Annotated in this window: 214 protein-coding genes, 1 pseudogene and 1 other annotated feature (2 of these 216 running past the window's edge); of the genes and pseudogenes, 54 read left to right on the top strand and 161 right to left on the bottom strand. The window is 37.2% G+C overall.

Annotated elements, in window-relative coordinates:
* The 13 genes from NYE67_RS04490 to NYE67_RS04430 all read right to left on the bottom strand — a co-directional run.
* Nucleotides 1-2,013 carry the 5' portion of a penicillin-binding protein gene (locus tag NYE67_RS04490; RefSeq protein ID WP_340727153.1) on the bottom strand. It extends 174 nt beyond the left edge of the window, so the window shows 2,013 of its 2,187 coding nt (coding positions 1-2,013); its start codon is at nucleotides 2,011-2,013; its stop codon lies off the left edge, out of view.
* 38 nt (nucleotides 2,014-2,051) lie between these two features.
* On the bottom strand, nucleotides 2,052-2,432 hold the full coding sequence (gene ftsL / locus NYE67_RS04485) for a cell division protein FtsL (RefSeq protein WP_191698502.1): 381 nt from the start codon (nucleotides 2,430-2,432) through the stop codon (nucleotides 2,052-2,054).
* Between the two features lie 3 nt (nucleotides 2,433-2,435).
* Nucleotides 2,436-3,386 (bottom strand): 16S rRNA (cytosine(1402)-N(4))-methyltransferase RsmH, encoded by a 951-nt coding sequence (gene rsmH, locus NYE67_RS04480; protein ID WP_340727152.1) that lies wholly within the window; start codon nucleotides 3,384-3,386, stop codon nucleotides 2,436-2,438.
* Between the two features lie 26 nt (nucleotides 3,387-3,412).
* On the bottom strand, nucleotides 3,413-3,844 hold the full coding sequence (gene mraZ / locus NYE67_RS04475) for a division/cell wall cluster transcriptional repressor MraZ (protein ID WP_191698504.1): 432 nt from the start codon (nucleotides 3,842-3,844) through the stop codon (nucleotides 3,413-3,415).
* Between the two features lie 176 nt (nucleotides 3,845-4,020).
* A complete protein-coding gene (gene bshC / locus NYE67_RS04470; RefSeq protein ID WP_340729313.1) occupies nucleotides 4,021-5,637 on the bottom strand; it encodes a bacillithiol biosynthesis cysteine-adding enzyme BshC in 1,617 nt (538 codons plus the stop codon).
* A 107-nt stretch (nucleotides 5,638-5,744) separates the two neighbouring features.
* Complete coding sequence (locus tag NYE67_RS04465) at nucleotides 5,745-6,140, bottom strand: DUF3397 domain-containing protein (protein WP_191698506.1); 396 nt, start codon at nucleotides 6,138-6,140, stop codon at nucleotides 5,745-5,747.
* Entirely contained in the window at nucleotides 6,137-7,030 is an 894-nt protein-coding gene (locus NYE67_RS04460) for a ketopantoate reductase family protein (protein WP_340727150.1), read from the bottom strand. The genes NYE67_RS04465 and NYE67_RS04460 overlap by 4 nt, the downstream gene beginning before the upstream one ends.
* A gap of 69 nt (nucleotides 7,031-7,099) precedes the next feature.
* Nucleotides 7,100-8,638 carry an acyl-CoA carboxylase subunit beta gene (locus NYE67_RS04455; RefSeq protein WP_340729312.1) on the bottom strand — a complete coding sequence of 513 codons (1,539 nt, stop codon included), beginning with the start codon at nucleotides 8,636-8,638 and terminating at the stop codon, nucleotides 7,100-7,102.
* Nucleotides 8,639-8,655: 17 nt separating this feature from the next.
* On the bottom strand, nucleotides 8,656-8,868 hold the full coding sequence (locus NYE67_RS04450; protein ID WP_191698509.1) for a biotin/lipoyl-binding carrier protein: 213 nt from the start codon (nucleotides 8,866-8,868) through the stop codon (nucleotides 8,656-8,658).
* Nucleotides 8,869-9,004: 136 nt separating this feature from the next.
* Nucleotides 9,005-9,391, bottom strand: coding sequence for a transcriptional regulator (locus tag NYE67_RS04445; RefSeq protein WP_340727148.1), 387 nt, complete (start codon nucleotides 9,389-9,391; stop codon nucleotides 9,005-9,007).
* A 177-nt stretch (nucleotides 9,392-9,568) separates the two neighbouring features.
* Nucleotides 9,569-10,333, bottom strand: coding sequence for an enoyl-CoA hydratase/isomerase family protein (locus NYE67_RS04440; protein ID WP_191698511.1), 765 nt, complete (start codon nucleotides 10,331-10,333; stop codon nucleotides 9,569-9,571).
* A gap of 184 nt (nucleotides 10,334-10,517) precedes the next feature.
* Nucleotides 10,518-10,691 carry a 50S ribosomal protein L32 gene (rpmF, locus tag NYE67_RS04435; RefSeq protein ID WP_008403415.1) on the bottom strand — a complete coding sequence of 58 codons (174 nt, stop codon included), beginning with the start codon at nucleotides 10,689-10,691 and terminating at the stop codon, nucleotides 10,518-10,520.
* 23 nt (nucleotides 10,692-10,714) lie between these two features.
* Nucleotides 10,715-11,248 (bottom strand): YceD family protein, encoded by a 534-nt coding sequence (locus NYE67_RS04430; protein ID WP_191698512.1) that lies wholly within the window; start codon nucleotides 11,246-11,248, stop codon nucleotides 10,715-10,717.
* A 187-nt stretch (nucleotides 11,249-11,435) separates the two neighbouring features.
* On the opposite strand from NYE67_RS04430, the gene NYE67_RS04425 reads away from it, so the two are divergent.
* Nucleotides 11,436-12,644, top strand: coding sequence for a nucleotidyltransferase (locus tag NYE67_RS04425; protein WP_340727147.1), 1,209 nt, complete (start codon nucleotides 11,436-11,438; stop codon nucleotides 12,642-12,644).
* Here the strand turns inward: NYE67_RS04425 and NYE67_RS04420 are convergent, their stop codons facing one another.
* Entirely contained in the window at nucleotides 12,645-13,694 is a 1,050-nt protein-coding gene (locus NYE67_RS04420) for a SepM family pheromone-processing serine protease (RefSeq protein WP_340727146.1), read from the bottom strand.
* 100 nt (nucleotides 13,695-13,794) lie between these two features.
* Between NYE67_RS04420 and NYE67_RS04415 the strand changes: the two genes are divergently transcribed.
* On the top strand, nucleotides 13,795-14,673 hold the full coding sequence (locus tag NYE67_RS04415; protein WP_340727145.1) for a hypothetical protein: 879 nt from the start codon (nucleotides 13,795-13,797) through the stop codon (nucleotides 14,671-14,673).
* 69 nt (nucleotides 14,674-14,742) lie between these two features.
* Here the strand turns inward: NYE67_RS04415 and coaD are convergent, their stop codons facing one another.
* Genes coaD through NYE67_RS04400 form a run of 3 tightly spaced genes read right to left on the bottom strand, consistent with a single transcriptional unit; the run spans nucleotide 14,743 to nucleotide 17,237 of the window.
* On the bottom strand, nucleotides 14,743-15,228 hold the full coding sequence (coaD, locus tag NYE67_RS04410) for a pantetheine-phosphate adenylyltransferase (RefSeq protein ID WP_340727144.1): 486 nt from the start codon (nucleotides 15,226-15,228) through the stop codon (nucleotides 14,743-14,745).
* Nucleotides 15,225-15,797 carry a 16S rRNA (guanine(966)-N(2))-methyltransferase RsmD gene (gene rsmD, locus NYE67_RS04405; RefSeq protein WP_340727143.1) on the bottom strand — a complete coding sequence of 191 codons (573 nt, stop codon included), beginning with the start codon at nucleotides 15,795-15,797 and terminating at the stop codon, nucleotides 15,225-15,227. The genes coaD and rsmD overlap by 4 nt, the downstream gene beginning before the upstream one ends.
* Nucleotides 15,798-15,821: 24 nt before the next feature.
* Nucleotides 15,822-17,237, bottom strand: a complete 1,416-nt coding sequence (locus tag NYE67_RS04400) for an RNA polymerase II (RefSeq protein WP_340727142.1) — start codon at nucleotides 17,235-17,237, stop codon at nucleotides 15,822-15,824.
* Between the two features lie 52 nt (nucleotides 17,238-17,289).
* Here NYE67_RS04400 and NYE67_RS04395 point away from each other — a divergent pair, with 52 nt between their 5' ends.
* A complete protein-coding gene (locus NYE67_RS04395; protein WP_191698519.1) occupies nucleotides 17,290-17,679 on the top strand; it encodes a DUF7147 family protein in 390 nt (129 codons plus the stop codon).
* A gap of 4 nt (nucleotides 17,680-17,683) precedes the next feature.
* Here NYE67_RS04395 and NYE67_RS04390 read toward each other — a convergent pair whose 3' ends face one another.
* Entirely contained in the window at nucleotides 17,684-17,956 is a 273-nt protein-coding gene (locus NYE67_RS04390) for a YlbG family protein (RefSeq protein WP_191698520.1), read from the bottom strand.
* Between the two features lie 278 nt (nucleotides 17,957-18,234).
* Here NYE67_RS04390 and NYE67_RS04385 point away from each other — a divergent pair, with 278 nt between their 5' ends.
* Nucleotides 18,235-19,143, top strand: coding sequence for a glycerophosphodiester phosphodiesterase family protein (locus NYE67_RS04385; RefSeq protein WP_340727141.1), 909 nt, complete (start codon nucleotides 18,235-18,237; stop codon nucleotides 19,141-19,143).
* 70 nt (nucleotides 19,144-19,213) lie between these two features.
* Here NYE67_RS04385 and NYE67_RS04380 read toward each other — a convergent pair whose 3' ends face one another.
* The 3 genes from NYE67_RS04380 to NYE67_RS04370 are packed head-to-tail and all read right to left on the bottom strand — an operon-like array spanning nucleotide 19,214 to nucleotide 22,311.
* Complete coding sequence (locus NYE67_RS04380) at nucleotides 19,214-19,660, bottom strand: YlbF family regulator (RefSeq protein WP_336045828.1); 447 nt, start codon at nucleotides 19,658-19,660, stop codon at nucleotides 19,214-19,216.
* A 58-nt stretch (nucleotides 19,661-19,718) separates the two neighbouring features.
* The gene (locus NYE67_RS04375; RefSeq protein WP_340727140.1) at nucleotides 19,719-21,206 is read right to left on the bottom strand and encodes a UDP-N-acetylmuramoyl-L-alanyl-D-glutamate--2,6-diaminopimelate ligase; all 1,488 of its coding nucleotides are present in this window, start codon (nucleotides 21,204-21,206) and stop codon (nucleotides 19,719-19,721) included.
* Between the two features lie 55 nt (nucleotides 21,207-21,261).
* On the bottom strand, nucleotides 21,262-22,311 hold the full coding sequence (locus NYE67_RS04370) for a CAP domain-containing protein (RefSeq protein ID WP_340727139.1): 1,050 nt from the start codon (nucleotides 22,309-22,311) through the stop codon (nucleotides 21,262-21,264).
* A gap of 150 nt (nucleotides 22,312-22,461) precedes the next feature.
* Here NYE67_RS04370 and NYE67_RS04365 point away from each other — a divergent pair, with 150 nt between their 5' ends.
* Both NYE67_RS04365 and NYE67_RS04360 read left to right on the top strand, forming a co-directional pair.
* Entirely contained in the window at nucleotides 22,462-22,818 is a 357-nt protein-coding gene (locus NYE67_RS04365; RefSeq protein WP_191698525.1) for a YugN family protein, read from the top strand.
* 38 nt (nucleotides 22,819-22,856) lie between these two features.
* Nucleotides 22,857-23,132, top strand: a complete 276-nt coding sequence (locus NYE67_RS04360) for a hypothetical protein (protein WP_340729311.1) — start codon at nucleotides 22,857-22,859, stop codon at nucleotides 23,130-23,132.
* Here the strand turns inward: NYE67_RS04360 and NYE67_RS04355 are convergent.
* From NYE67_RS04355 to coxB, 6 genes are all read right to left on the bottom strand, one after another.
* On the bottom strand, nucleotides 23,129-23,590 hold the full coding sequence (locus NYE67_RS04355) for a DUF420 domain-containing protein (protein WP_340727138.1): 462 nt from the start codon (nucleotides 23,588-23,590) through the stop codon (nucleotides 23,129-23,131). The genes NYE67_RS04360 and NYE67_RS04355 overlap by 4 nt on opposite strands.
* 78 nt (nucleotides 23,591-23,668) lie before the next feature.
* Nucleotides 23,669-24,583, bottom strand: coding sequence for a cytochrome c oxidase assembly factor CtaG (gene ctaG, locus NYE67_RS04350; protein WP_340727137.1), 915 nt, complete (start codon nucleotides 24,581-24,583; stop codon nucleotides 23,669-23,671).
* A 171-nt stretch (nucleotides 24,584-24,754) separates the two neighbouring features.
* Nucleotides 24,755-25,105 (bottom strand): cytochrome C oxidase subunit IV family protein, encoded by a 351-nt coding sequence (locus NYE67_RS04345; protein WP_340727136.1) that lies wholly within the window; start codon nucleotides 25,103-25,105, stop codon nucleotides 24,755-24,757.
* A gap of 1 nt (nucleotide 25,106) precedes the next feature.
* Nucleotides 25,107-25,733 (bottom strand): cytochrome (ubi)quinol oxidase subunit III, encoded by a 627-nt coding sequence (locus NYE67_RS04340; protein ID WP_340727135.1) that lies wholly within the window; start codon nucleotides 25,731-25,733, stop codon nucleotides 25,107-25,109.
* The gene (locus tag NYE67_RS04335) at nucleotides 25,733-27,673 is read right to left on the bottom strand and encodes a cytochrome c oxidase subunit I (RefSeq protein WP_339215420.1); all 1,941 of its coding nucleotides are present in this window, start codon (nucleotides 27,671-27,673) and stop codon (nucleotides 25,733-25,735) included. The genes NYE67_RS04340 and NYE67_RS04335 overlap by 1 nt, the downstream gene beginning before the upstream one ends.
* Before the next feature lie 41 nt (nucleotides 27,674-27,714).
* Nucleotides 27,715-28,785 carry a cytochrome c oxidase subunit II gene (coxB, locus tag NYE67_RS04330; protein ID WP_191698531.1) on the bottom strand — a complete coding sequence of 357 codons (1,071 nt, stop codon included), beginning with the start codon at nucleotides 28,783-28,785 and terminating at the stop codon, nucleotides 27,715-27,717.
* Nucleotides 28,786-29,477: 692 nt separating this feature from the next.
* On the opposite strand from coxB, the gene NYE67_RS04325 reads away from it, so the two are divergent.
* A complete protein-coding gene (locus NYE67_RS04325; protein WP_340727134.1) occupies nucleotides 29,478-30,389 on the top strand; it encodes a COX15/CtaA family protein in 912 nt (303 codons plus the stop codon).
* A 77-nt stretch (nucleotides 30,390-30,466) separates the two neighbouring features.
* Here the strand turns inward: NYE67_RS04325 and pyc are convergent, their stop codons facing one another.
* The 3 genes from pyc to NYE67_RS04310 are packed head-to-tail and all read right to left on the bottom strand — an operon-like array spanning nucleotide 30,467 to nucleotide 35,433.
* Nucleotides 30,467-33,901, bottom strand: coding sequence for a pyruvate carboxylase (gene pyc / locus NYE67_RS04320; RefSeq protein ID WP_340729310.1), 3,435 nt, complete (start codon nucleotides 33,899-33,901; stop codon nucleotides 30,467-30,469).
* Nucleotides 33,902-33,918: 17 nt separating this feature from the next.
* Nucleotides 33,919-35,091: an FtsW/RodA/SpoVE family cell cycle protein gene (locus NYE67_RS04315; protein WP_340727132.1), complete on the bottom strand. Its 1,173-nt coding sequence runs from the start codon at nucleotides 35,089-35,091 to the stop codon at nucleotides 33,919-33,921.
* A 60-nt stretch (nucleotides 35,092-35,151) separates the two neighbouring features.
* Entirely contained in the window at nucleotides 35,152-35,433 is a 282-nt protein-coding gene (locus NYE67_RS04310; protein WP_191698535.1) for a YlaN family protein, read from the bottom strand.
* A 171-nt stretch (nucleotides 35,434-35,604) separates the two neighbouring features.
* On the opposite strand from NYE67_RS04310, the gene NYE67_RS04305 reads away from it, so the two are divergent.
* Both NYE67_RS04305 and NYE67_RS04300 read left to right on the top strand, forming a co-directional pair.
* Nucleotides 35,605-36,105 (top strand): peptidyl-prolyl cis-trans isomerase, encoded by a 501-nt coding sequence (locus tag NYE67_RS04305; protein WP_191698536.1) that lies wholly within the window; start codon nucleotides 35,605-35,607, stop codon nucleotides 36,103-36,105.
* Between the two features lie 12 nt (nucleotides 36,106-36,117).
* Nucleotides 36,118-36,321: a YlaI family protein gene (locus NYE67_RS04300; RefSeq protein ID WP_191698537.1), complete on the top strand. Its 204-nt coding sequence runs from the start codon at nucleotides 36,118-36,120 to the stop codon at nucleotides 36,319-36,321.
* Nucleotides 36,322-36,394: 73 nt separating this feature from the next.
* Here NYE67_RS04300 and NYE67_RS04295 read toward each other — a convergent pair whose 3' ends face one another.
* The 3 genes from NYE67_RS04295 to typA form a co-directional block, all read right to left on the bottom strand.
* Nucleotides 36,395-37,033: a fucose permease gene (locus NYE67_RS04295; protein ID WP_340729309.1), complete on the bottom strand. Its 639-nt coding sequence runs from the start codon at nucleotides 37,031-37,033 to the stop codon at nucleotides 36,395-36,397.
* A gap of 125 nt (nucleotides 37,034-37,158) precedes the next feature.
* Nucleotides 37,159-37,545 carry a YlaH-like family protein gene (locus NYE67_RS04290; protein ID WP_445683365.1) on the bottom strand — a complete coding sequence of 129 codons (387 nt, stop codon included), beginning with the start codon at nucleotides 37,543-37,545 and terminating at the stop codon, nucleotides 37,159-37,161.
* Nucleotides 37,546-37,571: 26 nt separating this feature from the next.
* Nucleotides 37,572-39,422 (bottom strand): translational GTPase TypA, encoded by a 1,851-nt coding sequence (gene typA, locus NYE67_RS04285; protein WP_340729307.1) that lies wholly within the window; start codon nucleotides 39,420-39,422, stop codon nucleotides 37,572-37,574.
* Between the two features lie 129 nt (nucleotides 39,423-39,551).
* Between typA and NYE67_RS04280 the strand changes: the two genes are divergently transcribed.
* Nucleotides 39,552-39,767: a DUF5325 family protein gene (locus tag NYE67_RS04280; RefSeq protein WP_191698540.1), complete on the top strand. Its 216-nt coding sequence runs from the start codon at nucleotides 39,552-39,554 to the stop codon at nucleotides 39,765-39,767.
* A gap of 38 nt (nucleotides 39,768-39,805) precedes the next feature.
* Here NYE67_RS04280 and NYE67_RS04275 read toward each other — a convergent pair whose 3' ends face one another.
* Nucleotides 39,806-40,600 carry an inositol monophosphatase family protein gene (locus NYE67_RS04275; protein WP_340729306.1) on the bottom strand — a complete coding sequence of 265 codons (795 nt, stop codon included), beginning with the start codon at nucleotides 40,598-40,600 and terminating at the stop codon, nucleotides 39,806-39,808.
* A gap of 138 nt (nucleotides 40,601-40,738) precedes the next feature.
* Nucleotides 40,739-40,936, bottom strand: a complete 198-nt coding sequence (locus NYE67_RS04270) for a hypothetical protein (protein ID WP_191698542.1) — start codon at nucleotides 40,934-40,936, stop codon at nucleotides 40,739-40,741.
* A gap of 192 nt (nucleotides 40,937-41,128) precedes the next feature.
* Between NYE67_RS04270 and NYE67_RS04265 the strand changes: the two genes are divergently transcribed.
* Nucleotides 41,129-41,758, top strand: a complete 630-nt coding sequence (locus NYE67_RS04265) for a YktB family protein (protein WP_340727128.1) — start codon at nucleotides 41,129-41,131, stop codon at nucleotides 41,756-41,758.
* A gap of 163 nt (nucleotides 41,759-41,921) precedes the next feature.
* Here NYE67_RS04265 and NYE67_RS04260 read toward each other — a convergent pair whose 3' ends face one another.
* Together NYE67_RS04260 and NYE67_RS04255 are read right to left on the bottom strand one after the other, a co-directional pair.
* Nucleotides 41,922-42,194 carry a UPF0223 family protein gene (locus NYE67_RS04260; protein ID WP_340727127.1) on the bottom strand — a complete coding sequence of 91 codons (273 nt, stop codon included), beginning with the start codon at nucleotides 42,192-42,194 and terminating at the stop codon, nucleotides 41,922-41,924.
* A gap of 20 nt (nucleotides 42,195-42,214) precedes the next feature.
* A complete protein-coding gene (locus NYE67_RS04255) occupies nucleotides 42,215-43,177 on the bottom strand; it encodes an NAD(P)H-dependent flavin oxidoreductase (RefSeq protein WP_191698545.1) in 963 nt (320 codons plus the stop codon).
* A gap of 124 nt (nucleotides 43,178-43,301) precedes the next feature.
* On the opposite strand from NYE67_RS04255, the gene NYE67_RS04250 reads away from it, so the two are divergent.
* Nucleotides 43,302-44,771, top strand: a complete 1,470-nt coding sequence (locus NYE67_RS04250; RefSeq protein ID WP_191698546.1) for an aminotransferase class I/II-fold pyridoxal phosphate-dependent enzyme — start codon at nucleotides 43,302-43,304, stop codon at nucleotides 44,769-44,771.
* Nucleotides 44,772-44,805: 34 nt separating this feature from the next.
* Here the strand turns inward: NYE67_RS04250 and NYE67_RS04245 are convergent, their stop codons facing one another.
* The 6 genes from NYE67_RS04245 to pdhA all read right to left on the bottom strand — a co-directional run bounded on the left by NYE67_RS04245 (nucleotide 44,806) and on the right by pdhA (nucleotide 50,962).
* Nucleotides 44,806-45,498, bottom strand: a complete 693-nt coding sequence (locus tag NYE67_RS04245) for an LrgB family protein (RefSeq protein ID WP_340727126.1) — start codon at nucleotides 45,496-45,498, stop codon at nucleotides 44,806-44,808.
* Nucleotides 45,458-45,871: a CidA/LrgA family protein gene (locus tag NYE67_RS04240; protein ID WP_340727125.1), complete on the bottom strand. Its 414-nt coding sequence runs from the start codon at nucleotides 45,869-45,871 to the stop codon at nucleotides 45,458-45,460. The genes NYE67_RS04245 and NYE67_RS04240 overlap by 41 nt, the downstream gene beginning before the upstream one ends.
* A gap of 170 nt (nucleotides 45,872-46,041) precedes the next feature.
* Nucleotides 46,042-47,454, bottom strand: a complete 1,413-nt coding sequence (gene lpdA / locus NYE67_RS04235) for a dihydrolipoyl dehydrogenase (protein ID WP_191698549.1) — start codon at nucleotides 47,452-47,454, stop codon at nucleotides 46,042-46,044.
* A 4-nt stretch (nucleotides 47,455-47,458) separates the two neighbouring features.
* Complete coding sequence (locus tag NYE67_RS04230) at nucleotides 47,459-48,847, bottom strand: dihydrolipoamide acetyltransferase family protein (RefSeq protein ID WP_340729305.1); 1,389 nt, start codon at nucleotides 48,845-48,847, stop codon at nucleotides 47,459-47,461.
* Nucleotides 48,848-48,865: 18 nt separating this feature from the next.
* Entirely contained in the window at nucleotides 48,866-49,843 is a 978-nt protein-coding gene (locus NYE67_RS04225) for an alpha-ketoacid dehydrogenase subunit beta (RefSeq protein ID WP_336045822.1), read from the bottom strand.
* A 3-nt stretch (nucleotides 49,844-49,846) separates the two neighbouring features.
* Entirely contained in the window at nucleotides 49,847-50,962 is a 1,116-nt protein-coding gene (gene pdhA / locus NYE67_RS04220) for a pyruvate dehydrogenase (acetyl-transferring) E1 component subunit alpha (protein WP_340729304.1), read from the bottom strand.
* Between the two features lie 362 nt (nucleotides 50,963-51,324).
* Here pdhA and def point away from each other — a divergent pair, with 362 nt between their 5' ends.
* Nucleotides 51,325-51,882 carry a peptide deformylase gene (gene def, locus NYE67_RS04215; protein WP_340727122.1) on the top strand — a complete coding sequence of 186 codons (558 nt, stop codon included), beginning with the start codon at nucleotides 51,325-51,327 and terminating at the stop codon, nucleotides 51,880-51,882.
* 159 nt (nucleotides 51,883-52,041) lie between these two features.
* Here def and NYE67_RS04210 read toward each other — a convergent pair whose 3' ends face one another.
* On the bottom strand, nucleotides 52,042-52,812 hold the full coding sequence (locus NYE67_RS04210) for a Cof-type HAD-IIB family hydrolase (RefSeq protein ID WP_340729303.1): 771 nt from the start codon (nucleotides 52,810-52,812) through the stop codon (nucleotides 52,042-52,044).
* Between the two features lie 337 nt (nucleotides 52,813-53,149).
* Between NYE67_RS04210 and NYE67_RS04205 the strand changes: the two genes are divergently transcribed.
* Both NYE67_RS04205 and rnjA read left to right on the top strand, forming a co-directional pair.
* The gene (locus NYE67_RS04205) at nucleotides 53,150-53,359 is read left to right on the top strand and encodes a DNA-dependent RNA polymerase subunit epsilon (RefSeq protein ID WP_008403475.1); all 210 of its coding nucleotides are present in this window, start codon (nucleotides 53,150-53,152) and stop codon (nucleotides 53,357-53,359) included.
* Nucleotides 53,360-53,364: 5 nt separating this feature from the next.
* Nucleotides 53,365-55,032 (top strand): ribonuclease J1, encoded by a 1,668-nt coding sequence (gene rnjA / locus NYE67_RS04200; protein WP_191698556.1) that lies wholly within the window; start codon nucleotides 53,365-53,367, stop codon nucleotides 55,030-55,032.
* Between the two features lie 98 nt (nucleotides 55,033-55,130).
* Here the strand turns inward: rnjA and NYE67_RS04195 are convergent, their stop codons facing one another.
* Both NYE67_RS04195 and NYE67_RS04190 read right to left on the bottom strand, forming a co-directional pair.
* Nucleotides 55,131-55,793, bottom strand: a complete 663-nt coding sequence (locus NYE67_RS04195) for a potassium channel family protein (RefSeq protein WP_191698557.1) — start codon at nucleotides 55,791-55,793, stop codon at nucleotides 55,131-55,133.
* A 60-nt stretch (nucleotides 55,794-55,853) separates the two neighbouring features.
* Nucleotides 55,854-56,369 (bottom strand): TlpA family protein disulfide reductase, encoded by a 516-nt coding sequence (locus NYE67_RS04190; RefSeq protein ID WP_340729302.1) that lies wholly within the window; start codon nucleotides 56,367-56,369, stop codon nucleotides 55,854-55,856.
* Between the two features lie 145 nt (nucleotides 56,370-56,514).
* Here NYE67_RS04190 and NYE67_RS04185 point away from each other — a divergent pair, with 145 nt between their 5' ends.
* From NYE67_RS04185 to NYE67_RS04165, 5 genes are read left to right on the top strand one after another with little or no spacing between them, the layout of a single operon-like run.
* The gene (locus tag NYE67_RS04185) at nucleotides 56,515-57,057 is read left to right on the top strand and encodes a helix-turn-helix domain-containing protein (RefSeq protein ID WP_340727119.1); all 543 of its coding nucleotides are present in this window, start codon (nucleotides 56,515-56,517) and stop codon (nucleotides 57,055-57,057) included.
* A gap of 17 nt (nucleotides 57,058-57,074) precedes the next feature.
* Nucleotides 57,075-58,175, top strand: a complete 1,101-nt coding sequence (locus NYE67_RS04180) for an ABC transporter ATP-binding protein (protein ID WP_340729301.1) — start codon at nucleotides 57,075-57,077, stop codon at nucleotides 58,173-58,175.
* Nucleotides 58,168-58,971: an ABC transporter permease gene (locus NYE67_RS04175; RefSeq protein WP_191698561.1), complete on the top strand. Its 804-nt coding sequence runs from the start codon at nucleotides 58,168-58,170 to the stop codon at nucleotides 58,969-58,971. The genes NYE67_RS04180 and NYE67_RS04175 overlap by 8 nt, the downstream gene beginning before the upstream one ends.
* Entirely contained in the window at nucleotides 58,971-59,771 is an 801-nt protein-coding gene (locus NYE67_RS04170) for an ABC transporter permease (RefSeq protein WP_340729300.1), read from the top strand. Before NYE67_RS04175 ends, NYE67_RS04170 begins: the two co-directional genes overlap by 1 nt.
* Entirely contained in the window at nucleotides 59,768-60,841 is a 1,074-nt protein-coding gene (locus NYE67_RS04165) for an ABC transporter substrate-binding protein (RefSeq protein ID WP_340727118.1), read from the top strand. Before NYE67_RS04170 ends, NYE67_RS04165 begins: the two co-directional genes overlap by 4 nt.
* Before the next feature lie 59 nt (nucleotides 60,842-60,900).
* Here NYE67_RS04165 and NYE67_RS04160 read toward each other — a convergent pair whose 3' ends face one another.
* The gene (locus NYE67_RS04160; RefSeq protein ID WP_340729299.1) at nucleotides 60,901-61,362 is read right to left on the bottom strand and encodes an 8-oxo-dGTP diphosphatase; all 462 of its coding nucleotides are present in this window, start codon (nucleotides 61,360-61,362) and stop codon (nucleotides 60,901-60,903) included.
* Nucleotides 61,363-61,538: 176 nt separating this feature from the next.
* Between NYE67_RS04160 and NYE67_RS04155 the strand changes: the two genes are divergently transcribed.
* Nucleotides 61,539-62,726, top strand: coding sequence for an MFS transporter (locus tag NYE67_RS04155; protein WP_340727116.1), 1,188 nt, complete (start codon nucleotides 61,539-61,541; stop codon nucleotides 62,724-62,726).
* Between the two features lie 56 nt (nucleotides 62,727-62,782).
* Here NYE67_RS04155 and NYE67_RS04150 read toward each other — a convergent pair whose 3' ends face one another.
* The 12 genes from NYE67_RS04150 to NYE67_RS04095 all read right to left on the bottom strand — a co-directional run bounded on the left by NYE67_RS04150 (nucleotide 62,783) and on the right by NYE67_RS04095 (nucleotide 74,357).
* A complete protein-coding gene (locus NYE67_RS04150; protein ID WP_340727115.1) occupies nucleotides 62,783-63,901 on the bottom strand; it encodes an N-acetyldiaminopimelate deacetylase in 1,119 nt (372 codons plus the stop codon).
* A 14-nt stretch (nucleotides 63,902-63,915) separates the two neighbouring features.
* Entirely contained in the window at nucleotides 63,916-64,629 is a 714-nt protein-coding gene (dapD, locus tag NYE67_RS04145; RefSeq protein ID WP_340727114.1) for a 2,3,4,5-tetrahydropyridine-2,6-dicarboxylate N-acetyltransferase, read from the bottom strand.
* A 74-nt stretch (nucleotides 64,630-64,703) separates the two neighbouring features.
* Complete coding sequence (locus NYE67_RS04140; RefSeq protein WP_191698567.1) at nucleotides 64,704-65,609, bottom strand: LysR family transcriptional regulator; 906 nt, start codon at nucleotides 65,607-65,609, stop codon at nucleotides 64,704-64,706.
* A 71-nt stretch (nucleotides 65,610-65,680) separates the two neighbouring features.
* Entirely contained in the window at nucleotides 65,681-66,124 is a 444-nt protein-coding gene (gene cbpB, locus NYE67_RS04135) for a cyclic-di-AMP-binding protein CbpB (RefSeq protein ID WP_191702227.1), read from the bottom strand.
* A 212-nt stretch (nucleotides 66,125-66,336) separates the two neighbouring features.
* On the bottom strand, nucleotides 66,337-66,567 hold the full coding sequence (locus NYE67_RS04130; RefSeq protein WP_191698569.1) for a short-chain dehydrogenase: 231 nt from the start codon (nucleotides 66,565-66,567) through the stop codon (nucleotides 66,337-66,339).
* 67 nt (nucleotides 66,568-66,634) lie between these two features.
* Entirely contained in the window at nucleotides 66,635-67,402 is a 768-nt protein-coding gene (gene fadH / locus NYE67_RS04125) for a 2,4-dienoyl-CoA reductase (RefSeq protein WP_340729298.1), read from the bottom strand.
* 537 nt (nucleotides 67,403-67,939) lie between these two features.
* Nucleotides 67,940-70,099, bottom strand: coding sequence for an RNA degradosome polyphosphate kinase (locus NYE67_RS04120; protein WP_340729297.1), 2,160 nt, complete (start codon nucleotides 70,097-70,099; stop codon nucleotides 67,940-67,942).
* Nucleotides 70,100-70,101: 2 nt separating this feature from the next.
* Nucleotides 70,102-71,643, bottom strand: a complete 1,542-nt coding sequence (locus NYE67_RS04115; protein WP_340727111.1) for a Ppx/GppA family phosphatase — start codon at nucleotides 71,641-71,643, stop codon at nucleotides 70,102-70,104.
* Nucleotides 71,644-71,798: 155 nt separating this feature from the next.
* Nucleotides 71,799-72,704 (bottom strand): chemotaxis protein, encoded by a 906-nt coding sequence (locus NYE67_RS04110; protein ID WP_340727110.1) that lies wholly within the window; start codon nucleotides 72,702-72,704, stop codon nucleotides 71,799-71,801.
* Between the two features lie 91 nt (nucleotides 72,705-72,795).
* Nucleotides 72,796-73,662: an NAD(P)-dependent oxidoreductase gene (locus NYE67_RS04105; protein WP_340729296.1), complete on the bottom strand. Its 867-nt coding sequence runs from the start codon at nucleotides 73,660-73,662 to the stop codon at nucleotides 72,796-72,798.
* 210 nt (nucleotides 73,663-73,872) lie between these two features.
* A complete protein-coding gene (locus NYE67_RS04100) occupies nucleotides 73,873-74,076 on the bottom strand; it encodes an aspartyl-phosphate phosphatase Spo0E family protein (protein ID WP_340729295.1) in 204 nt (67 codons plus the stop codon).
* Between the two features lie 92 nt (nucleotides 74,077-74,168).
* The gene (locus NYE67_RS04095; protein WP_340729294.1) at nucleotides 74,169-74,357 is read right to left on the bottom strand and encodes a hypothetical protein; all 189 of its coding nucleotides are present in this window, start codon (nucleotides 74,355-74,357) and stop codon (nucleotides 74,169-74,171) included.
* Between the two features lie 177 nt (nucleotides 74,358-74,534).
* On the opposite strand from NYE67_RS04095, the gene NYE67_RS04090 reads away from it, so the two are divergent.
* The 3 genes from NYE67_RS04090 (at nucleotide 74,535) to NYE67_RS04080 (ending at nucleotide 76,171) form a co-directional block, all read left to right on the top strand.
* Nucleotides 74,535-74,720, top strand: coding sequence for a YkvS family protein (locus NYE67_RS04090; protein ID WP_191698577.1), 186 nt, complete (start codon nucleotides 74,535-74,537; stop codon nucleotides 74,718-74,720).
* Between the two features lie 84 nt (nucleotides 74,721-74,804).
* Nucleotides 74,805-75,416 (top strand): CPBP family intramembrane glutamic endopeptidase, encoded by a 612-nt coding sequence (locus NYE67_RS04085; RefSeq protein ID WP_340727106.1) that lies wholly within the window; start codon nucleotides 74,805-74,807, stop codon nucleotides 75,414-75,416.
* A gap of 62 nt (nucleotides 75,417-75,478) precedes the next feature.
* Nucleotides 75,479-76,171 carry a chemotaxis protein gene (locus NYE67_RS04080; protein WP_340729293.1) on the top strand — a complete coding sequence of 231 codons (693 nt, stop codon included), beginning with the start codon at nucleotides 75,479-75,481 and terminating at the stop codon, nucleotides 76,169-76,171.
* Between the two features lie 122 nt (nucleotides 76,172-76,293).
* Here the strand turns inward: NYE67_RS04080 and NYE67_RS04075 are convergent, their stop codons facing one another.
* Together NYE67_RS04075 and NYE67_RS04070 are read right to left on the bottom strand one after the other, a co-directional pair.
* Nucleotides 76,294-76,740: a MarR family winged helix-turn-helix transcriptional regulator gene (locus tag NYE67_RS04075; RefSeq protein ID WP_340727104.1), complete on the bottom strand. Its 447-nt coding sequence runs from the start codon at nucleotides 76,738-76,740 to the stop codon at nucleotides 76,294-76,296.
* Nucleotides 76,741-76,804: 64 nt separating this feature from the next.
* Nucleotides 76,805-78,265 (bottom strand): ATP-binding protein, encoded by a 1,461-nt coding sequence (locus NYE67_RS04070; protein WP_340729292.1) that lies wholly within the window; start codon nucleotides 78,263-78,265, stop codon nucleotides 76,805-76,807.
* A gap of 166 nt (nucleotides 78,266-78,431) precedes the next feature.
* On the opposite strand from NYE67_RS04070, the gene NYE67_RS04065 reads away from it, so the two are divergent.
* Entirely contained in the window at nucleotides 78,432-80,165 is a 1,734-nt protein-coding gene (locus tag NYE67_RS04065; RefSeq protein WP_340729291.1) for a B12-binding domain-containing radical SAM protein, read from the top strand.
* Between the two features lie 59 nt (nucleotides 80,166-80,224).
* Here NYE67_RS04065 and NYE67_RS04060 read toward each other — a convergent pair whose 3' ends face one another.
* Nucleotides 80,225-80,392 (bottom strand): hypothetical protein, encoded by a 168-nt coding sequence (locus tag NYE67_RS04060; protein ID WP_191698582.1) that lies wholly within the window; start codon nucleotides 80,390-80,392, stop codon nucleotides 80,225-80,227.
* A 142-nt stretch (nucleotides 80,393-80,534) separates the two neighbouring features.
* Here NYE67_RS04060 and NYE67_RS04055 point away from each other — a divergent pair, with 142 nt between their 5' ends.
* Nucleotides 80,535-80,822, top strand: coding sequence for a transposase (locus NYE67_RS04055; RefSeq protein ID WP_340729290.1), 288 nt, complete (start codon nucleotides 80,535-80,537; stop codon nucleotides 80,820-80,822).
* Between the two features lie 291 nt (nucleotides 80,823-81,113).
* Here NYE67_RS04055 and NYE67_RS04050 read toward each other — a convergent pair whose 3' ends face one another.
* The 4 genes from NYE67_RS04050 to NYE67_RS04035 all read right to left on the bottom strand — a co-directional run bounded on the left by NYE67_RS04050 (nucleotide 81,114) and on the right by NYE67_RS04035 (nucleotide 86,910).
* A complete protein-coding gene (locus tag NYE67_RS04050; RefSeq protein WP_340729288.1) occupies nucleotides 81,114-82,463 on the bottom strand; it encodes a TrkH family potassium uptake protein in 1,350 nt (449 codons plus the stop codon).
* A 103-nt stretch (nucleotides 82,464-82,566) separates the two neighbouring features.
* Nucleotides 82,567-83,331 (bottom strand): TerC family protein, encoded by a 765-nt coding sequence (locus NYE67_RS04045; protein WP_340729287.1) that lies wholly within the window; start codon nucleotides 83,329-83,331, stop codon nucleotides 82,567-82,569.
* A 350-nt stretch (nucleotides 83,332-83,681) separates the two neighbouring features.
* Nucleotides 83,682-83,885 (bottom strand): hypothetical protein, encoded by a 204-nt coding sequence (locus NYE67_RS04040; protein WP_340729286.1) that lies wholly within the window; start codon nucleotides 83,883-83,885, stop codon nucleotides 83,682-83,684.
* Entirely contained in the window at nucleotides 83,866-86,910 is a 3,045-nt protein-coding gene (locus NYE67_RS04035; RefSeq protein ID WP_340729285.1) for an efflux RND transporter permease subunit, read from the bottom strand. The genes NYE67_RS04040 and NYE67_RS04035 overlap by 20 nt, the downstream gene beginning before the upstream one ends.
* 143 nt (nucleotides 86,911-87,053) lie before the next feature.
* Between NYE67_RS04035 and NYE67_RS04030 the strand changes: the two genes are divergently transcribed.
* A complete protein-coding gene (locus tag NYE67_RS04030) occupies nucleotides 87,054-87,842 on the top strand; it encodes an NRDE family protein (protein ID WP_340729284.1) in 789 nt (262 codons plus the stop codon).
* A 68-nt stretch (nucleotides 87,843-87,910) separates the two neighbouring features.
* On the opposite strand, the gene NYE67_RS04025 is transcribed toward NYE67_RS04030, so the two are convergent.
* From NYE67_RS04025 to NYE67_RS04015, 3 genes are all read right to left on the bottom strand, one after another.
* Nucleotides 87,911-89,482, bottom strand: coding sequence for a peptide chain release factor 3 (locus NYE67_RS04025; RefSeq protein ID WP_340729283.1), 1,572 nt, complete (start codon nucleotides 89,480-89,482; stop codon nucleotides 87,911-87,913).
* Nucleotides 89,483-89,548: 66 nt separating this feature from the next.
* Nucleotides 89,549-89,989, bottom strand: coding sequence for a VanZ family protein (locus tag NYE67_RS04020; RefSeq protein WP_340729282.1), 441 nt, complete (start codon nucleotides 89,987-89,989; stop codon nucleotides 89,549-89,551).
* 200 nt (nucleotides 89,990-90,189) lie between these two features.
* A complete protein-coding gene (locus NYE67_RS04015) occupies nucleotides 90,190-91,659 on the bottom strand; it encodes a UDP-N-acetylmuramoyl-L-alanyl-D-glutamate--2,6-diaminopimelate ligase (RefSeq protein WP_340729281.1) in 1,470 nt (489 codons plus the stop codon).
* Between the two features lie 295 nt (nucleotides 91,660-91,954).
* Between NYE67_RS04015 and NYE67_RS04010 the strand changes: the two genes are divergently transcribed.
* Nucleotides 91,955-93,535 carry a two-component system sensor histidine kinase NtrB gene (locus tag NYE67_RS04010; protein WP_340729280.1) on the top strand — a complete coding sequence of 527 codons (1,581 nt, stop codon included), beginning with the start codon at nucleotides 91,955-91,957 and terminating at the stop codon, nucleotides 93,533-93,535.
* A 384-nt stretch (nucleotides 93,536-93,919) separates the two neighbouring features.
* On the opposite strand, the gene NYE67_RS04005 is transcribed toward NYE67_RS04010, so the two are convergent.
* The gene (locus NYE67_RS04005) at nucleotides 93,920-95,308 is read right to left on the bottom strand and encodes an aldehyde dehydrogenase (RefSeq protein ID WP_340727093.1); all 1,389 of its coding nucleotides are present in this window, start codon (nucleotides 95,306-95,308) and stop codon (nucleotides 93,920-93,922) included.
* Between the two features lie 234 nt (nucleotides 95,309-95,542).
* Between NYE67_RS04005 and NYE67_RS04000 the strand changes: the two genes are divergently transcribed.
* Both NYE67_RS04000 and NYE67_RS03995 read left to right on the top strand, forming a co-directional pair.
* On the top strand, nucleotides 95,543-95,695 hold the full coding sequence (locus NYE67_RS04000; RefSeq protein WP_191698592.1) for a hypothetical protein: 153 nt from the start codon (nucleotides 95,543-95,545) through the stop codon (nucleotides 95,693-95,695).
* A gap of 128 nt (nucleotides 95,696-95,823) precedes the next feature.
* The gene (locus tag NYE67_RS03995; protein ID WP_340729279.1) at nucleotides 95,824-96,309 is read left to right on the top strand and encodes a hypothetical protein; all 486 of its coding nucleotides are present in this window, start codon (nucleotides 95,824-95,826) and stop codon (nucleotides 96,307-96,309) included.
* Nucleotides 96,310-96,417: 108 nt separating this feature from the next.
* On the opposite strand, the gene NYE67_RS03990 is transcribed toward NYE67_RS03995, so the two are convergent.
* The 9 genes from NYE67_RS03990 to NYE67_RS03950 all read right to left on the bottom strand — a co-directional run bounded on the left by NYE67_RS03990 (nucleotide 96,418) and on the right by NYE67_RS03950 (nucleotide 105,023).
* Nucleotides 96,418-97,242, bottom strand: a complete 825-nt coding sequence (locus NYE67_RS03990) for an EfeM/EfeO family lipoprotein (protein WP_340729278.1) — start codon at nucleotides 97,240-97,242, stop codon at nucleotides 96,418-96,420.
* A gap of 13 nt (nucleotides 97,243-97,255) precedes the next feature.
* Nucleotides 97,256-97,939 (bottom strand): class B sortase, encoded by a 684-nt coding sequence (gene srtB / locus NYE67_RS03985; protein WP_340729277.1) that lies wholly within the window; start codon nucleotides 97,937-97,939, stop codon nucleotides 97,256-97,258.
* Nucleotides 97,940-97,941: 2 nt separating this feature from the next.
* A complete protein-coding gene (locus NYE67_RS03980) occupies nucleotides 97,942-98,712 on the bottom strand; it encodes an ABC transporter ATP-binding protein (RefSeq protein ID WP_340729276.1) in 771 nt (256 codons plus the stop codon).
* 5 nt (nucleotides 98,713-98,717) lie between these two features.
* Nucleotides 98,718-99,671 carry a FecCD family ABC transporter permease gene (locus NYE67_RS03975; RefSeq protein WP_340729275.1) on the bottom strand — a complete coding sequence of 318 codons (954 nt, stop codon included), beginning with the start codon at nucleotides 99,669-99,671 and terminating at the stop codon, nucleotides 98,718-98,720.
* A 63-nt stretch (nucleotides 99,672-99,734) separates the two neighbouring features.
* Entirely contained in the window at nucleotides 99,735-100,640 is a 906-nt protein-coding gene (isdE, locus tag NYE67_RS03970) for a heme ABC transporter substrate-binding protein IsdE (protein ID WP_340729274.1), read from the bottom strand.
* A gap of 215 nt (nucleotides 100,641-100,855) precedes the next feature.
* Complete coding sequence (locus NYE67_RS03965) at nucleotides 100,856-102,658, bottom strand: S-layer homology domain-containing protein (RefSeq protein WP_340729273.1); 1,803 nt, start codon at nucleotides 102,656-102,658, stop codon at nucleotides 100,856-100,858.
* Nucleotides 102,659-102,677: 19 nt separating this feature from the next.
* Entirely contained in the window at nucleotides 102,678-103,457 is a 780-nt protein-coding gene (isdC, locus tag NYE67_RS03960) for a heme uptake protein IsdC (protein WP_340729272.1), read from the bottom strand.
* Nucleotides 103,458-103,786: 329 nt separating this feature from the next.
* Nucleotides 103,787-104,422: a thermonuclease family protein gene (locus NYE67_RS03955; RefSeq protein WP_340729271.1), complete on the bottom strand. Its 636-nt coding sequence runs from the start codon at nucleotides 104,420-104,422 to the stop codon at nucleotides 103,787-103,789.
* 19 nt (nucleotides 104,423-104,441) lie between these two features.
* Nucleotides 104,442-105,023, bottom strand: a complete 582-nt coding sequence (locus tag NYE67_RS03950) for a phosphatidylglycerophosphatase A family protein (RefSeq protein ID WP_340729270.1) — start codon at nucleotides 105,021-105,023, stop codon at nucleotides 104,442-104,444.
* Nucleotides 105,024-105,142: 119 nt separating this feature from the next.
* On the opposite strand from NYE67_RS03950, the gene NYE67_RS03945 reads away from it, so the two are divergent.
* From NYE67_RS03945 to NYE67_RS03935, 3 genes are all read left to right on the top strand, one after another.
* Nucleotides 105,143-105,862, top strand: coding sequence for an alpha/beta hydrolase (locus NYE67_RS03945; protein ID WP_340729269.1), 720 nt, complete (start codon nucleotides 105,143-105,145; stop codon nucleotides 105,860-105,862).
* 161 nt (nucleotides 105,863-106,023) lie between these two features.
* Nucleotides 106,024-106,539 (top strand): YjcG family protein, encoded by a 516-nt coding sequence (locus NYE67_RS03940; protein WP_191698604.1) that lies wholly within the window; start codon nucleotides 106,024-106,026, stop codon nucleotides 106,537-106,539.
* Nucleotides 106,540-106,542: 3 nt separating this feature from the next.
* On the top strand, nucleotides 106,543-106,971 hold the full coding sequence (locus NYE67_RS03935) for a GNAT family N-acetyltransferase (RefSeq protein ID WP_340729268.1): 429 nt from the start codon (nucleotides 106,543-106,545) through the stop codon (nucleotides 106,969-106,971).
* A 165-nt stretch (nucleotides 106,972-107,136) separates the two neighbouring features.
* Here NYE67_RS03935 and NYE67_RS03930 read toward each other — a convergent pair whose 3' ends face one another.
* The 6 genes from NYE67_RS03930 to NYE67_RS03905 form a co-directional block, all read right to left on the bottom strand.
* Nucleotides 107,137-107,385: a stage VI sporulation protein F gene (locus tag NYE67_RS03930; RefSeq protein WP_191698606.1), complete on the bottom strand. Its 249-nt coding sequence runs from the start codon at nucleotides 107,383-107,385 to the stop codon at nucleotides 107,137-107,139.
* A gap of 14 nt (nucleotides 107,386-107,399) precedes the next feature.
* Nucleotides 107,400-107,573, bottom strand: coding sequence for a YjcZ family sporulation protein (locus NYE67_RS03925; protein ID WP_340729267.1), 174 nt, complete (start codon nucleotides 107,571-107,573; stop codon nucleotides 107,400-107,402).
* 62 nt (nucleotides 107,574-107,635) lie between these two features.
* Nucleotides 107,636-108,001 (bottom strand): stage V sporulation protein AE, encoded by a 366-nt coding sequence (gene spoVAE, locus NYE67_RS03920; protein ID WP_340729266.1) that lies wholly within the window; start codon nucleotides 107,999-108,001, stop codon nucleotides 107,636-107,638.
* Nucleotides 108,002-108,006: 5 nt separating this feature from the next.
* Nucleotides 108,007-109,002, bottom strand: coding sequence for a stage V sporulation protein AD (locus NYE67_RS03915; protein WP_340729265.1), 996 nt, complete (start codon nucleotides 109,000-109,002; stop codon nucleotides 108,007-108,009).
* On the bottom strand, nucleotides 108,996-109,451 hold the full coding sequence (gene spoVAC, locus NYE67_RS03910; protein WP_340729264.1) for a stage V sporulation protein AC: 456 nt from the start codon (nucleotides 109,449-109,451) through the stop codon (nucleotides 108,996-108,998). Before spoVAC ends, NYE67_RS03915 begins: the two co-directional genes overlap by 7 nt.
* Before the next feature lies 1 nt (nucleotide 109,452).
* A complete protein-coding gene (locus tag NYE67_RS03905; RefSeq protein WP_340729263.1) occupies nucleotides 109,453-109,854 on the bottom strand; it encodes a YhcN/YlaJ family sporulation lipoprotein in 402 nt (133 codons plus the stop codon).
* A 159-nt stretch (nucleotides 109,855-110,013) separates the two neighbouring features.
* On the opposite strand from NYE67_RS03905, the gene NYE67_RS03900 reads away from it, so the two are divergent.
* Nucleotides 110,014-110,523, top strand: a complete 510-nt coding sequence (locus NYE67_RS03900) for a CotY/CotZ family spore coat protein (protein WP_340729261.1) — start codon at nucleotides 110,014-110,016, stop codon at nucleotides 110,521-110,523.
* Between the two features lie 43 nt (nucleotides 110,524-110,566).
* Here NYE67_RS03900 and NYE67_RS03895 read toward each other — a convergent pair whose 3' ends face one another.
* From NYE67_RS03895 to NYE67_RS03870, 6 genes are all read right to left on the bottom strand, one after another.
* Entirely contained in the window at nucleotides 110,567-110,908 is a 342-nt protein-coding gene (locus NYE67_RS03895; RefSeq protein ID WP_340729260.1) for a 4-diphosphocytidyl-2C-methyl-D-erythritol kinase, read from the bottom strand.
* A 30-nt stretch (nucleotides 110,909-110,938) separates the two neighbouring features.
* Nucleotides 110,939-112,309 (bottom strand): magnesium transporter, encoded by a 1,371-nt coding sequence (mgtE, locus tag NYE67_RS03890; protein ID WP_340729259.1) that lies wholly within the window; start codon nucleotides 112,307-112,309, stop codon nucleotides 110,939-110,941.
* 661 nt (nucleotides 112,310-112,970) lie between these two features.
* Complete coding sequence (locus tag NYE67_RS03885) at nucleotides 112,971-113,855, bottom strand: RluA family pseudouridine synthase (RefSeq protein WP_340729258.1); 885 nt, start codon at nucleotides 113,853-113,855, stop codon at nucleotides 112,971-112,973.
* Nucleotides 113,856-113,866: 11 nt separating this feature from the next.
* The gene (locus tag NYE67_RS03880) at nucleotides 113,867-114,661 is read right to left on the bottom strand and encodes an NAD kinase (protein WP_340729257.1); all 795 of its coding nucleotides are present in this window, start codon (nucleotides 114,659-114,661) and stop codon (nucleotides 113,867-113,869) included.
* Entirely contained in the window at nucleotides 114,661-115,338 is a 678-nt protein-coding gene (locus NYE67_RS03875) for a GTP pyrophosphokinase (protein WP_340727073.1), read from the bottom strand. The genes NYE67_RS03880 and NYE67_RS03875 overlap by 1 nt, the downstream gene beginning before the upstream one ends.
* A gap of 165 nt (nucleotides 115,339-115,503) precedes the next feature.
* The gene (locus tag NYE67_RS03870; RefSeq protein WP_340729256.1) at nucleotides 115,504-115,881 is read right to left on the bottom strand and encodes a UPF0738 family protein; all 378 of its coding nucleotides are present in this window, start codon (nucleotides 115,879-115,881) and stop codon (nucleotides 115,504-115,506) included.
* A gap of 192 nt (nucleotides 115,882-116,073) precedes the next feature.
* Between NYE67_RS03870 and NYE67_RS03865 the strand changes: the two genes are divergently transcribed.
* The 4 genes from NYE67_RS03865 (at nucleotide 116,074) to NYE67_RS03850 (ending at nucleotide 118,914) form a co-directional block, all read left to right on the top strand.
* Entirely contained in the window at nucleotides 116,074-116,661 is a 588-nt protein-coding gene (locus tag NYE67_RS03865) for a CYTH domain-containing protein (protein ID WP_340729255.1), read from the top strand.
* Between the two features lie 8 nt (nucleotides 116,662-116,669).
* The gene (locus NYE67_RS03860; RefSeq protein WP_340729253.1) at nucleotides 116,670-117,422 is read left to right on the top strand and encodes a lytic transglycosylase domain-containing protein; all 753 of its coding nucleotides are present in this window, start codon (nucleotides 116,670-116,672) and stop codon (nucleotides 117,420-117,422) included.
* Nucleotides 117,423-117,712: 290 nt separating this feature from the next.
* Complete coding sequence (locus tag NYE67_RS03855) at nucleotides 117,713-118,111, top strand: globin domain-containing protein (protein WP_340727069.1); 399 nt, start codon at nucleotides 117,713-117,715, stop codon at nucleotides 118,109-118,111.
* Nucleotides 118,108-118,914, top strand: coding sequence for a DsbA family protein (locus NYE67_RS03850; RefSeq protein WP_191698621.1), 807 nt, complete (start codon nucleotides 118,108-118,110; stop codon nucleotides 118,912-118,914). The genes NYE67_RS03855 and NYE67_RS03850 overlap by 4 nt, the downstream gene beginning before the upstream one ends.
* Before the next feature lie 550 nt (nucleotides 118,915-119,464).
* Here the strand turns inward: NYE67_RS03850 and pepF are convergent.
* From pepF to spxA, 4 genes are all read right to left on the bottom strand, one after another.
* Nucleotides 119,465-121,273 carry an oligoendopeptidase F gene (pepF, locus tag NYE67_RS03845; protein ID WP_340729252.1) on the bottom strand — a complete coding sequence of 603 codons (1,809 nt, stop codon included), beginning with the start codon at nucleotides 121,271-121,273 and terminating at the stop codon, nucleotides 119,465-119,467.
* Between the two features lie 57 nt (nucleotides 121,274-121,330).
* Nucleotides 121,331-122,488, bottom strand: a complete 1,158-nt coding sequence (locus tag NYE67_RS03840; protein ID WP_340729251.1) for a competence protein CoiA — start codon at nucleotides 122,486-122,488, stop codon at nucleotides 121,331-121,333.
* Between the two features lie 131 nt (nucleotides 122,489-122,619).
* Nucleotides 122,620-123,273 (bottom strand): adaptor protein MecA, encoded by a 654-nt coding sequence (gene mecA / locus NYE67_RS03835; protein WP_191698624.1) that lies wholly within the window; start codon nucleotides 123,271-123,273, stop codon nucleotides 122,620-122,622.
* A 315-nt stretch (nucleotides 123,274-123,588) separates the two neighbouring features.
* Complete coding sequence (spxA, locus tag NYE67_RS03830) at nucleotides 123,589-123,987, bottom strand: transcriptional regulator SpxA (protein WP_008403575.1); 399 nt, start codon at nucleotides 123,985-123,987, stop codon at nucleotides 123,589-123,591.
* A 463-nt stretch (nucleotides 123,988-124,450) separates the two neighbouring features.
* Nucleotides 124,451-124,677: a binding site (T-box leader), on the top strand.
* Nucleotides 124,678-124,781: 104 nt separating this feature from the next.
* On the opposite strand from spxA, the gene trpS reads away from it, so the two are divergent.
* On the top strand, nucleotides 124,782-125,771 hold the full coding sequence (trpS, locus tag NYE67_RS03825) for a tryptophan--tRNA ligase (protein WP_340729250.1): 990 nt from the start codon (nucleotides 124,782-124,784) through the stop codon (nucleotides 125,769-125,771).
* A gap of 244 nt (nucleotides 125,772-126,015) precedes the next feature.
* Here the strand turns inward: trpS and fabF are convergent, their stop codons facing one another.
* Nucleotides 126,016-127,260, bottom strand: a complete 1,245-nt coding sequence (gene fabF / locus NYE67_RS03820) for a beta-ketoacyl-ACP synthase II (RefSeq protein ID WP_340730881.1) — start codon at nucleotides 127,258-127,260, stop codon at nucleotides 126,016-126,018.
* Between the two features lie 22 nt (nucleotides 127,261-127,282).
* Nucleotides 127,283-128,218 carry a beta-ketoacyl-ACP synthase III gene (locus tag NYE67_RS03815; RefSeq protein ID WP_340729249.1) on the bottom strand — a complete coding sequence of 312 codons (936 nt, stop codon included), beginning with the start codon at nucleotides 128,216-128,218 and terminating at the stop codon, nucleotides 127,283-127,285.
* A gap of 290 nt (nucleotides 128,219-128,508) precedes the next feature.
* Between NYE67_RS03815 and NYE67_RS03810 the strand changes: the two genes are divergently transcribed.
* The gene (locus NYE67_RS03810) at nucleotides 128,509-128,706 is read left to right on the top strand and encodes a YjzD family protein (RefSeq protein ID WP_191698628.1); all 198 of its coding nucleotides are present in this window, start codon (nucleotides 128,509-128,511) and stop codon (nucleotides 128,704-128,706) included.
* A 68-nt stretch (nucleotides 128,707-128,774) separates the two neighbouring features.
* Here NYE67_RS03810 and NYE67_RS03805 read toward each other — a convergent pair whose 3' ends face one another.
* Nucleotides 128,775-130,904: an ATP-dependent Clp protease ATP-binding subunit gene (locus NYE67_RS03805; RefSeq protein WP_340729248.1), complete on the bottom strand. Its 2,130-nt coding sequence runs from the start codon at nucleotides 130,902-130,904 to the stop codon at nucleotides 128,775-128,777.
* Nucleotides 130,905-131,095: 191 nt separating this feature from the next.
* Here NYE67_RS03805 and NYE67_RS03800 point away from each other — a divergent pair, with 191 nt between their 5' ends.
* On the top strand, nucleotides 131,096-131,785 hold the full coding sequence (locus NYE67_RS03800) for a Crp/Fnr family transcriptional regulator (RefSeq protein ID WP_340729247.1): 690 nt from the start codon (nucleotides 131,096-131,098) through the stop codon (nucleotides 131,783-131,785).
* A 70-nt stretch (nucleotides 131,786-131,855) separates the two neighbouring features.
* Here NYE67_RS03800 and NYE67_RS03795 read toward each other — a convergent pair whose 3' ends face one another.
* A complete protein-coding gene (locus NYE67_RS03795; protein ID WP_191702620.1) occupies nucleotides 131,856-132,164 on the bottom strand; it encodes a metal-sulfur cluster assembly factor in 309 nt (102 codons plus the stop codon).
* 61 nt (nucleotides 132,165-132,225) lie between these two features.
* Nucleotides 132,226-132,981 carry a prolyl oligopeptidase family serine peptidase gene (locus tag NYE67_RS03790; protein ID WP_340729246.1) on the bottom strand — a complete coding sequence of 252 codons (756 nt, stop codon included), beginning with the start codon at nucleotides 132,979-132,981 and terminating at the stop codon, nucleotides 132,226-132,228.
* A gap of 110 nt (nucleotides 132,982-133,091) precedes the next feature.
* On the opposite strand from NYE67_RS03790, the gene NYE67_RS03785 reads away from it, so the two are divergent.
* The gene (locus NYE67_RS03785; protein WP_340729245.1) at nucleotides 133,092-133,898 is read left to right on the top strand and encodes a Cof-type HAD-IIB family hydrolase; all 807 of its coding nucleotides are present in this window, start codon (nucleotides 133,092-133,094) and stop codon (nucleotides 133,896-133,898) included.
* Nucleotides 133,899-133,976: 78 nt separating this feature from the next.
* Here the strand turns inward: NYE67_RS03785 and NYE67_RS03780 are convergent, their stop codons facing one another.
* The 17 genes from NYE67_RS03780 to NYE67_RS03700 form a co-directional block, all read right to left on the bottom strand.
* Nucleotides 133,977-135,428: an alpha-amylase family glycosyl hydrolase gene (locus NYE67_RS03780; protein WP_340729244.1), complete on the bottom strand. Its 1,452-nt coding sequence runs from the start codon at nucleotides 135,426-135,428 to the stop codon at nucleotides 133,977-133,979.
* A gap of 260 nt (nucleotides 135,429-135,688) precedes the next feature.
* A complete protein-coding gene (locus NYE67_RS03775; protein WP_340729243.1) occupies nucleotides 135,689-136,057 on the bottom strand; it encodes a YisL family protein in 369 nt (122 codons plus the stop codon).
* A gap of 116 nt (nucleotides 136,058-136,173) precedes the next feature.
* Complete coding sequence (locus NYE67_RS03770) at nucleotides 136,174-137,076, bottom strand: fumarylacetoacetate hydrolase family protein (RefSeq protein WP_340729242.1); 903 nt, start codon at nucleotides 137,074-137,076, stop codon at nucleotides 136,174-136,176.
* Between the two features lie 130 nt (nucleotides 137,077-137,206).
* Nucleotides 137,207-138,382: a DUF418 domain-containing protein gene (locus NYE67_RS03765; protein ID WP_340729241.1), complete on the bottom strand. Its 1,176-nt coding sequence runs from the start codon at nucleotides 138,380-138,382 to the stop codon at nucleotides 137,207-137,209.
* Between the two features lie 11 nt (nucleotides 138,383-138,393).
* Entirely contained in the window at nucleotides 138,394-142,113 is a 3,720-nt protein-coding gene (addA, locus tag NYE67_RS03760) for a helicase-exonuclease AddAB subunit AddA (protein ID WP_340729240.1), read from the bottom strand.
* Entirely contained in the window at nucleotides 142,088-145,729 is a 3,642-nt protein-coding gene (gene addB, locus NYE67_RS03755) for a helicase-exonuclease AddAB subunit AddB (protein WP_340729239.1), read from the bottom strand. The genes addA and addB overlap by 26 nt, the downstream gene beginning before the upstream one ends.
* A 129-nt stretch (nucleotides 145,730-145,858) precedes the next feature.
* Entirely contained in the window at nucleotides 145,859-146,482 is a 624-nt protein-coding gene (locus NYE67_RS03750; protein ID WP_340729238.1) for a TVP38/TMEM64 family protein, read from the bottom strand.
* A 146-nt stretch (nucleotides 146,483-146,628) separates the two neighbouring features.
* Complete coding sequence (locus tag NYE67_RS03745; RefSeq protein WP_340729237.1) at nucleotides 146,629-147,798, bottom strand: PDZ domain-containing protein; 1,170 nt, start codon at nucleotides 147,796-147,798, stop codon at nucleotides 146,629-146,631.
* A 163-nt stretch (nucleotides 147,799-147,961) separates the two neighbouring features.
* A complete protein-coding gene (locus NYE67_RS03740) occupies nucleotides 147,962-149,389 on the bottom strand; it encodes a S41 family peptidase (protein ID WP_340729236.1) in 1,428 nt (475 codons plus the stop codon).
* 74 nt (nucleotides 149,390-149,463) lie between these two features.
* Nucleotides 149,464-150,036, bottom strand: a complete 573-nt coding sequence (locus tag NYE67_RS03735; RefSeq protein WP_340729235.1) for a peroxiredoxin family protein — start codon at nucleotides 150,034-150,036, stop codon at nucleotides 149,464-149,466.
* 441 nt (nucleotides 150,037-150,477) lie between these two features.
* Complete coding sequence (locus NYE67_RS03730) at nucleotides 150,478-151,764, bottom strand: murein hydrolase activator EnvC family protein (RefSeq protein ID WP_340729234.1); 1,287 nt, start codon at nucleotides 151,762-151,764, stop codon at nucleotides 150,478-150,480.
* Between the two features lie 92 nt (nucleotides 151,765-151,856).
* The gene (ftsX, locus tag NYE67_RS03725) at nucleotides 151,857-152,753 is read right to left on the bottom strand and encodes a permease-like cell division protein FtsX (RefSeq protein WP_191698643.1); all 897 of its coding nucleotides are present in this window, start codon (nucleotides 152,751-152,753) and stop codon (nucleotides 151,857-151,859) included.
* On the bottom strand, nucleotides 152,743-153,429 hold the full coding sequence (gene ftsE, locus NYE67_RS03720; RefSeq protein ID WP_340729233.1) for a cell division ATP-binding protein FtsE: 687 nt from the start codon (nucleotides 153,427-153,429) through the stop codon (nucleotides 152,743-152,745). The genes ftsX and ftsE overlap by 11 nt, the downstream gene beginning before the upstream one ends.
* Before the next feature lie 465 nt (nucleotides 153,430-153,894).
* Entirely contained in the window at nucleotides 153,895-155,094 is a 1,200-nt protein-coding gene (locus NYE67_RS03715) for a DUF4097 family beta strand repeat-containing protein (protein ID WP_340729232.1), read from the bottom strand.
* 86 nt (nucleotides 155,095-155,180) lie between these two features.
* Nucleotides 155,181-158,048 carry an excinuclease ABC subunit UvrA gene (uvrA, locus tag NYE67_RS03710; protein ID WP_340729231.1) on the bottom strand — a complete coding sequence of 956 codons (2,868 nt, stop codon included), beginning with the start codon at nucleotides 158,046-158,048 and terminating at the stop codon, nucleotides 155,181-155,183.
* A 5-nt stretch (nucleotides 158,049-158,053) separates the two neighbouring features.
* Nucleotides 158,054-160,036, bottom strand: a complete 1,983-nt coding sequence (gene uvrB / locus NYE67_RS03705; protein WP_340729230.1) for an excinuclease ABC subunit UvrB — start codon at nucleotides 160,034-160,036, stop codon at nucleotides 158,054-158,056.
* A 373-nt stretch (nucleotides 160,037-160,409) separates the two neighbouring features.
* Nucleotides 160,410-160,652 (bottom strand): IDEAL domain-containing protein, encoded by a 243-nt coding sequence (locus tag NYE67_RS03700; protein WP_340729229.1) that lies wholly within the window; start codon nucleotides 160,650-160,652, stop codon nucleotides 160,410-160,412.
* A gap of 186 nt (nucleotides 160,653-160,838) precedes the next feature.
* On the opposite strand from NYE67_RS03700, the gene NYE67_RS03695 reads away from it, so the two are divergent.
* A complete protein-coding gene (locus tag NYE67_RS03695) occupies nucleotides 160,839-161,330 on the top strand; it encodes a competence protein ComK (RefSeq protein WP_340727047.1) in 492 nt (163 codons plus the stop codon).
* A gap of 3 nt (nucleotides 161,331-161,333) precedes the next feature.
* On the opposite strand, the gene NYE67_RS03690 is transcribed toward NYE67_RS03695, so the two are convergent.
* From NYE67_RS03690 to NYE67_RS03635, 12 genes are all read right to left on the bottom strand, one after another.
* Complete coding sequence (locus NYE67_RS03690; RefSeq protein ID WP_340727046.1) at nucleotides 161,334-161,687, bottom strand: hypothetical protein; 354 nt, start codon at nucleotides 161,685-161,687, stop codon at nucleotides 161,334-161,336.
* A gap of 195 nt (nucleotides 161,688-161,882) precedes the next feature.
* Nucleotides 161,883-162,987 (bottom strand): peptide chain release factor 2 gene (gene prfB, locus NYE67_RS03685; RefSeq protein WP_340730880.1). Its coding sequence is split into 2 segments (ribosomal slippage): nucleotides 161,883-162,914 and nucleotides 162,916-162,987, totalling 1,104 coding nucleotides; the frame shifts between segments, so codons are not numbered across the junction.
* Nucleotides 162,988-163,256: 269 nt separating this feature from the next.
* Nucleotides 163,257-165,767 carry a preprotein translocase subunit SecA gene (gene secA / locus NYE67_RS03680; protein WP_340729228.1) on the bottom strand — a complete coding sequence of 837 codons (2,511 nt, stop codon included), beginning with the start codon at nucleotides 165,765-165,767 and terminating at the stop codon, nucleotides 163,257-163,259.
* Nucleotides 165,768-165,981: 214 nt separating this feature from the next.
* Nucleotides 165,982-166,539, bottom strand: a complete 558-nt coding sequence (hpf, locus tag NYE67_RS03675) for a ribosome hibernation-promoting factor, HPF/YfiA family (RefSeq protein WP_340727044.1) — start codon at nucleotides 166,537-166,539, stop codon at nucleotides 165,982-165,984.
* 157 nt (nucleotides 166,540-166,696) lie between these two features.
* Complete coding sequence (locus tag NYE67_RS03670; RefSeq protein ID WP_340729227.1) at nucleotides 166,697-167,062, bottom strand: PilZ domain-containing protein; 366 nt, start codon at nucleotides 167,060-167,062, stop codon at nucleotides 166,697-166,699.
* A 209-nt stretch (nucleotides 167,063-167,271) separates the two neighbouring features.
* Nucleotides 167,272-167,541, bottom strand: a complete 270-nt coding sequence (locus tag NYE67_RS03665) for a competence protein ComK (RefSeq protein ID WP_340729226.1) — start codon at nucleotides 167,539-167,541, stop codon at nucleotides 167,272-167,274.
* A 40-nt stretch (nucleotides 167,542-167,581) separates the two neighbouring features.
* On the bottom strand, nucleotides 167,582-168,127 hold the full coding sequence (locus NYE67_RS03660) for a competence protein ComK (RefSeq protein WP_340729225.1): 546 nt from the start codon (nucleotides 168,125-168,127) through the stop codon (nucleotides 167,582-167,584).
* 535 nt (nucleotides 168,128-168,662) lie between these two features.
* Entirely contained in the window at nucleotides 168,663-169,070 is a 408-nt protein-coding gene (gene fliS / locus NYE67_RS03655; RefSeq protein ID WP_340729224.1) for a flagellar export chaperone FliS, read from the bottom strand.
* Nucleotides 169,071-169,117: 47 nt separating this feature from the next.
* The gene (locus NYE67_RS03650) at nucleotides 169,118-169,480 is read right to left on the bottom strand and encodes a flagellar protein FliT (RefSeq protein ID WP_340729223.1); all 363 of its coding nucleotides are present in this window, start codon (nucleotides 169,478-169,480) and stop codon (nucleotides 169,118-169,120) included.
* Nucleotides 169,481-169,498: 18 nt separating this feature from the next.
* A complete protein-coding gene (gene fliD / locus NYE67_RS03645) occupies nucleotides 169,499-171,583 on the bottom strand; it encodes a flagellar filament capping protein FliD (RefSeq protein WP_340729222.1) in 2,085 nt (694 codons plus the stop codon).
* 56 nt (nucleotides 171,584-171,639) lie between these two features.
* Nucleotides 171,640-171,996: a flagellar protein FlaG gene (locus NYE67_RS03640; protein WP_340729221.1), complete on the bottom strand. Its 357-nt coding sequence runs from the start codon at nucleotides 171,994-171,996 to the stop codon at nucleotides 171,640-171,642.
* A 232-nt stretch (nucleotides 171,997-172,228) separates the two neighbouring features.
* Entirely contained in the window at nucleotides 172,229-172,561 is a 333-nt protein-coding gene (locus tag NYE67_RS03635; RefSeq protein ID WP_340729220.1) for a hypothetical protein, read from the bottom strand.
* 96 nt (nucleotides 172,562-172,657) lie between these two features.
* On the opposite strand from NYE67_RS03635, the gene NYE67_RS03630 reads away from it, so the two are divergent.
* Both NYE67_RS03630 and NYE67_RS03625 read left to right on the top strand, forming a co-directional pair.
* Nucleotides 172,658-172,786 carry a hypothetical protein gene (locus NYE67_RS03630; RefSeq protein ID WP_340729219.1) on the top strand — a complete coding sequence of 43 codons (129 nt, stop codon included), beginning with the start codon at nucleotides 172,658-172,660 and terminating at the stop codon, nucleotides 172,784-172,786.
* 113 nt (nucleotides 172,787-172,899) lie between these two features.
* A pseudogene (locus NYE67_RS03625) lies at nucleotides 172,900-173,373 on the top strand (methyl-accepting chemotaxis protein); the annotation flags it as partial.
* A 533-nt stretch (nucleotides 173,374-173,906) separates the two neighbouring features.
* On the opposite strand, the gene NYE67_RS03620 reads toward NYE67_RS03625, so the two are convergent.
* The 14 genes from NYE67_RS03620 to NYE67_RS03555 all read right to left on the bottom strand — a co-directional run bounded on the left by NYE67_RS03620 (nucleotide 173,907) and on the right by NYE67_RS03555 (nucleotide 187,962).
* Nucleotides 173,907-177,266: an Ig-like domain-containing protein gene (locus tag NYE67_RS03620; protein ID WP_340729217.1), complete on the bottom strand. Its 3,360-nt coding sequence runs from the start codon at nucleotides 177,264-177,266 to the stop codon at nucleotides 173,907-173,909.
* Nucleotides 177,267-177,368: 102 nt separating this feature from the next.
* The gene (locus tag NYE67_RS03615; protein ID WP_340729216.1) at nucleotides 177,369-178,196 is read right to left on the bottom strand and encodes a flagellin N-terminal helical domain-containing protein; all 828 of its coding nucleotides are present in this window, start codon (nucleotides 178,194-178,196) and stop codon (nucleotides 177,369-177,371) included.
* Nucleotides 178,197-178,358: 162 nt separating this feature from the next.
* Nucleotides 178,359-178,571 (bottom strand): carbon storage regulator CsrA, encoded by a 213-nt coding sequence (gene csrA / locus NYE67_RS03610; protein ID WP_340729215.1) that lies wholly within the window; start codon nucleotides 178,569-178,571, stop codon nucleotides 178,359-178,361.
* A 4-nt stretch (nucleotides 178,572-178,575) separates the two neighbouring features.
* Nucleotides 178,576-179,010 (bottom strand): flagellar assembly protein FliW, encoded by a 435-nt coding sequence (gene fliW / locus NYE67_RS03605; protein WP_340729214.1) that lies wholly within the window; start codon nucleotides 179,008-179,010, stop codon nucleotides 178,576-178,578.
* Nucleotides 179,011-179,021: 11 nt separating this feature from the next.
* Nucleotides 179,022-179,576, bottom strand: coding sequence for a DUF6470 family protein (locus NYE67_RS03600; protein WP_340729213.1), 555 nt, complete (start codon nucleotides 179,574-179,576; stop codon nucleotides 179,022-179,024).
* Between the two features lie 55 nt (nucleotides 179,577-179,631).
* Entirely contained in the window at nucleotides 179,632-180,507 is an 876-nt protein-coding gene (flgL, locus tag NYE67_RS03595) for a flagellar hook-associated protein FlgL (RefSeq protein ID WP_340729212.1), read from the bottom strand.
* A gap of 13 nt (nucleotides 180,508-180,520) precedes the next feature.
* A complete protein-coding gene (gene flgK / locus NYE67_RS03590) occupies nucleotides 180,521-182,149 on the bottom strand; it encodes a flagellar hook-associated protein FlgK (protein ID WP_340729211.1) in 1,629 nt (542 codons plus the stop codon).
* A 136-nt stretch (nucleotides 182,150-182,285) separates the two neighbouring features.
* Nucleotides 182,286-182,789: a flagellar protein FlgN gene (locus NYE67_RS03585; RefSeq protein ID WP_340729210.1), complete on the bottom strand. Its 504-nt coding sequence runs from the start codon at nucleotides 182,787-182,789 to the stop codon at nucleotides 182,286-182,288.
* Nucleotides 182,790-182,822: 33 nt separating this feature from the next.
* On the bottom strand, nucleotides 182,823-183,083 hold the full coding sequence (gene flgM, locus NYE67_RS03580; protein WP_340729209.1) for a flagellar biosynthesis anti-sigma factor FlgM: 261 nt from the start codon (nucleotides 183,081-183,083) through the stop codon (nucleotides 182,823-182,825).
* A 166-nt stretch (nucleotides 183,084-183,249) separates the two neighbouring features.
* Nucleotides 183,250-183,660: a TIGR03826 family flagellar region protein gene (locus NYE67_RS03575; protein ID WP_340729208.1), complete on the bottom strand. Its 411-nt coding sequence runs from the start codon at nucleotides 183,658-183,660 to the stop codon at nucleotides 183,250-183,252.
* A gap of 100 nt (nucleotides 183,661-183,760) precedes the next feature.
* Nucleotides 183,761-184,366, bottom strand: a complete 606-nt coding sequence (locus tag NYE67_RS03570) for a ComF family protein (RefSeq protein WP_340729207.1) — start codon at nucleotides 184,364-184,366, stop codon at nucleotides 183,761-183,763.
* Complete coding sequence (locus NYE67_RS03565; RefSeq protein ID WP_340729206.1) at nucleotides 184,359-185,831, bottom strand: DEAD/DEAH box helicase; 1,473 nt, start codon at nucleotides 185,829-185,831, stop codon at nucleotides 184,359-184,361. The genes NYE67_RS03570 and NYE67_RS03565 overlap by 8 nt, the downstream gene beginning before the upstream one ends.
* A 601-nt stretch (nucleotides 185,832-186,432) precedes the next feature.
* Nucleotides 186,433-187,275: a DegV family protein gene (locus NYE67_RS03560; protein WP_340727023.1), complete on the bottom strand. Its 843-nt coding sequence runs from the start codon at nucleotides 187,273-187,275 to the stop codon at nucleotides 186,433-186,435.
* Nucleotides 187,276-187,446: 171 nt separating this feature from the next.
* The gene (locus tag NYE67_RS03555) at nucleotides 187,447-187,962 is read right to left on the bottom strand and encodes a nuclear transport factor 2 family protein (protein WP_340727022.1); all 516 of its coding nucleotides are present in this window, start codon (nucleotides 187,960-187,962) and stop codon (nucleotides 187,447-187,449) included.
* A 620-nt stretch (nucleotides 187,963-188,582) separates the two neighbouring features.
* Between NYE67_RS03555 and NYE67_RS03550 the strand changes: the two genes are divergently transcribed.
* Nucleotides 188,583-190,037, top strand: coding sequence for an IS1182 family transposase (locus NYE67_RS03550; protein ID WP_340729205.1), 1,455 nt, complete (start codon nucleotides 188,583-188,585; stop codon nucleotides 190,035-190,037).
* A gap of 144 nt (nucleotides 190,038-190,181) precedes the next feature.
* Here the strand turns inward: NYE67_RS03550 and NYE67_RS03545 are convergent, their stop codons facing one another.
* The gene (locus tag NYE67_RS03545) at nucleotides 190,182-190,856 is read right to left on the bottom strand and encodes a response regulator transcription factor (RefSeq protein ID WP_340727021.1); all 675 of its coding nucleotides are present in this window, start codon (nucleotides 190,854-190,856) and stop codon (nucleotides 190,182-190,184) included.
* 22 nt (nucleotides 190,857-190,878) lie between these two features.
* Nucleotides 190,879-192,042: a sensor histidine kinase gene (locus tag NYE67_RS03540; protein ID WP_340729204.1), complete on the bottom strand. Its 1,164-nt coding sequence runs from the start codon at nucleotides 192,040-192,042 to the stop codon at nucleotides 190,879-190,881.
* A 161-nt stretch (nucleotides 192,043-192,203) separates the two neighbouring features.
* Between NYE67_RS03540 and NYE67_RS03535 the strand changes: the two genes are divergently transcribed.
* Nucleotides 192,204-192,839 (top strand): YigZ family protein, encoded by a 636-nt coding sequence (locus NYE67_RS03535; RefSeq protein ID WP_191698688.1) that lies wholly within the window; start codon nucleotides 192,204-192,206, stop codon nucleotides 192,837-192,839.
* Between the two features lie 130 nt (nucleotides 192,840-192,969).
* Nucleotides 192,970-194,019: an LCP family protein gene (locus tag NYE67_RS03530; RefSeq protein ID WP_340729203.1), complete on the top strand. Its 1,050-nt coding sequence runs from the start codon at nucleotides 192,970-192,972 to the stop codon at nucleotides 194,017-194,019.
* A gap of 117 nt (nucleotides 194,020-194,136) precedes the next feature.
* On the opposite strand, the gene NYE67_RS03525 is transcribed toward NYE67_RS03530, so the two are convergent.
* Entirely contained in the window at nucleotides 194,137-195,192 is a 1,056-nt protein-coding gene (locus tag NYE67_RS03525) for a glycosyltransferase family 4 protein (RefSeq protein ID WP_191698690.1), read from the bottom strand.
* Between the two features lie 745 nt (nucleotides 195,193-195,937).
* Between NYE67_RS03525 and secA2 the strand changes: the two genes are divergently transcribed.
* Nucleotides 195,938-198,298: an accessory Sec system translocase SecA2 gene (gene secA2, locus NYE67_RS03520; RefSeq protein WP_340729202.1), complete on the top strand. Its 2,361-nt coding sequence runs from the start codon at nucleotides 195,938-195,940 to the stop codon at nucleotides 198,296-198,298.
* A gap of 4 nt (nucleotides 198,299-198,302) precedes the next feature.
* Entirely contained in the window at nucleotides 198,303-199,208 is a 906-nt protein-coding gene (locus tag NYE67_RS03515; protein WP_340729201.1) for an accessory Sec system S-layer assembly protein, read from the top strand.
* Between the two features lie 654 nt (nucleotides 199,209-199,862).
* Here NYE67_RS03515 and NYE67_RS03510 read toward each other — a convergent pair.
* On the bottom strand, nucleotides 199,863-200,414 hold the full coding sequence (locus tag NYE67_RS03510; protein WP_340729199.1) for a C40 family peptidase: 552 nt from the start codon (nucleotides 200,412-200,414) through the stop codon (nucleotides 199,863-199,865).
* A gap of 317 nt (nucleotides 200,415-200,731) precedes the next feature.
* The gene (locus NYE67_RS03505; protein ID WP_340729198.1) at nucleotides 200,732-201,697 is read right to left on the bottom strand and encodes a C40 family peptidase; all 966 of its coding nucleotides are present in this window, start codon (nucleotides 201,695-201,697) and stop codon (nucleotides 200,732-200,734) included.
* A 309-nt stretch (nucleotides 201,698-202,006) separates the two neighbouring features.
* On the opposite strand from NYE67_RS03505, the gene brnQ reads away from it, so the two are divergent.
* Nucleotides 202,007-203,326, top strand: a complete 1,320-nt coding sequence (gene brnQ / locus NYE67_RS03500) for a branched-chain amino acid transport system II carrier protein (RefSeq protein ID WP_340729197.1) — start codon at nucleotides 202,007-202,009, stop codon at nucleotides 203,324-203,326.
* Between the two features lie 142 nt (nucleotides 203,327-203,468).
* On the top strand, nucleotides 203,469-204,836 hold the full coding sequence (locus tag NYE67_RS03495) for a S41 family peptidase (RefSeq protein ID WP_340729196.1): 1,368 nt from the start codon (nucleotides 203,469-203,471) through the stop codon (nucleotides 204,834-204,836).
* Nucleotides 204,837-204,886: 50 nt separating this feature from the next.
* Here NYE67_RS03495 and NYE67_RS03490 read toward each other — a convergent pair whose 3' ends face one another.
* The 6 genes from NYE67_RS03490 to NYE67_RS03465 all read right to left on the bottom strand — a co-directional run bounded on the left by NYE67_RS03490 (nucleotide 204,887) and on the right by NYE67_RS03465 (nucleotide 213,988).
* Nucleotides 204,887-205,483: a TetR/AcrR family transcriptional regulator gene (locus NYE67_RS03490; protein WP_340729195.1), complete on the bottom strand. Its 597-nt coding sequence runs from the start codon at nucleotides 205,481-205,483 to the stop codon at nucleotides 204,887-204,889.
* A gap of 263 nt (nucleotides 205,484-205,746) precedes the next feature.
* Entirely contained in the window at nucleotides 205,747-207,264 is a 1,518-nt protein-coding gene (gene murJ / locus NYE67_RS03485) for a murein biosynthesis integral membrane protein MurJ (RefSeq protein WP_340729194.1), read from the bottom strand.
* Between the two features lie 31 nt (nucleotides 207,265-207,295).
* Nucleotides 207,296-208,384, bottom strand: a complete 1,089-nt coding sequence (locus NYE67_RS03480; protein ID WP_340729193.1) for a glycosyltransferase — start codon at nucleotides 208,382-208,384, stop codon at nucleotides 207,296-207,298.
* Nucleotides 208,381-209,526, bottom strand: a complete 1,146-nt coding sequence (locus NYE67_RS03475) for a polysaccharide pyruvyl transferase family protein (protein ID WP_340729192.1) — start codon at nucleotides 209,524-209,526, stop codon at nucleotides 208,381-208,383. The genes NYE67_RS03480 and NYE67_RS03475 overlap by 4 nt, the downstream gene beginning before the upstream one ends.
* A gap of 493 nt (nucleotides 209,527-210,019) precedes the next feature.
* On the bottom strand, nucleotides 210,020-212,290 hold the full coding sequence (locus NYE67_RS03470; protein WP_340729191.1) for an S-layer homology domain-containing protein: 2,271 nt from the start codon (nucleotides 212,288-212,290) through the stop codon (nucleotides 210,020-210,022).
* Between the two features lie 207 nt (nucleotides 212,291-212,497).
* The gene (locus NYE67_RS03465) at nucleotides 212,498-213,988 is read right to left on the bottom strand and encodes an O-antigen ligase family protein (protein WP_340729190.1); all 1,491 of its coding nucleotides are present in this window, start codon (nucleotides 213,986-213,988) and stop codon (nucleotides 212,498-212,500) included.
* Nucleotides 213,989-214,312: 324 nt separating this feature from the next.
* Between NYE67_RS03465 and NYE67_RS03460 the strand changes: the two genes are divergently transcribed.
* Nucleotides 214,313-214,579, top strand: coding sequence for a multidrug ABC transporter ATPase (locus tag NYE67_RS03460; RefSeq protein ID WP_340727005.1), 267 nt, complete (start codon nucleotides 214,313-214,315; stop codon nucleotides 214,577-214,579).
* 278 nt (nucleotides 214,580-214,857) lie between these two features.
* On the top strand, nucleotides 214,858-216,870 hold the full coding sequence (locus NYE67_RS03455; RefSeq protein WP_340729189.1) for an S-layer homology domain-containing protein: 2,013 nt from the start codon (nucleotides 214,858-214,860) through the stop codon (nucleotides 216,868-216,870).
* A 277-nt stretch (nucleotides 216,871-217,147) separates the two neighbouring features.
* Here the strand turns inward: NYE67_RS03455 and NYE67_RS03450 are convergent, their stop codons facing one another.
* The 7 genes from NYE67_RS03450 to NYE67_RS03420 form a co-directional block, all read right to left on the bottom strand.
* A complete protein-coding gene (locus tag NYE67_RS03450) occupies nucleotides 217,148-219,148 on the bottom strand; it encodes an N-acetylmuramoyl-L-alanine amidase (RefSeq protein WP_340730879.1) in 2,001 nt (666 codons plus the stop codon).
* Nucleotides 219,149-219,816: 668 nt separating this feature from the next.
* On the bottom strand, nucleotides 219,817-219,984 hold the full coding sequence (locus NYE67_RS03445) for a hypothetical protein (protein ID WP_340729188.1): 168 nt from the start codon (nucleotides 219,982-219,984) through the stop codon (nucleotides 219,817-219,819).
* Nucleotides 219,985-220,151: 167 nt separating this feature from the next.
* Complete coding sequence (locus NYE67_RS03440; protein ID WP_340729187.1) at nucleotides 220,152-221,093, bottom strand: C40 family peptidase; 942 nt, start codon at nucleotides 221,091-221,093, stop codon at nucleotides 220,152-220,154.
* A 282-nt stretch (nucleotides 221,094-221,375) separates the two neighbouring features.
* Nucleotides 221,376-222,437, bottom strand: coding sequence for a CAP and S-layer homology domain-containing protein (locus tag NYE67_RS03435; RefSeq protein WP_340729186.1), 1,062 nt, complete (start codon nucleotides 222,435-222,437; stop codon nucleotides 221,376-221,378).
* Nucleotides 222,438-222,658: 221 nt separating this feature from the next.
* Nucleotides 222,659-226,720 carry a hypothetical protein gene (locus tag NYE67_RS03430; RefSeq protein WP_340729185.1) on the bottom strand — a complete coding sequence of 1,354 codons (4,062 nt, stop codon included), beginning with the start codon at nucleotides 226,718-226,720 and terminating at the stop codon, nucleotides 222,659-222,661.
* 410 nt (nucleotides 226,721-227,130) lie between these two features.
* Nucleotides 227,131-229,695, bottom strand: coding sequence for an S-layer homology domain-containing protein (locus tag NYE67_RS03425; RefSeq protein ID WP_340729184.1), 2,565 nt, complete (start codon nucleotides 229,693-229,695; stop codon nucleotides 227,131-227,133).
* A gap of 393 nt (nucleotides 229,696-230,088) precedes the next feature.
* Nucleotides 230,089-230,686: the 3' portion of an S-layer homology domain-containing protein gene (locus tag NYE67_RS03420; RefSeq protein WP_340729183.1), read on the bottom strand. 65 nt of this gene lie beyond the right edge of the window; only the last 598 of its 663 coding nucleotides appear in the window; its start codon lies off the right edge, out of view; the stop codon is at nucleotides 230,089-230,091.

Raw genomic sequence — 230,686 nt, 5'->3', positions numbered from 1 at the left:
TTCAATCGGCAGTTTTGACAATGATTTATAGACAAGCAGATTACGTAAAGACCAGCTTTCAAATGAAGGTACCGTTATGTCGCCATTTGTTTTTAAAAATACAATACTTCCTTTTGTTAACGAAGTATCGGAGGCTGGGAACTGTTCTGAGATTTCTCCCCCTTGACCGATTACTACCGGTTGTAGCCCTTCTGCCTGTAGTTTAGTCATTACCGAGTCAGTTTGTTGTCCTATATAATCCGCAATTTTGCTCGTTTGCACTTCAGCTACATCTGTTGGATTTATATTCATGTATTTCAAACTATTTAATATAACTGAGTTAAATACCTGGGATACAGGATCAGAACCGATTTCTGTATCTGCAAGTTTTGGTTTCGCTACGGATATAAACATAACTAACTGTGGGTCTTCCATAGGTGCCATTCCTAAAAATGAATAAAGGAATTCATTTTTCCCCCAGTCATAACCTACACCACTTGCTTTAGGCATTTGCGCTGTTCCCGTTTTTCCGGCTACTTTATAACCTTCGATTTGGAAACGTTTCGCATTCCCTGCTTCCCCATAAACTGTAGAAGCTAAAAGCTCCCTTGTTTTTTTTGCTGTATCTTCAGAAATAGGTTGTCCTTTTTTTGTAGGCTCCGAATCTTCTACAATCTCACCTGTATTTGGATTTACTATTTTATCAATGACATATGGTTGCATCATCTCACCATTATTCGCAATTGCAGTTATTCCTTGAATTAACTGAATTGGTGTAACTGTAGAGCCTTGTCCAAATGTTGTTGTATATTTTTCCAAAGGATAACGGGAGTTAATAATTCCACTTGCTTCATTTGGAAGGTCAATACCCGTTTTTTGACCGAAGCCAAATTCCTTAATATAGCTCTCGTACGTTTCCCACCCCATAATATCAAGCAAATTTGTCATTGCTGTATTTGATGAGCGTTGGAAACCTTCTAAATAGGAAATTGGCCCCCATCCATACCGATTATGGTCACGTATAGTATCTTTATAAACTTTATACTGGCCCGACTGGTATGTGGCATTTGGGTACCAATTTTGAGAATCGATTGCTGCTGCAACCGTAAATGTTTTAAAAGTAGAACCTGGCTCAATCGTGTTTTCTATCACATCGTTCAGCCAGTTGCCATCCAATCCTTCACGTGTATCCGGGTTAAATGTTGGCCGTTGTGACATTGCCAATATCTCTCCTGTTTTAGGATTTGCAACGACAGCAACCATTGACTGGGGTTTGTACTGATCATTTACACGGGACATCGCCTCATCCAAAAAGTTTTGAATGGTTTTATCGATTGTCAAATAAATGTCATTACCATCTTGTGCATCCTGTATAATTTTATCGCTATTTGGCAATAAATAATTACGAGCATCTCGTTGGTATGACAATTTACCATCTTTACCTGTTAACTGCTCATTATAAATAGATTCAAGCCCCATTTTGCCTACGACAGAGGAATTCCCTTTATCATCCGTTTCGCGCAATGCAAAACCGATTAGATGGGATGCGAAGGCACCATTTGGATAATAGCGCTTTTTGTCGCTATATAAAATAATCCCAGGTAATTTAAGTTCTTCGATTTTCTTTTTCACTTCATGACTGATCCCGCGCCCCGCAAGTCCAAATTCAACTTGATATGTGTTTGTTCCAGACTTTGGAGTTAGTCTGGCCAATATTTTTTCTTCATCCATCGGGATAAATTGCGCTAACAATTTGGCTGTTTCTGCCTTATCCACAACATGGCGAGGTTTATTTTTATTTTCTGTTGCAGATTCATTAATCACGGCAACAAGTCGATAGCTTAGCGTATCTTCAGCAATTACGTTTTCATTGCGATCTAGGATTTTCCCACGGTCTGCCGATAGTACATAACCCGTCTCGTACCTTGCTAAAGCTTCAGCTTCCAACTCATGCCCTTTCACTACCCCTGTAGCCTGTATCGAAACGAAGCGCCAATATAATAGTAAAAAGAGCCCCCCAAAGATTAAAAACATTAGAAAGGCTCCATACTGGTAACGAAATCTTCTCTTTTTCATTCCCCCGGCACTACCTTCACATTTTTCTCATTAAGTGTTAATCCGAGTTCTTTCGCTTTTTCCCAAATACGTTGATGAGTGGAGCGTTCACTTACTTGTACTTTTAAATCAGTATTATTATTATTTACCTCTGCTATGTCTCGTTCAATTGATTGGATTTCCATACTAAGTGTTTGGATTTCTCCTTGAGTATGTAATATGGAAACAGCGAAAGATGCTACTATGACTGTAAAGATTACGAACAAAAACTTTTCCTGAACAGAAAAAAACTTTAATTTCGGCTTTTTTCTTACGACAGGTTGTCTTTGTTCTTGCTGCTGATGTTGAGGTAGTTCTGGCTGCTGTTGAACATAAACTTGCCTAGCTCTTAATGCCATTTATTACCCACGTCCTTTGTCGTTAATTTTTTCAGCGATGCGCAATTTTGCTGAACGTGAACGATTATTCGCAGCTAACTCCTCGTCTGTTGGTAGAATCGGCTTTCTCGTCACTAATTTAAGAATAGGTTTCATATGCTCCGGAATAACCGGCAATCCATGAGGTAAATCCGGTAGTGATGAAGCCTCTTTAAATAGAGTTTTTGTCAAACGATCTTCTAATGAATGGAATGTGATGACACTAATACGACCACCAATTTTCAATAAATCGATTGCATCTACTAATGAATCTTCTGCTGCACCTAACTCATCATTTACTGCAATTCGAATCGCCTGGAAGATTCGTTTTGCGGGATGTCCACCTTTTCGACGTGCTGGAGCTGGAATACCATCTTTAATAAGCTCTACCAATTGTCCTGTCGTTTCAATTGGTGCAATTTCACGAGCCTGTTCAATTTTACGCGCAACTTGTTTTGAAAACTTTTCTTCTCCATACCGGAAAAAAATGCGAACTAGATTTTCGTATGACCATTCATTCACTACATGATATGCACTGATTTCTGCCGTTTGGTCCATACGCATATCAAGTGGCGCGTCATGGTGGTAACTAAATCCTCGTTCTGGTGTATCAAGTTGTGGTGATGAGACACCTAAATCATATAAAATTCCATCTACTTGATGTATATTCAATTTGTGTAATTCCTCTTTTAAGTAACGGAAATTTGAGTGTACGAATATAACACGATCTAAATAATCGGCTAACCGTACTTTAGCGTTTTCAATGGCTATTGTATCCTGATCAAAACAGATCAAACGGCCGTTTTCTGACAATTGCTGTACAAGGTATTCACTATGTCCTGCACCACCTAATGTGCAATCTACATAAATACCGTCCGGATTGATGTTCAACCCATCAACAGTTTCTTTCAATAATACAGTTGTATGATCGAACATATTTTAAAGCACCTCTTACTTAGTAGTTAAAAATCAAAACCAATTAAATTCTCTGCTATGTCACCAAAAGATTCAGCAGATTGATCGAAGTATTGCTGCCAAGCATCTTTAGCCCAAATTTCAATCTTACTCGATACTCCTAAAACAACGCATTCTTTTTCAAGATTAGCGTAACCGATTAGTGTAGATGGAATGTTAATTCGGCCTTGCTTGTCCACTTCTACCTCTGTTGCACCCGAAAAGAAAAACCGTGCAAAGGCACGAGCATCCTTTTTCGTCATTGGTAAATCTTTTAATTTTTCTTCGAGTTTTCGCCATTCATCCATAGGATATCCAAAAATACATTGATCTAGCCCACGCGTTAGTACAAAGTGTTCGCCAAGCGATTCTCTAAACTTTGCAGGGACAATCATTCGACCTTTTGCATCAATAGAATGTTGATATTCTCCCATGAACATGCTACTCACCCCACTTTAATAAATAATGTACCACATCCCCCCACTTTCCACCACTTATTTCATTACTTCTAATACCAATAAAAATAAATTAAGTAAATGAGCATATTCTCACACATATGTTCGGTGAAAAAAGACGCAAAAAAAGAGTTATCTTCATATGAGATAACTCTTGTTTCTTATAGGACAATAAGATGATGCTGATCTGAAATACTCATAGGTAGTTCCAATAAATCATCAATCAACGTTTCACCATAGGTATTAAGGAATAAATATGGGTTATAAAACCGTTCTTGATACTGGTTATTTGGATATAATAAAGCTTGGATAGTTTTGTAGTGCCGGATTTCCGTTTCATGCTTATCAATATTTTGCTTCTCAAGCTTCGTTTTCAAATATTCGAATTGTCTCTCATGGTAATTTTTATTCTTTTCTAATAAGTCTTCACCATGATAGTTTTCACTTCGTAAATAATCAGTAAGCTCTTCATAATGACGGTGCAATTGCATCTTCATTTGTTCAATGGAATTGTTTATTCGATCATCTTTTAAGCTTTCCACAAATTGGTTCATCTTTTGTTCAGATTTATTTGTAAATACATCCGTTATCGATAGCTCTTTTTGCTTTAACAATGTCTCAACTTGACGAGTAACCAATGTCATACTTAATCTCGGTGCGAAAATCGGCATCTGCAGTTGCAATGTCTCAAAAGCAGGCTTTAATGTTGCCCAGTAGGCTAATTCACCAGGACCACCAACGAAAGCTAATACCGGAAACGCCATTTCCTGCATTAAAGGACGTGTTACAACATTATTACTTAAACTTTCAGGAGATTCGCTCGCAATAGCTAACAGCTCCTCTTTCGAAAATTTTACAGAAGCTGTGCTGTTTTTGAAGAAGTCTTTTTGGCGTTCCAATAAAAAACGCTCTCCTTCTCTAATGTAAAACAAATTCGCGTTTTGCTCTGTCGCTTCAATCGGTTTCGGATATCCCGCTTGAGCTAGCTTTTGTTCTTGAGCAAAGACACCTTTCGCAATTTGTTCATTATGCTCCACCAATTGCGCAAAGTACATTTTTTCATATTGTCTAAATGGCTCAAATGTAGCATCCAACATTAATAAACCATGCTTTTCAAACAAATCATTCATCAATAATGTGAAAAAGTCAGTAAATGTTTTACTATCTTTTGCATGCTGCAACACATTTTTCAGTAAATCCTCTGTATATTGAGTTTCTCCAAAATCTTTAAAAACATTAACTATAAACTGCTCTAGGGCTTCGCCATTCAATTCAGTCGTAGAAGCCATTTTTTTCAGCTTAGAACGTTCACTATAGCCACGCTTTTTCATTTCTCCATTCACCATTGTGTACGTATGATTTATCTCTTCGATGTCATGATCTTCACCAGCAATCCAAAACATAGGTACAACTGGTGTATTTAAAGCTTTTCGTTGTTGTTCGGCAAGTAAAATGACCGAAATCGCTTTATGAACCGAGTAAAGTGGTCCCGTTAATAGGCCTGCTTGCTGACCGCCTACTACAACTACAGCTCCTTGCTCCAGTTCATTTAAGTAATGATTTGCTTTTTGCGATACGCCGTATTGTTCCATATAACTGCGTATCACTTGCGCTAATTCCTTTGAGCGGTATGAATGGTTTTTTAAATATTCGATTCTTTTCTCAAAAGATTCCACATTATATTTGTATTCAAAAAATGAATGTATATTAGCGCGTTCAGACCAATAATCTTCCAATAGCTTATTCGTCACGGGGGAATGGATTTGTTCTAGCTGCATGAAAATTCTCCTCTACTTCTCTCTTACTCAATTTTAAAACAATCTTATAAATGCTTTACTCTTCTTTTTGCCATTCACCTACAAGCAAAAAGAAACAGCAGCACGATTTAATCTATCATCATAAATACCATAACCGAATGGGTAATTCCAACAATCCATATCAGGAAATAACTGAAGCTGAACAACAGGAAATAAATACGCCAAATTTTCCTTAAAAGTGGCTTTATTTCAATCTCCTTCTTCGTTCGCCAATCAATATATGTAAAAATAATCGCAATAACTAGCACTATAATGAGCATTGGCATCATTACTCCAATATCCCACAGTCCTCTCATCGCAATCGGAATTGAAAAAAATAAAAGGAATGTCGTTATATCCGCTGCTAAGCCAATTGTTCTATTTTTTTTTATTCTAAGCTTACGGCAAACGGCCATTACGGCGATAAAAGCAATGATCGGACATAAAATAATTGTCGCAAACGCGAATTGAAGAAATACGATCACGTTTTTTCACCACTCTCTTCAAACGCTTTCACGAGTAAATAAAGCGTCTGTAAAATAGGCATTTTTTTATTATTTTGCTCTGCTTTTTTTAAAACCGCACCAGTAATTGTATCAATTTCCGTTTTCCGATTAGCTAATCTGTCAGCCAGCATGGATGAATTATTTTCCGCCGTCCGTTTACATAGCGCAACAACTTGATCAAATTGGAATGTGTTTTCAAATTGCGGAAATGTAAATATTATTTCACTGTATAGACTTTTCAACAACAAAAAAGTACTGTTGTCAGAGATCAATTGGCCATTCTTCACTTTCAGAATTGCGGTCAATGGATTGATAAAACAATTTAATAACGCTTTTTCCATCAGCATTGCTTCTGCATCATGCTCAAATATGATAGGAAGCTGCGCAGATGAAAGGTTTTCTAAAAAAACAAATTTTCCATTATCACCTTTAGCTACTGCAACTTTCATCACACCATTACCTTTATGCGCAACATGCGTTTCCGAAAGTTTCTGCGCCCCAAATTGAATTGAGCAAAACGCAATATTTTGCATTTTCAGTGCAAGCGCTTCATCATAATGAGCCAATCCGTTTTGCACAAACAAAACAGGAATGGAGTTTTTTACACCTTCCATACTTGCATACACTTCATTAAGTTGTCCATATTTTACAGCTACGATTATTAAATCAGCTTTATTTGAAACTGCCGAACTATACTTACATTGAATAGTAGTGAAAGTTTGATCCAAATTTGTACGTATATATATAAAATCAGTATCCACCTTTTGTTTTGATGATTTCCCGACAATATATACATCCATTTTCTTTTCCGTAAAATAACTTGCTAGTAATAAACCAACTGCACCTGCACCTATGATTTCAATTCGCATTTTATTATACCTCAAATTTATTTCGAATTAAAAAGGTCTGCCTTCAAGACAGACCTTCAGCTAACATTATTATACTGGATACACCGGATGTTTTCGATACGGTAATGCAATTTGTTTTGAATTATAGTAATTAAAACGTTGAATTAATGTATCGCGCAGTTGATTCGGAACAACAATATCGTCGATTACCATTTCTGAAGCCAATTTATATAAATCAATTTCTTCTTTGTATTCTTCGATTTTTTGTTTTACAAATTGCATACGCTCTTTTGGATCCTCTATCGCTTCAATTTTATTTGAATAAACAGCATTTACAGCAGCTTCCGGTCCCATTACCGCAATTTGCGCAGTCGGTAATGCAATGACTGCATCAGGTTCGAATGCAGGACCACACATTGCATAAAGACCTGCACCATAGGCTTTACGAACAATAACGGAAATTTTCGGTACAGTCGCAGCACTCATTGCAGAAATGAATTTCGCACCATGTCGAATAATACCTGCCTTTTCAACTTTCGTACCAATCATAAAGCCTGGTACGTCCGCCAAAAATAAAAGCGGAATCGAAAACGCATCACATAATGTAATAAACTTCGCTGCTTTGTCTGCAGAATCTATAAACAATACGCCACCTTTAACTTTCGGCTGATTTGCAATAATTCCCACTACCTGACCATCTATACGAGCAAGACCGGTAATCAGTTCCGGTGCAAATAGTTTTTTTATTTCAAAGAAACTGTTTTCATCTATTAATTGATCGATACAGTCATACATATCAAATGGTGCATTTTGATTTTCAGGAATAATTTCTTCCAATGTTTTACCACTCTTCGGCGACTTTGTTTCATCCACCGGTGGGAACTCTGCGAAGTTCGCAGGGAAATAGCTCACGTAGCGTCTCGCTTCCAGTATTGCTTGTTCCTCATTTTCTGCCAATACATCTCCACAGCCACTTACAGTACAATGCATGCGTGCACCGCCCATTTCCTCCAGTGAAACCTTTTCACCGATTACCTTTTCAGCCATACGTGGAGATCCTAAGTACATTGAAGCATTACCATCCACCATTATAACTATGTCGCAAAAGGCTGGAATATATGCCCCTCCTGCAGCAGATGGACCAAATAAAATACATATTTGAGGAATCATTCCACTCATACGTACTTGATTATGGAAAATTCGTCCTGCACCACGGCGCCCTGGAAACATTTCAAGCTGATCTGTAATTCGAGCACCTGCAGAATCAACTAAATAAAGCATTGGAACCTGCATTTTTTCTGCAGTCTCTTGAATACGGATAATTTTTTCTACTGTGCGTGAACCCCATGACCCGGCTTTAATTGTCGAATCATTCGCCATAACACAAACAGTCTGTCCATCAATTTGGCCAATCGCTGTTACGACACCATCTGCCGGTAAATCTCCAGCCTCACAATTGGCAAAACGAGCATCTTCTTCATATTTTCCATCGTCAAATAGTTGCTTTAAGCGCTCACGGACAAAAAGTTTGTTAGTTTCTTTTAACTTTTCATGATATTTCTGTTGTCCGCCTGCATATATTTCTTCTACTTTTTTCTGTAAATGCTCATTATAAGTAGGCTGTGTCATTATCATTCCTCCGTTGCTTATGCTAGTTCTACTAATACATCATTCTCTTCGACAAAATCTCCTTCAGCAACTACAACTTTCGCCACTGTTCCATCTGATTCTGCATCATGAGCTATTTCCATTTTCATTGATTCTAGAATAATAAGTGTTTGCCCCTTTGTCACACTGTCCCCTTCTTTAACACTCACTTCAAATACCGTACCTGCCATTTGTGCTTTAACTTCCGCCATACTAAAAGGCCCCCTTGTTAGAAGATATTTGCGCATTATTACGCTATGTTTCTACTTCTATTGTAAGTAGCCTTAAAATTAATTACAATTATTTTCTCGTAAAATAATTTTATTTCTATCTATTGTATCTTTTCCTTCAACTCGTTTTCCCTTTCGTCAAAGTAACTCCTTGCTGAAGCCACTTTGAAATTTTGTCATAATCCGACTGTAGTTCTGAATATTTCATTTCCAGATCGTTATATGCCTCTGTCAGTTCTTCGAAGCTGGATAGGGCTAATTTAAGATGACTGCGCATTAATTGCTTAGGACGCTTTCTGACGCTATTTAACACCTGTCCATACTGCGCACGTAATGTTTTATTCCAACGAAAACCACATGCTTGTTTTGTCCGGTTTAATTGCTGTGCTGCCTCTTCAAACGCTTCTAATTGTGTACGTCCATTCTGTACCGTTTGAATAACAATTTCAGCTAACTTTTCATCATCTGCAATTGTCCATTGATCTTTCCTTCTTTTTTGTTCCACAGTTGCACCACCTCATATTTTTTACTACTATATGCCATGATGAACGAAATAGACTTAAAAACAAAAAAAGTTACGAGAAAAATAGTTTTCATCGTAACTAGGGGAATTGATTGTCATTTCGGGTTGCACGCTTCACTCAGGACTCGCTCCCACTCAATTCCAATCTCTTATAAAGTTTTATTTTTTCTTGTTCAAAAAATTCTGTACCGCCTGATGGTGTGCTTCAGACTCCCATAGCTTTGCACATAGTCTGATTTCTTCCATAACACGCTCATACATATTGCGCTCACGCCATTTTCTTAATTCAATTTCTTTATAGGCTTGGTGGACAGAAGGATGGATTTTCGCCATATGTTCGATAAAATCTGCAAGCGCCTGTTCTTTTGTCCCTTCAATATATACTCGCATTGCCCAACCAATATCAAATAACGTTTGTGCATCATACGGCTTTGCATCAACCAACATTTTCAATGCGCGGTCATGCCGTAATCCCCGCTCAAATAAATACGTTCCACCGCCCCATCCCGACGTAATCGCTAAAGAGCCTTGAATGAATCCAGCTTTTGCATGAGAGGCCATTAATCGAAAATCACATGCTGTCGCAATTTCACAGCCACCCCCCACAGCTGCACCATTTATTAATGCAATTGTCGGAACTGGCAATGTAGCTAAATCATATAAAATCTGCCCCATTTTATTGAGCATACCGAAAGCTTCTTCTTCGGTTTCTAAACTATGGAACTCGGATAAATCCCCACCTGAACAAAATGATTTTTCACCGGCACCCGTGACAACTAGAAAACGTACATCATCGTGATTTTTTATGTATGTAATAACTTCTTTCAATCCATCCATAACAGCATAGTTAATTGCATTTCGTTTTTCTTCACGATTAATCGTAAACGTCATAATTCCGTCTTCATTATGAATTAAGTAATCCATCAGCCCATCCCCTTTTATTTATAATATAGCAGAAAATATATTTTGCTATTTTACAATCTAACATAATAGTAATGGAGCATGAATCGTTTGACAATCTATCCGTGCAAAACCATGAATATATAGAAAAAAGACTAGTTAAGAGCCATGGCCTCTTAACTAGTCTTTATATAGCGTAAATACTGAATTATTTCGCTACTACTTCTTTACCTTTGTATTGTCCGCAAGCTTTGCAAACGCGGTGAGATAATTTAGCTTCTCCACAGTTTGGGCAAGCTACCATACCAGGTACAGATAATTTGAAATGCGTACGACGCTTTCTTTTTGCAGTTTTAGAAGTTCTTCTAAATGGTACAGCCATTGATGGCACCTCCTTACAGATATTTATTCATCTGTTTGATCAAAATACTTAGCTAAAGCAGCCAGTCTTGGATCCAATTTTGGTTCGTCAACTTCCTTAGCTTTTTCTACATCTTCATCCGTTGAATAGGCCCAGCCTTTACCGCCTTGCACTTGTCCTTCGGTATCCTCTTTGAATACTTGCATCGGTACTTCCAGAAGAATTAATTCTTCTAGGACTGGTTTCATATCTACGACGTCTCCAACAACATAATGAATATCGCCTTCGATATCCCCGCGATTTTCTTCATCTACCCAACTGAAAATTTCAACTGTATCGATGTTCACAGGATATTCAACATCTTCCCACGTGCGAGCACATGGAAGCGTCAACGTAGTGCTTACCGTTAATTGACAAGTCATTTGCGATGCACCTAAAGTACAAAGCCCTTTTACATGAACGGGTGAAACGTTACGTATATCTGTGTTACGAGTTTTTACATCATCCAATTGTACATAAGTATCAATCGGCATTCCGTCTTTTCGAAACTTTGATAATTGATGAATTGACCATTTCATTCGTTAATCACCTCGAGACAACACTGTTGATTATATAGCTTACAAAAAAAGATGTCAAGATAATTTCTTGTCACTCTTTTAAAACATGCTTATAATCAAGTTAATTCTAACATAATGCATTATTACATTCATTTATAAATGCGTAATAATGTGAACAAAAATTTATTTTATCGTAAGGAGGAAGTTTATGCAAGCAGTCGGCATTATCGTTGAATATAATCCTTTTCATAACGGGCACTTACATCATGTAAAAGAAGCGAAACGTACGACAAATAGCGAAGTTGCCGTTGCAGTGATGAGTGGTCATTTTTTACAGCGGGGCGAACCCGCACTCGTCGATAAATGGCACCGCACAAAAATGGCACTCGCAAGCGGCGTTGATGTTGTCATTGAGCTCCCTTATATTTTCAGTACCGCACAAGCCACAGGATTTGCTTCAGGCGCAGTACAACTGTTAGAGGCAATGCAATGTACAACATTGGCATTTGGAAGCGAACAAGGTACCATTGAGCCCTTTCTCAACACTTATCACTTAATAGAAAACAATCGTGCACGCTATAACGAAATTATTAAAGAAAATATTCAACTCGGAAAAAGCTATCCACAAGCACTCTTTATTGCCTACGAACAGCTTAAACAACTTTCCCCAAATGCATACATTGATTTAGGTAAACCGAACAATATTTTAGGATTTCATTATGTTGAAGCAATAAAGCAACTCAATTGCTCGATGCAGCCTGCTACCGTTCAGCGCATCATAGCGGGCTATCATGACGCCATAGATACAAATCATGAAATTGCAAGTGCCACAGGTATTCGCCAAGCATTATTTAGTGGACAATCGCTCCAAGAAGTAACGAAATATTTACCTTCCGCCAGCATGGAGCAACTTCAAATTTGGCAGAAAGAACATCAGAATTTTGCCAGCTGGGAAAGCTTTTGGCCTTTAATGAAATATGCTATTTTAAGACATACTCCGCAGCAATTAAAACAGTATGCAGATGTATCAGAAGGGCTTGAAAATTCATTAATTAAATATGCAGCTTCAAGCTCAAATTATATGGATTTCATGAATGCGCTAAAATCAAAGCGCTATACATGGACACGTCTTCAAAGGATGCTTTTGCATATTTATACAGGTATAACGAAAGAGCAGCTACATGCCTTTTCAAGCCCTAGCTACATTCGTATATTAGGTATGACAACAAAGGGACAGCAATATATTTCAAGCATTAAGAAATCTGTAACGCTCCCACTTATAAGCAGAGTAGCAGCTATTACAGATCCGATATTGTCAATTGATATACGTGCCACACAAATGTACCAATTAGGCATACAGCAATTTTCAAATAAAAAAATAGACGAAGATTATAAAACTCCGCCTATACGCTTGTAGCTATTTTTTTGGTTGTAGGTTATTCAAATAGTTTAGAGCATCATCAATCGTTTTTACAGGAACAATTTTCATGTCTGATTCAATGGCTCCTGCTGTTTGAACTGCGACTTCATAATTTGAGGTAATGCTCGGGTTATACTCAAGCATTGCTTCTGTTATGGTATCGTCAGGTGCAAAGAAAATGTCGATTCCTTCTTTATCGGCAGAAACAACCTTTTTCTCAATACCACCAATTCTTCCAACTGTCCCATCCTCCAACATTTCACCAGTACCTGCAATTTGATAGCCCTTTGTAATATCTTCATCGATTAATTGATTTAACAGCTCTAACGTAAACATTAACCCTGCAGATGGACCACCAATATCTTCTGTTTTTACCGTCACTTTCGGGTCGGTTTTAATGGATTTACTTTCAGAGTAAGTTATCCCGATCCCAACCCGTCCTTCTGAGCCTGGTATTTCTTTTATCTCCAAATTTTGATCAATAAGCTCTCCATCACGTTTTACAACAAGGTGAATCTTATCGCCCTTAACTTTCGGTGTTACGATGGTACGAAACGTCTCTAAGCTATCAATCCGTATATTGTCCACTTCGACAATTTCATCCCCCGGCTTCAAATGCCCGTCTGCTGCACCTTGTGCAAGCACATTTAAAACGTATAACCCTTTATATGTAACTTGATAATCAAGACCTGCTCGGTTGAACGCTACATATGTCGCATTAAATTGCGAATCGGTCATATATTTTAATTGGCGCACAGTGTATTCCTCATCATCTTCTTCTTCCTGACGCACGTCGGTCATTTTAACAACATCATAATAATCTGTTACAGCTGCCATCGCATAGGATAGTGGTGTCGCCTGCCCCATCGCTACAGTCGTCATAAAAAATGATCCCTGATCATCCTGATCGCCATTCTGAATTGCCAGAAAATCACTTACATTATATGTACCACCCGGTTTTGTTATATAAAAATCTAACCTGTAAAAAGATAAGCCCATTAATATTATGAAAAAAATACCGAATGCATATTTCCCTTTACTTCCCATTTTTCAGAACGCCCCCAAATTGTTGAAAGACTAATTCAATCGTTGTCTGCATACAATTAGTGTAGCATTTGAACGAGCGAATGACAAAATATTGAAAAGGATGAAAATTATTTGGACAATCCTTTTATGTATTACATTAATTAGTTTATTATTATTTTTCCCGGAAATTACTCATGAAGGTGCAGATATTGGCGTCAGTCTATTTATGGAAGCTTTATTTCCGTACTTATTACCTTATTTAGTATTAACAAATTGGCTTCTAAAATTAACGCATTCCCATAAAAATATATCTTTTCTTGTATTTTTACAGACGTATGGAATCAGTGCAATAGGGGGATATCCTACAGGTGCAGCGACAATTACGCAACTCGTGAAGCGTAATTCGATTACAAAAAAGCAAGCAGCCTATTTACTCGGAATATGCCATTGTCCAAGCCCTCTTTTTTTATTTGGATTCGTCGGTAGTGACCTATTAAATTCTTCTACACTTAGCTGGCAATATTTAATTCTTTTACATAGCTTTTCATTCATTTTGCTAATCATCGTATATTTAAATGTCCCTACACTTTCCAATGAAGTTCAAAGAGTACCTAAGGACCCAACCCCTTTTACTACAAGTGTTCGGGAGAGTGCTCCGACTATTTTAATTGTAGCAACAACAATTATTTTTTTCACAACGATTTATCACGTGTTTTTACATAGTGTTGAAGTCGTATTTGATTCAATTCCTGCCTATTTGGAACTTGCAATTGCAAGCTTTCTTGAAATGACAAATGGTTTATTTTTGCTTCATCAACATTTGTACGGTGATATGCTGTTATTTTTTACAGTCGTATTATTAACTACTCAAAGTTTAAGTATTCACTTACAAGTAATCGTCATCGCACGCACTGCCAACATTGCCATACGTCCTTATATTATGATTCGGGTTCTATACAGCATTGTCATCCCACTCTTATTTGCTTTATTTTTTCTATAGAAGAAATTTGGCGGAAATTCCACAAAAAAAGCTTTTGCGGAGAATTTTTCTCGTCCGCAAAAGCTTTTATTAGTGATTAAATTTTTCTTTTAATGCTTTTTCGACGACAGATGGTACAAGCTCGCCCACTTTACCGCCATACTTCGCTACTTCCTTTACAATGCTGGAACTTAAAAAAGAATATTGGTTCTTTGACATAATAAAGAACGTTTCAATATTTTCATCAAGCACACGGTTCATCGATGTAATTTGCATTTCATACTCAAAATCCGAAACAGCCCGCAACCCACGGACGATTGCTTTTGCTTTTTTTTCGCGTGCATAATCAATAAGCAGTCCCGATGAAGTTTCAATTCGAATATTCGGCAAATCCTTTGTCACTTCTGATATTAATGCGGTACGTTCTTCAATCGAAAACAATGGATTCTTTGATGAATTATTCAATACAGCAACATATACAATATCAAATACATCTGCTGCACGGCGGATAATGTCAATATGGCCATTTGTTATTGGGTCAAAACTTCCAGGTACTACTGCAATTTTCTCTGTCAAACGATTTCTCCCTCTTCCTCTACATAACGATAAATCGAAATGATTGTGCTGCCATAAACTTCTTGCCTTGCAAGGCTGAAGACCCCATATTTTTCCGGCAATGTCACTTCTGTAGAATGTTCACACATAATGATAGCATCTTCGGCCAATTTCCCGCCTTCTACAAGCGTCTCCACTAAATCATAATATTCCTTTTTATGATAGGGTGGATCCACAAACAGATAGTCAATGACGATATCTCTTTTTAGTAATGCCTTTACCGCACGCATTGCATCTGTTCTGAAAAGTTCTGATATCTCTTCATAGCGGCATTTTTTTATATTTTCCTGTAGCACTTGAAAAGCCCGTGCATCCTTCTCGATAAATATAGCATGCGCAGCCCCGCGACTTAGCGTTTCAATCCCAAGACCTCCACTACCTGCAAATAAATCCACCGCTGTGCCACCATTAAAAAATGGTCCTATCATATTAAAAATGGATTCTTTTACTTTATCTGTAGTAGGACGTGTCGTATTTCCCGCAATCGCCTTTAAAGGCATACCTTTTCTATTTCCTGCAACAACGCGCATGATTTCCACCAAACTTTCTAATAACTAATTTCCAGGTTCTGTAATTGTAAGACGATTTTCCGATTTATTTATTTCGACTAAAAATAGACGCTGTAACCATGACTCTTCAATAAAGTACTGTCCCGCAACTTGTTTAACCGGCAGTGAAACCGTATTGTATCGTCTTTGGTTGAATACATAGAATCCCGGATCATTCGGGAATCGGAAAGCACGAGTCTCACTCGTAACATAATACCCATTTTCCCCAATACTCACATCATACCCTAAATGTTTTAATAATGAATCTGCAGAATATAGAACTTCGGCATCTTTCAAAACGACCTGAACATCGGATTGTTTTTTTAAGTTCACATAAATTTCTCTTGGATCATTATATAAAAATGGGTATCGCTTATCCATTTGGGCATTCATCGTTAAAAATTTTGTAGAAGCTCCTAAAACTTCAGACAATAGGGCATCCAATGATTCCACGTTTAGAGCTTCGTCTTCCATTTCACGTAAACGCTCTCTCCATTCTTCTAACTGATCATCCGTCATTTGAGCGGTAATTGTCGAAGAAATATATTTCGTTTTTTCACTTCCGAAAATCGTACCAGTTAAAAATGATGCGACCATCTCTTTAAGCCAGTGTGGACTCTCTCCAAAATCATAAGTTGTTTCAAGCTGAGAAATAATGACCTTTTGCTGTACTTTCGCTACGGTAATGTCTGGCAAAAAGAGCATTCGGAATCCTTCCATACCATCGATGTTTGTCCCGTTAATAACAGCTAAATGCCCTTCACTTAAAAACTTTACATTTTCCAATTTTTCATAAAATGCTGGCTTTAATGGAGTTTTAGAATAGATGGATAAAGCGCCTATCTTATTTTGCAATTCAAATCCGCCATCTTGCCAGAATAAATCTTTAACGGGACCTTCCCCACTGAACATAGAATAGTTGACTAAAGATAGTTTTTGCTCCCCAATTAAAGGTAATCCTGTTACCCACTGACCTTCAATTTCCTGTTCCGTCGTAATATGTATTGTTGAAAACTGAACATTGCCACCTTTTAATGAGGCAAATACATTTTTCATTAACTTTCTCGACTGCAGCCCGTTCTCCAATGGAATAACGTAGGAAATAGATTGTGCCCTCGTTTCCCCTTCTTTAAACTTCTTAGAGTCCTCACTTAAGCGTGCACAGCTATGTTCATTTTCTATAAAGCAATTCGGGTTAGTCGAGCTGATCGGCCATTCTATTGTTAGCTCTTCTTTCGGCAAGTTTTTGAAATGTTGTCGAATATCCAAGCTTTCCCCTCGATATACTATTTCAATTTCTTGAGAATAATTGTACCCTTTATCTACACTCCCTACTTCATCTGAATAAACTTGGAACTGCATAAAAAGCACAGTTCCAATTAATACGGCTAAAAATGAAAAAATACTTACGGCAATTTTCATGTGCCTATCCTCCTGCATCATGATACTATTGTAAAGAAAGGATGTGCTATAATTGATTCAGCAATTTATCGAACTAGGTCAAGGCTACGGAGATATTTACGAGCTTTGTGAACTAATTAAAACCAATGAGCCTCGATTCCATAACGCGTTCATTTTTACTGCGAACCATGAGGGTGCTACTGTTGCTTCACTTGCCGTTGCATTTAAACCATCAGGTGAAAGCAAATTCATGCCAATTTATATTTGCCGCGAAGGGATTCCCTACAATGAGGAAAAACTTTCGAAGCGAATCCAAATATTTAAACAAACGGTCCAGGAAGCTGGACAGCAGGAAAATATTTTCGAAATTAAACACTCATCTATTTTTTCGGAAAAAAATCAATTTTATCAATACCTAATTGGAATTTTACGATTAAATCATTATATACCACCAATGCAATAAGCTATTATAAGCCGATTTTATAATCGTATTCTTTTGCTTTATCCGGCTTTGCATTTTCAAATTCATTTTTTACAAATGGACGGTATGATTCTACAACGTCTTTCACAAATGGAAGACGTTGTAATTTGTTTTTCAGCGTTTCAATTTCATCTCGATTGCAATAAATTACAACATACTTTAATTTTCTTGAGATGAAATTTACATGTCCATACTTTCTTAGCGACTTCGCGTGCTTTAATTGATGAACGTATATAATTAACCCTTGTCTTTCATTCATGGAAAACTCCCCATTTCTTCTATAAAAAAATTTATATTTAGCCAATTCATACAACAAATTTCTGCAAATTCCCTCTGTTTTTCTACCTTCTTATCCAATAAAAGCATACCAAATGTACAATTTGTTAGCAACAGAGTTTAGACAGTTGCACTTATTTTCCGTTATAATGGAAAATAGTAGCGTGTTATGAACACGCTATATTAATCTAAGATTTCAACACCTTATATTTTGCACCTAACTTACAATGAACAATGTACGGTCAGAGGAGGACGAATTTAATGGGAAAGAAAACAAAAGTTGCTTTAGCAATTGCTGCGGCAAGCGCAGCGGCATGGGCAGGAACAAAAGCGATTTCGAAACCACAAAAACGTGAATCAAAAGAAGCATTGCAATTTGAACGTCCAATTATTATCGCACAACACGGTGGAGCTGGTTTAGCACCTGAACATTCTTTGCTTGCCTTTGATCAAGCTAAAAAAATTGGTGTCGATGGTTTTACAGTCAGTGTCCGTCTTTCAAAAGATGAGGAAATTATTGCTTTTCATGACGAAACGATAGATCGTACAACAAATGGCTCTGGTTTTGTGAAAGACTTTACATTCGAACAATTAAAAGAGTTTAATATTGGTTATAATTTTGAGGATTTAGAAGGTTCATTCCCTTATAGGGAACAACATGTTACTGCAGTTACGTTACGAGAGTTGTTTGAATCCTATCCGGACAAATTGTTTATCGTTAACATTCAGGATAGTCCAGATACGTATGAAGGAAGTTTAATGCCTTCTAAACTATGGCGTTTAATAGAAGAATTAGATATTCAATATCAAATTATCGTTTCTAGCCCTTATAGCGAACAAATTGACCGCTTCAATCTGTATGCACAAAACCGCATCGCACTAGGTGCAGGTGAGGGAGATATTAAAAAGGCAATGACTTCATTTACAAGTCAATTCGGCCATTTATATCATCCGAAAGTTGATTTATTTGTAGTCCCTCTTAAACAGGGCGTGTTCAATTTTGATTCACCGCGTTTTGTAAAGTTTTTATCGGAATTAAATGTACCGACAATTTATAGCGATATAGATGATTTAGTGACGATGAACCGCCTGCTTCGTCAAGGCGCAATGGGAATTGTAACAAATCGCCCGGATGTAGCTGAAGTATTAATTCAAAAAATTTCACAGTAATACGCATCTATTGCAAAATTGTATAAAACAAAAGCTCCCTAAAAATACGGGAGCTTTTGTGTTTCTATTATTAAGCCGAACAAGAACATCCTCCACCTGTGCCACAACCTGTGCCACAAGAAGAACTACTCGCGAAAAAGGGATTGCTTACCGGAACTTTAACTGCTTCAGAAACGGAGCGTCCGATAATCAAGCTAATTTCATCCAGTAAATCTTGAAAATCATTTTCTGCAACCTTCAATGTCGCAATCTGTTCGATCATATCAATCCGACGCTTTTCTGTGCGGATTTTTTTCATAATTGTATTGTAATCAGGATGATATTTGCCAAAGCGCTGTACATCCTCATATTGATCTTTTAAACGTTGAAAGGCCATAATTTGTGCGCTTAATTCTATATCCTCATATACTGCTTGCTTTGCAAGGCGTAAGTTTTCGGCTTGTTTAGAAGAAAGGATCATCGCACTTAATTCATCGACCTCATCTAAAATAAAAACCCAATCAGAAGTCATGAGCATTGTTTATTCCTCCCATCTCATTTTAATCATAACAGAAATGAAAGGAAAATCAATCTTGTTAAACTCGCTTTTCCAATTGTTTTACCATCTCCCGGACAAACGCCTTATCAGAAAAATACTTCTGTTTATCACCGATTTGCTGGGTTTTTTCATGACCTTTTCCTAATAGAACGATTGTATCTCCAGCTTCTGCATAGTTTAGTGCATGTTCAATTGCTTCTTTTCGATTCAATCGTTCAATATAGGATTGCGTTGAAGAAAAGCCTTGCCGAATTTGCTTATTAATAAGCTGTGGACTTTCATCACGCGCATTATCAGTCGTTAAAATAATATAATCCGCATATATTGAGGCGATCATTCCCATCTTCGGACGTTTAGCCCGGTCCCGGTTTCCTCCACAGCTAAATACAACAATTAATCTGCCTGTCGTATGCTTTTTTAATGTCTGTAAGATCATCTTCATTGCATCAGGTGTATGAGCATAATCCACGATGATTGATATACCTAATTGATTTTCTACCTTTTCAAATCTTCCTTCTGGCAATAGTAGTTTTTGAGCCGCGCTGCAAATATCCCCCAAAGGAAAATCTAATTGGTTTACACACGTAATAGCGGCAAGAACATTACTGCATTGATAGTCTCCTACTAAAGGAATATTCACAATATGCTTTTCTTTTTTATGTTGAATACAGCACGTAGTGGAAGATGGACCATCGACCAGCGTTTGCAGAAAATAATCGACATGGCTCCCTTTCCCAAAGAAAATACGCTTGCCTTTAGTTGCTAAACCAATTGAACGACAAACACTGTCATCACTATTAATAATATTTCTTTTAGCCAATGTTGCTAAAATTTGCTTCGACATTTTATATCTTTCAAAGCTTCCATGGTCTTCAATATGATCTTCTGTTACATTTAAAAAAATACCGATATCAATATCACAATAATCCAAACGATGTTTTTCCAATCCTATAGAAGACGCTTCTAAAATGACATACGGAATATCAAGACGGATTGCTTCACTGAATAAAAAATGGATATTTTTTGCCTGCAGCGTAGTTAATGATTCCATTTCCGGATAGCTTTTTTCTCCGTTTATAAAAACACCATTCGTTCCAATTACCATTGTTCTATTATTAAGGTGATTCAAAATTTGCCCTATAAAATGCGTGACCGTTGTTTTGCCATTTGTTCCTGTCACTGCAATTACCTTTAATGCTTCAGCAGGGAAATGATACATTTTTGCACTCGCATAGGCTATAAAGCTTAAACAATTTGGTACCCAAATAATCGGAACTGATAATTCAGACGTATTAAAATACGCTTCATCATCTACAACTACGGCAACGGCCCCTTTTTCCAAAGCACTATCAATAAAAGAAATACCGCTCGTTTTATTTCCCTTCCTTGCAATAAAAATATCTCCAGGTAAAATATGGTTGGCGTTATCTTCCACTCGATTTATTTCCACTCTAATGGAGCCCTTCATAGTGCAAGGCCAATCTTTAATTAATTCTCCAATTTGCACGGTTTCACTCCTTACCATACTTTATGAAGACAATAAAAAAACGCTACAAATGCAGCGTTTAATTTTCAATATTTTATTTTTGCTGAACATAAAGTTGCGTAAAGTAATTCATATAAGCCCCCGAACCAATATGCGTAAATTGGTTATCTGTCAATAGTGCACGGTGCTCTTTGGAGTTTAGCCAGCCGTGTAATACCTCGATTGTATCTTTATAATTTGCCGCAACATTCACTCCATGCTTCTCATATTCCTGCTGTATTTCATTTAATTGCTGTTCAATTGAATATTCTCCATCAGCCGTATAAACCTCCATCATCTGTAAAAACATATCCTCGCTGTTTTCACTGGCCAATGAGGAGAGCGTGTCTAACGGCAATAATGCTGGCAGGTCATATTTTATACGAAAGGAATTCGCCAAGTCGGTCAATTGCCTTCTGTTAGCCAAGTTTATATCAATTTGCATATAGCTTGAAGGAGTACTTGCTTCATAGAGTTCTCCAAAAAACTGCATTTCATAAGGTTTATGTAATACGAGTGTTTCGCCATCTAAAAAGCGCACCCCATGCAATTGTTTTGTGACCCCATCTATATAGAGTTGAGCATATAAATCTTCATATTTAACTAAAATTCTATTATGCAAATCTTGTTCATTCATTGCAAAGATATACATATTTTCATCAATCTCCACAGTAATTTCCTGGCCAAAAACAGTCGTTCGGTAAATCTCATCCAATGTTTGCCCTATTTCAAAGGGATTTATATGAAAGCTCATATTATTCGTATAAATTTGGTTTACTCTCTCATTCTTTATACTAACCATTAACAGCTCATTCTTTACATTATAAATCCACCATTCATAGCCAAATTCTGATTGATCAATGCGATTAGGTCGATCATAAGTTTCCAGAATATCCTTTGGTGATTTCCCGATAAATGTAGAAATACCAGTTGTCGGACGCGGTAGATTTTCAATATCTCTCTGTTGTGTTTCTACATCAGCAATCGGTTTTGTTATGACAGGCGGTCCTTCCAATAATTCCGTTTGTGGTGAGTTCCCCTCGGTATAATAGACGATAATTACAAGACATGTCGCTACAATTAATATTTGAAACATCACCTTCATAGAAGTCCCCCCTCACACTTTTTTACTTAGTATAATTATACCAATTTTGGTGACGATGACACAATGTTGTCATTGCATCGATTACCATTTTGTTCTATTATTAAATTTGACCATATACTTATGTATGTTAGGCAAAAGGAGGATTACGAAATGTATTTTGAAGACACACAACTCGAAAATGTAAAGGTTGATCAAGAAGTTTTAACGACGGTAATGGGCAAATTCGGTTTAGAGTGCCATGGTGCATGGGATTATGACCGTATGGCATTTGACCGTTGTTATGATGTCCGTGAAGGCCGTTTTTATTTACGTGTTTTTTGTAACGCAGTATCAGGTGATGTAGGTGCTCTTAATGCCACTTTAAACATTAATAAGCCTGCAATCGGAAAATACTATTATCCACACGGCGTTGAATACACAGATGAAGTATTCCCTGGCCACCTTGTAAAAGAATGTGAAAAAGTATTATCAGATGTTCGTAGAGAACTTGCTGCATACGGTATATAATCCTTTTAAAAAGCTGGCAACTATCCAGCTTTTTTATTTTGAGTTTAAAAGGAAAAAAGTTGGGACAAAATAAAAATACAATTTTTCTCCGTGGAGAAAAATTGTATTTTTTTGTTGTGCGAAAAATTGGTTTCCGTTCCGGGTACGCTTTCCGCGGGCACGGCCTTACACGAACGTCTCAGGCGTCGGTGCTCCTGCGGTTACTCGTCGAAAAAATAATTGCTCCTGCGGTTACTCGTCGCAAAACAAATTTTGCTGTTTCCGCAAATTCTGCTCAATTAAAAATTACTTATGTCCTAGCCTCTTTTGATTAGAAGCCTAAAATGGCTTTAATTACAGACGTTGTTTCTCCGCCTTCATAAATAATATACAACAGAGAATATACAGCCACACCTGTAATAGCTACGAAGAACCAAATAATACTTGTAATCGCACCAATACGGCGATGAAGCTTCAGGTTATTCTTATATCCAGAAAGTAAGCTTGTAATTCCAAACACTGCACCAACTGTTGCTAAGGTGATATGGAATACTAAGAAGAATGTATAATATCCTTTTAGTTCATCTGGACCGCCGAATGCAGTGTTACCAATAAATACTGTACGTGATGCGTAAATTATAAAGAAAATCAAAGCTGATACACCAGCTGCCATCATCACTTTTTTATGTGCTTCTATATTCCTTTTTGCAATTAATACCCAACCAATCGCAACGAGCACCGCACTAATGACGATAAACGCTGTGCTTATTGTCGGTAAAATAGGTACATTCATTTTCAAATCCCCAATCTAAAATAATATATCCAATTTCAATTATTTGTTGCTTCTAAAGTGTACAAATAGCTTATCATATTACTGATAGCGTGTTCTATTTTGGAACTCTTTTAAAGCATTTTCAGTAATTTCCTCTGGATTTTTACGTTCCGTATTCCACCATCTACGGAAAATCTTGAATAAAATAACGCCGAAAATAATTTCCTGAATTATTTTCATCAATACACCGCCAACTTGCTGGTCACTTATTAAATCCATATTTGAGAATAACTCTGGACCTGATAACGTAAGCCCTGACAATGTTGTTGAAGGTACACATAATTCCATTGCCTTCAGCCACATATCACTATTGCTATATGTACCATACATTGGACTTGTAGCAAAAATAATAAGAGCACAGGCAGGTGTAATTAAAACCGCATTCGATGCAATGTAAGCTAATTTATTCATATTTTTCATTTCATGCTGACCTTCCACATTATTTAATAGTGGCCAATACATAAAAATAGCGGAAATAAATAAAATCGACGTATAAGCTAAATGATAAAATTCATTTAGTTTTATCGTGTCAAAAACAGAGGGCAGGTGATAAACCGAAAATAGACCAATAAATACTACTATCGAAACTAACGGTTTAGTGAAAATACGGAAAATTGTCCGGAAAACTGGCGCCTCCACGACTACCTTCCAAACCCACCATGGAATTCCTTTTATAAATAAGATCGGAACTAATAATAATAAAAATGCCATTTGTACCATATGCATCGTAAACATGATATGGCCAAGCAAATCAATTGGAGATCCTTTAATAATATAAAAAGAAATGATTCCAAGAACGAAATATATTGCCTCGTTTTTCTTTAATGGTTCACTTTCTTTAAATTTACCTTGCCACTTGACTGTTAGTAAAAAATAAAAAATTGTTATGACTAGTAAGCCCATAATTAAATAGGGACTCCATAATGCTTGAAAACCAAATATACTTATCGGCATATGACCGCTCCTTTAACCTCAGTAATTTCATTATAGATGGCAATTTCTCCAACTTCAATGAAAGAACTATGACAATTGTTTGAATCAAACATATATTTTTAATACTGTTTATAATATAAAATTGCTAAAAATGAGAAAAACGTCCTTAGCTTTCGCTAAGGACGCCTTAAATTAGTAGTTACCCCACCAAATAATTGTTGTAAACGCTACGAAGAACGTAAACGCGATGAAGGCTGCACTCCAAATAAAGAATTCAATTACGCCAACCATATGAGTTGAGCGATCTTCTAAGTGCATAAATGCGTATAGTTGCAAAACCACTTGTATTCCAGCTAATAATAAAATAATTGGAATAATAAAAGTTGGTGAAAAATCTGCTAGTACAGCAGCAAATGCGATAAATGTTAAGAAAATCATGATCGCAAAGTTTACTACTTGTTTACGCATATGAGCTTTTGAATGAGCTTTATCATATTCATATTGTGCTTGAGTACGTACTTCTACATGAGTTCCGTGTCCCATATTATCCCAACACTCCCATCAGATATACTACTGTAAAGATGAATACCCATACAACGTCAATGAAGTGCCAGTACAAAGAAGCGGCAAAGAACTTCGGTGCATTGTATAAGTTTAATCCGCGACTACTGTTACGGATGATTAATCCTGTAATCCAAACTAAACCAATGACTACGTGAAGCCCATGCATCCCTACAAGTGTAAAGAATGCAGAGGAGAATGCAGATTGTGTATAACCAAATCCAATATGGACATAGTGGTAAAACTCGTAAATTTCCAAGCATAAGAAACCTAAGCCTAAAAGAACTGTAATCCCCATCCAAGTACGAACACCTGAATAGTTGTAATTTTTCATATGGTACATTGCATATACCGATGTCAATGAAGATGTAAGAAGCAGCATCGTCATAATAAACGCTAATGGTAATTCATAGAGATCTTTTGCAAAGTATGTCATACCTGCTGGACCGCTGTCTTTAAGTGCGATATATGTAGCAAATACACTCGCAAATAATACTGTATCCGATGCTAGGAAAATCCAAAGTCCAACTAACTTGTTTTTCCCTTCCAATGTAGCTTGTTCAGGGTGTTTTGGCCAAGTTTGTGGAGTAAATTTTTGATTAATATCCATTACTTGTTACCCCCTTTTTTACCTGTTGCACGGTAATTAGCTAAATCCGCTTCAATACTTTCAATTTCAGCAACCGTTACATGGAATCCTAAATCATCTTTGAATGAACGAATAATCATACATGCAATCGTTAAACCTAATCCACCGATAATTAATGCTAATGAAACTATTGCAGGAGCCCCAGTAGCTGTACCTGCCTGAACTTGATCACCCCATGGGCTATATAACGCACCGAATGCAGCAATCATCGTACCAATTGACATAATAAACGGTAAAATTGAATTGTTTGGCATATGAATTTCACCTAGTGGCTCTGCATAGACCATACCTTCTTTGTTACCTTCTTCTTTTTCAATCCAATAAGGATCAAATCCACGAACAAGTGGAGTTTGTTTAAAGTTATAGAATGGTAGCGGAGTTTCGATTGCCCACTCAAGAGAACGACCATCGCCCCAGTAATCACGACGGTTAACAGGCTCAGATTTAATCGATAATAATACATCGATTACTAATATTATTACCCCGATACCCATCATAATAGCACCGATTGATGAAATAAAGTTGAATAAATCCCAACCTTGACCACCCATGTACGTGAATACACGACGTGGCATACCCATTAATCCTAAGAAGTGCTGTACGAAGAACGTTAAATGGAAACCAATAAAGAATATCCAGAAAGTAAGTACGCCCAGTTTCGGATTCAATGCACGGTTAAACATAATCGGCCAGTAGAAGTGTGCTGAACCGAATAATGCTGTTACGATACCACCAACAATTACGTAATGGAAGTGGGCTACGATAAAGTAAGAATCGTGTAATTGGTAATCAAGTGGTGCAGTTGCCTGCATTACCCCTGTTACCCCACCCGCAACGAATGACGGGATAAAACCAAGTGCATATAGCATTGGTACTGTAACTTTAATTGAACCGCCCCAGATAGTAAGAATCCAGTTGAATACTTTCATCCCTGTCGGAACAGCGATCGCCATTGTTGCAACAGCGAAGATTGCGTTCGCAGTAGCACCTAAACCAACTGTGAACATGTGGTGGGCCCATACCATGAACCCTAAGAAACCGATTAAGATTGTTGCGAATACCATTGAAGAGTATCCAAATAAACGTTTACGAGCAAACACTGGAATAATTTCAGAGAATAAACCGAATGCTGGTAATACTAAAATATAAACTTCCGGGTGACCAAAAATCCAGAATAAATGCTCCCAAATAATTGTGTTACCACCCATTGTATGGTCGAAGAAATTTGCTCCGAACATACGGTCAACTAACATTAAGAATAATCCACCTGTAAGTGGAGGGAAAGCGAATAAGATTAATGAACTTGAAACTAAAGTAGTCCAAGTAAATAGTGGCATACGCATGAACGTCATACCAGGTGCACGCATCGTAATGATCGTTACGATAAAGTTAATACCCGAGATTAACGTACCCGCACCAGAAATTTGTAGACCTAAAATATAGAAATCAATACCATGGCCCGGTGAGTATAAAGATAATGATGCATACGAAGTCCAACCTGCATCAGGTGCTCCACCTAAAAAGAATGACAGGTGAAGGAATACCGCACCAATAAAGAATAACCAAAATCCTAATGAGTTTAAAAACGGGAATGCAACGTCACGCGCACCAATTTGAAGTGGTACGATCGCGTTCATAAATGCAAATATAATTGGTGTTGCTGCTAAAAATAGCATCGTTGTGCCGTGCATTGTTAATAATTCGTTAAATAGGCCTGCAGAAATGAATGTACTTTCTGGGAACATTAATTGAATACGCATAAGTAACGCTTCAAATCCTGCAATTGCGAAGAACAGTGTACCGGCTGCTAAATACATAATCGCGATCTTTTTATGATCGACCGTTGTTAAATAGTCCCATACATGTGCCCCGAAGCCCTTTTTCTGTGTAACAGAGCTCACAACATTAACCTCCTTCAAAGTTTCTCTCTAATTGTGTATAACTACTTTTCTACTGATAGTGTCATTAAATAATCAGCAATTGCTTCTGCTTCTTCAGGGCTAACATTATAAGTTCCAGTCATTGTGTTTCCTGGCTTATAAGGTTCGGGATCTTTAATCCAGTTTGCTGTATTTTCTGCAGTATGCTCTAAGAAACCAGCAACACGGTTACGATCACCGAATGTTGTTAAGTTAGGGCCAAGACCATTACCGGCAACTGCCGATACTGCGTGACATCCTAAACAAGAGTTAGCAAATGTTGCTTCACCAATATCAGATGATTCTCTATCTGCTGTTTGACCTTCTGTTGCTTGCATTGCTGTTACCCAAGCATTAAATGCTTCTGGCTCAAGCGCTTTAACTTTGAAGTCCATTAATGCATGTGAAGGACCACATAATTCAGCACATTTACCGTAGAATACGCCTTCTCCATCATTTAAGCCTGCAGATTCTTTATCAAACTGTAAATAGAATTTATTAATGCCATCTACGTTTGTATCCATCTTACCGCCTACTGCAGGAATCCAGAACGAGTGCTTTACGTCAGATGCGATTAGGTTGAAGTATACTTTTTCTCCAGTTGGAACTACTAATTCTTGAGCTGTAATAATTCCTTGGTTTGGATACTCAAATTCCCACCAATATAACTTTGCCGTTACATTTACTGTAAGTGCAGTTTTATTACCTTCTTCGTCTACCTCATCCATTGCAGCTACATCTGCAAATTTATAAGTATAGGTTAATGTCGGTACAGCTAAGATTATTAATAGAATAATTGGAATAACTGTCCAGATAACTTCCAATGTGTGGCTACCTTCCACTTGCTTTGGCATATGGTTTTCGCCAACTTTTGTACGGCGGAATTTGAAGAATGCTACTAAATAGATAGCCGATACTACAACTACTACTAATGTCATAATCCAAATAGCTAATATTAAAATATCTAATTGCTCTTTACCGACCGCACCTGCTGGGCGAAGAGTTGAAATATATTCTTCACCACATGCTGAAAGGAATACTGTCATTACTGTTAATAGCGAAAATAATCGCCATTTTTTAAGCCCTTTCATCATAGCTTATTAAACCCCTCTTTCTTCATTATATTTTCATGTGTAACTGGGACTGTTTATTATAAGAGTCCCCACATGTTGGCAGCGAATCATGCCATCTTTTACAAAATTTCGCCTACGTATGAGGAAGGTTTTTGTAATTTTGGTTGCACCTTTACCTGCTGTCTTCTTCAATAAGTGAATCTTTCTCACGTCCTATTGGCATGGCGAGAAGCGATCTAGACTATTTAACTTTTAATCTTCTTTTAAGTCTTCACTGGTTTTGATTACCAATTTCAATCTATAAGTGCAAGAAAACTTATTAGAAGCATTATCGTTAAAGCTATAGTGTTACATGCACTATGGTAAATGTGTCCAATATATTACTACTCCTTTCAAATTTGTAAGCATATTCCGCTACCATAACTATATCTAAATTTGTATCGGATTTCTACACGTTTCGAGAAATTTCAAATTTCATCATGTCAAACAGGTCGAAGCGTACAGAAATCTAAAACAACATCTTTATAGTAATGCATTTTCTGCCAATATTTGTGAAGGATAGGAGACGAATTTATGAACAATTTGTGAAAAACTGGATGCGTTTACATTACAATCCTTGATTGAAGTTGTATTTTTAACATTTTTTCGCTATCATCTTAAACTAGAGACGCTCTTTGTAGCGACCTGAAAATTAAAGTAGGTGGGCTCACTATATGCATCATAAATATTATAAGTTTTTAAAATGGTTTGCTGTATTGTCTACACTCGGTATGCTACTCATCCTCCAAGGTGGAGCACTTGTTACAAAGACTGACAGCGGTCTTGGCTGTGGAAGAAACTGGCCTGACTGTAATGGTTCGTTGATTCCTAAAGAAATCACAACAGAAGTATTAATTGAATTTTCACATCGCCTCGTCACGGGATCTGTATCAATTTTCATTTTAATTTTAGTTATTTGGACTTGGCGTGCTCTCGGTCATATTCGTGAAGTAAAATTATTAGGCTTTTTAGCAATGTTCTTCTTAATTCTCCAAGCGCTAATTGGCGCTGCCCAAGTTTTGTGGGGACAAGGCGACTTTATATTAGCATTGCATTTTGGTATTTCATTAATCTCTTTTGCTGCTGTTCTACTTCTTACTTTAATAGTATTTGAGGTCGACAAAAAATTTGATGCTGACCGCTTACACATGAGCAAGAAATTAAAAATACATACAATATGCGTTACTTTATATTCTTATATCGTTGTATATACTGGGGCTCTAGTGCGCCATACTGATGCAAGCCTTGTATGTCCGGATTGGCCATTCTGCCGCAATGATCAGCCACTTGCATTGCCTTACAATATGTACGAATGGATTCAAATGGGTCACCGTTTTGCAGTTTTACTATTTGTTATTTGGATAGCCTATATTGCCATCCATGTCATTAGAAACTATAAACAGCAACGCGTTATTTATTGGGGCTGGATTATTGCCCTTTCAATTGTTATTTTGCAAGTGATCGCCGGGATGCTAGTAGTACTTTTAAAACTGCAATTGTTTGTATCTTTAATGCATTCTTTATTGATTACCCTATTATTCGGATTATTATGTTATTTAATAATGATAGTTTCGAGGTCAAAGTAAAAAACAAAAATAGAATAGTAGAACAAATCAATTTCAAAACAAAAAGCGCAGCAAATTTGCTGCGCTTTTTATTATTATTACTCCAATTCTATTAATAAATCACCTGTTGAAATAGCATCGCCTGCTTTAGCATACACTTCTTTCACGATACCATCTTTTGGTGCTTGTACTGTCGTCTCCATTTTCATGGCTTCTGTAATTAATAAATGCTCACCACGTTTAACCGAGCTTCCTTTATTCACCACAACTTTTAATACTGTTCCCGGCATTGTTGCACCTATTTGATTAGGATTAGAAGGATCAGCCTTCAACGCAATGCTGCCATCTACTTCAACTGTTAAATCCTGTATAACTAGTTCACGAGATTGACCGTTCATTTCAAAATAAAGAACGCGTGTACCATCATGTTGCGGCTCTCCGATCGAAACAAGTTTTATAATCAGCGTTTTTCCTTTTTCGATTTCTACTTCAATTTCTTCACCTAACCTTAAACCATATAGGAAAGTTGCTGTGTCGAGGACAGAAACATCACCGAATGATTCTACCGCCTGCATATATTGCTCAAACACTTTCGGATACAATGCATATGCAAGTACATCCTGTTTAGATGGTGTACGTTCGAACTTTTCTGTTAACACTTCCGACAATTTTTCAAAATCAACCGGTGGCAATAGCTCTCCTGGTCTTACTGTTATTGGTGTACGATCCTTTAATACAACTTGCTGTATCTCCTTTGGGAATCCTCCATGTGGTTGACCTAAATATCCTTGGAAAAATTCAATTACTGATTCAGGGAAGTCGATCGTTTGCCCACGCTCAACAATATTGTCTTCTGTTAAATCGTTTTGCACCATGAATAAGGCCATATCGCCCACAACTTTTGAAGAAGGCGTTACTTTCACAATATCTCCAAACATTAAATTTACGCGTGAATACATCGATTTCACTTCATCCCAACGGTCACCCAATCCTACAGCTTTCGCTTGCTGCTGCAAATTGCTGTATTGGCCACCTGGCATTTCATGGACATAAATTTCAGAATGTGGTGCATTCATACCGCTTTCAAAGTCAACGTAGTATTTACGTACATCTTCCCAATAATATGATAGCTTTTCCAAGCTTTCAATGTCGGCTCTTACATTTCGATCTGAGCCTTTCATCGCATAGTATAAAGAATTGGCACTTGGCTGTGATGTTAAACCAGCCATTGAGCCTAATGCTGTATCTATAATATCTACGCCTGCTTCGATTGCTTTTGCATATAAATAAATTCCGTTCCCGCTCGTATCATGAGTATGCAAATGGATCGGCAGACTTGTAGCCTCTTTAAGCTCTGAAATTAAGCGATATGCTGCTTGCGGTTTAAGTAAGCCTGCCATATCTTTAATTGCTAAAATATGTGCACCTGTTGCTTCGAGCTCTTTTGCCATATCTTTATAATATTGAACTGTGTATTTTGCACGTGAATCATCTAAAATGTCTCCAGTATAACAAATCGCCGCTTCTGCAACTTTTCCGCTATTACGCACTTCATCAATTGCTACTTCCATTCCTTTAATCCAGTTAAGTGAATCGAAAATACGGAAAACATCCACTCCAGAAGTTGCTGACTCCTGAATAAATTCGCGGATTAAGTTATCCGGGTAATTCGTATACCCTACTGCATTGGCTCCACGCAATAACATTTGGAATAAAACGTTCGGTACTTTTTTACGTAACTTTTCCAAGCGGTCCCATGGGTTTTCGCTTAAGAAGCGATATGCTACATCAAATGTTGCGCCACCCCACATTTCAAGCGAGAAATAGTTATGCATTAAACGTGATGTTTCATCCGCAATTTCAAGCATATCCTGGGAACGTACACGTGTAGCAAGCAGTGACTGATGTGCATCACGGAAAGTTGTATCTGTTAATAGTACATCTTCCTGCTCTTTAATCCATTTTACAAGTCCATCCGCGCCATGCGAATCCAAAATTTGTTTTGTTCCTGAAGGTGAAGGAATTAAAATATCCACTTTCGGCTTTTCTGGCTGTACAAATATTGGCTTCGTACGTTTCTCAACGCCTGGGAAACCATTCAAAGTTACATTACCGATATAGTTTAATAGTTTTGTTCCACGGTCTTTGCGTTCCGGGAATTCAAATAATTCAGGCGTTGTATCTATAAAGCTCGTATCAAATTCTCCTGATAAAAATTTATTGTGCAATACTACATTGCCTAAAAAAGGAATATTTGTCTTAACCCCACGAATACGGAATTCGCGCAAGTTACGGTCCATTTTTGCTGCCGCTTCTTCAAACGTCATACCCCACGTTGAAATTTTGACCAACAATGAATCGTAGTAAGGTGTTACAACAGCACCTTGGAAACCATTCCCTGCATCTAAACGTACACCAAAACCACCGCTTGAACGATATACCATCAACTTACCTGTATCTGGCATAAAGTTGTTTGCCGGATCTTCTGTTGTTACACGAGATTGTATCGCATATCCGAAAAGTGGAATTTTATTTTGAGCAGGTACACCAACCTCCTTCGAGTGAAGGTCACGGCCCTCTGCTACTTTAATTTGAGCATGGACAATATCAATTCCGGTAATCATTTCTGTAATTGTATGTTCAACTTGAATTCGCGGATTTACTTCTATGAAATAAAATTTATCATCCGCCACTAAAAACTCAACAGTACCTGCATTAATATAATTTACATTTTTCATTAATTTAACGGCTGCTTCGCAAATCTCATTGCGCAAATGTTCAGAAATTGAATTAGACGGTGCGATTTCAACGACCTTTTGATGACGTCGTTGAATCGAGCAGTCCCGTTCATATAAATGTACAATATTACCGTGTGTATCACCGATAATTTGCACTTCAATATGTTTCGGCTTAATAATGGCCTTTTCTACGTATACTTCATCCGAGCCGAATGCTGCTTTTGCTTCTGATTTCGCTCGTTCATATGAAGATTGAAGCTCTTCTTTCGAGTTTACTAAACGCATACCTCGTCCGCCGCCGCCAAGAGCTGCTTTAATCATGATAGGGAAGCCATAATTTTCACTGAATTTCTCGACTTCCTGTAAACTATCTACGGGTCCATCTGTACCTGGGATAACAGGAATATCAGCCAAAATTGCTTGTTCACGTGCTTTCACTTTATCCCCAAACATATCAAGATGTGCAGAAGTAGGACCAATAAATTGAATACCTTCTTCTTCACAACGTCGAGCAAATACGACATTTTCCGATAAAAAGCCGTACCCCGGATGAATTGCATCGACATTTGCATCTTTGGCAATTTTCAGGATGCTTTCAATATCCAAATATGCATCAATCGGCTTTTTCCCCATACCGACAAGATAAGCTTCATCCGCTTTATAACGGTGATACGAACCACTATCTTCACGTGAATAAATCGCTACCGTCTTAATATGTAATTCATTACATGCTCGTAAAATACGAATGGCTATTTCGCCTCGGTTTGCAACTAGAATCTTTTTAATCGACTTCATTTCTCCTCGTCCCCCAATTACTTTCTTTTTTCCAATTTGTGATGTGTGGAGACATTTATAAGTATCCCCATTGCTATTGAAAGCAATAATATAGAAGTACCGCCATAGCTAATAAAAGGAAGCGTTACTCCGGTTAACGGGATAAGTCCCGATAATCCACCTAAATTAACAAAAGTTTGTAATCCTATCCATGTAGAAATGCCCGCCGCTAACATTCTTGCAAGCGGATCCTTTGTTGCCATCGCAATATAGTAACCGCGCAAAACAATAAAGCCTAATCCAATTATAACAATTGAAACACCAAAAATCCCTAATTCCTCGGCAATGATCGCCATTATAAAATCGGTTTGAGGTTCCGGTACATACCCTAGCTTTTGAATCGATTGCCCGAGCCCACGTCCTTCCAAGCCTCCTGCACCAATTGCATAATAGCCGTTCACAACATGATATCCTGAATTGAGCGGATCGCTGAAAGGATCTAAAAAGGAAGTAATACGACCTCTACGACTCGCATTGAAAACGGTGTCCCATTTAAAGATTAAAATTCCGATTATTCCGACAACACCCAATGCCGATAATAATCCAAAAATTTTCCCGAGCGTCTTCCCCTTAAGACCGCTTGTAATAACAACAACAAGTGCAATGGCGACAATGATGACCAGTGCGCCTAAATCGGTTTCAAAACCAACAACAAGTACGATAAATAGCCACATGCCCAATGGATACGACACATCATCAAATGTAAGTAGCTGCATCGAACCACGGTTCACACTTTTACGGTAAAAAGTTCCAGCAAAGAAAATAATAATAAAGAGTTTGGCAAATTCGGATGGTTGGAAATTCATAAGGCCGAACATGTTAATCCAACTTCTTGAACCGTTAACACTATTGCCGGCAATTATAAGCCATAACTCTAGTATAAACATAACTGCCAGCAAAAATCCTAATATAGATTTATCGGATAACCTTTTATAGGGCATAATGACAGCGACCGTAAATAAAATTAACGATAAAACTATATTAACGAGCTGGCGATTATAATAATGATTAGGGTTTGCTTCATAATGAATAATAGAAACCCAAATACTTGAACTATAAATCATAACAAGTCCAAATAACATTAACAAAATATAAACGAACAACAACCCATAATCAAAATTGCGAAAATAATTTTTAAAATAATGCTTCATGTTATAAACCTCTTCTTTGAAAAAAAAACTCAAACCGCAATGTAGCGTTTGAGTTTTCTTTTATTTGTCTGTATACGCATCATGTAATAAAGAAAGCTCTTTCTCTAAAGAATCGAGAATTCTCTTTCCCTGTTCACGCTCAATTAGCCCGAGCCTTGCAGCAAATTCTATTTCACGCGATAAACCAAACATTTGTGTATCTAATACTTCTTCATATAACGGACAAGACGGCATAGTTAAATTATCCATTTGTACGCGAATTAATCGAGCAATTTTATCTGCATCCGCAGTTAACAACTCTAATGCTTTTTCCTGAAAGGAAGCTTGTGCTTTCGTATCCATGAGGACGCCCCCATCTATGATATTTCTTCGATTCTATCTTAGTAAAGTGTATCTTTTTACATTCAAAAATGCAAGTGTCTTTGTATGTTTTGCATTCAATTCAATTATATTTCTTTCTACCTGGAATAGCGTTATAATGATGAAGGAAAATAGTTTAGGGGGGACTTACAAATGGTCGAAACAATCATTCCTATAAAAGGTGCGGTCAAATTTCAATTGACGTTAGATCCTACCGTATGGATTTTTGATGATCGTAAACTGAATCTGAAAACATATTTTGCTTCGGAAAAAGTTGAAGAAGATAATGAAAAATACTTACGTGATATGGGTGCACACTGGTCACGCGAAATTATGGAAGGTGCTGTATTTCCGCCGACTTTAAAAACAGAGCGTAAATTTGATCGAAAAGGTATGCTTACTGGAACGTTCGGAATGGAAATTAAGCCATTTTTAAATAATGCACAAATTACAGATGGTGCAAACGAAGTCGTTTTCGAATGTACGACAGATGAAGAGTTTGTTTTCCCATTGCAACAGGCTGAAAACTTTATTTTTAAATTTAGCCAGGACGGGAAACCACTTAACGAGGACGGTCCTGTACATGTAATTTTTGCAGATGGTTCGAATGTTGAAAATCCAATAAAAAATGTGCGTGCGATTCGTATTCAATAGGAGGAATTCGTGATGCGTGTAAAATGTGTCATTTGTGATACACTACATGATTTGCCAAACGATCTACCTTTAGCTAAAAAATTGCGAAATCGCCCTATTCATACGTTTATGTGTCCACCATGCTCAGAACGCATAACGGATAATACACAGAAACGGATTGAAACAGGAAATTTCCGTTTCTTCAGAACATCTTCTAAATTTGATGAAGAATTTTAAAGAGTCGGGAACAAAACAAAAAATATCAATTTTCTCTACCATGAGAAAATTGATATTTTTTTATCTTTTATAATTAAAATTCAAATGACTGATTGTGGAACTTGAAATCGATAAAGCTTTGCGCATTGATTTTGCTTAACTGAAAGAAATTGGCTACTTCTGTTTTTACCCCTTCAAATACACGTTCTTCATCAACAACATATGCTTCTATTGAAACTGCAATTTCACCAAATTGAGCTTTTAATGCATCTGCAATCTGCTTGGCTGTATCTTCTGAAACATCTTCATCCACCACTAAATGTACTGTCGCTTTTTCGACATTTATTTCTTCCAAAGTCGCTTCTTCTTTTAAGCCATCCTGGAATACATTGGACATAACTAAAATTTCTTCTCCCACAATCGGTTGAATTAGTTCGTTAACCTGAATGTTAACATTTTCAGCAAAGTATTCGCCAAAATATTCGCCGTCTTTTACTTCAAAATCGTATACTGTTTTTGTCGTTTCCGATTGGACGGTAATTTCAAAATCATCACCAATAGCAGGTGCTGTCGATTTGGTTACAACAAATTGATCATCGTAAATATCGCTTAGTTCAGCTGCCGCATTATCCTCGTTTTTTGCTGTAAGTACAGCAGGTACGAATATAATGCATGATATAATAACTAGCGCTATAGCAACTGTAATAATAACTTGTTTTTTAGTAAAATTCATTTTCCACTACTCCATTTAATTTATTATCCCCATTAGTGAATTATAGCGCTTTCATTGTAGCTGTATCAAATAAAACACACTTATAAATAAAGAGGTGTGTTAAATTAACACACCTCAATAAAATATTAGTTAGCCTGCTTTGCTTCTTCTCGTTTTTCGCGCCATAAGCGTGATTTATAAACAATTAAAATTAAAGCAGCAACAATTAAACCTTCAATCATCGGTAGGAATAACGCTAAAAAGGTTAATACTATACATCCAATAAACAGGAACGCATAAATAACGATATTTCTTCCTAATGTTAGTTTTTTTGCAAAGCCTAGTTTATAAACTATTGCCGACATAAGGAACACGAGAATAAATGTTACATAACCAGCCATGTCGTAGTTTGGTAAATTTTGATATAAATAACTTGTAATCCCTGACATACGATTAAAGACATATTCATTTTCACTACTAGATACAGATGCTAGTAATACTAAATTTAAATAGCTACTTAACACAGCCAACATCATTCAACCTTCCTTATTGACGCCAATTAAGCTTCTAACTCAGCGTTCTTTTTCTTTTTAGCAACACGCTCACGTTCACCTTTATCAAGGATCTGTTTACGTAAACGGATTGATTCTGGAGTTACTTCTAAATACTCATCATCACCTAAGTATTCTAATGCTTCTTCAAGTGATAAAATACGAGGCTTTTTAATAACATTCGTTTGGTCTTTATTCGCCGAACGGATATTTGTTTTTTGTTTTTGTTTTGTAATGTTTACAGTAATATCAGCATCACGTGTATTTTCACCAACGATCATACCTTCATATACTTCAGTACCTGGTTCAATGAATAATGTACCGCGATCTTCTACACCCATCATACCGTAAGTTGTTGCTTTACCGTTTTCCATAGATACTAATACACCTTGGTGACGGCCGCCAACTTTACCTGCTACTACTGGAGCGTAGTGATCGAATGTATGGTTCATCATACCGAAACCTTTTGTGATAGACATGAACTCAGTTGTATAACCGATTAAACCACGTGCAGGTACGTTAAAGATTAAACGAACTTGTCCTGAACCGTTGTTAATCATATCTAACATTTCACCTTTACGAGTACCGATTGATTCAATGATAGAACCTACAGAATCTTCTGGTACGTCGATTTGAACGCGTTCGATTGGCTCAGATTTTACGCCATCGATGTTACGGATGATTACTTGTGGTTTAGATACTTGTAGCTCATAACCTTCACGACGCATATTTTCGATTAAGATCGATAAGTGAAGCTCACCACGACCCGAAACTGTCCATGCATCTGGAGAATCTGTATCTTCTACGCGTAGAGATACGTCTGTTTGTAATTGTGCAAGTAAACGCTCTTCAATTTTACGAGAAGTTACCCATTTCCCTTCGCGACCTGCGAATGGTGAGTTGTTTACTAAGAATGTCATTTGTAATGTTGGCTCATCAATACGTAATGGTGTTAACGCTTCTTGATGATCAATTGGACAAACTGTTTCACCAACGTTGATATCTTCCATTCCTGAAACCGCGATTAAGTCACCAGCAATAGCTGTTTCGATTTCTTCACGCTTAAGACCGAAGAAACCAAAGATTTTTGTTACACGGAAGTTTTTCACTGTGCCATCTAATTTCATAAGAGAAACTTGTTGACCTACAGAAATTTTCCCACGGAATACACGACCGATACCGATACGGCCAACGAAGTCATTATAATCAAGTAATGCTACTTGGAATTGTAAAGGCTCGTCCGAGTTATCAATTGGTGCTGGAATTGATTCAATGATTTTCTCGAATAGGCAAGTCATGTTTTCTTCTTGATTAGCTGGGTCTGGATCTAAAGATGCTGTACCATTTACACCAGAAGCATAAACAACTGGGAATTCTAATTGGTCTTCATCTGCACCTAGCTCAATTAATAACTCTAATACTTCATCTACTACTTCTAGTGGACGAGCTGAGTCTTTATCTACTTTATTTACTACAACGATTGGTGTTAAGCGTTGTTCTAACGCTTTCTTTAATACAAAACGTGTTTGAGGCATACAACCCTCATACGCATCGACAACTAAACAAACGCCATCTACCATTTTTAAGATACGTTCTACTTCTCCACCGAAGTCTGCGTGTCCAGGCGTATCAAGGATGTTGATACGAGTACCGTTATAATCTACTGCTGTATTTTTAGCTAAAATTGTAATTCCACGTTCACGCTCTATATCACCAGAGTCCATTGCACGTTCTTCTACACGTTCATTTGAACGGAAAGTACCTGATTGCTTTAATAATTGGTCTACTAACGTTGTTTTACCATGGTCAACGTGAGCTATAATTGCGATATTACGAATATCTTGACGTAAATTTGTCATTATTCCACTCCATATTCTTTTTTCAATTGTTTAACTGTGATATTATAGCACATGAAAGATTAAATGTCTTTTCACAATAATTAATATCATTTTTTAGTCACATATTATAGATGTCCGGAGGCAGGAAATATGAATAAAGCAAAATTTGTCATGTTTATTTATGCATTGGCAGCAATCCTATCAATGATTAGTATCGGATTTGCCTTTTCACTAGTATTTATGACTGGAGATGAGTATGAAACAATTGGTTGGATCGGCGTTGTTGTAGGTATTGTCGTTATGTGCGCAATCTTTGGAATGGCATTTAAAACAAAACGTAAATTTAGAGACCAAGGCTTACTCTAAAATGTATAAAACTTCGGTGCGTATACGCACCGAAGTTTTTATTTTTTTTCTTCGATATACTTGTCTAAAATTAATTGATGAATTGTAGGGTTCGCAATTAAAAATGTATCCATTGATAAGAAATCGAAATCTTTTCCATTAAAGTTTGTTGCAATAGCTCCTACTTCTTTGGCAATAATGACCCCACCGCCAATATCCCACGGCGCCAAACGCATTGAGATATAGGCATCCAGCTTCCCGCTCACGACAAAAGCTATTTCCATCGCCGCAGAACCATAAGAACGGGTGCCACGTACTGTTCGGACTAATTCTGTTATTTTCTCATGGTTAATGCGATCATTCGGTGTTACCCAACTTGCATTGATACCGATAACAGCTTGTTCAATTTTCACCGGTTGAAGTTTACGGAGAGGAGAATCGTTATACCATGCACCTACCCCTGAAATAGCATTAAATAAATCTTCGCGCATTACATCAAATATGTAACCTAAAACTCCAACACCATCCACATAAATGCCAATCGTAATCATGAAATGGCGATGTTGCTTAACAAAATTCATCGTGCCGTCAATTGGATCAATAATCCATACGACCCCTTCCAGACTTTCTACTTTTTCGCCCATACCTTCTTCACCTAAAATACGATGGTCCGGATTAAAAGCCTTTATTTTTTCGATAAAAAACAACTCTGTTTCCCGGTCAATATTCGTCACTAAATCATTGGGACTAGATTTTGTTTCAATTTCAATATCGTATGAAAATGCTGCACGGATATTTCGCCCCGCTTCAAAAATAATTTTTTTCGCAAATTCATCTAGCTGTTTTACATCCATCGTTCATCCACCTTCCGACAACCATTGCTATTTTTAATATGTAATATATGGTACTTTTTTTAATAACTTCATTATAACAAAAAATCACTTGCTATCTAACTTTGGCAAGTGATTTTTTATTTTGGAAACATTTTTTTGTTACGCATATACATGTAGACCTTTTAATTCCTCTTGAATTTCTGTTAAACGTTTTTTGGATTTTTCGATTTCAGATTGATTTTTATCATTCATAGCTGCATAAAGTGTTGCTAGCTCATAATCCATTTCCAACATTAAAATCTCTTCATATTGCTTTTCAATATCGACTTTGCGTATAATTTTAATCATCTGTTTCATAAAAATCACTTCCTCATCATATTATTTAAACTTTTCCCTAACTTTTTATAAAAAGGATTTTGGATACCATGACTAATTGCTTATAATAATATCCTCACCATTTGTAAAATATAACGGTGTAAAGTTTCTATTAACAGATTTTTTCCCAAAAAGTTAATAAAATAAACATTAAATCGAAAGGATTTGAAAAATTTGAGTAATGTAAAATGGACTCCAGAAGACTTCCAAGTATTTGAAATTGACGGCTTAGATGATCGAATGGAAGCTTTAACAAATATAATCCGCCCAAAATTCCATGAGCTTTCGGAAATTTTCACCGGTTATTTCAGTACACAGACAGGAGAAGAATTCTTTGGTCATGTTGCAAAACATGCACGCCGTACTGTTAACCCGCCAAAAGATTCATGGGTAGCATTCGCTCCTTATAAGCGTGGCTATAAATCTTTACCGCATTTCCAGATTGGACTGTGGGGTACACATCTTTTCATCGTTGTTGCGGTTATTTATGAAGCACCGCAAAAGCACGAAATGGCACAGCGTTTATTAGCTAATATTAATGCAATTAAAAGCTTATCAAATGACTACGTGATTTCCGGTGATCATATGCAGCCGGATGCATTCCCTTTAAAAGAAGCACGTGATGAAAAGCTTGAGCAGCTCCTTGTACGTCTGCGGGATGTAAAAAAGGGTGAATTCCTAGTTGGTCGACATATTCCTGCCAATGAGGCTATTCAAATGTCTGCAGAGCATTTTTTACAACTAGCAGAAAAGACATTTGATGAACTTCTCCCAATTTATGAAATCATCCAAGGTAGCAATTAACCATTTATTATTAATATGTACAAAAGACTGCTAAACATTCCAATAATCTAAAATAAATTTCAAAAAAATTCACAACCTAAAAAAAGAGAAATGGCACGGTTAAAGTGCCATTTCTCTTTTTTCGTAAGTTGAAACAAACAAACTATGCTCCACCTTAACTTTCTTATTTCATTTTTACAATTTGTCCATCAGCCAGTTCCTTTGCCAGCTTTACAACACGGAATGGTACGTAAGTGCTCGCTTGTTCAAAATCACGGCAAATTGTCTTTTCTTCCGCTTGTGATGGAACAACTTCTTTAAAGCGTTTATAACGTGACATCACGTTTTCACGCTTTACGCCTTTTTCGTATGCCATTTCCACTACTTCAAAAAAGCGTACGACATCGACCATTTCTTCTGTAGTCCAATCTGTTGACAATGGGTATGAATATTCCATAAATTATTACCTGCCTTTAATTATTGCTGCCCCCATTTTAAACGGATTTCTTCTGCTTGTACAACCATACGCTGAATTAATTCCTCAACTGTTGGAATATCATTTATCAAACCTGTTACTTGACCTGCCCATCCATATCCATTTGCTGAATCACCATCGTATATAAACTTTTTATTCGCTTCTCCACTAATATAATTTTTTAAAGCTTCGTAAGTTGGAGAATGTTGTTCAATTCCCAAAATTTGATCTGTAAATTCATTGCGGATTACTCTGGCCGGTGCACCAATCGAACGTTTTATAATTGCCGTATCCGTTTCTTCACTTTCAATTAGTGCCTGCTTGTATGCCATTGAAGCATGAACACATTCTTTAGTAGCTATAAAACGGGTTCCCATTTCAATACCCTCTGCACCGAGTGCATGAGCTGCTATCCACCCTCGACCGTCTCCAATGCCTCCAGAAGCTATGACAGGAATTGATACACTATCCACTACCTGAGGTACCAATACCATCGTTCCTACGTCGTCTCGCCCTAAATGACCGCCACCTTCTTGTCCAACAACCATAACAGCATCCGCTCCGAGCTGCTCTGCTTTTTGCGCTTGACGCTTTGCTGCTACCAATACTAGTTTTTTACAAGATGCATCTTTTAATATATCAAAAATAGGCGCTGGATTGCCTCCTGTAATCGTTACTACAGGTACGTCCATTTCAGCAGCGACTTCTACCATTCTTTCATATCCTTTTCCATGCATGCCTATTGCAAAATTTACTCCAAATGGTTTATTTGTCATTTCTTTCACTTTTTTTATTTCTTCCTTTAAAGCATCCGGCGACGATAAACTCATTGCTGTAATTTGCCCTAATGCACCTGCATTAGAAACAGCTGCAGCAAGCTCTGAGTAAGCTAAATACGCAAGTCCACCTTGTATAATCGGATATTGAACCTGTAATAATTCTGTTACCTTTGTATGCCAATTCATAGCCATTCCTCCTAAAATAAGTGTTTTCATTTCAAGTATTCTAAATATTTATATAGTCAGCATCTTTAATAGGTGCTATAATTCACTTGTTTTAAAATTACAATATAGTGAGGTGGTACCTGCGTTGTCACAGTTAGAGACTCCTTTGTTTGATGCATTACTCAAGCATCGCAACAGACATCCTATTCAGTTCCATATTCCAGGTCATAAAAAAGGACAGGGAATGGATCCAGCTTACAGAGAATTTGTAGGCGACAACGTTTTATCAATTGATTTAATTAATATTGCTCCACTAGATGATTTACACGCTCCTAAAGGTGTGATTATGCAAGCACAAAACCTTGCTGCCCAAGCCTTTGGGGCTGACCATACATTCTTTTCCGTACAAGGTACTAGTGGCGCCATAATGACGATGATTTTAACCGTCGTAGGTCCAGGCGATAAAATAATAGTACCGCGGAATGTACATAAATCCATTATGTCAGCGATTGTTTTCGCGGGTGCTATCCCAATTTTTATCCATCCTGAAGTAGATAGTGAGCTTGGCATCTCCCATGGTATTTCACCTGAGTCAGTTGAGCGTGCACTATTGAAATATCCGGATGCTAAAGCAGTACTTGTTATTAACCCTACTTATTTTGGTTTTGTAGCAGATTTAAAACGTATTGTTGACATTGTTCACGCGAGAAACATTCCTGTAATTGTAGATGAAGCTCACGGCGTTCATATTAAGTTCCATGATGATTTACCCTTATCGGCAATGCAAGCAGGCGCAGATATGGCTGCAACGAGCACACATAAGTTAGGTGGTTCAATGACAGGTAGTTCAGTATTAAACGTTAGAGAGGGCCTTGTGTCCGCTAAACGTGTACAATCTGTATTTTCAATGTTAACAACTACATCTACTTCCTACCCTATGCTTGCTTCAATTGATACAGCTCGTCGTCAATTAGCTGTTAACGGGCAGAATTTGTTGGACGATGCGATTCGTTTGGCACAAGATGCGCGTAAACGCATCAATTCTATCCCGCATCTTCATTGTGTGGGGCGTGAGAAGCTCGGTACATCTGCAACTTACGATATGGATCCATTGAAACTATTAATAAGTGTAAAAGATTTAGGGATTACAGGTCATGTAGCTGAAGAATGGCTTCGAGTAAATGCCAATTTAGAAATCGAACTATCAGATCTATACAATATTCTATGTTTAGTTACGATTGGAGATTCTAAAAAAGAAATAAATTTACTTATAAATGCTCTAACACGTATGTCAAAAGCATTTGAATCAGAAGCTTCTATTACAGAGACAAATGTTCAAATTCCCGAAATCCCTGCTCTTGCCATGTCACCACGGGATGCTTTTTATGCACAAACAGAAAGCATACCGCTTGCACTTTCTGAAGGTTACATTTGTGCTGAGTTTATAATGGTATACCCACCAGGGATTCCTATTTTTATTCCCGGGGAAATCATTACGCAAAGTAATATTGATTTCATTAAGATGAATGTTGAAGCGGGTCTTCCTGTGCAAGGTCCTGAAGATAGTACGTTACAGAATATACGAGTTATAAAAGAGAGAAAAGCAATATATTAATATCATTACAGACGACTCATATGTCGTCTGTTTTTTAAATGAAGTAGATTGAAATGAGCGGTATTATAAATGCCCCTACAACAGCACTGAGCCCCATTGATAATGATCCTATAGACAAATCCTCTTCACTATATTCCTTTAGCTTTGTTAAGCCTACACCATGCGAAGCGCTTCCCATAGCAACTCCTCGGCTAATAGCTGTGTCAATATTAAATACTTTAAATAATATAGGTCCCAAAATAGCACCCGTAAAACCTGCTACCATAACCAACACTGCAGTTAGAGGTGGAATTCCTCCTATAAGTTCGCTTACTTGCATCGCAACTGGTGTCGTCAATGACTTAGGTAAAGAAGTATAGATAAAGGCTTTACTCGATCCAAACAGTAAAAGAAACGCTACAACACTTATAAGACCCGCTAACATTGCCACAATAATGCTAATTATAATTGAGTATTTATATTTGAAAATAATATCCCGTTGATTATAAAGCGGAAAGGCTAATGCTACCACTGCAGGACCGAGCATTTTTGATAGCCATTGACCGCCCTCCATATAAGTTTCGTACGGTATGTTAAAGATCAACAAAACCGCTACCGTAATGCAAGTAACAGTTAGAATAGGTAACAAAAAAGGATTGCCAATTTTCAAGTACAGTTTATTCAGTAAAACGAAAAGTAACACTGTACTACTTATGATAAATAGACTTAGTAGAACTTGCGGTAACATGTTCCCCCTCCTTTTTTTGCTTTTCTTTTTCTTCAATAATTCTACTAACTTTCCCTGTAATGACTAACGTTAATATTGTACTTATAATTACAGCCATTATGAGGAGCCCACCAGACACTGTAAGTAATTCTGGGTAGTTAATTACTGCAACAGTGGAAGGAATAAAAAATAATGTTAAAAATGCCAACATAAAACTAGCACCTTTTTGAATGAATTTCACATTCAATAATTTGAAATAAAGTGATAACCATAATAATACTAGTCCAACGATACTTCCCGGTATGATAATTCCAGTTATTGAAACTATGTATTCTCCTACTAAATAAAATAAAATGATGATACCTATTTGAGCAATTGTACGTATAATATCCACTTGAAAAACCCCCTTGCGCACACTTTCATTGTACGACTATTAGAAATTTCTGTCTATTTCATTCTCTTACTATAATATAAAATATTCTATTATTACTTTTGAATATATCCATCTATCTAGACAACAAAAAGGCTATGCAGTATTTTCAACTGCATAGCCTTTAATCATTATTATTTAGATACGATATGGATTGGGTTGCCTAATAATACTTCAGCAGCTTCCATCGTAATTTCACCTAAAGTTGGGTGAGCATGAATTGTTAATGCTACGTCTTCAGCTGTCATACCAGCTTCGATAGCAAGACCCATTTCAGCGATCATATCAGATGCTCCAGCACCGATGATTTGAGCACCTACAAGTAAGCCATCTTCTTTACGAGCAACTAATTTCACAAAGCCTTCTGTTTGGTTAAGTGCTAATGCACGACCATTTGCAGCGAATGGGAATTTAGCAGCTTTCACTTCAAGACCTTCAGCTTTAGCTGTTTCTTCAGAGTATCCTACAGTTGCCATTTCTGGATCTGTGAAGCATACTGCTGGAATTGCTAAGTAGTCAACTACTGATGGTTCACCAGCAATTGCTTCCGCAGCAACTTTACCTTCATAAGAAGCTTTATGAGCAAGTTGTGGGCCTGCAACGATATCACCGATTGCAAAGATGTTAGAAACTGAAGTACGACCTTGTTTGTCAACTTCCAATAAACCGCGCTCTGCGAATTTAACTCCCACTTCTTCTAAGCCCATTTCATCTGTATTCGGACGACGACCTACAGTTACTAAAACGTAATCTGCTTCAACTGTTTTCTCTTCGCCACCTGCTTCATAAGTAACTACAACGCCGTTTTCGTTTTCTTCAACGCCTTTAGCAGATGCGTTTACTACTACTTCAACGCCCTTTTTCTTAAGACCTTTTTTAACGATTTGCGTCATTTGTTTTTCGAAACCAGCTAAAATATCTTTACCGCCTTCGATAATTGTTACTTGAGAACCTAAGTTAGCATAAGCTGAACCAAGCTCAGTTCCGATGTAACCGCCACCGATTACTACTAATTTACCTGGTACTTCAGGGAAAGATAATGCACCAGTTGAGCTTACTACGCGCTTTGTAAATTTGAATGTTGGGATTTCGATTGGACGAGATCCTGTTGCTAAAATTGCATTTTTGAATGTATATGTTTGGGCTTTATCGCCATCGATAACACGTACAGTGTTTGCATCTACGAAATATGCTTCACCTTTTACGATGTCTACTTTATTCCCTTTTAATAAACCTTCAACGCCGCCTACTAATTTTTTAACAACGCTGTCTTTAAATGCTTGTGCTTTAGACCAGTCAAGCTTTACTTCTGATGCAGTAACACCCATATCATCTGAATGTTGTGCATGCTCAAAGCGGTGACCTACTGAAATTAATGCTTTAGATGGGATACAGCCTACGTTTAAACAAACTCCACCTAATGCTCCACGTTCAACGATTGTAACTTTTTGACCTGTTTGTGCTGCACGAATTGCTGCAACATATCCACCAGGGCCAGAACCTACTACAAGAGTATCTAGTTCGATTGGAAAATCTCCTACTACCATTTTTTTACGCCTCCATTAATAATAGTTGCGGCTCACTTAATAAACGTTTTAAATGATTTAAAGCGTTTTGTGCAGTCGCACCATCGATCATACGATGATCAAAGCTCAATGATAATGCTAACACATGTGCTGCTACAATTTCACCATTTTTTATTACTGGTTTCTCTGAAATTCGACCAATTCCTAAAATCGCAACTTCAGGGTGATTGATTACTGGTGTAAACCATTGACCACCTGCTGAACCGATATTTGTAATGGATATTGAAGCACCTTTCATTTCATGAGATGCTAGCTTACCATCACGCGCTTTTACAGCCAGTTCATTAATTTCCTGTGACAGGCCAAAAACTGACTTACGATCAGCATGTTTAATAACCGGAACTAATAAACCTTTTTCTGTATCAGCAGCAATACCAATATTATAGTAATGTTTTTGAATAATTTCCTGTGTTGCGTCATCTAGCGAACGGTTGAATTCAGGATATTTACGTAAAGTCGAGATTAAAGCCTTCACAACGTACGGTAAATACGTTAATTTAACACCTTGCTCTGCTGCAATATCCTTGAATTGCTTACGGTGTGCAACAAGTTCTGTTACGTCTACTTCATCCATTAACGTTACGTGCGGAGCCGTATGTTTTGAATGAACCATCGCTTTTGCAATCGCTTTGCGCATACCACTCATTTTTTCACGTGTTTCAGGGAACTCGCCTTCAAGTGCAACAGGAGCAGCTTGTTTTGTTTCTGCTTGTTTCTCTTCTCCTTGTGGCTGTTGAGTCTCTTTTACTTCTTCTGTTTCAGAAGCCGACTCTTGACCTCCGTTTAGGAAGCTCTCAATGTCTTCTTTTAATACACGGCCATTTTTGCCTGTACCTGAAACTTGCTGAATTTCGACACCTTTTTCACGAGCATACTTGCGAACAGAAGGCATAGCGATAATGCGTTTGCCTGAAGTTTCTGTTTCAGATGGCGATGCAGCTTTTTCTGTTTCAGCAGGAGCTTCCGGCTGAGCAGCATCTGCACTTTTATCTGTTTTAGTTTCTTCTTTTTTCACATCTTGACCAGCCTCAGCAGTAGATTGCACTTGTGCTTCTGTTTTATTTGATTCATTTGATTCGTGGTGGTCATCACCTTTTAATTTTAAGTCTTCATAGCCTGGAGCATCAAAGCGGATTAAGGCATCTCCGACAATGGCCACTGTACCTTCTTCAACTAAAATCTCTTCTACTGTACCTTCTACTGGTGATGGAATTTCCACGACCGCTTTATCATTTTGAACTTCAGCTAAAATATCATCTTCTTTGACTTGATCGCCGGCTTTAACGAACCATTTGACGATTTCACCTTCATGTATACCTTCTCCGATATCTGGTAATCGAAACGTAAATGCCATATTTCTCACCCTCAATTCTTAGAATGTTAAAACTTTCTTCGCTGTTTCCATTACATCTTTATATGTTGGTAACCATACACCCTCTGCTTGAGGGAATGAATAAATTGTATCCGGTGCAGCAACACGTAATACTGGAGCTTCTAATGAAAGGATTGCACGCTCTGTAATTTCTGCTACAACATTTGCTGCAATACCTGCTTGCTTTTGCGCCTCTTGAACGACGATTGCACGACCTGTTTTTTCAACAGAAGCGATAATTGTTTCAATATCTAAAGGCTGAATCGTACGTAAATCGATTACTTCTACCGAGTAGCCTTCCTTCTCAAGTTCTTCTGCTGCTTTTAAACTTTCGTGAACCATTAACCCATAAGCAATAATTGAAAGGTCTTTTCCTTCGCGTTTTACATCTGCTTTCCCAAGTTCAATTGTATATGACTCTTCCGGAACTTCTTCACGGAAAGAACGGTAAAGTTTTAAATGCTCTAAGAAAATAACTGGGTTATTATCACGAATTGATGCAATTAGTAAACCTTTTGCATCATACGGTGTTGATGGAATTACCACTTTTAAACCTGGTGATTGAGCCATTAAACCTTCTAAAGAATCCGAATGCATTTCCGGTGTATGTACACCACCGCCAAATGGAGAACGAATTGTTACAGGCGCATTATACGTACCACCGGAACGGTATTTCATACGAGCTAATTGACCACTAATTGAGTCCATTACTTCAAAAACGAAGCCGAAAAATTGAATTTCAGGCACTGGACGGTATCCAGTTAACGCTAAACCAATTGCTAAACCACCGATTCCTGATTCTGCAAGTGGCGTATCAAATACACGATCAACGCCAAATTCTTTTTGAAGACCTTCTGTAGCACGGAAAACCCCGCCGTTTACACCAACGTCTTCACCGAATACTAAAACGTTTTCGTCATTTTTTAATTCGCAACGTAATGCATCTGTAATTGCTTGAATCATTGTCATTTGTGCCATGGCTTATTTCGACTCCTTCTCTTTATAAATCGCATACTGTTCTTTTAAGTTTGCTGGCATTTCACCATCATACATATTATCCATTAACTCTGTTACCTTTTGTTTTGGAGCTTTATCTGCTTCTTTAATTGCTTCTTTAATTTCTTCTTTTGCACGTTCTATTACTTCTTCTTCTTTCTTCTCATCCCATAAACCTTTAGCTTCAAGGTATTTACGGAAGCGTACTAATGGATCTTTTGCTGCCCATTCATTATCAGTATCAGTAGTACGATAACGCGTTGGGTCATCTCCTGCCATTGTATGTGGACCATATCGGTAACACATTGTTTCAATAAGCGTTGGACCTTCACCGCGAATCGCACGATCACGGGCGTCCTTAGTCGCTGCATAAACAGCTAACGGATCCATTCCGTCCACTAATATAGATGGAATGCCGGCTGCTATACCTTTTTGCGCGATTGTTTTTGCTGCAGTCTGTAATTCACGTGGTGTTGAAATTGCGAATTGGTTGTTTTGCACGATGAAGATAGCCGGTGATTTGAATGCACCTGCAAAGTTAATTCCTTCATAGAAATCACCTTGAGAAGAACCACCATCTCCTGTATATGTGATTGCAACCGTTTTTGAACCGCGCTTTTGTAAACCAAGTGCCACACCTGCCGTCTGAATATATTGTGCACCGATAATAATTTGCGGTGCCAATATATTTACCCCTTTCGGAACTTGATTTCCGATAAAGTGACCGCGGCTGAATAGGAATGCTTTCCACAATGGTAAACCATGCATAACAATTTGAGGTACATCACGGTAACCAGGCAAAATCCAGTCTTCTTTTTCCAATGCATATTGGGAAGCAAGCTGTGATGCTTCTTGACCAGCAGTAGGTGCGTAGAAGCCTAAGCGTCCTTGTCGGTTTAATGAAATTGAACGTTGATCTAAAATACGGACATAAACCATACGACTCATTAACTCAACTAATTGCTCATCCTTTAAATCCGGCATAGCTGCTTCGTTTACAATTTCACCTTGCTCATTCAATACTTGGAACATTTCGAACTTGCTTTCAATTTCCTGTAACGTTCCAGCTGGGTCCAATTGATTCATCATTTTATCTGCCATTGTTTACATCCCCTTTAAACTGTATTAAAAAATTCATTATTTTCACTAGTACAATATAACTCTACCCCGAGTATAATGAATAAAAATCTATCGGTCAATCATTGTTTACCATCTTTATTAAAGATTTTTCATAATTAACTTCAAATTGATACAGTTACATCACCTGTATCACAAAACTCCAATCGCTGTACTATAATAGAAAATTTTAAAACATTCTATTATTATTCATTTAATAGCACTTCAACAATATTTATTCCCTTAATTCGAATTCTTAAATCGGAAATCCCGAAGTTTTTTGTACTTCCCTTATCAAGAGTCGTGTATACTTATTCCAATAAGTTTTTACTGAAAGGAAGTTTCACATGATTTTAATGGAACACATTATTCGTGAGGGCCATCCCACATTACGAACACGCGCAGAGGAGGTTTCCTTTCCGTTGTCTGCGGAAGACCGCAAACTTGCAGAGGATCTGTTGCAGTATTTAATTAATAGCCAAGATCCTGAGATTGCCGAAAAGTATAATCTACGAGGGGGCATTGGCTTGGCTGCTAACCAAGTAAACAGCTTAAAGCGGATGTTTGCCCTGCATTTGGAAAACGAAGATGGTGAGTTATTAAGCTTTGTTGCCGTCAACCCTAGAATTGTCAGTCATTCTGTCGAGCAGACTTATATAACGAGTGGTGAAGGATGCCTATCTGTAGATCGCGCTGTTCCAGGCTATGTTCCTCGTTATGCGCGGATCACAGTTAAATTTATGACTGTGGACGGAGAAGAAAAGAAAATGCGTTTATCAGGACTTCCTGCTATCGCCTTTCAACATGAGCTTGACCATTTAAACGGTATCATGTTTTACGATCGAATAAACGAAAAAGACCCATTTGAGGTAATTGAAAATAGCATTCCATTTGGTAGAGAATAATACTAAAAAACGCGTGTGAAATAAATATTCACACGCGTTAGACTGTAGACAAACTTGAAGAAATTCGAGTTTGTCTACAGTTTTTTATTATAAAATAAAGTTTACCGGTGAATACCGTGGGATTTCTTCAAATGAATGAACGAAATCAATTTCTTTTCCTTATATTAGTTTAAGTTTTTCCATCGCCAGAGCCAGACCGTCCTCATCTACGTGCGCTGTTATCATTGACGCTGCTTCCTTCGCCTTTTTATGGCCATTTCCCATTGCCACACTGTGAGGGAATTCCGATAGCATTTCGATATCATTAAGCCCGTCCCCAAAGGTAACGATCTGTTCATCTGAATAACCCGTATACTCCAGCAATTTTTTTATACCGTTCGCTTTCGATCCCCCTTTTGGCAACATATCGCATGATTGCGGATGCCAACGGACGAATTGCACTTCAGGAAACTGCTGTTCATAAATTGGCTGTTCCTGTTCATTTATAAAAATTAATGTTTGATACACCGGCGTATGCAAATAATAGTTTGCATCGACTTGCGGGTATGGGAAATAAAGTGTAGCCAAGCTTTGCTCAATACTCTCATAATCCCCTGCCGAAGCAATCATTTCTTTTTCATTAAGAAAGACGAATGGATGATTTTTTTGTGAACCGAATTTTAAAATAGCGGATAACGTTTCATTTGCTATTTGGTCGGTATAAATCACTTCCCCTTTATAAACGACATATTGACCGTTGAACGTCACATATGTATCAATCTCAAGTTCCTCCAAAACCTCTTTTATCATAAATGGGGCACGACCAGTTGCTATCGCAATTTCATGTCCCTTTGCGCGCGCTTTGAAAATCGCTTCTTTTGCGGAATTCGGCAATTTTTTATCTGAATCGTACAGTGTTCCATCTACATCAAAAAATAATAATCTTTTCAACTTAAATTCTCCTTTATTTTCAAAGACCCTTTACAGAAATCTGAATATTTAGTATAATGAGAGCGAGGAGTGATGACCTATGTTAAAACGTCTCAAACAGAAATGGCGGAAACGATTAAAAGGCATCCTCGGTAAAAAATTAATTGCCTAAACACTTCATTGATTGGTGCGCCCTATTTAAGGACGTACCATTTTTTAGTTTTTATTCAATTGTTATGTTCATGTATTTGATGGGCTTTTCTTTATTTTAAAGGACTCCCATGATAATATAAAGGAAATGCATTTTTCTACTTATTAGAAATGCAGTAATAATGTTCGTAATTAAAGGAGAGTAACTATGATTTACAAAGTTTATTATCAAGAAAACATTTCTGAGATTCCAGTTCGCGAAAACACAAAAACTCTTTATTTAGAGGCGTCATCTGAACGTGAAGTACGTCACTATTTAAAAGACCGTAACTACAATATCGAACTTGTTCAACTTCTAGAAGGCAACTATTTAGAATACGAACAAAATAGCCCTAATTTCCGTCTGGAGAACGCTTAATTGTTATGAAATTCGTTAAGAATGATCAAGCGGCTGTATTCGCACTCGGCGGACTGGGCGAAATCGGCAAAAACACATATGCAGTACAATTCCAAGATGAAATCATTTTAATTGACGCAGGTATTAAATTCCCTGAGGACGACTTACTTGGAATTGACTACGTAATTCCAGACTATACGTACTTAGTTCGAAACGTAGACAAAATTAAAGGCTTATTTATCACACATGGCCACGAAGATCATATTGGCGGTATTCCTTATTTACTTCGTCAAGTTAATATCCCTGTTTATGGCGGAAAGCTTGCATTGGGACTGCTTCGCAACAAATTGGAAGAACACGGTTTATTACGTTCTACGAAATTAATCGAATTTAAAGAAGACGATGTTATTAAATTCCGTAAAACAGCCGTAAGCTTCTTCCGTACGACACATAGTATACCCGATGCATATGGTGTAGTAGTTAAAACACCCCCAGGCAATATCGTGCATACAGGTGACTTTAAGTTTGACTTTACTCCCGTTGGAGAGCCTGCCAACTTAACAAAAATGGCCGAAATTGGCCGCGATGGTGTACTTTGTTTACTATCAGATAGTACAAATGCAGAAAAAACTGACTTTACAATGTCTGAACGTACAGTCGGAAAAAGCATTGATGAAATTTTCCGTAAAGTTGATGGTCGTATTATTTTTGCGACATTCGCTTCGAATATTCATCGCCTGCAGCAAGCGACAGATGCAGCCGTAAAATATGGCCGTAAAATTGCCGTTTTTGGACGTTCAATGGATAACGCTATTACAATCGGTCGTGAATTAGGCTATATTACTGCACCTAAAGAAACTTTTATTGATGTGCAAAGCTTAAATCGTTTACCTGCAAATGAAGTAATGATTTTATGTACAGGTTCTCAAGGTGAGCCAATGGCAGCTTTATCGCGTATTGCCAACGGAACACATCGTCAAATTCAAATTCAGCCTGGTGATACAGTTGTATTCTCTTCTTCACCAGTACCAGGAAATACGATGAGTGTAAACAAAATTATTAACTTATTATTCCGTGCCGGTGCAGAAGTTATCCACGGTGCATTAAATAATATTCATACTTCCGGTCACGGCTCACAGCAAGAACAAAAACTAATGCTGCGTTTAATGAAACCAAAATTCTTTATGCCAATTCACGGTGAATACCGTATGTTAAAAATCCATACTGAATTGGCGGAAGCCTGTGAAGTACCACTGGAAAACTCATTCCTTATGGAAAATGGCGATGTATTGGCATTAAGTGCAAATGAAGCACATGTTGCCGGCCGCATTCCTTCAGGTGATGTATATATTGACGGTAATGGTATTGGAGATATCGGAAATATTGTATTGCGAGATCGTCGTATCCTTTCTGAGGAAGGTTTAGTTATCGTTGTTGTAAGTGTTGATATGGCGAAAAACAAAATCGTTTCAGGTCCGGATATTATTTCTCGAGGATTTGTTTATATGCGTGAATCAGGCATGATGATTAATGAAGCACAGAAAATGTTGAATTATCATTTAAACAGCACAATTCAAGAAAAAGATACACAATGGAACGATTTGAAAAACGAAATTACGGACGTATTGGGTCCTTATTTGTACGAAAAAACGAAACGTCGTCCTATGATTTTACCAATTATAATGGAAGTATAATTAAAATTGGTAAAGCCATTTAGGTAATTTCCCATAAAAATACCCGCCTACAATAAGTAAGCGGGTATTTTTTATTTTATTTTTATATTAGACATCGGCTACTTTTGAACAACTTTTTTCACAAAACGATTAATGTCTACGTCAGCGCCAATCATCAGCAAAACATCCCCTAATTGAATACGCTCTGTCGCTGCTGGAGAAATCATAATTTCATCTCCACGTGTAATGCCAACAATGTTGACACCGTATTTTGCACGAACGTCCAGTTCAATTAATGAATGACCTGCAATCTTTTCATTCGCTTTGATTTCCATAATTGAGTGCTCACTGGAGATTTCCAAATAATCAAGTACACTATTAGACATCATATTATTTGCAATACGAATGCCCATATCCCGTTCTGGATGCACAACAAAATCTGCTCCAATTTTAAGCAATACTTTTTCATGGTAATCATTTTGTGCTTTTACTGTAATTTGCGGAACACCTAGTTCTTTTAAAATAAGGGTTGTTAAAATGCTCGATTGGATATCTTCCCCAATTGCGACAATAACATGTTCGAAGTTCCAGAGCCCTAGTGATTTAATTGTTTCTTCCTCTGTCGTATCAGCTACTACCGCTTGAGTGGCAATACGGGCAAATTCATCGACACGTTCACTATCTGTATCAATTGCCATTACATTCGCTCCTTGTTTAACCAACTCGCGTACGATACTTCCTCCAAAGCGCCCTAGCCCTATTACTACAAATTCTTTTTTCATTGTATCTCCTCCGAACATCCAGTTGCCATTCATTTTAACTTATAAAAATGTATATTGTCATTAAATAATTCGCTCAATTTTTCCTTGCAGGGATTTAGTCGCTAGAGCTCCAGCGTGATAGAAGCGTAATTTCTGTTGTTGATCGAATAAATAGTAGGCAGGTACAATTTTATTTCCAAACCTATCGCTAATGATAAGTTCATTATCTAGGTGAATAGGATAATTTATACCTAATTCCTTTACTTTTCGTCTTACTAATTCAGAAGAAAAGTCGAGCTCTTCCCTAGGCATATGAATCGCTTGAATATTTAATCGGTCATTGAAAATATTACCAATAACATTCAATTTCTCTATGGATTGTTCACATTGCGAACAACTCATTGCCCAAAAATAAATTAATGTTGGCATATCCGATAGCTCTTTCATATGTTTTTTATTAATAACTTTTGTTGCCCCGCTTAGCGAAGGCATTATTGTCCGAATTCTCAATCGCATCCTCCTCGCTGTAACATATGTACAGGAGTTTTTTTCTGTACCGAACAAATGTCCAGTAACTAAAAAAATAATATCTTTCATTTCACAAATATACTTGAAAATCCCCGTATATTATGTATAATTATTATTATTTTCGTAAACTAAAAGTTTTGTAATAGTAAACTTCCTTACTGGATGTTTATCATATGTAAACAAAAATTGGTTATTGTATAAGGAGCGTGACTTGATGCAAATCGGTACGAAAATTAAAGCGTTACGCATAAAAAAAGGACTGACCCAGGAAGAACTTGGAGAGCGCACTGATTTAACGAAAGGCTATATATCTCAATTAGAGCGAGATTTAAATTCACCTTCAATTGAAACATTATTCAACTTATTGGAAGTTCTCGGGTGTTCACCACGGGACTTTTTTGATGATGAACAGAAAAACGAAAAAATTGTATTTACAAAAGATGATCAAACCAGTTTTACTGATCATGATAAAAAGTATGAAATTGAATGGCTCATTCCTACTTCAAATGAAAAAGAGATGGAACCGGTATTTATTACTCTCCATAAGAATGCGGAATTTAAAGCATTCGAACCGTCATTGGCGGAAACTTTCATTTATGTAGTTAAAGGGCGAATCCGTGTTGTCCTCGGAAACGAGGAATATATCGCAAGTGAAGGAAATGCTGTTTATTATGAAGCATCTTCCAACCATCAAATTTTTAATGCGCATAATGGAATAACAAAGTTACTCCTTGTCGCAACTCAATCTTACTTATAAATCAGGAGGCTACTTAAATGGATAACACGATTATTCGCTTTGAAAATGTTACAAAATCATATGATGACGGTACAGTTGTCTTAAAAAATATTAACTTCGAACTAGAGCGGGGGAAATTCTACACATTACTAGGTCCATCCGGATGTGGTAAAACAACTATTTTACGTATTATTGCTGGTTTTACTGATGCTTCAACAGGTGATGTATTTTTTAATGGAAAACGTATGAATGATGTACCGGCAAATGAACGCCAAGTAAATACTGTATTCCAGGATTACGCGCTTTTCCCTCACTTAAATGTGTTTGAAAATGTGGCATTTGGCTTACGTATTAAAAAAGTGAAAGAAGCCGAAATAAATGACCGCGTGCAAGAGGCATTAAAATTCGTCAATTTAGCAGGCTATGGCAACCGTGAAATTTCAGAAATGTCCGGTGGTCAACGTCAACGTGTCGCAATTGCACGTGCTATCGTTAATGATCCGGAAGTTATTTTATTGGATGAGCCATTATCAGCACTCGATTTAAAATTACGTACAGAAATGCAGTATGAGTTACGTGAATTACAGCAACGATTAGGCAAAACGTTCATTTTTGTTACACACGACCAAGAAGAAGCTTTGGCAATGAGTGATGAAATTTTTGTTCTTTCTAATGGGGAAATTAAACAATCAGGAACTCCAGTGGATATATATGATGAGCCAATTAACCGTTTTGTAGCAGACTTTATCGGAGAGTCAAACATTGTAGACGGATTAATGATTGAAGACTACAAAGTTCGATTCGCTGGAAAAGAATTTGAGTGTGTAGACGGTGGCATGAAGCCAAATGAAAAAATTGACGTTGTTATTCGTCCGGAAGATTTGGAAATCACAACACCGGAAAACGGCAAGTTAATTGTTACTGTTGATACTCAATTATTCCGAGGTGTTCATTACGAATTATCAACGTATGATCAAGACGGAAATGAATGGTTAGTCCACTCATTGAAAAAAGCAGATGTTGGAGCAGAAATTGGATTGGACTTTGATCCTGAAGCTATTCACGTTATGAGATTAAATGAGACAGAAGCGGACTTCGACAAACGTTTGGAAGCTTATGGGGACGAAGACTATGAATAAGACAGCAAAAGGCCCGTTAATTCCCTATATTTTTTGGATTTTATTATTCGTTATTGCACCAATTGCGTTAATCGTTTATTATTCTGTTCTTGATTTGAATGGTAACTTCACTTTAACCAACTACGCAAAATTCTTTACACCAGTTTATTTAAAAATGACATTGAGCAGCTTCTGGTATGCATTTCTGATTACGCTATTTACGTTGTTATTTGCCTACCCTACTGCCTACTTATTAACAAAAACGAAACATAAGCAATTATGGCTTATGCTCATTATCATTCCATCTTGGATTAACCTGCTCTTAAAAACTTATGCATTCATCGGTATTTTTGGTTTATACGGCCCAATTAATGCAATGATTGAAGTGTTTGGTTTTAATCCAAAGCAAATTTTATTTACAGACTTTAGTTTTGTTTTCGTATCGGTATATATTTTCATTCCATTTATGATAATTCCGATTTTCAATTCTTTAGACAAAATGAATCCATCTTTAATCTATGCTGCACGTGATTTAGGTGCATCCAGCTGGACAACCTTCCGCCGAGTTATTTTCCCATTAACTATTGATGGCGTAAAATCAGGTATTCAGGTTACCTTTATCCCAGCTTTATCTTTATTCATGATCACACGTTTAATCGCCGGAAACCAAGTCATTACTTTAGGTACTGCCATTGAACAACAATTCCTTGTATCTCAAAACTGGGGAATGGGTTCTACAATTGCCGTATTCTTAATTCTATTTATGGTTCTTACAATGTTATTTACTAGACAAAAATCTAAAGGAGGACGCGTTTAATGAAAAAATTATCATCTATGTCGAAAATTTATTTAATTTTCGTATTCGCGGTCCTTTATGCTCCGATATTTTATTTAATTTTTTACTCATTCAATAGTGGTGGCAGTATGAATAATTTCGAATCGTTCACACTGGAGCATTACGCAGCAGTATTTGAGGATTCAAGATTAATCATTATTCTACTTAATACAGTGCTCGTTGCCCTTTTATCAGGCCTGATCGCAACAATAATCGGGACATTGGGCGCTATTGGCATTATTTCAATAAAGGATAAAAAAATGCGTAATACATTGCTTTCATTAAATAATGTCCTTATCGTTTCACCGGATGTTGTAATCGGTGCAAGCTTCCTTATTTTATTTACGATGATTGGTGTAAAGTTAGGGTTTGCCTCTGTACTAGTATCGCATGTTGCATTTAGTGTACCGATTGTAGTGCTCATGATTTTACCAAAATTGCTTGAAATGAATACTTCATTAATTGATGCCGCAAGAGATTTAGGTGCGACAAAACGTGATGTATTAATGCGCGTTATTTTGCCGTATATATCTCCTGGTATTTTCGCAGGATTTTTTATGGCTTTAACATATTCACTTGATGATTTTGCAGTCACTTTCTTCGTTACAGGTAACGGGTTTAGTACATTGTCGGTAGAAATCTACTCAATGGCCCGCGCCGGAATTTCTTTAACAATCAATGCTATTTCAGGATTAGTATTTGCCGTAACAGTACTAATCGTTATCGGGTATTACTTCATTAATAAACGTTCAAAATCAATAGCAACGGGGGGACATCAATGAGAGACTTAATTCAAGCAACAGTTGCTATTGTCATTGCCTGTGCCCTTCTGTTTGTAGCAGTGGACCGGATGCAGTCTGCTGGATCTGCTGGAAGCAAGGACACATTAACAGTCTTTAACTGGGGCGAATATATCGATCCAGAGTTAATCGATAAATTTGAAGAAGAAACAGGTATTAAAGTAACATATGAAACATTTGATTCAAATGAAGCGATGTTAACAAAAGTACAGCAAGGAGGCTCTGCATATGATATTGCAGTTCCTTCTGAGTATACAATTGAATCGATGAAGGAAGATGGATTACTAATTCCAATCGATCATAGTTTAGTACCGAATTTACAAAATATTAACGAAGACTTTTTAGATTTACCGTTTGATCCAGCTAATGAATATTCGATCCCTTATTTCTGGGGAACGGTTGGAGTTGTATATAATCCTAATTTAATTGAAGACCATTTAACATTCGAATCTTGGGATGACCTATGGGACCCTTCACTGAAAAGAAAGATTTTCCTAGTGGATGGATCAAGGGAAGTAATCGGTATGGGGCTTAACTCAATCGGTCACTCCCTTAATGTGAAAGATGATGCATTACTGCGTGAAGCAACAGATAATTTAATTAAGCTTTCACCAAACATTAAAGCAATCATTGGTGATGAAATTACACCACTTATGATTAATAACGAAGCCGCAGTAGCACTTACCTTCTCGGGCCAAGCTGCTGATATGATGTGGGAAAATGAAGAATTGGAATTCGCTGTTCCACAGGAAGGTTCCAACTTATGGTTTGATAATATGGTTATCCCTAAAACTTCAAGAAATATTGAGGGTGCACATAAATTCATTAACTTTATGCTAGATGCAGAAAATGCTGCCCAAAATGCTGACTATGTTGGCTATTCAACACCAAATGAAGCAGCTTGGGACCTATTGGATGAAGAAGTGGTTAGTGATGAACGCTTCTACCCTTCACATGATCAACGTGAAAAGTTGGAAGTATATGAAAACCTAGGCCTTGAATGGCTCGGAAAATATAATGAATATTTCTTGGAATTTAAGATGAGTTTTTAATAAAAATTAAGGGCAGCCTTAAAAGTCGATTTTTTTCTGACTTTTCGGCTGCCCTATTTTTATAACTTATGTATAATCCTTTTATCTAGACAATCATTTTCTTCATCCCAAATCATATGAATCTCAAAAGTTCCTGGTTCGAAAAAGTAATCGAAACGAACCTGTATATCTTCCTGCATAGGGTAGTTTTTTGCTTCACGAATTTTCACCCATTCCAACGTTCCTTCATCACAATTTGTGAGCAGCTCCCCTGTAAAGTCATCCGTCCAATAATTATAAATAATAAAATGATCTTTTTTCACTTCATTTGTATAATGGGAAATGCCTTTAAATGTTAAGGAAAGTACATCCAGACCTGTCTCCTCTTTCACTTCACGGATTGCTCCTTGTGCAAATCCTTCTGGAAAGTTTATTTTGCCCCCCGGTGGTATGTAGCCTTTAAAATGATCATGCTGACGATTGAGCAATAATACTTTATCATCTTTTTGTATCATTACTACTGTCCAAAATTTATAATTCATATAAACAACCTCTCTTCATTATCTATCTACATTTTGGCAATATTCTTTTTAACTTTCAATATATAAATTCCTTCAAAGGAATGATGTAATTTATCGTGAAAGTTTGTACAATATGGTATGCTATTGGAAATATATATTTCTGCAACCGAAATATTTTAATGGAAGGCTGGCATTATATGACGCAACAATCTAATAAATTGGCACTTTATTTATTAATGTTTAATATGTTTATTACAATGGGTGGGATTGGCATTATTGTCCCTGTTATGCCGGCTTATTTGCAATTATTCGGTGTTGGCGGACAAGTCCTTGGATTTTTAATTGCAGGATTTGCACTTGCCCAATTTCTACTCTCTCCGATTGCTGGGGATTTATCGGATCGGCATGGACGAAAAATGTTTATCATAGGCGGATTAATCGTCTATGGCTGCGCTCAAATTCTATTTGGACTTGCCACTGAAGTATGGGTACTGTTTTTATCCCGCTTTTTAAGTGGTGCCGGCGCGGCGTTTATTATGCCTCCGATTATGGCCTTTGTAGCTGATATTACAACCCACGAAGAACGTGGAAAAGGAATGGGCATGATTGGAGCAGCCATGTCTTTAGGCTTTATGATTGGACCTGGTATTGGTGGATTTTTATCAAATGTAAATTTAACGTTTCCATTTTTCTTAGCGGGGGTTGTTGCATTTATTGCAGCCACTTTATCAGCTGTATATTTACCAAACATTAAAAATACCCATGCTGTTTTAGCTCCAAGAGAAAACTTATCAAAGCAATTAGTTAAATCAGTAAAGACCTCCTATTTCGTCTTTTTAATAGTCGTTTTTACATTTAGCTTTGGAATATCAAATTTCCAAGCGACCTTAACACTGTATTTAGATAATAAGTTTGGCTATACACCTAGTGAAATTGCGATAATATTAACTGTTGGCGGCTTTGCAGGTGTTGTATTGCAAATGTATGTTGTTAACAAATTATTTAAGCGTTTCGGGGAAGTAAAAGTTATTTTAGTAAACTTGCTCCTGGCCGCAGTGACTATGCTGCTGTTTATTTATATTAGTGGTTTCTTCATTATTTTAGTTGTTGCTACCTTATTCTCAATCGCTACAACCTTTATACGCCCAGCCGTTAATACGCTCATTTCAAAACTTGCAGGCAATGAACAAGGGTTTGCAGCTGGTATGAATAACGCGTACATGAGTCTAGGCAATATGTTTGGACCTGCACTTGCGGGCGTTCTTTTCGACTGGAATCGTGATTCTCCTTATATTTTAGGGGCAATCGTTTTAATTGGTTGCTTCATGCTCGCCTATTTGTGGACAGCAAAAAAAGCTCCGCATTTGCTGAAAGCCTCCTCATAAATTGAAAAAGGGATGACCAGGAAAAGTCCTGGCATCCCTTTTACTTTATTAAACTATTAACGTTGTCTCAAAAATTGCTCTACAAATTGACAATTAAGCGGAATTAATAATTCATCTGGTACCATCTTCGCATGATGAAGACCATACGATGAAGCTGCTCCTGTCCAAAACATTGCACCAGGTATATCCTTTATAAAATAACCAAAGTCCTCACCTGTCATTGCTGCAGGACATTCATATGCTATTGCACCATCGAATTGTTCGGCAAACTGCAACAGTGCGTTCGCACAGTCTGCATCATTGTTTACTTCATAATACATCGAGCCGTAATCAATCGAAACAGTACATTCGAATGCTGCTTCTATACCTGCACAAATCGCCTCAATACGTCGTTTCACTTCTGCCATAGCATCTGCATTCAACGTTCTGATCGTACCTTCCAACCGCGCATTTTCAGCAATTACATTCTGTACTGTACCGGCTGTCATTTTCCCTACGGTAATAACTGCACTATCCATCGGGTCGACATTACGGCTAATAACTGTTTGAAGCTGCAAAAGTAAATTCGCCGCTGCAATGGTCATATCCCTTGTCTTATGTGGATAAGCTGCATGCCCGCCAATACCTTTTAAATCGATAAATAGCTCTGACGTATTCGCAAACAGTAGTCCAGGCTTAGTCGCAATTGTTCCAACAGGATATTCAGGAGCAATATGCAGTGCATATATTTCATCGGCAACAAGCTGTGGTTGTTCTGCTTTTAACCACTCAAGCATCGGTTCTGCTCCCCCTGGTCCTTCCTCAGCCGGCTGAAAATAAATTACGACATTCTGAATTGGAGGCTGTTTGGAGAAAGCTTCAACTAAACCAAGCGCAATTGCCATATGACAATCATGTCCACAAGCATGCATATACCCTTCAAACTCAGACGAAAATGGTAAGCCCGTTTCTTCCTGCACTGGGAGTCCATCAATATCTGTTCGCCAACCGATTAGTTTTGTTGGATTCGTCCCTTTTATATAAACGACTATACCAGTCTTCCAAGTTGAGATTTCCAGATATTGTTGATCCAAGTTTGAAATGAACTGCAATAAATAGCTTTGGGTTTTGAATTCTTTAAACCCTATTTCCGGAATTTTATGTAGGTCCCGTCTTATATCAATGAGATGGCTCATAATAACCTACCTTCTTATAACTGTCTTAAAGAATCAATAATTTCTGTTTTTGATTTCGTTTTTTCATCTAATTTCTTAATTTCACGCGCAGGAACGCCTGCCACGACTGTAAATGGTTCTACATCTTTAATGACGATTGCACCGGCTGCTACAACTGCACCCTTACCAATACGCACACCTTCTAACACTACGGCGTTTGCACCAATTACTACATCATCTTCCACTACAACCGGTAAAGCACTAGGTGGCTCCACAACACCGGCTAGTACTGATCCAGCACCAATATGGCAGTTATCTCCGACTGTTGCGCGACCACCTAATACAACACCCATATCTATCATTGTTTTCGCACCGATTTCAGCACCAATATTAATAATCGCACCCATCATAATAACTGCATTATCCCCAATTGTTACTTGATCGCGAATAATAGCACCTGGTTCAATACGTGCGTTTACATGTTTTAAATCTAAAAGTGGTACACCTGAATGACGGCGATCATTTTCTATAACATAATCTTCAATGTGTTGAGCATGCTCTTTTAATGAAGCCTCTATTTCTGACCATTCACCAAATACTACTGCATGATTTCCTTCTCCGAAAACTTTACTTTGTTCACCATATGATAAATCTGCAACACCATTACCCTTCACATATACCTTCACTGGTGTAACCTTTTTTGATTGTGAAATAAAATCAATAATTTGTTGTGCATTTAACTTTTCCATTTGGACACCTCACTGCATGTTAGTATTTTTAACATGACTAATTGTACTAAATTTTCAGCCAAATTAAAACTTTTTTAATTGGTTTCTTTTGAATAATCATAAAGACAACGTGCATGATCTTGTACGACGTCGACAAATGCCTGCACTTGACGGAGTTCAAATGTTGATTCGTAGCCTATAAGCCATGTATCCCGCGTTAAACCTAATCCATCATCCTTCTCATTATTTGTTAAAGAGATTTTATGGACATTCTCCTCACCGTTTAACGTAATAGAAGGTAAAATCGCATAACCAATACCGTTCAATGCCATTTGCTTACATGTTTCGATTTGATCCACGATAATTTGATGCTTTGGATTATAGTTAAAATGACGCTGCCACCATTGCTGAATTTCCTGATAATAGTTTGAATCACTTTTAAACTGAATAAAAGGTCTGTCGGATGTAATAATATCTTCCATATCTTTAATTTCTTTATCTACTAAATACATTGTATCCCGAAATAAGTGAATCTTTTTTCCTTTCCATTCCGATTGACCACGGACAATACCGATATGCGCTTCTCCATCATAAAGTGCTTTTACAATTTCAGAACTCCAGCCAGTCATGAGCGAGATTTTCGTATCAGGATATTTGGTTACATAGTCCTTCAACACTTTTGGTAACCAATTTTGCCCTACAATCGAGGCACAGGCAATTTTTAATGTACCATGAACCTTTGAATTCAATGCTTGGATTGTTTCAAAAATATCTTCCCGCTTTATAATCATTTCACTCGAATATTGAATTACAAGCTCTCCCGCAGGCGTTGGTGTCAGCCCTTTTTGGGAACGTATAAAAAGTTGGGCACCCCATTCTTTTTCAATTGACTGTAACCTTTGCGATAAAGCAGGTTGTGTTAAAAAAAGCCGCTCTGCCGCTTTTCGCATGTTTCTCTCTTCTGCCAGTACTTTAATTATTTCGGCTTCCGTAGCTGTCATTGCTATTCTCCCTTTCCGTCTATTCGATTAAAAAATCGACAAAATCCATTTGGACTTTGCCGATTTCCTAATTAAGCGTTATGTTGATAAATATATTTTTTTAATTGTTTTAAAATAATTCTGCGTGTCATTATACCGACAAATGTGCCTTCGTCATCGACAACACATAAAAAGGCATGGTTTATGACTAAATCAAGGGCACGTTGGAACGTATCGGAAACTTTTAAATACACTACTTCTTGATTCATTACTTCATCGACACGAATATCGGCCAATTTATCATATTCAATTCGCTCTAATCCTAAAATCGACTCTGTAATCATTTTTGTACTTAATAATCCTTTTAAACGATACTTTACGTCTAATACTGGAATGGAAGAATATCCGGTTTTCGTTAATACTAATAATGCATGTTCAGCGCTATTGCCACTTTGTACATGTGCTACCTTCTCAGATGAAATAATAAAGTCTTTAATAGGCATATCTAGTAAAGCTCTGTTGTTCGTTGAAATCATGACATTCTACTCCTTTTTCCCGCTAATAACAAGTAGCCCATAGTCAATAACCTAAAACCACTACCGTCATTCGTATGTTTTGCCCTATGACAAAACAACTTCTCTCATACTTATAATACCATACCAATCAACTTTATTACTAAGAAAGGTGCCTATTCAAAAAAAGAAAAAGCATAATAAGACGAGTAAAAACGTCTCATTATGCATAAAAGTCAGTATCCTCTTGCCCAATAATAGAAAATAATAATTCCGGTAAATGCTCCAAAAACAACATAGGATAAAATAATCGGATTAAGTAAAAATGGGTGCTCCTGAATTTCTTCAGGCACTTCGGAATCCCGTTCCTCCCCGCTATCTTCTATATTGTGACCAACACGAACCGTCAAATAGTAGCCAATAAAACTAAGAAGAAACACAACGAAAATCGTTGGATATAGCCACATACCTATCGCGATCGCCTCCTTCTACGATTAGCAATAGTATGTAGCAATTAATGGCAGACTATACTTTTTAGAATGGATGTTGATTCAGCCATTGACCACCGTCCAATGTGATGCACTCACCATTTAAATAACTTGCTTTATCAGATAGCATAAATGTCGCTAAATCCGCAATTTCTTCTGGTGTACCAAGTCGTTTTAATGGTACAGAATTAATTGTACGTTTTGCCTGTTCCTCTGATTCCCATAATTTATCTGCTCCACCTGTACGCTCAATTGGACCTGGAGCAATTGCATTCACCCGAATACCATATTGTCCTCCCCATTCAACAGCTAGTGAACGCGTCATTGATAATACACCCGCTTTGGCAGCAGCAGAATGAACAACTCCTGCGCCTGCACCCCAAGCATATGTTGCAACCATATTTAGAATGGAACCTTTAATACCGTTTTCAATCCAGTAACGTCCTACTGCTGATGAACAATAAAATGTACCATTTAAAACAATATCAATAACCGCTTTCCAACCATTTGGCGATAATTTTTCAGCGTGCACTATAAAGTTCCCCGCAGCATTATTGACTAAGCCGTCTACTTGTCCAAATTTTTCAACAGCAAAAGCGACCATTGCCTGAGCATGCTCTGGTTCACGGACATCCATTTGAAATACCTCAATAGTAGAACCAAATGCTAATATTTCTTTCTTTGCATTTTCAAGGCGTTCTATATCGCGTCCGGTAATCACTATGTTGGCACCTTCTTTCACGAATTGCTTCGCCATGCCAAGTCCCATCCCGCTAGATCCACCTGTAATAATAATTGTCTTATTTTGTAGCATTCCATACATCCCCTTTGCATATAAAATGAACAACCATTCATATTTATATTTTACTACAGTGGAGTGTAAATACCTACTAAAATATGAATATTTCTGTTTCATGCGATATTCTTCTAGTTTCATACTATAGATAAACTCGAAGAAATTCGGGATTGCCTACAGTCTTTTTAATTAAAATAAAGTTAACTAATGAAAACCGTTGATTTCCATTCCGGGACCGATGCTTTCCCCGGGCACGGCTCCAGCTAACTAAATTGAGCCTACAACGGCAGGCACAATTTAGTGGATCTTCCGCGCGGGCTTATTCCCGGTGGAGTCACGGTCCCTCCACTTCAATCAACTTATTTATCGCTATAAATAAAGTGAGATACGATATCTACGATGACTAGTAATCAATTCAAATCAATCCATGAACAACTTATTCCTGCTAAGCATCTAGTAAAAATTTATAATAAAAAGACAAAAGGCCTCTCGAGACCTTTTGTCGACAATCTAAAACTACTATGAATTTTTTTATCCATAGTAGTTTCACTTTGTTTATTCCTCAACAATCGTACCAAGCGATTCGATTAAAAAGATTTCCTGACTATTAATGCGAAGTTCACTATTATGATCTTCTTTATAATGGTAATTACCATTCGAGTCTTGGATTCTTGCCTTTTGATTATCCTCTATTTGTGTAAGCATAATGCGTTGGATACGTTCTTTAATTTCATCGGAATATATCGGGAATAGTATTTCTACACGCTTAATCATATTCCTAGTCATCATATCAGCAGACGATAAATATATATTATCCTCTCCATTGTGATGGAACCAGAAAATTCGTGAATGCTCAAGGAATCGCCCTACAATACTTAACACGGTTATATTTTCCGAAATCCCGGGAATGCCAGGTCTAATACAGCAAATCCCTCGGATAATAAGTTCGATTTTCACCCCTGCAATTGATGCCTCATAAAGTTTCATCATTAATTCCTTATCGGTTAAAGAATTCATTTTTGCTCGGATAAAGCCATTGCCGTGCTGTTTATGTAATGCAATTTCCCTTTCGATTAAATTCAGGAACTCATCGCGGATATCAAAAGGAGCAACGACAATATGATTAAATTTTGGTTTACTCGTATAACCACTTAAATAGTTAAAGAAGTTAGTTGCATCAATGCCGAATTCTTTATTTGATGTAATGATGCCCATATCTGTATAGATTTTCGCTGTTGCATCATTATAATTTCCCGTCCCTAAATGGACGAAACGCTCAATCTTTCCTTGTCTACGACGCACGACAAGTGTAATTTTGGAATGTGTTTTCAAGTTATTCATACCGTAAATTACGAGACAGCCAGCCTGCTCCAGCTGCTTTGCCCAATGTACATTGTTTTCTTCATCAAAGCGGGCCTTAAGCTCCACCAGCACGGTCACTTGCTTACCATTTTCTGCGGCTTGTTTTAATGCTTGTATAATTGGCGAATTTCCGCTAACTCGGTATAACGTTTGCTTAATTGCTAACACACTCGGATCTTCAGCCGCTTCAGAGATAAAGTCGACAATAGGTGCAAATGATTCGAATGGGTGATGGAAAAATAAATCCTGCGTTAATGCTTTTTCATAAATATTTTCATCTGATTGTAGATCTTGGGGTGGCTGTGGAATAAAGCTTTCATATTCTAAATGCTCCCTGCCTACCGAAATTGCTTTTACAAAAGCAAACATGGCTGTTAGATCAAGCGGTCCATCAATTTTAAATACATCGGATTCCTCAATTTCAAACTCATCCAATAAATATTCCAGAACATCATCATTCATCTCACCATCACGCACTTCCAACCGAGAACCAACACCCCATTTACGCTTTTTCAGCTCTTTTTCAATTTCTACTAAAAGATCCTGTGCGCCTTCCTCATGAATCGTTAAATCAGCATTTCTTGTTAAACGAAAAGCTTGAGTCGATTTTACTTTATAACCGAAAAATAAACGGTTTATATTGTTGGATATTACATCCTCCAATAATACGAATACCGTTTCATTCCCCATTGAAGGTACTTTAATAAAACGGTCCAATACAGAAGGAACCTGTACTATTGCCACTCTATCCATATTTTCAGGGTCCGGGATGTTATTTTCCAACCGGACAAGTAAGTTAAGCGTACGTCCTAACAAAGTTGGAAATGGACGATAGGCATCGACCGCAACCGGTGTTAAAACCGGAAAAATCGTTTCTTCGAATAATTCATTCACGAAGTTTTTCTGCTCGGGGTTCAATAACTTCAAATCGCGAATATGCACATTTTCTTTCGGCAATAATCCATATACTAAATGGCGATAAACTTCAGTTTGACGGCGCACTAATGCTTGTGTACGTTCAGCGATTTTTACAAGTTGCTCTTTCGGTGTCAACCCTGATTTATTTTCAGGTTTGTGGAATCCTGCACGAATTTGATCTTGCAGCCCTGCTACGCGAACCATAAAAAACTCATCCAGATTCGAACTAAATATTGCCAAAAATTTCAGTCGCTCTAATAACGGATTATTATTATCTTCCGCTTCTTCCAGAACACGCTCATTAAATGCCAGCCAACTCAATTCACGATTATTATAATATTGTGGTTTCGCAATCTCCTCAAGAATATGAATTCGAGCATTCAGTTCCTCATTATTCTCTTCGAAAAAGGAATCCGCTTCAATATTTCTTGTCATTCCTAATTCCACCCTTCTTCTTTGAATAAAAGTTTCACTTCACTTTTGAAAACACGTTCTATATGCTTTTTTTGTTTTTCTGCTTGTGCCAATTCGGCAATAGCCCGTTCTGTTGTAATCACCTCTATTTGAAGGTAATCATTTACTTTTTGTATTGAAAGTTTCTTTACAACATTGCGCTTCGTCATATTCAAAGCATAGATGAATTTCAGGATAGCACCAAAATCTCGAAGCTTTTTCAATTCTTCCTTTGAAATCCACGTTTCATATGGTTTGGCGAATCTTGCAAAGTAATCCCGGTTTTTATAAGATGCGAGTAACGCAAGCTGCACTCGATCTAAATGGGATAAACCAGCTATAGATTGATTTGAAATTAAATAAAATGTATGCTGACTGGATGAATCCAGTTCAATATATTCTCCTATTGCATAAACCTTAGCTGATTTTTTCAAGAGCTGTAAATCAGCATCATTGAATTCAAATAATTTCCCTTTACAACATTGTTCGTAAAAGTTCTCTGTCAGTTTTTCTAATGTGGCGGCTTCTTCTTCAGAACGACCATAGGCTAAAGCAAGCTGCCTGCCGCTCTCTTCAAAAACATTATATTTATTATATGCTTTTGGATTTCCTTGCAAAACACGGCTAATAATAAGCCCTTCCCGCAAACCTTTCTTACTGATCTGAAAACTGTCTGTATTTACAACAGACATAAGCGCTATAAATACTTCGAGAGCGGGTACAATCGTATCTGCACGATCTGAAGAGAGCCCATCTAGTTGTATTAACTCGTCGTACGATAATGCCGTCAAATAACCACCAAGCTTTTTTAACTCGTTAAGCTTTATTTCGTACTGATGAACACCTGATAATGGATAGCCTATTTTCTGTTGATGAACTTGCGCAATATTACGGGCACTACCACCAATTGCAATAACCGGCAATTTAGCATCGACAATCCATTTTAAAGAGGAAAATTGTTCCTGCAAAAAAGTACAAAGTTTCTCACGTTCCTTTTCACTTATGATGGTATTGCCTACAAATTTCTGTTTTAATGTAACGGTCCCAAATGGAAAGCTAATTGTTTTTTGAAGTTTTTTATTCGTAAACAAAGTAATTTCTGTAGAACCCCCACCAATATCTATTGTTACTGCAGAAGGGGTATCCATCGAATGTGCTACTGCAACAAAACCATAATAAGCTTCCTCTTCTTCTGATAATATATCTACATTAATGCCCGTCTCTTCTTTCATTCGGTGAATGATTGCCTCATTATTTAACGCTTGGCGTACCGCAGCAGTCGCTGCAGCCTTAACATCTGTCACTTCATAATCTGCCAATATTAATCGAAATGACTTTAACGTTTCTGCCAGTAATTTTATCCCCTCTTCGGACATTTCTCCATTCGGCATAAGATACGTGCGCAGACGTGCTACTGTCTTTATATTTCCAAATTCTTTTAAACCTTCATTTTTACTATAAGAATAGAGTACAAGTCGAATTGTATTTGAACCTATATCAATAATTGCTGTTTTTAAATTTTTCATAGGTGCATTTCGCCTCCTTTTTCATGTTTCTAGTTCATAAGTGGAGATTATGATCGAATCACTATACAAAAATAGCCGGAATTACTTTTACAAGTACCCGGCTTTTTCATTATTCTATACATTTTAAAAGGAAGTATCAATTTATTGTATGGGTTTTACAAAATCAGTTTGTCCATACGTAAAATTAATTCTGTAATTTCCGGCTTGGAAATTTGATCTTCTGCTCCTACTTTTTCTCCTTTATGACGTAAATCGTCGGTAATTAAGCTGGAGAAAATAATTACAGGGAGCTTTTGTAAATCCGGATGGGATTTAATTTTCTTCGTTAAATGATGCCCATCCATTTGGGGCATTTCAATATCTGTAACAACCATTTGGACATACTTTTCAATTTCTTTATCCGCTTTGGCTAGCGCTTCCAAATAATCGTATGCATCACGACCGTTTTCAAAAAACTCTGTATTAACATAGCCTGCTTCGTTCATCGTATCGAACAATAGTTTACGCAGCAACGGTGAATCTTCAGCAATTATGACTTTCTTTTCAGTTCGCTCACGCTTACCAAGCTTTTTCACCGCTTCTACACTGATACTCGATTCAGGATTAATATCCACCATTATTTTTTCAAAGTCTAAAAGTAATATCATTTCATCGTTATGCTTAATAACACCTATTACTTGTGATGTCCCGCCCTGATACATATCAGAAGGCTTTTCGATTTGATCCCAGGAAATACGGTGAATTTGCGTAACATTATCTACATGAAATACTACACGTTGCTTATTAAATTCTGCCACAATATACTTTTGCTGTGGATTTCGGTTTTCTGTTGGTATTCCCAACACTTTCAGCATATCAACTACCGGCAACACTTCTCCGCGTAATTGTATAATTCCCTCTACATGTGGATGTGCATGTGGAATAAATGTGACTGGAATTGGTTGAATAATTTCCTTAACTTTAATTACATTAATACCAAATTTATTATTTGCTACTTCAAATTCAACAATTTCAAGTTCATTCGTTCCACTTTCCAGTAAAATCCCTTTTTGTTTTTCCAATACATGCCTCTCCTTCCAAACTCCCAGGTTAACAATAACTCTATTGTATCATGCGGCATTTGTATCTACTATAAATATTATGTCAAATTACTTACTTATAAAATTCAACTAATGCCTGAGTACCGTTATCACCATAACCTTCTTCAAGCAATTGATCATACATCGATTTGGCTAAGGCCAAACCTGGGAGTTGGAGGTTCATGCGCTCTGCTTCATCAAGAGCAATCTTCATATCTTTAATTATATGTTTAATATAAAAACCTGGCTCCAAATCACCCTGAAGTATACGAGGAGCAAGGTTTGATAAGGACCATGAGCCTGCAGCACCGGCTGTAATCGAGCGAAGAACATCATCCATCGAAAGACCCGCCTTAAGTCCGTAAGCCATCGATTCGCATACCCCGATCATTCCTGAGGCAATTGCTATTTGATTGCACATTTTCGTATGTTGCCCATTTCCGGCTTCACCCTGATAAATTATATTTTGACCAAACACTTCAAAAACAGGCTTCATTTTTTCGAAGATATTAAAGTCTCCTCCAACCATAAGGGATAGGGTTCCATTCTTTGCGCCAATATCGCCACCCGAAACAGGTGCATCTAAACTATGTAGACCTTTACTTTTTGCCTCATTATAAATTTTTTTCGCAAAAGTTGGTTCGGAAGTAGTCATATCAACAAGAATCGTATCTTCTTTTACAACAGAGAAAATTCCACCGGTACCAAAATACACTTCTTCAACATCTTTTGGATATCCAACCATCGTAAATATAATTTGTTGATTTTTACTAGCCTCTGCGGGTGAAGACGCCCACATCGCGCCTAATGTAATCAGCTCTTCCGCTTTACTTTTTGTTCTTGTATATATCGTAACTTCATGACCTGCATTGAGTAAATGCTTTACTATGCTTGCCCCCATTACCCCTGTGCCAATGAAGCCAATTTTTTGTGATTTCATAACTATTCCCCTTTAGTATTTTCTTTTATTTTAACAAAACTAGAATAAACTTCAATGTCAGTAATTTCTAAAAATTGCGAATAACATTGATTATTTTGCAAAAAAAAAGAGAGCAGTAGCGTTTTTTTCGCTTCTACTCTAAAGGGGGAAATGAGAATGTTGCTGTGTTCAAAGTTATTATTCCCCCACATTAGAAATTTAAACATAAATTTATAAATTATTTTCATTCGCCGAGTGTATAAATATTTTTTCATTTTGCGATTGATCAAAAGCATTCATTAAGCGATCAACTTGCTTGCTTAACTGAAGGGTAATATCACTTTGCAATCCATTTTCCAAGCCTGATTGAATCATTTGTTTTCGTTTCAATTCAATTTCGATTAGTAGCGCCGTATCCCGTATTGCTCTACCCAACCCTACACCCTCCTCATCATAGTGAATTACCATTATTATACTCTCTTTTTAAGGATCTTACAAAAAAATCATTATGCAAAATTCGACAATAATTATGTTCTTGGATTTTCTAAAAATGTGTATTCAACGTCTCCGCCTTGCTTTGCTATCCCGCGGAAATGTTTAAATTGTGGATCATTTACCAGATGTTCACGAAAATGTAAAAAATCACTCTTCTTAATTAATATAGACTTGACTTCTCCATTTCGTAATTGATCTAGTATTGCTTGATAGTCAGCCATTTAAACACACTTCCTTCTTCTAATTTTCTTATTATTATCCCATAAATTAAACTCCTATTCTAAAAGAAAAAATAAATAAATAATATTAAAATGACAAAATTATTCAAACTAACAGAACTTTATAGTATAATTTCAAACAAACTGTTATTTATTAGTCGATGAAGGGGCTGACTGTGTATGAAAATTGCTGAAGTTGGAAATATAATCGAGTTTAAAGACGGCATAAAAGGTGTCGTTGAAAAGGTGAATGAGAATTCAGTCATTGTAGATATTACAATTACGGATAATTTTCATGATTTAGAAATGGAAGAAAAAACAGTTGTTAATCACAAACGGTATAAAATATTAGCTAATAACGAATAATTTAATGCAAAATACCCTTTTTAACATTGAGAAGATGATAAAAGGGGTATTTTTTGTTAACATACGTAAAGGAGGCTGAATTCATTGAAAAACAAGAAACAAACCATTACTCTCCTTGTGGCATTAGTGTTTATTTTTAGTATGATGTATTTTACATTTTATGAGAAATCCGTTTTTTGGTATTTATATGCGTTTACATTGCTAGTAGGAATTGCGATAAGTTTAGTGGCGGGAAAATTTGAAGACCGTATTCCGACCTGGCAGTATTTGATTTTTGGTATAGGTTATGGAACGATTACATATGGTCTCGTAAAACTCGGCTATATGCTAATGCCTTATATCGATAAAAATGCTGTAAATGAAATTACGAAATTCTTGGATGTATACGGTCCACAAAATATTTTCCATTACCTGCTGTTAATTTTTATAGTTGCTGTTGGAGAAGAAATGTTTTGGCGTGGCTATGTACAACAACAATTAAAACAGTTCACATCACCTTTTTGGGCCGTTATTGTTACTTCTATTTTATTTTCACTTTCACTAGCGCTTAGCGGCTTTATGCCAGGTGCGTTAGCAGCAATTGTTGCAGGTATTTTATGGGGTACACTATACGAATGGAAGAAAAGCTTACCGCTAATTATCGTTTCACATATCGTGTTTGTTTTACTATTATTTTTAGTTTTACCTTTATTCTGATACAATAAAAGCAGAAACTTATCTTTCCAAATTCCGTCTATACATTTAAAAGGGGGAGCATTATGAAAAAATCATTAACAGCAATCAGTGCAGCACTTATACTTTCTACTGTATTAGCAGCATGTAATACCGATACAGAGGAACCGATTACGAAAGCGGCAAATGAAGAACAGTTAGAAAATGAGCAAGTTCAAAGTGATGAACAACAAGAAGAACAGCAAGAGGAAAATACGGAGTCTGCAGATCCAGCTGAAGAACCGAAAAATGAGCAAGATGTAAAGAAAGAAGAGATTACTACATTAACTTATTCTTCTAATAATCAGCCTTTTACTGAAGAAGTAGTTGAAGCGAAAAGTGAAGAAATGAATTATACAATTCAGCATTTTGAAGATTATACTTTAGTAGCAGAGGAACCTGGTGTTGATCATCTAATTTTTAATAAGGATGACGAACTTTCAATGCAAATTGAAGTTATTAATAAAGAAGAAGCTACTTTTGAGCAAATAAAAGCAACAGCAAAAGAAACAATTTTTGCAATTGCACCGGATAATTTAAAGGAACTAGAATTTTCAACTATTTTAACAGAACGTCCGGAAATTTTGAATATTACGGGATATGAAGGCGTAGTAGATGGAGAAAAAGTGGTAAAAGTAGTGCTTGAACGATCTAATTTAATTGCCGCATTAACTATTTACGATAAACCACAAGCAGACTTAATGGATGCCTTTATCCAAATGGGTTTAACTATTCAATAAAAGATAAGGGAAAGTAAAATTCATTTTTTGTACACTCAATAATGGGGGCTGTATCAAAAGTCGATTCGACTTTTGATACAGCCCCCTTTCTGCTACTACTCCAACTATTAATATATTCTATTCTAATAGGATAAATCTTTTATAGATAAACCGAGTTTTTTTAGCAATTCTATTGCTGTTTGTTTTTCTTCTCCTGATAAAGCATCCAGTAACGCATGTAAATGCTGCTCATGCTCTGGAAATAACTTGTCCATGAATTCAGAACCTAAATCGGTAATTTCAGCATATGTTACACGTCGATCGTTTGGACACGATATCCGAGCCAAAAACTCGCGTTTCTCCAATTTATCAACCACATACGTAATCGAACCACTTGCCAATAAGATTTTTGTTCCTATTTGCTGCAATGGTTGGCGGCCTTTATGGTATAAAAGTTCGAGAACTGCGAATTCTGTTGGGTTTAATCCATTTTTTTGTATAAATTGATTCGTCGCTTCATTTATCGCTTTATGCGCTCTTGATAATACAATAAATAATTTCAACGATTGTTTTACTTCCTCTGAAGCCATAAATACCATCCTCTATTTTGAGTAATATGCTTATTATAGCGATGGATTGAAAGTTTTGTCAAAATCACTTCATATTCGCTGAAATTCTACTCTCACCTATTTTGTAGGCATGTATCGGGTTCATAAATTCTCTATTACTTTGTGGATTAAATTCAATGATAAAGTTTGAACCTACACCAACCTCACTCTCAATATGAAGAATCGCATCATGCTCTTTTATAACAGACTGAACGAGCAAAAGCCCTAATCCGGAACCATATTCTTTCGTAGTAAAGAATGGGTTTAATGCATTTTCCAAGTCCAAAGAGTCCATGCCTTTCCCACTATCTTTTATAGAGAGCTTAATAGAGGAATCTTTAGAATATAGTAATTTCACAACAATATAATTATTGCATTCCACTGATTCTATAGCATTTTTAAGTATATTTATAACCATTTGTTTTAAACGGCTATAATCCCCCATCATTGTATATTCGATTTCTTCATCATATTCAAATACAATCATCGCATCGGTCGTCATTGCTGTCGGTTGCATAAGTTGAATAGCTTCATCCACAAGTACTTTCATATCCAGGCTTTTAAACACTTGCTTCTTAGGTTTTGCAATACTTAATAAATCTACAAGCAAGTCATCCATTCTTTTTAGTTCCGATTCTACAATTTGAAAATAAGGATTTTGCTCCTCATTTAAACTGCTTTTAATCATTTGGATAAATCCTTGGATAGAAGTCATTGGATTGCGGATTTCATGCGCAATTGATGCAATATTTTGACCAATGAAAGATAACGACTGCTGATGCTCAATCTTTTTAAGCAGTATCATTTCTTCTGTTTGATCAATGATTGTTGTTACCAAAAGCCCTAGATTTTCATCTACTTTACTTATGAAATTCAAATAAACCGTTTTTCCGTCAGCTGTTTCCTTTTTTACAAAGAGGCTGGCCATTTCACGATTTGAAATCTTTTTATAGTATTGGACAATAACCGATGATTCATAGTGACAATCTTCAAATAGATAATCATAGCTGCGATTTTCTATTTGCGCAGGCTTTCTATCCAATAAATGTAAAGCCATTTCGTTCACCGATAATATCTTTCCATCTAACATCGTTAATATTACACCCTGGGCCATTCCATTAATCAAATTCTGGAAAACGATCATATCGTTTTTTTCTTCAAACGAAATAACATTTGAAGGATTTAATTGAATTCGTGTAAAAATCAGCTGCTTCTGCTGAAGATAGTATCCCCAAATCTTAATTGGCATTTTTTGATGATATTTATTTACTAAAAATAAAGTTGTACTAGAAGTTGAATTTTCTATTACGGTACGTATAAATCGTTCCCATTCGCTATTATTTTTATCAGTGTTACTCCAAAAGTTTGAAAGAAGATGCACAGACTTTAAAGTTTCTTCCGCCTTTTTATTGATAAATTCCAAGTTTCCTAGGCGATTAAAGATAATAATTTGCTCACTCGATTCATTAAAAAGCGCTTCTACCATCATAGGCGATTTTCCTTCCAATACATTATTTCCTCCATTTTTTAGAAGTTATAGAATTTTCTGATATATACTTGTTATTATTATATTATTCCATATTTGTAATTGTAATAAAATGGGTATATTCTCCCATATTGTTTGAAGCTGTTTACACTGCTACAATAGAGTGTATGAAGAGGAGAATAAAATAATGAAAATCATATTAAGTACACTTAACGCAAAATATATTCATACAAATTTAGCGATTCGCTATTTAAAAGCAGCAGCCCTGCCTGAATTCGACTGTGAGCTTGCTGAATATACTATTAAGGACCCGGCTTTCAACATCGTATCCGACCTTTTCCAAAAGAAACCGGATGTTGTCGGATTCAGCTGTTATATTTGGAATATTAATGAGACGATTGCGGTAATTCGTATGCTAAAAACGGTTTTGCCTAATGTCAAAATTGTATTAGGTGGTCCGGAAGTTTCTTATGATGTCCATGAATGGGTTCGTAAACATGAAGAAATTGACTTCATTATTATGGGTGAAGGTGAAGTTTCATTTAAAGAAATGCTTCGCCACTTCACTGGTGAGATTCCTCTCGACAAAGTGCCGGGCATTTGCTATTTAGAAGAAGGTAAATTAAAAATCCATGCACAGCCACCTAAAATCGATTTGCGGGAAATTGCTTCCCCTTTCCGATTTGAAGAAGATTTACCTCACCTAGGTAAACGAATTCAATATATTGAAACGAGCCGTGGCTGTCCGTTTAGCTGTCAATTCTGCTTATCTTCTATTGAAGTTGGAGTTCGTTATTTCAACCGCGAGAAGATTAAAGAAGATATTCGCTACTTAATGAATAACGGGGCAAAAACGATTAAATTCGTAGACCGTACCTTTAATATTAGTCGTAGTTATGCAATGGAAATGTTTCAGTTTTTAATTGATGAACATCAGCCAGGTGTCGTATTCCAATTCGAAATTACGGCCGACATTATGCGTCCTGAAGTCATCCAATTTTTAAATGACAATGCACCTAAAGGGTTGTTCCGTTTTGAAATAGGTGTCCAGTCAACTAATGACTTAACGAACGACCTTGTAAAACGTCGTCAAAACTTTGAGAAGCTTACTCGTACTGTAACAATGGTAAAGGAAGGCGGCAAAATCGATCAGCATTTGGATTTAATTGCCGGTCTACCTGAAGAAGACTATGCTTCATTCCGCAAAACATTCAATGATGTATTTGCAATGCGTCCTGAAGAATTACAGCTTGGTTTCCTAAAACTGCTACGTGGGACAGGCTTACGATTGGAAGCAGAAAAATATGGCTACACATATGTTGATATTTCGCCATATGAAATTTTTTCAAATAATGTGTTAACTTTTGATGATATCGTACGTATTAAACATGCAGAAGACGTACTAGAGAAATATTGGAATGCACATCGTATGGACAATACGATTGAATATTTAGTAACAAAAGTATTTGAAACGCCATTCGACTTCTTCCAAAGCTTCGGCACATACTGGGAAACAAAAGGCTGGTCACGAATTGGGCATCAGCTAGAGGATTTATTCCGTCGCTTACTTGAGTTTCTGCAAACGGTCGATCACGCAGATTTAGAAGTAATTACAAGCTTGATGAAATACGATTTCCTTCAAGGCCAGCAGTTCCAGCCGCGTAAACTATGGTGGGACGATCGCCTTTCAGAGGATGAGATGAAGGATGTCTATGCGCGCATTAAAGAAACTCCTTCTCTTGTAGGCGAGGAATTTGAAGCAATGCAAATTACTGAACGCGAATTATTCAAACATTCATTAATTATTCCGTTCCACATTGATTTAGAAAATTACGAAGTCGGTGTACCGCAAAAGAAGACGGGCTATTTATTCACATACTTCCGCAATGGACAACAGCCATACTTCAGCACGTTCAGTTAACCCAAAAACGCTGCAAACTCTTACTAGGGAGTTTGCAGCGTTTTTTATACCACGAAAACTTATTGCTTATTCGATTTAGAATCATCCGTTTGCTTTTCATGATGTGTATTTTTATATTGTTCTTCTGTTAAATCATTATCTTCACGAAGATCCAAATCATCCGGGTTTAATTCCGGTCCTACCTCTTCTCGCATATTTTGCCGGTCATTCCCTTTCTTTTTTTCCATACTGATCACCTCCGTTCAACAAATTAACTAATTGAGCTAGAATCTATTCCACCAAAGTGGTTGGACATAGTTTCAGACAGCCTATTCGTTTTATACCCTAAAAAAGAGGGCATAATTCAAATTAAAGAGAGGAGTGTATTTTTTGAAAATATTTTTGGTAGTTTCAAGTATTATTGTTCCGCTTATCATGGTTTATATAAGAAATAAAATTAGTAAGTCAGCAATTTTATTTAATATATTGGCAGTTATTTTTGTCATCATTTTCGGCAGCATTGCTTCCACTTCCATTTACCAAGTCATTATTGATGATGCTGTATTTATGACAAAAATTCACGCCTTATTTTTAAATGAACTTTTTTTAATTTCCGGTTCGTACATTGGTATATTCGTTATTTATCGATTAATGGTTCTTACAATGAAGGAGCGATAAATTTATTACTGTAATATAAAGAGGCTGGGACATACCCCAAAAACGCCATTTTTCTCCGAGAGAAAAATGACGTTTTTTTGCTATGTATAAAAATTGATTTCCATTCCGGGACGCTTTCCGCGGGCACGGCCTGAGCCTGTAGTCTCAGGCGTCGTGCTTTTCCCGCTGGAGTCGCCCTCCATTCCAATCAATTTAATGGAGTATCCGCTTCTTATTGTGAGTTTTATCTATTCCAATCAAATTTTCATTTCTGTCCCAGCCCCTTTGCTTAAAATTATATTCAGATAGATTTTAACCAATAATAATTCGCTCTTTAGGATAATGGTATTTCTTCTTACTGGATGACCCACCAATTGTATAGAGGAATGAGATTAACCCGACACGACCAACAAACATGAGTATCATAATCACCATTTTTCCAAAGGGGGTCAGATCTTCCGTTATGCCAAGAGACATTCCACACGTTCCGAAAGCCGAGGTTATTTCAAATATGACTTCCATCATTGTTGCACGTGTTTCTGTAATAAATAACAACATAGCTGCTCCCAACACCATCATTATTGCAAAAATTAACACGGCAAAAGAGCGGGAAACATCAATAAGGTGAATTTCACGATTAAATACTTGTATATCGGACTGCCCACGGGAAAATGCAATTAAAAATAAAATAACAATCGCAAATGTTGTCGTTCGAATTCCTCCACCAACAGAACTCGGCGATGCCCCGATAAACATGAGGGCACTCATAAAGAGCTGAGTCGCTTCATTAAATGAGGTGACATCATATGTTGTTAAACCTGCAGACCTGGTAGAGATCGAATGGAACATTGCGGAAAATACCGCTTCATGCCACCGCATTCCTTTAAATGACTGAAAGATTTCTATGATGAAAATAACGACAGAACCTAATGCAAATAACGCTATATATGTTACCGTTGTTAGCTTTGTAAATAAACTGAAACGAAATGCAGGATCTTTTTTCAATAAATACGTCTTCACTTCAATTAAAACTGGAAAACCAATTGCCCCTAGGAATATTAAAATCATACAAACAAACTGAACGAAATAGTCATGATGAAACGGCTGTAAACTCATACCGGTAATATCAAACCCGGCGTTCGTCGTTGCAGATATTGCCGCGAATATTCCGTTTATTGCCGCCTCTTCCCACGTAGCAAAATAGCGCTTGAAATGAATAGTCAAAATAAGTGCACCTGTAGCTTCAATCATTATAAGCAGCTTTGCAATTTGACGTATCAACGCTACAACTCCGGAAAGATTGTATTGGTTATGATCAATCATTATTAGTTGGCGTTCGCGCATGCCAATTTTTTTTCCAAACAGTAGCCATAGAAAGGTACCAATTGACATTATACCAATGGCTCCAAATTGTAAGATAAGCAAAATCATTGTCAGTCCAAAGCCGCTGTATGTTTCAGCAACAGTAACCGTTGTTAAACCTGTTACACTGACCGCGCTAACAGCTGTAAAAAGGCTGTCTAAATGTGACACGCTCACACCCTCTATATGAACCCCTGGAATACGTAACAGTAAATATGAAATAAGTATAGCGATAGAATAATATGTGATTAGTATTTGGAAAGGCGTAATACTTCGCCTTTCTATTTTTTTAAAAGGCATACAAATGGCCTCCCATATATTGTTACATTCTTTCTAGTATAATAAATTCCATTGAAAATGAAAAGAAGATACTTCATTACAGAAGTATCTCCAAAAATAACAGTTAACTCGCCTGTTCTTTTTTATTTTTATACACACTTACTAAGTAGCCGCCGATTACAAGACCAAGCAGTACTGCCCAGAAGATTACTTTCCACATTGTTGAATGTGGGAAATGAGGATCAATAATGGCTAAGCTCTCATGACCTAATGCTAATACTGCCAATTTTACCCCTACCCAACCTACAATTAGGAAAGCTGTCGTTTCCAATGTTGGATAGTTGTTTAATAGCTTTACAAACATTTGGGCTGCAAATCGCATAATAACAAGTCCGATAAAACCTCCAAGGAACATTACAGCGAATGGACCTGCATTAATACCACCAATATGATAGTCACCGATATGTGGCAATGTAATTGCAATCGCTACAGCTGCAAGCATTGAGTCAATTGCAAATGCGATATCAGCAAGTTCAACTTTTAGTACTGTCATCCAGAAGCCGGAGCCTTTTGTTTCTTTTATTTCTAGACTTTCATCTTGCTTCTTGAAGTGATTGTCATATAAATGCTTTATGGAAATGAATAATAAGTAAGCTGCACCAAGCGCTTGAATTTCCCAGTATTTCGCTAAGAAAGTTATTAAAAACAGTGCGATAAAGCGGAACAGGAATGCTCCAAATAATCCGTAAAATAATGCTTTTTTCTGTTGCTCTTTCGGTAAATGTTTTACCATTACCGCCATTACGACTGCGTTATCAGCAGCCAAAAGCCCCTCAAGGAAAATTAATACAAGTAATACCCATGCATATTCTAATAAAATTGCTTCCATGAAAGTTTCCCTCCTAATAATTTACTTGTAGCCAAATATTCAGCCATTTATTATTGATAGTTGAAAAAAATCCATGCATTTTTGCCAAAAAGAAAAGACCTCTGCCTATAAAAATAGGCAAAGGTCTTGCTAAGCACAATTTATGCTATCACACCCGATGGCTCCTAACCATGTAATGACGAATGTGAAGTAAGTTCAATTAAAAGTAGTGGCCATCTTAAGCTACTATTTTAATTTCTTATAGCTACTCCCCTTTGACAAATGTCAATGGATATTCAATTCAATTATATTGTTATTTTAACGATATTGTTTTGAAAAATCAAATCTTTCTTCCAAAATTCATCAAAACTTTACAAAACTCCGTATTCTCTCAATAATACTTCCCTTATTTTAGCAAATAACAGATCAATTCCATACTTTTTGTTATCCTTTATTTCTTTCGTCGCTTTCTCGCGACCAACACTATTGTATGATAGTCTTCTGTCAGATGCTACGCCGTCAAATATAGTTGCATTTAAATATGCTTTAGCAAAATTACTTTGCTTCTTTTTCAATTAGACTGTAAATGATTGGTACGATAAACAAAGTTAAAATTGTTGAGCTTATTAATCCCCCGATAACGACGATGGCCATTGGTTGATTCATTTCCGTACCTTCACCTATTCCTAGTGCTAACGGGACTAAGCCTAGAATTGTCGTTAAAGCTGTCATTAAAATTGGGCGTATCCGGTCCTGAACCCCTGCAATAATGGCATCCGTAACATTTAAACCTTGCTGACGTTTTTGATTAATATAATCAATAAGGACGATTCCGTTATTCACAACAATCCCAACCAATATGAGTATCCCAATAATCGCTGTTACACCTAGCAATGTATTTGTTAAATATAACGAAGCCGCAACACCTATTATCATTAAAGGAACACTAAACATCATAACAAAAGGAAGCTTAAATGATTCAAATTGAGCGCCCATAACGAGATAAATAAGGATTACTGCAAGAATAATCGCCATGATCATATCTTGCTTTGCGCTATCGAATAATTCCCGGTCACCGCCAAATACAATTTTCGTTGTCGTTGGAACTCCTACTCCCTGAATTGCTTCATCTACCTTTTTAGAAATACCGCTCAATGATTCTGAAGTTTTATATTTCACAAAAATTGCAATAGCCGCGGCTTGATCCGATCTTCGAATGGCCGTCTGCGATTCTTTAATTTCAATTGTTGCCAGTTCCTGCAATTCAACAAATACACCCGCATTCGTACGAAGCTTCATCTTTTTAAGAGCTTCTACATCCTCCCGAAAAGCTTTACCAAAGCCTGTATACACTCCCAACACTTCACTGTCATCTGCAATAATTTGTGTTGTAAAGGCACCGCGAGTCATCATATTAACTGTTTGAGCTATTTGCGAAGGCAACAATCCATATTGATTTGCTTCATCCCGTTTTACTTCTATTTGGATTTCCTCTTTCACTTCATCCAAATCTGACGTAACCTCGACTATCGAATCAATTTCTGTAAGCCTTTGCTGAATTTGAGTAACTGTCTCCTTTAAACGCTTCTCATTACTGTCGGTTACTCGGAATGATAATGTATTAGGTGTTGATCCTGATGAAGAAGAGAGTGAAAAGCTAACTTCTGCCCGTTCCCCAATTTGTTCCTGAACCTGTTTTTCAAATTGCTCAACAAAGTCGAAAATGGAGCGATTACGTTCAGATAGTTCAACGAGCTTAATCGAAATTTCTCCTTCATTTTGCTTACTAGTCTCCCGGGATAAAGATTGCTGATTGCCGCCGATTAAACTTACTACAACATCAACTTCTTCATATTCCCTTGCCATTTCCTCTATTTCACTAACAATTCCTTCTGTCTTTGCAACCGATGCACTATTTGGAAGCTTAACGGATAACGATACAAACCCCTCATCTGTCGGAGGCAGAAATTCTGTACCTGTTTTGTAAACCCCAAAGCCAGATAAAGCAAGTAATGCTAACGTGATTGATAAAATGAGTGCACGTCTCGTTAATCCCCATTTTATAGCTTTCGTATAATTTCGATAGAGCCACTTGCTTTGTCTCTTTTCAACTGAATTTGCCGGTTTCGTACGTAAAAAGCGGCTTGCAAACATTGGAACGACTGTTAAAGCAACCGCGAGTGAAGCAATCAAGCTAAATGAAATGGTCAAAGCAAACTCCATAAAAATTTTACCGATTAGTCCACTTATAAAAATAACAGGTACAAAAACGGCAATGGTGGTAACGGTTGAAGCAGTAATCGCTAAAGCTACTTCCTTTGTACCGTTGATTGCTGCATCTATTGGACTTTCACCGAGTTCTAAATGTCGTTCAATATTTTCAATAACAACTATGGCGTTATCGACAAGCATCCCAATTCCTAAAGCAAGCGCCCCAAGCGTCATAATATTCAACGAAAAGTTTGCAAAGTACATGAGTACAAATGTTACGATTACCGAATAAGGAATTGCAATCCCAATAATAAGCGGACTCTTTATACCAGATAAAAAGAATAAAAGTACAAGCATTGCAAATAATCCGCCAAAAATGAGAGAAGAGCTGATATTACTAATAGCTAAACGTACATAATCTCCCTGGTCAAATAAAATGGTTGCTTCAATTCCTTCATATTGTGGTTCGTTTAATAGACGATCGAGTTCCTTTTGAAATGTTTCAGAAACACTCGCTGTATTTGCACCAGATTCCTGCAAAACTGAAATCAGAACTGCCGACTGATCGTTAGCACGCGTTATCGTATTTGTTTCCTGCTCTTTTCGTTCTACAGTCGCAATATCCTGAATTTTAAGGGCTTCCCCTGTTAATGGATTCACAGACAGTACTATATTCGCTATTTCATCCGGATGAGTGAATATACTAACTACACGTGTCGTCAATAGCTGATTGTCCTGTGTACTTAATTCTGCACCGGGCATTGAAATATTACTTGCCTGTATGACTTGCATGACGTCCGTTTGTGTTAAATTTTTTTGTTCAAGTTTTTGAGGATCCAGTTCTATTTGGATTTCTTCTACAATTTTTCCTGAAACGGTTACACTTGCTACGCCTTCTGTACGTTGTAATTCCTGTTCCAGCGACTCCGCTATCTGCCGGATGTCTACATCTTCATCATTGGCTGCCAATGCAAGCTGAATAACCGGAAACTGCGCTGGATCGAATTTCAAAAAGCTAGGTCTCCCGGCATCATCAGGAAGAGGAACTAGATCTATGCGCTGCAATATATCAGTTTGCACTTTATCCATATTTGTTGACCAATTAAACTCTAAAATAATTAAATTCGAGCTTTCAAGGGATGTCGACTGCACCTTTTTTATACCAGGCAATGTAGAAAGAGAAGCTTCCAATGGCTTTGTCACTTTCTCGTTGACTTCAATTGGGCTCGCACCTGGATAACTTGTAACAACTACACCAATGGGCGGATTCAGATCGGGTATTAAAGTAATCGGAATTTTAAATAGAGAAACAACTCCCAATATTAATACAAAGATCATCGAAACAATCGTAAACACGGGACGTTTAATAGAAAACCTGCTTATATTCATGGATGTTAAATCCTTTCATTTTGTCATCGTATTATTTAAAATTCGTGTAAAGGTTCCTTTTCCCTTTACCATTCAACAATAAAATACTTTCCTAAAATAAAATGTTACAAATTTTCAAACAATATTCTTTTGGGGGTTTAACTATGTGTTTAATTGCATTTTCATATAAAGTTCATCCAAATTATCCGCTTGTTATTATTGCAAATCGTGACGAATTTTATGACCGTCCGACAGCAGCTGCTCATTTTTGGGAAGATAAGCCGGCTATATTAGGTGGTCGGGATTTACTTCAACAAGGTAGCTGGATGGGGCTTTCGAAAAACGGGCGATTTGCGGCCATTACGAACTATCGCGAGCCAAGCCAGCCAGAAACAGCGCTCCTATCACGTGGAGAGATCGTATCCCAGTTTTTACTTTCTACTGAACCAATTGAATCGTTCATTGATTCATTACGGAAAAAAAAGAATCTGTATGGCGGCTACAACGTTTTATTGTTCGATGGGCAGCAAATGCGTCATTACAATAACGTATTCGACGAGCACAATAAGATCGAACCAGGTACTTACGGTCTTAGTAATGCTACATTAAATACGTCTTGGCCAAAAGTCGAAAAGGCGAAAAATGCATTAATAAACAGTACTCAAAATAAACAATTTGAAGCACAAGATCTTATTTTATTATTATCAGATGATAAAATTGCACATGACGAAGTATTGCCAAATACTGGAGTAGGCATTCATTTAGAACGCGCACTTTCAGCACAATTTGTGAAATTACCCAATTATGGGACACGTTGTTCTACAGCAATAATATTTAATAAAAACGGAGATATCAATTTTTTAGAACGCACTTATGATAAAGGTATCTTTCTATTTGATCGTTCTTTTACTATTAAACCCACAGAGCTTGGCAGCATCAGACACCAGTCATGATAAATGAATATAAAAAACCCGGCAAATTTCTTTACTGAGAAATTGCCGGGTTATAATAAACGTGCCTATTACAGCAGGCTATAAAGTTTAATTTGTTCGTTCTTTTCAGTGAACCAGCGCATTGCAAATTCATTTTCAAATAAAAATACTTTGTTATCAAAACGGTCACGCACTAGCATTGAGCGCTGAGAATGCATTGATTCCTTTACATCTTCCTCGTTTTCAATCCAACGTGCGATTTTGCTGCCGATTGGCTCCATCGTTACTTCAACATTGTATTCATTAATCATACGGTGTTGGAAAACTTCGAACTGTAATTGACCAACTGCACCAAGGATAATATCTTCAGTGTGTAAAGTTTTGAAGTATTGGATCGCACCCTCTTGTACTAACTGAAGTACACCTTTTTGGAACTGCTTGCCTTTCATAACGTTTTTCGCCGAAACGCGCATGAAAATCTCCGGTGTAAATTGAGGTAACTTCTCAAAGTTAAATCCTTTTTTACTGCCAACTACTGTATCACCAATTTGATACGTACCAGTGTCATATAGACCAATAATATCCCCTGCAACTGCTACATCCACTATTTCACGGTCATCTGCTAAAAACTGCGTTGATTGGGTTACTTTAAATGATTTCCCTGTTCGGGCTAACGTCATGTTCATCCCACGTTCAAACTTACCGGAAACGATTCGCACGAACGCAATACGGTCACGGTGAGCAGGATTCATGTTTGCTTGAATCTTGAAAATAAACCCTGAAAAGTCCTTGTGCTCTACAGGATCGATGAATTGCTCATCTTCTGTAATACGTGGCTGTGGAGTTGGTGCAAATTTTAAATACGTATCAAGGAATGTTTGTACCCCGAAGTTAGTCAAAGCCGATCCAAAAAATACAGGTGTTAATACCCCACGGCGTATTTTATCTTCCGAGTATTGATTACCCGCTTCATTTAACAATTCGATATCATCCATTGCTTGCGTATAATAAGATGTTACTTTCATCGGATGATCAACCGCTAAGCCGCCCTCTTCATTTAATGGTAAATAGCGATTTTCCTCATCAGTTCTAAACTGCTCAATACGTTTATTGTATCGATCGTAAATTCCAAGGAATTCTTTCCCCATACCGATTGGCCAGTTCATCGGATATGCTGATATGCCTAGAACCTCTTCCAGCTCTTCTATAAGCTCCAAAGGCTCTTTCCCTTGACGGTCTAATTTATTTATAAATGTAAAAATCGGTATGCCGCGCATTTTACATACTTTAAATAGCTTTAATGTTTGTGCCTCAATACCTTTTGCAGCATCGACAACCATGACAGCAGAGTCTACTGCCATTAAAGTACGGTACGTATCTTCCGAGAAATCCTGGTGACCAGGTGTATCAAGAATGTTTACACGACAGCCTGAATAATCAAATTGCATAACAGAGGATGTAACTGAAATTCCACGTTGCTTTTCGATTTCCATCCAGTCGGATGTTGCGAACTTTCCTGATTTCTTCCCTTTTACTGTACCCGCGTCACGAATTGCACCACCGAATAATAATAGTTTTTCGGTAATCGTCGTTTTACCTGCATCAGGGTGACTGATAATGGCGAATGTTCGACGCGATAATATATCTTGTTCTAAAGTCATTGTTTTCGTCTCCTTTTTCCATACTTTCTTATTTTAAAAGACAACAGTCATTCGTTACAACCTTTTTTACTTTTGAGATAGTATTTTACGTATTCTTTTCATTATTTTAAATAGGACAAAGCCTATGACAATTGCAATCGCATTTAATAATACATCATCTACATCAATGCTGCGTCCGATAAAATATTGTGTCCCTTCTATAAATATCGGTATGCTGAATGCGACAATATGCATTTTGCGCCAGCCTCTTAGTTTTTTCCATAAAAGCGGTATAAAAAAACCAAACGGAATAAACAGGACAATATTGCCTGCCAAATTATAAAATGCGATATTCGCTAATGGTCCATTTAATTGATCATAATATAAAAGAATCGTTTGTAATGGGGTGAAATTACTACGGACATAGGCAGTGGATGTATCAAATACAATTTGTCCATTTAAAAAATAAAAATTCGGTATGATCGTTTGCGAAAAGATGCTTATACCATATAGGAAAAATACGAGCATAACAATTTCCCGAGACACATCTTTCTTTTTATTTCTTAAGTATAGTTTTCGGCTAATTATATAAAAAGGAAAACTCAATATACAATACCCAATCATACTAAGTACGTAGGATTGAATCATTTTTTCTTTTCACCTCCAAAAAAAACCACCGTTAACGCAATTACGTTAACACGGCGGATTTGAAAAAGATATAGGTTTATCTATACAAATTTTAACTTCCCAGCTTCAATCGCAATTTTGGCATCACTATGCGGGTATTTCGTATTTTCAATGATTTGGTAATCTTCATGACCTTTGCCGGCAAAAATAATAATATCACCGGGATTTGCTACGCTCACTGCATGTCTAACAGCTTCTGCGCGATCACCGATACATGCAAAGTTATTATGCAGCATCCCTTTAGCTAAATCGCCTGTAATACTCTCGTACTCCTCATAACGTGGATCATCGGTTGTAAGCACAACATAATCTGCAACTGATGCCTTTTCTGCCATCGTTGGACGCTTCGTTTTGTCTCGTCCACCACCTGTACCAACGAGGAAAATCAATTTATTTTCCGGTTTTTTATATGGAAGCGCAGCATTTATCGCTTTTTCAATTGCATCCGGAGTATGTGCATAATCAATAAAGATTTGAATCGGTAAATCCGTTTCCACCTTTTCCATGCGTCCTTTTACTGGAGGAAGCATTTCAATCTGTTCAATAATGACTTCAATTGGGAAGCCTCGCGCATAAAACACCGCTGTTGCTGCAAGTACATTGTAAATATTGAATTCACCCAATAAATGCATTGTCACTGGAAATGTACCTTCAGGTGTTTCCATATCAAAATGAGTCATGCCATCTTCATAATTGCAGTTCACTGCTCGGAATATAGCGTTGTTTTTTAAACCATAAGTCCATATCGGAAATGGCGTAATTTGGGCATAACGCTCTGACCATGGATCATCCGCATTTAATACGACATGCTTGTTCTTTTCCAAGTCCTGACCAAGCTGAGAGAACAACAAACCTTTCGTGTTACCGTAGTTTTCCATTGTACCATGAAAATCTAAATGGTCATGTGTTAAATTCGTAAATACCGCGACATCATAATCGACACCTGCTAAACGACCGAGTGCCAAACCATGTGACGAAACTTCCATTACCATCGCACGGCAGCCTTCACTTTTAGCTCGGAAAATCATTTGCTGAGTATTTAAAGAGTCACTTGTTGTGTTGGCCGATTCATAAAGTACACCATTTAAATTAAATCCTATCGTACCTGACAGTGCCGACTTTTCACCAAGTCCAATTAAAATATTGTGGATAATGCCGGATACACTTGTTTTACCATTTGTACCTGTTACGCCAATCATCATGATGTCTTTCGATGGGTAGTCAAAAAACTTCGCTGCTAAAATGCCTAATGTACGTGTCGTATTCTTAACAAGTACTTGTGCAATGTCGCCCTCCAACTCCAATAGACGCTCTGTTACGATAATTGTTGCCCCAGCATCAACAGCCTTCTGTGCATAGTCATGACCATCTACTGTAAAGCCTTTAATGCAAATAAACACACTGTTCGGCTGTACACTGCGAGAATCAATCGCAATATCCGAAATCAGCTTCGGCAATTGTCCTACTATTTTCTTTTGCATGAGTGTACTTAATAGCTCTTCTGCATACATTTTTCTTTCCCCCACACTTGCAATATACTTGCGAATCTAAATTTTTTCAGTTAAGTTATTGTAATTTCTATGTATTACTCATCATACTGCTCATGGATTGAAATTTCCATGGTTTACGCTTACTATTAAATACCTTGAACTATTAGAACCACAAAATAACCATTAAATGAAGTGTTCCCAAATGTTCACATAGTACAATTTTTAATTAATATATCTATCATATCAAAATTCGCCATTTATCGACATCATAAATTACTGTATGATTATAGTTATTATTACTTATCAGAGGTGTTTTATGCAGCAAAATGAAATTCTGAATAAGCGAAATCTGCTTATGGTTATTACTTATTTTTTTTCGACGCTTATTTTTACTACTGTCATTGTTACACAGCTGTTCAAGCATCCTTATTCATTTTTAGCTATTAGTATTGGAAGTTTCATTATACTCGTTGCTTTGTATTATTTAAAAACTCCGCCAAAAGTATTTCAAATTATTTTGATTTGTACATGGCATATGATCGTCTTCTTTTTTAACTATCAAAATGTAAATATATTTTCGTTTTATACTTTTATCTGGGTTATTGCGATTTTAACCATTTACCGTTCATATATCATTTCTTTCATCAACATAGTTCTAGTATTCATTGAAATTTATATTTTAAATGAGTTATCGATGATTCCCTATCATAGTTTTAAATCAGAAGATCATTTTTTACTTTTCGGCTTTTTAATTGCGGTTTGCGTTATGAGTATAGGTCAAAGTTACTTTATAAAAAATATTTGGTTAAAGTTAGAGAAAAGTGCAATTGACCGTGAGTATTATTTGAATTCTAAACATGCATATTTACATTTGTTTTTCGAACAGGCTAATGATGCGATTGCGGTATTTGATTTGAATGATCGTGTGATTGCCGTTAACCCAGCATTCGAAAAATTGTATGGTTGGACTAAGGAAGAAGCATTAGGGCGTATTTTACCACTTATGCCCCCGGAAAACGAAGAAGAGTCAAGACAAAGGAAAGAAGATATAAAGCATGGAAAGAAATATCATCTTCATGAAACAACTGATATGAGAAAGGATGGCACTATTTTCGATGCACAAATCTCGTTGTCTCCCATTTTTAGCCCGCACGGCGAAATTATCGGTTCTTCTGTAATTTCACGGGATATTTCATATATTAAGGAAAACGAAAATTTAATTTTGCAATCTGAAAAACTAAAGCTCGTCGGTGAGCTTGCTGCCGGAGTTGCACATGAAATTCGTAATCCGATGACCGTCATATCCGGCTATGTTCAAATGATGAACGAAAATCCTGACTCACCTTACTATGAATATACAAAGCTAATTCAGAGCGAAACGGAACGAATTGAATTAATTTTATCAGAATTCCTTGTATTATCTAGACCACAGCCTAATCAGTTTATACCGGTTAATTTAGCAGAGGCATTAAATGAAGTAGCTACATTTTTCCAGTATGAGCTTCAGCAAAGGACTATTTCGCTTAATATTTCGAATGAATATTCGCACACATTTATTTTAGGTAATAAAAATCAAATTAAACAGGTATTTATAAATTTATTTAAAAACGCTATTGAGGCTATACCTGAGAATGGGACCATTACGTTAGAAGTGAGTATAGGCAAAGATGGCGAGGAAATTTATATTAATATAGTCGATACAGGCTGCGGTATACCTTCCCATTTAACAGAACGTATTTTTGAACCTTTTTATACAACGAAAACGAAAGGTACAGGGCTTGGGATGATGATTGTTAATAAAATTGTTCAAGATCATAAAGGGACAATTAAAATAAAAAGTCAGCAAAACGTCGGTACAGAAGTTCTATTATCGTTTCCGGTGTTCAGTGAATATTAAAAATGAGAAGGCTGGGTAAAACCAGCCTCAAAATTATAAGAGGTTGGGATATAAGTAGAAATTTCTTTTTAAAAGGGAAATACTCTTATTAAGAAATTGATATTATATGAATTGATTGGAGTGAAGGGGCGACTCCTGGGGGAACAGCAAAATTTATTTTGCGACGAGTAACCGCAGGAGCACCGACGCCTGAGACTACAGGCTCAGGCCGTGCCCCCGGAAAGCGTCCCCGTAACGGAAATCAATTCTGGCAGAAGCAGAAAAACATCTATTTTTTTCTTGAAAAAATAGATGTTTTTCATTTGGTCCCAGACTCTTTATTTGTTATCTACTCCATATCCCCTGCTTGTTGCCCGGGAGTGCTGCCATATCAAAGAACATTCGTTATTTCATAATCGTACGAACAAGCTTAACTTTTTGTTTGTACGGCGGATATAGTAAACTATTTGCCAGTTTATTAGAACGCTGCATAATCGACTTAGGATGCGTAAAGTTCTCGAAGCTAGCCTTTCCATGATACGATTTCACACCTGAAGGACCAACCCCTCCAAACGGTAAATGCGTATTTCCTACATGTGTAATTACATCATTTATACAGCCTCCGCCAAATGGCAGTTCTTGAAGGAAATAAGCAATCGCCTTTTCATTTTCAGAGAACAGATAGGCACTTAACGGCTTAGGCAATTGGCGTATTTCGTGAATCGCTTTTGGTAATTGCTCATAAGTCAAAATCGGCAAGATTGGTCCAAAAAGTTCATCTTCCATTGATGGACGATCCCACGTTATATTTTCTAAAACTGTTGGCTCCATATATAAATCTTCTCGATCTGTGCGACCGCCGAATGTTACCGTATCACGCTCGTTGTCCAATATATTTTGCAGGCGGTCAAATTGGCGCTCATTGATTATCCGGCCATAGTCCGGACTTTGCTGTGGATCATCCCCAAAGAATTCACGAATCGTCTTTTTAAGTAAACGTGTGAATTTTTTAGCAACTGAAGAATGAACTAGCAAATAATCCGGTGCAACACATGTTTGCCCTGTATTATTAAATTTCCCCCAGACAATACGCTTTGCTGCTACATCTAAATTAGCGGTTTGATCCACTATGGCAGGGCTCTTACCACCAAGTTCTAATCCAATCGGAGTCAGACGCTCTGCAGCAGCCTTTGCTACTACTTTTCCAACAGCTACACTCCCTGTAAAGAAAATATAGTCAAAGGGCGCATGAATCAGAGCAGTAACTTCATCCTTTTCACCCTCTACAACTCGAACATAATGTGGTGGGAATACTTCCTCTAAAATTTTCTTTACCATAATGGCTGTATGAACAGCCGTTTCAGATGGCTTAACGATCGCTGTATTGCCTCCAATAATCGCCCCAATCAATGGCTCCATAATTAATTGGAAAGGATAATTAAAAGGTCCAATAATTAATGTAACTCCAAACGGTTCCCGAACAATGTAACTTTTGGCAGGTTGAAAATGTATTGGTGTTTTCACTAGTTCCGGTTCCATCCAGCCATCTATATTTTTTAAAAAATAAGAAATACTATCGTATACAATTCCAATTTCAGTGGAATAAGCTTCAAATTCACTTTTTCTCAAATCTAATGCTAAAGCTTCTATTACTTGTGCCTCATATTTTTTTATTGTTTCTTTTAATAATATGAGTTGCTCTTTACGAAATTCTATATTTTTAGTTGCGCCGGTAAAATAAAAAGATCGTTGTTCTTCAATCATTTGTTCAACATCTTGTGCAGTGAAGTTCATTTTTTTCATCCTTTCAAAAAGAAATGTATGCATAAATTATAGCTGTTCACACATATTAACTATAGTAATAACTACTACAAAGTTAAATTTAATTCCTTCAAATATTAGCAAGGAAGTTATGCAAGGAGGTAATATCAGTTTCAAGAAAAATGTTTATCGAAAAGTCTAAATGGGAATTTCATAAGTAATTATTTAAATCAGACATAAAAACAATCGTACAAGGAGGCTATATAAATGATTATTACTGAAACTTGGTGGGGCGAGATTTTTTCTGGACCATTATCTATTGGATTAAATGAACAAAAGATTACACAGCTAGAGGATGAATCATTTTTATACTTTGACGAATTTGTTGCAACAATTCCTACTGAAGAACAAAATACTTAACCGTAAAAGGACTGTCACATTTGTCAGTCCTTTTTTGCATTTTTCTATGGCATAATGACTATATATAATAGAGATTTGGTCAAAGTCCATAGGAGGTCATCCTTATTTTAAATAAAATACTGAAATTCATGCTAATTTTTTTTCTTATTTTCGTCTGTGTCATTTCAGTACAATATATTATGAAAAAAAACAATTTGGACCATCAAGATTCGATTGAAGAAGCCAAGGCTGCCGTTTCTCCGGAACAGTTGAAACTTCAAACAATGCTTTCTATATCTGAAATTGTGCTCCAACAATTTATTGAGAATATTATTCTTAATATTGAAATTACGCCAATGGATGATAAACATAATGTTACCATTTCACTTCAGGCAACTGAATTTTTACATGAAACTACATTGTTAAAAGACAGCTACAATTTATTAAATGAGCTCCAGCATGTAGATGCTTTAAATGATGTCACTTTGAAATGGTTCAGACCGGTGCAAAATAAAAATACAGAAGTATTCACATTGGCATTTGATGCTCAAACACTTCATACAATTAATGAAATCTCATATAAAGATATACCGCAAGCGGCAAAACAATATATAAAACATGCAGCTTTAAACTAAAGATAGTAGGAACATAATCTCTACTAATATAAAAAAGCAGTACAATTTTTTACTTAACGTAAAAAATTGTACTGCTTTATTTTATTGTTTCCTTTTACATTCAAACATTTATTTCAATGAATCATTCATTTCCTGTAATGCCGATCCTACACGCTGAACAGCTGTTTTCAGCTCTTCTTTTTGTTTTGCTGTAAAGAAACTATAGTTCACATAGTCTTCTTTTCCTACTTCATAATAAGCGACAACTTCATTTAATCCTTTCAAAGCCTCTGATGTAGTTTCAGCACTTTCTGTCGAGACGCGGGGAATAAATATCTCCAATAAATCTTCCGCAGCTTCTGTATGTGCTTTGACAGCGTATACCTCATTATTGGCAATGCTTTGCGCAGACAAACGGTTCGCTGCCATATCGTTGAACATTGTTACAGCTGAAGCTAATACATTATTTTCTGAAACATCCATCGTAGGAAGCTCCGACTGTAATGCTTTCACATTTTCAACAAGTTCATCTGCAGCTTCCTCATAGCCTGTAGTTTTCTTCTCTACAAACAATCCATGAGCTAATTTTTGAAAACCTGTTGTTTCCTCTTCTTTTCCTTCTACTACTTCGCCGTTAATTTTCTCGTCAAGTTCCTGGAAATTTGAAGCAATGGGCTGCATTCGCTCATAATACATTGTTACTAATGGGTAAAGCTTTTGTGCCTCTTCCAACTTTCCCTCTTTCACATATGTGGCTAGAAGCTCTGTATCTGCTATGAAGCTGTCCATTTGCCCTATTATCAGTGATTTATACTGCTCTGCCTCAGCAGCTACATCTATCTTAATTTCTTGCTGTTCTACAGGTTCTGCTACTGGATTTTCTTCTTTTTTGCCACATGCAGCTAATAATCCTACTGCAAGCAAAGCAATCATGATTCTTTTACTGTTTTTCATATTAATTCACCTCTTATTTTTCTAGCTCGACTACCTTTGTATGAACAACAAATCGTTCTTTGTCGTCAGGGGATGTCGTACAAGTCGAAAAAGTCGCGATTTTATCGGAATTTGCTACTTCGACTGGCATTTTTATTGCAGATTTTTGTTGAATATCTAATAAGAACTGGTCAAATGTATCATTCGTAAATTGCGTTTCGATATAATAAAAATCTGTTGTCGTTTCATATGCAGCAAATACATGCAGAGCATAGCGTTTGGCATCTGTCTCATAATAAAAAACAGGATGCTCTTCTGCATAAGCTTGCTCGTTAAACTTCGATAAATCGCCAAACATCGTACCGTTACGTAAAACATGCCCATAAAAAATATTATGCCGATCTTCCATTACATCATTTCGGAAATCCGCAAAAATACTTCCTCCACGGCTTTCTTCATCTAAATAATTATGCTTTAAATAAAATTCATTATTATCCGTTTGTAATACTGGGTTATTTAATCGGGTATTTTCCAATGTAAGCCACCCGATAATATTTTTATTTTGTCGCTGAAGTTCTTTAAGCTCGCTTTGTTGCACTATTTGCTGCGCCTGTTCCAGCTGTTCGTTCACTTCACTATAGTCTAAATAATAGCGAATAAGGATAACTGCACAAACAATCATTACAATACCGCTTAAAGCTCGAATCCATCGCCGCATAATCAGATACTTAACGGCATCATATAGAGTCCCAGCTTTTCATCCTCATGGAACACTGAATTGACACCGTATACTTCCTTAATGACTTCCTTTGTAATGACACTGCGCGGAATACCCTCTGCAATGATTTTCCCGGCTTTCATTAAAATAACATGGTCACTGTATCGAATTGCCTGGTTAATATCATGAAGTACCATGACAATGGTCAAACCATACTGTTCATTTAATTGTTTTATAAGCTCCAACAGTTCTAGTTGATAATATATATCCAAATACGTTGTCGGCTCGTCAAGGCATAGTATTTCCGATTGCTGGGCGAGTGCCATCGCAATCCATACACGTTGACGTTCCCCTCCTGATAAGGCAGATAAATCATTTTGCCGTTTTCCAAGTAAATTCGTACATTCCAGTGCCCAAGTTACAGCTTCTTCATCATCATTCGTTTTCTTTTTGAATAGCGAATTATGCGGCATGCGGCCATACATGACTAGCTTCTCTACAGTTAAATCAGCTGGGATATCATTTTGCTGATAAACAATCGCAAACTTTTTTGCAAATTCTTTCGATTTATACTCCACTAAATCCCGATTTTCAAGAGTAGCTTTTCCTTTAAGTGGCATCTTATTTCGTGACATCACACTTAATAATGTTGATTTCCCACAACCATTGGGACCAATTATTGTCGTTACTTTCCCTTTCGGAATGACTGTGGATACTTCATTTAAATGCCGCGTCTTGCCATCATGCGAAACGACTACTTGTTTAATTTCCATTTTCGTCACTCTTTTCTAAGTAAAAATATGAGGAACGGACCACCGATAATCGCCATAATTGTCGAAGCCGGCACTTCCATCGGGCTAAACATCGTACGACCTAGGGTGTCTGCCAATAATATAATAAATGCTCCCAATAATGCGGTAAAAGGAATCAGCACTTTATGATCATAACCAACAAGTCGGCGCGCAATATGTGGCACTAAAATTCCGACAAAAGAAATGACCCCTGCTACGACAACCGAAGCTGCCGCCAATAGAACAGCAACAGCGGCTATAACTATTCTTGCAGCCGTTACGTTAAAGCCTACACTTTTCGCAGTTTTATCAGATAAGACGAGGACATTACAGGACGCATATAAAATAATGGCCAAAATAAGTCCGATGGAGCCGTAAATTACGATTAACGATACGTCATCCCAAGTTTTAAATGATAAATTTGATGTAATCGATCCAGATGTAGAAGCACCAAAGCTGATCATTGCTTCTGTAAGACCTGAGAACATTGCATTAATTGCAATCCCGACCAATATTAATTTTAATGGGTTCAATCCTGATTTCCATGAAAGTAAAAAAACGAAGAAACAAGCTAGCGCACCACCGATAAATGCCGCGATAGGCGTGAAGAAAAACAGTGTTGGTACAAAGCTAACAATAAAAAGTTTCGTAAATGCCGCCCCGGCAGAAATTCCAATAAATCCTGCATCAGCTAATGGATTTCGCATAATTGCCTGCAATAAAACGCCTGCAACTGATAACGCTGCTCCAGCAAATAATGCAACAATTATACGAGGAAATCGTAAATCTTTAATGGCTGCCATATCCGCATTGTCAGCATTAAAAAAATTCGTAATAAATTCAATAAATGACATCTGGATACTACCAGTTGTCGCGGAATAAATAACGGTAATGATTAATAAAACAGCGACAGCTATAAAGCTGATGATTTTTTTAGTCACAGCAAACACCCTTTATGTAAGGAAACAGCAAAACCTCCCTCAAGGCTTTGCTTTTTCACATTGTTATTGATAGAAAATTTTCTCCAATTGATGAAGTGCATCTGGTACATTCAATGCTGCTGTCGTACCGAATAACTCTTCTTCTAGATCAAATACTTGCCCATTTTTCACTGCATTAAAATGTTTCCAAACATCATTTTCCACAAATTCCTCATCAAACATTTTTATTACTTCGTCTGGCATACCGTGAGCTAAACGTAAAATGATATCAGGATTTGAAGAATATAAATATTCAGTGTTAGAAGGCAAATATTCTGCATCCTGACCGGCCATTACATTTTCCCCGCCGGCTAAACGAACTAAGTCGCCCGCGTACGAATTTTCTGTTGCTACTAAATAACTGCCTGGTACACCTAGTAAAATTAAGACACGTGGCTTTTCTTTATCACTTGCAGCTACTTTTACTGCATCAATTTCCGTCTGTAACTCGGCATTTAATAGTTTCGCTTCTTCTACACGATTGTAGCGCTCTCCAAGTTCCGTTATTTCATCCATCATTGCTTCAATACTTGTTAGATCCACAAAATCTACAGGGATTTTTAATTGGTCGAATTTATCCTTTAAATCATATTCCAATGTCGAAACTGACAATACTTCGGTAGGATTAAGGGACTTAATAATCTCTGCGTCAGGATCCATCGCATTTCCTATGTCAGGCAGTCCATCAAAACGTGAAGGTAATTCCTTGATCGTATCCGGAATCGCTACAGCATCAAGGTTTAATCGATCGAGAATTTGGGCGATTACGACTGTACCTGCAATAATGCGATGCTCTTCTTCTACAGCAGACGCTTGGCCTGTACCCGTATTTTCCGCTTCTATTTCAGCTTTTTCTGTTTGTTTATCTCCATCGCCACAACCCGCAAGTACAGCAACACTTATTGCGAGTCCGATAAGCCACTTTTTCATTTCTTTTTCCTCCTAGAGTTTAAACTGAAGTAAACTTTCATCTCCAACATAGATGGAAATTTACTTCAATTTAAGCGTCATCTTACTTACCCTTGCGCAAAAATAGGATTGGGGCTGCGCTAAAAGTAAAACTTTTAACACACCCCTACCTACTATAACTATTTGCTGATGGCTTTTTTAATTTTCATTATTCAAACCGTCTGCAGTTCATTTAGTTATTTTTTTAAACCTTCAACAACTGTTAAAGTATTGTTTAAAATTTTAGCCATTTGTGAACGAGTTAATTTGTTTTCTGGATTAAATTTGCCTTCAAACCCAGAAATGATGCCTAATGTATTTAATTCAGAAATTGCTTTCGAAGCTTCCACTTCTTTTGGCATATCAGAGAATTTAGCTGTGTCACCAGTTGCAGTATAACCATTTTTCTCTAATAAACGGTAAATCATTAATGCAGCTTGTTTACGAGTCACATCTTGTGCAGGTGCGAATGTAGTAGCTGTTTTACCATTGATGATGCCATAACCATTTAAAGCGTTAATCGCTTTTTTCGCTTCGTCATCATATTTTACGATATCTGTGAATGCAGCCTTTGCTGGTACATCTAATTTTAATGCACGGTTTAGCATTAAAGCGAATTGAGCACGTTTTACGTTATTGCCTGGATTAAAGTTATCTGCAGCGATGAAAATACCTTTGTTGAATAGGTTAACGATTGCATCTTTGTTACCGTTGTTAGCGATATCTTTAAATGGCGCTGCAACAGGAACTGGTTTCTTTTCACCGAATTGTAATTGTACTTTATGAACTGAATCATATTTTACACCAGCAGCATCAACTGTTAAATCAACAGTTGCATTATAAATTTCATTAATATCTTTTAATGAGATTGTATAAATTTGAACTGTATTTTTCCCTACAGTTTCTTCTGATTTCAATGCTACTGTCGCACCTTCAACTTTGAAGTCATTTAACCATTGACCTTGTGGGAATGTTACATCAACTTCGTATCCGCCTTCAGTAGAAGTAACCATTACTTCATTTGCTAAATAAGTGCCTTGCATAATTGATTGTTCTTTTGTTCCATCTTTAAATACAGTAACAGGCATTTTTGTTGCTTCAACAGGGGCCGGTGCAACTTCTGCTTTTGGTAATTCTAAGTTTGCTGTTTCGATAGCGAATCCGAATGGATAAGGTTTATCCATATTCATAGCAGGTACAACAACGTGTACTGAAGCTTCATGTAAATCACTAATTGATGGAATTTCAATTGTAACTTTGCCATCTTTTACTTCTACATTTTTACCTGCAATTGTTACATCTGGTACCATTGCTTTTGAATCTTCAGTAATAGTTAACTGTACTGAATATTTTCCATTTTTTACGATTAATTTTGCATCAGGTGAAAAATGACTTGTAATCGCTTTGTAGTTTCCTACATTATCTTTATAAGCATCCCACTTAATATCATAAGTGCCGTCTGCTACTGAATCGAATGTTTTACCTACTTTGAAGATTTTTTCTTCTTTTGCTTCTTCAACTGGTTTAGTTGTTTCAGTTGCTTCTTTTATTGATTTTGCATCTGGAGTTAATGTAACTTTGTAATCTACCGGATCTTTACCAACGAAAGTAATTGTCATATTTAAAGTTACTTCCACTGGCGCATAATCAGCTGTTACTGGGATATTAATCTGTTTTTTCCCGTTAAATTCAGCCATTGCTGGTTGACCCGCTACTGTTACGCTATTTACCATGCCTAATACTGCGTCAGATAATTCCAGATTAATAAATTGCTGACCATTGCGCTCAACTAATTTACCTGTAGTAGGAATAAAGCGCTGTAAAGATTCAGGGGCATCTACTTTAAAGTCAATCGTCTTTGCTGCTGCAGTAGTAGTTGCTTCACCCGTACGAGTCGTTTCCCCGCCTACTTCAGCAGATACTGCCATTGCTGGTACAATTGCAGATGTTGCTAATAGCGATGCCAAGACCGCTTTTGTTGCTTTTGATTTTTTTACCATTTTCATTTCCTCCAATTTTCTATCTTGTTTTTGTTTGTTTTGTGCGAATAAATACAATCGCCGCTACGATGAATAACATCATCGCCACAAGCGGTAATTCATCGCTCGTCTCCGGATTTTCTACTACCTCTGAATTTTCAGCTTGCGCCATTTCAGATGCATTTTCTTCATCTGTCTTTGTAGAATCATCTGTATTTTCTTCTGTAGTTGCTTTGTCTGCTGATGATTCTGTTTTTTGTGGTTCAGTTGATGGTGCTGGTTTATTTGAAGAAGTATTACTTCCTGACGACTGTGTTGGTGATTCCTTAGTAGATGTCGCTTGTTTTGTTTCCTCTTTTACTGGCTTTACCGGCTCTTTAGGCTCTTCCACCTTTGCTTCCGGTAAACCCGAACTGTTGAATACAAAATCTACACTATAGGCATGGTGATAATCAATATCATCAATATCTATTTTCATGGCGATTGTTACTAAATTTGCATTCGAAACCGGGAATTGAACCGTGCGTTGACCTGCAGATTCATTTGTACTAATTACTTTTGCCCCACCCGGAGGCTTAAACTCTGTAACCCAGCTACTGTTTTTTATCGTAAGCTGCATTGTCATTTTACCGTTATTTACGATTAATTTGGCAGGTTTTAAAAAGTAATCATTCGCCATGGATGCCGAATTGCTGCCAGGTTTATTTACTTGATAGTTCACTTCGTAAGTGCCATCTGCAATGGCCGCAAATGAAGTGTTTGGCAAAGTATACGCTACAAAAAAAAGAGCAGCAAAAATCATGAAGAAGTTTTTTTTCATACAAATTCTCCTCCTTTACTTCACAATATGTACTTATTTAATAGAGAATATTTCTCATTGCCATTATATAGCATGCCATAAAAGGAGATGTTTCTCAAATGGCAACATTCTCCTTTAGTATAAATTTTTGATGAACCAATTTAAACTTCATAAATTTGTCGTAATTAATTCTTGATTTTTCATTTTTCTTAGGTAAATAAACAGAAAAAAAAGATGAAAGTGTATATAACCATTTCCATCCTTAAATTATTTATTGTTTAAAACTCAAATTAATCCAGGTCATGATATAATCATTGCCCACGTCTCATTATGCTAAAGAGAAAAGCGTATTACTTACTCACTTCTTCTGGATGGAATCCGTCACGCTGCAGATAATTGTCATGGGCCCAAATATTGAGTTTTTTCTGTTCAGCCTGTTGTTGAATTTCGAGCAGCTCTTTTTCCAATGTATCGTTCGGTTTATTTACATAACGTACTGCAGCAAGTCCTTCACTTAATAAAACTTCATGCAAGCTGATATTATCCACAAATGCGTATGCTAACAGTCGGTCATAATTATCGGTTTCCGGACCTTTGTCGAATAATAGCTGGACTGAATCTGCCTTTTCTAATAACTCAGTAGTACGGGTCTTTGCTTCTTCAGCATACGGCATCGGTTCGCCTTTATTATAGTTCATTTCTGGTGTATCGATCATAAGGAGGCGAACACGCTCTTTTTCACCTTCGATTTCAACATTAAAAGTATCACCATCATTGGCATTTAAAAACTTCACATCAACAAGTTGTTTCCCTGTTTTATCCATTGCCAATTCAGGTGTAATCGTATATGAAATATTTTGTTCTGTAATTGCCGGTGAATCTACTTGCTCTGCCTCTTGTTTTGGTTCGTTGAATATTAAATATAAGCCTACTGCTAAAATAATTGTTCCACTCGTAATGAGCGTTTTTATATCTTTTAATTCCATTGTTAGTGTTTAACTCCTTCTAAATCTCCGTGTTCAACTTCGGTGTTGGTCCTAATTCAACCGGCGGAATATCTGCAAATGTTTCGCCTTCTTCTTCAAGGTCGCGCATCCGATGTGCCAGGCGTGATGCTGCACAAGCCGCAATACTTCCAACTAAATCATCCAAAAATGTATTAACCGATTCCCCAGCTTTCGTATCAAGCTTTTCAATAATTCCAATCTTTTGCTTATCTAAATGGCCGAATGTTGTAACTGCAATACTTCCATACGTAAATACAGAACCCAATGCAAGTGTTTCATCTACACCGAACAGTCCTTCATCTGATTCAATAATAGCCTGAAGAGGCGCAGATAAGAGCCTTTTTTCAGCCAGTTCATCTAATTCTATACCTACTAATACTGCATGTTGTACTTCACGTTTAGTTAATACACGTTCAACTGATTGAATACAATGTTCTATCGTTAAACCTTCATTATATGGGGATTGCATCGTATAAACGATTTCAGCAATATCTTCAATCGTTACATGGCGACGTTCTAGGGCATCATGTGTAGCTTTTGTCACTTCATCTGAGTGTACACGAATTCTTTTGTTATGCATGCATATATCCTCACCTTTATTTATATTAAGCGCTCATTCACTTGTCTATCTTCTATATTACACCTTTATTTTTCTTTATGATACAATTTTGAATACATCAATCGACAGGGGTGACAACTTTGGAAAAAGGCACAGTAAAAGACATTGCTTTTTTTAGTAAGGCATTAAACGAGGAGTTGGAGCTGTTAATTTATATTCCAGCAAATTATTCTCCACTTTACGAATATAACATCTTAATCGCTTCCGATGGTAAAGATTACTTCCAGCTTGGTGGCATACCACGTTTAGCGGATGAACTAATAGATGGCTATATTATTGAAAATACAATTATCGTCGGTGTTCCATACAAGAACTATGAGGATCGTAAGCGAAAATATATTCCAACAGGTGAACAATTTGAAGCATATATGCGATTTTTGGCGCATGAGCTTGTGCCTTATTTAGACGAAGAGTACTCAACCGCCCAAATAGGAGGTGGGCGTGCACTAATTGGAGATTCCATGGCTGCGACGATTTCATTAATGACTGCAATTCATTATCCGAATATTTTTGGAAAAGCCGTCTTACAATCACCTTATGTAGATGAACACGTATTAGAGGCTGTTCGTAGTGCAAATAATATTAATTTTCTTTCGGTGTATCATATTATCGGACTACAAGAAGATAAGGTGACTTTAAAAAACAATACCGTCAAAGATCTCCTGACACCCAACCGTGAACTGCACCAATTGTTATTAAACCATGGAATTGATACCTTTTATGAGGAATTCGATGGTAATCATACATGGACATATTGGAAGCCAGATTTAAAACGCGCACTAATTGAAATTTTCGGATAATAATGTGTTCTTAAATGTCTATTCACAGTTTTTTCTGTTATACTTATAACAATTGCGCCTCCGGGGTATTAGTCTACTTTTTAGTTTACAAAAAAACTTTTCAAGAAAGTGGGCACCTAAAGGCAGATAAAATTTGAATAATTTTCTAGGGGGTAATGAATTTGAAATATGGTATTGTTGCTTTTCCATCTAAGAAAATACAAGATTTAGCGAACACTTATCGCAAACGCTATGACCCACATTATGCGTTAATTACACCTCACATTACTTTGAAAGATGCATTTGATGCGGATGAATCTCAAATGGATCAAATATCTAGTAGTTTACAGCAGGTGGCATCACAATTTGCCCCTTTACAAATTCACGCTTCTCGAATCAGTTCATTTTACCCTACTACGAATACGATTTTCTTCCGAGTTGATCCAACACCGCAATTGGAAAACATTCAAAAAATGATTCAGGAAAAAATCAATTTCGGTGCGCCAAAGCATGTCTTTGTACCGCATATTACAATTGCGCAAAAGTTAAGCGCTTCCGAACATGATGATGTTCACGGTCAGCTGCGCATGGTCGGTGTTGATGAAAAAGACGTAATCGATCGTTTCCATTTACTATACCAATTAGAAGATGGCTCATGGACAACTTATGAAACATACAAATTGACTGGAGCTGAGTAATACGTGTTTGAAGTAAAGTTAGTAACAACTGACGAAGACCGTGAACGCGCATATGCTTTACGGAAAGAAGTTTTCGTCAAAGAACAAGGTGTCCCGCTAAACTTAGAAATAGATGAATATGATGAAACAGCTACCCACTTTCTTGTAAATGAAGGTGAAAATACAATTGCTACAGCGCGTCTACGTGAAATTGAGCCGAAAGTTGGCAAGGTGGAGCGAGTATGTGTTTTGAATAGCTATCGAGGGAAGCGTCTCGGTGTATTAATTATGGAGGCTGTGGAAGAATATGCAAAAAATGCAACTTTTAAAAAGCTGAAGCTAAATGCTCAAAGCTATGCCGTACCTTTCTACGAAAAGTTGGAATTCGCTGTAATTTCACCTGAGTTCATGGATGCCGGCATTCCGCATCGCGCCATGGAAAAGAGTATTTAGAAAATGGTATTATTTTTTTCATAATTGCATCTGAATATAAAAACAATAGCCACCAAGTAAATATTTGCTTGGTGGCTATCATTGTATAGATAATGCTATAAATTAAGGACGATCTGTATACATATATTTTTGGGGATTATTTCTCACCTTGAACTACAGAGAACTTTATTTCATCATTTTTTCAATTTTCGAAAAATCTAATGATTTACCGTCTTGAATAATTGATGCGACGATTTTTTCTTCCAGCTCGCTTGAGACTGGTTTATTTGCAAGCTTACTCACTTTTTTAACGATTTTACGAACTTGCTTTTCATCCGAAAAGTCTGCATATGTCAATGCATTCGCAAGGTTCATAATTTCATCAAAGTCAACACCTGTTTTACGCTCAATATTTTTGAAAAATGAACGTTCCATTTGAAAATACCTCCTTAAATGATTACGCTACCAACGATAATAAGTAAAATGAATAGTACAACGATTAGTACAAACGTACCGCTATTGTTGCCGCCGCCATAACCTGGAGTTCCATAATCGCAACCTTGTTGCCATCCTTGTTGTTGCCAACCTTGTTGTTGTTGCCAACCATATCCGTATCCTGACATACTAAACCCCCCTTTCTATTTTGTAGTGTATGCATACACACAAGAAAAAGGAGGGTATTCGTCTAATCTACTTTGCCTTTTGGTTTAAATATTAATGCTGCAATAAATCCAAAAATAATGGCAGCACTAATTCCAGAGCTCGTTACCTCAAACATGCCTGTCAAAACACCTATCCAACCATGTTTTTCAGCCTCAGCCATCGCCCCATGTGTTAAAGAATTCCCAAAGGAGGTAATAGGTACTGTCGCACCTGCGCCTGCAAAATTAATTAGAGGCTCATATAAGTTAAAGCCATCTAAAATGGCGCCTACTACAACTAAAACTGATAATGTATGACCGGGTGTTAACTTCCCGATATTCATTATTAACTGCCCTATTACACAAATGAAGCCACCTACTACAAATGCCAATAAAAAAGAAAAGCCCATTGTCCTTACCCCATTCCAATTTCGATTGCATGTGCTGTGCACGGAATTGTATCACCCTGCTGAAAAGTAAGCGGGGATAAAAGTGCACCTGTTGCTACTAATAATACGCGCTTATAGCGGCCTGTTTTAAATTGTTCCATCATATAGCCACTATAAACCGAAGCCGAACAGCCTGGACCACTTGCCCCTGCTAAAAATGATGAATCTTCACCATAAAATTCGGCACCTGCATCACGGAATCTTGATAAATCTTCTTTTTTCACACCGCTTTGTGCGAACATTGCAATTAAAATTTTCAAACCAATTTTACCTAAATCACCTGTCATAATAACATCATAATCTTCCAATTTTTGCGAACGCTTTTTTAGATGCGATTGAATCGTATCAAATGCTGCCGGCGCCATAGCTCCGCCCATATGGTACGGATCTGTTGCACCATAATCAATCACTTTCCCCACAGTCGCTGCTTCTATATATGGAAGCTTTGGCTCATGTTTCCCGATTAAAACAAACCCTGCCGCCGTTACGGTCCATTGTGATGTTGCAGGCTTTTGAGACCCATAGTCAATAGGGTAACGGAATTGTCGCTCAACAGAATTGTGTTGACTTGATGCTCCGGCAATTGAAAAATCGCTTGCTCCAAGCTCTGTTAACAAAGCTGCAATTATCATCGATGAAACAGATGTTGCACATGCTGAAAAGAGCCCAATAAAAGAAACAGCAAGTTCCCGTGCTGCAAAATTTGTAGGTGTCATTTGATTGACTAAATCGCCGCCTAAAAAATAATCGATATCCAAATTATTTAAATTTGATTTCTTCAGTATTATTTGACATGCATCTGAGATGAGCATTGTATTACCTTGCTCATTCGTGGATTTTTGTACCCGTTCATCCTGACTTATTTTATCAAAATACGTTTGGAAAACGCTGCGTTTTTCCAAAGGACCAACTACAGTAGCCGAAGAAAGAATGGTTGGTTTCGATGGAAATACGATTACCATGATGTGACACCTACCGATACTAATATCAATTTAATTAGAGATACGAAAAAAGCCGATACGACGCCGAATAAAATAACGGACCCTGCAAGCTTAAACATATTGCCCCCAACACCTAAAACAAGCCCTTCGGATCTATGTTCGATTGCTGCAGAAATTACCGCATTACCAAATCCAGTTACAGGTACAGCACTTCCAGCCCCCGCAAACTGTCCAAGTTTCCGATATTGACCAAACCCGGTCAAAAGCATGGCAAGAAAAACCATTGTAGCCACAGTCGGATTGCCTACAGTCTTCTCTGTGAAATCAAAAAAGATCATGTATAAAAATGAAACTGCTTGTCCTATTGAGCAAATTATCCCCCCCACAACAAAAGCCTTTAAACAGTTTAGGGGTATAGGTATTTTTGGTGTAATTTGATCCTTTAAAGTATTGTATTGTTGCTGTTTCAAATTACGTTTCCTCCTTCGCAAGCTTTTTTAAATGCTTTAATTCTTCCATCATTTTCTTTTGATCCTTTTCTTCCATTAGTTTGGACGATTCCCAAAACATTTTAAAATCGGCCGATACATTTACTGTACTTCCTTCATATTGCTTTTCTAACTTCTTCTGCCAGCGATCTTCAATTTTTTGGCGATTCCACTTTTTTAAAGGCTTTAACTGCATTGCAACAAATATCTCGTTTTCAATTACGACAATATTTACTTGTTCGATATCTGAATCCTTTTCAAAAAGTTTTTCTACTTCTTGCTGATGTTGCGTATTGTCTGTTTTTGAATAAGTCATTACTTTCTCACGGTCACCACAACCAGTAAGAATTAAAACTAAACTTATTCCTAAGAGCGCTTTTCGCATAACAGTCCCCCCTTATGTCCATTTTTCTCCGAGTATAGCCTTTCGTATTTTGAATTATTCATTGACGATAAGGAAGTTTCATAAAGCCCGTCATTCGCCCGATTCTTTCACAGAACAGGTCATATTTTAGATAGAGTTAAGTTTTAGGAGGTGAAAATTATGGGTTGTGGAAGAGGAAATAGTGATTCAGGCAACCACTCTTCAAAAGGGTGTGTATGTGAAGTTGTTCGTGCAATTTTAGAAATTCAAAATGCTGCAGTACAGGATGAATGCAATAGATGTACAACAAACTGCTTCTTAGAGCCACTTGGAGGAATTGTGAACCCTGCACGTTCAAATGCTGATACACGTGTGTTTACATTATTAAATAAAGATGGCTCACCGTTCTTTGCTACATTCTCTAACGAACCGTCTTCTCCATGTGTATCGATTTATTTCCGTGTAGAGGACATTTTTGATGGCTGCTGCGCAACATTACGTGTTTTAATACCAGAAGATGCAAGTGGAAATCCGGTAGATTTATTAAGTAATTGTGGGTCTAAGATTGATTTCCGTGAAGTATGTAGAGTTACACAATTCGATGCTTCAGACAGCTGTATTACAGTTGATTTAGATTGCTTCTGTGCTGTTCAATGTATCGATGATGTGGACCTTGGCATTTGTGACTAATTGAACTATAAAAAATGAGGAGCCAAAAAAGTGGCTCCTCATTTTAAACCGTATGATGAATCATCACAATTTCATTCGCATGGATCCAGCGCTTTGTCTGGAAACAATTCAATAATACTTGACTGCCATTTATTTTATCAATGGAAGCATGTATTCTTTCACCTGACTGTAAAATAAATAATAACATTCTTGGCTCCTTCACTGGCTTGGCAAAATAATTAAGCTGCCTTGCAATGAGGGAGTTTTCGATTTTTTCAGAGATAGGACGCACATAAATAGACGTACTTTCTTCCTCAATTTCCTCAATTTTCTTTTCCTGAATATAACTCGGACTTGCAATAAAAAGTAATGGATGAATTTCCACATTCCACATCCTTTTTTTCATACAATATGCAATAAACTTTCAAATCGTTCCTTATAGAATAAGACCAATAAAGGTAGTAGCCAATCCTAAATAAATAACAATACTTGTGACATCGTTCAATGTCGTAATAAAAGGACCCGATGCAACGGCAGGATCGACGCCTAGCTTATGCATAATAATCGGAATAAATGACCCTGCTAATGTAGCGACAATAATGGAACAACAAATTGATGCCCCGACAAGTAAACCTACTATCAAGGTACCTTTCCAAAAGAAAATAATTCCTACTACAATAGCTCCGCTGACCAATCCCATAATGATACCTGTACTTAATTCACGAAGGACAAGCTTGAACTTACTTTTACCTCCGATATCTCCAGTTGCGATACCTCGAATCGCGACTGCTAATGCCTGTGTACCACTATTTCCTGATGTACCGGAAATGAGTGGAATGAACGTGGCAAGTAATGCGACTTTATCAAGCGTTGCTTCAAATATCCCCATTAACCCGGAAGTAAGCATTCCTAAAAACAATAAAATAATTAACCAAGGCAAGCGTTTTCCAGCTGCTCGAATCGGACCTGCATCATTGTCATCCATATCCGAAATACCCGCTAGTTTTGAGTAGTCATCTTCTGCTTCTTCTTCAATAACATCGATAATATCATCGAATGTAATGATACCTTGGAGTTCTCGAGTTTCATTAATAACCGGAATTGCCAAAAAGTCATAGTCCTTCATTAAATTCGCGACATTTTCTTGGTCGTCGGTCACCTTCACGGAAAGGACGCGATCACTCATAATATCCCGAATATATAAATCTCCTTCTGCAACAATTAATTCTCGTAACGTCATGACACCAAGTAGTTTATGGGAACTGTCGACAACAAAAATATAGTAAATGGTTTCGGCAGTCTGTGCTTCTTGACGCAATACGCGCATTGCCTCACGAACCGTGGCACTCTCTAAAACCGAAACATACTCGGTTGTCATGATTGCCCCTGCTGTGTATTCCTCATAGCCTAAAAGCTCATTGATTTCATCAACAGTTTCATCATCCATCATATCTAAGTAATTTTCACGTTGCTCAGTGTTCAGTTCATTTAATATATCTACCGCATTATCGGTATACATAAATCCGAGCATCGCAGCGCCATAGGATGGATCCATTTCATTTAAATAGTTTTCATATTCATCATCTTCAATTTCCATTGACTCTAAAATAATAGCCATTTCCTTAGGAGACAAGTAACGATAAATAACCTGCCGTATATCCGGACCTACCTCTTCGTAAAACTGCGCTTGATCAAATGGATGGAGAACTAAAAAATGCTCACGAAATGCTTCAATATTTTCCTCATCGAGTAGCATTCGTAAAAATTCCTCATCATACTGTACTTCCTCATTTCTTTCCTCTATCATGCTTGTCCCCTCCTTTCAATTACCTTATAAATTCTATTATATGCGCTCAATTTCCAATTGCATCAAAATCCAATTATTCATATTGTACAATCCAATATTGCTATCACAAAGGACCATTTTATTACTAACTTTTTCAGTTCGTCAAGGATAGGAATTGGCTATATATATTTACAGTATTTAATTAAAGTAGGATTCTGTCATCCCTTCCAACAGTATATTCCCTTTTTCACCAAAAAATAAAAGACACCAATTCAGTAATTGGCCAGTTTGTAGAAAAACTCTTAACAGTGTGTGTTTAAAAATTAAATTAACATTAAACCGTTGATTTCCATTCCGGGACCGATGCTTTCCCCGGGCACGGCTCCAGCTAACTAAATGGTGCCTACAACGGCAGGCACCATTTAGTGGATCTTCCGCGCGTGCGCTTCCCGGTGGAGTCACGGTCCCTCCATTCCAATCAACTTATTCATCGCTTTAAATAAAGTGAAGTACGATATCTACGATGACTAGTAATCAATTCAATGCACCTGAACAACTTGAAATAGGAGGAATGAACAACTTGTTCCTGCTAAGCACCTAGTTAAAATTTATAATAAAAAGACAAAAGGTCTCGAGAGACGAACTCTCGAGATCTTTTGTCGACTATCTGTGGCATCTTCTATTAATTAATAAGGTTTGATATTTCTGACGGGAGATTGCTACAAAATTGCATAATCTCCTTCGTTAATGGATGTTCAAACTGGATATTCCGGCAATGGAGTGCCTGACGATTTAATAATGTTCGACTTCCTCCATATAATTCGTCTCCTACTAAAGGATGTCCTATATGAGCCATATGGACTCGTATTTGATGTGTTCTCCCTGTATGGAGTTTAAGGCGAATATGAGTCAAGTTATTTTTACGTGCTATTACCGATACATCCGTATGTGCAAACTGACCATCCGCACGTACTTCACGTTCGATAATACTCGTATCTTTTCTTCCAATCGGTAAAATTATGGACTGTTGATCTTGTTCTACATACCCTTCTACGATTGCTTCATATTCACGATGAATACTTCCGTTTTTTTGCTGGCCACTCATTATATGATGTATATGCCGATGTTTCGCAATGACCATCAGCCCTGATGTATCACGGTCGAGTCGTGTAACAATATGCACTGTTGAAGCCAGTTGCTGTTGCACGAAATAGCCATATACATAATTTGCGATGCTGCCGTTTAGATGCTCTTTGGAAGGGATGGAATTCATAAAAGGAGGCTTGTCCAATACGAGTACTGCTTCATCTTCATACACCACGGCTAAAGAACCTTCTTGTGCAGCCAAACCTTCGCTTACTTCCTCCTGTGGAAAAATAATTGTTACGACATCTCCAATTTTAAGGCTATGCCGTACATTCTTTTCTTCTCCATTGACTAAAAGTGTTCCTCCATCAAATTTGATGGCGGTCAAAGCACGCTTCGAAATTCCCCATTGAGCAATCGCATCACGCAACAAGGCATCTTCTATTGAATTAATAAATTGTAATTGAAATCTTTTATCCATATAACCTCATTCTATTCATTTGAGACAAATGAATCATGTACACGTTCCCAAAATGGAAATGGTCGGAACCGCGCAAAACGCACTTTTTCATTTGCAACATTGAAGGTAATCGACTTTACATCTGTTTCCGTCATGCTTATATGATCGACAGTCATATTGAATTGCTGCTCATGGACTGGCTTTAATACACAATTATGATGTGCAGGTAATACTAAGGAAGAACCTACAGTACGAAAGACGCGGTTGTTAATTGATGCCATTTCTGTAAGTTGGAAAGCTTGTAATGTTGGGTGGATAATTGCTCCACCTAAAGCCTTATTGTAAGCGGTACTCCCTGATGGTGTCGAAATACACAACCCATCACCACGGAAACGTTCAAAATGCTCACCATTTAGCTCAACATCCATTACAAGTGTAACGTCCGGTGATTTTATCGTAGCTTCATTCAGTGCCAAATAAGTACTGGAGTCCGAGTGATGACGATGTACCTGTACTTCTAACAGTGGGTATTCAACTACATTAAATTCCTTTTTAGCAATGGATAATACTAACTTTTCCAGCTCGGAAGGCTTCCAATCGGCATAAAAACCTAAATGCCCTGTATGGATACCAACAAAAGCTGTTTTGTCCAAACGATGCAAATAGCGATGGAATGCATGCAATAAAGTGCCATCGCCACCAATGGAAAGAACAATTTCCGGCTCTTCCTCATCAAATTTCAACCCGAAATCCATTAAATAAGATTTTGCGAGCTCCATCAATTCATTTGATTGGTCATCTCTGCGTGATTGAATTGCAAACTTCATTAGCTTTCACGCTCCTCTTTGTCAGTTGACTTATGAATAGCTGTATTAGTTGCTTCTTTTATTTCGCTAAAATATGCTTGGGCCTCATGAATTTCACTTTTAATCGAGGACATTTCCTCATCCAGACGAAATGCCGCTTCAGCCGCACTTTGCAATCGATTTTTTATTTCTTCCGGGAAAATCCCCTTATACTTATAGTTTAATGAATGCTCAATAGATGCCCAAAAGTTCATTGCCAATGTACGGATTTGAATTTCCGCCACCACAACAATGCGGCCCTGAATCGTTTCTACAGGATATTCTACAATCATATGATGTGAGCGGTAGCCACTCGGTTTACTATGTGTAATATAATCCTTTTCTTCAATAACCTTCATATCATTACGCTGGCGAATTAATTCCGTAACTGTAGCAATATCGTCAACAAACTGGCACATAATACGAACGCCTGCAATATCCTGCAATTCATTGCCTAAACGCGGATTCGGCTCAAATGGTATCCCTTTATCAAACGATTTATCATATATACTCGCAAGTGGTTTAACACGGCCTGTGACGAATTCAATTGGTGAATTTGCACTCATGATGCCAAATTGCGATCGCATGCCTTTTAATTTAATTTTCAATTCGTCCACAGCTTGTCGATATGGACTTAAAAATACTTCCCACTGCCCCATTTACAAAGCCCCCCAACTTGAAATAGTACTTTCATGTCACACTATTTCAAAACACGTTGTTTCAAACAATTATACTTCTTGTGCATAAGAAAAACACATTTCACACTTAAATAGCACGAAATGGCACGTTTTTCATTTCAATACATTAAAGTTGCTGATCATTATTTACAAAAAATCGGCAAATTCCTTTTCTACAGCTTCTACAAAGCGGTCTCCATAGTTGCTGTTTCCTACTATATTGTACAGTAATCCTTTTAATTCATCGGCAAACTGTCCAAGAGGCATCAACCCATCTTCTACTTTTAAATATGGCTGATGCTCTGACTTTAACATTTGTACTAATTGCGACCATATAGCTTGAGGAAAACCAATATAACTATATGCATCATTTTCTTCTATGATATAAAGAAACGCCTCATTATCCGAATCAACAATCACTTGTCCTACAGGTTGCAATTGGCTAAGTTGTTTCTTTTCATTTAAAATAAAATGGATTTCATTATGTACTGCTTGATATTGACTAACTATATATACATTTCTCAATGAAGTGAACTCCTTTTCAATTACGTCTTAATGTTGTATGTTTTAATTTTACAAACCGGCATGAACTCTTTAAAAATCTATGCCATCCACTACTTGCCTTCACTTCATATTTTACCATAGGACTATCGTTTGGTGCAGTTTCGTTTTATTGATTTAAAATAAAAAACCTAAACAGCAAAGGAAGATTAAACAATGACACAACATATTGAAATAGAATTTAAAAATATTTTAACGAAAGCTCAATACGAAGAACTTCTTCAGGCTTTTTCCATCCAGCCCGAGCAGATTATTCGGCAAGTTAACCATTACTTCGATACAACTGGTAATCATTTAAAACAACACCAAAGTGCACTTAGAATTCGAGAGTTCGGGGAAACAATTGAGTGTACATTAAAAGAAAAAACTTCAGAACATCAACATTTAGAAACAACCGATTATATAACAAGAGAACAAGCCGATCAAATGTTGGCTGGCAAAAGGATTACATTGCCTACTGTAAATGAAAGATTAGCACTTTTTGACATTCCTATGAACACGTTGAAGTGCTACGGATCATTGACAACAGACCGTGTAGAGATACCTTACGAGGGAGGCTTACTGGTGTTCGATCATTCTTTTTATTTGCACTGCGACGATTATGAGGTAGAATATGAGACAAATGATGAAAAGATTGGAAAAATAATTTTTTCATCATTTTTAGCGAAACATTCAATTGAGCCGCAGCCCGCACAAAAGAAAATTGTGCGATTTATGACGGCATTGAATAATCAGAAAGGCTAGGTGCTGTCATGGATATTTCATCAATGAAGTCATTGTTGGAACTACAGGCAATGCAAAACATCAATACATCACACCAACCAGGCACAAGTACATTACCATCATCGAACTCAACTTTATTTTCTGATTTAATGAGCGATATATTAAATGGTCAATCCCTTAATGGGCTTGGCGATGTAGGTACCTTACAGCAATTCACAAATTCAGAACAGCAAAATTCAACTATCAATAACTATATCACTTCATTTTTGTTAGAAAATTCAAATAACTTAACAGATTTGGCTGGTTCACATTACCTCCAAGCAACGAACGTATCACCAACTAATCTTGAATCATATATGACAGATTATACGCGTAATAACGATATAAATAATTTCTTTAATGGGGCAGAAAAATATCAAGCAGAAATTGCAGCTGCCGCAAAGAAGTACAATATTCCTGAAAAATTAATTACCGCTGTAATGAAGCAGGAATCAAATTTCAATCCGTCTGCTATTAGTGGTGCTGGGGCATCTGGCTTAATGCAACTAATGCCGGCTACTGCAAACTTTCTAGGGGTGAAAGACCGCTTTGACCCTGAACAGAATATTATGGGTGGAGCCAAATATTTACGTCAAATGCTGAATCAGTTCGATAACAATATAGAGACAGCTCTTGCCGCTTATAATGCCGGTCCAGGAAATGTAAAGAAATATGGAGGAATCCCTCCTTTCCAGGAAACTCAAAATTATGTCAAAAAAGTAATGGATTATATAAACGTGTAGCTACACAAAATGTCATTTATTTCCTAATTGACGTTATTATTGAAATTTCTAACATGTAAATGTTCCTACTGTAAATTTTTTTAATAAACAATTAAACCTACTATATATATGCATTTCTAGCATATTTTATATGGATGTAAAGAGCCCTTCAAATTTTTTGCAGGGCACTTTATTTGTTAAAACATCATTCCGTTGCTAGAATGAATGTAACGCCTAAATGAAATTTATATTACGGAAACGTCATTCCTATTTCATTAAAGGGCTAAGAAAGACACAAAGGAGTATAACTAATGAATCGAAATTATACGATTCCTTATGAGGAACTCGGCGCTGAAAAGCTTTCTGAATTAATTAACGCGTTCTACTCTCGAGTGGCGAAGCATCCATTATTAATTCCTATTTTTCCAGATGATTTAACAGAAACAATTCGTAAACAAATACAATTCCAAACGCAGTATCTAGGGGGGCCCAATCTCTTCACTGAAGAACACGGTCATCCAATGATGCGTGCCCGACATATGCATTTTAAAATTACACCCGATCGTGCCCAGGCATGGCTAGAATGTATGGCAGAAGCGATGGACGAGGTTGGCTTAGACGGTAAATTCCGCGAAGTTTACTATAAGCGTCTCGTGATGACTGCTCACCATATGGTTAACGCCCCAAATGATGAGGAGGGATTTGAGTGAATAATGTCCAACTTTTACAGCAACCTGTTGCACCGTCCACATGTAATAAACCCATTGAGCTTTATATTTTTATTGACCCTCTTTGTGAAAAAGCATTACTTATGCAAATGACTTTGCGTAAGCTTCAAGTAGAATATGGTCATTACTTTACATGTCGATATGTCCTTAGTACGGAACTCTCTGCTTTAAACAGCATTACTAGCCGTATGAAAGGCTGTGTTTCCGGAGCGGAATTGGATATTACACATCCTGCACTACCTTCAATCGCAATTAAAGCCGCTGAACTGCAAGGTAAGCGAGCTGGTTTCCGCTATTTAAACAAAGTACAGGAAATAGCGGTTCTTAATACTCGAAATATTAATTCTCATGCAACATTAATAGAAATAGCACAGCAAGTTAACTTGGATATGGAGGAATTCGTATCTGACTTCGGTTCCAAAGAAGCTGCCCGTGCATTTCAATGTGACCTATACTTAACGCGGGAAATGGAAGTTGATGAAGTACCAAGTATTGTATTTTTCAACGAATGCATTGAAGATGAAGGATTAAAAGTAAGTGGTTCATACAATTACGAAGTCTATGAACATATTTTAGCAGAATTACTTGGTGAAGAATTAACTCGCCAACCCGTTCCTACCTTAGATGATTTATTCGATCATTTCAGCATTTTGACGACTGCGGAAGTTGCAGAAATTTATTCAATTAATGAACAGCTTGCCGAACGTGAATTAAAAAAACGGATGCTTCAACAAAAAGTAGAACGTATTATGACTGATGAAATAACACTATGGCGTGCAAAATAGCACATTCTTTATAAATTCACTTTTATTTAATTGCCCTTATAAATTTATTTTAACCAGCGACGCTTTAAGCGAGCTGGTTTTTTTGTCCTATAATAGAATTAAGTATAAACTCCGAGAAACGCTAATAAAGGCAGGAAAATAGTTATGTAGAATTTTACATGGATTTATGGAGAAGTATAAAAAAACAAAAGAGGCGCCTCTATCCTCGAGAGATAGGACGCCTCTTTTTCACAAAGGGGATGGGAGAAATGTTCACGTTCAAACAAAGGGGTGTATGTTTGTTATGTGATTTATTTCACAAATATTACTCTATCATGGAATAATATTTCTTGCAATAATTCTTTTATAATTTCACAAATTCGTCATATAGTAAGCGTTTCCATAATTTCATTGGTTCAAAGGCTGTTAAAAAGGCGAAGATCATTGATATATAGCGGTTTATCACGGATTTAACCGAAAGAAGTTTTCGACTGTTAAATTGCATAACGGACAGAAAATCCGTTTTCAAAAGCAAAAAACGCACCTGAAACAGATGCGTTTTCACAAACAATTAATTATTTAATAATAACTTTTCTAACTCATCTAACTTTTCTTCAAACACCTTACATGCAAGTGCGATTGGTTCTGGTGACTCCATATCAACACCTGCTGCTTTCAATACTTCTATTGGGAAGTCTGAGCAACCTGCTTTTAGGAAGTTGTTAATATAGCGCTCTACCGCTGGTTCTCCCTCTTCCAATATTTGTTTTGATAAAGCTGTTGCAGCTGATTGACCTGTTGCATATTGGTATACGTAATAGTTGTAATAGAAATGCGGAATACGTGCCCATTCAAGGCCAATTTCTTCATCAACAGTCATCGCGTCACCAAAATATTGTTTGTTCAAATCATAGTAAATTGATGTTAGCTTCTCAGCTGTAATCGATTCACCTTTTGCATCAAGCTCATGAATCATATGCTCAAATTCAGCAAACATCGTCTGACGGAATACTGTACCGCGGAAACCATCCAGCCATTGATTTAATAGATATATTTTTTTCTTCTCATCATCCAAAGTTTTCATCAAATGATCAAATAGTAGCTCTTCATTGCATGTCGAAGCAACTTCCGCAACGAAAATCGAGTAATCAGAATATTGATATGGCTGATTCTCACGTGAATAATAACTATGCATCGAGTGACCAAATTCATGTGCCAATGTGTATAAATTGTTTACGTTATTTTGCCAATTCATTAAAACATATGGGTTTGTACCGAATGTACCTGATGAATAGGCACCACTGCGCTTCCCTTTGTTTTCTAAAACGTCAACCCAACGACTATCCAAACCTTTTTGAACAGTCTCCTGATATTCCTTACCTAAAGGCGCAAAGCTTTCAACCATCGTTTTCATAGCTTCATCGTATGTTACTTCCATTTTCACTTCTTTTACAAGCGGTGTAAATAGATCGTACATATGCAGTTCATCTACACCTAACACTTGTTTACGCAGTTCCACGTAGCGATGTAGTGCTGGTAAATAATCATGGATTGTTGAAATAAGCTGATCATATACTTTTTCAGGAATAAAGTTATTGCTTAATGCTGCATGACGTGCCGAATCGTAATTACGGATTTTTGCATTGGCATTATGCGCCTTCACATTTCCTGCTAAAGTTGTCGCAAATGTGTTTTTATATTGACCATATGTTTTGTATACTGCTTTGAAAGCTGACTCTCGTACTTCACGATTATCACTTTCCAGCATTGTAATGTAATTGCCGTGTGTAATTTGTACTTCTTCCCCATCTTCTCCAATAATTTTAGGGAATTCGATATCGGCATTGTTTAATGCACTAAATGTTTTGCTTGCTGAAGAAGCGACTTCCGACATTTGCGCTAACAGCTCTTCTTTTTCTGCAGATAATACGTGCGGACGGCCTAAGTTAATTTCCTTCAAGCTCTGTTTGTATAGAGCAAGCGGTTCATAGCTTTCCACATAGCTGTTTAGCGTTGCTTCATCCAATGCTAAAATTTCAGGGGTAATAAATGACCATGCAGCTCCGACATTCGTAATAACAGAACGAACGCGACCGTCCAAATCCTGATATTTGCTGTTCGTCGTATCCTGGTCATGCTTTAAATGAGAATACACATATAATTTGTGCAGACGCTCATATAATGCATCGCTAAATTGCAATGTATTGTATAAGCTTTCAGCACTGTCTGCTACTTTCCCTTTAAAATCTGAAGCTTGCTTTGATAATTGGTCCACTTCTTTCAGTTCTGCTTCCCAAGCCTCATCTGACTCGAAAATTGTTGTTAAATCCCAAGTTAAATGCTCCGGTACTTCTTCACGTGTTAAAATTTGCTTAGCCATTCATTTGCCTCCTAATATTCCGAAATTCGAAATTATAAGTCTATTTAATCAATTTCACTACCCAATTGCAACCCATTCGTCGTATAGAGCTTCAAAAAGTTTATTTAAGCTCATACTTTCATGTACTTGCCCTATATTAAGCTTCCTTAATATTTTTAAATACTGCACAACAGCCACTTTCCTCTCACTAGTTTGTTCCATACCAATCCATTCAAAAAAATACGGAATAGCCTTTTGGTTCATCGTTTTTGGAATAAGACTGTGACATTTCATAAAATAAAACAATTGTACTTGCCACTCTAAACAAAATCTGTCAAAAGCATTTGTATTCATTACTGGAATCCCTAAATACAATGGTAAATTCGTGGTCGTTAACTGCAGTTCATATAAAGCACGTAAAAATTGATCGTTAACCCCTTTTTTGCTCAGCAATATACGAGGTCGCAAATATTGGTCACGGTATTTTCTGAAGCTAATGAGGAGCTCATGAAATATTTCCTTCGGGACTTTATCGGGAATGAGGAATGGAAATTGCTGTTGATGTAACGGAAGTATTTTAACAAATGCAAAGTACTGCATTTTATTGATATGAATTAAGTTACTCAAATAGTAAAAGTTTTTGCTTTTTACATCATAGGTGAGGAGAAAATTTTGATTGTTATACTGTTGGATAAATTGAGCATTGAAATGATTAATTGAAATTTTCAACATTCCTGATGCTTGAAATTTTTCCGGTGTATGCAATAGCCATATTGGTGTAATATTTGCCTTTATATACCCTTTTGTTCGCTGTAGAAAAAGATCCTGCGAGATTGGGCTGCATTGAAATTCAATAGCATATTGCTTGTCCATTTTAGAAATGAAAATATCTGGTCGTTGACGGAGGAGGGGCAAATAGGGTTCAAGCATTGGTTGCAGCTTGAGCTTTGTAAAATGTTGAAATAGCTGCTGCTTGCCTAATAAATGGTTGGTTGATTCCCGTTCCGAAAATAATGAATCGCAATTACTTTTTTTATAATGTGCAAAGTGCGGAATTTTTATCTGTCCAGCTTTCAGCAAAAGCTCCTCTCTGCACTGGGGACAATAAAACTGCCGCCGTTGCTTTAATTGTTGCAGCTCCTGTTCCGAGAGCTTTGACGTTAAATGAAAGAGCTGTTGTTTTTCTGTCAGTGCGACCAACAATGCTTTCCACTCCTTTTTATCTATCGTAAGCAAATGAAGAACAGGTTTCAACTTATAATAAGTAACTAGTGGGAAAGTGACATTTTCAATAGGTTATGCCTGCAAACAAGTCCAATTATACAGACAAAAAAGCCACCCTGAATAAGGTGGCTTTAACAACTTGATTATTCAAAATATGTGATGATTGTTTCAAAGCAGTCCTCTGGAATAATTGTCTCCGCGTATTCGTCCAAGCGGTGTCTCGTAACTTTGGAAGCAGATAAATATTCAGTGCATAATGCAACGACATTTTTCGCTTCTTGAATTTCCAGACTTTCTAACTCTACATATAAATAGTAGTAGTCCTCCCATTTATACAGCGCAGATTTAACTCCCAACGGGGCTGCGCGTTTTGCAAGAGGCACTAGCTCATCAATATCTTTAAATCGGAATCGTGCATTTTCAAGCGTCTGCTCTTCATCTTTGGCTGCCTTACCAATTGCATTGAAAATCGATTCTTCCATTTCGTTTAATTGATCTGCTATATGAAGGTCGTCTTCAAAAGTACCAACCATCGATGAAGTTTCGGAATCATTCCCTACAGATGCACGAGTTACAACGACTTCTAACCCACTATCAGAAGCATTAATATGAATCCAAATCGGACCATCTAAGTCGAAATAATCATCTGTATTTACTTCGCCAATGATATCCCAAAAGAGCTCTTCTCCCTTAGCGCGATTGTACCAAATTTCTTCACGCGTATAACCACGGTCTTCGATATCACTATACGTAATAAATAGTTTTAACGTATTTTCATTAATGCGTTCGATGTCCATTAGACCTCAACTCCCTTCACAGTCATTGTATAGAACGTCACTTATATTCCAAAATGCATACAATAAGGCGTTCTATTGCATCGGAACTAAGATACTAAAAAAATGGGAAGTATCTATAACTCTATTGTATGATGGATTGGATAAAAATGAAAAGAAAAAACATTATTCAGCATAAATTATTTGAATAATTGAAATTGTATTGTACCCATCAGTTTAAATCAAGTATTAAAGAATTCCTTGTTAATATGATCTGAAATAAAAAAAAGATGCCACAATTGCACCCTAGGCAACCGTAGCATCATGAGTGTCTTTTATTTAGTTAACCATGCGTTGCGCTTCCTGAAGCTGGTAAGCACGTACTTTACGAGGTAGGAATCGACGGATTTCATCTTCGTTATAGCCAACTTGTAGACGTTTTTCGTCCAATATAATCGGTCGGCGTAAAAGACCTGGATATTCCTGTATTAACTCGTATAATCTTTGCAATGGCAATGTTTCAACATCTACATTCAATTTTTGGAAAATTTTCGATCGCGTTGAAATAATTTCATCGGTACCATCTTCTGTCATTCGTAAAATTTCCTTAATCTCACTAATTGTAAGTGGCTCCGAAAAAATATTGCGCTCTGTATATGGGATATCATGTTCCTCTAACCATGCTTTTGCTTTTCGACATGAAGTACAACTTGGTGAAGTAAATAATGTTACTAACATTGTCTCACTCCTCTCTAATTGATTTCAATTTAACTGATATATGCAGCTTCATTTCATATGGAAGCGTAAATATATAATACTTAGTTTAGAATTAATTTAATTTAAGATTCTGTTCTTATTATACATGAATACGCCATGTTTGAATACACATTGTCAACAAATAATTCAACTACCGTAATAATTTTTATTACATGTTTTTCTCTATTAAGCGCACTTTCTTTATTTTTGTGCTACAACATTTTTGTACCCTTATGCTAATAGATTTAAACTTAAAAGACAGAATGTTTTTTCTCATTTATTCAAATATAGATGAGAATTAAACTGAACGAAGATTTGTTGTTTCAAATAATCAGCTTATTATTTTACTACTATTTCCACTACAATGCATTTTTATTCCTATTTCTTTCAAATAAAACAATTGCTTTCTTTTCAATATTTACGATATAATCACTTTCAAGATTATGAAAAAACGATGACGAAGAGTAGTACATTTAAAGCGAATGCCTAGAGAATCTGTGGTTGGTGCAAACAGATCATTCATTAAATGGAATGGACTTCCGAGTTAGCTTGATGAACGAACTTAAATGTAAGTTCCATTAGTTAAGCTCGTTCCCTTCACGTTACGAAGAAGAGTGGCCAATTGAGGCAAGCTGGGTGGTACCGCGGATTTTAACATCATTCGTCCCTTCTATTATTTACATAATAGAGGACGCATGATGTTTTTTTGTCTAAAAATTACTTCAAGTAATTTTGGAAGAAAATCTTATTTACCCATTTTAAGGAGGAATCACCCAATGAAAACCATCTTTTCAGGCGTACAGCCAACAGGAACAATTACTTTAGGAAACTATATCGGTGCAATTAAACAATTCCCTGCTTTACAGGACGACAATAATGCTATTTATTGCATCGTCGACCAACATGCCATTACCGTTCCACAAGATCGATTGGAATTGCGCAAAAATATCCGATCATTGGCAGCGATGTACATTGCATGCGGTATTGATCCTGAAAAATCCATTTTATTTATCCAATCCGAAGTACCTGCGCACGCACAGGCAGGATGGATGCTGCAATGTGTCGCTTCAATCGGTGAATTAGAGCGCATGACACAGTTCAAAGATAAATCAACTGGTAAAGAATCCGTTTCTGCCGCACTTTTAACATACCCGCCGTTAATGGCTGCCGATATTCTTCTTTACAATACAGACATCGTGCCAGTAGGTGAAGATCAAAAACAACATATCGAGCTAACTCGTGATTTAGCGGAACGTTTTAATAAGCGTTACAATGATGTTTTAACGATTCCTGATATTCAATTACCAAAAGAAGGCGCCCGTATCAAATCATTGCAGGAGCCGACGAAAAAAATGTCAAAATCAGATACAAATACGAAAGCAACAATTCGTCTTTTGGATACACCGAAAGAGATTGAAAAGAAAATCAAATCTGCTGTAACGGATTCTGAGGGAATTGTGAAGTTTGACGTTGAAAATAAGCCAGGCGTATCCAATTTACTTATTATTGAATCTGCCTTATCAGAAATTTCAATTAAGGATTTAGAAGAAAAATACGAAGGCAAAGGCTACGGCGATTTTAAAGCAGGTGTGGCACAAGCTGTTATCGACCATATTGCACCTATACAAGAGCGCTATTATGCATTAATCGACTCTCCGGAACTTGATCTTATTTTAGATGAAGGAGCTGCTAAAGCGGATGCTATCGCAGCCAAAACGCTTAAGAAAATGGAGAACGCGATGGGATTAGGCCGTAAACGACGCTAACCATTCCGATTACCGCTATTAGAAGCAAATACAGTTCTGCACCATGAAGGATGTACAGCATTACTGCATGCCATGAATAGCCCAATGTCCGATAGTTTAAGTATAAAATCATATTACTAATCGACATTACACAAAGCCCATAAAAAAATAGAAATAGTACGAAGCGTGTCAAAACACCATCCTTTGTACAACTATACGAAAAACGAACGGACGATAGAATTCGTCCGTTCGTTTTTTATATTTCCTATTGCTCTGTGTATTTTTTAAATAATAAACAAGCGTTATGCCCGCCGAAACCTAATGAATTGCTCAGTCCATATTCCACATCAGCTTTTCTTGCTGCATTTGCAACATAGTCCAAGTCACATTCCGGATCAGGGTCTTGTAAATTCATCGTCGGAGGTAAAATCCCTTCTTTTAGGGCAAGTACTGTGAAAATCGCTTCAATACCACCTGCTGCTCCTAATAAGTGACCAGTCATACTTTTTGTCGAACTCATTGCCAACTTGTATGCATGATCGCCAAATACCGTTTTCACTGCTTGTGTTTCAAATAAATCGTTGTACGGTGTACTCGTACCGTGTGCATTAATGTATCCTACTTGCTCTGGAGAGACATTCGCATCATCCAACGCCATTTTCATTGCTCGTGCAGCCCCTTCACCATTTGGGGCTGGAGCTGTAATATGATGGGCATCTCCTGTTGAACCGTAGCCAACTACTTCTCCATAAATTTTTGCGCCACGCGCTTTTGCATGTTCATATTCTTCCAGAATTAATATACCTGCCCCTTCGCCAATAACGAAGCCATCACGATTTTTATCAAATGGACGTGATGCCGTCGCAGTGTCTGGATTTAAAGATAATGCAGTATTTGCACAAAAGCCGGCAACCGCCATTGTTACGATTGGTGCTTCCGTTCCTCCTGTAATCATTACATCCGCATCCCCGCGTTCAATTACTTTGAAAGCGTCTCCGATTGAATTTGTCCCTGAAGCACAGGCTGTGACTGTACATGAGTTGACTCCTTTTGCTCCCAAATAAATCGATACTTGGCCTGAAGCCATATCAGGAATCATCATTGGTACGAAGAACGGACTTACTCGGCGAACACCACGCTCTTGGAATGTCAAAAATTGCTGTTCATGTGTTTCCATTCCACCAATTCCCGAGCCAATCCAAACGCCAACACGAGGCGCCATTTCTTCTGTAATCGTAAGGTTAGCATCTTTTGCAGCCATCATTGAAGCAGCTAGTGCGTAATGGGTAAAGCGATCCATTTTTCGTGCTTCTTTTTTCTCAATATAATCTTCTATATTAAAGTCTTTTACCTCCGCTGCAACAGACACCGGAAATTTACTCGTATCTACACGCGTTAGTGGTCCGATTCCTGATTTTCCTGCTACTACATTGTCCCATGATTGTTCTGCATTGTTTCCTACTGGCGTTACTGCGCCGATTCCTGTTACAACAACTCTTCTTTTCACCATCATTTAACACCCTTCTCTTTCTTTATTTTCCCCATTTTAATGCGAGTGCCCCCCAAGTAAGCCCTCCACCAAAACCAACTAATACAACGATATCATCGTCCTTAATTTTCCCCTCAGCCAAATCGTCGACAATCGAGATACCGATTGATGCAGCCGATGTATTACCGTATTTCTGAATCGTTTTCGACATTTTTTCTTCCGGTAGTCCTAGACGCTCTCTAGCAGCCTCCATAATGCGGATATTCGCCTGGTGCGGTACTAGGTAATCTACATCTTCCTTCGTTAATCCAGCCTTCTCCAGTACACTGACTGCGGACTCACCCATTTGACGAACTGCAAACTTAAATACTTCACGACCATTCATCGAAATGTGGTTTTCTGGATTTAAATATAAATGTTTTCCACCTGTTCCATCCGCCCCAAGTTCATATGCCAATATGCCGCGCCCTTCAGAAACTTTACCAATTACAGCAGCACTTGCACCATCACCAAATAAGACAGCTGTGTTCCGATCTTTCCAATCGGTTATTTTTGATAATTTTTCAACACCTACTACTAATATATATTCATAACTATTACTCTCAATAAATTGTTTTGCTATTGCAGTCCCATAAATAAAGCCTGAACATGCAGCAGAAATGTCCATTGCGCCGCAACCCGAAACCCCAAGACGTTCTTGTATTTGGCAGGCTACACTCGGAAAATTCTGATCTTGAGTAACCGTTGCGACAATGATTAATCCCACTTTATCTGCTGTAATACCGGCATTTTCAATTGCTTGTTGTGCCGCTTTATAGGCTAAATCTGATGTTTCCTCATTCTCTGCGATATATCGATTTCCAATACCTGTCCGTGAACGAATCCATTCATCCGATGTATCTAAAAATTGTTCAATTTCCGAATTTGTCAAAGCTTTTTCCGGAATATACTTGCCCATGCTAATTATACCAGCATTCATATATTATCCCCCTTGTTTTCAAACATATCCAACCCAAACCTTCTGCTGAATAACATAAAATAATCACTAAATATTAGTATCTGGTACTAATTATAAAGTATAAGTATTTTGAAAACAATTAAAATTTATAGAAAAGACAATAACCATGTTTTTACGGTACGGAATATTCACTTTATGACATCTTAGCGAAAAGTTGTATTCCCCCTTTTATTTTCATGAAGGCTTGTGGTATGATATTGAAGATGTAATTTCAAAATAACGATATAAATAAGTTCAATGAGGTGAAATTGATGCAATATATTATTACTTTCTTTTGGTCATTCCTTTTAGTAACAATGACTAACTATGTAGTAAGTTCTGTATTAGGTGTAAACTTTAATTTCATGAATGGCGTAATCGTATCATTAGTATTCAGCGTATTAGTACTTATTATCGCTGCAATCATTCCAAACGAATCAACTCCAGACATGGAAGCAGAGCAACATTAATAGATGACAAGGGGCTGTCCGGTATTATACTGGACAGCCCCTTGTCATTTAATTTTATTTCATATCTTCTACTTCTGGGAAATCACCAGTTCATCATTTTCCAGCATAATTTCCAGTACACCACCCGCTGTTACTACACCTTTTAACAGTTCCCGCGCAACAATTGTTTCCAAGTGGCGCTGAACGAAGCGTTTTAATGGACGTGCACCATATTGGGGATCAATGCCATGTTCTACAATCCAGTCCACTACTTCCTTACGTACATGCAACGTAATTTCCTGTTCTGCAACTCTTTCCTGTAGCTGCTTTACATATTTCCAGGCAATTGCATGGAAGTGTTCTTCCGACAATGCATGGAAAATGATAATATCGTCCATTCGATTTAATAACTCTGGCTTAAAATGCTGACGCAAAGCCGTCTGTACAAGCTTCTCGGAATCATCAGACGCCTCCAGTAAAAATTGCGACCCAATATTAGACGTTAAAATAACAACCGTATTCGTAAAGTTTACTACTCGACCCTGGCTATCGGTAATTCGACCATCATCCAATAATTGCAGTAAAATATTCGCTACATCCGGATGAGCCTTTTCAATTTCATCTAATAGTACAACTGAATACGGATTACGGCGTACTGCCTCTGTTAGCTGTCCACCTTCTTCATAACCAATATAACCAGGTGGCGCTCCGACAAGTCGGGATACAGAGTGCTTCTCCATATACTCGCTCATATCGATGCGGATAAAATGGTCTTCCGAATCAAATAATTGTTCTGCTAGTGCTTTTGCCAATTCTGTTTTACCGACACCTGTTGGCCCTAGGAACAGGAAGCTTCCAATTGGCTTATTAGGATCCTTAATACCGGAGCGAGCACGCCATACTGCCTCTGCTACATAAGTGACTGCATCATCTTGTCCAACAACACGGTCATGTAATGTATCTTTTAATCGCAATAACTTTTCACGTTCCCCTTCAACAAGCTTCGTTACCGGAATACCTGTCCAACGGGATATAATTTTTGCAATTTCATCTTCTGTTACTTCTTCGCGCAGCATGCGGTTGCCTTCTGAATCTTTAAGCTGCTTTTCCAATTCTCCAAGTTCTTTTTCCAGTTGCGGAATGATACTGTACTGCAGTTCACTTGCTCGCGCTAAATTGTTGCCGGAAACGAACAGTTGATCACGTTCTGCTTCATATTTTTTCAGTTTGTCTTTTTTATCGCGTACAATTTGCAAACCGTTTTTCTCAAGTTCCCATTGTTCTTTCATCGATTGCATTGAAGCGTCTAAAGTATCGATTTCATTTGTAAGGATTTCCAGACGTTTTTTACTCGCATCATCCTTTTCTTTCTTCAACGCTTGTTGTTCAATTTTAAGCTGAGTAAGTCGGCGTGTTAATTGATCTAGTTCCTGCGGCATTGAATCGATTTCAATTCGAATCATGGCACATGCCTCATCAACTAAATCTATTGCTTTGTCCGGTAAAAAACGGTCTGTAACATAGCGATTGGCTAACTGTGCTGCTGCAATAATGGCGCGGTCATGAATACGAACACCACGGTGATGCTCTTCAAAACGGTCTTTAATACCGCGCAGAATGGATACCGTGTCCTCAATGGATGGTTCACGTACTAGAACTTGCTGGAATCGACGTTCCAAAGCAGGATCCTTTTCAATATACATACGATATTCATCCAATGTCGTCGCACCAATGCAATGCAACTCCCCTCGTGCAAGCATCGGTTTAAGCATATTACCTGCGTCCATGGCACCATCACTTTTTCCGGCACCTACAATTGTATGAATTTCATCGATAAATAAAATGATACTTCCATCTGAATCTTTCACTTGCTTTAACACGGATTTCAAACGTTCTTCAAATTGACCACGGTAAGAAGCGCCGGCGATGAGCGCACTCATATCCAGCTCATATAACTGAGCATCCTTTAATCCTTCCGGTACATCCTGTCGTACGATTCGTTGCGCCAAGCCTTCCACAATAGCTGTTTTACCAACACCTGGTTCGCCAATCAATACAGGGTTATTTTTTGTTTTGCGCGATAAAATCCGGATAACATTGCGAATTTCCTCATCACGTCCAATAACCGGGTCCATCTTGCCATTCTTTACTTGTTCAATTAAATTACGTCCAAATTGCTCTAAAGGCGGACGATTGTCTTGTGTTTGGTTAAATTGCATATATTGCATCCTCCCGATAGTTTGACCTTTACTGACTAATTTTATTATAGGTCAAAATTAGTCAACTCACAAATTTTTACACATACCTTTTTTATTCTACAAAATATGTTATGATATTTTAACAATAAATGGTAATTAATTAAACCTTATTGTCCCAACTACGTAATTTTGAAAATGAGGTAATGACTAAAATGTTAAAAACAACTCCTAAAGAAATAGTATTACTGATTCAAAAGGAAGGAACAATTCTGAATGTCGAGAAAGGAATGCGTATTTTCCAGGAAGGTGAGCGCTGTAATTCTCTTTTCCTTATTAAAAGCGGAAACGTGCAAATCGGTAAAAAAGCTCCAAGTGGTAAAGAATTGACTATTCGTATTTGTGGAACAAATAGTATAATTGGTGAAAATTTAGTTTTTGCTCCTTATCCTTTTCATACTACAACAGCACAAGCACTTGTAGATTCAGAACTTTTAGCAATCCATCCTAATATTTTAGAAAAACACTTCATTAATAATTATTCGATGTTAACCGCATATTTAAACTGGTTACAAACAGAAAACTTGAAAAACCAATCACGTCTTCGAGACTTAGTATTATACGGTAAACAAGGCGCACTATATTCAACATTAATACGTCTTTCCAATACTTATGGAGAATTCTGCTCTTTAAACGAAATAAATATAATGTTAGCCTTAACTCCTATCGATCTTGCCAATTTATGTGCAACAAGTCCAGACTTAATCAAAATCATGTTAAAGGAATTATGTGAAAAGAAAATCATTAAAATAGAGGAAAACTATATTACCGTATTAAACATGGACTATTTAAAGCATAATATTGAATGTTCAAACTGCCCTCTTGAAATATGCAGGATTGATTAAAATTACTTTAAATCCAAAAATAAAAATCGATTATTTTGCTTCTGCAAAATAATCGATTTAATATTTTTTATTAACGGATACCTAAAGCCATTTTTGCGTAGCGTGACATATTGTCTTTAGACCATGCCGGCTGCCATACGATATCAACTTTTACCTCTTTTACTTCCGGTAATTCATTTAATGCTGTTGTTACTTGATCCACGATTACTGGTGCAAGCGGGCACCCCATTGATGTTAAGGTCATTGTAACAATCGCTAAGCCCTCTTCTGTTAAATCCACTTCATATACTAAACCTAAGTTGACAATATCGATGCCTAGCTCAGGGTCGATTACATTTTCTAAAGCTCCGAGCATGCTGTCTTTCATATCTTGATCAATCGCCATTTTTTGTTTCCCCTTTCGACATAGTGTTATCGTCTATCATAGCAGAATGAATGCTTTATGCCAAACGTTGTGCAATGAAATCCGTTACTTGTAAAATACCATTTCTTGAAACGGCATGTCCTGCTTTTGGCTCTGCGATATATTGAATATTCGCTGCCCTTCCTTCTTTTTTAAGTTGTTCATAAAAAGGTCTGCTCATACTAAATGGAACGACCGTATCTTTTTCACCATGCCAAAATATTATTGGTTTGTTTGCCCACAATGCTTCATGCTGTTCCATATCATATTTGCCAAGCATCTGGAACAAAGCACTTTGCTGTTGTTCAGATATTGGAAGTTGAACACCCTTTTGCTTTAGTTCCTCAACTTGATGAAGTGCGACCTTCGTGTAGCTTGTTGTCCCCATGCAAATACCAGCAGCCTGAATCCACGGATAGATGGTTAAACAACCAGATGTTACAATACCACCCATTGACGTTCCGGCAACGCCAATTTTGTCGCCTACCATTTTTTTTAGTTTCAATTCTTCATAAAGTGTATGTACTTCTTCAATCGATTTTAAAACAATTTTCCAAAAGTTATAGTTCATCTGTTCATCCGTTAAATAATCTGATCGATCTCCATGCATGATCGCATCAGGAAGTATAACTCGGATACCTTTTTGCACAAACTGATATGCATAATGAAGATTATGTTCCTTTGCACTTAAGAATCCATGTAAAAAAATAACGACGGGTGTATGTTCGTCCATCGTTTCATCATACACATGCAATAATGGAATGGATTTCCATAACTCTTGCTTAACAATCATTTTTCTCACCTCGCCTTAACCATATCAAAACTTCACGATTGTTTCAAAACTTTGACGAATGTTAATTTTTCACGTTACAATAATACCCATGCTAAAGGAGGCTTATTCTCATGAACGAACATTTAATAGTATTGGATTTAGACGGAACATTATTGACGGATGATAAGAAGATTTCCTCCCTTACAAAGGAAACATTGTTTAAGGCAAAGCAAGCAGGACATCAAGTAATGATTGCGACAGGACGTCCTTTCCGGGCTAGTCTTCCCTATTATAAAGAATTGGAGTTAACGACACCTATTGTCAATTTTAATGGTGCGCTTATCCACCACCCTAAAAATCCGATGTGGAAAACGATTCATACACCTGTGGATTTAGGTGTAGTCCATGACGTTGTTGAATCAGTCCATAAATATGAATATGATAATTTAATTGCCGAAGTAATGGATGATGTATATCTCCATCGCGAAGATGAAAAAGTACACGAAATGTTTAATATGGGCAGTCCTAATATTTTAATGGGTGATCTCAAAAAGACATTAAAGGAAAATCCAACGAGTTTATTAATTCAGGCAGATGATGTAAATACGCCGATTATCCGCAAACATTTGCACGATGTACACGCCGAGCTGATCGAGCATCGACGCTGGGGTGCACCTTTCCCGATTATTGAAATCGTGCATAAAGGGTTAAGTAAAGCAATTGGTATTGACTTCATTTCAAAAGAAATGGGTATTCCACGTGAGCGGATCATTGCATTTGGCGACGAGGACAATGATTTTGAAATGATTGAGTATGCCGGAATTGGTGTAGCGATGAGTAATGGAATTGATGATTTAAAAAATATCGCCAACGAAATTACGTTATCCAATAATGAAGATGGTATCGCTAAGTTTTTGCAGGATCGACTGAAACTATAAATCTCGTTACCGAATTAAGTCCAATTATTAAAAATAGCCCGGAAAAGCGAGATATTCACTTTTCCGGGCTATTTCATTTTATTTTGCTGAATTGGCGCGGCGTTGTTTCCCACGTTTCATAATGACAATCATGAATGCCGTATAAAGTACAACAACTAGTCCAAGTGCCACAATATAGGAAGTATTAATTCCTCGCGCATCGATGACCTGATACACCTCAACCATTTCACGGTCTAAAATGATCGTATAGTTATTATCTTTATTTTCACGAATGATTTCACTATTGAACATCCCACGGATTTCTTTTCCTTCCCCGAGCTCTGCTACAGGGATATGGACACGTTTTGTTTTACTACTATTGTTAATAACAACAATCCATGTTTCCGTGTCAGATTTCCGCTCAAATACGATATAGCCATCTTCATTTTCAAGCCACTTAAATTCGCCATTACGTAATGTATCTGAATCATTTCGTAAAGATTGAAGCTTTCCAACATAATCCGCCAGTTCTGAATCTGTCTTAAAATTATAGTATTGATGTGCCTCTTCACCGGCAGTACCATTCATTGCAATTTCAGAACCGTATTGAACGACTGGCACACCCGGCAATAATAGTGTGCTTGCAATCGAAATTTTACTCCGTGTTGGAGGGTACATCCCTTCAGCCGTTGCAGCTAAAGTAAAACGGTCAGACCAAATTGTATCAGTCATTGTCAAAACAGGTGTGTCTGATATTGTCTCTTCAATATATGGCTCTAACACTGAAGTATCTAAATCAACATTTTTAAAGGAATTTGTAAATTTTGATGCGACATCATTATAAAATTTCGCATCAAAATCGGCATCACTTTCTGCATTTGCAATTACATAGGCACCCGTAGCTTTTAATTGCTCAATCAAGCGATTTAAAAATGCTGTCTCCACTTGTTCAATATTCGTTAGACGAACGCCGTCCAGTCCGTATGTATCCACAAATTGTACAGCGTTGTCGATAATTTCGTTTTGTACTTCTTCATTTGTTAAATCCCACTGTATTTTCCCATCATTTGTACTCGCCACATACCCTTGCTTTTCTGCAAGTTCATGGTTTGGACTAACATCTGTAATAGGGAAATCAGCCATTATTTTCATTTCACGCTTTTGGTATGAACTTACCATTTTCTTAAATTCATCAGCTGTACCAAAACGAGGGTCTAGTAGTGTATAGCTTGTCGGCATTGAACCGTCATATTTTTCTGTTGCAAAAACTGAGCCTACTGAAAGCATTGTATAGCCCATATTCGTCACATAATCAATCTTTTTTAAGACTCCATCGAAATCACCACCCGCAAACATTGTCGGGTCTTGGGCATTTACAGTATGATCATCGTTTTTGCCTGTTCCATTAAAAAAGCGGTCCACTAAAATGTCATATATACTTTCATCTGCAATTGTACGATTTTCTTCAGCATTTGCTAATGATGCAAATGACAATGAAGTCGAAAGTACCACACCTGCAGTAAGTGCACTAAGCCATTTATTAAATCTCAATTTATTTCCCTCTCTTTCACATACAATCCAACGTCATTTTACCAAAAAACCTATACACGTATCTATGATTACAAAAGTTATTTGTAGGAAATGCAACAAATACGTGACAAAAATGTGTATGAATTAAAGAATAGCAAATTATATTACCTTTTATACAGTTGGAGGATAAATAGAGGGGAATGAATGATAGAAAATATAGAGTTGATTAAATTAAAAAGGGTGCAAAAAGTTAAATTTACTTTTTGCACACCTTGCCTTTATTAGAAGTTTATACCGATACCCATGCTCATACCTAAGTATAATGTTATTAGTAAAACGATACCGAATAGTACCCAGAACATATTAACAGACTTGCCTTTGTTTTTACGAACTAATACCATTTCCATGAATGCGATTACTAAAATACCAAATAACACTTTCATATCATAGTTCATGCCGCTTTCAGCAATTTTATCGCGCCATTCTAAGAATAAAGCCAGACCAGTAATGATCACTAAAATATACATTACACGTAAAGTCATGTGAACAGCTGTTAATTTTTTCCCTGCTAAAGCAGCTACAAAAAATAGGATTAATGCAAGTGCCCATGCTGTAATGTGCAAGTGTGTTGAGCTTGATAAGAAATCCATGAATTTTCCACCTCTTCTATTTATTATCTACACGAAATATCCTACCATGCTAGCATGTATAAATTCAATGGATTCGTCCAAGTAACAAAAGAATAGGTCATAATAAATGAATTATATTAAACAAATCGGTTTGCCAGAGTCCCAATGCCTTCAATTGAAACTTTTACCTCATCACCGGCTTTTAAAAATTTAGGTGGATTCATTGCTTTTCCAACTCCGGCTGGCGTGCCTGTTAAAATAACATCGCCCGGCTCCAGCGTTACATATTTTGAAATAATTGAAATAATATCCGAGACGGTAAACATCATATCTTTTGTCGAACCGTTTTGACGAACTTCCCCATTCACCTTCGTTACAATCGTTAATGTATGCGGATCTGGAATTTCATCTTTTGTAACTAAATATGGACCCATAGGACAGCTGCCTTCCAAGCTTTTTCCTAGGAAATATTGTTTATGTTTTTCTTGTAAATCACGCGCTGTAATATCATTAGCAATTGTATAGCCAAATACGTAATCATACGCCATTGCTTTAGGAATATTTTTGCCTTGCTTACCGATTACAATCGCCAATTCTCCTTCATAATCAAGAGAATCCGTAAATTCTGCATGAACAGATAATGTCGATTCATCAGATGCAATCGCAGTTGGGGATTTAGTGAATACTACCATATCTTCCGGTGCTTTCTCTGCACCCATTTCAATTGCATGGTCATTATAATTTTTGCCGACACACATGATATTTTTCGGTGTACGAGGAACCGGCGACAACCATTCTATATTAGAATATGCTAATTTGAATTTAGCACCATCTTCATGCTTTTGTGCTGCCTCTACTAATTTACGAACTTGCTCTACAAATTCATAGCCGTGTGCTATCCCGTCGATAATTGTTTCCGGAAAGTCTTTTAGTACATTGAGTTGTTTTTGAATTTCGACAACATCCCATACTGCCTCTTCTTTTTTCACTTTAGGGCCAAACTTTACTTGTTCGTTTACTATAAATGATAACAATTTCATAACGTGGAGCACTCCTTCTGTTTTTTTACATCATACATTAAAAATAAAATAATTGCCTTACTTTTCTGACAAAATAATATTATTCTGTAAAACTAAGCTTTCTCCCTATAAATTTACATAATAATAGGTTTTATTTCCAAGAAGCGAACTTACCATAAGTCAATTTTTTCACTAATATTTCCAATGGTCCTTGTTTAAATTTTGAAAAATAAAGTTCTGCAAATAACACTTGAATGACGAAGATTCCAATTGCCATATAAATCCCCATTTGCACATCCACTTTTCCGTAAAGACCGAAGCCCCATTTATAAAACAGCACCGTACAAATAACAGATTGCATAATGTAAAGAGTCAACGACATACGTCCCGCGGTAGCGATTGGAGACAAAAGCTTCACAACGAACGATAGCTGCGTTAACAATGTTACAACCGCTATATAGCCGACTGCTAAAATAGGACCGCCAATATAAACTTGTAAATACTCATTACCAATCGTTTGAGCTCCGGAAATCGGCAGGCTTTTCACATACAGTCCGCCAGCGACTCCAATTATCGCTAAAACAAACCATAAAACAATTTTTTCCTTTGCCCGTTCGATTAGACGCCATTTTGCAAGGGCAGCACCGATCAACATATAAGGTAAAATTGTAAATAATGAGGATATCCACATAAATAGACTCATTTGTACTGCCAAATCATCGAGACGCTGCACAAATGCATCTGTCCAACTACCAATACCATAAGCTGTCACTGCACTTTGAATCGCATCAATATTTACAGATATTGAATCTGTTGATGTTGTAAAAAAGCCAGCCATTGCATACAAGCTTAAATTAAATCCATGATACAAACCATTTACAGCAATTGCTACTAGTAAAAGCCATTTTGCCGGCAGACGGATAAGTGCAATTAAAAATACACCACAAAATGCATACATTGCTAAAATATCGCCCCACCAAATAAGAATGGCGTGAAACATTCCAATGCAGAAGATAAGCAAGAGACGTTTTGGAGCAAATAGATAGAAATTAATGCCCTTTTCTTTTGCTTTTACATACTGCATTGCTAAACCATACCCGAAAAGCATAGAAAATAACGGATAAAAACTACTTTGAACATATATATCCAAAAGCTGGTGAAGTACAATATCCTGTACTTCACTAAACCAGCCGCTTAAATCCGCAATATGTGGCATCGGTAAATAAAAGCCAAACATATTTACTAATAGAATCCCGAGCAAACTAAATCCTCGTAAAATATCAAGCGTTGCTATACGCTCATTCGTACCTACTGGGCGAAAATCCACCTTTTATCCCCCTAATCTATTTTCACTTCTAGTCCAATGCTATATAAATACAAAATACGTTCGCTTATTTCGATACGTTTTATGGTTTGTACAGCATGCTGATAATAGTTTAATTGAATCTGGTAGGATTTTGTCATTTTTCGTTTAATTTTCTCTAAATCGTCTAAAATCATCTGTTCAATATAATCCGTTTTATAGTCCAGGAGTACCCATTTACCTTCTGCATCTTCAAATATACAGTCAATGACCCCTTGTATGATTTGCGCGTCACCGTCTTCATCCTTCAAACTCATTGTAAACGGTACTTCTCTTAAAATTTCCTTCGCCGTTTTAAAGCGTTGTCCTACTTCTGTTCCGAAAAAGGCATATACCTTTTCAGCGGATACCGCGTCCGCCTCTAGTTGTTGAAGTAATTGGCGATCGACAAGGGATTGTATAAAGTGTTCCGTTTCTTCAATTGTAGCAAAGCCATTCTGCGGAATATGTTGCATAACGGCATGCACAGCCGTACCTACTTCCGTAGCAGAAAGCTTTCGTTTTTTCTTCTCTTTTAGCATAAAGCTTGGTACTTCTGTGTTTACATAACGTTTTGCTTCGGAATTGTATAAATGCTCCTCTTCCATCTGCTGCAGGCTTTCCATACGTTTAAGCTCTGAAACTGACGTTTTGGACTTTTTCGTTACGGCATCCTTGTAAGAATACGGTGTAGTAAAGCGTTCCGTCAGTAGCTGAACGATATCCTCATTTACAACCTCCTGCACTACTTCCTCTTCCACTACCTCTACTTCAGTTGTTGTTAAATAGTCACGATTCGGTATTACCGTAATCGACCACTCCGGTGTTGTTGTAGCTTTGTTCGAATACCCATAACTTACAAAGAGGAAGTCTTGGTGACGAGCAACAGCTGGTCCAACCCAGCTTAAATAACTATTTGCCTTTGAACGGATATATGCCGGAAGTACGGTTTCTTTCAATTCCTGATAAAATGTCCACTCTTCTTTTTGCTTTTCCCAATCTTTAATCGAGCCGACTAAAATAAGCCGTTCTTTTGCCCGAGTCATCGCCACATACAATACACGCATTTCCTCAGCTTTCATTTTGGCCAATTTCTTTTCCTTCACATACAAATGTGGAAGAGAAGTGGAAATAATATTTAGGTCGGGATTTACTGATTTAATCGCTAATCCAAAATCTTGATCAAAAATATAGCGGTTCCCTAAATCTTTCGTATTAAATGTACGACTCATGCCGGCAACGAATACGACCGGATATTCAAGTCCCTTCGATTTATGGATTGTCAACAAAGTCACTACATCATCCGCTTCACTTGTGGATTTCGCAACACCTAAATCGTCTCCTCTTGAATGCATACGGTCGATAAATCGTAAAAATCGGAACAAGCCACGGAACGATGTTTTCTCATAGCTCAGTGCACGGTCATGAAGTGCACGTAAATTTGCCTGTCGTTGCTTCCCGTTGGACATCGCACCGACCATTTCGAAGTAATTTGTATCCAAATATACTTGCCAAACTAAATCAGCGAGCGCACCATGACGGCTAAAATTACGCCACTTGTCGTGCAATGCGAAAAATCTGTCAAGCTTAGCTTCTGTTTCAATCGGCATTTCGCCCTTCGCTTCTTCTTTATACTGTTTTAATGCCTCGTAGAACGGTACTTTCCCGTTCACTAGTCGGATTTTCGCCAATTCATTTTCCGTCAGTCCAATGAACGGTGCCCGCAGAACAGAGGCGAGGGGAATATCCTGATATGGATTGTCGATTACTTTTAGCGTGTTAATCATAATCATTACTTCCAATGATTCAAAATAGCCTCCATCTGTTTCAGCATATAGCGGAAGACCTGCTAGTTTAAATTCCTCCGCAAAGGTCGTATACCATGTACGGGAACGCATTAATACGACGATATCCCGGTAGCTGACTGAACGCATCGACTTCGTTTTCGGATTGTACACCTGTCCACCATTGTCAACTAAATCGCGAATGCGTTGAATAATGTAGCGCGCTTCTTGCTGAGCTGTGCTAATGCTTTCTTCTTCAGCACCTTCATCTTGACCAGGTACGTTTTGTGACTTCGAGTCACCTTCCAGCAACACAAGCTCAATTGGTACTTGCTGCGCATCATAGCTAGCTCCAAATTTTAATTTTGCCTGCTCATCATACGCAATTTCCCCAACTTCCTCATCCATAATTTGCTCGAATACATAGTTCGTACCTTCCAGCACTTCGGAGCGACTACGGAAATTGGCATTTAAATCAATCTTCATTCCTGTATCGGATGGATTCTCTTCAAAGCGCTTATATTTCTCAAGAAATAGGCGCGGCTCTGCAAGTCGAAACGCGTATATACTTTGCTTCACATCACCAACCATGAACATATTCCCGTCCTGCTCTCCGCCGCTTTTCACAAGTTGTAAAATCGTTTCCTGTAAGAAATTCACATCCTGATACTCATCGACAAGAACTTCTTTGAAACGTTTTTGGAAGGTGCGTGCCACATCGGATGGTTGCGGTCGTTTGGAATCACTCTGTGGATCCGTTAATATTTCCAAAGCATAATGCTCTAAATCCGAGAAATCCAGTAAGCCGCGCTCTTGTTTGGCTAATTTAAACGCTTCACTATACTCAATTGTTAGCTTTACTAGCGTTTCTAAAATAGGCTTTGTTGCCGCCATTTCCTGTACATAGAGCTTTGGATGTCGGGCAAAAAATGTGTCCTTTAATGAATTCAGCATTTCTTTAGCTGTGTCACGGTGATTTTTTGCCACCGCATACGATGCTTTGTCTTCTTCCGTATCTTTTTTCGTCAACGGTTTAATCCGTCCAAACTCAATGGAAGGGATTAACTCATAAGCTTGCTCCCACGAACCATTTTCCATCGCATTTAATACATGTGTCACCCCTGTATATTCCGCTGCAAACAATGGCTTGTTTTTTTCTAAAGCGGGCACGACCGAAACAATGTGCAAACCTTTCTCAAGGCGGGCTGCAATCTCCTTCAAGCTTGCAATAATAAACGGACGGACTTCTTGTGCAATCGCTAAATCATCTATTGGACTGTTCGGATCAATATCGTATTTTTCCGGCAATGTTTGCAGCCATTCGTACGGATTAGGCTGCACGCGTGAAACTTTGTACATTTCCTGCAACAATAGTTCAATTGCCTGGTCACTTCGGTCTGACGCAAAGCTATCAATCAATGTATAAAGCTCCTCTTTCGTAAAGAGCGTTTCCATATCGCCACGGTACGCTTTTTCCAACACGTCCATTAGCACATCATCTTGCAATAACGAAGCTTCTTCTGTACTTGCCAGGCGAAAACCAGGGTCTAAATCAATTGTGTATGCATATTCACGGCAAATCGATAAACAAAACGAATGCAGTGTAGAAATTTGCGCTTTGTTTAATAAACTTAATTGTCTGCGCAGAAAAAGGTTGCTTGGATTTTCAGTAAGGGCTTTTTCGAGTGCTTCTGCCATTCGATTCCGCATTTCTGCAGCGGATGCATTCGTAAAGGTTACAACTAGCAGCTCATCAACATCAATGCGTTTTTCTTCCGGCGCTACAATTTTTTGAATAAGCCGCTCAATTAAAACAGCCGTCTTCCCTGAACCAGCGGCTGCAGATACTAATATATCATGACCGGATGCATAGATGGCTTTCCACTGTACATCCGTCCATTGAACGTCATTCGGCTTCGCTGGAATCGTCATGAACACACACCACCTTTTCAATATTTTTAAATACTTCTTGCTCCGGCTGTTTCTTTATTTCATTGAAACTATTACCCGTCTCTGCTTGATCAAATTGGCATACCGCTTTATAGCTGCAAAATGTACAGGCTTTTTGGTTGCCTAGGCTATACGGTTTGATTTCTGTATTGCCCTCGTAAATTTTATTCCCTGCCTGACGGAATTTATAATGAACAAACTCTTGTAGGTTTTCCATTTGTCCCTGTTCGATCACTTTTGACGAGCGGTTATTAAATTCAGGATCCTCGCCACTTTTAAATGCAGCTGGAACAATAATGGAAGTTTTATTCGGTTCGAGGGATTGATCCATTAGTTGTGCGATTTCTACATCCTTTAACATATAGCCACTTAATTTAAACTTCTCTTGACGTAAATTTTCCACCCGGTCCTGTTCTTCGTAATCTTCAGTTGGAATAAGCGGATTGTGTACATGTAAATAGAACATTCCAGCCGCTTGGACAATAATGTTTTCCAGCTCTGATAAGTCCTGAATAAATTTACCTTCACGTGCGATAATCGGAATGTTTTTCATCGCCACATCCAAATAGGTCAAGAGCTGCAGGGATATCCCATTATATACTTCAGTAAAATCAAGTTTGCGGCCACTTGATTTGTAATCAATGACACGCAAATATAAATTTTCTGCGTCTTTATATGCATCGATACGGTCAATTTGACCACGGACATACATTTTGCGGTTATGATCCAATTCAATCTCGAGTGCATCCAATGGATTGTTGTCATCTTGTTCAGTATTTTTGTCATCGCGCTTACCGAAAGGCTTTTCATGGGCAATCGCTTTAAACCTGGACAGCTCACTTTGGTTCATAAGAGCATACACAGTACGGGCTACTATTTTCACAAGCTTTGTTTTAATGTATTCAAAACGATGACTACTTTTTAAAATGCTATAAGAGAAATAATCGACGAGCTTAGAAATAGTATCATTCGCCTTTTTGTAGCAATTTACATACGTATTCAATGCAATTGTCGGCTCTTTTTCCGATAAAATTGTCCGAATCGCTTCATGGAATAGATCACCCATTGCAAATGTCTCTAACTTAAATTCTGTACGTTCCTGCAATTTAAGACCGTAAGAAGCAAAATGCGAATATGGACAGCTGTAAAAACGTTCAATGCGCGATACGCTTGCCAAGAAGTTTTCCCCATATAATGCCGTAGCAACTTCTTCTGTTAAAGGCTCCGCTTCATTTGTTGAATACAATGGTTTCCCCACGATATTAAGCACATTTCTCCATTCGGAATCCCGTTCATAAAATGCCTTCAACGCAGCCCATTCCTCTGAGAGCGGACGTCGCTCAAGTTGCGCCTGCTTCAGCTGTGTCATTAAAAAGCCAATCGACGGGGATGGGTGCTGTATATAGTGCAGTACATTATCTTTTTGTTGTTCATCCAAAGGATCCATCGCTATTTGTCGATGCGGTAATGTACGAACTGTTTCCCCCTGGTGCATTCCCTGATTTTCCACAACCTCGAACATTTTATGCAGTCGATTAATATAAAGCGACGGAAGCTTACTTTTACTTTCCTCATCTGCATTTGCATACGTAATATATAAATACTGTGTCGACGAGGAAATAGCACGGTAAAATAAAAAGCTCTCCTGAAGCAGCCTACTTTTTATACCCGGCGCCAATTCAACATCAATTTTTTCAAAGGCTTCCCGCTCATCATCGGATAATAATCCCCCTGCATCCATACGCATCGGATAGACACCATCGTTGACACCAATTACAAAAATCGCCTTTTTATTATCAAAGCGTGCAAACTCAACGGTTGAAACTGTCACCTCATCCAATGTTGGAGGCACACTTGAAAATTGCAGTGTTTCAAAGCCTTCATCTAATATTTGTGCCACTTCTTCCAACGGCATAATTTTGTCGCCGAACATGAGATCAAACTGCTCTAAAATATGCACCCAGCCATTCCAAGCCTGCTCATGTTCCAGTGAATGATGAAGTGCATTTTTCAGTTCTTCCTGTTCCTGCATTTTTAAAAGTTTTTTATAAATATCCAGTTTTTCCATAAACTCGTACAATGCCACTACAATTTCACGGCCTGTCCGTTTACCTTTCAAGCGGTTTTGCAATGCTAAAACCGGTTCGCGGATTAAATCCCGAATTGACTTTAAAAGCTGTTCATGTTCCAATTCATCTTCTGTCTGTATCGAATTTACTTTTTCCAAAGATTTAAAACGACGATAATGCCAAACTTCTTCGTTTAGCCATCGATCATGGACAATCCCTTTTGCAATGACAAAATTTTCAAGAATGTCGGCTCTGTCCCGCATTGCCATTAAATTCGCTCCATACGGAAAGAAAAGATCCGTTTTAATACTCCGGAATATCGGCTCATACTTCCAATTTGTTGTGATAATTTCCAACACAGATCGACTAAATTCAATAAGCGGATGATACAGCATCGCCCGTTTCTCATTTGAGAAAAAAGGAATCTCGTATTGCATAAAGGTCGTACCGATAATTGCCTCATATACATCCGCCTGGCGGTACATAATCCCGATATCTTTATAGCGCAACCCCTTTTTTAAGACAAGTTGCTTTATTTCCTGGGCAATTCCTTGCACTTCAGCTCGTGGATTTACACCTTCCAGTATTTGCGCATGTCCTGTCGATTCAATCGGAGCGTCAATAACTTTGTCAAAGCTTCGTTCAATTTGCAGCAAGTCTTGATTTTTTGCACGGTAATTTACTTCGAGATGAACTCTTGGCTCCTCTTCAATGTCGATTCCCTTTTCAAAACGCAGCTTTTGCAGTTCATGCTTTATTTTGTCATATGTCATGGCGGCCCTGTAAAATACAGATCCTTCGAGCATATCAGCCTGGGGGTCCTCCAATGGCAGCACAATTGTGACACGCTTGGCATAAATTAAAAGCTCTTTTAAGATCGACATTTCCTGTCCATTGAATGAAACAAACCCATCTAAATACACATGGGTATCCCGCAAGCTTTCCATCTTCGGAATGCGTTCGATTAGCATTGGAAAGTAGCCGTCTCCGTCAATATATTCCGTTCCAATACGCTCATGTAGCTGCTTTAATATAATTTGTAAATCATGCAATTTATGGAGCAGTACTTCGCTCGCTCCATTTTCCCTAAGTGAATCAATTAGTGGCTCAATTGTCTCCACATCAATATGGTACTGACTGAATTCTTTTAGAATTTGTTCGACTTCCTTCGTAAAACCACGCTTACCGGCCGCTCGTTTAAAAAGTAAAAATTCTTCTTGGTGTTCTTCCAAAATACGGCGTAATAACATGCGGTACCCTGTGCCATCAATACGCTCACGTGCAATGCCGCCTTCATTTTGCAGTACATACCATGCCAACCGCTTAAATGTCATAACTTGCGCCCGCATCATGCCTTCTATGTCATAATTCGTCGTCAGTTCATACTCTGTTGTAAATGACATTTGGTCAGGTACTAAAATAAAAATTGGATTGGCAAACAAATTTGTTTTTAAATCCTCCACAATCTCGCGGTGAATAAAAGCTGTTTTCCCCGTACCTGCCCGACCCGAAATGACTCGTAATGTCATAATTTCACCTCATTTATCTTTGTTAATCTATTATAATATAAGAATACATGTTCGTACATTAATGGCATTCATAAAACAAAACCTTGTTCTTTTACACAACTGCAAAAAACAAGGTTTGATCATTACATATTATTTATTTCTTCTAAGTTTTTCAATTTCACGCAAGTCGCGCTCTACACGCTTATTTAAGATCCGTTCGATAAATTTACCGATAGCCCAAATGATCAATACAATGACAATCGATATAATAATTTTTACCGGTGACTTTAAAATGTCTCGTAAATCACTACCTAAATAACTAATTAAAAAAATCATAATTGGCTTAGAAATAAATAGTGTTAAAAAGTAATACTTTTTCTTAATATTTGAGAGACCGGCCACGCTGTTTACCACAACAACCGGTGTGAATGGCAAACATAGCAATACAAATAATGGCGTAAATCCTCTTATATCTACCCAATGAATCAGTTTTTTAACTTGGGTTTGTTCTTTTATGCGACGGAAGATTCGATACTTCCCAAACTTTCGAATCATTAAGAAAAACAGATAAGAACCTGCAACCGTTCCGAGCCATGACAGTAAGAAGCCCCAAAACAGTCCGTAGGCAGCTGCATTGGCAATAACGATGATAAATAAAGGCAATATCGGTAAAAATGATTCTATAAAAGTTAAAAATATACTGAAAAAGGGACCTAATAATTTATATTTTTCTACAACAATTTCCACATTGTCGATAGTCATCCAATCCAACATAACCTTCACTCCTGCCACAACATGAAATACTAGAAGCATTTAACAATTTTAGTTTTGATCTTTTTCACTTTTATAGTAACATAAATTATTCTATGTAACCTTAAAAAAAGAACCCCGTTTTCACGGGATTCTTTACCTTCTATAATCTAGTTCACTACTAAAAGTCCAATTTTATAATTATCATCCCGATGTACAACATGTTGGGCTAAACGCAACTCACCTGCATGATCCAGCACTTCCAGACGACAATGGGCTGCATTAATTTGCAGTGCTTTATATAAATCTTCTTCTGTATAAACATCTTGTCCATTCACACGCTTTATAACTTCTCCTGCCAAGAGGCCCATTTTTTCTGCCGGCGAATTTGGTAAAATCCCTGCAATCATAACACCTCTATCACTACGCATTACAGCATAGCTATTACGATCTTCGGCACGGCTGTAATAAACCCCTATAACCGTCCGCGAAATTGCTCCCAATGCCAAGGCTGCTGCACCTAATACAGGTGAAAAATAGGCAGCTAATCCGACTATCAATACAAATTGACCAATCATGACTATCGAACGCCCCATTTGAGGATAAACGTTCATCGGCAGCTTTTGACGAACCATTTGCTGGAAACCAATTATAAACGGGAAGACAATGAGTGAAAACTGCTCAGCACCAACTGTAAACTGCGGCCAAAATGGAGCAAAACTCTGAATCCCATCACCAGGTATTATTGTAAATACAGGCAATACCCAAAGCTGTTTACTGTAATAACCGATACCGTTTAATCCGCGCTTAGTCGTCTCCATAATAGGAGAGGCAAAACGTCTACCATAACGGCGAATCAAAATTCCTTCCGCCATTAACAAAAGACCTGTCAAAATTGGTACTGTCATGACAAGATTTGTTACTGCATCAGTACCATTCAGTTCAAGCGGACCGATAGAATATGTCCAATTTTGCCATTGCATAATAGCAAGCATACAAAAAGCGATGGCCATTACAATAGCCGGTGACAATAAATGATACGTATAAATAAGTAATGCTACGAGACTTACAACAAAAACAAAAGTTAATAATTCGAGTGAGACCGTTAAGCCAATGACAAGACTAAAAACGGAAATAATAACGGAAAGTACAAACCCCATTACTAGCATATTTTTCAACTCGGACCAGCCACCTAGTATACGCCTATTGAAGAATCGCCGTTCACGTTTCACTCTGCGGTATCCTAAATAAATTGCAGAAATTATAGCGATATACAACAAAGGATTTATAAAAAGTCGGCCAATCCCTTTCAAAATTTCAATTAAAATTGTTTCATCCATTTTCTCACCTACCGTACAATTAATTGTATCAAATCCTATTGATTATGCGTAGTCCCATTTGTACCGATAATAAAATAAAGACGACCTGAAATAAACAATTTCAAGGTCGTCCTGCATATACTGATATTCTTTTTTCATTCTATTAGAGCATCACATCTTCACATCATTCCAATTGATGCATTACATAACTAATCGCCATCTGCAATTGCATATCATTCACCTGTGATTGTTTAAATGTTTCAAGCTGTTTCGTTAGTTCCGCGAAGAAAACTTCATCCATATGACGCCCTTCAGGCAAATCTTGTTGCCGTCTAAAGCTTTCTACTTCCTGCGCTGTATCCATATCGAAAAATCCATCGGTACGACTTATAGTAAAGCCTAATTCACTTAAAATCCGCTGACTATAGGCAACTTCTTCACTATACTCTCCTACTTCAAAACGACCTCTCAATATTTTCGTTTCTACACGGTATAGCGGGTGTTGAGTCACTTCTACATCGGGTTCTACGCCAACGTCATGTACCCAGCGCTTGGACGGTGTAAGCCATTTATTCGTTGATAATTTCACCTCTCCGCCGTTTTGTAGATCCCACGTTTGCTGAACAGTCCCTTTCCCAAAACTTGTGACGCCAATAATAACGGCGCGTTTCCAATCTTGCAGCGCACCTGCAAACACTTCACTTGCAGAGGCACTTCCCTCATTTTGTATAACCGTGACGGGCGTTGCACGCAGCCATTTTGCATAGGGTTCAAACTGTTCAATTTTCTTCGTTTTCAGTGGCTCTGTTACACCATCATGATTTTGCATATAAGCAAATACGACTTCCTTTTGCTCAAACATGCTCATCATTTGTGCAACACTATGTAAATAGCCACCTGGATTGTCACGCACATCAATGATTAACCCTTCTACATCCTGCTCAATTAATGCATCAAGAGATTTTTGCCATTCATCGGCAGTTTTTTCACCAAACATTGAGATCGTCATGTATCCAATTTTCTTTCCTTCTACTTCAATTACATCTCCTTGCACAGTATCATTTTTCAGGCGTTCCCTTTTTATACTTAGCTTTACATGTTGCTCTAACTCAGGTCGATACAATACGAGCTCTACACTTTCCCCTTCTTTACCATGCATAAGCTTACGTACTTCCCCCATTGTTTTCCCTTCAAGTCTTACTTCGTTAATCTGTACAAGCTCATCCAATGGCCTGATACCTGCTTTTTCTGCTGGTGATGATTTAATTGGTGCTACGACGATAAACTTGCCATTCGCTTCTGATAGTTCCAGACCGATTCCAATCCGTTCACTTGCGAGCGTCTGTTTATGTAATGCCGCCTCTTGCTCCGAATAATATGTGCTATATGGGTCATTAATTGCATTGGCCATTCCTCGAAGTGCGCCTTCCACTATTTTTTCGGAATCAATATCATAAACTGACTCGCTCGTTATCAACTTGTGCAGTTCATTCACCACAGCAAAATCTGCCTGTTCAACTTTTGGCTGTGCCTGCATTTTCACTGCCCAATAGACACCTGCCCCTATACATAGCAATAAAATAATTAATAAAAAAATCCGACTTTTCCGCACAAATTCTCCTCCGTTCCATAAAATTTATGAAGCGAAAGAAAGATTCATACTTATAAAGACGGATAGAACATGAATTAATTTAATTGTGTCACATTTTCTCGTAATGTATCTAAATCAAGCGGACCTACAATTGTCTTTTGAATTTTCCCCTCTGTATCAATCATGAAGGTCGATGGAAGTGTTAAAAGTTCATATTGGCGGGACACTGTCTCCTCCAATTCTAAAACAATTGGAAATGTTATATCATAGCTTTTTAAAAACTGCTCGACACGTTCAATCTTTTCCCTATGATACGTTACATTGACACCGACAATTTCAACATTGTCTGTTTCGCGATATTTCTCATAGTACTTTTGCATATGGGGCATTTCTGCCTCACAGGGCGGACACCAAGTTGCCCAGAAATTCAATACAACCTTTTTTCCACGTAAATCTGAAAGGGTCACTGGTTCTCCCTGGATATTATATAAAGTAAAATCAGGTGCGAATTGTCCTTTTTCAAGTCCAATTTCCTCCCCTAATTCAATTTCTGTTCCTAATGCCTCACTGCTGATTACTGTACTTTTATCGAGTTCCTTTATTATATATGTACTTAGCATCGTAACGACGAGAACTAAAATTATAACGATGCCTATATTCTTTTTCATCAACCTCACCTCACTATTTCTTCTTATTAGTACAATATCATACCTTTATGGAATTTATTCAAAATTAAAAGGCAAAACTTTAACAAATAACGTCTGTCTAGATGGAGAACAACACATACAAATAAAGGGCCTGAGACATAAGTAGAATTTTCTTTGTATAAGAGCAATTTCCTTATTAAAAATCTGATACTTTATGAATTGATTGGAGTGAAGGGGCGACTCCTGGGGGATAAGCGTGACGCCTGAGACTAGGAACAAAAGCTAAGAACACCACGTCCTGTGGCAACGCTTTTGTGACCGACATCGTGTCGGCCTCACGCCCCCGGAAAGCGTCCCCGTAACGGAAATCAATTCTGGTAGAAACAGAAAAATATCCATTTTCCCTTTAGGAAAATGGATATTTTTCGTTTTGTCCCAAACTTTTTTAATTTTAAAGCGATATTATAACGAAATATAACGTAAAGGATTCACAGCATTTGAACGACTGCCATTCCATTCACCTACGTGAATTTCGAAATGTAAATGCGGTCCTGTCGAGTTTCCGGTATTACCTAAACGTGCAATTTGCTGCCCCTTAGAAACAACGTCACCTACACTAGCATTAAAGCCGCTTAAATGGGCATATGTTGTCGTGAAAATTTGTCCTTCGATTGAGTGAGTGACCATCACTACATTCCCATAACCATTCATTGTTCCTGCATAAGAAACAACACCGTCAGCTGCAGCAACAACCGGTGTACCGATTGAATTGGCAATGTCGATTCCTAAGTGATTTTTACTTCCGATTGGTCCAATGTCACGTGAGCCGAAACCTGAAGTAAATCGCCCAGCAGCTGGTCTTGTCCAAGTACCGGCTGCAACAGTTGGTAAATTGCCGGAACTTGAAACATTACTGTTTTTCTTTTTATTTCTTTTAGCTTCTAAAGCTTTTTGTCGTGCAATTTCAGCTAAACGAGCCTGTTCTTTAAGGAATTTCGCTTCTACTTCTTTACTTAACTCTACTTTATCATCGTATTCTTCTTTTAACGACGTTTTTTGAGCACGTAATTTCGCTTCTTCTTTTTCAAGTTCAGCTACTAATTGATTTTTTTCTCTCTTTTGTTCCTTTAATGACGCCATCAGTTTTTGCAGTTTTGCTTTATTCGCCTCTAAATTCTCTTTTTTCTTTAGTAGCTCTACTTTTTGGACTTCCAGCTTTTCCTGGTCTTCCTTTTGCTCACGCATAATTTGACGGTCAGCATCCATAAGTGTACTTACAGCAGAGAAACGGTCAATAAAATCTACAAAACTATTAGCACCTAGGAGTACATCTAAATAACTTACCGTGCCACTTGATTGAATTGCACGGGCACGCTCACGCAACAGTTCGTCACGTTTCTTAATTTTATCTTGTAATTCTTTTATTTCATCTTCCAATATCGAAATTTCTTCATTTGCAATTTCGATATCCAATTCGACAACTTCAATTTCTTGATTCTTTGCATTAATCTTTGCCCCAATTTGCTCTAATTGAGAAATAATTTTCTGCTGACGATTTTGATTTGTTTGAATTTCATTTGTTTTTTGTTCGAGTGATTTGTTGAGCATCTTTTTCTCAGCTTCAAGTTGGCTGCGCTCTTTTTTTAGTTCACTTAATGATGCTGCATACGCTGCTGGCATTTGAATAAATAAAATAAGCGCTAGTAGTACAGCAATGATTTTAAATGAACGCGTTGTTAGCTTCTTCAAAACCTGTTTCCCCCTAAATGCATGAATAGTAGTCGCTCGTTTCGTCTCTCTTTTGTTGAACTTTCAAAGAGCATGATGCAATTTATGTTCTATTACACTTTTAAAAACTTACGCACTGACATAAAGCTGCCCCATATACCGATGAACATGCCGATGAATAAAATTAGTCCATTCACCTGCAGCATAAGTGGTGCAACCTCTAATAATTGGAATAACTCGCCTTTTAATCTTGGTGCAAGCAATTCATAAATATTGTAATAAGCAATCGTAACGGCTGTTATTGGAATGATAGATCCAATGATTCCTAGCCACATTCCCTCTAACACAAATGGAATACGGACAAAAGAATTTGTAGCCCCTACAAGTTTCATAATTTCTATTTCATCTCTACGTGCAGTAATCGTAATGCGAATCGTATTGGAAATTAGGAACATCGCTGTAAACAGCAAACCTAAGATTAACACAAGACCTACATTACGTGCAATTTCTAAGAAGTTAAATAGTTTTTCTACTTTACCTTCACCATATTTCACTTCATATGTGCTTTCAAAGCTTTCAATCTTCTTAGCTACTTCAGCAGTTTTTAATGGATCGACCGCTTTTACGTATAGCACATTATATAATGGATTGTTTTGTTCAAATAAACTTAATTCATCACCAAAGTCTTTAATTAACTTACTTAACTCTTCTTCCTTCGAAGAATATGTAACTTCTTCAACATCTGGTAGATTGTGAATTTCATCAACTAACTGTTCTTCGGCAAGTTTAGCTTCTGCCTCATCGGGAATAATTTCAATTAATACACGAATTTCAACATCGTTTTCTAAATCCGATGCCACTTTGTTTAAATTCATCATAATGGCTGCAAATACGCCTACCAATAATAAAGTGACTGTTACGGCACTGATAGAAGCCAATGTCATCCAACTATTTCGCCCTAATGATTTAAAACTTTCGCGAAAGTGACGGGCAATTGTTCTAGTTTTCATAGCCGTAATCACCTCCGTACTCATCACGGACGATCATTCCGCCTTCAATTGCAATAACGCGTCTACGCACTGTGTTTACAATTTCCCGGTTATGTGTTGCCATTACAATCGTCGTACCTTGGCGATTAATTTCCTCAAAAATATTCATAATCTCCCAAGATGTTTCCGGATCGAGATTCCCTGTAGGCTCATCCGCAATCATTACTTTCGGACGATTTACGATGGAACGGGCAATCGCCACCCGTTGCTGCTCCCCACCGGAAAGTTCATTTGGCAACATACGCACTTTATGCTTTAACCCAACAAGTTCAAGCACTTCCATTACTCGTTTGCGGATCACTTTCGGTTGCTCTTCAATTACTTCCATAGCAAACGCTACATTTTCGTATACCGTTAAGCGCGGCAATAATTTAAAGTCCTGAAACACCACCCCGAGTTGACGGCGTAAATGAGGCACACGGTTATCTTTTAACGTTCTTAAGTTAATCCCGTTAATTAATACATCACCTGTAGTTGGCTTTTCCTCGCGGTACATCAACTTTATAAATGTCGATTTTCCTGCTCCACTCGGTCCTACTACATAAACAAACTCACCTTTTTTTATTTGAACTGTAATCCCGTTCGCCGCAACGACCCCATTAGGATACTTTTTAACTACATTGTTCATTTGAATCATTAACGAAACCACCTAAGTCTTTGTCTTAATTAAATTATAGTCTTATCTATTATAGCACTTTCAATCTATAAATTTATTACAGTTTCTTTTCAATGTAGGCTACCATAAGCATTTAAAGTATAATGTCGACACCGCAGCCTTCATATTATCAAATAATTTTTGTTTCTAAGTACGATATAAACATTTTTTATGTTTTCGTAATATATTTGTTAAACTACGAAATTTTATTAATATAATATAAGGTTCCCATTATTTAAATAATTCGACATATAAAATGGAATTCCTTTACATATATCGATGAAATTTGGGTTTTAATGAAGTAGGAGTATTTTATCTTAACTTTTTATACGGGTGAGAGACATAACTTTTTTGAGGGTATTAAAAATCAGTATTTCTTCGTCTATTCTTTTTGAACAGACAAAGGGCACTTACTTATATAAGTAAGCACCCCTTTAGTCTTCTATATTATTGCAGTGTATAGCGTACTAATACTGTACCAGTACGTGATTCACCTACTAATTTTAGTAGTTTTGCGCCTTCCAATTCTTTTGTGAAGCGCAGCGATTTTGAAAGGAATTGCTCCTCTTCTTCAGAAAGCTTCACATCGCTTAAGCCAACGTCTGCCTTCCCGAAGTTTGTGAAAATTTGTCCTTCAAGTGCAACCGTTTTTGGTACGTAGATTTCTACTGAACCTGCTAAAGCACGGGCTTTAATTTTGTGTGCCTCTGAGCTTGTAGTTGTAATGACAACATGTCCATTTACAGATTCCGCTTCTACTTCCTTTAATTCTCCGTCGATGTAAATACGTCCATTTGCTGTTTCCACTTCTAAATCGTCGCCTTTTACATGACGAGCTTCTACCGTACCATTGCTCGCTTGCAATTCTGCATGGTCGAAAGTCACGTTTTCAAGTCGAACGATACCGTTATACGTACGGGCCTTAATTAATTTTGCATCCATCTGTTCAATTGATATACTGCCTGTTAATAATCGGGCGATAAATACATCGTAATGCTTTTCTGGAATAGCAAGTTGTACATTTAACTGTGTAAATTTATTTGCAGATTGAATAAATAATTTATCATTCGTCAATGTCGATAAGTTCTCAGTAACTTGCGAAATTGTTTCTTCCTGAGTACCTTTTTGCGGCGTTTTGCCGAAAATGTTCACTGACACCAATTCGTCTGTTGCTCTTACTACATCGACTTTACCATTTGCGACCTCTAACTCAATGCTTTTAATATCTGAGACAGGATATGCAAACGTTTTTGTAAATTCTACTTTTTCACCAAAAGGCGTTTCAATATCAAGATCCTTGAATTTCGATAAAGCTGCACCAACCATTCCAGTCATACGTGTGCTGAATTGCGATAAGTCCTGCTTAATATCTCCCATAAACTCGTCCATCTTTTTAGTAAATTCTTTATCGTTGAATGATTTGCCGAAAATATCTTCAAACCCTGTTGTCTTACGCTTCTGTTTTTGTTCTTCAAAAATCGGGTCTGCCTTATGTGGTTCTTCCTTTTGCTGTTCAAAAGTTGGAACTACTGGCGTTGGAGTGGATTCCTTTTGTGACGAAAGCTTTTCGAGTAATACAATCGCCTCTTCTGCTGAAATTGTACCGTTTTCAACTAATTGTAAAATACGTTTACGTTCTTCTTGCATATAAAAATTCCTCCCTCTGCTTCGTATATAGTTATTATACGAGGAGGGAGGAGAAAAAGTTTCGTTTGCGCTCTCAGTTTTTTAATCTATTTACTTTTTGCTGCGCTAATTTTCGAGGACATACGCTCACGGTCACGCTCTAAAATAGGCTTTAAGTAGCGCCCCGTATAGCTTTCCTTTACTTCCGCAATTTCCTCTGGTGTGCCGGTTGCTAAAATCGTGCCGCCACCTTCGCCACCTTCAGGACCTAGGTCGATAATATAGTCTGCGGTCTTAATTACATCTAAATTATGTTCAATAACAAGCACTGACTCTCCATTTTCCACTAAACGCTGCAGCACGATTAGTAGACGCGAAATATCATCCGCGTGTAGCCCTGTCGTTGGCTCATCCAAAATATAAAATGATTTTCCGTTTGAACGACGATGTAATTCAGAAGCCAATTTTACACGTTGTGCTTCCCCGCCGGATAAGGTTGTAGCAGGCTGGCCGAGCTTCACATATCCTAGCCCAACATCGACAATCGTTTGCAATTTTCGTTGGATTTTCGGTATGTTCCCGAAAAATTCCAACGCATCCTCAACGGTCATTTCCAAAATATCAGATATATTTTTATCTTTATATTTCACTTCTAACGTTTCGCGATTGTAGCGTTTTCCGTGGCATATTTCACACGGAACATAAACATCCGGTAAAAAGTGCATCTCGATTTTGATAATGCCATCCCCGCGACATGCTTCACAACGTCCACCTTTTACATTGAATGAAAATCGTCCTTTTTTATAACCGCGGATTTTCGCTTCATTCGTCATCGCAAATACATCGCGAATATCATCAAATACGCCAATATAGGTTGCCGGGTTTGAACGTGGTGTACGTCCGATTGGTGATTGATCCACATCAATAACCTTCTCCAGCTGCTCCAATCCTTCAATTGATTTGTGTTTGCCGGGCTTTACTTTTGCACGGTTTAATTTTGAAGCGAGTGCTTTATATAATATCTCATTTACTAATGTCGATTTACCCGAACCAGAAACACCGGTAACCGCAATGAACTGACCTAATGGAATATCGATATTGACGTTTTTTAAGTTATTTTCCGAAGCACCTTTAATCGAAATTTTTCGGTCATCTGCTTTACGACGTTCAAGCGGCAATGGAATAAATTTCTTACCGCTTAAGTACTGTCCGGTAATGGATTCTTTATTTTTCATCACTTGCTTCGGTGTCCCTTGCGCAATAATTTGCCCACCGTGTACACCAGCACCTGGTCCGATATCAATTAGATGATCCGCTGCCATCATCGTATCTTCATCATGTTCGACGATAATTAATGTATTGCCCAAATCACGCATATTTTCCAGTGTATGAATCAATCTGTCATTATCCCTTTGGTGCAGCCCAATCGATGGCTCGTCTAAAATATAGAGGACTCCTGATAAGCGCGAACCAATCTGGGTTGCCAACCGAATACGCTGTGCTTCTCCGCCCGATAATGTTCCTGCCGAACGAGCAAGCGTTAAATAGTTTAACCCAACATCTAGTAAGAACTTCAATCGCTCAATTACTTCACGAATAATTAATTTCGCAATTTGACGTTCTTTTTCTGTCAGCTCCACCGAACTAAAGAAATCATACATTTCCTGAATCGAGTGACGCGTCGCTTCAGAAATATTTTGATCTTTAATTTTTACTGCCAGCGTTTCTTTTTTCAGACGATGCCCCTTACATGTAGCACAAGGCTGCTCCGTCATATATTTTTGCATCGATTCGCGTACATAGTCTGAAGAAGACTCTGTAAAACGGCGCTCGATATTGCTGATTACCCCTTCAAACTCCATATTTTTCTTATGCATTCTGCCATAATCATTTGTATATTCAAAAAGGATTTTCTCTTTGCCTGAACCGTATAAAATTTTATCCATTTTTTCCTTTGGAATATCCTTTACCGGTACATCCATTGGAATATTAAAATGCTTGCATACAGATGCCAAGAGCTGCGGATAATAATTAGAAGAAACGGATTCCCATGGGGCAATCGCATTTTCATTCAATGTCAAATCCCAATTATAAATGACCAAATCTAGATCAGCCTTCGCTCTGCTACCAAGCCCATCACATGTTGGACATGCACCAAACGGGCTGTTGAACGAGAACATGCGCGGCTCAAGTTCACCAATTGAAAAGCCGCACAAAGGACATGCATGATGCTCACTGAATAACAGCTCCTCATGCTCCATTACATCAACAAGTACTCGTCCATCTGCAATTTTCAGAGCGGCTTCAAGGGAATCGCTTAATCGTGATTCAATCCCCTCTTTTAAAACAATACGATCGATTACTACTTCAATTGTGTGCTTTTTATTTTTATCGAGCTCAATATTGTCATCTAAATCACGAAGTTCCCCATTTAATCGGATGCGGACATAGCCTTGCTTTTTCAGGTCTTCCAGTAGCTTTACATGCGTACCTTTTTTCCCTTCAATAACAGGGGCAAGCAACTGCATTTTAGTACGCTCTGGATATTCCAGTAAACGGTCCACCATTTGTTCGATTGTTTGGGAAGTAATTTCTATACCATGTGTCGGGCAATACGGTTTACCGATCCGTGCATAAAGTAATCGTAAATAATCATATATTTCCGTAACCGTTCCAACAGTAGAGCGCGGGTTACGGCTCGTTGTTTTCTGATCAATGGAAATGGCTGGGGAAAGCCCTTCAATCGTATCGACATCCGGCTTGTCCATTTGCCCTAAAAATTGTCGTGCATAGGCAGACAATGATTCCACATAACGACGTTGCCCTTCAGCATAAATCGTATCGAATGCTAAAGAGGATTTCCCGGATCCTGAAAGACCTGTCACTACGACAATTTTATCGCGGGGAATTGTGACATCAATATTTTTTAAATTATGCGCGCGTGCACCTTGTACGACAATTTCTGTATTTTTCACATTGTTCACCCTTCTGACTTTAATTCAAATATCATGTCACGTAATTCTGCCGCACGTTCAAAGTCTAATCCTTTTGCGGCTTCTTTCATTTCAACTTGCAAAGTTGCAACAAGCTTCTCCAGCTCTTTTTTTGTAAGCTTTTTGCCGCCCGTCACTTTTGTAATGTATGTTTCTTCCTGTTCCGCAGCTTGAGTTGCCCGGATTATTTCAGGAATCTTTTTAATAATAGTCTTTGGTGTAATACCGTGTTCTTCGTTGTAAGCCTTTTGTATTTCACGACGTCGCTTCGTTTCACTGATGGCCTTTGTCATCGAATCCGTCATATTGTTGGCATATAGAATAACATGACCATTCGAGTTACGTGCAGCACGTCCAATTGTTTGAATTAATGAACGCTCTGAACGAAGGAAGCCTTCCTTGTCTGCATCAAGAATCGCCACAAGGGAAACTTCCGGAATATCAAGGCCTTCCCGCAATAAGTTAATGCCGATCAGCACATCATATGTCCCTTTACGAAGCTCCCGGATAATTTCGATCCGTTCCAATGTCTTGATTTCCGAGTGCAAGTATTCGACTTTTAAACCCATTTCTTTTAAATAACTCGATAAATCCTCAGACATTTTCTTTGTTAATGTTGTAATTAATGTCCGTTCATTACGACGGATACGTTCATGAATTTCATCGATTAAATCATCAATCTGTCCTTCAATTGGACGTACATCGATTGTTGGATCAAGCAGCCCTGTTGGACGAATAATTTGCTCCACCATTTCCGGTGTATGCTCCAACTCGTATGGACCAGGTGTTGCAGATACATAAATGGCCTGGCTAACTTTTGACTGGAACTCATCGAACATTAACGGACGGTTGTCAAGTGCTGACGGCAAACGGAAGCCGTGCTCAACTAATACACCTTTACGAGCCTGGTCTCCATTATACATACCACGTACTTGCGGCAAAGTAACATGACTTTCATCCACAACAAGCAAAAAGTCCTTAGGAAAATAATCTAGTAATGTATATGGTGTCGCCCCTGCTTCACGCAATGTCAAATGGCGAGAATAGTTTTCGATGCCTGAGCAAAATCCCATTTCCTTCATCATTTCCAAATCATAATTTGTACGCTGTTCTAAACGCTGTGCCTCCAGTAAACGGTCTTCCGAGCGCAATACTGCAAGGCGCTCCTCCAGTTCTTTTTCAATATTTTCAATGGCTACTTTCATCTTTTCTTCACGGGTAACGAAGTGGGATGCCGGGAAAATCGCTACATGCTGACGGTCTCCCAGAATTTCACCTGTTAATGCATCGACTTCCCGAATCCGGTCAACCTCATCACCGAAAAACTCAACACGAATACAATGCTCGTCTCTAGATGCCGGGAAAATTTCTACAACATCCCCACGCACTCGAAACGTACCACGTGTAAAGTTAATGTCATTTCGTTCATATTGAATGTCGACCAGCTTGCGCAATAGCTGATTACGCTCTAGTTCCATCCCTGTACGAATGGATACAACCATTTCACGATATTCTTCAGGATTACCGAGACCATATATACAGGATACAGAAGCAATTATAATAACATCATCCCGTTCAAACAAAGCAGTTGTGGCCGAGTGACGTAGCTTATCGATTTCTTCATTAATACTTGAATCCTTTTCAATATACGTATCGGTTTGTGGTACATACGCTTCCGGTTGGAAATAGTCATAATAACTTACGAAATATTCAACTGCATTGTCCGGAAAAAACTCCTTGAACTCACTATATAATTGACCTGCAAGTGTTTTATTGTGTGCCATCACGAGCGTTGGCTTATTCACTTCTTTAATTACATTTGAAATTGTAAAGGTTTTACCTGTACCGGTTGCCCCCAGCAATGTCTGATGGCGTTTTCCTTCTTTAAGGCCTTGTACAAGCTGTTTAATCGCTTCCGGCTGGTCACCGGCAGGCTTGTAGGCGGACTGTATTTTATAAGTTTCTGTCATTTTCAGCTTGTCCTTTCTGTCGCTTTTCTTATTCTCTATTTTAACATACCCGTTTTTAATTTACGATAAAATTGCGAACGTATATTCCTATTTTATATTTGAACTCTGAATGGGTAATTTATTGCTTGGAGCGTGAATTTTATTAGAACTTTTTCTGTGGATATTAGAAAAAGTTGGTGACTTATTCGAACTTTACAAAGGGTCATTCGAAAATAGTAACCACTTATTAGAAAAATTATCCTTTTTATTAGAAAATAACCAATTTATTAGAACTTTTATAATTTTATTAGAAAGTTTTTGTAAGATATTAGAAAATTGAACTTCATTTATAATTTCAAACAAAAAAGCCACCTATCATAAGGTGACTTCTTTGTTAAGAAACAGTGAATGCCATTAAATCGTTTAATTCAGTTGAATACTGTTCAAATGCCTGCTCGTTCTTTTGATCTAGCGATGTATCGATAAGTAATTTTAGTTGTTCGATACGTTGCATACGCTGTAATCGACTAATAAATAAATCTAAATAAATTTCATTCAATAACTTCTCCGCTTGATTTTCAGTGGACTGCTGACCTACCGCTTTTAAAAAGTCTGTATAAGAATAATATTTATCCATCGATATCACCTCGACCTCTTTTTTCCATTATAAAGTAAAACACATTTAATTTGCAATATATTCTGAAAAATTATCATATGACCAAATTTTCAGAATATGGTATTGATTTTTTCCATTTATTGTATTATTTTAACTGTATAGTGGAAATTTAAGCGGGTAGGGAATGTTAAAGAAAGGGGATCTAATATGACTAGTAATATACCACAAAATTCAAATTATATTATTTCTAACTCAACTTTTTGTTTAAGTTCCTATCAATATCGGGATAAAATCCATACGATAATATTGGACAAATACGGAAAAGTAACCGCACCTTATAAGCCTTTAAAGCTTGTTCGCAACACATGCAGGTTGCACGGCAGTTCCTATGAAGCAAGCAAATATCAGGCCAGGAAGTTTTTCGGGGAGAATAAACACAAACTGCCGGTTATGGTGGCATACGATTTTGGGGAGCCTTGTGTATTGTTTCCGCTCTTTTCGCCACATTCCCCTCATAATATTTGGATAGCATTAAACTCTGTCATTAATATTAGTGATAAGCGTGATAAAACACGCGTAACTTTTATCGACGGCACAGAGGTTGATTTCGCTATCCATATGAAATCGTTTAACCAACAATACGTACGTGCTGCCATGTTCTATAAACACCTTATTCTAAATCGCCATGCTACGCTGTAACCATCAGCTTTTTGCAAAATAGTCCGCAAGAAGCATCTCGCTATGATTACGAAGGCGAATATTCGAATATCTCCTACACTCCATGACTCCATTAAAATAAAAATGATACTCGGTAAACATATCATCCGTTTCGCCTCTTACTAGACGCATCTGATGAAGTTTAAAATAGTCCTTCGTTTCTTTTAAGTCATGTTTTACCTTGGTACTTACAGCATTAATTAAATGTAAATATGGATTTTTAAATTTAAACGGGCTTTGTTCTACAATTGAATAATCCTTCTCAAGAATTATTAATAACAACGGCAAATAAATTCCTGCTTCATAGTACGGAATCGTTTTAGAAGGAATTTGCACCATAAGAAAACCTCCATTACAAGAACATTTGTTCGTATTTATTTTCACATATTTTTTTATTTTTGACAAGCGGAAAATAATTACCTAGCTTAAATTTTCATTATAATGAAAAGGCTGCGCTAAAAGTCATTTTGACTTTTAACACAGCCTTTCTACGTAATATAATATGGCTCCTACTGTTTGTCAGAGAGGGACATATTAATATGAGATTTTCGAACGTAAATATGCAGTAATGAATAAATCCAAATCCCCGTCCATAACAGCACTTACATTTCCTGTTTCAGCACTTGTACGGTGATCTTTTACCATTGAATATGGGTGGAAAACATATGAACGAATTTGTGAACCCCAACCGATTTCTTTTTGCTCACCACGAATTTCATCCAGCTGTGCCTGCTGCTTTTCAATTTCTAATTGATACAGCTTCGACTTTAACATTTTCATTGCCGCTTCACGGTTTTTAATTTGCGAACGTTCCGCTTGGCATTGTACGACTGTACCAGTTGGTGTATGCGTAATACGAACAGCTGAGTCCGTTGTATTAATATGTTGACCACCTGCACCTGTTGCACGGTACGTATCGATTTTTAAGTCCTCTGTACGCACTTCGATTTCGATTTCATCATTGAATTCCGGCATGATATCACACGATACGAACGATGTATGACGTCGCCCCGAGGAATCAAACGGAGAAATACGCACTAAACGGTGTACCCCTTTTTCCGCCTTTAAATAACCGTAAGCATTATGGCCGGTAATTTGTAAAGTAACCGATTTAATACCCGCTTCATCACCTGGCAAATAGTCAATTGTCGTCACTTTAAAGCCGCGTTTCTCTGCCCAACGTGTATACATACGTAATAGCATTGATCCCCAATCTTGTGATTCCGTACCACCCGCTCCTGGGTGCAGCTCTAAAATGGCATTGTTTTTATCGTATGGTTCTGATAATAGCATTTGTAGTTCAAAGTCTGCCATTTTTGATTGGAATTCGGCTAGTTCTGTACCTAACTCTTCCTGTAATTCTGCATCTGGTTCTTCGCGTAAAAGCTCCAGTGTCATTTCCAGGTTTTCTTGTGTATCAACTAAGTCCTTGAATTCGTTGACAACTGCTTTAATGCCGTTGCTTTCGTTAATGATTGCCTGTGCGCCGTTTTGGTCGTTCCAAAAGTTTGGCTCAAGCATCATTTCGTCCAATTCCTGAATACGTGCCTCTTTGTTTTCTAAGTCAAAGAGACCCCCTGAAGTCCGCTAGTTTTGTAGCTGTATTTTCGAGTGCATTGCGCACATCTGCTAATTCCATCATATATTTTCCTCCGTAGTAAAGCTTTAAAGTTTAGTCCTTTGTAGCCGTTGTCCTCCGTTCCAGGGTGGACGCTTTCCGGGGGCGTGGCCTGAGCCTGTAGTCTCAGGCGTCACGCTATTCCCCCAGGAGTCGCCACCCTTCCACTCCGGCCAACTAGTGTGAACATACAAGAACTTAATTTTTATTGCCTATATAATAATTTTAAACTTATAAAAACAAACCGGGTCATTGAGCATACTTTCAATGACCTCGGTTTTATTGCTTTGTTATTGTCCTACGCCGTGGCAGGATTTGTATTTTTTGCCGCTTCCGCATGGGCATGGGTCGTTGCGTCCGATATTTTCGGCTTTACGTGCCGGCATTTTTTTCGGTTTGGCAGCGCCCTCTTCTTTCGGGTTTACTGCTTGGCCTTTTGCTACTTCTTCACGTTGCAGGTTGCTGCGGATTTCTGCTTTTAATGCATACTTCGCCACATCTTCACGTACTGCTGCGACCATGTCTTCGAACATTGCGAAGCCTTCTTGCTGGTATTCACGCAATGGATCGTTTTGACCGTATGCACGTAGGTGAATCCCTTGACGTAATTGATCCATCGCATCAATATGGTCAATCCATTTCGTATCGATTGAACGGAGTAAAATTACTTTTTCGAATTCACGCATACGCTCTGGCGTCATCGCTTCTTCTTTTTCGTTATAGCGTTCCGTCACTTTTTCAGAGATGAATGCAATCATTTCCTCAGGAGATTTGTTTGCAAGCTGTTCTTTCGTAATATCGCCTTCATCTAGAAGATTTGCAGCGATATAGTCTACTAACGCATCAATTGTCCAAGCATCTTTTTCACCCTGTGTATGAAGGGCTACAGCATTTTCAATCGCCTGCGAAATCATTGATTCCACTAAAGCACGCATATTTTCCGAATCCAACACTTCTTCACGCTCTTTGTAAATTACTTCACGTTGCTGGCGTAGTACATCATCATATTGCAATAGACGTTTACGCGCATCGAAGTTATTTCCTTCAACGCGTTTTTGTGCTGACTCAACAGCTTTTGAAACCATTCCCGATTGAATCGGCTGTGTATCGTCCATACCAAGTCTTGTCATCATCGATTTCATCTTATCAGAACCGAAGCGACGCATTAACTCATCTTCAAGAGAAAGATAGAATTGTGTTACCCCTGGATTCCCTTGACGACCTGAACGACCACGAAGCTGATTATCGATACGACGTGATTCATGGCGCTCTGTACCAATTACCGCCAAACCGCCTACTTCCAATACACCTTCACCCGGTTTAATGTCCGTACCACGACCAGCCATGTTCGTAGCAATCGTAACAGCACCTTTTTGACCGGCATTTAAAATGATTTCTGCTTCACGCTCATGGTTTTTCGCATTTAATACATTATGCGGAATTTTAAACTTCGTTAAATATTTTGAAATGATTTCTGATGTTTCAATCGCTACTGTACCAACTAATACCGGTTGGCCAGCACGATGACGCTCGGCAATATCTTCTGCAACCGCTCTGAACTTGCCTTCCATCGTCGCAAAGATCAGGTCAGGACGGTCATCACGGGCAATTGGTTTATTCGTTGGAATAGCCACAACATTCATATTATAAATATTACGGAATTCCTCTTCCTCTGTTTTCGCTGTACCTGTCATACCAGACAGTTTCTCGTACATACGGAAATAGTTTTGGAACGTAACCGTCGCCATTGTCATCGATTCATTTTGAATATCCAAACCTTCTTTAGCTTCGATCGCCTGGTGAAGACCATCTGAATAGCGACGACCTTTCATTAAACGACCTGTAAAGCCATCAACGATTACGACTTCGCCTTCCTGAACAACATAATCGACATCTTTATGCATCGATGCATGTGCTTTTAAGCTTTGGTTAATCGCATGGTTTAAGCGTACATGAGCTAAATCGAATAAGTTGTCAATGCCAAATGCACGTTCAGCCTTTTCAATCCCTTGCTCTGTCAGTGTTACACCTTTTGTCGATTCTTCATAGTTGTAATCTTCTTCTTGTTTTAACATACGGACGAAGGCATTTGATTGCACATAAAGCTGTGCAGATTTTCCTGCCTGACCCGAAATGATTAACGGTGTTCGGGCTTCATCGATTAAAATCGAGTCAACCTCATCGATTACCGCATAATAGAGTGGTCGCTGTACACGATCTTCTTTATAAAGGACCATATTGTCGCGCAAATAGTCAAAGCCGAGCTCATTGTTCGTCGAATATGTAATATCGGCTGCATATGCTTCACGCTTTTGTTCTTTTGATAGGCTATTCAAGTTCAAGCCTACTGTTAAGCCTAACCAATTATACAGCTCACCCATTTCCGACGCGTCACGGCTTGCTAAATATTCATTCACTGTAACAACATGTACACCTTTACCAGTAAGTGCATTTAAATAAACGGACATTGTCGAAGTTAACGTTTTACCTTCACCCGTTTTCATCTCGGCAATATTTCCTTCATTTAATGCTGCCGCCCCCATAATTTGCACACGGAACGGATACATTCCAAGTACACGACGTGACGCTTCACGAATTGTTGCAAACGCCTCTGGTAATAAATCTTCTACTGTCTCGCCATTTTGGTAACGGTTTTTGAACTCTTCAGTCTTCGCTTTTAATGCATCATCAGAAAGGCTTTCAAACTGCCCTGCCAATGCTTCTACTTTATCTGCAGTCTTTTCTAAACGCTTTACTTCTTTTTTATTGAAATCAAATAATTTATTTAATATGTTTGCCATCGAATTGGTCACTTCCCAATAATAGTCTCAAATTATATTTTAGCATTATATATAGCGGTGGTGCAAATACACTGTTGGAAATATGAGTATAGAATAGATCATTTAGGAAGTTCTTAAAACATAGTAACGCTTAATATCCGTTCATATTAAACATTCACGGCTCTATATAAAAAACGGACTACCCATTACAGGCAATCCGTTTGAAAAAGTTCATTTAGTTCGTTTCAATTAAGCCGTACTTTCCGTCATTACGCTTATAAACGATATTTTTACTATCTGTTTCAGCATCTGTGAAAATAAAGAAATCATGACCAAGCATGTTCATCTGCAAAATTGCTTCTTCCTGATCCATCGGTTTCAGGTCAAATTGCTTTGTACGAACAATTGTATATTCTTCATCAGAAGACTCTGAGTTCGCTTCCATTTGCGATGTCACATTTGCAAAGTATAGTCCTGTACCTTCGCGATCGCGGAATTTACGATTTACTTTCGTTTTATGTTTACGAATTTGGCGCTCAAGCTTGTCGACGATTAAATCAACAGCGGCATACATATCATTATGGCGCTCCTCTGCTCGAAGCGTTAAATTTTTCATTGGAATAGTTACTTCTACTTTTGTTTGTTTATCATTATAAACTTTTAGATTGACGTTAGCATTTGCATTTAAATCTTCATTAAAATAACGTTCTACCTTTTCAATTTTTGTCTCCACATAATCTCGAATCGCTGGAGTTACCTCAATATTTTCACCACGAATGTTAAAGTTTAGCATGTGAACTCCTCCTTCATTACGGCTATACTTACTAATTCTACATACTTTAAAAAACTCCTGTTGCTTCTGAAAACTTTTTTCATTTTTCGACATGTAGCTTTAAATATCGATAAGAATAGACAAGCTGTGAGGACACTTTAAAATTGTAAGCAAATGATTACTTGCGGCTAACCTCTTTTTTACGGCGAATTTTCAACTCACTGACGATCAATTCTTCAATGCCTGGCTGGTTCTCAAAAATGAGACCATACTGATATTTTCCACCGTATTTCTTTTTCCATACAATTTCCCCAATTGCCTTTATCAATACTTCGTCTAAAATAAATTCAAGTTCCAGTTGCACCAGATAATTAGTATTTTCACCAATTTCATGAGAAGAAAACATTTTCATGCCATGCGGACTCACATCTATAATTTCACATGCGTGTTTCGTTTCTTGTTTGCCGTCGATTAATACAGTATATTTCGCTGCAATCGGCGCACCAAAAGTAAAGCGAAATCCTTCCGTTCTTTTAAATCCCATTTCCCATCCTCCTTGCCTTCGTTCCTACATTTTCCATAACTACATTATCATGCAAAATACCAGGTATTGTCTATGTGCTTAATTGCTATTTTATAAAAAAGTTTTTTCTTCAAAATCAATACGAAATAACTATAAAACCAGAATAAATTATATTTTTCTCTCCACAAAAAAACACTCACCAAATGATGAGTGAAAAAGGTGGATAATTATTATAAATATTTTTTCGTGAATTGAAAATTTGCCTGTATCTGCTTATCATTCACGTTACCGATACTCCCCCATTTACGTGTGAGTAAATGCCCGGTCGGCGGCTTACGATAAAATAGCTTACTTTCCTGTATTAATGTAGAAGGGGATTTCCCTACAACCGCCATATGCTCCCGCTCAAAAACAACTGTATATAATCTCCCGTTTTCTGCAACGATCGGCACCATGCCCACTGTATTATGATTCACTAAGTAAAAATTTAAAATCCGCATATAGTCCTCCTTTACATACAAACTTCAACATTAATATGATTTAGTCGACTAAGTAGGGTTCATTTACTTCTGCACATTTTAATACTAGCTTCTCTTCTGGTTTCAAGTAACGAGGCTGACTAATAAATTGATTAAAAAAATCCTTGAGGAAATAGTCACTCGCTTTGTTCCATCGTTGCAAAAATTTACTTCGTGATACTGGGACTACTATATTACGCTTGTCACGCAGCAATACTAACGCTTTATCAGATGAAAATGGCACTTCTTTTACAGTCTCAACATGGTGTAAAGCAAAATAGTGACATGATTCATTGCGGGTTGATTCGGTTGTAAACCAAACATGCGAAAATGGCAGTCTCGGTATTAAAATAGGAGGAACAGAAGCCGTTCCGAGTATAGCTTTAGCTGCTTCTTTCGCACCTTTTAAACTTGAACCGTTCTCTTTTAGGTCTGTATCAATCAATTGTCTAGGTGTTAAATCAACTCGTTCATATCCATTTGAAGTAACAATAATAGTATAAGGGTTGTTAAAATGATCAAATTTAGGTACTAAAGCACATGCATTTAATAGATAATTTTTATACATTTTTTCATACTCCTTTAAAAATTATAGTTATCAATTGAAAAGAAAAGGAGTATACTAACATTAAGCTGGTATACTCCAGCATCGAAGACCTCAAGTGTTTTCTTATCAGGATGTGCACTTGGGGTTTTTAAATTCCTCTTTTCACATGAATCACCACCTCCTTTACCGTAAAGTAAAAAGCCACTCTATTATGTAATTCATAGTAATATAAAAGCTTTAATTTTCTAAATTTCACATGGGATATATTTTTAGTGCTGGAGAAGTTCATTATTATTCTGAGAATTCCATGAACGCTAGCTTATAAATATGAAAATTTCTTTAAGAGACTATCGTGGATTTGTATCGGAAAAGTTATTTTAGTAAGTTAGCATCCGTTTCCGTAATTTCTAACTTCCTAATTATTTACATTATAGACATAATTACCCATAATTTTCAAGATTTTTTTGAATATTATGGAATTTAAAGTTACAAAAATAGACATAAAAAGAGCGCCTCCTAGGAGTACGCTCTACTTAAAGGAACATATGATAATAAATTATACTTGTCCTGCACTGCCATATTGCCGCTGGCGTGTGATTTTGATTACTTCTTTCCAAGTATCGCGGAATTCTGTTACCAATCCTTCAACTTCTTCGATAAGCGCGATATCATTGTTAATATTCGCTTCTATTAAACGACGGTTCATATAGTCGTATAATGGCAACATTTGCTTCGACACTTCTAAATCTGGCTTTAATGTAGACATCAGTTCGGCAATAATGGCCTGAGTTTTTTGGATATTCGTATTCTTTTCTTCAATATTCTTTTCTTCTATAGCTTTTTTTGCCCTTGTTAAAAACTTTAGGCATCCATTATATAACATCAATGTAAGCTCAGCCGGTGAAGCCGTTGTCACACTGTTTTGTTTGTATGCATTAAATGCAGCTGCAGTTTGTGCTGTCATGGTGTACACCCCTCTATTTTAAATCAACTTCATTTCCCTAAACGTTGTTATTTCTTTCGATCGTAATATTTCCCGTCCATCACTTGAACAGATGAATACGGATTAGTATATTGTACTTCACTTTTCTTAGTTGTCTGTACCTTCTTTAAATCTTGCTTTACATTAGCCATAATCGATTTCATACGCTCTTGAATCCCTTGGTCAAGCTCCTTCAACAGCACATGCTGAGGATTTTTCTCACTAAGTTTAATACCCGCCTGTTGAACAGATGCGATAAGCTGACCACGTTCATCAAATAGCTCGTCTGCCGTCTTCAAAAATGCGTCGCGCTCTTCCCCTTGTATTTCTTCCCCGAGATGCCGGTACAGCTTAGCTGAAACTTGGAGTAATTGCTGCTCCAACCCCATCATCTAATCCCCTCCACCATATTAATAATACTGACTCATTAATGAAGCAGACTGGCTGTTCGCCTTATTAATCATCGCTTCCATCGCACCGAATTGTTTCCAGTAACGGCTTTCGATGGCTGTCAATTTATTTTTCCAGGCATCCAAGCTCTGGTTTACATTACGCAAATATTTTCCTAACGTATATTGTGTTTCGTTCATCGTACCACGGCCTGCACGCTCATCGATTTTTTTCTCGATGACTTCCAACTCATCACGGATTTTTCGCATGAATCCGCGCGTATCGCCTGTATCTGGGCTCCCATCTGCTTTTGTGACAGTTGCAGATTTTGAACCACTCATCGTCAGCAATTGAACTACAGCATCCGGATCTTCTTCTAATGCTTTACGCAATTTCATTTCATCGATTTCAAGCGTACCGCCGCTGTTGTAGTCTTTCGAAGTACCGATACCGATTGTATAAAGGGCATTATACTTTTGATTCGTTACTGCGTGATTTGTCTGGTAAACAAGTCCGCGAAGTGATGATAGACCGCTTGTAATTATTGAGTCACTTTTCAATAAACCGCTTTTTGCGCGTTCTTCCCACTGGTCAATTTCATTCTGTTCCATCCCCTTTTTCTGAAGCGCTGTTAAAGGCTTAAAATCACGGTATTTTGGCTGTTTTGTTTGATCGGTTAAATCTTTGATGAAGCCGTTGTATGTGGCGACGAATTCTTTTACTTTGTTCATGATTTCATCGACGTTTGTGGATGATGTCATAGTGACTGCCTTTGCTTCCACCTTTGTTTCAAGGGGATTGTTCTTTAGATTCTCCAGTGCTTTCTCCGCATTTCGGTAATTGGCTTCCATTGTTTCTAAAGAAGTTTTATCCTTTTTTGCGTCGTTCAGAGGTTTTGTTTCATCCTCCAATACAACCGCTTTCGTATGCACGTCTTGTAAAGCATCGAAATTTGTGGAATTCAGTCCTGCTAGTGCTGCCAGATCTTCCTCTGTCATATCCTTTGTCAAATCATTATAGTTTGCGGCATTGCCAAGCGCTGTTTTTGCGTCCGGCGATAATTTATCGTACAGTTCACCGGCTGTTCCCTCTTCGAAAACAATATCCCTTGCACTCGCCAAGGTAGCCTTTGCTACATCTACCTTAGTTTGAAGTTCGCTTATTTTTGTAGTAATTACAGCTTTCATCGCTACAAATTGATCACTTAGCGAACCCGTTAATCCTACATTATAAATTTTATTAAGGTTTTCAAGGGTTTTCTTAAGGTTTTCTTCACCAAATTTCTCCGATTCTTCCGCAGCTTTCAATGCATTTGCATAGGCTGTCCCTTCATTAAACACTGACTTCAACGTAATATTATAGCCGTTCATTGAAAATGTGTTCGTTGTACGCTCTGTTGCAATACCGTTCACTTGGAAAATCGCATTTTTTCCTTGAACTTTTCCCGATTCAGTGATCCCTAGTTCGGCTAGTAAATCTTTGCCTTTTGCATCTGCTACGATTGCAGGTCCGTTATTTACTTCTTTCCCGGTATTTTTAGCCGTCAATGACAGTTTGCCATTTTCAAATATAGCTGAAACCCCTGCATTACTGCCGTTGATTTTCGTAATGAGTTCACTGATAGTTGTGTTGGCATCTATGCCAATTGACACAGGCTTGCCTAGATTTCCTTGCGTATCGATAGCAGACAGCGTAAAATTTTCCGGCATCGTTTTCCCGCTTGCTGCAAATAAGTCACTTAATTTCGTGCTGCTTGTTGCATTCTTCTGCGTACCGACCCAACGCTCAGCTTCCGCCAATTGCGAAACCCCTTCAATTGATAGTGAGCCTGAAGCAGAACCAGTCGCAACTGATGACACTAAATCCGAATTTGAACTTGTCGCCGTCTTCGTATTTAAGCTCTTTAAAATAAAATTATCGGCAATGTATGTATCCAGTGTCGTCATTTTTTTATTGACGTCGCGGTAGGCATCACGTTGCCATTCATAAATTTGCTTTTGTTGCTCAAGCTTGTCCACCGGCATTCGCTCAGCGACCATTAATTTTTCTACAATACTATCTATATCCATACCTGAAGCAAGTCCACCAATTTTTAATCCTGACATATAATCTCCTCCGTAATATATCTATCTATTTTCTTTAGTATTTTTGTAAAAAATCATTATATTTTTTTGTCAACAATCATCCCTACCAGTTTTTGCATTTCATAAAACACATCTAATATTTTTTTTGAAGGAATTTCACGGATTACTTCTTCTGTTTCCGTATTAACTAGCTGCGCAAAGTATTTTTCCAATCCTTCGTGCAATACAAATTTCAACTCACTATTATTAATAGAAAAAAATTCATTCATGGAACCAATTGCCTGTTGTAATTTTTCCTTTTGGTCTTTTTCATATACTATCTTTTCAGTTTTTTGCGGTGTACTGATATCCCTCTGTGCATAACGTATTTCTTGTCCTTCTTTCGACTGCTGTGTCATGTTTGGCATTGAAATACTTGTTCCGTCAATTCGCATTTATATCCCTCCGTTAACATATCTTCTAATGTATTTTATCGGTTGCATTTTCGTTTGTTTTATCTTTGTTTGAAATAAAGAGAAGTAACATACCAACAATTAGCTCCATTTTATTTGATTTACATACTCTAACAAAAAGACAGTACATAACAATATGTTCATACAGAAAAAAATAAAAAAGCCTCCTATGAGACTTTCTTGTAAGAGAATATAGTAAATTGCGTATAAAACGTTATATGAAACTCGTTAACTGATTGGCTTGTGCTAGCATTGCTGTCATGCCTGAAGAAGCTCTTGTTGATGCTTTCTGTGCTTCTGTATAGGGGTCTAGCTGAAGATCATCAACGCCTAATTTATGGGACCTTGCGTCAAATAATTCTATCTTCATCGTTTGTCCACCTACAGCATCTACTTGTAATAATAGTGTGGCCATTTTCTCTTCTTCTATAATCGTTCCAGCAGTTCCACCGATTGAGCCGCCAAGGACCGCACTCAATTCATTACCCCAATTAGCATTACTAAAATCAATAGATTTCCCTCCTGTATTTGAAGAAAGCTCTGCCAAATTCGAAAATCCTGAATAATGAATCCCCCGTGTACTTGAATTCTCGCTCAAGGTGCTTCCAAGCAATCTGAAGATACAGAGGATACAAATGGTCGAATGGTTGACCTATCAGAACAAATCGATGCGATTACCTTGTTATCTACTCAAATTGGTGAGTTATCAAGTAAAGCGCAAATTACTACAGAAAAAGGTATAATTGAAAGTCGAAAGTTTATATGCACATAACGCAAAAACGAATAAAATGAATGAGCGCATTCAAAATCAAATTGAATCACTAGCATCTAACATTGCAAATATCCAATATCCATAAAATCATTACGTCCATACAAGGGATGACAGAGCAAACAAATTTACTTGCACTTAATGCAAGTATTGAAGCTGCTCGCGTTGGAGAACATGGTAAAGGTTTTGCGGTTGTAGCTGAGGTAGTTAGGAAATTGGCCGAACAGTCAAGAGCAGAAACTGACGTTATTAAGACCACCGTGGATAGTATATTAGAGAACTCTAAACAAATCGTATCCGTGATCGCCCTGAATGTAGAATTAATACAAGCGCAAAATGAATCGGTAAAAAGCACCGAGTCTGCCTTCAAGGAAAATAGTGAGCTTTCCGTTTCTATTGCAACTTTAATAACAGACCTGCTCTCTAAAATTACGCATATGGTAGAAGATAAAAATCAGGCAACGATGGCACTTCAAAATATTTCAGCTATTTCAGAAGAAACCACAGCCAGCAGCCTCTGCGGAAGAGGTAAATGCCTCCGCTATAGATCAACAAGCAGAGTTAGAAAAAGTATTAGAACCTATCAATAATATGAATGAGATTTCACAAGAGTTACAAGAAGTTGTTAATCGCTTTAAATTGAATTAATGCGTTTCAGTCTCTACTTAATCATCTATTAACTTATATTGCATGCAGCCCCTAAAGTCTGGATTAACTGATTTTAGGGGCTGCATTTTTATATTAATACTAGGAGGAACGATTCATATACTAACAAACTAGTAATATACGATTATATGTTTAAGTGCCTAAATTTGTTGTCGCCTCACTTTTATAAAAACATTCCAATTTAAGCAAATCTATAACAGTTTACGGTGCTTTTGTCGCCTGTGCTAATTTTGCCTGCATCGCTTAGAATAGGATGTTTTGCTTAGCTACATTCATTGTTACTTTAGCAATGTCTACATCAAAAATTTGCGATTCAGTTGTACTAAGTTTTCGAACCATATGCCACTTTTCTAGAAATTCTAAATAAAAAAACCTGTAATTAGCACATTCTATACAAATGCCATAACTACAGGTACCAAATCATTTTATTTTTGTTAAATTTATTTTTTTATTTTTACTATTTTGCTACCGATTTAATACTTAACCTAATATTCCTTCCTGCATAGTTTATATCAATATTACTACTTCCAGGAATTAAAGCTTCTAAATTACCTGTTTCCGTTACATTGATTCGGTCGGGTCGGCTACTTGTTATAGTAAGTTCTGAATTTTCAATAATACTTTCATCGCCATTAGACCACTTTGCCTTAACTGGTCCAATTAGTATTGTTTCACCAACTTTTAGAGATAACGGAGGTCCATCTACTAAGCTAATATTGATAATAGTTGGACCACTTTCAACTTTAACAGCAGATTTCAAGAGCTTTCCTTCATACATAATTTCAATATTGCTTGAACCAGGTATCAATGCTTGAAGATTGCCTTCAGCCGATATTAAAATTCTATCGGAACGGCTACTGGTGATCTGAATTTTCTCACTTGGGATGACTGATTCATCCCCATTGGACCATTTTGCAATTACACTACCAATTACTTTTTCCTCTCCAACTTTCATAGTCGCTGGGAGTGGTGTTTCTAAAGAAATACTTAATAGAGTTGGTCCAGATTCACATTTCACAGAAAAACTAATTGTTTTACCTTCATAGGTAATATTAATATTACTAGATCCTGGAGATAATCCTTTTAATTTTCCAGCCTCTGTTATTGAGATTCTATCTGAACGACTACTACTAAATTTCAGCAGATTTTTATCTATCACTGTTTCCTCTCCATTAGACCATATCGCTTTGACATCGCCTATAATAATTTCCTCATCAATCTTCAATTGCGATGGAAAAGCAGTTTCAAGAAAGATTCGTGAAATGGTTGGAGCTGCTTCTACTTTAATAGTTATTTTAATTATTTTCCCTAAATATTTTATATCGATCACACTACTACCACTAGCAAGTGCTGTCACAAGTCCAGTTTCTGAAACTATAACCCGGTCAGCCCTTGAACTACTAAAAGTAACATCTTTTATGTCAACTTCACTTATTTCTCCATTCGACCACTTTGCTTTTAATTGAGGAATTTTACTTTCCTCACCTATTTTCAACTGTTCATTCAATGGATTTTCCAAATAAAAATCTACAATTATAGGTGGAGGCAATACCTTCGTAGTAGTGGTGAAAACCTTACCTTCAAATGTAATTGTAATATTAGTAGTACCATTACTAATAGCCTTAATTTTCCCCTCAGGAGTTATTGCAACCCTGTCTGGTCTAGAGCTTACAACTAAAATATCTTTTGGATTTAACTCAGTTTTCGTACCATCAGACCACTCAGCTTGAATTTTAAGGAGTTGATCCGCTCCGATATTCATTTCCTTTGGTATAGATTCTAGATTTAAATTAACTAATTCTGGTTTCCCTTCGACTTTTAGAAGGGTTTTCACTGTTAAATTACTATTGGTAGCAATTATTGATACTTCACCACTTTTAGCATTTGGTGGGATAAATACAAGACCATCAGGGTTTACCTGAGCAATGGCCGAGTTAGTTGATTTATAAATTGTACCTTGGCTAGCATTTGTTACATCTTTAGTTGTACCATCCGTCATAAACGCCTTAACAATTAATTGCAATTTATTATTTATTAATGAAAGGTTTTCCTCTGATGGTGAAATTAAAAGGCGCTGTACTGAGGGTTTTGTGATACTAATCTTTACTTCACCTGACAGATTACCATAAATCACCTTTATAATTGCTGTACCTTTTTCTACTCCTTGAGCTATTTGTATATTACCGTTAGCTCCAATTGAAGCAATTGATGGTTCAAGACTTGTGTATTTAATACCACTATTGGAATTTGTTATATCTTTTGAAATGCCATTTTTTATTTCGTAAACTTGAATTTGTTCCTGCTGTCCAGCAGATAACGATGTAGTCAATGGTGTAATACTCAAATACGCATTTTTTGACCCTTCATTCACTTTAACGGTTACATTCTTCACGATATTACCGTATGAAACACCGATAATGGCATAACCTGAATCAGCTCCTGCTGGAATTGTAATTAATCCAGAATTATTTATTTGAACCAATTCCGTATTAGAACTTGTATATCTTGTTAATTTATTTGTTGTAATATCTTCCCTTTTTTTATCTGTATAATTAAGATAAGGTTGTAATTGGTAACTCTCACCTGACAGCAGTGATATTGTTTTAATGCCTAAATCAATACTGAAAGGGAAACCTGGAGAAATTGTAATTTTTCCATTTACATTGATATCAAAACCATTAAAAAACTTTTCTTCATTTCTATCTTGAATTGTCATAGAGTTGTCCATATTATCTTTAGCTGAAATATATTTCAACTCCCATTTTCCTAACTCTTCGTATTTATCAATAGGAACAATTGCTGTTAAAGTGTCTCCGTTTCGTGAGAACGTTGAATTGAATGTTTTTCCACTTGGTTTACGATAATTCACCGAAGCAGATGAAACACCGGATAATTCGTCGGTAATTTTTGCCGTCAGGATAACGTGAGCTAAGGCAGATGACATTTGCTTCAGTTCAATGGTTAAATCCTCAAGAGTAGGTGCTTGTAAATCAGGTGTAGTTCCATTTATTTCTATTGTACAATGTTCAAAGTCTCTTTGAATATTGTCAACATCTTTATAGGATTTTATGCTAACGCTATTCGAAACATTGTCTATCAAATAAATATAGTCGATTTTCCATTCACCGAGTTCCTCATACTGATTAATCACTTTAGAGCCCTCATATTGGCCCGTAGAAGCATTCTTATATAATGAGATACTAAATTGTCTACCACTCGGCTTTTTGTAATAAACAATTACACTACTAACTCCAGATTCATTATCTGTTACATCGGCAGTAATTTTTATATTTTGCCCAGGTTCCCCCTGTTGCGAAACAACTGAAATGTTATGCAATATAGGTGATTCTTTATCGGATTGTTCATTAACACCACTAACTTCTAAATCTAAGCTTGAAAAATCATAAAGTGATTGTCCAATAGAAATACTGTTATCCTTCTGGTCATTCAAATAAACAGATGATACGCTCCACACACCTGGCTCATCGATTCTTCCTACAGAAATTGTTGCTTCATATAGCTTGGTGTTTGCGTTAAAGACAAAATAGAAAGACCGTGTAGTTCCACTTGGTTTTTTATAATAAATTATTGCACTTTTCACTCCAGAAAGTTCATCCGTAATTTCCGCTGTAATTTTAACTGGTGTCGTCGGAGACAACTTTTGGTTTAGTGCGCTTATATTATGCATTTTAGGAGGTTCTAAATCAGGCGTAATATCAGGAATTTCTACATCTATGGCATTAACCATTGATGGAGTAAATAGCATTAAAATAAACATAAATAAAATTAGAATTTTTTTATTTAATGACTTCTTCATATTCAGACTCCTTTATTCTAAAAATAATTTAAAAGTATTAAAAAAGACCCCAGGGGAATCCCGGAGTCTATTAACATTAACCTATTACTTTTTATATCTTGATTATCTTAGTAACTGCAATACTCCCTGTGGTTGTTGGTTTGCTTGCGCCAACATTGCTTGTGCTGCTTGAGAAAGGATCGAGTTTTTCGTTTGCTCCATCATCTCTTTCGCCATATCAACGTCACGAACACGAGACTCAGCAGCTGTTAAGTTTTCAGAAGCATTTGATAAGTTATTAACAGTGTGCTCTAAACGATTTTGTAATGCTCCAAGATAAGAACGACCTGAAGACACTGATTCAATTTGAGTTTGCACCGCAGTAATAGCATCATCTGCACCAGTTTGTGTTGATATATCTAAAGCAGCTACAGCTGTGTGAGCAGCTGTTAGGTCAACACCTGCAGTTGTAAAATCGATTTCGATCACTTGAGTAGCATCAGCGCCAACATGGATTTTACCGTTACCAGCATCTGAACCATCTAGTAATTTTTTCGTATTGAAAGTTGAATTTTCCATAATACGCTCGATTTCAGACGAAAGTTGATCAAATTCATCTTTAAGAGCTGTGCGGTCTGCTTCAACATTCGTATCATTCGCTGATTGAACTGCCAATTCACGTTGACGTTGAAGAATAGAATGTACTTCGTTAAGTGCACCTTCAGCTGTTTGAATCATTGAAATACCATCTTGTGCATTTTTAGAAGCCATATCTAATCCGCGGATTTGCCCACGCATTTTTTCAGAGATTGCTAGGCCTGCCGCGTCATCTCCTGCACGGTTAATTTTTAAACCTGAAGATAATTTCTCCATGTTTTTTGATTGTGCATTTGTTGCACTGTTCAATTGACGATGTGTGTTAAGTGCTGCGATATTGTGATTGATTCTCATTATAATTTCCTCCCTGGAATGTTTGACCCACGTCCTTGTGGGCACATGATGTTATATGTAGAAGAGAAGTTAGCCGGCCGGTCTTGCTTCTCTTACTGACACTATTAATATCGGATGAACTTATTTTTGTTTAATAGTTTTTTAATCTTTTTTTTGCTTTTTTTATTTCAACTTATCAAACAGGGATAAATCCATCACTACAGCCTCTGTATTCGAATCGGAAATATCCTTCCTCAGCTCTCCCCGGATGATGTCCACATGCCGTGGTGCCCGGATTCCTACTTTCACTTGATCACCTTTAACTTCCGTAATGACGATTTCAATCTCTTCATCAATCCAGATTGTTTCGCCTACTTTTCGTGTTAATACGAGCATGTGTTCATCCCTCCTTTTTTTCTGTTGCTAAACGATGACGAATTGCGTAATCTTCATCTAAAATAATTTGCTTCGCTTTTTGGTTTTCGATGTTTAAAACAATCGGTGCTTTTAAGTTCACTGTAGAATTCTCAAGTGTATCTTTTAATGAAACTATCACAAATACAGCGACTTCATTATCACTTTTTATATCCAGTGCCCGAATAACGGCTTCATCCAATTCAAAGCTGTAATCCGAAATTGTTGCGTACGGGGGTGTAATAATAAATGCTAGGGCTGCTGTTTTTACGGACTGCAGTACTTGGTATGCACTTTCCTCTGAAATTGGCAGCTGTACAAATTCCTTTTCATCTTCAAAGCCAGGCAAACCATGCTCGAATTGAATGATCTGGGACAATTTGATTTCGACTTCGCCCATATAGGCAGTTGTAATTTTCATCTTATTCTCCTTTAAATAAGCCAATCAATTTTCAATGACGGGTACTGTTGCATTTCCACATTTATTTTACCTGGTGTGTAGGTATGGATTGGCTTGTTTGTTTTCGTATTGTTAATCACCTTTTGCGGTTCCACCTGAATATCGACCGAACCGGGTGTGAAATTTATATTGACACTATCCGCCTGGGGGATAAATTTAATTCCTAAACTTGAGTACGGTTGTCTTCCTGTTCTTTTTGCTTGTTCTGCAAGCGGATTGCCGCCGTTTTCGATTTTCATAAGTTCGCTGCCTTCTTGTGCTCTTCTTGCTAGACCTTCCATTGCTGTTTGTTTACTGTACTGGGCAACTTCAGCTGTACGACTGCGCGAGCTTTTTAAATCGAGACTTTCGCGCATTTTGACCGAATCAATCGATAGCTCCGACTTCGTTGTGCGGATCGACATTTCGGCTTTCGGCTGCTGAAGATCCAAATCGGCTTTTGGCTGCTCAATTTGTTGGACAGGTCTTTGTGTTGTCAATCCGATTTGTCCTCTTGTTGTCTGCAATTGAATTTGCGGGATATTCATGTTGTCCCTCCCTTTAAAGAAAGCGCTTGGCACAATGTGTCCAAACGCTTTTTCATTATCTTAAAAAATCTGTTAATGTTGGTTGAATAATTCGTGCACCTACAGATAATGCAGCACGATGAATCGATTCCTGTGTAATCATTTGCGTAATCGTTTTTTCATAGTCGATGTCTTCATTTTCCGACATGCGCTTAGTTGCGATGACTTCCTGTGACTGGAGTCGTGTGTCCATTAATTCTACACGATTTTGCAGTGCTCCAATTCCTGCTCTTGTTTCAAGGAGCTTGTTCATGTTTTTATCAATGGTAGTAAGATGTTTAGCCAATTCAGCACCTGTAGCATTTCCTTGAATAGCCGCACTAATATCTTCGAACATTTCATCAAATTCTTTGAACATTTTAATTGGTGTACTATTAATCGGTAACTTAATGCCACTGAATACTTCAATTTCAATTGAGTTCTCCATAGCTGCATCATTTTCATAAGTTGTTCCATTAAACGGTGGCGTCGTTGTTTTTGTCCCACTGAAAATATAGCGGTCGCCGATTTTTGTGTTCGCCAGGTTTTGCACATGCGCTCTCAATTGCTGGAGCTCGCTGTCGATTTTTTTACGGTCATCTGCAGTATTAGTATCTGATGATGCCTGTACCATCAGCTCATTTGCCCGCTGAATAGTTGAACCAATTTTATCAAATGTGTCGTCTGTCGTATCTAGCCAGTTATGTGCTTCACCGATATTTCTTGAAAATTGCTCGACATTGTTCAGCTCGGCACGGTAGTTAATACCTTTCATCGCTGTTACAGGATCATCGGACGGACGGTTCACCTTTTTGCCGGTATTTACTTGTTCTTGAAGTTTTCCCATTGCTGAATAACTGTTAGATAAATTACGCAGCATATTGTTTGAAAGCATTGATTGAGTTACACGCATTTTCATTTACCTCCTATAATCCGGCGCGACCCATGCCGTTTATAATTTTATCGAGCGTTTCATCGATTACCGTAATCATACGGGCATTGGCATTGTATGCCTGCTGAAATGTAATCATATTTGTCATCTCTTCATCAATAGATACTGAGCTTACCGAATCACGGCGTTCTTTTACCGCCTGCTGTAATGTTGCTGCATTAAATTCAAGACGAGCTGCCTGCTGACCATCAACACCGAGCTGTCCGATTAAGCCTTCGAAGTATGTTTGGACACTTAGATTGTCAAGAGCACCTAATGTTTTAAACTTCATGTTAGCAAGCAGCAGGGCATTTTTTCCGTTACCCGCTTCTGCCTTAGTTGGATCAGGAAGCCCTGTTGCTGGATCAATGACTTCCGGTGAACCAGAAGCCGCTATTTTGTTCGGGTCTTTTATAATTGTTTCGGATACATAGATATTTGCTGCAGTAATACCAGTTGCATCCTGCGTACCTTTTTGTACAAAGAAGTCTACTCCTTGTTTGCCCTCTAAATCCGTTCCGCTTTTGTGAATTTCATTGAATTTATTGGCAAAGGCTTCTGCCATCTTGTTAAGTTTGTCAATCATTTCCGGGAAGAGCCCTGTTGTTTCACCATTATTATTTGTATAACCATAAGAATTTACTAATGACTTGAATTTACCGATATCACTTAAATTGTTGATATTAACAGTAGTACCTATTGGCGGCGGAGACCATCCATCCGGAAGTTCCGTATCTTTCCCGTCACTGTCCAATTTCACAATAGATATCCCTGTCATATTGCCATTGGGAGTGACATTATCAGTGGCTCCATTTGTACGGAACTGTGCGAAATCTCTGCCGTCTACAAGTTTAAGTTTAGTTCCATCTTTTAATAGAAGGCTCACAGTAACCGGTCCTTCAGCAATCGCTAAAGAATTCCCTCCTGACCCTTTTTCAGAACGCTTTACTTCAATCGGGAAGTGATTCGCCAGCTCATCTATTAAATTATCACGTGCATCATATAAATCATTCGGCATAAAGCCATTTGGTTCTACCGCTTGGATTTGCGCATTTAAATCGCCAATTTGCTTTAAAATTGAGTTTGCATCTCTTAATTGAATGCCAAGTTCTGCACCCGCATTATCCTGAATTTTCTTTATCGAGTTATACATGTATTGGAACGAATCCGCCACTGCAATCCCGCGCTGTACAACAACCGCACGAGTTCCTCCGTTTTCCGGACGGACATTTAAATCCTGCAGGGAGTTCCATAATTCATTCATTGATTGTGCTAGGCCATAGTCGGAAGGTTCATTCAATACATCTTCCAATTGACCGATAGAATGCGATCTTGCCTGCCAGTAACCAAGTTTATGCGATTCCTGTCTGTATTGCTGATCGACAAAGCTATCCCGAATACGTTGCACAGAATGCGCCTGTACCCCTGTTCCTATATGCCCCGCTGTTTTCCCTGTATTTAAGCCTGACCCTGGAAACCCTGGTGTTGTTTCCATATTCACACGTTGGCGCGAATAGCCCTGTGTATTGGCATTTGAAATATTATGTCCTGTTGTATAAAGTGCTGATTGTTGCGTGTATAGACCACGCTTACTTGCCTCAAGTCCCATAAATGTTGAACGCATTGTAGGACCTCCCTTTTAAGTGTGTTTGTATCAAATATGCTCCTAGATGGATGCACCATTTATATCAAATCATCTGATATTCTTCCCATAAAAAACGCATGTATCGCTCCCGCTGCATGCGGAAGCTTACATGCGATTAGGCTTTAAATTCATTGAACGATTGTTTTGTAATTTCTGCATTTCCGCGTATTTCAGCACCAGAATAATTAAACTGCTCTGTACGCTGTGGGCGCATCGCATCTAATGTTACATTAATAAATTGCAGTGAATTAAGTACCATTTTTTGATTTAATTCGTTTTGCATTTTCAGTTGATTTAGTAGTGCGACTAAACGCTCGCGTACATTTACTAACGCTTCTTTTGATTCACTGTTTTCAGCAGCATTGATCACATCAGCAACAGACGGAGTGTCAGCGAGAGCAATTCCTTTTGCTCTGAGGTAATCCGTTACCATCGACTGACGCTGTTGTTCAAGTGTATTAATAGCCGCTACATGTGCCTGTTCATTTTTTATGAGCTGATCAAGCTTTTCCATATCACCTTGCTTAATGTACTCCGTTTTCGCAAGCGCTAGCTCCAGTAAACTTTTATGCATTTTCTCTAGCTTCTCCAACGTGACGACGATATTGGCAATTGACATGTATTTAAGCGCTCCTTATTTCTAATTTTTTAATTAGCCGCGGTAAAATTTCAGCATATCTTCTGCAACCTTTTTCGCGTCTACTTTGTAATTTCCTGAATTAATATCTTCTTTAATTTGTTTCACACGCTCTTCACGTTCATTGGCATATGTTGAAGATGCCTGCATTTCTTTTGCTTTTGATGATATTTCAATATGATCTGCAAATGTTTTTGGAGTCTCTGCATTTTTCACAGGACGGGCTTGCTTATTGTAAGTGTTGATCGCCTGAACATTAATTGGATTAATTTTCATTTTAAAGACCTCCCTTTCATTAAAAGCATTGTCTGTTCTTTATTTCGACTACTTCATTGAATTGTTTATGTTTAATTCTAAAAAACACTACGAATGTATTAAAATTATAAGCCTATTTTATGAAAAATAAAAACGAAGTCCTATGAAAACGACTTCGTTTGGGAAATTATTTTTTGTCTGAAAGGTATGTGGTATGATCTCGACGCTTAATATCATCACGAAACTCTTTGGCTGCTTCAAATGTACGTAGCTCTGACTTTAATTCGCCTTGGCACTTATCGCATAGCTTGCCTGTTGATGTTAATCGTCCGCAGTTATCACACGGATATCCTAAGCTCGGGAATACCGCTGGATGCAGTCGACCTTTCCGTACCCATTTATATAACAGATCCCGATCCACACCAGTCGCTTCTACGATACGCTCGACATTTGCTGCACGATTCTCGCGTTTACGTAAAAAACGATACACAACCTGGTACACATCCTCTTCTTTTTGCGCACAGTTATGGCATACTTCCCTCAAACCCGTATAATTAAAAAACTCTTGGCACACAGGACAATTACGTAATTCCGCCATATACATCCTCCTTTTTTCGTACAATCTCTCTTAGTTCATTATACATAATCCATAGGTAATTAGATTGACAACTTTTCAAACTCTTTAACGGTAGCCATGTTTACCCATGAATGAGTGTCAAGCCTTCTACCGTTTTTGCGCCTGCTTGCAGTAACGCTTTTTTCGCATGGTTTAAAGTTGTACCTGTCGTATAAATATCGTCTACTAAGAGTAAGTTTTGATCTTTTATTGCTGGTGCGTTCACTACTTCAAATAGCTGCGGCGTTTGTAATCGCTGCTCTCTTGTTTTTAACGCTTGCTGCTCAGTTGAAAGCTTTGCTAAATGATGGGAAAAGGGGATATTGGCTGCTTTCAATAATTCGTCAATATGAGCAAAAGTCCTTATTTTTAGATTCTCTGGATGCATTGGAATCGGGATAATGACTCTTTTTTCATTTTTTAGCTGATCATGGAGAATTCGATTGAATACAAGAGCAAGAACAATATCATGCAGAAATTTATAGCGGTGCAAGTAATCTTTCATTGCTTCATTATAATGGTACAAAGACACGACTCCTTCTTCTTGCTGCTGTTCGATTCGTTGAAAGCGTTGTTCACAGCGGGTGCAAATTGTCTGGGGTAATGTATTTCTAAGAAGCTCTTTCCATCCAAAACTTTGGTTTAGCTCACGTTCACAAAGTAAGCAATGCTGGATAGGTTTATTCATAGTCATTCATCTCCAGTATTTTCTTGCGCGCCTGATCCATTTCCATCGTGATACCGTGATGGAAAAATACAATATCACCTGTCGGGTACTGCACATTCCGTCCGACTCTTCCGCTAATTTGTATCAGTGCACTGGAGGTAAAAACAGGATTTTCAGCTCCAACGACTGCTACTTGTACATTTTTTATCGTAATACCGCGCTCTAATATCGTAGTCGTCAATAAGCCTTTCCTTTCTTCATTGCGCAATTGCAATACTTTTTCTTTTCGATCAGGGTCTTCGGAATGGACACTTTCAATTGTAGGTTCGATTTGCTGAAACAGGGGTGTTGCTTGTTCCATTAATTCAATCGTGGGGAAAAAAATAAGGAATGGCTGATGATTTTGAAGCCTTTGTTCTAACCAGTTTTTGAACTTTTGAGGGATTTTTTGTTTGTGAAATGCTTTTTCATAATTCCATAATGCCTGATAACGCGGAACAGGTAGTAAATTCCCATGAAATCTTCGTGCGATAAAGGAGTAGCCCCATTTTTCATTTCTTTGCTGAATGAGTAGTTTTGTAGAAGGGGTTGCGGTCACGAAGGCGATTGGTGCATCGGCTTTTTTCGCTTTCATTACTGCACGCTGCAATGCTTCATCATATGTGTAAGGAAATGCATCGGCTTCATCCACAATCATCACGTCAAATGCATTTTCAAACCGGTAAAGTTGATGGGTCGTTGCAAGAATTAGCTGCGCAAATTGTGTGTCATTTTGTGCCCCGCCATATAGTGCATGAATCGTAATATTTTGAAAGACTTGTTGAAAACGGGGATAAAGTTCGAGCACTACATCGGTTCTGGGCGTTGCTACACAAACTCTTTTCCCTGCTTTAAGTGATGCGTAGATGGGAGAGAATAGGATCTCTGTTTTTCCAGCGCCGCATACCGCGTGGATAAGATGGTTGCGGTTTTGCTTCAAGCTAGTGAGGAGTTCATCAGCCGCTTTTTGTTGATGAGCAGTAAGCTTTCCCGTCCAAGTAAATTCAACTCGGGACTTCTGACTTCGAGAGCGGGGCTGCTCATTTTTCCAAATTATCAGTTCATCACAGCTACACATGCGACCCATCGTAATGCAATGCCGGCAATAATGACACGTTTTCTGGCATTTAGCACAGTAAAAAGAAATAAATTTTTGCCGTTGTTCATTTAGACAACGCCTGCATTTTAGTTTGGGATTTGTAATTACGGCAGGAGTAATCTCAAAATATCCACGTCTGATATAGTTTTCGATTTTAGCTTGTGGAAATGGGGTGTTGCGACGCGACCAAATTCGGCCAGTGAAGAAATTCTCGATAGCAGGTTCGGGGATGAAGCCGTAGTAGCGGGTATGTTTTTGAGAGTTGTGTGAGGCGATGGAATTGGAGGTTGCGATGGGACGGAATAATCGGTATTGCTTTTTAATTGAAGATATAGTTGTTGAAGACATAGTTTTCGCTCCTTCATGGATAGTTTTGGTAGGGAATGAATTTTCTAATATCTAGTACCCGGGTTACTTTTCACCCCGCAGTTTCTACTTTTCCCTGTTCACGTTCTACTTTCGACTCAAAAGTTTCTACTTTTCTTGACTCAGCTTCTACTTTCCGAATGAAGTGTTCTAATATCAAATACAAGGGTTACTTTCGCGTCGAAGTTTCTACTTTCCACTGTTCACGTTCTACTTTCTGCTCAAAAGCTTCTACTTTTCTAGACTCAGGTTCCACTTTCTAAATGATATTTTCTAATATCTAGTGACCAGGTTACTTTTCACCCGCAGTTTCTACTTTCCACTGTTCACGTTCTACTTTCCGCTCAAAAAGCTTCTACTTCTATGAGATCAGCTTCCACTTTCTAAATGAAGTTTCCTAATATCTAATGCCTAGGTTACTTTTCACCCTGCAGTTTCTATTTTTCCTTGTTCATGTTCTACTTTCGACTCAAAAGTTTCTACTTTTCATGACTCAGGTTCTAATTCTCGTCCCAATTCCCCCCCAACAAAAAAACAGCCACTCTACCAATAAGTTAGTAGTGACTGTTTTTGCATAATTGCATTACTTTTTAATCCAGCCCATTGCAATGGCGCCTTCTCCTAAGTGTGTACCGATAACCGGACCGAAATAGCTAAGCGTGAAATCGACTGTTGGATAAGCAGCCGCTAGTGAACTCATCCATTCGCGAGCTTCATCTTCGCAGTTGGCGTGAATAACTACTGCTTGAAGTGCACCATACTTTTCGACCGCTGATGCTAATTGCTCTTCTACACGGCGTATTGCTTTTTTGCGTGTGCGAATTTTTTCGAATGGGACAATTACTTTGTTCTCAAATGTTAATATTGGTTTGACTTGCAGTAAGCCACCAATTAATGCCGCTGCTGCCGATAGTCGACCGCCGCGTTGCAGATGCTGTAAATCATCGACGATAATGTACTCATCCATCGTATGTTTCAATTCATTTAAGTGGGCAATGATCTGTTCCCCTGATGCACCTTCCAAAGCTAGTTTAGCAGCTTCCTTCACGTACATCCCCTGCAAATATGCCGCAACTTCCGAATCAAATGCGTAAATGTTAGTTCCTTCCACCATACCGCTCGCTTGTACAGCGCCTTGGAAAGTTCCGCTAATGCCGCTTGATAAATGGATTGTTACGATCTCATCATATTCTTTTCCTATTGTTTCAAAAAGCTCGACGAATTTTCCGACTGATGGCTGTGTTGTTTTAGGGAATTCCTTAGCACCACGCACTCGGTCATAAAACTCGGAAGCTGTAATATCAATTTCCTCATCATAAAATGTTCCTTCAATATTCACACTCAATGGAATCATATGAATATTGTACGTTTTTCGTTCTTCAAGTGTTAAATAGGCTGTACTATCTGTCACAATTGCTGTTTTCATTGCTCTCCCACTCTCCTATGTTCACTAGTTTACATGAACTCTATGTAATTGTGAACGAAAAAATGCCTTTTCTGTAGAGAACTTCCCTCTTTCATCACATTTTTGTTATATGAAAAAAACATCTCGGCGATCATTTTCCCAAGATGTTTTTTCATGTATATATTAAATTTATTATTCGCTGCCAATATAATAAATGCTCGAAACTTTCCAACCGTCTTCTTTCATAAATACAGTCACTTGACGACCAACCCCAGAAAGCTCAGCACCTGTTTTTATTTCTTTTGTTTCAGTCTTTAAATTGGAAAACACCTGTGCCTCTTCTTCATTGTAATTTACAATTGTTATATCTTCTGCTGTACGCTTTACATCATACTGATTAAATACTGCGGATACGGCTTGGATATCTTCATCATAATTGAAGCCTTTAGCATTTTTTGAAATAATATTTTTATAACGTTCTAAATCTTTTTCATTAAAGGCTTTTATATATTCATCAAAAGCAGATATAATATTCTTTTTTTCTTCCTCAGGAACTCCGGTAGCTTCCTGAATTGAATCACCTAAAATTTCAAAACCAACCGTACCTTCATCGATCGTTTTTTGTAATTTTTCCGGTGATGCGTCTTTTTCGTCCCCACAAGCTGCAAGTACAAATATCGACAGGACAGCTATTAACCACTTTTTCATAATTTTACAAACCTCCCGCAAAATATTTTAGCATACATTATTAGAAAAACACATCTTGTGCCAAATAGCACAAGATGATGTTTTTCTTATGTGGATTTCATTGAAAACTAACAAATATTCTCTTTATCCGCGCTAAAATTCGATGTCCCGAACATTCTCTTAAGCATCTATAACACATATAGACGAAAGTTGTTCACAGATGTTTCTTATATTGGGGATATTCGATTTTAAATATAGCTGGGAAAATTAGCAAACCTATAAGCATTATTAACGCAACATACCAAAACATTATTGCAAAAAAAACAGAGCTACCAAATTGAGGTCACTGAAAAAGTCCCTTAGCCACAAGTTAGAGAGTACAGGAACGAAAATTCGTTCCAGTACTCTCTTTTTCTTCGATGCCGTTGATTTCCATTCCGGCGGACGCGTTTCGCGGGCACGGCTCCAGCCTTCTCCCTCGCTCCGCTCAGTCCGGGTGCTTCCGCTCGTGCTGTTCCCGCAGAAGTCGCCGCCTCCATTCCAATCAACTGGTACTACTCTCGTCACTAAAAGGGTTTTCCCCTCGTATAATCTCCCAAATTTCCTGTATAATTGAAGGACTAATAAAAGGTGGTGCGACCATGATTTCTAAACAAGAAACATTGAATTTAAGTCCTTATATGGCGTTGTACGATTTAATCATTCCAAAAGACAATATGCTTCGACAAATCAATGAACTCGTGGATTTTTCATTTATCGTAGAAGAACTTCAGTCAAAATACTGTTTAGATAATGGCCGTAACGCAATTCCACCGATTCGCATGTTTAAATATTTACTCTTAAAAGCGATTCACGACCTGTCGGATGCCGACCTTGTCGAGCGTTCGAAATACGACATGTCCTTTAAATATTTTTTAGACATGACCCCAGAAGAAGATGTCATTGATTCAAGTTCGCTGACAAAATTCCGTCGACTTCGTCTTCAAGATATGAATCTATTAGATTTACTGATTCAGAAAACCGTTGAAATTGCCTTAGAAAAAGGACTTCTACTCAGTAAAATGGTTATCGTTGACGCAACTCATACAAAAGCTCGTTATAATCAAAAATCGCCAAAAGAATTTTTACAAGAAAAGTCGAAAAATGTGAGAAAAGCCGTGTATCAACTCGACGAAAACATGGTTGGAAAATTCCCTGAGAAGCCTACGTCAAATGAGGTCACAGAAGAATTAGATTACTGTCGTCAAGTAGTTGAAGTAGTGGAAACGCAGTCAAAGATTGCACAAATCCCGGCGGTGAAAGAAAAATTAAATGTTTTAAAAGAAGTGATTGATGATTATGAAGCCCATCTAAGCTATTCAAATGATCCGGATGCACGCCTTGGTCATAAATCAGCAGATACGTCTTTCTTTGGTTATAAAACACATATTGCGATGAGCGATGAACGAATTATTACAGCAGCGGTTGTGACGACAGGTGAAAAAAGCGATGGTCATTATCTTCAAGAATTAGTCGAGAAAAGTCGAGAAACAGGTATGGAAATTGAAACGGTTATTGGAGATACAGCTTATTCAGGAAAAGATAATTTAGCGTATATGAAATCAGAAAAACTTCAGTTAGTTTCGAAGCTACATCCCCTCATTACTAATGGGCGTGGACAACGAAAATTTGAATTTGATTTCAATAAAGATGCAGGGATGTTTGTTTGTCCAGCAGGGCACATGGCATTGAACAGAAGACGGACAGGTAAGAAAAGCACGAATCAAAGTTTAACGTTTTATTTCGATATTAAGAAATGTAAAGTTTGTCCGATGCGAGAGGGCTGTTATACTGAAGGTGCAAAAAGTAAAACATATAGTGTCACAATTCAATCGACTACCCATCAAGAACAAGCAGCGTTCCAAGAAACAGAGGAATTTAAAGCACTCGCTAAAAATCGGTATAAAATTGAAGCAAAAAATAATGAATTAAAGAATCCCCACGGCTTTAAAACAGCAAAATCGACGGGGTTATTTGGCATGGAAATTCAAGGAGCCACAACCATCTTTGTGGTCAATCTGAAACGAATACTGAAGCTAATGAGCGAAAAGGAATAAAAAGAGACGAAGAAAAGAGGCATTTTTCATTCAAAATCGAATGAAAAATGCCTCTTTTGTGTTGAAAAACGAAACCGTCCTAAAAAAACGAAGGTTTTTCAGTGCCCTGACCAAATTGGCTCTCTGTTTTATTATTACATAATATTATCGAACCTCTACCCAGCCATTTTTAATTGCTGTTACAACGGCTTGTGTACGGTCATTTACATTCATTTTTTGTAAAATACTTGATACATGGTTTTTAACCGTTTTTTCCGAGATGAAAAGCGTCTCGCCAATTGTACGATTAGATTGTCCATCTGTAAGCAATTGAAGTACTTCACATTCACGCTTTGTTAATAAGTGGAATGGGCGGCGAATTTCTGTTTGGTGGAAATTCCCTTTATTTTCGTGCTCAGATAAGCGGCGGAATTCCGCAACCAGATTTTTTGTTACTTTTGGATGCAAGTATGAACCACCATTTGAAACGACTTTAATCGCTTCCACGATTTCATCTGCATCCATCTCTTTTAGCATGTAGCCTAAAGCACCTGATTTTAATGCATGTGTTACGTATGATTCGTCGTCGTGAATAGATAGAACCATTACTTTTGCATCCGGGTATTCTGCGATTAAGTCAGCTGTCGCTTCTACGCCATTTTTACCTGGCATATTAATATCCATTAATACTACATCAGGCTGATTTTTTTCATATAGATTTACTACATCTGTTCCATCATCACCTTCAGCAACAACCTCAAATGTATCTTCAAAATCTAAAATTCGTTTTACCCCTTCACGGAATAGTTGATGGTCATCAACAATAATAATTTTCGTCATAAAAAAACCCCCTGGACACTATTTAATATATCTCTTCATTTTTTGATGGTAATGGAATTTTCATTAAAATGGTAGAACCTTTACCAATATTACTACTAATTTTTATAGAGCCTTTTAATAAATCAATTCTTTCTTTCATTCCTATAATACCAAATGCTCCCTGTCGAACATTTTCCGTATCAAATCCGGCTCCGTTATCTTTCACGACAACATTTATTTCGGCTTCCAACCACTCAATTTTAACAATAATCTGAGTAGATTTTCCGTGTTTTATTGCATTATTTACACTTTCCTGCACTAAACGGAAAATTGCCACCTCATAATTAGAAGGAATTCTGCGCTCACTATTGTACGAGATGAATTGAATATCCGTAGTCGGATTGTATTCCGTCAGTGTAGATAAGTACTTTTTTAGTGTCGGGCCAATCCCTAAATCATCAAGTGCCATTGGACGTAAATCATAAATAATGCGCCGTACTTCAGATAATGCATTACGAACACTGACTTTTAAATCATTAATTTCGTTTAATGCAGCCTCTACTCCCTTTTCTCGGTATGTACGGTCAATCAGATTCGAGCGCATGAGTACATTTGCCATCATTTGCGCTGGCCCATCATGAATTTCACGAGACAAACGCTTTCGTTCTTCTTCTTGAGCAGCAATTATTCGGATACCAAAGTCTTGCTTTATTTTTGCTTGCTCCAGCGCTGCCCCTACGTTTTTCAGATCGGTTGTCAAAAAATTAATAACAACATTTACTTGGTTGACAATATGGTCCGCTCTTTCAATCGTATCATAAAGTGTACGCAATCGTCTTTCTAAATCGTCTCGCTTATCTCTTAGTTGTTTTTCACGCTCACGGCAAATGGTAACTTCTAGTTGGAGCTTGCTTGTATTTTCATAAGCCTCACGAATTTGTTGTTCGGAATGTTCATTAAAATTTCTGCTCACAACAACTAACCGTTGTCTAGATAATTGCAACTTTCTTTCTAAGTTATCACTCTCATCGATGATAATCTTTATTTCTTGACGAACAATTTCTAATTCTTGTTGCATATCTTCGAAGCTTCTTCGACTTTGTTCACTTATTATAAATATATCATCTTTGGAATTTGTAATAGTTTCTAACATGCGATTAAATATTACATCCAGCGAGGCAACATCTATTTGATTATTTTCAAGCACTTTTCCCCCACCTTACTTCCCAAGAATGCGAACTGCTCTATCTTTTTATTATATTTACTACTATTATAGTACATACATATTATAGCATTATTCAAATATTTTTTAAGTTAAATTATGACCACAAATTCAAGACACCTATGGTAAAATAAGGAGAATATATAATGAGAAATAACTATTTAACCGTAAAAGGTTACGGAGAATCGGAAATAATTATATCAAAATCACGGTTTTTGACATATGTCAATCGTGCAGAGACGGAAGAGGAAGCTCTGCTTTTTATAGAAAAAATTAAAAAAATGCATGCCGGAGCTACTCATAACTGTTCTTGCTATATGGTGGGTGAGCATGATCAAATTCAAAAAGCGAATGATGATGGGGAACCAAGTGGTACTGCAGGCGTTCCTATGTTAGAAGTTTTAAAAAAACAAGGTTTAAAAGATACGGTTGTTGTCGTAACCCGCTATTTCGGTGGCATAAAACTTGGTGGAGGCGGCTTAATCCGCGCCTATGGTAAAGCTACAACTGAAGGGATAGCCGCTGCCCAAGTTGTCGAGCGTAAATTGCATTATTTGATGAAAATTGGGATTGATTATGTATTTTTGGGGAAAATAGAAAATGAGATTCGTAGTTCGCACTATATGTTACAAGACATACTCTATGCAGAAAATGTTGAAGTTTGTGTGCACGTTCTAAAAGAGGAAGAACAGATTTTTACCGATTGGATAACGGAATTGACGAACGGTCAGGCTACAATAACAAATGAGGACGCACTGTTTATTGAGTTTTCTAAAGAGTAACGATGCTGCTGGTAAAGAATATTCGTTACTTTACGACAAAAGTAGATTGTAGTATATTAGATTAGATTGAAAACACTTATAATACTCGTTCTAATATAGTAACCTATCCCTAACCTAGAGGAGAATATTTATGAAAACAAGGCAAAATAAAAAGAAGGGCTCGTCGAAAATCAAATTGTTTTTCAAAGTTACGATGCTCCTTACCTTATCTCTTGCAATATGTGCAAGCGCCTACGCTGTTTATTTAACAAAACAGGCTGAACATGCTGCAGATAACGCATATGAAGTGATAGAAGACCGGAAAATTTCAGAAAATCGCGAAGTAAAAGTCGAGCCGGCACAAGACAATGTTTCTATTTTAATCTTGGGTGTCGACGATAGTGAAAAGCGTGGTCAAGGCGCTGATAGCTCTCGCACAGATGCACTTTTGCTTGCCACTTTAAACAATAAAACTAAAACAGTTAAGTTAGTTAGTATTCCACGTGATTCCTACGTATACATTCCGCACATTGGAGGTAAGGATAAAATCAACCATGCCCATGCTCGTGGTGGTACACTCGCTTCTATTGAAACGGTAGAAGAATTATTCGATATTCCAATTGACTATTATGTACGTTTAAACTTTAATGCCTTTATCGACATTGTTGATGCATTGGGCGGTATTGAAGCAGAAGTACCATATGCAATGCTTGAAAAAGATGAATTTGACCGGAATACGGTAAACTTACAACCAGGTTTACAGACTTTAGGTGGTCGAGAAGCACTTGCACTAGCCCGAACACGTAAACAGGATAATGATATCGAACGTGGAAAACGCCAGCAGGAAATCATTAAAGCAATCGCTACAAAAGCTTCATCATTTACATCAATTACGAAATATGATGATGTCATTTCAGCAGTTGGCAATAATATGAAAACAGACATGACATTTACTGAAATGAAATCTTTCTTCAGCTACTTAACAAACGGTATGCCTCGTATCGATACATTAACGTTAGAAGGATATGACGATATGTCAACTGGTGTATACTACTACAAGTTAGACGAAGAAGCACTGACCGAAGTAAGCCATATTTTGCAAAGTCATCTAGGAGTAAACCCTGAATCTACTAATATATCAGGTACCAGCTCTGAAACGAATTCTGCATATACAACAAAATCAAATACAGATACACAATAATCAGCCAATCTCCGTTCATTCGGAGGTTGGTTTTTTTATAGCAATGCCACAAAGTGAACTATTCCCCAAATAAAAAACAAGTAAACAGCAAGAAGCCATTTACTTGTTTCGATCTTTTCATTTATTAAATATTCGTACCAGGTTGAGCAACGGTTTGTAGTTTTTGCCGGCAAGACCGATAATTTCTACAAATATTTCAATTGCCACTAAAATAACAGCAATCAGTAAAATCGCGCCCCATACTTTTGCCATTGAGAAAATTACGGCTGCGAGACCAAACATAGCTGCCATCGCATAAATAATCATTACTGTTTGAGAATGAGAGAAACCTACATCCAATAAACGGTGATGTAAATGCGATTTATCCGGGTCTGACCACTTTTTACCATTACGTAAACGACGTACAATGGCAAAGAATGTATCAGAAATTGGAACACCTAGCATAATAACAGGAATAACGAATGAAATAACTGCTACATTTTTAAATCCTAAAAGAGCCAGCACAGAAATCATAAATCCTAAAAACAGTGCCCCGGTATCCCCCATGAAAATTTTAGCAGGATGAAAATTGAAAAACAGAAAACCGATTGTCGCTGCAGCTAAAATGGCTGCCATTGCAATTACGATACCATTCCCCATAATCATTGCCATAACCGCCAATGTAATTAAGGCAATGGTCGATACACCTGCAGCAAGTCCATCTAATCCATCGATTAAATTAATTGCATTCGTAATCCCGACAATCCAAATAATAGTAAACGGAATACCTAACCAACCAAATTCAAGTTCTCCACCAAATGGTAAGTTAATATTTTCAATTTGAATGCCACCAACAAATACAACGATACAAGCTGCAATAATTTGACCAAGCAATTTAGCCTTTGCGGAAATCTCTCGCATATCATCCACAATACCTGTAATCACAATAATTGTCGCAGCAATTAAGATCGCATATAAGTAATTACTTTGAAAGTCCGTAACAAATTTTAAAAGTAAAATTCCAATCATAAACGCACCAAAAATTGCTAAGCCACCAAGTCTCGGCATAATGCGCGCATGCACTTTACGATAGTTTGGGGCATCTACAGCTCCAAGGCGAAAAGCCAATCGCTTCACAAGCGGAGTTAGTATAATTGCAGCAATAAAAGCTACGATTAAAGACACGTAAATCATGTCTCTCCTCCTTAATTTTTGTAGGGTCAAAACAATACGATTAATCGTAGCGTTTAAAATTCAGTAAAAACTCTACATTATTTTTCATGATTAGTATAGCATGATTACTTCATAAAATATAGATATATTTCGCTCCACTATATTTTTGTTTATTTTACATAATTTTCATAAATATATTTTATATAATTCTTTACCATAAGTTAGGGATGACAAAAATGAAAAATAAGATTTTCTATTTAATTGTGCTACGGAGAAATCCCGTTGAAGGCTTTACGAGCGGCGTGGCTTCAAAGCTTTTATAGATTGATTTACGGAATGAGATAAATAGCGGAATGAATTTCCGTTATTTTTAAAATTACTTAAAAAATGATGAAAATAAGGGAAATGATTTCCGTTATTGACCTAAAAGACATGAAATTTCATGTTTTTATTTAAAATAACGGTAAAATGTTCCCTTATTTTCCCTAAAAATGAGCTTCATCATTCAAATAAAGGAAAAGTCTTCCCTTATTTTGTTTATAAAAAAACAAACCTATGTATGGTAATGAGCCTTTTATATAACAAATATTTTGTATAAAAATAGATCATTATTAAAAAGACATTACTCTTTATCGTATAATTTTCCATATTATTTCTCTAATTCCTATGAATCCCCTTTTGCTTGGTAGTCATTTTAAGCAAAATTTGATAAAATAATTGAGTGTCTACTATTTTAAAGTAGCCAATTTTAAAGGAGAGTAAAATAATGTTCTCAATTTTCAAACGCAGTAAAGAGCAAACTAGTGCTCGAGAGCTAAAAAAATACTACAAAACTGTAGAGCAAATTAATAAACTCGAAGCTATATATAGTCCAATGTCAGACGACGAGCTTCAAAATATGACATTTACATTTAAAGAACGTTTAGAAAACGGTGAACAGCTTGTTGACATTATCCCTGATGCATTTGCTGTTGTCCGTGAAGCTTCCAAACGTGTATTAAACATGCGCCATTTCGATGTTCAGCTGATCGGTGGTCTTGTATTAACAGAAGGTAATATTGCCGAAATGCCAACAGGCGAAGGTAAAACATTAGTTGCCTCACTCCCTTCTTACGTACGTGCATTGGAAGGCAAAGGGGTTCACGTTATTACAGTAAATGATTACTTAGCAAAACGTGACTTCGAATTAATCGGACAAATTCACCGTTTCCTTGGGTTAACAGTTGGTCTGAACGTACCGATGATGGAACCGGCAGATAAAAAGGAAGCATATAACGCGGATATTACATATGGTGTCGGGACTGAATTCGGTTTCGATTACTTACGTGATAACATGGCTCACACTATTGGCGACAAAGTTCAGCGTCCATACCACTTCGCTATTATTGATGAAGTCGACTCTGTTTTAATCGACGAAGCGAAAACACCGTTGATTATTGCAGGTAAAATGGGAGCTAATGAAGAATTGCATCGCATTGCTGCTATGTTGGCAAAACGTTTCAAACCTGAAGAAGATTATGATTTTGACGATGAAACGAAAGCAACTTCTTTAACGGATCAAGGTATTGAAAAAGTGGAAGCTGCATTCGGGATCGACAATTTGTATGACTTAGATCATCAAACTTTGTACCATTACGTTATTCAGGCAGTTCGTGCGCACGTTATGTTTGAGCTTGATGTTGATTACATCGTACGTGACGACAAAATTGAGCTGGTGGATATGTTCACAGGTCGTATCATGGAAGGTCGTTCACTTTCAGACGGTTTACACCAAGCAATCGAAGCAAAAGAAGGCGTAACGATCACCGAAGAAAACAAAGCACAAGCACAAGTTACAATTCAAAACTACTTCCGCATGTACCCGAAATTATCAGGGATGACTGGTACTGCGAAAACGCAAGAGAAAGAGATTTTAGAAGTTTACGGTATGCGTGTTATTCAAATTCCTACGAATCGCCCTCGCCGCCGTGTTGACCAGCCCGATCTCGTATTCGAAAAGATTGAGCAAAAATATGAATATGTGGCCCAGGAAGCATTACGCCGCCATGAAAAAGGTCAACCGGTATTAATTGGAACAACTTCTATTCTACAATCCGAAAAAGTGGCAAGTTACTTAAAGAAATATGGGTTGGATTTCCAATTATTAAATGCGAAAACAGTCGAGCAAGAGGTTGAATTAATCTCAGAGGCGGGGCAAAAAAGCCGTATTACCGTAGCTACTAACATGGCCGGTCGTGGTACGGATATCGTATTAGGAGATGGCGTTGAAGAGCTTGGCGGTCTGTTTGTTATCGGAACAGAAAAGCACGAAAGCCGTCGTGTTGATAACCAATTACGCGGACGTTCTGGTCGTCAAGGCGATTTAGGAGAAACTCAATTCATCCTATCCATTGAAGACGATATGTTCAAGCGTTTCGCAAAAGATGATGTAGAAAAATTCCGCAAAAAAATGACTACTACTGATATTGGTATCGTGCAGAATAAAGAAGTAACAGAGCTGATCGAACGTACACAGCGTATCGTTGAAGGTGCACATTTCTCTATGCGTGAATACAACTTAAAGCTGGATGATGTTATTAATGATCAGCGTCGAATTGTCTATGATTTACGCGATAAAGTATTAAAGAATGAAGATATTATTCCTTTACTTATTCGGATGATGTATGAAACAGTGGACTTTGCAGTTCGTGAAAATGCCCCTGAAGATAAGGATGTTATTGAATGGGATTTCGATAAAATGGAGAAAACAGTAAACTCTCTATTTATTGAACCTGTCATAGTAAATCGCGATGAAACAAAAGTGAAAAATTTACTTGATGCAATGGATCCTCCTGTAAAACAGTTAAAGGCTGTAATCGAAAGCTTTGAGGAAAACGAACAAATAATGGCCGTTATTCCACAAGTTATGTTGAGCTTCATCGATCAAATGTGGGTGAAACATTTAGAGCAAATGGCGCATTTAAAAGAAGGTATTGGCTTACGTCATTACCAACAAGAAGACCCTATGAGAATTTACCAACGCGAAGGGCTAGAACTATTCGGTAAAAACTATCAAGAACTTCGTCGTACAATTGTAGAAGAACTTGTTGCATTTATGAAAAATATTACGATGAATGTGGAGGAATAACAGAATGGGTTTATTCGATTTATTTAAAAAAGGTGACAAAGTAGGTAAAGATAGTGCTGTTGATTCATCATCAGTCGTAGAAACGTCTGGTAAAGCTTCTAAAAAAGATGAAAATCGTGATGTTATTACAAAATTATCTTTCCATCCTGAATGGGATGTACCGCAAGAACAAAAATATGTATTTAATTTCTTAGCGAATGATCTAGCACCTTTAAAGCCAAATCAATTATCATTATCGGCAATTAATATTGAGCCTTCTTTGTCTAACGGCTCATGGAATGTTAAAGCATTTTTCCGTTCTTCATTATCCGAAGCAATCGAATTAGGCGATATTGAATTATTAATTTTAGATAAAGACGACAACCGTTTAGCTTCACACTACTTTGACTTCAAAGAGTTAGGCGTAATCCCGGCAGAAAGTGCACGTCCATGGATCTTCACATTCCCTGCTTCTTCCATTACAGCAGACGAAGTACCTGAAGAAGGCTGGAAGATCTCATTTAACTTATTATCATTACGTGGCCACCAATTGGACTTGGATGATACTTGGAAAAAACAATTACCACAAGATCAGCAAGAAAAGCTTGCAGAAATCGTAAAAACTTTACCTAAATTAGGTAAAACTGAGGTAAACTTTACAGGATTACAAGCTAAGATGAACAACGACGGCAGCTTACATGCGTCCATCTTTATCCGTAACGGTCATGAAAAAGCGATTAATCTGGAACAATTACCACTTGAAATTATGGATGCCCGTAATGTTGTTGTAGCAAAAGGCTCATTCAAATTAGATCCTGTCTTATCTGTACAGCCAAATACGACAAAGCCTTGGACATTTATTTTTCCTAAAGAATTGGTTACTGTTAAAGGGATGGATCTTTCCCGCTGGACAGCCCGTGTACCACAATAGAAATTAACTATCATACACAGCATTCGGAATTTCAATTCATTTCCGAATGCTGTGTTTTTTAGTGTGCGAGGATTTAATTAGCCTAATATCTGTAGCGGAAACGTTTATGTGGCCGGTTTTTATTAGCTACTTTCTTTTGATATGTAGAAACTCTGACATTGTATGTAGAACACCTCGCTTCAAAAGTAGAACGGCGTCTTCTTATTAGCCACTTTCCTTTGAAAAGTAGCAACTCTTAATCGGAATGTAGAAACTTTTTCTGCTAATGTAGAAACCCCGACTCCTTATGTAGAACACCTCGCTTCAAAAGTAGAACGGCGTCTTCTTATTAGCCGCTTTCCTTTGAAAAGTAGAAACTCTTAATCGGAATGTAGAAACTTTTTTAGTTAATGTAGAAACCCAGACTCCTTATGTAAACACCTCGCTTTAAAAGTAGAACGGCGTCTTCTTATTAGCCACTTTCCTTTGAAAAGTAAAAACTTTTATTCGGAATGTAGAAACTTTTTCAGTTAATGTAGAAACCTTCACGCCTTATGTAGAACTATCACTTCATTTACACAGAAAACCTAAAACTCAAATAAAAAATCCCCCAACTCTAGTTAAAGAGTGAGAGATCTATATATGCAGTATGTAGTAGTGTGTATAAGCTATGTATTATTCTGCTTCTGGAGTGTTATCAACATCTGAATCATCTTCTGCAGCTGCTGCGATTGCTTCTGCTGTAGAGAAGTTAGCAACGCGTTTTGCGCCTACATATTTGTTACCCCAGTAATATTTGTCGTTAATACTTGTTTTAATAACACCTTTGCTTGTCGATGCATGGATGAATTTACCTGAACCAATATAAATCCCTACATGAGAGACACGTTTACCAGATGTATTGAAAAATACTAAATCCCCAGGCTCCAATTCACTTTTCTTTACTGAAGTTCCTTGATTATACATATCTGAAGATGTACGTTCTAGGGAAGTAATACCTAGTTCTTTAAATACATGACGAACATAGCCTGAGCAATCAAAACCTTTTGCTGATGTACCGCCATATGAATAGCGTACCCCTATATACTTGGAAGAGATTTCTTTCAGCTCTTCAACGGAGTAAGCCGATTCCGCAGAAGCTTCCTTTTCATTCAATGGTGTGAAGAAAATGACGAAGGCTGCTGCCAAAGTTAGTACGGAATTGCGTATTAATTTAAAGTAATCCATCGTGTTCCCCCAACATCAATTAATTTTCTGAAAACTTAACTGATATCAGATTAACATGAGATTACAGAATATAACATTACAGTTCTGTAACAATAAGGTTACATATACCCTATTCTACCATTCTTTAAACTCGTAATAAAAACCTATTTATAATAGAGTTTTAGAACTATATTACTGGAAATCGTGGTTATTTATTGTAACAATTACCCAAAAAAGACCTCTATGTTGTAACAATTGTAACATTAAGGCTCAGTTATGTAATAGAAAAAGAACTAGTAAACGACATACTACGTGTATTTATTAGTTCTTTTTCTAATTTATTTTAAATTATTTAGTCGTTTATACGCAACAAAGCGTTCTGACCAGTATTTTTCATTGACGTTTGAAATCGTAATTCCTTTAGAACCCGCATGTATAAATTCGTCATTCCCCAAATAAATCCCCATATGAGAAATAGTCGGTATAAATGTGTTTTTGAAAAACACTAAATCTCCTGGCACGGGTTGCACTACTTTCGTTGTATCTTGCTCGAAATACATGAGACTACTTTTTCGATCCATTTGAATACCTACTGAATTAAATACAAAGTTTACGAATCCACTGCAGTCAAAACCTTCAATTGTTGTCCCGCCATATTTATAAGGAATACCTATTGTTTCATTTGCAATAGCAATGGCATGAGTATATAAAGCTTCCGTATGATGCGAAACAGTACCTGGTAAGGCAAGTTCTCTGCTTAATTGCTTCTCAATCGCTTCATCTGCGGTTTGTTTAAAGTTAATTTCAGCTTCGACGTTAGCAGCAGTCGGTGCTTCAACAGCTTGATCCTTTTTAGCTTGTGTGCCAATTGCAAGCTTTTGCCCAACTTTAATGGCATCAGAATTTAAGTTATTCCATTGCTTTAAACTTACAATCGAAACATTATACTTTTTAGCAATATTTGTTAAATTATCTCCTTTAACTACTGTATGAAAATGAGCATTTTCTTGCACTTTCACCTTTTCTTCTACAACGGAAATTGCTTTAACTTTACTGTTCCCTGTTGTAGTAACAGTACTCTTAATAGGAACCACTACTAGTTTTTGTGCTATGTAAATCCGATCTTCAGTTAGTTTATTCCATTGTTTCAACTGATGTATTGTCGTGTTGTGAGCTTTCGCAATTTTCGTTAACGTATCACCCTTTTTTACCGAATAAGAAGGTGCGGCTTCTACAGTTGGCGTTACTAGTAATGCTGTCGAAAATACTATTCCCGTTAGCATTACCTTCCATTTAATATTCATTTGGAAAACTCCTCCTTCTCTATGAAACTCCTATTCAAATCTATTTTACTTAACTTCTATTAAAGGAAACAACAGGTCAATAGATAGAATATCAATTAAAATATTAACAAATTATGAATATTATTATACTTCATTACCTATTAAGTGTTAATTGAATTTTGTCCAAATTGCGTAAATTAAGGGACAGGGTAAATTTACCTTGCCCGTTGTACTTGTTTTTTACTATTTTTATGATAGAATTAATTTCTGTGAAAAGATTTAAATTTTTAGAAAGTTTTGTATTTTCAAATTAAAAGGAGTTCAGTCAACATGAGTAACAAGACAAGTTTTATTCGTGATAATATCGCGGTAGGTTTTATGTTATTTGCGCTTTTTCTAGGTGCAGGTAATATCATATTCCCACCCCAATTAGGTCAAATGGCAGGGGAAAATATACTAATATCCATGATCGGATTTTTAATAACAGGAGTTGGGCTGCCTCTTTTAGGTATAATTGCTGTTGCAAAAAATGGCGGTGATTTGGAAGTATTAGCACGTCGTATTAATCCATATTTCGGAATCATCTTTACTTCTATTATTTATTTATCTATTGGACCATTCTTTGCGATTCCGCGAACAGGTGCCGTATCTTATTCAATCGGAGTTGCACCGTTTTTATCTAATACGATGCAGGAAAGCTGGATCCCATTATTTATTACAACTCTCTTATTTTTCAGTTTAACATTCTATTTAGCTTACAATCCGACAAAAATAGTCGATCGTGTAGGAAAAATTTTAACACCGGCTCTTTTAATCGTTATTTGTTTACTTGCAATCAAAGCGGTCCTTACTCCAATGGGAGAGATTGGTGAATCACAAGGCGCATATATAAATAACGCTTTCGGTGAATCATTCATACAAGGCTATTTAACAATGGATGTACTTGCATCATTAGTATTTGGTATTGTAATCATTCAATCTTTAGTAGCTCGAGGAGTAACGGAAAAAGCTCAACAAATTAAAATCACTATCTTTGCAGGCATTGTCGCTGCACTTGGTTTAGCCTTTGTATATGTATCGTTAGGATATATCGGAGTAACAAGTACTTCAGCTATTGGCTTCCATAAAGATGGCGGAACTATTATCTCATTAGCAGCACAACAACTTTACGGGCAGGCAGGTAATATTATTTTATCGGCAGTTATCATTTTAGCTTGTTTAACAACTTCAGTAGGTTTGTTATCGGCAAATGCGACTTTCTTCCATAAAATTTTCCCTAAAGTTTCTTATCAACTGTATTTAGTTATTTTTGCGCTATTCAGTTTCGGTGTTTCAAACTTTGGACTAGAAGATTTAATTAACTTATCTTTACCAGTATTAGTAGCGATTTATCCGTTTGCTATTGTGCTTATGTTATTCGCACTATTCGGTAACTTATTTAACCATGCACCGAGCGTTTATGGCATGGCATTAATATTTACAGGAATTGTTGCGATTTATGATGGCATAAAACAAGCTGGTTTTGAAATTGAAGCCTATGATAAATTCCTATCAATATTCCCATTCTACGAGCAAGGTATCGCATGGGTTGTCCCAGCATTGGTAGGCGGGATTATCGGCTACATTATGTACTTAGTAAAACGAAAATAAGTGTACAACAATGAAGAGGGTATGTTAAGAGTGAAAACTTTTAATGTACCCTCTTTAAATATGGCGTATAATGGAAATAACAATAATATGGAAGTTATCCTATTCCCATTATTCCACAAAAATAAATTAATGAGGTGGACTCATGATCAAGAAGCATTTGTCGGCACTGCTATTTTTCATCCTGTGCTTAACAATTCCATTTACTGTGCTCGCTGCTCCCTTGGACGAAGCAAAGCAAATCGTAAAGGAAAACTATGTGGGCAATATCAATGGTGATATCAACCGCGCTACAAGTATTGAGCAACTAATGAATATGCTCGATCCATATTCAACCTACTTTACCGTTGAGGAATTTGAAGAATTCATTAATGGTGTTGAGCTTACTTCAGTCGGAATAGGCGTAGTCATTGAAAAAGTAGAAAAAGGTATTCTAATTACCGAGGTTATTGAGGGAGGCAGTGCAAAAAGTTCCGGCTTAAAAGCAGGCGACATTATTACTGTAGTCGATGGCGTGTCAACTCCCCCCCTTACAATTGATCAAGCCTCTTCCCGTATTAAAGGAGCGGAAAATACTACAGTTTCCTTAACAATATTACGTGAAGATGGAACAATTTCAAAAAAGAATTTAACACGTAAAGCTTTTTCATTGCCGAATGTAGAGACGAAAATTTTATATGGCAACACCGGCTATATTTCTTTAAACTCATTTTCAAATGATACTGCCAGCTTAATAACAAAAGCGATTCGTGATTTGAAAAACAAAGGAGCCAAAACGTTTATATTTGATTTACAAAATAATGGCGGGGGTTATGTGACTGCAGCAGAACAGCTCATCGGAATGTTCCCAAATGCTATTTATGCTTACAAAATTACCGAAGCTACCGGAACTTCCAATGTCCGCTCTATTAAACAGTCCAGTACATTTCCTGCCAATACGAAGTTACTCATAAATAAATTCAGTGCCAGCTCATCGGAAATGACAGCAGCCGCACTTTTGGATCAAAAGTCCGCAATATTATATGGGCAAACAACGTATGGTAAAGGCTCAATGCAGGGATTTTATGAGCTTGAAGATGGTAGTTTCCTAAAATTAACGGTCGGTCATTTCTACGGTCCAAATGGTACGAAAATTAATGAAGTTGGGGTAAAACCGAATATACAAACTGTGAGTAATCCACTTTTCAAAGCTCATTACGATACAATTGCATCTAGCTTAAACAATTATAAAGAAATCACATCCTTAAAAAACGTACCATTAAATAAAACATTTAAAATTAACTTTTCCAATAATCTAGCAAAATCAATTGATACGACATCAATAGAATTAGTCGAACTTGGCGGGAACATTGTTGAAACATCCTATAAAGTATCCGGGCGACAGCTTTTTGTCACTCCTAAAAAGGAATTAACAGCCGGAAAAGAATATGCCTTAATTATCCATCCAAAAATCAAAGGAGAAAAAGGCAATAAATTAAAAACCGGTATGTATTTGTACGTTACAGCAAAATAAAAAAAGAAAAGAGACGATTCGTATGTAATTGCGAATCGTCTCTAATACAATTATTGGTGAACTAAGCTTCTCTCATTTGCAAAATAAATCATACTAATATCCTGAGCTAATTGCTCTGGATTTGTTTTATTTGTTAATAAGTTTGTTAGTGTTAAGCGCTCCATCGACCCGATCAAGCTTTCTGCTAGTACCGTCGCATTAACATGTTTCGCTACTGGATACTCATTTAAATTATTGTTAATAACATTTTCCAATTTCGAAACAAGCATTTGCTTTACAGCCGTAGATTGCTCTGCATCATAAAACCCGATTTTCGTTAAGTTAGGATTTTTCATGAAATAGTCAAATATCTTTTTTAAATTTTTTTGTATAATTTCTGTTGCATAGTTTTCATTCGTTACTTCACTTGAAGAATTAGAGAATAGATCAATTAATTCATTTTGGAACTGTTCATTTAAATCATTAAATAACGTTTCTTTACTTTGGAAATATAAATAAAATGTAGGTTGCGTTAAATTTGCTGCTCTTACTATGTCACTTATTTTTGTTTGATGATAACCGTATGTAGAAAATAATTCAATTGCCTTTTCCAGTAATAGCTTTTTGCTTTTTTCACCGCTTGAATTTACACGACGTCCTCTTGCCATACCTCTCCACCCTTATCTCTATTTTAGATGATTAGTACATCATATAATTAATTCCAATTATTCCAAATCTAATTATATATTAATTATTTCTTAAAATAAAGGTATCTGTCATAAATATAAGATATCATTGCATATTATGCAGTCTATTAACATTATTTTCGAATATTTTACTTGTTAGCAATCCGTAAATTGTCCTGCAAAGTGAAAAGCCGGGCTTTATATTCCCCACAAAAAAGCGCATCCTGATTCGGATACGCCTTTCTTTATTTTTTTTTGAAGAGTTTTGTTTTTACTTTCTCCGCAATTTGCTGAAGCTCCTGTACTTTGTACACAAAAAGTATTATGAAATAACTAATAGAAGCTAATACAAATGTGAGTATAATATGCACCCACTTTTGATCAAACACAATCCATTCGGCAATCGCCCAGTTAACCGCAATAAACACTAAGCCAATTGCTGCCAGTTTTATGAACTGTCCAACATTTTTGTTTACAAGTTTTAATTGATATTTACTATGTAAAACAATAATAAGTAACAGGAAGTTCACGATTGCACTGACTAATGTACCTAGTGCTACTGCATTTGCACCTAAAGCATCAATCGTAGCTAATACAACTGCAATATTCACACCGAATACTGTTAAAATACTAAAGATCATTGGTAGTACAGAGTTACCCTTTGCATAATAAAAACGTGTAATATACGTATTCGCTGCAAGGAAGAACATCGTTGTACTGAATACTTGTAGTAATGGTGCTGTAATTGCTGTTGATTCAGCATCGAATTTGTTATATTCGAATACGATTCGTATAATCCCTTCCGCCTGGAAGTAGAAGAACACGGCGACAGGTAAAACGAGTATGTATAATAAGCGCATTCCACGAACGTAAAGTGCCTTTACAGACTCTGTATCCCCTTCCCCCTCTTTTCTACTAAGTAACGGGAAAATTACCGTCGTTACAGCTGTCATTAAGATTGCCTGTGGGAACTGTGACATTTTGGTTGCATAGTTCATTGCAGACCGAACCCCTTCTTCAAGCATTGCTGAAAAGAAGCTCTGGATTAGTATATAAACCTGGGCTGTGGCACCACCAAGTAAAATAGGCAATGCTACTTTCCATAGCATTTTTTGGTCTTCTGCCCCTTTTATACTCGGTTTAAATGACATTTCTTTCACATTACGCACACCGTAGACTAAGAATAGGAACATACAAATGGCACCAACCAATGCCCCAATCCCCATTCCTATTGGTCCCATCATAATAGACAGCACAACCGATACAATTAAAAATGAGCCATTATAAATAAGAACTGAAAATGCCGATAAATGGTAGCGGCCCTGGACATTTAAAATACCGCTCATCCAAGTCGATAACACGAGCATAATCGTTGATGGCATCATCCAAAAGTAAAGAGAGCGCAGTATTTCATATTCTGCTTCATCTTTCACATGGAAAAACTGCATTAATATCGGATCTGCCAAAACCATAAACAAAATGACAACAAGCGTAATCGTAATGAGTATCGTTGTAAATGTACGACGAATATATTCCGTTATACTTGACGTAGTTTTATGGTAAACCGATATAAACGCCGTCGTAAACGCCCCGCCAATTACTAAATACAGAAAGTTTGGGATCGTATAAGCATTAACAATACTATCCGCATATAGCGTTGTTCCGAATGCGGTTGCGATATATGTCTCCCGGGCAAAGCCAACTAACCTAGCTATTATATTAATAACAGCTACTGCCCCTATTATTTTTAAAATTCCTTTCAACGCTTATCACAATCCTTTAATTACAGTTACTTTATTTTGCATGTGTTGTGTAGAGCTCTTTTAGCCGAGTAATAATTTCTTTTGCATCATGAAGTGCAAGCAGTTCGTTCACTCGTGATTCATTGACTTGCATACCTTCTTTTACTGCATTTTCAAGTGCGAGCTGCAGCAGAATTTCATCTTTAGGTGGGACTAATACACCGGCACCATCTGCCAACATGTAATGCAATCCTCCGACATCAGATGCAATTACAGGTGTCCCACAGCTCATCGCCTCTAATGCTACTAATCCGAGCCCTTCAATATAGGAAGGAAGAACAAAAACGTCCGCTGCTTGGAAATAGCGGGCTAATTCTGGCTGTGGCATAGGCTCAATAAAGTGAATATCGGCATTATCCTTTGCAAGTTCCTTCACTTTACTTGTAAAATTCGTATCCTTTGTTGATCCTACACAGTAAAGCGCTGATTGACCAGGTGCGCTTTCAGTAACTTTATTGAAGGCTTGTATAAGTTCTGCCACACCTTTATCTCGAATAATATTGCCGACAAACAGGAAATTCGTTTTTTCCGGGTCCATTCCGAGCTGTACAGCACACTGTTTTTTATCTTCTGATTTCTTGAAAACATTACGGTCAATCCCCATACTCATGACCGTAATTTTATCGTCAGGAACGTTAAAGCTCTTTTCAATTGTAGCCGCAAGCTCTTCCCCAACTGCAATGACATGGTCGGCCGATTGCAGAATTTTCTCTGTAAACTGGCGAATTTGTCCACTCTTTTTGGCCATTTTATTAATATCTCCACCATGAGCTGTTACGATATAAGGAATATTATAGCGCTTTTTTAAATAATAACTGAACAGTCCACTCGGAAAGACATAGTGACTATGTGTGAGCGAAATTTCTCGCTTATTAGCGCGGAAAGTACGCATAACATTTCGCGCCCATTTCGCATATTTCAGCAGCACATTTTTCTTCCCTGTCGCCGGATTCGTATTAACAGCAAGTAATGTTTCTATACCTTCTTTCTCAAGTTGTTCAACCTGATTTTTCACAAAAATGCCGTAAGCTAAATGCTCCTTTGATGGATACATATTGCTAATGACTAAAACTTTTTTCATGATCTTTTAGCACCTTCTTTTAAAAGCCGCTCTCCTAATGCTGATTTCTCTTTAAATGACGCATTTGTACGAGCCGCTAATTTTTGCGCACCGTTCCAATCTACAGCCATGTCGTTAAAAAGCATCGCAAATTTTTCATCCGATTTATGAAGCTCTTCGATTGGTAAAGAATAGTTCCCTAGCCCAGCCATTTGTAAAAAGTCATTTACTTTTACATGATACGACACACCAATAATCGGCGTTTTTGCATCTGTTGCTAAAATCAGTGAGTGCAGTCGTGTACCGATTAATACATCGAATGTAGCTGTAAGGTCCAAAATACGTTGGGGCGGTAAATTTTCATCAATGATTGTTGTGTTTTGTGCATGCTTCATTTTCGCCTGAATATCTTTTGTTACGTCAGCATCTTGTGGATATTTCGTAGCAAAAAACGTAACTTCAACTTGTTGCTCTTCAATTAAACGGTCTAAATTTTTCGCCATACCGTTTATATAATTTTCATACTTTGCTTCATCACCTGTTGGCCAGTACGAAGCATTATAATAAGGTACCGCTGTCACACCTACTGATTTTGGTTTTTCACTATAATTTGAACGTTCTACTTCTAAACTAAATGCCGGATCCCCAATTACAGGTACATCTCGTTTTACCCCGATGGATTTTAAAAGAGCTTGAGATTGCGGATCGCGCACAGAAATATTTTGTGCATGCTTTGCCATGTAGCGTATGAACCATTTCCCTAAACCTGTATTTAGAGGTCCAGCTCCGCAGCCATATACGACATAAGGTACATTGTTATTTTGCGCCATCATCGCATATGAGCCGTATAATGGGGCTTCACGTTTATAAAGATCCATTAAAATACCGCCGCCGCCAATAACGACGAAATCGAGATTTTTTACCACTTTAGAATTCTCTTTATATGTTTTAGCGAATGTTTTTACCGCATTTCCATTTTTGTAATATAACGGAGCGCTTTGTACACTATAACGTTCTGCTGTTTGTTTCGGATTATTGCTAAACACCGTTATATTTTGTGTATCTATTTGAAATACCTTTTGTAATTGGCGAATGATACTTAATAAAATCGCCTCATCCCCATTGTTATCATTTCCGTAATTTCCGACAATTCCAATTTTCATCTATACAATCATCCTTTGAATCAAGCATTTATGTATGCCTGGTTTATTTCATTTTCATTTGAAAAAAGGGGGTACAAAACTAACTTAGGAACCCCCTTCCACTTAATAAATTATATTTTAAGTATAGCATAATGTTCGTTTGAAACGATATTCTCGAAAGTGAGATTACTTTATTCAATACGAAAAAATGTGTTTTTTCATTTAAATGACGGTTTGTATTTAGTATTGGTTGCGACTTGGTGATTTCAGGCGTTTTTTCTTGGCAAATTGTCTATTTAACCCTATTTGCAGGAAATACATTTTTAATATAAATTGCAATTATAAACAATATTCGCCTCTCTTATTTTTATATACCTCCCCGTCGTAACTCCTTCGCTTTAAGCTCATATCAATAGTTCCTCCCTCCCTCCCCACTCTCCTCCGTTTTCCCCAACAAAAAACCTTTGTAAAAGCTGCGATTCCTCGCTGCAGCTTTACAAAGGTTCTCAAATATTTATTGTTGTGTGATTGTGCGGTATAAGAATAAACTGAAGTGCATACGTGATACTTCTACACCCGGTTTGAATGTATTGTCTTCATAGCCTGTAGTAATCTCATTTGCCGCTAAAGTATGAATATAATCATATGCCCAATGCTTTGTGCTTACATCTTTGAATTTCGCAGCTGTTGTACCTGTTAAGCCATATGCTTCAACAAGAATTTTTGACATTTGTGCACGAGTCAAAGGTTTACCTGGCTCGAACTTGCCATCACCTGTACCATTCATAATACCTGCTTGCACAATGGCAGCAACTGCACCGTAATAAGTGTTGTTCGTTGATAAATCACTAAATCCTGGGTTCGCAACATCTTTTGTGGATAAACCTAATGCACGCGTTAACAATACAGCCGCCTGGCCACGATTTAAAGCTAATTCAGGTTTAAATGTTCCGTCCGGATAACCGCTGATTAATTTATTTTCAACTAAATATGTTATTTCAGTTTTATATCGATTGTTCACAGAAATATCTTTGAACAATGCTTTTTCTGCTGCCTTTACAACGATTTCTTTAGAAACGGATTTCGTTCCTAATGTTGCCGTTACACGGGCAGTACCTTCTTTACCATTTGATTTGAATACGCCCGAACTAAATACCGAACCAATATCTCCATCTATTGACCATTGAATTTGTGAATCATTATAAATTAATGGCTCATTATTTGCCCCAGTAACATTTGCTTTTAACTGAATTGATGCATTTGGTTCAACCGTTCCTGACACTCCTGAAATAGTAAGTCCGGCTGGCGCATCCACTACATTAAAGCTAATCGATTGAACAGCACCTTGATTCGATACTGTTAAACGTTCAGAACCAGGTGAAACAGCTGTATAGCTTAATCCATTTACTGAAACTGTCTTATTTTGTGGTGTAATAGTAAAATCACTTGCATTCATCGGTAGTGGATTGTAATACTCATCCAACACATAATTTGGTGTAAGTTTTACTGTTGCCCCCACTAATAATGTGCCAACTTTATCACGAGTTACTTGAATATGTTTTGGCGCACTTGTTGTTGGTGCTGTACTAATCGCTTCAATGATTGCAGAGACGCGACGTTGTGTGCCTCCAGACGGTGTATTCGCTAATACTACCGTATTACTTCCATATTTACGTATACCCATTGTTGTTGAGCCACCACCATCTAAATTGATGGCACGATCGAAGCCAAGACTTACTAAATAATCTGCAAACTGCGTTAATGTCATCCCAGCACTTGAACTAACACGTCCATCTACTGTAATTAAGTGTACCTTCTTCTTGTCTTTACTAATTGCAATCGCTGTACGTGGTGCAGTTTCTCTTGCACGTGAACTTGATTCGTTCATTGTTACATTTTTCTTACCGTCGAGTACTAGTAATGGACCACTCGCCATCATAAACTGTGCATCCATCCAGCGGTTGTCGATTGAGAAGTTTACTGAAATTTCATCACCGATTTTAATACCTCTGTATTTATCGCCCCAAGTTGAGCCATTAAATGAAAGTATAAAACCGTTACGGGGAATTTTTGCCTTCGCTTCATCATCATAGCCGCGAATTGCTGTTACTTTCCCAGTTAACGTTTGACCAAACTTCGTTGCGCCAATTGTATTGCCTGTTTCCACAATAAATTCCATTCCTTTACCACCATTTGGTGTCATGGAACTATGGTTTTGTGGTGTATAAATAACCGCTTCATTATCTCCGCGCTTAACGTTCAAACCATTTACTTCATTTGTCTCACCATTGTATGTAACGTTAATTTTGCTGTTGTAGTATGCAATTTCACCATTACCATCCTTCGTAATACCGAAAGCAATCGGCTGACTTACATAATTGGAGCTTGAGCTAGATATAACGCTTGGTGTTACGATTGTATTATATTGAGAAATCAAATATAACGGATAGCCATCACCCATATTATAGAAGTTAGAATTGATAGCACCAACTACCCTGTTCCCTTCCTTTGAACGATTATTCGCATGTTGCGTTGTCGTCATTAGTGTAGTAATAGGATTTGGTAAACCTAAGCCGATTTTTGTAAAAGAATTAGCTAAATCCACTTCTAAGTGATTTACTATATTCGTTTTTGTTCCTTTATGCGTGTAGTTTGAATATTTTACCCCTGGTGACAGCGGATACGAGTCATTTGTCGATTGTGCAGCACTAGCAAATTGTGGTGTACTAAAAATTAATGCAAACACCATTAACATTGCCAAAATTAAGGATTTTTTTGTTTTCATAATATGCGCTTCCTGTGTAATTTGAAGCAAGTCACCTTCCTCTCTTTTTACCTATATCTTACCTTAACAAATTTTCGCCAAAGAAACTATTAATCTTTTGTTACATTTTACAAAAAATTATACTTTTCAACATAAAATTACATATTTTAAGAAAAAGAGGTAGAAATCAAAAAAAGAACTACCTGACAAGAGGTAGTTCCATTCATATTATTCTGCTTTTTGTTTTTCATAATCACTAAGTTTAAGCATTGGATACATCATGCGTGTACTTGCAAATATACCAAATAGGATAAAGTAAAAGAGTACATATACTTTTAACTCCCAAATATTATAGAAGAAACCGGCAACACCTGTTGCAAACCATAGTCCAAATAAATATTGGCCGAATACAGTTTTGCGTTCCTTCCAGTACATCCACACCATCGCAAGTAAGAAACCTGCAAATAGAAGTACACCTACAGCGCCAGTTTCTGCAATAACTTGGATGTATTGGTTATCAGAGTAGAAATTTTTACCACCATAAATATCTGAACGAATTCCGTACTCTTCATAAATTGGTGAATCATACGATAACGTTGCAGAGCCACCGAATGTACCAAAGCCTGCGCCCGTAATAGGATAATCCTTTAATACTTCAATACCCTTTTTAATATAGAACATTCGGCCGCTTTCCTGCATTAATTCCAGTGTATCGTCTGAAAATGTTTCAGTGAATCGGTTACTGATTCCGCCTGAAATTTCATCTGGTGCTACGGTACTTTCTACACCTAAGTTCAGTAAAAGTGTAACTCCCCAGTTGACTGGCAAATAAATCAATACTATAGATACGACCAATGTAACGGCAATTTTTTTCAATAACTGCCAATTGCGTGCAATTAACATAAAGAAAAGGACGAATACAAACGCTGCGATCCAAGTACCACGAGATAATGTCAGTAACAGCATACCAAAGAATGCTACTTGCGCAATACGAAGACTCCATTTAAATTCAGCATCTTTATATACCCAACGCAGGAAAAATACTGCACTAATTGCAAAGAACATGACTAAAGCCAACGAGTTTGGATTGTTAAGCATTCCATATATCCTCACAAAGTTAGTAGATGAAAGGATCTTTTGAGTCCAAACTTCCGGCATTAATAATTGGCGCATTGATAATTTTTCGACGATACCTTGTACAAAAATGATGGCACCTGAAAATACAGTCACCCATGCAAGTTTTACAAGGAAATTTTTCGGCAATTCACTTCGGCTAATAATATAATACAACAGATACATTACGCCGAATGTACGTAATTGGAACACAATCGCTCCAAGTGAGACTCCGTTTTTATAACCGATAACCGCCCCAAAAATTAAAAAGGCAAAAAAGAAATATTCAAATGGCTTAAAGTGGAACCATGTTTTAAATTTCTTTATATTCAATAGGAACATTCGTAATAATACTACAATTGTTATTAAATCTCCTATTAGTTTCAGTCCAGGGTTTAGTTCAATAAAAAGTGTACGGAAAATTACGTACGGTACTAAAATCACTAAACTTTGAAATGGCTTGAAAAATGCAAATAGCACAAAGAAGATAGCAGTACTGATTTGTGCTATAGCTGGTGGCAGCAGTGTTGCCGCACAAAGTACAATCATCGCTCCCAAGATTTCGAGCCACTCATTTTTATTCATTTTGACAGAAATGTCCTTCATAGATGTCCCAAACCCTTTCTTATATGTAGTTCCCTATTTTAGATGAGTTTTGCTCATGTGGATTAAGACGAACTTAAGTATAATATGGTTACAATTATAATACAATGTTCATACAAAACACATATTAATATTAGAGGAATGTCGTTTTAATAGAATGAAGTTTAATAGAAGCTTCCTGATATATTCGGTATTTTTACGAAGGACGCCACCATTGGGAGCTTGCGCTATTCTTAAACTAAGTTATTCACCAAATTTCTGAGCAATATTCATATTTGCTCATTATCTCCATAAGATGTATATAACACTAGTTTGGAGGTCATAGCATTGCAAAATAATAACCGCAAAAAAAATAACGAAGCAGCACAGGAGAACTCCCCGGTCATTCAGGCAGCTTCACTAGAAGTTATAGCAGGTTTATTAGCTACGCTAGCTGAAGGGATTTCTACGTTTGCAACTGCACTAGCTATACAAGAAGCCCAACAGTTGACTATTAATAATACGAATAATAACGTCGATATAAAAGGTATACAAGAACAGCTAAATTATTTAACTAAAGAAGTGAAAAAAATTTCCAAGGCTTTAAATATTTAAAGATTCATCTTCCATATAAATCGTATCCTCCACACTTTTTCTCCATGTATCTCATTTACTTCTACTGGACTTTTATTGTTAAGCTTAATCCCCTTCATTTATCAAGTAGGTTTAGCATTTAGCTCCATATTGTTAAATCTACTTCATTTTTCTCTATCACACTTCTTCAAAACCATTTTTTTACAATTATATTACAAACGAATAAAAAATTACTATTTTTCTATTATTCATTCTCATAAATTGTTAAAATAGCCAAATAGGGAAAGGAGCGTGAATATGTGTTTAAAAAAATAATTGGACTAGCATTCGCTTTTGTCGTAGCTTTGTCTTTTACAACACAGTCAACATCTCATGCAAATGATATTAAAGGCCACCAAATGGTGAATGAATTAACATATTGGTCAAATCTAGGTGTTATACGACCTGACAGTAAAGGTAACTATAACCCGAACCGCGCTGTTACTCGCGGTGAATTCGCTTCATATATAACGCGTGCACTTCAGTTACCAGCTTCTTCTACATATACTTTTAAAGATTTAAAAGCTGGCAATGGACTTACACTTGATATTCAGGCTGCTGCGGGGGCAAATATTCTAAGTGGTTATCCGGATGGCACATTCCGTCCAAATGAAAAGATTACGCGCCAGCATATGGCAGGCTTTTTACAAAAAGCGCTTCGTTATTCTAACGTTCCGCTTGATGGACAACCTTTAACATTTAAAGACAATAACAAAATAAGCGACCAGTTCAAACCTGCTGTTGCTACAAATGTTTATTACAATATCATTCGCGGTTCTCATACTAATAAAGGTGTATTCTTTGATCCACAAGGAAATGCAACAATCGGCCATGCTGCTGCATTTTTATTCCGTATGAATAGCACTATTGAAAGTTTTGCTGTAAAAGAAGATGACAGTAATGCAGGTCCTGTTGTAACACCACCTGCTCCAAATCCGAATGTTTACTATGTCGGTAAAATTTCAAAAGGCGTTATTGATAAAAATCCAACTGTTTACTTTAACTATGAGCAAGCAGAAGCAGCGTTAAATAGTTCTGGTTCAAACCTTATATTAAAAGGTGACAAAATCATTAAAATGTCTGCAGGTATTGCTTCAGCATCCGCAACTACAGTAACGGTTTATTCAGATCAAAAATTTACTAAGTCGTTATCATATGCAGCGAAAGGCTCTCAATTTAAATACTTTGGAAGCAACGATCAATATGCAATCGTTCAATTAGCGGATACAAAAGGCTATGCGAAAATTGATGAAGTAACATTAACGCCAACAAGCTTAATTAAAGGACAAGATTACTATTTTGTTAAAGGTGGCTATTTAACACATCGAACATATAATCATACTTCACAAAAATATAATTGGGATTATGAAGTTGGCGAAGCACCCGCATTTATGCAGCAAGGGGTACAGTACTATAGCCAAGATGGGGTAAACTTCTATTCGGATGTATTCTTAACGAAAAAAGTAGGGACACATTATTCTTACTTCCAATTCCAATCAATTCGTCAGCCTTCCAACTATACAGCGGAAGAGTTAGATAATATAATCATGACCTTATTATTGGAACGTCAAGCGATTCCAACTTCTCCTCAATACGCCAAAGCACCGATTGAATCTCGTTTAATTGGTATGGGTAAATTATTGAAACAGGTAGAAGCACAATATAATGTAAATGCTTTATTCATTTTAGCAGCCGCAATGCACGAAGGTGATTACGGGGTAAGTAAAAATGCCTTAACGAAAAATAACATTTTCGGTATAAGAGTTTTCGATACAGATCCTACTTTAGGGGAAATTTATGCATCACGTGATGATAGTGTCATGGCATTTATTAATCACTATGTGAACTTAAACTATGCACCACAGTCAGGCGGCTATGCAAAAGGAGCAGCACCGGGCAATAAAACGTCGGGTCTGAATGTTCACTACGCATCTGATCCTTTCTGGGGCAGTAAAATTGCGGGACATATGTTCCGTATGGACAACCGATTCGGCAAAAAGGATTACAAACAAGCTAAGTTAGCATTTGTGTCATATGAAAACGGTCATTTAGTGAATGTCCGTACAGAACCATCAACAAATTCACCAGTTCACTTCACTTATAAAGCAAAATATGTAGGTGAAACAGGCGTGTTTGGTTACCCAGTTGCAATCGTCGAAGAAACGAAGGGTACAGACGGCTATGTATGGTACAAGATTCTTTCAGATAATAACCCGCCTGCTAAACACGGTTGGGTACGCTCTGATTTAGTTCAACTTATTCCAGGAACTTAACTTAAAAATCCAGTACCTCGGTTTTAATCGGGGTACTGGATTTTTTGTATCTAACCTGCTATTCGCCACTTCACGACCTTTAATAGACAAAAATCTAAAGATAATCTCCATTTACCTTCCACTTAATATCCACTTTTAAACACATATTAGACATTTTCAAGAAAATATTCGACACTTTCATTATATAATGTCCACTTACAAAATTTAATCGCCACTTAAACATAAAAAAATCCAAGCTTCTTCCTTTATAAAAAGAGAGAAACTCAGATTTTAAAAACTATTTCGTATAATACTCGACAATACCATTATAAATAGATTGAGCAAAAATTTCGATGTAGTCATCAGATACTAATTTATTGTAATCTTCACTATTTGTTAAGAAACCGAGTTCTACTAACACAGCGGGCATAACTTGTCCTTTAATAACGACATAATCAGCACGCTTCACACCGCGATTATACATTTTAGCATTTTTGACAATTTCATTATTGATGGCAGTTGCTAATGCAAAATCTTCTTTTTCATTTGCATTAGACGTCACACTGTAAAATGTCTCAGTGCCTTTTGCCGTTTCTTTTGAAGCCGCATTTGCATGTAGACTGATGAAAATCTCACCGTTTTCATTTTTCGCATATTTAACACGCTCTTCCAGGCTTGGGAAAGTATCAGCTATACGAGTCATTTTTACCGTTGCACCGTCTTTTTCAAGCTTTTGCTTAACTAAGTTAGCAACTTTTAAAACGATTTCCTTTTCACGTGCATTCTTTTTAACTGCTCCAGGGTCTTTTCCGCCATGTCCTGGGTCGAGCACGATAATGCGATCCTTCACAGCCGCACCCGTTTGGTTAAGTAGCTGTAAATATGTTTTATTAATATAACCATTAATACCGTTGTACGTTATTTCAGCCCAATTTCCTGATAATGAATGTACTTCCACAAGTGTGCCTCGTTTAATTTGACCAAGTGAACGAGATGTACCTAACGCTGACTCCCGAATATGTAATGCATCAACTGTCGCTTTGCCAATTGTATTCGTTAATAGCTGTTGTGGAGGTGTCATCGGCTTTTCTGGCTGACTATTTTCTACTCCACTTTCAGCAGGTGGTTCAGGCGTATTTTGTTCTTCTTCCACTACTGTAGTTGGAGGTTCCACTGTCGGTTTTTCTTCTACTACAGGTGGTGTCACCACTTCTTCTACCGGCAAAGTATCCTGTGTTTGTGAAATGCGGACATAACCTGGTAAACCATTGACTAATGTGACATACCAATTGCCAATTGTGCCATAAACGGCAATTTTTTCTTTATCCGCTAAAGAACTGACAATATCAGAACTAACATCGCGCTTTTGATAGACTTGAATATCATTTAGTGCGTAAACATTTTTTTGAACTTTATTGATTAACTGTCCTGATTCATCAGTAAAATCAACATAATCTTTATAAACATAGGCATAACGCCCTTCGTACGAAACTTTCAGCCAACCATCCTGCTGTACTTCAAATACTTTAAATGGTGTGCCTGTGTTTACTTTTGTTAAAATGTTCGAAGCGTTTGCTGAAGAGGAAGATGTTCGTACATTCAAGTTATCCACTTTTGCTTTTACCGAAGCAATCGCCGCCGAAATATTCGGTACGCTCACACCTTGCACTGGTAATGGTAAACGGTATTTTTCTGAAGATGCACGGGCAATAAATGATGCAAACTGTGCACGTGTTACTGAATTTTTAGGATTATACTTTTCTGCATCTACTGTAATTCCATTAAAGTAAATAGCCGCTACATACGGATAATAGCTGTATGATGGATTAATATCTTTAAATGGTACTTCCAGCTTACCCGTTTCATTAGTATTTAAATTAAAGGCAATCGCTAAAACTTTACTCATTTCTTCACGTGTTAAAGGTGTATTCGGTGCAAATTTCCCTTTTGATTGCTCTGAGAAAAATCCTAATTTTACTGCACTTTCTACATATCCTGAAAGCTCCGTTCCGACTGTTACATCAGAAAACGAAGAATTTTGTACAGTTAAAGGTTTGTTCTTCGTTGCAACAACGACCATTTTCGCCGCTTGTCCACGCGTTACATGTGCATTTGGCTTGTACAGTGTTTTCCCATTTTCAGTGTACCCCTTGATAACACCTGCATTTACTAAATAAGAAATCTCTCCGTATGCCCCGTTTGTAGAAGGGACATCGGCAAAGCTTGTGCTGGCATTTGCCATATTTAATGGGAACATTGACATGAAGATGATTGTCACCGTCATGATGAAACTGCGCATAGACAATGTATAACTCCTCCCTTCTATTAGATAATTATCATTTTACCAAATAATTCATAAAATTAATATGCAGTAAAGTTAGTAAATTGATATTTTTCTATTTTCTAGGGGTTATCTCCGTATTAGGGATGCGTACTGCTAATTTGAATGGAAGGTGTTCTACATTTTGAGCAGGCGGGGCTACTTTTTCCAGGAAAAGTTCTAATTCAGGGAGCGCTTTCTACTTTTGTTACAAACTGTTCTACTTTAGCTGCAATTACTTCTCCTTTCTTAGCAATCGGTTCTACTTTACCCCCACTAGTTTCTAATTTCCCTAGGAGAAGTTCTAATTCAGGGAACGCTTTCTACTTTCACAGCAAACTGTTCTACCTTAGCTGCAAATGCTTCTCCTTTCTTAGCAATTGGTTCTACTTTACCCCACTAGTTTCTAATTTCTCCAGGAGAAGCTCTAATACAGGGAGCGCTTTCTACTTTTGTTACAAACTGTTCTACTTTAGCTGCAATTACTTCTCCTTTCTTAGCAATCGGTTCTACTTTACCCCCACTAGTTTCTAATTTCCCTAGGAGAAGTTCTAATTCAGGGAACGCTTTCTACTTTCACAGCAAACTGTTCTACTTTAGCTGTAAATACTTCTCCTATCTTAGCAATTGGTTCTACTTTACCCCCACTAGTTTCTACTTTCTTCAGGAGAAGTTCTAATATAGTGAGCGCTTTCTACTTTCACAGCAAACTGTTCTACTTTAGCTGCAATTACTTCTCCTTTCTTAGCAATTGGTTCTACTTTACCCCCACTAGTTTCTACTTTCTCCAGGAGATATTCTAATACAGGGAGCACTTTCTACTTTCACAGTGAGCTATTCCACTTTCCTTAGCAAACATTCTAATTCCCCCATTACAAAAAGGAAGCACAAACAATTTCTGTTTGTGCTTCCGATAAGTAAGTACTTCCCTGCAAGGTATATCTATTGATATATGTAGAAGTTACCGAATCTTATTATTAAATTATTGTAAACGGTTAATGAAAGCCGTTAAATGTTTTAACATAACATTATCGTTTGTACCGAATGTACCATCACCTTTACCAACTGTGATGCCGTTTGATGCTAAAATTGAAATGTCGTTATGTGCCCAATGTGATGCTGGGACATCTGTAAACTTTAAATTGTCTGATGCCATTTTTAGATCAAATGCTTTTACTAATACTTTTGCCATTTGAGCACGTGTTAATGGTGAACCTGCATTGAATTTGCCGTTTTCGTCACCTGTGAAAATGCCTAGTTTATAAAGAGCTGTTGCTGCACCTGCATATTTAGAAGATGATTTAATATCCGTAAATGGTGAATTTGTATCAGATGTATCTAAACCTAAAGTTTCTGCTAATTGAATCGCTACTTCACCACGAGATGCATAAACAGTGAAATCGATTGCTGAGTTCTTTACTTCTTCTTTTTCAATAGAAGATGCTGCAGCGACTACTTTTTCACTTTCGCCAAAGCTCGCTACACGTTTAGCGCCTACATATCTTTTCGCCCAATAAGAAGAAGTTAAATTCGCTTCCGTTACGCCTGTGCTTGTACCAGCATGGATAAACTTGTTACCGCCTAATGAAATACCTACGTGAGAAACACCACTGCCGCTTGTATTGAAAAATACTAAGTCGCCTGGTTGTAAATCAGATTTTGAAACGGCTTTCCCTTGTTTATATTGAGCAGCTGCTGTACGACTTAAATCATGTCCTAATTGACTGAACACTAATTTAGTGAAGCCAGAACAATCTAAACCGCTTGCTGTTGTTCCTCCATAAACGTATGGTACACCGATATATTTAGAAGCTGTTGCTGTTAATTCTGAAGCTGATGATGCTTGTACTGTATTCGAACCCATCCCTACACCTGAAAAAATCATGAAAGTTGCAAAGATCGGTAATAAAATTTTCTTTTTCACTTAACTTGAAACTCCCTTCAAATAGGCCTCGATACTGATATTCGAGGTATAACATAACAGAAATCTTTTTTGTTCATGTTTATTTAACCTAATAATAGGGTAACATATATTGTTGTGATGTTATTTTTCACTTGTGTAACAGTTATAGTATTTTTAATATAAAAACAAAAAACACGGAATACCTGCGTTTAAGTGGGGATTCCGTGTTTTAAATAGAAATTAACTTAATCTTAAACTCTCGTTGTAATATTACTGTAATGTAGAACACTAGAATTTACCATATTATTTACTAGAAAAATGCTGAACTACATAATATTTACCATTTTTATCTTTTTCGATACCAATTCCCATATGAGTATACGCACTTTTTAAAATGTTTTCCCGATGTTTCGGTGAAGCCATCCATGCAGCAACGGTCGTTTCAGGTGTTTTAAAATTACGGGCTAAATTCTCCCCATAGCTTGAATATTCATAGTCAAACAATGTTGCCAAATCCCATGGGTTGCCGTAAAACTTTGAGTAATGTTCGAAGTAGTTACGCTTTACCATATCCTTTGCCTTTATAATGGCAAGTTGTGTCAACTTTAAATCTTGATTGACCGCTGTATATCCTGCATTTTTACGTTCCTTATTAACTAAATCCAATATTTTCTTCTCCCACTGCTTATGGTGATTAACTGTATCGATATAGTCTTTCTGTAAAAGGTCATACACGATTTCTAAGTTCTGGACCTTTTGTCTAAATTCCATACCGCGCTTTGTTAATGCGGCTACATGTGCACGGGTTACAAATTCATTTGGCTCAAATTTGGTAGCTGTCTTCCCCTTTACAATCTCTACATCCGCCAATGATTCAATATAGTCCTTTGCCCAATAACCTTTAGGCAAATCTTTAAATTTCGTTTTATTTTTTGAATCAACTTCAACTGCATAGGCAAGGGCAATCATTTTTGAAATATGTGCGCGCTTTAGTGGCTCTTCAGGATTAAATTTGCTTTCATTTTGAATGATCCCTAATTCGGCCAGCTTAGTAATTTCCTTATAATATAAATGATTGCTTGGTACGTCACTAAAGTTTGGGACAAAATCAGTTGTTAAATCTATCCCCATAGTTCGCGCTATTATACTAGCCGCTTCTGCACGAGTGGTCATACTATTCGGCTTGAAGGTGCCGTCTGCAAATCCTTCCATAAAGCCTTTTCCAGCTAGTTCATTAATTACCGGTGCTGCCCAATAACTACTTTTTACATCAGTGAATTTTGGAGCTGTTTGTGCATAAGACGTTGGAGTTTGCACTTGAAATAGACAAGCAATAATAAACCCCGTTGCTAAAAATCGTTTCAACCCAAAAAAGCCCCCTTAATCTGTCATTTCTTACTATTATACTATGATAAATTTGCAAGCATCACAATTATTCGTACTGCCATTACCTATTACTTTCTCACATTTCTTCCTTAAAGAACAAAAAAATATACCTTTTACGAATAACGCAAAAGGTATTGTAACACTTTTTTTATATTATCAATTTTTTTTAAAATTACAAGTAATAACTTCCAGAAAACTTCCTACAATCCTAATTCAAAAATGGCCGCCTGAAGTTTGTTGTAATTTTTCACTAATGCTTTTTGATTTACCGTTAAGCGTTCGAAAGCTGTTTTTGCTGACTTAGCTCTTGAAGCATATGTTCTTAACGTTGAATCCAAATCATCAATTTGCTTTATGACACGTTGCGCTGCCTTTAAGTCTCTCTCAGCTTGCTGAAGTTCCGAGTAGTTTAATACTTGACGCTTCGATCCTGAAGGAAGAGCTTTATATGCAGCTAATGCTTCCGATACATCTGTTTCGAAGTTACTTGAAGTTGAATTTAATGATGCAATAATTGTCATCACTTTTTGTACTTCCGTCATATCAAGTACGGCCTGCTGTAATTTATAGTAGTTTGTTACTTTTAGTTTTTCTTCTTCCGATAACTTGTCATATGCAAGCTTCGCGGCTTCCATATTTCCTTGGAAGTACTTATCGTTCGGCTTCAAACCTGCAATTAATGTGTATACGTGAATGACATTAGATAAATTTGAGTATTGGTCCATGTTATTAACGTATTGTTTTTGTTTGTCATCCAATTTTTTCAATGCATTATTGACTGTGTTGAATTGACGGCTTAAATCATTTCTCGGATTACTTAAACCTTCGATTGCATTAATCGCCGCTTCAATTGGCTTAATATACTTTTCCTGCTCTTTTAATTCCGATTCTAAAGTAACACCTTTTTTGTTTGCCGAGTTTAACGATTTAAAGGCTTCGCGTGCTTCTTTTATTTTCGAAATAAATTCATTGGGTGGTACAGAATTTAAAGCACGAATCATCGCATCTACTTTAGCGCCACCTTCTACATTGAGCTCATGCTCCTGCAATGTCGATAAATTAGATATTTGTGAGGCTAAGTTCGCTGGCAATGCATTAAATAAAACTCTTGCCGCTTGTGTTTCCTCAACAAATGTTTTGCTCGACGGCTTAATCGAGTTAATCGCATTCATTACTTTAAATATTGAAGTGAAATCCCCTAGAAATTTCTCGGTATTTAGTAGTAATGAACGCTCTGACATCGACAATTTTTCATACGCCTTATCAGCCGCATTGTATTTTGAGATAAAGGTACGGGCATTAGATGGATCCAAACCTAAAATATCCGCATCCAATTTTAATACAGGCTTCACTGCACGTTCGCGAGTTGTTAAATCTTTAAAATTTATAACGAGCTTTTGATCTGATTTTGATAAACTGTCATAACTATTGCGCGCTGCAATTAATTTTTCAATATAGCCTTCTGCGGTTGGAATTGCGATATTGATTAATGCCATAACTTCTTTTGCACTAGAAACACCTGATTCAGCTGTCGCAAGTTTTGTAATATTGTGTACTAACTCTTGCTCTGTTAGTGACAATAAAGCGTATTCTGCGCGTATTGCAGCTACATCTATTTCATAAGTTTTAGAGCCTACACGTAATTTTTCAATTCGGTCAATCAAATCTGCAACCTTTAAAATATCTCGTAGTTTTAATACATAGTTATAAACATCTTTCTCTTGCTTTTCTGTTAAGCGGTCATACGCTTTTTGTGCTGCTGCTACTTTACTTGAAAAAGTACGATCAGTATGGACTGGTAACTTTTCAATCTGATCAATGACACGTAATGATGCTTTGTAGTCCCGTTCCAACTCTGTTAAAAGTTTTGAATTACTGACACTGCGCTTCACTGTTGAATCAAGTGCTTTATACACAGCTGAAACCTCTGCTAAATCTTTTATAAATACTTCGCCGGATTTTGTTTTTAACGCATCAATTCTTTGTTCTATAGTAGAAGCAGATGTAATAATACCTTGGAAGTCTAATAATTTCTTGCCATAGTCAGTTAGTAGCTTTGTTTTAATAATATCTAAATCCGTTGTTGGCTCTTCCGGTGGTGTATATGAATTTAATAATTGATCAAACTTATTTTGAGCCATAGATAGCTTTTCTTTGAAATCCGTTGCAGTCGGACGTATTGCATCTATTTCCTGCATTAACTTTGCGATTGGTAAAAGCTCTTCTAGTTTTGCAGCATTGGTTACAGTAGCCTTCATTATATCTGATAGTTTATTAAAAGATGCTTCGGCTATAGTTGTTTTACGTGCAAAGTCTTTGGCTTCTACATCAATAGCATCAATTGCTTTAATTGTATCTAGGGCAGCCTTGTTTGCTCTCTCTATGTCAGTTAACACTTTTATATTTTTTACTAAACGTTTGCCATTTGCGGATAAGGAATTATAAGTTTCACGTACTAAAACGATTTTTTGTAAATCAATTGAAGTCGGATCTTGCAACGCTAAAATATCGGCATCCAATTGAACAGCTACTGTTTGCTCAGTTTGTTGTGCTTCTAAGTAAGACTTCAAAAATACATGAAGCTTTTCAATATTTTGGGCATCAGTTGGTGGAATTGCACTTTTAAATGTATCCCATGTGTTCAATATACCTTGTACTGTAATTAAATCATCCGCATATGTTTCGCTTGTTACTTTTAATGTGACAACTTGGTCGGCAACCTTGGCAATCGGCAGTAATGCTTCAAGTCGTGCACGGTTCTTGACAAGCTCTTGCTCTTTCGAAGTTTTTCCTTCTTCTGCTTTAATTTTTGCATACGAAGATTCTGCTGTACGCACTTTTGTCACAAAACTCGTTGTTGCCGATATTTTTCTTGTATCTGCTAACTTTTCATCATCCATATTCGCAAACACTTCTGTTTTAATTGCATCAATTTGCTTATTAATATTGGCTGCAGTGGATGAAGATTTTTCCCAGGATGCGAGTAAATCTAATGTATCCTTTAATACATATTTACGTTCTATTGTGGATAATGCATTATACGCTTTTCTTGCATCTGCAACAATAGAACTCTTCTCTTCATATGTTGCTGTATCAATTTTTGTAATTTCCCCTTCGACTTTTACCGCACTTTCAATAGCCTTTGTCATTTCTACTAATTTATCAAAGTTCACTACCAATCGAATGTCAAGAGGGTCGAGGGCATTATAGAGATTTTCTACTTTTTCTACTTCTTCACGGAATTCCTCTGTATTTGCAGGTAATTTAGATAATCTGCTGATTTCGTTTACTACATTTAAAACTGTTGCAAACGGTTTTAATTCATCCGCATTTAATACTAACTTTTTTTGAACATCCGTTAATTGTTCATATTCCTTAACAAGCGCATTTACCTTTGAATTAAATGTGGCAGTAGTTGGCGGATTTTGAACTAAATCAGTAATTTTATCTTCCACCGTTTGCGACTTTTTAATATCAGACTCTGCATTTTTTAAATATTGTTCTATCCCTGTATTATTTTCTACTATTTGGACTTTCAATACATTTTTAAAAGTTGAATCATTTATTGCATTAAATGCAGTCCGAGCATTTGCAACAGCAATAATATAGCTTTCCTTATTAAAAGTATCTGTTTCAATTGATGTCGTTATTGGACCGATGTGTTCTTGAATAAATAGGTCAATTTTTAATGCTTGCTCTTCAAATGATTCTAAATTACTTAAAGAAGCCTGAGTAACATATTTAGTGACAAAATCAGTTTGACCCTTTTCATCATAGTAGAGCAGTGTTTCTAAAAAAGTTCCTGCATGACTACTTACGGCATTATTTAATTCAATAGAATTATTCTCTAAATCCATCTTTAATTTATCAAGTGCATCTTGTGCTGCGCTTCTATCCGCTACTAAATTTTTATTAGCATTCGTTAATTTTGAAATTAGATTTTTCACTATTGCCGCATCTTGCTTTAGTTGAAGAAAACTTTCTAAATACGTCAGCTTTGCATCGATTATCGGCATAACCTCTGCATATTCTTCCTTATCTTTATATGTATTGTAAATGGTTCTTTCTTGAGTGAGTTTGGCAGCTGTTAATTCTTCATCTGCTATTTTAAAACCTTTTAATAAATCTTCTGCGGTAATGGGAGCCACTACATTAAATGGTGTTGGCGTTTCACTCGCCTCTACTTCTCCAGCTTGTGCGATAATTGCTGGTGTAATTAATAGACCAGCCATTAAGCCTACCTTTAAGTTTTTCTTCATCATGTAATCCCTTCCTTCACGGGTACTTCGCCATAGTACATAATTCTAATTTAACTATCGGCAAATTTTCAGAAATATTTAGTTAATATCTCCTTAAAAGGTGTGGTGAGAACGGATTGTGGCAACTCATTTTCAGCTCAAGTTGCTGTATTTTGTAGAAAATATTTTGCAGTGAATACTTTATTCGCCACTTCAATTAGTTTATTAGTCAGAGATAAGCTCTTATTATTCAACTCCAATTAGATATTAGTCAATCAAAACTATATAATCGCCACTTTAAAAGGTATATTCGCCAATACAACTTTTAATGGATAATTTTATAATTTGTTAGCCACTTCCTACAGCATATTCGCCACAATCCCTCGTATAAACAAAAAAATCACCTATCCAACTAAGAATAGGTGATCCTTCCATTATAATGCGTCTGTATATAATTGGCCTGCTGGTAAATACTCAGACATGCCAATTTCCTCAAGACCATTTTTGATTTTCATTGTATAGCCATATTTATTAACCGATAAATAATTTGCTTTTGAAATAATCATTTCTTCATATAATGGTAATTGTGATGGATCCACATCTTTCCAGTATTTATACGAGTTAATTAAGTCTTCAAGTGTTAAATGCTGATAATCATCACCTGCAAATTCGCCTTTTGCATTGACACGGTACCAAATATCACCATTTGAACGAATCCATTTATTTTTCTCGATCTGTAATGCACGGCTAACTGCTGTTGCGGCTTCTAAATATTTTGCATCTTGGAATTCCTGATAAGCCAAAAGTAAAATATTCATTCCACCAAGTAAATGGTTCATGGAAGCGTGTGTCGTTACCTGCTGATTAACCGGGAAGTAATCCGAAATATAATAGGCATTGCTATTAATATTTATAACATGTCCGGCTGCTTTACGAGATGCTAAAAGGTCAGCGTAATTGCGTAACGGTTGTTTATAGTTAGGGATATTAAATTCTGCACCAGAATTATAATAGAATAACGCAATTTGCTCATTGAAGCGAGTGTCGATAAATGGTGCTGTTATATCGTACAAGTTCTTTAAATACGTACTTGTTACTTCTGTCTTCCAATAAGGTGCATCACCTTTAAATTTATCTAAGCTGATGAACGAATTTTTCACTACGTTTGCAAAATAACGATCGCCTTGTTCTTTAAATAATACAAGCGCTCGATCCTCTTTAACTAGTAGTAGATTACGTCCAAATCCTTGATATGATTTTGGCATTGGCTCTGTTGTTGTAGCCATTTTATTGAATGGACCTTCTGCAGTATACCAGCTGTTACGCTTTTTATAGTTTAGAGCTGTTTCAAGCATCCAGCCATTCATATTTTCATCTGTTTTAAATAATCGCTCGTTTGAATCCATATACCATGTATCAACAATATCATTTCCATTTGATACTAATGTATAGAAGCTAAATAACTCTTCCCCTAACAACGCGTAAGAATATGCCTCATATTCTGATTGCAGGTCACGCATATAGCTTGTGCCGCCTGTATCTTTATAGCTTTGTGTCAACTGTTTTGAACGATAAGCTTGTCCTACCATTCGATCTGTTGCCAGCTTTTCATTAGACATAATACGTAGTAACCCTGTTGGATAGGATGAGGAATCATATCCAAATACATCATTTGCATTTTTTTCAATCGGGAAACGATCATAACGATATAAACGGTAATTTGTTACATTCGATGCTTTATGGAATAAGTCTACTGTTAACTTTGAATTCCCTTTGTTTGTTAATGTTGTAAATACAAAGTCATCCCCGTTTTCCAATGCACGAATTGTGACCTTCACAGTCGCCCCTTGATTGCCGACTGCATAATTATAAATCGTATCTTTCGCAACACCGTAAGTTTCAGTCGTTGTTCCTTTAAATGCAATCGGTGCTGTTGAACGAAGATAAAGAGGATTTGTATCAGATGTTACTTGTACAAAATTCATTTCTGTTCGGTTAACTTTAAAAGTCTTTGAAACATCAGCAGCTTGTACTGTATATTCATTTTTAGTAATTTTATTAGTTGCAACGAGTGCGCGGTGAAGCATAACAGAAAATGTCACACGGTTTACAGTCGCTTTCGGATCGAATGTACCGTCTTCACGACCTGTAGTAATACCATGCTGGGCAAGAATTTTTACATTTTCACGATGTGACTCACTAATTTTGTTCCAGTCTTTGAATGTTAGTGTTGCTCCAGTATCTTTTAAGTCAAATGCCCGTACTAAAGTAGTTGCCATCTGTTCACGTGTTAATGCATCGGATACGCCAAAGCGACCATCTGGTTTACCACCAAAAATCCCTGCATTATATGTAGAGAATACCCCTTGCAAAAAGCTCGATTTATTACTAACATCCGAAAATTTATTTTGATATTTTGCGTCAGGAAGCTTTAGTGCGCCTTTAAAGAGATTTGCTGCCTGGCCACGGTTAATATTTAAGTTTGGACGAAATTCTGCATCCGGATAACCGCCGATAACACCCATTTCAACAAGTTGCATTACTTCATTTTTTGCCCAAAAGCTATTTGGAACATCTGCAAGTTTTTGCTTAACCGTTAAATGAGAGCCTGTTTGCTGCGCTTTTGCTGGTTGCTCTGTTGTATTGTTTTGCTCTGTATCTGCTGTTGATTGCTCTTTACTTTCTGAAACATCCTGTTCTTCCGTTATTGCTGGTTTCTCAGGTATTGCTGCTTCTGGCTGAGCCGGTGTTGTACTGTTCGATTGTTCTGGCTGTACTTCAGTGGAACTTGATGTCGCCTCTTTTTCAGCCGTCACTGTATCCTGTTGCTCGACAGTATTTTCAACGGAGCTTGTCGATTGATTTGTAGTTGTTTGTGGAATTTGTACCGTTGGATTTTCAGCTTCGGCTGTTCCTTCTACGTTTGCATAAGTTGCACCAGGTAATGCAGTAGAGAAAAATAACAGCGAGGCTAACAGTGCTGATTTAATTTTTGACATTAGAACGAATTCCCTCCTTTTTTTCAATAACGTTATAAATTATACCGAATATTCCCTGTTATTTCATTGAATAATACAATTTTTAATAGAATAGTAATATTTCTTTTTAAGTGTAGCATGAAGGCTAGTATAGTGCGATGGTAATAGTTGAATCAGTTTCTATGTTTTACTTAGTTGGAACAGAGCGAGACTAATTTCCAGGTTAATTTCTACTTTCCGGATTAATGGTTCCACTTCCCTCTGTAATGTTTCTACTTTCCCCATTATAGTTCCACTTTCTGCATTTACCTTTCTACTTCTTACCGAAGAGTTTCTACCTTCCGCCGGCTTCATTTGTAATACCAACTAAAAAATACACTTGAGCTTAATTCTCTCAAGTGTATATCTCAAAAACTATTCCACACTAATAACTGTTAAATCATCTGATTTAGCCTCGATTGCATTATATAAAAATGTAGCTAATTGACCGCGCGTTAATTTCATATTCGGACTAAATGTTGTGGCTGTCGTACCTTTTGTAATTCCGTAATCTACTAACGTTTGAATATACTGTTTTGTCGCTTCATCAGTAAGTTTATTGACATCCGTAAATATCGTTTTCGACTGAGTAGATTGTTGTAATTCAAAACCTATTGTTAACATTTTCGCTAACTGAGCACGCGTTAAAGTGGCATTCGGTTTGAATTCATTGTCATATCCACTGACGATTCCTTCCTTTTCCAAGGCTGTTACTGCATTATAGTATTTACTTGAAGAAGGAACATCTTTGAACAAAGAGTTCTTATAGGTAATTCCCCTTAACCCCAGCGCATTTGCTAGAAATAGGGCTGCTTCTCCACGTGTTGCCGGTTGTCCAGGTTCATAAGTAGTTGCTGTCGTACCCATAATAATTCCATTATTGTATAAGTCTAAAATAGCTTTTGCATGTGAGTTGGAATCTTTTACATCAGTAAAAGGATTTTTAATGGACGCTTCGACAGGTAATCCCGTT

Source organism: Solibacillus sp. FSL W8-0474, from assembly GCF_038004065.1.
GTDB classification, from domain to species: Bacteria; Bacillota; Bacilli; order Bacillales_A; family Planococcaceae; genus Solibacillus; species Solibacillus faecavium.
Note: the sequence above shows the minus strand (reverse complement) of the source record. Positions and strands in the feature narration are given on the sequence as shown.

What these genes read in the sequence shown, in the direction of transcription:
- ftsL (WP_191698502.1), bottom strand. Translation starts at nt 2,432, where the DNA reads ATGGCATTAAGAGCTAGGCAAGTTTATGTTCAACAGCAGCCAGAACTA.
- rsmH (WP_340727152.1), bottom strand. Translation starts at nt 3,386, where the DNA reads ATGTTCGATCATACAACTGTATTATTGAAAGAAACTGTTGATGGGTTG.
- mraZ (WP_191698504.1), bottom strand. Translation starts at nt 3,844, where the DNA reads ATGTTCATGGGAGAATATCAACATTCTATTGATGCAAAAGGTCGAATG.
- bshC (WP_340729313.1), bottom strand. Translation starts at nt 5,637, where the DNA reads ATGCAGCTAGAACAAATCCATTCCCCCGTGACGAATAAGCTATTGGAA.
- NYE67_RS04460 (WP_340727150.1), bottom strand. Translation starts at nt 7,030, where the DNA reads ATGCGAATTGAAATCATAGGTGCAGGTGCAGTTGGTTTATTACTAGCA.
- NYE67_RS04455 (WP_340729312.1), bottom strand. Translation starts at nt 8,638, where the DNA reads ATGACACAGCCTACTTATAATGAGCATTTACAGAAAAAAGTAGAAGAA.
- NYE67_RS04450 (WP_191698509.1), bottom strand. Translation starts at nt 8,868, where the DNA reads ATGGCGGAAGTTAAAGCACAAATGGCAGGTACGGTATTTGAAGTGAGT.
- NYE67_RS04440 (WP_191698511.1), bottom strand. Translation starts at nt 10,333, where the DNA reads ATGGATTACTTAATTCATAATGAAGACGGAATTATGACGTTTACGATT.
- rpmF (WP_008403415.1), bottom strand. Translation starts at nt 10,691, where the DNA reads ATGGCTGTACCATTTAGAAGAACTTCTAAAACTGCAAAAAGAAAGCGT.
- NYE67_RS04430 (WP_191698512.1), bottom strand. Translation starts at nt 11,248, where the DNA reads ATGAAATGGTCAATTCATCAATTATCAAAGTTTCGAAAAGACGGAATG.
- NYE67_RS04425 (WP_340727147.1), top strand. Translation starts at nt 11,436, where the DNA reads ATGCAAGCAGTCGGCATTATCGTTGAATATAATCCTTTTCATAACGGG.
- NYE67_RS04420 (WP_340727146.1), bottom strand. Translation starts at nt 13,694, where the DNA reads ATGGGAAGTAAAGGGAAATATGCATTCGGTATTTTTTTCATAATATTA.
- NYE67_RS04415 (WP_340727145.1), top strand. Translation starts at nt 13,795, where the DNA reads ATGAAAATTATTTGGACAATCCTTTTATGTATTACATTAATTAGTTTA.
- rsmD (WP_340727143.1), bottom strand. Translation starts at nt 15,797, where the DNA reads ATGCGCGTTGTTGCAGGAAATAGAAAAGGTATGCCTTTAAAGGCGATT.
- NYE67_RS04400 (WP_340727142.1), bottom strand. Translation starts at nt 17,237, where the DNA reads ATGAAAATTGCCGTAAGTATTTTTTCATTTTTAGCCGTATTAATTGGA.
- NYE67_RS04390 (WP_191698520.1), bottom strand. Translation starts at nt 17,956, where the DNA reads ATGAATGAAAGACAAGGGTTAATTATATACGTTCATCAATTAAAGCAC.
- NYE67_RS04385 (WP_340727141.1), top strand. Translation starts at nt 18,235, where the DNA reads ATGGGAAAGAAAACAAAAGTTGCTTTAGCAATTGCTGCGGCAAGCGCA.
- NYE67_RS04380 (WP_336045828.1), bottom strand. Translation starts at nt 19,660, where the DNA reads ATGCTCATGACTTCTGATTGGGTTTTTATTTTAGATGAGGTCGATGAA.
- NYE67_RS04375 (WP_340727140.1), bottom strand. Translation starts at nt 21,206, where the DNA reads ATGGTAAGGAGTGAAACCGTGCAAATTGGAGAATTAATTAAAGATTGG.
- NYE67_RS04370 (WP_340727139.1), bottom strand. Translation starts at nt 22,311, where the DNA reads ATGAAGGTGATGTTTCAAATATTAATTGTAGCGACATGTCTTGTAATT.
- NYE67_RS04365 (WP_191698525.1), top strand. Translation starts at nt 22,462, where the DNA reads ATGTATTTTGAAGACACACAACTCGAAAATGTAAAGGTTGATCAAGAA.
- NYE67_RS04355 (WP_340727138.1), bottom strand. Translation starts at nt 23,590, where the DNA reads ATGAATGTACCTATTTTACCGACAATAAGCACAGCGTTTATCGTCATT.
- ctaG (WP_340727137.1), bottom strand. Translation starts at nt 24,583, where the DNA reads ATGCCGATAAGTATATTTGGTTTTCAAGCATTATGGAGTCCCTATTTA.
- NYE67_RS04345 (WP_340727136.1), bottom strand. Translation starts at nt 25,105, where the DNA reads ATGGGACACGGAACTCATGTAGAAGTACGTACTCAAGCACAATATGAA.
- NYE67_RS04340 (WP_340727135.1), bottom strand. Translation starts at nt 25,733, where the DNA reads ATGGATATTAATCAAAAATTTACTCCACAAACTTGGCCAAAACACCCT.
- coxB (WP_191698531.1), bottom strand. Translation starts at nt 28,785, where the DNA reads ATGATGAAAGGGCTTAAAAAATGGCGATTATTTTCGCTATTAACAGTA.
- NYE67_RS04325 (WP_340727134.1), top strand. Translation starts at nt 29,478, where the DNA reads ATGCATCATAAATATTATAAGTTTTTAAAATGGTTTGCTGTATTGTCT.
- pyc (WP_340729310.1), bottom strand. Translation starts at nt 33,901, where the DNA reads ATGAAGTCGATTAAAAAGATTCTAGTTGCAAACCGAGGCGAAATAGCC.
- NYE67_RS04315 (WP_340727132.1), bottom strand. Translation starts at nt 35,091, where the DNA reads ATGAAGCATTATTTTAAAAATTATTTTCGCAATTTTGATTATGGGTTG.
- NYE67_RS04310 (WP_191698535.1), bottom strand. Translation starts at nt 35,433, where the DNA reads ATGGATACGAAAGCACAAGCTTCCTTTCAGGAAAAAGCATTAGAGTTG.
- NYE67_RS04305 (WP_191698536.1), top strand. Translation starts at nt 35,605, where the DNA reads ATGGTCGAAACAATCATTCCTATAAAAGGTGCGGTCAAATTTCAATTG.
- NYE67_RS04300 (WP_191698537.1), top strand. Translation starts at nt 36,118, where the DNA reads ATGCGTGTAAAATGTGTCATTTGTGATACACTACATGATTTGCCAAAC.
- NYE67_RS04295 (WP_340729309.1), bottom strand. Translation starts at nt 37,033, where the DNA reads ATGAATTTTACTAAAAAACAAGTTATTATTACAGTTGCTATAGCGCTA.
- NYE67_RS04290 (WP_445683365.1), bottom strand. Translation starts at nt 37,545, where the DNA reads ATGTTGGCTGTGTTAAGTAGCTATTTAAATTTAGTATTACTAGCATCT.
- typA (WP_340729307.1), bottom strand. Translation starts at nt 39,422, where the DNA reads ATGACAAATTTACGTCAAGATATTCGTAATATCGCAATTATAGCTCAC.
- NYE67_RS04280 (WP_191698540.1), top strand. Translation starts at nt 39,552, where the DNA reads ATGAATAAAGCAAAATTTGTCATGTTTATTTATGCATTGGCAGCAATC.
- NYE67_RS04275 (WP_340729306.1), bottom strand. Translation starts at nt 40,600, where the DNA reads ATGGATGTAAAACAGCTAGATGAATTTGCGAAAAAAATTATTTTTGAA.
- NYE67_RS04270 (WP_191698542.1), bottom strand. Translation starts at nt 40,936, where the DNA reads ATGAAACAGATGATTAAAATTATACGCAAAGTCGATATTGAAAAGCAA.
- NYE67_RS04260 (WP_340727127.1), bottom strand. Translation starts at nt 42,194, where the DNA reads ATGGAATATTCATACCCATTGTCAACAGATTGGACTACAGAAGAAATG.
- NYE67_RS04255 (WP_191698545.1), bottom strand. Translation starts at nt 43,177, where the DNA reads ATGAATTGGCATACAAAGGTAACAGAATTATTACAGGTTCAATATCCG.
- NYE67_RS04245 (WP_340727126.1), bottom strand. Translation starts at nt 45,498, where the DNA reads ATGTTACCGCAAGTTCTACTAAGTCTATTTATCATAAGTAGTACAGTG.
- lpdA (WP_191698549.1), bottom strand. Translation starts at nt 47,454, where the DNA reads ATGGTAGTAGGAGATTTTCCAATCGAACTAGATACTCTTGTAGTAGGT.
- NYE67_RS04230 (WP_340729305.1), bottom strand. Translation starts at nt 48,847, where the DNA reads ATGGCATTTACGTTTCGATTACCAGATATCGGAGAAGGTATACATGAA.
- NYE67_RS04225 (WP_336045822.1), bottom strand. Translation starts at nt 49,843, where the DNA reads ATGGCACAAATGACAATGATTCAAGCAATTACAGATGCATTACGTTGC.
- pdhA (WP_340729304.1), bottom strand. Translation starts at nt 50,962, where the DNA reads ATGGCAGATAAAATGATGAATCAATTGGACCCAGCTGGAACGTTACAG.
- def (WP_340727122.1), top strand. Translation starts at nt 51,325, where the DNA reads ATGATTTTAATGGAACACATTATTCGTGAGGGCCATCCCACATTACGA.
- NYE67_RS04205 (WP_008403475.1), top strand. Translation starts at nt 53,150, where the DNA reads ATGATTTACAAAGTTTATTATCAAGAAAACATTTCTGAGATTCCAGTT.
- rnjA (WP_191698556.1), top strand. Translation starts at nt 53,365, where the DNA reads ATGAAATTCGTTAAGAATGATCAAGCGGCTGTATTCGCACTCGGCGGA.
- NYE67_RS04195 (WP_191698557.1), bottom strand. Translation starts at nt 55,793, where the DNA reads ATGAAAAAAGAATTTGTAGTAATAGGGCTAGGGCGCTTTGGAGGAAGT.
- NYE67_RS04190 (WP_340729302.1), bottom strand. Translation starts at nt 56,369, where the DNA reads ATGAAAGATATTATTTTTTTAGTTACTGGACATTTGTTCGGTACAGAA.
- NYE67_RS04185 (WP_340727119.1), top strand. Translation starts at nt 56,515, where the DNA reads ATGCAAATCGGTACGAAAATTAAAGCGTTACGCATAAAAAAAGGACTG.
- NYE67_RS04180 (WP_340729301.1), top strand. Translation starts at nt 57,075, where the DNA reads ATGGATAACACGATTATTCGCTTTGAAAATGTTACAAAATCATATGAT.
- NYE67_RS04175 (WP_191698561.1), top strand. Translation starts at nt 58,168, where the DNA reads ATGAATAAGACAGCAAAAGGCCCGTTAATTCCCTATATTTTTTGGATT.
- NYE67_RS04170 (WP_340729300.1), top strand. Translation starts at nt 58,971, where the DNA reads ATGAAAAAATTATCATCTATGTCGAAAATTTATTTAATTTTCGTATTC.
- NYE67_RS04165 (WP_340727118.1), top strand. Translation starts at nt 59,768, where the DNA reads ATGAGAGACTTAATTCAAGCAACAGTTGCTATTGTCATTGCCTGTGCC.
- NYE67_RS04160 (WP_340729299.1), bottom strand. Translation starts at nt 61,362, where the DNA reads ATGAATTATAAATTTTGGACAGTAGTAATGATACAAAAAGATGATAAA.
- NYE67_RS04155 (WP_340727116.1), top strand. Translation starts at nt 61,539, where the DNA reads ATGACGCAACAATCTAATAAATTGGCACTTTATTTATTAATGTTTAAT.
- NYE67_RS04150 (WP_340727115.1), bottom strand. Translation starts at nt 63,901, where the DNA reads ATGAGCCATCTCATTGATATAAGACGGGACCTACATAAAATTCCGGAA.
- dapD (WP_340727114.1), bottom strand. Translation starts at nt 64,629, where the DNA reads ATGGAAAAGTTAAATGCACAACAAATTATTGATTTTATTTCACAATCA.
- NYE67_RS04140 (WP_191698567.1), bottom strand. Translation starts at nt 65,609, where the DNA reads ATGACAGCTACGGAAGCCGAAATAATTAAAGTACTGGCAGAAGAGAGA.
- cbpB (WP_191702227.1), bottom strand. Translation starts at nt 66,124, where the DNA reads ATGATTTCAACGAACAACAGAGCTTTACTAGATATGCCTATTAAAGAC.
- NYE67_RS04130 (WP_191698569.1), bottom strand. Translation starts at nt 66,567, where the DNA reads ATGTGGCTATATCCAACGATTTTCGTTGTGTTTCTTCTTAGTTTTATT.
- fadH (WP_340729298.1), bottom strand. Translation starts at nt 67,402, where the DNA reads ATGCTACAAAATAAGACAATTATTATTACAGGTGGATCTAGCGGGATG.
- NYE67_RS04120 (WP_340729297.1), bottom strand. Translation starts at nt 70,099, where the DNA reads ATGACAAGAAATATTGAAGCGGATTCCTTTTTCGAAGAGAATAATGAG.
- NYE67_RS04115 (WP_340727111.1), bottom strand. Translation starts at nt 71,643, where the DNA reads ATGAAAAATTTAAAAACAGCAATTATTGATATAGGTTCAAATACAATT.
- NYE67_RS04105 (WP_340729296.1), bottom strand. Translation starts at nt 73,662, where the DNA reads ATGAAATCACAAAAAATTGGCTTCATTGGCACAGGGGTAATGGGGGCA.
- NYE67_RS04095 (WP_340729294.1), bottom strand. Translation starts at nt 74,357, where the DNA reads ATGGCTGACTATCAAGCAATACTAGATCAATTACGAAATGGAGAAGTC.
- NYE67_RS04090 (WP_191698577.1), top strand. Translation starts at nt 74,535, where the DNA reads ATGAAAATTGCTGAAGTTGGAAATATAATCGAGTTTAAAGACGGCATA.
- NYE67_RS04080 (WP_340729293.1), top strand. Translation starts at nt 75,479, where the DNA reads ATGAAAAAATCATTAACAGCAATCAGTGCAGCACTTATACTTTCTACT.
- NYE67_RS04075 (WP_340727104.1), bottom strand. Translation starts at nt 76,740, where the DNA reads ATGGCTTCAGAGGAAGTAAAACAATCGTTGAAATTATTTATTGTATTA.
- NYE67_RS04065 (WP_340729291.1), top strand. Translation starts at nt 78,432, where the DNA reads ATGAAAATCATATTAAGTACACTTAACGCAAAATATATTCATACAAAT.
- NYE67_RS04060 (WP_191698582.1), bottom strand. Translation starts at nt 80,392, where the DNA reads ATGGAAAAAAAGAAAGGGAATGACCGGCAAAATATGCGAGAAGAGGTA.
- NYE67_RS04050 (WP_340729288.1), bottom strand. Translation starts at nt 82,463, where the DNA reads ATGCCTTTTAAAAAAATAGAAAGGCGAAGTATTACGCCTTTCCAAATA.
- NYE67_RS04045 (WP_340729287.1), bottom strand. Translation starts at nt 83,331, where the DNA reads ATGGAAGCAATTTTATTAGAATATGCATGGGTATTACTTGTATTAATT.
- NYE67_RS04035 (WP_340729285.1), bottom strand. Translation starts at nt 86,910, where the DNA reads ATGAATATAAGCAGGTTTTCTATTAAACGTCCCGTGTTTACGATTGTT.
- NYE67_RS04030 (WP_340729284.1), top strand. Translation starts at nt 87,054, where the DNA reads ATGTGTTTAATTGCATTTTCATATAAAGTTCATCCAAATTATCCGCTT.
- NYE67_RS04025 (WP_340729283.1), bottom strand. Translation starts at nt 89,482, where the DNA reads ATGACTTTAGAACAAGATATATTATCGCGTCGAACATTCGCCATTATC.
- NYE67_RS04020 (WP_340729282.1), bottom strand. Translation starts at nt 89,989, where the DNA reads ATGCTCGTATTTTTCCTATATGGTATAAGCATCTTTTCGCAAACGATC.
- NYE67_RS04015 (WP_340729281.1), bottom strand. Translation starts at nt 91,659, where the DNA reads ATGTATGCAGAAGAGCTATTAAGTACACTCATGCAAAAGAAAATAGTA.
- NYE67_RS04010 (WP_340729280.1), top strand. Translation starts at nt 91,955, where the DNA reads ATGCAGCAAAATGAAATTCTGAATAAGCGAAATCTGCTTATGGTTATT.
- NYE67_RS04005 (WP_340727093.1), bottom strand. Translation starts at nt 95,308, where the DNA reads ATGAACTTCACTGCACAAGATGTTGAACAAATGATTGAAGAACAACGA.
- NYE67_RS04000 (WP_191698592.1), top strand. Translation starts at nt 95,543, where the DNA reads ATGATTATTACTGAAACTTGGTGGGGCGAGATTTTTTCTGGACCATTA.
- NYE67_RS03995 (WP_340729279.1), top strand. Translation starts at nt 95,824, where the DNA reads ATGCTAATTTTTTTTCTTATTTTCGTCTGTGTCATTTCAGTACAATAT.
- NYE67_RS03990 (WP_340729278.1), bottom strand. Translation starts at nt 97,242, where the DNA reads ATGAAAAACAGTAAAAGAATCATGATTGCTTTGCTTGCAGTAGGATTA.
- srtB (WP_340729277.1), bottom strand. Translation starts at nt 97,939, where the DNA reads ATGCGGCGATGGATTCGAGCTTTAAGCGGTATTGTAATGATTGTTTGT.
- NYE67_RS03980 (WP_340729276.1), bottom strand. Translation starts at nt 98,712, where the DNA reads ATGGAAATTAAACAAGTAGTCGTTTCGCATGATGGCAAGACGCGGCAT.
- isdE (WP_340729274.1), bottom strand. Translation starts at nt 100,640, where the DNA reads ATGAAAAAGTGGCTTATCGGACTCGCAATAAGTGTTGCTGTACTTGCG.
- NYE67_RS03965 (WP_340729273.1), bottom strand. Translation starts at nt 102,658, where the DNA reads ATGGTAAAAAAATCAAAAGCAACAAAAGCGGTCTTGGCATCGCTATTA.
- isdC (WP_340729272.1), bottom strand. Translation starts at nt 103,457, where the DNA reads ATGAAAAAAAACTTCTTCATGATTTTTGCTGCTCTTTTTTTTGTAGCG.
- NYE67_RS03955 (WP_340729271.1), bottom strand. Translation starts at nt 104,422, where the DNA reads ATGGAATTAAAAGATATAAAAACGCTCATTACGAGTGGAACAATTATT.
- NYE67_RS03950 (WP_340729270.1), bottom strand. Translation starts at nt 105,023, where the DNA reads ATGCATAACAAAAGAATTCGTGTACACTCAGATGAAGTGACAAAAGCT.
- NYE67_RS03930 (WP_191698606.1), bottom strand. Translation starts at nt 107,385, where the DNA reads ATGGAACGTTCATTTTTCAAAAATATTGAGCGTAAAACAGGTGTTGAC.
- NYE67_RS03925 (WP_340729267.1), bottom strand. Translation starts at nt 107,573, where the DNA reads ATGTCAGGATACGGATATGGTTGGCAACAACAACAAGGTTGGCAACAA.
- spoVAE (WP_340729266.1), bottom strand. Translation starts at nt 108,001, where the DNA reads ATGGGCTTTTCTTTTTTATTGGCATTTGTAGTAGGTGGCTTCATTTGT.
- NYE67_RS03915 (WP_340729265.1), bottom strand. Translation starts at nt 109,002, where the DNA reads ATGGTAATCGTATTTCCATCGAAACCAACCATTCTTTCTTCGGCTACT.
- NYE67_RS03905 (WP_340729263.1), bottom strand. Translation starts at nt 109,854, where the DNA reads ATGCGAAAAGCGCTCTTAGGAATAAGTTTAGTTTTAATTCTTACTGGT.
- NYE67_RS03900 (WP_340729261.1), top strand. Translation starts at nt 110,014, where the DNA reads ATGGGTTGTGGAAGAGGAAATAGTGATTCAGGCAACCACTCTTCAAAA.
- NYE67_RS03895 (WP_340729260.1), bottom strand. Translation starts at nt 110,908, where the DNA reads ATGAAAAAAAGGATGTGGAATGTGGAAATTCATCCATTACTTTTTATT.
- mgtE (WP_340729259.1), bottom strand. Translation starts at nt 112,309, where the DNA reads ATGATAGAGGAAAGAAATGAGGAAGTACAGTATGATGAGGAATTTTTA.
- NYE67_RS03885 (WP_340729258.1), bottom strand. Translation starts at nt 113,855, where the DNA reads ATGGATAAAAGATTTCAATTACAATTTATTAATTCAATAGAAGATGCC.
- NYE67_RS03880 (WP_340729257.1), bottom strand. Translation starts at nt 114,661, where the DNA reads ATGAAGTTTGCAATTCAATCACGCAGAGATGACCAATCAAATGAATTG.
- NYE67_RS03875 (WP_340727073.1), bottom strand. Translation starts at nt 115,338, where the DNA reads ATGGGGCAGTGGGAAGTATTTTTAAGTCCATATCGACAAGCTGTGGAC.
- NYE67_RS03865 (WP_340729255.1), top strand. Translation starts at nt 116,074, where the DNA reads ATGACACAACATATTGAAATAGAATTTAAAAATATTTTAACGAAAGCT.
- NYE67_RS03860 (WP_340729253.1), top strand. Translation starts at nt 116,670, where the DNA reads ATGGATATTTCATCAATGAAGTCATTGTTGGAACTACAGGCAATGCAA.
- NYE67_RS03855 (WP_340727069.1), top strand. Translation starts at nt 117,713, where the DNA reads ATGAATCGAAATTATACGATTCCTTATGAGGAACTCGGCGCTGAAAAG.
- pepF (WP_340729252.1), bottom strand. Translation starts at nt 121,273, where the DNA reads ATGGCTAAGCAAATTTTAACACGTGAAGAAGTACCGGAGCATTTAACT.
- mecA (WP_191698624.1), bottom strand. Translation starts at nt 123,273, where the DNA reads ATGGACATCGAACGCATTAATGAAAATACGTTAAAACTATTTATTACG.
- spxA (WP_008403575.1), bottom strand. Translation starts at nt 123,987, where the DNA reads ATGTTAGTAACATTATTTACTTCACCAAGTTGTACTTCATGTCGAAAA.
- trpS (WP_340729250.1), top strand. Translation starts at nt 124,782, where the DNA reads ATGAAAACCATCTTTTCAGGCGTACAGCCAACAGGAACAATTACTTTA.
- fabF (WP_340730881.1), bottom strand. Translation starts at nt 127,260, where the DNA reads ATGGTGAAAAGAAGAGTTGTTGTAACAGGAATCGGCGCAGTAACGCCA.
- NYE67_RS03815 (WP_340729249.1), bottom strand. Translation starts at nt 128,218, where the DNA reads ATGAATGCTGGTATAATTAGCATGGGCAAGTATATTCCGGAAAAAGCT.
- NYE67_RS03810 (WP_191698628.1), top strand. Translation starts at nt 128,509, where the DNA reads ATGCAATATATTATTACTTTCTTTTGGTCATTCCTTTTAGTAACAATG.
- NYE67_RS03805 (WP_340729248.1), bottom strand. Translation starts at nt 130,904, where the DNA reads ATGCAATTTAACCAAACACAAGACAATCGTCCGCCTTTAGAGCAATTT.
- NYE67_RS03800 (WP_340729247.1), top strand. Translation starts at nt 131,096, where the DNA reads ATGTTAAAAACAACTCCTAAAGAAATAGTATTACTGATTCAAAAGGAA.
- NYE67_RS03790 (WP_340729246.1), bottom strand. Translation starts at nt 132,981, where the DNA reads ATGATTGTTAAGCAAGAGTTATGGAAATCCATTCCATTATTGCATGTG.
- NYE67_RS03785 (WP_340729245.1), top strand. Translation starts at nt 133,092, where the DNA reads ATGAACGAACATTTAATAGTATTGGATTTAGACGGAACATTATTGACG.
- NYE67_RS03775 (WP_340729243.1), bottom strand. Translation starts at nt 136,057, where the DNA reads ATGGATTTCTTATCAAGCTCAACACACTTGCACATTACAGCATGGGCA.
- NYE67_RS03770 (WP_340729242.1), bottom strand. Translation starts at nt 137,076, where the DNA reads ATGAAATTGTTATCATTTATAGTAAACGAACAAGTAAAGTTTGGCCCT.
- addA (WP_340729240.1), bottom strand. Translation starts at nt 142,113, where the DNA reads ATGACGATTCCAGCGAAGCCGAATGACGTTCAATGGACGGATGTACAG.
- addB (WP_340729239.1), bottom strand. Translation starts at nt 145,729, where the DNA reads ATGACATTACGAGTCATTTCGGGTCGGGCAGGTACGGGGAAAACAGCT.
- NYE67_RS03750 (WP_340729238.1), bottom strand. Translation starts at nt 146,482, where the DNA reads ATGTTGGATTGGATGACTATCGACAATGTGGAAATTGTTGTAGAAAAA.
- NYE67_RS03745 (WP_340729237.1), bottom strand. Translation starts at nt 147,798, where the DNA reads ATGGATGAAACAATTTTAATTGAAATTTTGAAAGGGATTGGCCGACTT.
- NYE67_RS03735 (WP_340729235.1), bottom strand. Translation starts at nt 150,036, where the DNA reads ATGAAAAAGAATATAGGCATCGTTATAATTTTAGTTCTCGTCGTTACG.
- ftsX (WP_191698643.1), bottom strand. Translation starts at nt 152,753, where the DNA reads ATGAAAACTAGAACAATTGCCCGTCACTTTCGCGAAAGTTTTAAATCA.
- ftsE (WP_340729233.1), bottom strand. Translation starts at nt 153,429, where the DNA reads ATGATTCAAATGAACAATGTAGTTAAAAAGTATCCTAATGGGGTCGTT.
- NYE67_RS03715 (WP_340729232.1), bottom strand. Translation starts at nt 155,094, where the DNA reads ATGCAAGAAGAACGTAAACGTATTTTACAATTAGTTGAAAACGGTACA.
- uvrB (WP_340729230.1), bottom strand. Translation starts at nt 160,036, where the DNA reads ATGACAGAAACTTATAAAATACAGTCCGCCTACAAGCCTGCCGGTGAC.
- NYE67_RS03700 (WP_340729229.1), bottom strand. Translation starts at nt 160,652, where the DNA reads ATGGATAAATATTATTCTTATACAGACTTTTTAAAAGCGGTAGGTCAG.
- NYE67_RS03695 (WP_340727047.1), top strand. Translation starts at nt 160,839, where the DNA reads ATGACTAGTAATATACCACAAAATTCAAATTATATTATTTCTAACTCA.
- NYE67_RS03690 (WP_340727046.1), bottom strand. Translation starts at nt 161,687, where the DNA reads ATGGTGCAAATTCCTTCTAAAACGATTCCGTACTATGAAGCAGGAATT.
- secA (WP_340729228.1), bottom strand. Translation starts at nt 165,767, where the DNA reads ATGGCAAACATATTAAATAAATTATTTGATTTCAATAAAAAAGAAGTA.
- hpf (WP_340727044.1), bottom strand. Translation starts at nt 166,539, where the DNA reads ATGCTAAACTTTAACATTCGTGGTGAAAATATTGAGGTAACTCCAGCG.
- NYE67_RS03670 (WP_340729227.1), bottom strand. Translation starts at nt 167,062, where the DNA reads ATGGGATTTAAAAGAACGGAAGGATTTCGCTTTACTTTTGGTGCGCCG.
- NYE67_RS03665 (WP_340729226.1), bottom strand. Translation starts at nt 167,541, where the DNA reads ATGCGGATTTTAAATTTTTACTTAGTGAATCATAATACAGTGGGCATG.
- NYE67_RS03660 (WP_340729225.1), bottom strand. Translation starts at nt 168,127, where the DNA reads ATGTATAAAAATTATCTATTAAATGCATGTGCTTTAGTACCTAAATTT.
- fliS (WP_340729224.1), bottom strand. Translation starts at nt 169,070, where the DNA reads ATGACAGCACAAACTGCAGCTGCATTTAATGCATACAAACAAAACAGT.
- NYE67_RS03650 (WP_340729223.1), bottom strand. Translation starts at nt 169,480, where the DNA reads ATGATGGGGTTGGAGCAGCAATTACTCCAAGTTTCAGCTAAGCTGTAC.
- fliD (WP_340729222.1), bottom strand. Translation starts at nt 171,583, where the DNA reads ATGTCAGGATTAAAAATTGGTGGACTTGCTTCAGGTATGGATATAGAT.
- NYE67_RS03640 (WP_340729221.1), bottom strand. Translation starts at nt 171,996, where the DNA reads ATGCGAATTGACGGAACAAGTATTTCAATGCCAAACATGACACAGCAG.
- NYE67_RS03630 (WP_340729219.1), top strand. Translation starts at nt 172,658, where the DNA reads ATGGTTGACCTATCAGAACAAATCGATGCGATTACCTTGTTATCTACT.
- NYE67_RS03620 (WP_340729217.1), bottom strand. Translation starts at nt 177,266, where the DNA reads ATGAAGAAGTCATTAAATAAAAAAATTCTAATTTTATTTATGTTTATT.
- NYE67_RS03615 (WP_340729216.1), bottom strand. Translation starts at nt 178,196, where the DNA reads ATGAGAATCAATCACAATATCGCAGCACTTAACACACATCGTCAATTG.
- csrA (WP_340729215.1), bottom strand. Translation starts at nt 178,571, where the DNA reads ATGCTCGTATTAACACGAAAAGTAGGCGAAACAATCTGGATTGATGAA.
- fliW (WP_340729214.1), bottom strand. Translation starts at nt 179,010, where the DNA reads ATGAAAATTACAACTGCCTATATGGGCGAAGTCGAAATCAAATTGTCC.
- NYE67_RS03600 (WP_340729213.1), bottom strand. Translation starts at nt 179,576, where the DNA reads ATGAATATCCCGCAAATTCAATTGCAGACAACAAGAGGACAAATCGGA.
- flgL (WP_340729212.1), bottom strand. Translation starts at nt 180,507, where the DNA reads ATGCGTGTAACTCAATCAATGCTTTCAAACAATATGCTGCGTAATTTA.
- flgK (WP_340729211.1), bottom strand. Translation starts at nt 182,149, where the DNA reads ATGCGTTCAACATTTATGGGACTTGAGGCAAGTAAGCGTGGTCTATAC.
- NYE67_RS03585 (WP_340729210.1), bottom strand. Translation starts at nt 182,789, where the DNA reads ATGTCAATTGCCAATATCGTCGTCACGTTGGAGAAGCTAGAGAAAATG.
- flgM (WP_340729209.1), bottom strand. Translation starts at nt 183,083, where the DNA reads ATGAAAATTAATCCAATTAATGTTCAGGCGATCAACACTTACAATAAG.
- NYE67_RS03575 (WP_340729208.1), bottom strand. Translation starts at nt 183,660, where the DNA reads ATGGCGGAATTACGTAATTGTCCTGTGTGCCAAGAGTTTTTTAATTAT.
- NYE67_RS03570 (WP_340729207.1), bottom strand. Translation starts at nt 184,366, where the DNA reads ATGAATAAACCTATCCAGCATTGCTTACTTTGTGAACGTGAGCTAAAC.
- NYE67_RS03565 (WP_340729206.1), bottom strand. Translation starts at nt 185,831, where the DNA reads ATGTCTTCAACAACTATATCTTCAATTAAAAAGCAATACCGATTATTC.
- NYE67_RS03560 (WP_340727023.1), bottom strand. Translation starts at nt 187,275, where the DNA reads ATGAAAACAGCAATTGTGACAGATAGTACAGCCTATTTAACACTTGAA.
- NYE67_RS03555 (WP_340727022.1), bottom strand. Translation starts at nt 187,962, where the DNA reads ATGAAAAAGTGGTTAATAGCTGTCCTGTCGATATTTGTACTTGCAGCT.
- NYE67_RS03550 (WP_340729205.1), top strand. Translation starts at nt 188,583, where the DNA reads ATGATTTCTAAACAAGAAACATTGAATTTAAGTCCTTATATGGCGTTG.
- NYE67_RS03545 (WP_340727021.1), bottom strand. Translation starts at nt 190,856, where the DNA reads ATGACGAAAATTATTATTGTTGATGACCATCAACTATTCCGTGAAGGG.
- NYE67_RS03535 (WP_191698688.1), top strand. Translation starts at nt 192,204, where the DNA reads ATGAGAAATAACTATTTAACCGTAAAAGGTTACGGAGAATCGGAAATA.
- NYE67_RS03530 (WP_340729203.1), top strand. Translation starts at nt 192,970, where the DNA reads ATGAAAACAAGGCAAAATAAAAAGAAGGGCTCGTCGAAAATCAAATTG.
- NYE67_RS03525 (WP_191698690.1), bottom strand. Translation starts at nt 195,192, where the DNA reads ATGATTTACGTGTCTTTAATCGTAGCTTTTATTGCTGCAATTATACTA.
- secA2 (WP_340729202.1), top strand. Translation starts at nt 195,938, where the DNA reads ATGTTCTCAATTTTCAAACGCAGTAAAGAGCAAACTAGTGCTCGAGAG.
- NYE67_RS03515 (WP_340729201.1), top strand. Translation starts at nt 198,303, where the DNA reads ATGGGTTTATTCGATTTATTTAAAAAAGGTGACAAAGTAGGTAAAGAT.
- NYE67_RS03510 (WP_340729199.1), bottom strand. Translation starts at nt 200,414, where the DNA reads ATGGATTACTTTAAATTAATACGCAATTCCGTACTAACTTTGGCAGCA.
- NYE67_RS03505 (WP_340729198.1), bottom strand. Translation starts at nt 201,697, where the DNA reads ATGAATATTAAATGGAAGGTAATGCTAACGGGAATAGTATTTTCGACA.
- brnQ (WP_340729197.1), top strand. Translation starts at nt 202,007, where the DNA reads ATGAGTAACAAGACAAGTTTTATTCGTGATAATATCGCGGTAGGTTTT.
- NYE67_RS03495 (WP_340729196.1), top strand. Translation starts at nt 203,469, where the DNA reads ATGATCAAGAAGCATTTGTCGGCACTGCTATTTTTCATCCTGTGCTTA.
- NYE67_RS03490 (WP_340729195.1), bottom strand. Translation starts at nt 205,483, where the DNA reads ATGGCAAGAGGACGTCGTGTAAATTCAAGCGGTGAAAAAAGCAAAAAG.
- NYE67_RS03480 (WP_340729193.1), bottom strand. Translation starts at nt 208,384, where the DNA reads ATGAAAAAAGTTTTAGTCATTAGCAATATGTATCCATCAAAGGAGCAT.
- NYE67_RS03475 (WP_340729192.1), bottom strand. Translation starts at nt 209,526, where the DNA reads ATGAAAATTGGAATTGTCGGAAATTACGGAAATGATAACAATGGGGAT.
- NYE67_RS03470 (WP_340729191.1), bottom strand. Translation starts at nt 212,290, where the DNA reads ATGAAAACAAAAAAATCCTTAATTTTGGCAATGTTAATGGTGTTTGCA.
- NYE67_RS03465 (WP_340729190.1), bottom strand. Translation starts at nt 213,988, where the DNA reads ATGAAGGACATTTCTGTCAAAATGAATAAAAATGAGTGGCTCGAAATC.
- NYE67_RS03450 (WP_340730879.1), bottom strand. Translation starts at nt 219,148, where the DNA reads ATGCGCAGTTTCATCATGACGGTGACAATCATCTTCATGTCAATGTTC.
- NYE67_RS03430 (WP_340729185.1), bottom strand. Translation starts at nt 226,720, where the DNA reads ATGATGAAGAAAAACTTAAAGGTAGGCTTAATGGCTGGTCTATTAATT.
- NYE67_RS03425 (WP_340729184.1), bottom strand. Translation starts at nt 229,695, where the DNA reads ATGTCAAAAATTAAATCAGCACTGTTAGCCTCGCTGTTATTTTTCTCT.